Source organism: Ectobacillus sp. JY-23, assembly GCF_023022965.1.
Lineage (GTDB): Bacteria > Bacillota > Bacilli > Bacillales > Bacillaceae_G > Ectobacillus.
In genome coordinates this window covers 3,555,760-3,786,445 of sequence record NZ_CP095462.1, presented here as the reverse complement: position 1 = coordinate 3,786,445, position 230,686 = coordinate 3,555,760, and the positions used below count along the sequence as shown (strand labels likewise).

Annotated in this window: 228 protein-coding genes, 1 tRNA gene, 18 pseudogenes, 6 riboswitches and 1 other annotated feature (2 of these 254 running past the window's edge); of the genes and pseudogenes, 76 read left to right on the top strand and 171 right to left on the bottom strand. The window is 42.3% G+C overall.

The genetic code is table 11. The annotated features are described in order from the left end of the window. From MUG87_RS19140 to MUG87_RS19120, 5 genes are all read right to left on the bottom strand, one after another. On the bottom strand, positions 1-5,394 hold the 5' portion of the coding sequence (locus MUG87_RS19140) for an AAA domain-containing protein (RefSeq protein WP_247084291.1). It extends 399 nt beyond the left edge of the window; only the first 5,394 of its 5,793 coding nucleotides appear in the window; the start codon lies at positions 5,392-5,394; the stop codon falls past the left edge of the window. A gap of 376 nt (positions 5,395-5,770) precedes the next feature. Beyond that, entirely contained in the window at positions 5,771-6,040 is a 270-nt protein-coding gene (locus MUG87_RS19135) for a DUF4176 domain-containing protein (protein WP_247084289.1), read from the bottom strand. 2 nt (positions 6,041-6,042) lie between these two features. Next, positions 6,043-6,393 carry a hypothetical protein gene (locus tag MUG87_RS19130; RefSeq protein WP_247084287.1) on the bottom strand — a complete coding sequence of 117 codons (351 nt, stop codon included), beginning with the start codon at positions 6,391-6,393 and terminating at the stop codon, positions 6,043-6,045. Positions 6,394-6,439: 46 nt separating this feature from the next. Beyond that, positions 6,440-7,159: an endonuclease/exonuclease/phosphatase family protein gene (locus MUG87_RS19125; RefSeq protein ID WP_247084285.1), complete on the bottom strand. Its 720-nt coding sequence runs from the start codon at positions 7,157-7,159 to the stop codon at positions 6,440-6,442. A gap of 79 nt (positions 7,160-7,238) precedes the next feature. After that, positions 7,239-8,075, bottom strand: coding sequence for a DUF4352 domain-containing protein (locus MUG87_RS19120; protein WP_247084283.1), 837 nt, complete (start codon positions 8,073-8,075; stop codon positions 7,239-7,241). Between the two features lie 147 nt (positions 8,076-8,222). Here MUG87_RS19120 and MUG87_RS19115 point away from each other — a divergent pair, with 147 nt between their 5' ends. Next, positions 8,223-8,933, top strand: a complete 711-nt coding sequence (locus MUG87_RS19115; protein WP_247084281.1) for a DUF421 domain-containing protein — start codon at positions 8,223-8,225, stop codon at positions 8,931-8,933. Between the two features lie 466 nt (positions 8,934-9,399). Here MUG87_RS19115 and MUG87_RS19110 read toward each other — a convergent pair whose 3' ends face one another. Together MUG87_RS19110 and MUG87_RS19105 are read right to left on the bottom strand one after the other, a co-directional pair. Further along, positions 9,400-9,837 carry a hypothetical protein gene (locus tag MUG87_RS19110; protein WP_247084279.1) on the bottom strand — a complete coding sequence of 146 codons (438 nt, stop codon included), beginning with the start codon at positions 9,835-9,837 and terminating at the stop codon, positions 9,400-9,402. A 429-nt stretch (positions 9,838-10,266) separates the two neighbouring features. Then, positions 10,267-10,869, bottom strand: coding sequence for an FMN-binding negative transcriptional regulator (locus MUG87_RS19105; protein ID WP_247084277.1), 603 nt, complete (start codon positions 10,867-10,869; stop codon positions 10,267-10,269). Between the two features lie 160 nt (positions 10,870-11,029). On the opposite strand from MUG87_RS19105, the gene MUG87_RS19100 reads away from it, so the two are divergent. Further along, entirely contained in the window at positions 11,030-11,554 is a 525-nt protein-coding gene (locus MUG87_RS19100; protein ID WP_247084275.1) for a GNAT family N-acetyltransferase, read from the top strand. Between the two features lie 17 nt (positions 11,555-11,571). On the opposite strand, the gene MUG87_RS19095 is transcribed toward MUG87_RS19100, so the two are convergent. Both MUG87_RS19095 and MUG87_RS19090 read right to left on the bottom strand, forming a co-directional pair. Then, complete coding sequence (locus MUG87_RS19095) at positions 11,572-11,751, bottom strand: small acid-soluble spore protein H (RefSeq protein WP_247084274.1); 180 nt, start codon at positions 11,749-11,751, stop codon at positions 11,572-11,574. 63 nt (positions 11,752-11,814) lie between these two features. Continuing rightward, positions 11,815-12,267, bottom strand: coding sequence for an SRPBCC family protein (locus MUG87_RS19090; RefSeq protein ID WP_247084272.1), 453 nt, complete (start codon positions 12,265-12,267; stop codon positions 11,815-11,817). A gap of 133 nt (positions 12,268-12,400) precedes the next feature. Here MUG87_RS19090 and MUG87_RS19085 point away from each other — a divergent pair, with 133 nt between their 5' ends. After that, positions 12,401-13,276, top strand: a complete 876-nt coding sequence (locus tag MUG87_RS19085; RefSeq protein ID WP_247084270.1) for an exonuclease — start codon at positions 12,401-12,403, stop codon at positions 13,274-13,276. Here the strand turns inward: MUG87_RS19085 and MUG87_RS19080 are convergent. Together MUG87_RS19080 and MUG87_RS19075 are read right to left on the bottom strand one after the other, a co-directional pair. Continuing rightward, positions 13,233-14,279, bottom strand: coding sequence for an MBL fold metallo-hydrolase (locus MUG87_RS19080; protein WP_247084268.1), 1,047 nt, complete (start codon positions 14,277-14,279; stop codon positions 13,233-13,235). The two genes, MUG87_RS19085 and MUG87_RS19080, sit on opposite strands and share 44 nt — an antisense overlap. Positions 14,280-14,336: 57 nt before the next feature. Next, entirely contained in the window at positions 14,337-14,510 is a 174-nt protein-coding gene (locus MUG87_RS19075) for a DUF1272 domain-containing protein (RefSeq protein WP_247084266.1), read from the bottom strand. A gap of 144 nt (positions 14,511-14,654) precedes the next feature. Between MUG87_RS19075 and MUG87_RS19070 the strand changes: the two genes are divergently transcribed. Next, a complete protein-coding gene (locus MUG87_RS19070; protein ID WP_247084264.1) occupies positions 14,655-15,170 on the top strand; it encodes a CBO0543 family protein in 516 nt (171 codons plus the stop codon). A gap of 230 nt (positions 15,171-15,400) precedes the next feature. Here the strand turns inward: MUG87_RS19070 and MUG87_RS19065 are convergent, their stop codons facing one another. Next, positions 15,401-16,048: a CPBP family intramembrane glutamic endopeptidase gene (locus MUG87_RS19065; protein WP_247084262.1), complete on the bottom strand. Its 648-nt coding sequence runs from the start codon at positions 16,046-16,048 to the stop codon at positions 15,401-15,403. Beyond that, positions 15,988-18,228, bottom strand: coding sequence for a 5-methyltetrahydropteroyltriglutamate--homocysteine S-methyltransferase (gene metE / locus MUG87_RS19060; protein ID WP_247084260.1), 2,241 nt, complete (start codon positions 18,226-18,228; stop codon positions 15,988-15,990). The genes MUG87_RS19065 and metE overlap by 61 nt, the downstream gene beginning before the upstream one ends. Before the next feature lie 141 nt (positions 18,229-18,369). Beyond that, a riboswitch (cobalamin riboswitch) is annotated at positions 18,370-18,551 on the bottom strand. Between the two features lie 44 nt (positions 18,552-18,595). Continuing rightward, a riboswitch (SAM riboswitch) is annotated at positions 18,596-18,698 on the bottom strand. A gap of 147 nt (positions 18,699-18,845) precedes the next feature. On the opposite strand from metE, the gene MUG87_RS19055 reads away from it, so the two are divergent. Both MUG87_RS19055 and MUG87_RS19050 read left to right on the top strand, forming a co-directional pair. After that, on the top strand, positions 18,846-19,628 hold the full coding sequence (locus MUG87_RS19055; RefSeq protein ID WP_247084258.1) for a DUF4397 domain-containing protein: 783 nt from the start codon (positions 18,846-18,848) through the stop codon (positions 19,626-19,628). Beyond that, positions 19,582-20,106 carry a class F sortase gene (locus MUG87_RS19050; protein WP_281503662.1) on the top strand — a complete coding sequence of 175 codons (525 nt, stop codon included), beginning with the start codon at positions 19,582-19,584 and terminating at the stop codon, positions 20,104-20,106. Before MUG87_RS19055 ends, MUG87_RS19050 begins: the two co-directional genes overlap by 47 nt. Positions 20,107-20,226: 120 nt before the next feature. Here the strand turns inward: MUG87_RS19050 and MUG87_RS19045 are convergent, their stop codons facing one another. The 8 genes from MUG87_RS19045 to MUG87_RS19010 all read right to left on the bottom strand — a co-directional run bounded on the left by MUG87_RS19045 (position 20,227) and on the right by MUG87_RS19010 (position 35,156). Then, entirely contained in the window at positions 20,227-21,570 is a 1,344-nt protein-coding gene (locus MUG87_RS19045; RefSeq protein ID WP_247084255.1) for a sensor histidine kinase, read from the bottom strand. Beyond that, entirely contained in the window at positions 21,570-22,244 is a 675-nt protein-coding gene (locus tag MUG87_RS19040; RefSeq protein ID WP_247084254.1) for a response regulator transcription factor, read from the bottom strand. The genes MUG87_RS19045 and MUG87_RS19040 overlap by 1 nt, the downstream gene beginning before the upstream one ends. Before the next feature lie 15 nt (positions 22,245-22,259). Next, positions 22,260-23,132, bottom strand: coding sequence for a UTP--glucose-1-phosphate uridylyltransferase GalU (gene galU / locus MUG87_RS19035; RefSeq protein WP_247084253.1), 873 nt, complete (start codon positions 23,130-23,132; stop codon positions 22,260-22,262). Beyond that, on the bottom strand, positions 23,129-23,521 hold the full coding sequence (locus tag MUG87_RS19030) for a GtrA family protein (protein ID WP_247084252.1): 393 nt from the start codon (positions 23,519-23,521) through the stop codon (positions 23,129-23,131). Before MUG87_RS19030 ends, galU begins: the two co-directional genes overlap by 4 nt. Continuing rightward, on the bottom strand, positions 23,514-24,491 hold the full coding sequence (locus MUG87_RS19025) for a glycosyltransferase family 2 protein (protein ID WP_247084251.1): 978 nt from the start codon (positions 24,489-24,491) through the stop codon (positions 23,514-23,516). Before MUG87_RS19025 ends, MUG87_RS19030 begins: the two co-directional genes overlap by 8 nt. An 11-nt stretch (positions 24,492-24,502) precedes the next feature. Next, complete coding sequence (locus MUG87_RS19020; RefSeq protein WP_247084250.1) at positions 24,503-26,536, bottom strand: glycosyltransferase family 39 protein; 2,034 nt, start codon at positions 26,534-26,536, stop codon at positions 24,503-24,505. Between the two features lie 196 nt (positions 26,537-26,732). Then, the gene (locus MUG87_RS19015; RefSeq protein ID WP_247084249.1) at positions 26,733-30,830 is read right to left on the bottom strand and encodes a S8 family serine peptidase; all 4,098 of its coding nucleotides are present in this window, start codon (positions 30,828-30,830) and stop codon (positions 26,733-26,735) included. Positions 30,831-31,142: 312 nt separating this feature from the next. Next, positions 31,143-35,156: a S8 family serine peptidase gene (locus MUG87_RS19010; protein ID WP_247084248.1), complete on the bottom strand. Its 4,014-nt coding sequence runs from the start codon at positions 35,154-35,156 to the stop codon at positions 31,143-31,145. A 583-nt stretch (positions 35,157-35,739) separates the two neighbouring features. Between MUG87_RS19010 and MUG87_RS19005 the strand changes: the two genes are divergently transcribed. Then, positions 35,740-36,975 (top strand): helix-turn-helix domain-containing protein, encoded by a 1,236-nt coding sequence (locus MUG87_RS19005; RefSeq protein WP_247084246.1) that lies wholly within the window; start codon positions 35,740-35,742, stop codon positions 36,973-36,975. Positions 36,976-37,010: 35 nt separating this feature from the next. On the opposite strand, the gene MUG87_RS19000 is transcribed toward MUG87_RS19005, so the two are convergent. The 4 genes from MUG87_RS19000 to MUG87_RS18985 form a co-directional block, all read right to left on the bottom strand. Next, positions 37,011-38,066 carry an acyltransferase family protein gene (locus MUG87_RS19000; protein ID WP_247084244.1) on the bottom strand — a complete coding sequence of 352 codons (1,056 nt, stop codon included), beginning with the start codon at positions 38,064-38,066 and terminating at the stop codon, positions 37,011-37,013. Positions 38,067-38,288: 222 nt separating this feature from the next. Beyond that, the gene (copZ, locus tag MUG87_RS18995) at positions 38,289-38,489 is read right to left on the bottom strand and encodes a copper chaperone CopZ (protein WP_247084242.1); all 201 of its coding nucleotides are present in this window, start codon (positions 38,487-38,489) and stop codon (positions 38,289-38,291) included. Between the two features lie 9 nt (positions 38,490-38,498). Continuing rightward, positions 38,499-38,798, bottom strand: coding sequence for a metal-sensing transcriptional repressor (locus MUG87_RS18990; protein ID WP_124565672.1), 300 nt, complete (start codon positions 38,796-38,798; stop codon positions 38,499-38,501). Between the two features lie 6 nt (positions 38,799-38,804). Beyond that, the gene (locus MUG87_RS18985; protein WP_124565673.1) at positions 38,805-39,575 is read right to left on the bottom strand and encodes a hypothetical protein; all 771 of its coding nucleotides are present in this window, start codon (positions 39,573-39,575) and stop codon (positions 38,805-38,807) included. Between the two features lie 142 nt (positions 39,576-39,717). On the opposite strand from MUG87_RS18985, the gene MUG87_RS18980 reads away from it, so the two are divergent. The 3 genes from MUG87_RS18980 to MUG87_RS18970 all read left to right on the top strand — a co-directional run bounded on the left by MUG87_RS18980 (position 39,718) and on the right by MUG87_RS18970 (position 42,733). Next, positions 39,718-40,095, top strand: a complete 378-nt coding sequence (locus MUG87_RS18980; protein WP_124565691.1) for an ArsR/SmtB family transcription factor — start codon at positions 39,718-39,720, stop codon at positions 40,093-40,095. Positions 40,096-40,164: 69 nt separating this feature from the next. Next, complete coding sequence (locus tag MUG87_RS18975) at positions 40,165-42,486, top strand: heavy metal translocating P-type ATPase (protein WP_247084240.1); 2,322 nt, start codon at positions 40,165-40,167, stop codon at positions 42,484-42,486. A gap of 46 nt (positions 42,487-42,532) precedes the next feature. Continuing rightward, positions 42,533-42,733, top strand: a complete 201-nt coding sequence (locus MUG87_RS18970) for a hypothetical protein (RefSeq protein WP_247084238.1) — start codon at positions 42,533-42,535, stop codon at positions 42,731-42,733. Positions 42,734-42,746: 13 nt separating this feature from the next. On the opposite strand, the gene dacB is transcribed toward MUG87_RS18970, so the two are convergent. The 10 genes from dacB to MUG87_RS18915 all read right to left on the bottom strand — a co-directional run bounded on the left by dacB (position 42,747) and on the right by MUG87_RS18915 (position 53,295). Further along, complete coding sequence (gene dacB / locus MUG87_RS18965) at positions 42,747-45,593, bottom strand: D-alanyl-D-alanine carboxypeptidase/D-alanyl-D-alanine endopeptidase (protein WP_247084236.1); 2,847 nt, start codon at positions 45,591-45,593, stop codon at positions 42,747-42,749. 126 nt (positions 45,594-45,719) lie between these two features. Then, positions 45,720-46,769: a cell wall-binding repeat-containing protein gene (locus tag MUG87_RS19625; RefSeq protein WP_281503661.1), complete on the bottom strand. Its 1,050-nt coding sequence runs from the start codon at positions 46,767-46,769 to the stop codon at positions 45,720-45,722. 80 nt (positions 46,770-46,849) lie between these two features. Next, a complete protein-coding gene (locus tag MUG87_RS18950; protein WP_247084234.1) occupies positions 46,850-47,269 on the bottom strand; it encodes a disulfide oxidoreductase in 420 nt (139 codons plus the stop codon). After that, positions 47,266-47,922 carry a DsbA family protein gene (locus MUG87_RS18945; RefSeq protein WP_247084232.1) on the bottom strand — a complete coding sequence of 219 codons (657 nt, stop codon included), beginning with the start codon at positions 47,920-47,922 and terminating at the stop codon, positions 47,266-47,268. The genes MUG87_RS18950 and MUG87_RS18945 overlap by 4 nt, the downstream gene beginning before the upstream one ends. A 10-nt stretch (positions 47,923-47,932) precedes the next feature. Continuing rightward, positions 47,933-48,511: an SCO family protein gene (locus tag MUG87_RS18940; protein ID WP_281503660.1), complete on the bottom strand. Its 579-nt coding sequence runs from the start codon at positions 48,509-48,511 to the stop codon at positions 47,933-47,935. Positions 48,512-48,701: 190 nt separating this feature from the next. After that, the gene (locus MUG87_RS18935; protein ID WP_247084230.1) at positions 48,702-49,505 is read right to left on the bottom strand and encodes a carbohydrate ABC transporter permease; all 804 of its coding nucleotides are present in this window, start codon (positions 49,503-49,505) and stop codon (positions 48,702-48,704) included. A 12-nt stretch (positions 49,506-49,517) separates the two neighbouring features. After that, the gene (locus tag MUG87_RS18930) at positions 49,518-50,363 is read right to left on the bottom strand and encodes a carbohydrate ABC transporter permease (RefSeq protein WP_247084228.1); all 846 of its coding nucleotides are present in this window, start codon (positions 50,361-50,363) and stop codon (positions 49,518-49,520) included. Then, positions 50,360-51,598: an ABC transporter substrate-binding protein gene (locus tag MUG87_RS18925; protein ID WP_247084226.1), complete on the bottom strand. Its 1,239-nt coding sequence runs from the start codon at positions 51,596-51,598 to the stop codon at positions 50,360-50,362. The genes MUG87_RS18930 and MUG87_RS18925 overlap by 4 nt, the downstream gene beginning before the upstream one ends. A gap of 14 nt (positions 51,599-51,612) precedes the next feature. After that, positions 51,613-52,716 (bottom strand): FMNH2-dependent alkanesulfonate monooxygenase, encoded by a 1,104-nt coding sequence (gene ssuD, locus MUG87_RS18920; protein ID WP_247084225.1) that lies wholly within the window; start codon positions 52,714-52,716, stop codon positions 51,613-51,615. A 204-nt stretch (positions 52,717-52,920) separates the two neighbouring features. Continuing rightward, complete coding sequence (locus tag MUG87_RS18915) at positions 52,921-53,295, bottom strand: PH domain-containing protein (RefSeq protein WP_124565683.1); 375 nt, start codon at positions 53,293-53,295, stop codon at positions 52,921-52,923. Positions 53,296-53,395: 100 nt separating this feature from the next. Beyond that, a riboswitch (M-box (ykoK) riboswitch) is annotated at positions 53,396-53,559 on the top strand. A gap of 189 nt (positions 53,560-53,748) precedes the next feature. Between MUG87_RS18915 and corA the strand changes: the two genes are divergently transcribed. Next, the gene (gene corA, locus MUG87_RS18910; protein WP_247084224.1) at positions 53,749-54,720 is read left to right on the top strand and encodes a magnesium/cobalt transporter CorA; all 972 of its coding nucleotides are present in this window, start codon (positions 53,749-53,751) and stop codon (positions 54,718-54,720) included. Positions 54,721-54,824: 104 nt separating this feature from the next. Here corA and MUG87_RS18905 read toward each other — a convergent pair whose 3' ends face one another. The 7 genes from MUG87_RS18905 to MUG87_RS18875 form a co-directional block, all read right to left on the bottom strand. Next, a complete protein-coding gene (locus tag MUG87_RS18905; protein ID WP_247084223.1) occupies positions 54,825-55,193 on the bottom strand; it encodes a YhfM domain-containing protein in 369 nt (122 codons plus the stop codon). A gap of 19 nt (positions 55,194-55,212) precedes the next feature. After that, complete coding sequence (locus MUG87_RS18900) at positions 55,213-55,761, bottom strand: GNAT family N-acetyltransferase (RefSeq protein ID WP_247084222.1); 549 nt, start codon at positions 55,759-55,761, stop codon at positions 55,213-55,215. 69 nt (positions 55,762-55,830) lie between these two features. After that, entirely contained in the window at positions 55,831-56,361 is a 531-nt protein-coding gene (locus MUG87_RS18895; RefSeq protein WP_247084221.1) for an arsenate-mycothiol transferase ArsC, read from the bottom strand. A gap of 22 nt (positions 56,362-56,383) precedes the next feature. Next, positions 56,384-56,770 carry a hypothetical protein gene (locus tag MUG87_RS18890; protein ID WP_247084212.1) on the bottom strand — a complete coding sequence of 129 codons (387 nt, stop codon included), beginning with the start codon at positions 56,768-56,770 and terminating at the stop codon, positions 56,384-56,386. 89 nt (positions 56,771-56,859) lie between these two features. Beyond that, positions 56,860-58,683, bottom strand: a complete 1,824-nt coding sequence (locus MUG87_RS18885; protein WP_247084210.1) for an ABC transporter substrate-binding protein — start codon at positions 58,681-58,683, stop codon at positions 56,860-56,862. Between the two features lie 24 nt (positions 58,684-58,707). Continuing rightward, on the bottom strand, positions 58,708-60,216 hold the full coding sequence (locus MUG87_RS18880) for an ABC transporter permease (protein ID WP_247084208.1): 1,509 nt from the start codon (positions 60,214-60,216) through the stop codon (positions 58,708-58,710). Between the two features lie 26 nt (positions 60,217-60,242). Further along, positions 60,243-61,580 (bottom strand): ABC transporter permease, encoded by a 1,338-nt coding sequence (locus MUG87_RS18875; protein ID WP_247087799.1) that lies wholly within the window; start codon positions 61,578-61,580, stop codon positions 60,243-60,245. Between the two features lie 236 nt (positions 61,581-61,816). On the opposite strand from MUG87_RS18875, the gene MUG87_RS18870 reads away from it, so the two are divergent. Then, positions 61,817-63,544 (top strand): ABC transporter ATP-binding protein, encoded by a 1,728-nt coding sequence (locus tag MUG87_RS18870; protein WP_247084206.1) that lies wholly within the window; start codon positions 61,817-61,819, stop codon positions 63,542-63,544. A 165-nt stretch (positions 63,545-63,709) separates the two neighbouring features. On the opposite strand, the pseudogene MUG87_RS18865 reads toward MUG87_RS18870, so the two are convergent. Both MUG87_RS18865 and MUG87_RS18860 read right to left on the bottom strand, forming a co-directional pair. Then, positions 63,710-63,841, bottom strand: a pseudogene (locus MUG87_RS18865) (HAD family hydrolase); the annotation flags it as partial. Positions 63,842-63,859: 18 nt separating this feature from the next. Then, the gene (locus MUG87_RS18860; protein WP_247084204.1) at positions 63,860-64,630 is read right to left on the bottom strand and encodes a metallophosphoesterase family protein; all 771 of its coding nucleotides are present in this window, start codon (positions 64,628-64,630) and stop codon (positions 63,860-63,862) included. Positions 64,631-64,724: 94 nt separating this feature from the next. Here MUG87_RS18860 and MUG87_RS18855 point away from each other — a divergent pair. Then, positions 64,725-65,048, top strand: a pseudogene (locus MUG87_RS18855) (YnfA family protein). A gap of 34 nt (positions 65,049-65,082) precedes the next feature. Here MUG87_RS18855 and MUG87_RS18850 read toward each other — a convergent pair. Next, on the bottom strand, positions 65,083-66,081 hold the full coding sequence (locus MUG87_RS18850; RefSeq protein WP_247084203.1) for an EAL domain-containing protein: 999 nt from the start codon (positions 66,079-66,081) through the stop codon (positions 65,083-65,085). 111 nt (positions 66,082-66,192) lie between these two features. On the opposite strand from MUG87_RS18850, the gene MUG87_RS18845 reads away from it, so the two are divergent. The 7 genes from MUG87_RS18845 (at position 66,193) to MUG87_RS18815 (ending at position 70,098) form a co-directional block, all read left to right on the top strand. Further along, complete coding sequence (locus tag MUG87_RS18845) at positions 66,193-66,711, top strand: hypothetical protein (protein WP_247084202.1); 519 nt, start codon at positions 66,193-66,195, stop codon at positions 66,709-66,711. 44 nt (positions 66,712-66,755) lie between these two features. Further along, positions 66,756-67,157, top strand: a complete 402-nt coding sequence (locus tag MUG87_RS18840; RefSeq protein WP_247084201.1) for a nucleotidyltransferase substrate binding protein — start codon at positions 66,756-66,758, stop codon at positions 67,155-67,157. Beyond that, complete coding sequence (locus MUG87_RS18835; RefSeq protein WP_247084200.1) at positions 67,154-67,444, top strand: nucleotidyltransferase domain-containing protein; 291 nt, start codon at positions 67,154-67,156, stop codon at positions 67,442-67,444. Before MUG87_RS18840 ends, MUG87_RS18835 begins: the two co-directional genes overlap by 4 nt. Positions 67,445-67,527: 83 nt before the next feature. After that, positions 67,528-68,085 carry a helix-turn-helix domain-containing protein gene (locus tag MUG87_RS18830; RefSeq protein WP_247084198.1) on the top strand — a complete coding sequence of 186 codons (558 nt, stop codon included), beginning with the start codon at positions 67,528-67,530 and terminating at the stop codon, positions 68,083-68,085. Beyond that, positions 68,072-69,259, top strand: coding sequence for a benzoate/H(+) symporter BenE family transporter (locus tag MUG87_RS18825; protein WP_368042548.1), 1,188 nt, complete (start codon positions 68,072-68,074; stop codon positions 69,257-69,259). The genes MUG87_RS18830 and MUG87_RS18825 overlap by 14 nt, the downstream gene beginning before the upstream one ends. Before the next feature lie 35 nt (positions 69,260-69,294). Continuing rightward, complete coding sequence (locus MUG87_RS18820) at positions 69,295-69,534, top strand: hypothetical protein (protein ID WP_247084195.1); 240 nt, start codon at positions 69,295-69,297, stop codon at positions 69,532-69,534. 21 nt (positions 69,535-69,555) lie between these two features. Next, a complete protein-coding gene (locus tag MUG87_RS18815) occupies positions 69,556-70,098 on the top strand; it encodes a TVP38/TMEM64 family protein (protein WP_247084193.1) in 543 nt (180 codons plus the stop codon). 70 nt (positions 70,099-70,168) lie between these two features. Here the strand turns inward: MUG87_RS18815 and MUG87_RS18810 are convergent, their stop codons facing one another. The 5 genes from MUG87_RS18810 to MUG87_RS18790 all read right to left on the bottom strand — a co-directional run bounded on the left by MUG87_RS18810 (position 70,169) and on the right by MUG87_RS18790 (position 76,326). Further along, positions 70,169-70,357, bottom strand: a complete 189-nt coding sequence (locus tag MUG87_RS18810; RefSeq protein WP_247084191.1) for a hypothetical protein — start codon at positions 70,355-70,357, stop codon at positions 70,169-70,171. Positions 70,358-70,472: 115 nt separating this feature from the next. Then, on the bottom strand, positions 70,473-72,167 hold the full coding sequence (cydC, locus tag MUG87_RS18805; RefSeq protein ID WP_247084190.1) for a thiol reductant ABC exporter subunit CydC: 1,695 nt from the start codon (positions 72,165-72,167) through the stop codon (positions 70,473-70,475). Then, a complete protein-coding gene (gene cydD, locus MUG87_RS18800; RefSeq protein WP_247084189.1) occupies positions 72,115-73,866 on the bottom strand; it encodes a thiol reductant ABC exporter subunit CydD in 1,752 nt (583 codons plus the stop codon). Before cydD ends, cydC begins: the two co-directional genes overlap by 53 nt. A gap of 115 nt (positions 73,867-73,981) precedes the next feature. Continuing rightward, the gene (locus MUG87_RS18795; RefSeq protein ID WP_247084188.1) at positions 73,982-74,995 is read right to left on the bottom strand and encodes a cytochrome d ubiquinol oxidase subunit II; all 1,014 of its coding nucleotides are present in this window, start codon (positions 74,993-74,995) and stop codon (positions 73,982-73,984) included. Continuing rightward, positions 74,992-76,326: a cytochrome ubiquinol oxidase subunit I gene (locus MUG87_RS18790; RefSeq protein WP_247084187.1), complete on the bottom strand. Its 1,335-nt coding sequence runs from the start codon at positions 76,324-76,326 to the stop codon at positions 74,992-74,994. The genes MUG87_RS18795 and MUG87_RS18790 overlap by 4 nt, the downstream gene beginning before the upstream one ends. Positions 76,327-76,899: 573 nt before the next feature. Between MUG87_RS18790 and MUG87_RS18785 the strand changes: the two genes are divergently transcribed. After that, positions 76,900-77,763 carry an AraC family transcriptional regulator gene (locus MUG87_RS18785; protein ID WP_247084186.1) on the top strand — a complete coding sequence of 288 codons (864 nt, stop codon included), beginning with the start codon at positions 76,900-76,902 and terminating at the stop codon, positions 77,761-77,763. Positions 77,764-77,836: 73 nt separating this feature from the next. Here the strand turns inward: MUG87_RS18785 and MUG87_RS18780 are convergent, their stop codons facing one another. The 13 genes from MUG87_RS18780 to MUG87_RS18720 all read right to left on the bottom strand — a co-directional run bounded on the left by MUG87_RS18780 (position 77,837) and on the right by MUG87_RS18720 (position 87,491). Then, entirely contained in the window at positions 77,837-78,295 is a 459-nt protein-coding gene (locus MUG87_RS18780) for a sporulation protein (RefSeq protein ID WP_247084185.1), read from the bottom strand. A 134-nt stretch (positions 78,296-78,429) separates the two neighbouring features. Beyond that, complete coding sequence (locus MUG87_RS18775; RefSeq protein ID WP_247084184.1) at positions 78,430-78,645, bottom strand: helix-turn-helix domain-containing protein; 216 nt, start codon at positions 78,643-78,645, stop codon at positions 78,430-78,432. A 10-nt stretch (positions 78,646-78,655) separates the two neighbouring features. Continuing rightward, positions 78,656-79,129 carry a DUF2975 domain-containing protein gene (locus tag MUG87_RS18770; protein ID WP_247084182.1) on the bottom strand — a complete coding sequence of 158 codons (474 nt, stop codon included), beginning with the start codon at positions 79,127-79,129 and terminating at the stop codon, positions 78,656-78,658. A 130-nt stretch (positions 79,130-79,259) separates the two neighbouring features. Next, entirely contained in the window at positions 79,260-79,700 is a 441-nt protein-coding gene (locus MUG87_RS18765; RefSeq protein WP_247084180.1) for an HIT family protein, read from the bottom strand. 51 nt (positions 79,701-79,751) lie between these two features. Beyond that, positions 79,752-80,564 (bottom strand): metallophosphoesterase, encoded by an 813-nt coding sequence (locus tag MUG87_RS18760; RefSeq protein WP_247087795.1) that lies wholly within the window; start codon positions 80,562-80,564, stop codon positions 79,752-79,754. A gap of 1,989 nt (positions 80,565-82,553) precedes the next feature. After that, complete coding sequence (locus MUG87_RS18755) at positions 82,554-83,063, bottom strand: sporulation protein (protein ID WP_247084178.1); 510 nt, start codon at positions 83,061-83,063, stop codon at positions 82,554-82,556. A 157-nt stretch (positions 83,064-83,220) separates the two neighbouring features. Next, positions 83,221-83,508 (bottom strand): hypothetical protein, encoded by a 288-nt coding sequence (locus tag MUG87_RS18750; protein WP_247084176.1) that lies wholly within the window; start codon positions 83,506-83,508, stop codon positions 83,221-83,223. A gap of 221 nt (positions 83,509-83,729) precedes the next feature. Then, entirely contained in the window at positions 83,730-84,602 is an 873-nt protein-coding gene (locus tag MUG87_RS18745; RefSeq protein WP_247084173.1) for an SDR family NAD(P)-dependent oxidoreductase, read from the bottom strand. A gap of 17 nt (positions 84,603-84,619) precedes the next feature. Then, the gene (locus MUG87_RS18740; protein ID WP_247084171.1) at positions 84,620-85,039 is read right to left on the bottom strand and encodes a DUF6069 family protein; all 420 of its coding nucleotides are present in this window, start codon (positions 85,037-85,039) and stop codon (positions 84,620-84,622) included. Positions 85,040-85,041: 2 nt separating this feature from the next. Further along, a complete protein-coding gene (locus MUG87_RS18735) occupies positions 85,042-85,956 on the bottom strand; it encodes an SDR family oxidoreductase (RefSeq protein WP_247084169.1) in 915 nt (304 codons plus the stop codon). Between the two features lie 115 nt (positions 85,957-86,071). Beyond that, positions 86,072-86,494 (bottom strand): MarR family winged helix-turn-helix transcriptional regulator, encoded by a 423-nt coding sequence (locus MUG87_RS18730; RefSeq protein ID WP_247084167.1) that lies wholly within the window; start codon positions 86,492-86,494, stop codon positions 86,072-86,074. A 285-nt stretch (positions 86,495-86,779) separates the two neighbouring features. After that, positions 86,780-87,031 (bottom strand): hypothetical protein, encoded by a 252-nt coding sequence (locus MUG87_RS18725; protein ID WP_247084166.1) that lies wholly within the window; start codon positions 87,029-87,031, stop codon positions 86,780-86,782. A 124-nt stretch (positions 87,032-87,155) separates the two neighbouring features. Next, on the bottom strand, positions 87,156-87,491 hold the full coding sequence (locus MUG87_RS18720; RefSeq protein WP_124566063.1) for a hypothetical protein: 336 nt from the start codon (positions 87,489-87,491) through the stop codon (positions 87,156-87,158). Positions 87,492-87,539: 48 nt separating this feature from the next. Between MUG87_RS18720 and MUG87_RS18715 the strand changes: the two genes are divergently transcribed. Continuing rightward, positions 87,540-87,857 carry a CHY zinc finger protein gene (locus MUG87_RS18715; protein ID WP_247084165.1) on the top strand — a complete coding sequence of 106 codons (318 nt, stop codon included), beginning with the start codon at positions 87,540-87,542 and terminating at the stop codon, positions 87,855-87,857. A gap of 4 nt (positions 87,858-87,861) precedes the next feature. Here MUG87_RS18715 and MUG87_RS18710 read toward each other — a convergent pair. From MUG87_RS18710 to MUG87_RS18695, 4 genes and pseudogenes are all read right to left on the bottom strand, one after another. Continuing rightward, positions 87,862-87,954, bottom strand: a pseudogene (locus MUG87_RS18710) (GNAT family N-acetyltransferase); the annotation flags it as partial. After that, positions 87,942-88,421, bottom strand: coding sequence for a GNAT family N-acetyltransferase (locus MUG87_RS18705; protein WP_247084164.1), 480 nt, complete (start codon positions 88,419-88,421; stop codon positions 87,942-87,944). The gene MUG87_RS18705 and the pseudogene MUG87_RS18710, both read right to left, overlap by 13 nt. Positions 88,422-88,428: 7 nt before the next feature. Then, a complete protein-coding gene (locus MUG87_RS18700) occupies positions 88,429-88,884 on the bottom strand; it encodes a GNAT family N-acetyltransferase (RefSeq protein WP_124566070.1) in 456 nt (151 codons plus the stop codon). Next, a pseudogene (locus MUG87_RS18695) lies at positions 88,885-89,367 on the bottom strand (tetratricopeptide repeat protein); the annotation flags it as partial. Between the two features lie 330 nt (positions 89,368-89,697). On the opposite strand from MUG87_RS18695, the gene MUG87_RS18690 reads away from it, so the two are divergent. After that, positions 89,698-89,844, top strand: coding sequence for a hypothetical protein (locus tag MUG87_RS18690; RefSeq protein ID WP_247084163.1), 147 nt, complete (start codon positions 89,698-89,700; stop codon positions 89,842-89,844). A gap of 127 nt (positions 89,845-89,971) precedes the next feature. Here MUG87_RS18690 and MUG87_RS18685 read toward each other — a convergent pair whose 3' ends face one another. Beyond that, positions 89,972-90,838: a MerR family transcriptional regulator gene (locus MUG87_RS18685; protein WP_247084162.1), complete on the bottom strand. Its 867-nt coding sequence runs from the start codon at positions 90,836-90,838 to the stop codon at positions 89,972-89,974. A 99-nt stretch (positions 90,839-90,937) separates the two neighbouring features. On the opposite strand from MUG87_RS18685, the gene MUG87_RS18680 reads away from it, so the two are divergent. After that, entirely contained in the window at positions 90,938-91,990 is a 1,053-nt protein-coding gene (locus tag MUG87_RS18680; RefSeq protein ID WP_247084161.1) for a serine hydrolase domain-containing protein, read from the top strand. 356 nt (positions 91,991-92,346) lie between these two features. Here MUG87_RS18680 and MUG87_RS18675 read toward each other — a convergent pair whose 3' ends face one another. From MUG87_RS18675 to MUG87_RS18650, 6 genes are all read right to left on the bottom strand, one after another. Next, positions 92,347-93,552, bottom strand: a complete 1,206-nt coding sequence (locus MUG87_RS18675; protein ID WP_247084160.1) for a hypothetical protein — start codon at positions 93,550-93,552, stop codon at positions 92,347-92,349. A 57-nt stretch (positions 93,553-93,609) separates the two neighbouring features. After that, the gene (locus tag MUG87_RS18670) at positions 93,610-94,347 is read right to left on the bottom strand and encodes a hypothetical protein (protein WP_247084159.1); all 738 of its coding nucleotides are present in this window, start codon (positions 94,345-94,347) and stop codon (positions 93,610-93,612) included. A gap of 209 nt (positions 94,348-94,556) precedes the next feature. Beyond that, positions 94,557-95,153 (bottom strand): class I SAM-dependent DNA methyltransferase, encoded by a 597-nt coding sequence (locus MUG87_RS18665; protein ID WP_247084158.1) that lies wholly within the window; start codon positions 95,151-95,153, stop codon positions 94,557-94,559. A 16-nt stretch (positions 95,154-95,169) separates the two neighbouring features. Next, positions 95,170-96,081 (bottom strand): NAD(P)/FAD-dependent oxidoreductase, encoded by a 912-nt coding sequence (locus MUG87_RS18660; RefSeq protein ID WP_368042547.1) that lies wholly within the window; start codon positions 96,079-96,081, stop codon positions 95,170-95,172. 61 nt (positions 96,082-96,142) lie between these two features. Beyond that, positions 96,143-96,583: an Rrf2 family transcriptional regulator gene (locus tag MUG87_RS18655; RefSeq protein WP_247084157.1), complete on the bottom strand. Its 441-nt coding sequence runs from the start codon at positions 96,581-96,583 to the stop codon at positions 96,143-96,145. 110 nt (positions 96,584-96,693) lie between these two features. Next, complete coding sequence (locus tag MUG87_RS18650; RefSeq protein WP_247084156.1) at positions 96,694-97,419, bottom strand: GyrI-like domain-containing protein; 726 nt, start codon at positions 97,417-97,419, stop codon at positions 96,694-96,696. A 93-nt stretch (positions 97,420-97,512) separates the two neighbouring features. On the opposite strand from MUG87_RS18650, the gene MUG87_RS18645 reads away from it, so the two are divergent. The 3 genes from MUG87_RS18645 (at position 97,513) to MUG87_RS18635 (ending at position 100,350) form a co-directional block, all read left to right on the top strand. Then, positions 97,513-97,950, top strand: a complete 438-nt coding sequence (locus MUG87_RS18645; protein ID WP_247084154.1) for a GyrI-like domain-containing protein — start codon at positions 97,513-97,515, stop codon at positions 97,948-97,950. A 273-nt stretch (positions 97,951-98,223) separates the two neighbouring features. Beyond that, positions 98,224-99,335, top strand: a protein-coding gene (locus tag MUG87_RS18640) for an IS3 family transposase (RefSeq protein WP_247084153.1) whose coding sequence is annotated in 2 segments (ribosomal slippage) — positions 98,224-98,470 and positions 98,470-99,335 — 1,113 coding nt in all. Because the reading frame shifts where the segments join, the coding sequence is not laid out codon by codon here. A gap of 583 nt (positions 99,336-99,918) precedes the next feature. Further along, positions 99,919-100,350 carry a DUF3888 domain-containing protein gene (locus MUG87_RS18635; protein WP_247084152.1) on the top strand — a complete coding sequence of 144 codons (432 nt, stop codon included), beginning with the start codon at positions 99,919-99,921 and terminating at the stop codon, positions 100,348-100,350. Between the two features lie 157 nt (positions 100,351-100,507). Here the strand turns inward: MUG87_RS18635 and MUG87_RS18630 are convergent, their stop codons facing one another. The 4 genes from MUG87_RS18630 to MUG87_RS18615 all read right to left on the bottom strand — a co-directional run bounded on the left by MUG87_RS18630 (position 100,508) and on the right by MUG87_RS18615 (position 102,476). Next, complete coding sequence (locus tag MUG87_RS18630; RefSeq protein ID WP_247084151.1) at positions 100,508-100,975, bottom strand: DUF4367 domain-containing protein; 468 nt, start codon at positions 100,973-100,975, stop codon at positions 100,508-100,510. A gap of 66 nt (positions 100,976-101,041) precedes the next feature. Then, on the bottom strand, positions 101,042-101,380 hold the full coding sequence (locus tag MUG87_RS18625) for a hypothetical protein (protein WP_247084150.1): 339 nt from the start codon (positions 101,378-101,380) through the stop codon (positions 101,042-101,044). A 229-nt stretch (positions 101,381-101,609) separates the two neighbouring features. After that, on the bottom strand, positions 101,610-102,164 hold the full coding sequence (locus tag MUG87_RS18620) for a hypothetical protein (RefSeq protein ID WP_247084149.1): 555 nt from the start codon (positions 102,162-102,164) through the stop codon (positions 101,610-101,612). 15 nt (positions 102,165-102,179) lie between these two features. Beyond that, positions 102,180-102,476, bottom strand: coding sequence for a hypothetical protein (locus MUG87_RS18615; RefSeq protein ID WP_247084148.1), 297 nt, complete (start codon positions 102,474-102,476; stop codon positions 102,180-102,182). A 134-nt stretch (positions 102,477-102,610) separates the two neighbouring features. Between MUG87_RS18615 and MUG87_RS18610 the strand changes: the two genes are divergently transcribed. Then, complete coding sequence (locus tag MUG87_RS18610; protein ID WP_247084147.1) at positions 102,611-103,003, top strand: hypothetical protein; 393 nt, start codon at positions 102,611-102,613, stop codon at positions 103,001-103,003. Positions 103,004-103,085: 82 nt separating this feature from the next. On the opposite strand, the gene MUG87_RS18605 is transcribed toward MUG87_RS18610, so the two are convergent. Next, entirely contained in the window at positions 103,086-103,802 is a 717-nt protein-coding gene (locus MUG87_RS18605) for a hypothetical protein (RefSeq protein ID WP_247084145.1), read from the bottom strand. 604 nt (positions 103,803-104,406) lie between these two features. Between MUG87_RS18605 and MUG87_RS19755 the strand changes: the two are divergent. Then, positions 104,407-104,553, top strand: a pseudogene (locus MUG87_RS19755) (IS3 family transposase); the annotation flags it as partial. A 66-nt stretch (positions 104,554-104,619) separates the two neighbouring features. Here MUG87_RS19755 and MUG87_RS18600 read toward each other — a convergent pair. The 7 genes and pseudogenes from MUG87_RS18600 to MUG87_RS19750 form a co-directional block, all read right to left on the bottom strand. Then, positions 104,620-105,144 carry a DUF2695 domain-containing protein gene (locus MUG87_RS18600; protein ID WP_247084144.1) on the bottom strand — a complete coding sequence of 175 codons (525 nt, stop codon included), beginning with the start codon at positions 105,142-105,144 and terminating at the stop codon, positions 104,620-104,622. A 139-nt stretch (positions 105,145-105,283) separates the two neighbouring features. Next, positions 105,284-105,598 carry a hypothetical protein gene (locus tag MUG87_RS18595; protein ID WP_247084143.1) on the bottom strand — a complete coding sequence of 105 codons (315 nt, stop codon included), beginning with the start codon at positions 105,596-105,598 and terminating at the stop codon, positions 105,284-105,286. 773 nt (positions 105,599-106,371) lie between these two features. After that, positions 106,372-106,706: pseudogene (locus MUG87_RS18590) on the bottom strand (RHS repeat-associated core domain-containing protein); the annotation flags it as partial. Positions 106,707-106,760: 54 nt separating this feature from the next. Then, positions 106,761-107,210: an SMI1/KNR4 family protein gene (locus tag MUG87_RS18585; protein ID WP_247084142.1), complete on the bottom strand. Its 450-nt coding sequence runs from the start codon at positions 107,208-107,210 to the stop codon at positions 106,761-106,763. Between the two features lie 24 nt (positions 107,211-107,234). Next, positions 107,235-108,365 (bottom strand): WXG100 family type VII secretion target, encoded by a 1,131-nt coding sequence (locus MUG87_RS18580; protein ID WP_247084141.1) that lies wholly within the window; start codon positions 108,363-108,365, stop codon positions 107,235-107,237. 809 nt (positions 108,366-109,174) lie between these two features. Further along, positions 109,175-109,525, bottom strand: a pseudogene (locus MUG87_RS18575) (DUF4304 domain-containing protein); the annotation flags it as partial. Positions 109,526-109,537: 12 nt separating this feature from the next. Further along, positions 109,538-109,852 (bottom strand): annotated as a pseudogene (locus tag MUG87_RS19750) (RHS repeat-associated core domain-containing protein); the annotation flags it as partial. Between the two features lie 164 nt (positions 109,853-110,016). Between MUG87_RS19750 and MUG87_RS18570 the strand changes: the two are divergent. Further along, on the top strand, positions 110,017-110,592 hold the full coding sequence (locus MUG87_RS18570; RefSeq protein ID WP_247084139.1) for a GNAT family N-acetyltransferase: 576 nt from the start codon (positions 110,017-110,019) through the stop codon (positions 110,590-110,592). Positions 110,593-110,837: 245 nt separating this feature from the next. Here the strand turns inward: MUG87_RS18570 and MUG87_RS18565 are convergent, their stop codons facing one another. The 3 genes from MUG87_RS18565 to MUG87_RS18555 all read right to left on the bottom strand — a co-directional run bounded on the left by MUG87_RS18565 (position 110,838) and on the right by MUG87_RS18555 (position 114,202). After that, the gene (locus MUG87_RS18565) at positions 110,838-111,362 is read right to left on the bottom strand and encodes a DUF2199 domain-containing protein (protein ID WP_247087791.1); all 525 of its coding nucleotides are present in this window, start codon (positions 111,360-111,362) and stop codon (positions 110,838-110,840) included. A 779-nt stretch (positions 111,363-112,141) separates the two neighbouring features. Beyond that, positions 112,142-112,978, bottom strand: a complete 837-nt coding sequence (locus tag MUG87_RS18560; RefSeq protein ID WP_247084138.1) for a hypothetical protein — start codon at positions 112,976-112,978, stop codon at positions 112,142-112,144. A 795-nt stretch (positions 112,979-113,773) separates the two neighbouring features. Then, complete coding sequence (locus MUG87_RS18555) at positions 113,774-114,202, bottom strand: phosphate transporter (RefSeq protein WP_247084136.1); 429 nt, start codon at positions 114,200-114,202, stop codon at positions 113,774-113,776. Between the two features lie 457 nt (positions 114,203-114,659). On the opposite strand from MUG87_RS18555, the pseudogene MUG87_RS18550 reads away from it, so the two are divergent. The 4 genes and pseudogenes from MUG87_RS18550 to MUG87_RS18535 all read left to right on the top strand — a co-directional run. Beyond that, a pseudogene (locus MUG87_RS18550) lies at positions 114,660-114,725 on the top strand (hypothetical protein); the annotation flags it as partial. Between the two features lie 26 nt (positions 114,726-114,751). Beyond that, positions 114,752-115,597 (top strand): WXG100 family type VII secretion target, encoded by an 846-nt coding sequence (locus MUG87_RS18545; protein ID WP_247084135.1) that lies wholly within the window; start codon positions 114,752-114,754, stop codon positions 115,595-115,597. Between the two features lie 59 nt (positions 115,598-115,656). After that, positions 115,657-116,478, top strand: a complete 822-nt coding sequence (locus tag MUG87_RS18540; RefSeq protein WP_247084134.1) for a hypothetical protein — start codon at positions 115,657-115,659, stop codon at positions 116,476-116,478. After that, positions 116,471-116,740, top strand: a complete 270-nt coding sequence (locus MUG87_RS18535; RefSeq protein WP_247084133.1) for a hypothetical protein — start codon at positions 116,471-116,473, stop codon at positions 116,738-116,740. The genes MUG87_RS18540 and MUG87_RS18535 overlap by 8 nt, the downstream gene beginning before the upstream one ends. Positions 116,741-117,093: 353 nt before the next feature. Here the strand turns inward: MUG87_RS18535 and MUG87_RS19745 are convergent. The 28 genes and pseudogenes from MUG87_RS19745 to MUG87_RS18400 all read right to left on the bottom strand — a co-directional run. Beyond that, a pseudogene (locus MUG87_RS19745) lies at positions 117,094-117,399 on the bottom strand (transposase); the annotation flags it as partial. Between the two features lie 43 nt (positions 117,400-117,442). Next, positions 117,443-117,856, bottom strand: coding sequence for a YxiG family protein (locus MUG87_RS18530; RefSeq protein ID WP_247084132.1), 414 nt, complete (start codon positions 117,854-117,856; stop codon positions 117,443-117,445). Between the two features lie 405 nt (positions 117,857-118,261). Beyond that, on the bottom strand, positions 118,262-118,624 hold the full coding sequence (locus tag MUG87_RS18525) for a ribonuclease E inhibitor RraB (RefSeq protein WP_247084131.1): 363 nt from the start codon (positions 118,622-118,624) through the stop codon (positions 118,262-118,264). Positions 118,625-118,739: 115 nt separating this feature from the next. Then, on the bottom strand, positions 118,740-119,054 hold the full coding sequence (locus MUG87_RS18520) for a hypothetical protein (RefSeq protein WP_247084130.1): 315 nt from the start codon (positions 119,052-119,054) through the stop codon (positions 118,740-118,742). 441 nt (positions 119,055-119,495) lie between these two features. Beyond that, positions 119,496-119,639: a hypothetical protein gene (locus MUG87_RS18515; protein WP_247084129.1), complete on the bottom strand. Its 144-nt coding sequence runs from the start codon at positions 119,637-119,639 to the stop codon at positions 119,496-119,498. Positions 119,640-119,895: 256 nt separating this feature from the next. Continuing rightward, positions 119,896-120,087, bottom strand: a complete 192-nt coding sequence (locus MUG87_RS18510; RefSeq protein ID WP_247084128.1) for a hypothetical protein — start codon at positions 120,085-120,087, stop codon at positions 119,896-119,898. A 357-nt stretch (positions 120,088-120,444) separates the two neighbouring features. Further along, a pseudogene (locus tag MUG87_RS18505) lies at positions 120,445-120,626 on the bottom strand (LuxR C-terminal-related transcriptional regulator); the annotation flags it as partial. Positions 120,627-120,949: 323 nt separating this feature from the next. Then, positions 120,950-122,188 carry an MFS transporter gene (locus MUG87_RS18500; RefSeq protein WP_247084127.1) on the bottom strand — a complete coding sequence of 413 codons (1,239 nt, stop codon included), beginning with the start codon at positions 122,186-122,188 and terminating at the stop codon, positions 120,950-120,952. A gap of 16 nt (positions 122,189-122,204) precedes the next feature. Beyond that, positions 122,205-122,402, bottom strand: coding sequence for a hypothetical protein (locus MUG87_RS18495; protein WP_247084126.1), 198 nt, complete (start codon positions 122,400-122,402; stop codon positions 122,205-122,207). Between the two features lie 75 nt (positions 122,403-122,477). After that, positions 122,478-123,839 carry an FAD-dependent oxidoreductase gene (locus tag MUG87_RS18490; RefSeq protein ID WP_247084125.1) on the bottom strand — a complete coding sequence of 454 codons (1,362 nt, stop codon included), beginning with the start codon at positions 123,837-123,839 and terminating at the stop codon, positions 122,478-122,480. Between the two features lie 97 nt (positions 123,840-123,936). Then, entirely contained in the window at positions 123,937-124,257 is a 321-nt protein-coding gene (locus MUG87_RS18485; RefSeq protein ID WP_247084124.1) for an ArsR/SmtB family transcription factor, read from the bottom strand. A 425-nt stretch (positions 124,258-124,682) separates the two neighbouring features. Next, positions 124,683-124,949 (bottom strand): transposase, encoded by a 267-nt coding sequence (locus MUG87_RS18480; protein WP_247084123.1) that lies wholly within the window; start codon positions 124,947-124,949, stop codon positions 124,683-124,685. 547 nt (positions 124,950-125,496) lie between these two features. Next, complete coding sequence (locus MUG87_RS18475; protein WP_247084122.1) at positions 125,497-126,924, bottom strand: alanine/glycine:cation symporter family protein; 1,428 nt, start codon at positions 126,922-126,924, stop codon at positions 125,497-125,499. A gap of 287 nt (positions 126,925-127,211) precedes the next feature. Beyond that, positions 127,212-127,889: an HAD family hydrolase gene (locus tag MUG87_RS18470; protein ID WP_247084121.1), complete on the bottom strand. Its 678-nt coding sequence runs from the start codon at positions 127,887-127,889 to the stop codon at positions 127,212-127,214. A gap of 1,524 nt (positions 127,890-129,413) precedes the next feature. Continuing rightward, entirely contained in the window at positions 129,414-130,487 is a 1,074-nt protein-coding gene (locus tag MUG87_RS18465) for a sulfate/molybdate ABC transporter ATP-binding protein (RefSeq protein WP_247084120.1), read from the bottom strand. A gap of 9 nt (positions 130,488-130,496) precedes the next feature. Next, positions 130,497-131,345: a sulfate ABC transporter permease subunit CysW gene (gene cysW / locus MUG87_RS18460; protein ID WP_247087789.1), complete on the bottom strand. Its 849-nt coding sequence runs from the start codon at positions 131,343-131,345 to the stop codon at positions 130,497-130,499. Positions 131,346-131,374: 29 nt separating this feature from the next. Beyond that, positions 131,375-132,208 (bottom strand): sulfate ABC transporter permease subunit CysT, encoded by an 834-nt coding sequence (cysT, locus tag MUG87_RS18455; protein ID WP_247084118.1) that lies wholly within the window; start codon positions 132,206-132,208, stop codon positions 131,375-131,377. Between the two features lie 31 nt (positions 132,209-132,239). Next, a complete protein-coding gene (locus tag MUG87_RS18450; protein WP_247084117.1) occupies positions 132,240-133,301 on the bottom strand; it encodes a sulfate ABC transporter substrate-binding protein in 1,062 nt (353 codons plus the stop codon). A gap of 173 nt (positions 133,302-133,474) precedes the next feature. Next, on the bottom strand, positions 133,475-134,230 hold the full coding sequence (locus MUG87_RS18445; protein WP_247084116.1) for an amino acid ABC transporter ATP-binding protein: 756 nt from the start codon (positions 134,228-134,230) through the stop codon (positions 133,475-133,477). Next, positions 134,227-134,937 (bottom strand): amino acid ABC transporter permease, encoded by a 711-nt coding sequence (locus MUG87_RS18440; protein WP_247087787.1) that lies wholly within the window; start codon positions 134,935-134,937, stop codon positions 134,227-134,229. The genes MUG87_RS18445 and MUG87_RS18440 overlap by 4 nt, the downstream gene beginning before the upstream one ends. Before the next feature lie 46 nt (positions 134,938-134,983). After that, the gene (locus tag MUG87_RS18435; protein WP_247084115.1) at positions 134,984-135,688 is read right to left on the bottom strand and encodes an amino acid ABC transporter permease; all 705 of its coding nucleotides are present in this window, start codon (positions 135,686-135,688) and stop codon (positions 134,984-134,986) included. 16 nt (positions 135,689-135,704) lie between these two features. Next, on the bottom strand, positions 135,705-136,511 hold the full coding sequence (locus MUG87_RS18430) for an amino acid ABC transporter substrate-binding protein (RefSeq protein ID WP_281503659.1): 807 nt from the start codon (positions 136,509-136,511) through the stop codon (positions 135,705-135,707). Between the two features lie 16 nt (positions 136,512-136,527). Beyond that, a complete protein-coding gene (locus MUG87_RS18425) occupies positions 136,528-137,346 on the bottom strand; it encodes an amino acid ABC transporter substrate-binding protein (RefSeq protein ID WP_247084114.1) in 819 nt (272 codons plus the stop codon). A gap of 41 nt (positions 137,347-137,387) precedes the next feature. Next, complete coding sequence (locus tag MUG87_RS18420) at positions 137,388-137,648, bottom strand: glutaredoxin family protein (protein ID WP_247084113.1); 261 nt, start codon at positions 137,646-137,648, stop codon at positions 137,388-137,390. A gap of 117 nt (positions 137,649-137,765) precedes the next feature. Next, positions 137,766-138,275, bottom strand: coding sequence for a GNAT family N-acetyltransferase (locus MUG87_RS18415; protein ID WP_247084112.1), 510 nt, complete (start codon positions 138,273-138,275; stop codon positions 137,766-137,768). Between the two features lie 27 nt (positions 138,276-138,302). Next, a complete protein-coding gene (locus MUG87_RS18410) occupies positions 138,303-139,646 on the bottom strand; it encodes an LLM class flavin-dependent oxidoreductase (protein WP_247084111.1) in 1,344 nt (447 codons plus the stop codon). A 60-nt stretch (positions 139,647-139,706) separates the two neighbouring features. Next, on the bottom strand, positions 139,707-140,246 hold the full coding sequence (gene ssuE / locus MUG87_RS18405) for an NADPH-dependent FMN reductase (protein ID WP_247084109.1): 540 nt from the start codon (positions 140,244-140,246) through the stop codon (positions 139,707-139,709). A gap of 143 nt (positions 140,247-140,389) precedes the next feature. Further along, positions 140,390-140,752: a hypothetical protein gene (locus MUG87_RS18400; protein WP_247084107.1), complete on the bottom strand. Its 363-nt coding sequence runs from the start codon at positions 140,750-140,752 to the stop codon at positions 140,390-140,392. 275 nt (positions 140,753-141,027) lie between these two features. Then, a riboswitch (SAM riboswitch) is annotated at positions 141,028-141,131 on the bottom strand. A gap of 295 nt (positions 141,132-141,426) precedes the next feature. Here MUG87_RS18400 and MUG87_RS18395 point away from each other — a divergent pair. Beyond that, positions 141,427-142,431 carry an LLM class flavin-dependent oxidoreductase gene (locus MUG87_RS18395; protein ID WP_247084106.1) on the top strand — a complete coding sequence of 335 codons (1,005 nt, stop codon included), beginning with the start codon at positions 141,427-141,429 and terminating at the stop codon, positions 142,429-142,431. A 143-nt stretch (positions 142,432-142,574) separates the two neighbouring features. Further along, a complete protein-coding gene (locus MUG87_RS18390; protein ID WP_247084105.1) occupies positions 142,575-143,744 on the top strand; it encodes a M20 peptidase aminoacylase family protein in 1,170 nt (389 codons plus the stop codon). Positions 143,745-143,799: 55 nt separating this feature from the next. On the opposite strand, the gene MUG87_RS18385 is transcribed toward MUG87_RS18390, so the two are convergent. From MUG87_RS18385 to MUG87_RS18370, 4 genes are all read right to left on the bottom strand, one after another. Beyond that, complete coding sequence (locus MUG87_RS18385; protein WP_247084104.1) at positions 143,800-145,038, bottom strand: threonine synthase; 1,239 nt, start codon at positions 145,036-145,038, stop codon at positions 143,800-143,802. Positions 145,039-145,339: 301 nt separating this feature from the next. Further along, entirely contained in the window at positions 145,340-146,602 is a 1,263-nt protein-coding gene (locus tag MUG87_RS18380; RefSeq protein ID WP_247084103.1) for a dicarboxylate/amino acid:cation symporter, read from the bottom strand. Positions 146,603-146,800: 198 nt separating this feature from the next. Continuing rightward, a riboswitch (Lysine riboswitch) is annotated at positions 146,801-146,983 on the bottom strand. 101 nt (positions 146,984-147,084) lie between these two features. Further along, a complete protein-coding gene (locus tag MUG87_RS18375) occupies positions 147,085-147,882 on the bottom strand; it encodes a phosphotransferase (RefSeq protein ID WP_247084102.1) in 798 nt (265 codons plus the stop codon). A gap of 385 nt (positions 147,883-148,267) precedes the next feature. Beyond that, positions 148,268-150,256, bottom strand: coding sequence for a YhgE/Pip domain-containing protein (locus tag MUG87_RS18370; protein ID WP_247084101.1), 1,989 nt, complete (start codon positions 150,254-150,256; stop codon positions 148,268-148,270). Positions 150,257-150,387: 131 nt separating this feature from the next. On the opposite strand from MUG87_RS18370, the gene MUG87_RS18365 reads away from it, so the two are divergent. Further along, positions 150,388-151,305: a LysR family transcriptional regulator gene (locus MUG87_RS18365; protein WP_247084100.1), complete on the top strand. Its 918-nt coding sequence runs from the start codon at positions 150,388-150,390 to the stop codon at positions 151,303-151,305. Here the strand turns inward: MUG87_RS18365 and MUG87_RS18360 are convergent. The 5 genes from MUG87_RS18360 to MUG87_RS18340 form a co-directional block, all read right to left on the bottom strand. Then, positions 151,302-151,865, bottom strand: coding sequence for an AAA family ATPase (locus MUG87_RS18360; protein ID WP_247084099.1), 564 nt, complete (start codon positions 151,863-151,865; stop codon positions 151,302-151,304). The genes MUG87_RS18365 and MUG87_RS18360 overlap by 4 nt on opposite strands. 25 nt (positions 151,866-151,890) lie before the next feature. Then, the gene (locus tag MUG87_RS18355) at positions 151,891-152,325 is read right to left on the bottom strand and encodes a GNAT family N-acetyltransferase (RefSeq protein WP_247084098.1); all 435 of its coding nucleotides are present in this window, start codon (positions 152,323-152,325) and stop codon (positions 151,891-151,893) included. A gap of 17 nt (positions 152,326-152,342) precedes the next feature. Continuing rightward, on the bottom strand, positions 152,343-153,104 hold the full coding sequence (locus MUG87_RS18350; RefSeq protein WP_247084097.1) for an NUDIX domain-containing protein: 762 nt from the start codon (positions 153,102-153,104) through the stop codon (positions 152,343-152,345). Positions 153,105-153,294: 190 nt separating this feature from the next. Beyond that, positions 153,295-153,822 carry a ferritin gene (locus MUG87_RS18345; RefSeq protein WP_247084096.1) on the bottom strand — a complete coding sequence of 176 codons (528 nt, stop codon included), beginning with the start codon at positions 153,820-153,822 and terminating at the stop codon, positions 153,295-153,297. A gap of 259 nt (positions 153,823-154,081) precedes the next feature. Beyond that, positions 154,082-154,627: a dihydrofolate reductase family protein gene (locus MUG87_RS18340; protein ID WP_247084095.1), complete on the bottom strand. Its 546-nt coding sequence runs from the start codon at positions 154,625-154,627 to the stop codon at positions 154,082-154,084. 272 nt (positions 154,628-154,899) lie between these two features. On the opposite strand from MUG87_RS18340, the gene MUG87_RS18335 reads away from it, so the two are divergent. Further along, entirely contained in the window at positions 154,900-155,595 is a 696-nt protein-coding gene (locus tag MUG87_RS18335; RefSeq protein ID WP_247084094.1) for a DUF421 domain-containing protein, read from the top strand. A 107-nt stretch (positions 155,596-155,702) separates the two neighbouring features. Here MUG87_RS18335 and MUG87_RS18330 read toward each other — a convergent pair whose 3' ends face one another. The 3 genes from MUG87_RS18330 to MUG87_RS18320 all read right to left on the bottom strand — a co-directional run bounded on the left by MUG87_RS18330 (position 155,703) and on the right by MUG87_RS18320 (position 157,914). Next, the gene (locus MUG87_RS18330) at positions 155,703-156,677 is read right to left on the bottom strand and encodes a ring-cleaving dioxygenase (protein ID WP_247084093.1); all 975 of its coding nucleotides are present in this window, start codon (positions 156,675-156,677) and stop codon (positions 155,703-155,705) included. A gap of 13 nt (positions 156,678-156,690) precedes the next feature. Continuing rightward, complete coding sequence (locus MUG87_RS18325) at positions 156,691-157,134, bottom strand: MarR family winged helix-turn-helix transcriptional regulator (RefSeq protein WP_247084092.1); 444 nt, start codon at positions 157,132-157,134, stop codon at positions 156,691-156,693. Positions 157,135-157,359: 225 nt separating this feature from the next. Beyond that, the gene (locus MUG87_RS18320) at positions 157,360-157,914 is read right to left on the bottom strand and encodes an NADPH-dependent FMN reductase (protein WP_247084091.1); all 555 of its coding nucleotides are present in this window, start codon (positions 157,912-157,914) and stop codon (positions 157,360-157,362) included. Between the two features lie 188 nt (positions 157,915-158,102). Between MUG87_RS18320 and MUG87_RS18315 the strand changes: the two genes are divergently transcribed. Both MUG87_RS18315 and MUG87_RS18310 read left to right on the top strand, forming a co-directional pair. Then, positions 158,103-159,194: a low temperature requirement protein A gene (locus MUG87_RS18315; protein WP_247084090.1), complete on the top strand. Its 1,092-nt coding sequence runs from the start codon at positions 158,103-158,105 to the stop codon at positions 159,192-159,194. Positions 159,195-159,473: 279 nt separating this feature from the next. Continuing rightward, the gene (locus tag MUG87_RS18310; protein WP_247084089.1) at positions 159,474-160,316 is read left to right on the top strand and encodes a TVP38/TMEM64 family protein; all 843 of its coding nucleotides are present in this window, start codon (positions 159,474-159,476) and stop codon (positions 160,314-160,316) included. Positions 160,317-160,507: 191 nt separating this feature from the next. Here MUG87_RS18310 and MUG87_RS18305 read toward each other — a convergent pair whose 3' ends face one another. The 3 genes from MUG87_RS18305 to MUG87_RS18295 form a co-directional block, all read right to left on the bottom strand. After that, positions 160,508-161,005 (bottom strand): DinB family protein, encoded by a 498-nt coding sequence (locus MUG87_RS18305; RefSeq protein WP_247084088.1) that lies wholly within the window; start codon positions 161,003-161,005, stop codon positions 160,508-160,510. An 88-nt stretch (positions 161,006-161,093) separates the two neighbouring features. After that, entirely contained in the window at positions 161,094-161,612 is a 519-nt protein-coding gene (locus MUG87_RS18300) for an NUDIX hydrolase (RefSeq protein ID WP_281503658.1), read from the bottom strand. Continuing rightward, positions 161,602-162,267, bottom strand: a complete 666-nt coding sequence (locus MUG87_RS18295) for a uridine kinase family protein (protein WP_247084084.1) — start codon at positions 162,265-162,267, stop codon at positions 161,602-161,604. The genes MUG87_RS18300 and MUG87_RS18295 overlap by 11 nt, the downstream gene beginning before the upstream one ends. A 122-nt stretch (positions 162,268-162,389) precedes the next feature. Between MUG87_RS18295 and MUG87_RS18290 the strand changes: the two genes are divergently transcribed. Together MUG87_RS18290 and MUG87_RS18285 are read left to right on the top strand one after the other, a co-directional pair. Then, positions 162,390-163,493 (top strand): hypothetical protein, encoded by a 1,104-nt coding sequence (locus MUG87_RS18290; RefSeq protein WP_247084082.1) that lies wholly within the window; start codon positions 162,390-162,392, stop codon positions 163,491-163,493. Positions 163,494-163,564: 71 nt separating this feature from the next. Further along, the gene (locus MUG87_RS18285; RefSeq protein WP_247084080.1) at positions 163,565-164,323 is read left to right on the top strand and encodes an SDR family oxidoreductase; all 759 of its coding nucleotides are present in this window, start codon (positions 163,565-163,567) and stop codon (positions 164,321-164,323) included. 210 nt (positions 164,324-164,533) lie between these two features. Here MUG87_RS18285 and MUG87_RS18280 read toward each other — a convergent pair whose 3' ends face one another. Further along, on the bottom strand, positions 164,534-165,277 hold the full coding sequence (locus MUG87_RS18280) for a hypothetical protein (RefSeq protein ID WP_247084078.1): 744 nt from the start codon (positions 165,275-165,277) through the stop codon (positions 164,534-164,536). A 96-nt stretch (positions 165,278-165,373) separates the two neighbouring features. After that, the gene (locus MUG87_RS18275) at positions 165,374-165,742 is read right to left on the bottom strand and encodes a sporulation protein (RefSeq protein ID WP_281503707.1); all 369 of its coding nucleotides are present in this window, start codon (positions 165,740-165,742) and stop codon (positions 165,374-165,376) included. A 95-nt stretch (positions 165,743-165,837) separates the two neighbouring features. Here MUG87_RS18275 and MUG87_RS18270 point away from each other — a divergent pair, with 95 nt between their 5' ends. Continuing rightward, positions 165,838-166,371 carry a helix-turn-helix domain-containing protein gene (locus MUG87_RS18270; RefSeq protein WP_247084074.1) on the top strand — a complete coding sequence of 178 codons (534 nt, stop codon included), beginning with the start codon at positions 165,838-165,840 and terminating at the stop codon, positions 166,369-166,371. After that, on the top strand, positions 166,350-166,754 hold the full coding sequence (locus tag MUG87_RS18265) for an IS630 family transposase (RefSeq protein WP_247084072.1): 405 nt from the start codon (positions 166,350-166,352) through the stop codon (positions 166,752-166,754). The genes MUG87_RS18270 and MUG87_RS18265 overlap by 22 nt, the downstream gene beginning before the upstream one ends. Before the next feature lie 322 nt (positions 166,755-167,076). Here the strand turns inward: MUG87_RS18265 and MUG87_RS18260 are convergent, their stop codons facing one another. From MUG87_RS18260 to MUG87_RS18230, 6 genes are all read right to left on the bottom strand, one after another. After that, a complete protein-coding gene (locus MUG87_RS18260; protein WP_247084070.1) occupies positions 167,077-167,736 on the bottom strand; it encodes a C39 family peptidase in 660 nt (219 codons plus the stop codon). 286 nt (positions 167,737-168,022) lie between these two features. Continuing rightward, on the bottom strand, positions 168,023-168,388 hold the full coding sequence (locus MUG87_RS19620) for an IS66 family transposase (RefSeq protein ID WP_281503706.1): 366 nt from the start codon (positions 168,386-168,388) through the stop codon (positions 168,023-168,025). Then, positions 168,361-169,197 carry an IS66 family transposase gene (locus MUG87_RS18250; RefSeq protein ID WP_281503657.1) on the bottom strand — a complete coding sequence of 279 codons (837 nt, stop codon included), beginning with the start codon at positions 169,195-169,197 and terminating at the stop codon, positions 168,361-168,363. The genes MUG87_RS19620 and MUG87_RS18250 overlap by 28 nt, the downstream gene beginning before the upstream one ends. 184 nt (positions 169,198-169,381) lie before the next feature. Beyond that, positions 169,382-169,861, bottom strand: coding sequence for a transposase (locus tag MUG87_RS18245; RefSeq protein WP_247084068.1), 480 nt, complete (start codon positions 169,859-169,861; stop codon positions 169,382-169,384). A gap of 88 nt (positions 169,862-169,949) precedes the next feature. After that, positions 169,950-170,303 (bottom strand): IS66 family insertion sequence element accessory protein TnpB, encoded by a 354-nt coding sequence (gene tnpB / locus MUG87_RS18240; RefSeq protein ID WP_247084067.1) that lies wholly within the window; start codon positions 170,301-170,303, stop codon positions 169,950-169,952. Positions 170,304-170,551: 248 nt separating this feature from the next. Beyond that, positions 170,552-170,701 (bottom strand): hypothetical protein, encoded by a 150-nt coding sequence (locus MUG87_RS18230; protein ID WP_247084066.1) that lies wholly within the window; start codon positions 170,699-170,701, stop codon positions 170,552-170,554. Positions 170,702-170,907: 206 nt separating this feature from the next. On the opposite strand from MUG87_RS18230, the gene MUG87_RS18225 reads away from it, so the two are divergent. The 5 genes and pseudogenes from MUG87_RS18225 (at position 170,908) to MUG87_RS18205 (ending at position 175,952) form a co-directional block, all read left to right on the top strand. After that, complete coding sequence (locus MUG87_RS18225) at positions 170,908-172,338, top strand: IS4 family transposase (RefSeq protein ID WP_247084065.1); 1,431 nt, start codon at positions 170,908-170,910, stop codon at positions 172,336-172,338. A 245-nt stretch (positions 172,339-172,583) separates the two neighbouring features. Beyond that, positions 172,584-172,752 (top strand): annotated as a pseudogene (locus MUG87_RS18220) (IS4 family transposase); the annotation flags it as partial. Between the two features lie 374 nt (positions 172,753-173,126). Next, on the top strand, positions 173,127-173,555 hold the full coding sequence (locus tag MUG87_RS18215) for a hypothetical protein (RefSeq protein ID WP_247084064.1): 429 nt from the start codon (positions 173,127-173,129) through the stop codon (positions 173,553-173,555). A 106-nt stretch (positions 173,556-173,661) separates the two neighbouring features. Further along, entirely contained in the window at positions 173,662-174,735 is a 1,074-nt protein-coding gene (locus tag MUG87_RS18210; RefSeq protein WP_124565965.1) for a hypothetical protein, read from the top strand. A gap of 605 nt (positions 174,736-175,340) precedes the next feature. After that, the gene (locus MUG87_RS18205; RefSeq protein WP_245999893.1) at positions 175,341-175,952 is read left to right on the top strand and encodes a Type 1 glutamine amidotransferase-like domain-containing protein; all 612 of its coding nucleotides are present in this window, start codon (positions 175,341-175,343) and stop codon (positions 175,950-175,952) included. Between the two features lie 29 nt (positions 175,953-175,981). Here MUG87_RS18205 and MUG87_RS18200 read toward each other — a convergent pair whose 3' ends face one another. From MUG87_RS18200 to MUG87_RS18190, 3 genes are all read right to left on the bottom strand, one after another. Beyond that, complete coding sequence (locus MUG87_RS18200) at positions 175,982-176,995, bottom strand: IS1595 family transposase (protein WP_247084063.1); 1,014 nt, start codon at positions 176,993-176,995, stop codon at positions 175,982-175,984. 64 nt (positions 176,996-177,059) lie between these two features. After that, entirely contained in the window at positions 177,060-177,254 is a 195-nt protein-coding gene (gene tnpB / locus MUG87_RS18195) for an IS66 family insertion sequence element accessory protein TnpB (RefSeq protein ID WP_247084062.1), read from the bottom strand. Positions 177,255-177,292: 38 nt separating this feature from the next. Continuing rightward, positions 177,293-177,448: a hypothetical protein gene (locus tag MUG87_RS18190; protein WP_247084061.1), complete on the bottom strand. Its 156-nt coding sequence runs from the start codon at positions 177,446-177,448 to the stop codon at positions 177,293-177,295. A 229-nt stretch (positions 177,449-177,677) separates the two neighbouring features. Between MUG87_RS18190 and MUG87_RS18185 the strand changes: the two genes are divergently transcribed. The 3 genes from MUG87_RS18185 (at position 177,678) to MUG87_RS18175 (ending at position 180,411) form a co-directional block, all read left to right on the top strand. Next, positions 177,678-177,974, top strand: coding sequence for a Mu transposase domain-containing protein (locus MUG87_RS18185; RefSeq protein WP_247084059.1), 297 nt, complete (start codon positions 177,678-177,680; stop codon positions 177,972-177,974). Continuing rightward, the gene (istB, locus tag MUG87_RS18180; RefSeq protein ID WP_247084057.1) at positions 177,971-178,729 is read left to right on the top strand and encodes an IS21-like element helper ATPase IstB; all 759 of its coding nucleotides are present in this window, start codon (positions 177,971-177,973) and stop codon (positions 178,727-178,729) included. The genes MUG87_RS18185 and istB overlap by 4 nt, the downstream gene beginning before the upstream one ends. Positions 178,730-179,107: 378 nt before the next feature. Further along, positions 179,108-180,411, top strand: a protein-coding gene (locus MUG87_RS18175) for an IS3 family transposase (protein ID WP_247084055.1) whose coding sequence is annotated in 2 segments (ribosomal slippage) — positions 179,108-179,480 and positions 179,480-180,411 — 1,305 coding nt in all. Because the reading frame shifts where the segments join, the coding sequence is not laid out codon by codon here. A 53-nt stretch (positions 180,412-180,464) separates the two neighbouring features. Here the strand turns inward: MUG87_RS18175 and MUG87_RS18170 are convergent. Then, complete coding sequence (locus MUG87_RS18170) at positions 180,465-181,172, bottom strand: IS6 family transposase (RefSeq protein ID WP_247084053.1); 708 nt, start codon at positions 181,170-181,172, stop codon at positions 180,465-180,467. Positions 181,173-181,381: 209 nt separating this feature from the next. On the opposite strand from MUG87_RS18170, the gene MUG87_RS18165 reads away from it, so the two are divergent. Together MUG87_RS18165 and MUG87_RS18160 are read left to right on the top strand one after the other, a co-directional pair. Then, on the top strand, positions 181,382-181,534 hold the full coding sequence (locus MUG87_RS18165; protein WP_247084050.1) for a YvrJ family protein: 153 nt from the start codon (positions 181,382-181,384) through the stop codon (positions 181,532-181,534). Positions 181,535-181,615: 81 nt separating this feature from the next. After that, on the top strand, positions 181,616-181,885 hold the full coding sequence (locus MUG87_RS18160) for a hypothetical protein (RefSeq protein ID WP_247084048.1): 270 nt from the start codon (positions 181,616-181,618) through the stop codon (positions 181,883-181,885). Positions 181,886-181,920: 35 nt separating this feature from the next. Here MUG87_RS18160 and MUG87_RS18155 read toward each other — a convergent pair whose 3' ends face one another. From MUG87_RS18155 to MUG87_RS18135, 5 genes and pseudogenes are all read right to left on the bottom strand, one after another. Then, positions 181,921-182,118 carry a hypothetical protein gene (locus tag MUG87_RS18155; RefSeq protein ID WP_247084047.1) on the bottom strand — a complete coding sequence of 66 codons (198 nt, stop codon included), beginning with the start codon at positions 182,116-182,118 and terminating at the stop codon, positions 181,921-181,923. 254 nt (positions 182,119-182,372) lie between these two features. Beyond that, positions 182,373-183,167, bottom strand: a pseudogene (locus tag MUG87_RS18150) (IS3 family transposase); the annotation flags it as partial. 60 nt (positions 183,168-183,227) lie between these two features. Beyond that, positions 183,228-184,518 (bottom strand): annotated as a pseudogene (locus tag MUG87_RS18145) (transposase). Positions 184,519-184,571: 53 nt separating this feature from the next. Continuing rightward, complete coding sequence (gene tnpB / locus MUG87_RS18140; protein WP_247084046.1) at positions 184,572-184,928, bottom strand: IS66 family insertion sequence element accessory protein TnpB; 357 nt, start codon at positions 184,926-184,928, stop codon at positions 184,572-184,574. Then, the gene (locus MUG87_RS18135) at positions 184,922-185,245 is read right to left on the bottom strand and encodes an IS66 family insertion sequence element accessory protein TnpA (protein WP_124562792.1); all 324 of its coding nucleotides are present in this window, start codon (positions 185,243-185,245) and stop codon (positions 184,922-184,924) included. The genes tnpB (MUG87_RS18140) and MUG87_RS18135 overlap by 7 nt, the downstream gene beginning before the upstream one ends. A gap of 219 nt (positions 185,246-185,464) precedes the next feature. Between MUG87_RS18135 and MUG87_RS18130 the strand changes: the two are divergent. Beyond that, a pseudogene (locus tag MUG87_RS18130) lies at positions 185,465-186,748 on the top strand (IS66 family transposase); the annotation flags it as partial. A 69-nt stretch (positions 186,749-186,817) separates the two neighbouring features. On the opposite strand, the gene MUG87_RS18125 reads toward MUG87_RS18130, so the two are convergent. Beyond that, the gene (locus MUG87_RS18125) at positions 186,818-187,117 is read right to left on the bottom strand and encodes a hypothetical protein (RefSeq protein WP_247084044.1); all 300 of its coding nucleotides are present in this window, start codon (positions 187,115-187,117) and stop codon (positions 186,818-186,820) included. A 147-nt stretch (positions 187,118-187,264) separates the two neighbouring features. On the opposite strand from MUG87_RS18125, the gene MUG87_RS18120 reads away from it, so the two are divergent. Continuing rightward, positions 187,265-187,648: a hypothetical protein gene (locus MUG87_RS18120; protein WP_124566116.1), complete on the top strand. Its 384-nt coding sequence runs from the start codon at positions 187,265-187,267 to the stop codon at positions 187,646-187,648. Between the two features lie 224 nt (positions 187,649-187,872). On the opposite strand, the gene MUG87_RS18115 is transcribed toward MUG87_RS18120, so the two are convergent. The 4 genes from MUG87_RS18115 to MUG87_RS18100 all read right to left on the bottom strand — a co-directional run bounded on the left by MUG87_RS18115 (position 187,873) and on the right by MUG87_RS18100 (position 192,725). Further along, entirely contained in the window at positions 187,873-189,303 is a 1,431-nt protein-coding gene (locus tag MUG87_RS18115) for an IS4 family transposase (protein ID WP_247084043.1), read from the bottom strand. Continuing rightward, the gene (locus tag MUG87_RS18110) at positions 189,284-189,691 is read right to left on the bottom strand and encodes a hypothetical protein (protein ID WP_247084042.1); all 408 of its coding nucleotides are present in this window, start codon (positions 189,689-189,691) and stop codon (positions 189,284-189,286) included. The genes MUG87_RS18115 and MUG87_RS18110 overlap by 20 nt, the downstream gene beginning before the upstream one ends. Before the next feature lie 945 nt (positions 189,692-190,636). Beyond that, complete coding sequence (gene dnaB / locus MUG87_RS18105; protein ID WP_247087779.1) at positions 190,637-191,914, bottom strand: replicative DNA helicase; 1,278 nt, start codon at positions 191,912-191,914, stop codon at positions 190,637-190,639. Beyond that, positions 191,898-192,725 carry a DnaD domain-containing protein gene (locus MUG87_RS18100; RefSeq protein ID WP_247084041.1) on the bottom strand — a complete coding sequence of 276 codons (828 nt, stop codon included), beginning with the start codon at positions 192,723-192,725 and terminating at the stop codon, positions 191,898-191,900. The genes dnaB and MUG87_RS18100 overlap by 17 nt, the downstream gene beginning before the upstream one ends. Positions 192,726-193,534: 809 nt before the next feature. On the opposite strand from MUG87_RS18100, the gene MUG87_RS18095 reads away from it, so the two are divergent. Next, positions 193,535-194,149, top strand: a complete 615-nt coding sequence (locus MUG87_RS18095) for a PH domain-containing protein (RefSeq protein ID WP_247084040.1) — start codon at positions 193,535-193,537, stop codon at positions 194,147-194,149. Positions 194,150-194,196: 47 nt separating this feature from the next. Here the strand turns inward: MUG87_RS18095 and MUG87_RS19740 are convergent. After that, positions 194,197-194,599, bottom strand: a pseudogene (locus MUG87_RS19740) (DUF2691 family protein). Between the two features lie 41 nt (positions 194,600-194,640). After that, a complete protein-coding gene (locus MUG87_RS18080) occupies positions 194,641-195,243 on the bottom strand; it encodes a TetR/AcrR family transcriptional regulator (protein WP_247084035.1) in 603 nt (200 codons plus the stop codon). A gap of 342 nt (positions 195,244-195,585) precedes the next feature. Here MUG87_RS18080 and MUG87_RS18075 point away from each other — a divergent pair, with 342 nt between their 5' ends. Continuing rightward, positions 195,586-197,991, top strand: a complete 2,406-nt coding sequence (locus MUG87_RS18075; RefSeq protein ID WP_247084034.1) for an efflux RND transporter permease subunit — start codon at positions 195,586-195,588, stop codon at positions 197,989-197,991. 91 nt (positions 197,992-198,082) lie between these two features. On the opposite strand, the gene MUG87_RS18070 is transcribed toward MUG87_RS18075, so the two are convergent. The 5 genes from MUG87_RS18070 to MUG87_RS18050 all read right to left on the bottom strand — a co-directional run bounded on the left by MUG87_RS18070 (position 198,083) and on the right by MUG87_RS18050 (position 203,658). Beyond that, entirely contained in the window at positions 198,083-198,364 is a 282-nt protein-coding gene (locus MUG87_RS18070; protein ID WP_247084033.1) for a hypothetical protein, read from the bottom strand. A gap of 463 nt (positions 198,365-198,827) precedes the next feature. Next, complete coding sequence (ppsA, locus tag MUG87_RS18065; protein ID WP_247084032.1) at positions 198,828-201,404, bottom strand: phosphoenolpyruvate synthase; 2,577 nt, start codon at positions 201,402-201,404, stop codon at positions 198,828-198,830. A gap of 366 nt (positions 201,405-201,770) precedes the next feature. Beyond that, on the bottom strand, positions 201,771-202,013 hold the full coding sequence (locus tag MUG87_RS18060) for a hypothetical protein (protein WP_247084031.1): 243 nt from the start codon (positions 202,011-202,013) through the stop codon (positions 201,771-201,773). Between the two features lie 51 nt (positions 202,014-202,064). Further along, on the bottom strand, positions 202,065-202,931 hold the full coding sequence (locus MUG87_RS18055; RefSeq protein ID WP_247084030.1) for an alpha/beta fold hydrolase: 867 nt from the start codon (positions 202,929-202,931) through the stop codon (positions 202,065-202,067). 97 nt (positions 202,932-203,028) lie between these two features. Then, entirely contained in the window at positions 203,029-203,658 is a 630-nt protein-coding gene (locus tag MUG87_RS18050; RefSeq protein WP_247084029.1) for a histidine phosphatase family protein, read from the bottom strand. 412 nt (positions 203,659-204,070) lie between these two features. On the opposite strand from MUG87_RS18050, the gene MUG87_RS18045 reads away from it, so the two are divergent. From MUG87_RS18045 to MUG87_RS18035, 3 genes are all read left to right on the top strand, one after another. Next, positions 204,071-205,279, top strand: coding sequence for a macrolide family glycosyltransferase (locus MUG87_RS18045; RefSeq protein WP_247084027.1), 1,209 nt, complete (start codon positions 204,071-204,073; stop codon positions 205,277-205,279). Positions 205,280-205,830: 551 nt separating this feature from the next. Next, a complete protein-coding gene (locus tag MUG87_RS18040) occupies positions 205,831-206,154 on the top strand; it encodes a nucleoside triphosphate pyrophosphohydrolase (RefSeq protein WP_247084025.1) in 324 nt (107 codons plus the stop codon). 52 nt (positions 206,155-206,206) lie between these two features. Continuing rightward, positions 206,207-208,573, top strand: a complete 2,367-nt coding sequence (locus MUG87_RS18035; RefSeq protein ID WP_247087777.1) for a DEAD/DEAH box helicase family protein — start codon at positions 206,207-206,209, stop codon at positions 208,571-208,573. Between the two features lie 183 nt (positions 208,574-208,756). On the opposite strand, the gene MUG87_RS18030 is transcribed toward MUG87_RS18035, so the two are convergent. Beyond that, positions 208,757-209,230, bottom strand: a complete 474-nt coding sequence (locus tag MUG87_RS18030; RefSeq protein ID WP_247084023.1) for an SMI1/KNR4 family protein — start codon at positions 209,228-209,230, stop codon at positions 208,757-208,759. A 21-nt stretch (positions 209,231-209,251) separates the two neighbouring features. Next, positions 209,252-209,401: pseudogene (locus MUG87_RS18025) on the bottom strand (HNH endonuclease); the annotation flags it as partial. Between the two features lie 105 nt (positions 209,402-209,506). Between MUG87_RS18025 and MUG87_RS18020 the strand changes: the two are divergent. Beyond that, entirely contained in the window at positions 209,507-209,989 is a 483-nt protein-coding gene (locus MUG87_RS18020) for a GNAT family N-acetyltransferase (RefSeq protein WP_247084021.1), read from the top strand. A 304-nt stretch (positions 209,990-210,293) separates the two neighbouring features. Here the strand turns inward: MUG87_RS18020 and MUG87_RS18015 are convergent, their stop codons facing one another. The 3 genes and pseudogenes from MUG87_RS18015 to MUG87_RS18005 form a co-directional block, all read right to left on the bottom strand. After that, entirely contained in the window at positions 210,294-210,722 is a 429-nt protein-coding gene (locus MUG87_RS18015) for an SMI1/KNR4 family protein (protein ID WP_247084020.1), read from the bottom strand. Position 210,723: 1 nt separating this feature from the next. Further along, positions 210,724-211,380, bottom strand: a pseudogene (locus MUG87_RS18010) (pre-toxin TG domain-containing protein); the annotation flags it as partial. Between the two features lie 166 nt (positions 211,381-211,546). Beyond that, positions 211,547-211,735 carry a WXG100 family type VII secretion target gene (locus tag MUG87_RS18005; RefSeq protein ID WP_247084018.1) on the bottom strand — a complete coding sequence of 63 codons (189 nt, stop codon included), beginning with the start codon at positions 211,733-211,735 and terminating at the stop codon, positions 211,547-211,549. Positions 211,736-212,122: 387 nt separating this feature from the next. Here MUG87_RS18005 and MUG87_RS18000 point away from each other — a divergent pair, with 387 nt between their 5' ends. Beyond that, complete coding sequence (locus MUG87_RS18000; protein WP_247084017.1) at positions 212,123-212,605, top strand: GNAT family N-acetyltransferase; 483 nt, start codon at positions 212,123-212,125, stop codon at positions 212,603-212,605. Positions 212,606-212,721: 116 nt separating this feature from the next. On the opposite strand, the gene MUG87_RS17995 is transcribed toward MUG87_RS18000, so the two are convergent. Continuing rightward, positions 212,722-213,111, bottom strand: coding sequence for a HincII family type II restriction endonuclease (locus MUG87_RS17995; protein ID WP_247084016.1), 390 nt, complete (start codon positions 213,109-213,111; stop codon positions 212,722-212,724). 581 nt (positions 213,112-213,692) lie between these two features. Between MUG87_RS17995 and MUG87_RS17990 the strand changes: the two genes are divergently transcribed. Next, the gene (locus MUG87_RS17990) at positions 213,693-214,220 is read left to right on the top strand and encodes a kinase (protein WP_247084014.1); all 528 of its coding nucleotides are present in this window, start codon (positions 213,693-213,695) and stop codon (positions 214,218-214,220) included. 222 nt (positions 214,221-214,442) lie between these two features. On the opposite strand, the gene kynU is transcribed toward MUG87_RS17990, so the two are convergent. Next, positions 214,443-215,729: a kynureninase gene (gene kynU / locus MUG87_RS17985; protein WP_247084012.1), complete on the bottom strand. Its 1,287-nt coding sequence runs from the start codon at positions 215,727-215,729 to the stop codon at positions 214,443-214,445. Positions 215,730-215,934: 205 nt separating this feature from the next. Here kynU and MUG87_RS17980 point away from each other — a divergent pair, with 205 nt between their 5' ends. From MUG87_RS17980 to nagZ, 3 genes are all read left to right on the top strand, one after another. Further along, entirely contained in the window at positions 215,935-216,558 is a 624-nt protein-coding gene (locus tag MUG87_RS17980; RefSeq protein WP_247084010.1) for a TetR/AcrR family transcriptional regulator, read from the top strand. Between the two features lie 297 nt (positions 216,559-216,855). Beyond that, the gene (locus MUG87_RS17975) at positions 216,856-218,265 is read left to right on the top strand and encodes an amino acid permease (protein WP_247084008.1); all 1,410 of its coding nucleotides are present in this window, start codon (positions 216,856-216,858) and stop codon (positions 218,263-218,265) included. 984 nt (positions 218,266-219,249) lie between these two features. Beyond that, the gene (nagZ, locus tag MUG87_RS17970; RefSeq protein ID WP_247084006.1) at positions 219,250-220,470 is read left to right on the top strand and encodes a beta-N-acetylhexosaminidase; all 1,221 of its coding nucleotides are present in this window, start codon (positions 219,250-219,252) and stop codon (positions 220,468-220,470) included. A gap of 68 nt (positions 220,471-220,538) precedes the next feature. Here nagZ and MUG87_RS17965 read toward each other — a convergent pair whose 3' ends face one another. Next, a complete protein-coding gene (locus MUG87_RS17965) occupies positions 220,539-221,318 on the bottom strand; it encodes a GNAT family N-acetyltransferase (RefSeq protein ID WP_247084004.1) in 780 nt (259 codons plus the stop codon). Between the two features lie 192 nt (positions 221,319-221,510). Further along, positions 221,511-221,749: a binding site (T-box leader), on the top strand. Between the two features lie 52 nt (positions 221,750-221,801). Here MUG87_RS17965 and ileS point away from each other — a divergent pair. The 7 genes from ileS to MUG87_RS17930 all read left to right on the top strand — a co-directional run bounded on the left by ileS (position 221,802) and on the right by MUG87_RS17930 (position 227,956). Continuing rightward, complete coding sequence (gene ileS, locus MUG87_RS17960) at positions 221,802-224,879, top strand: isoleucine--tRNA ligase (RefSeq protein WP_247084002.1); 3,078 nt, start codon at positions 221,802-221,804, stop codon at positions 224,877-224,879. Positions 224,880-225,081: 202 nt separating this feature from the next. Next, complete coding sequence (locus tag MUG87_RS17955; RefSeq protein ID WP_247087775.1) at positions 225,082-226,260, top strand: C39 family peptidase; 1,179 nt, start codon at positions 225,082-225,084, stop codon at positions 226,258-226,260. A gap of 12 nt (positions 226,261-226,272) precedes the next feature. Further along, positions 226,273-226,707, top strand: coding sequence for a hypothetical protein (locus MUG87_RS17950; protein ID WP_247084000.1), 435 nt, complete (start codon positions 226,273-226,275; stop codon positions 226,705-226,707). Positions 226,708-226,751: 44 nt separating this feature from the next. Then, on the top strand, positions 226,752-226,895 hold the full coding sequence (locus MUG87_RS17945) for a hypothetical protein (RefSeq protein ID WP_164464281.1): 144 nt from the start codon (positions 226,752-226,754) through the stop codon (positions 226,893-226,895). A 45-nt stretch (positions 226,896-226,940) separates the two neighbouring features. Beyond that, a complete protein-coding gene (locus MUG87_RS17940) occupies positions 226,941-227,384 on the top strand; it encodes a GNAT family N-acetyltransferase (RefSeq protein ID WP_247083998.1) in 444 nt (147 codons plus the stop codon). Positions 227,385-227,623: 239 nt separating this feature from the next. Continuing rightward, positions 227,624-227,694, top strand: a tRNA-Cys gene (locus tag MUG87_RS17935). A gap of 109 nt (positions 227,695-227,803) precedes the next feature. Continuing rightward, positions 227,804-227,956, top strand: a complete 153-nt coding sequence (locus tag MUG87_RS17930) for a YvrJ family protein (RefSeq protein ID WP_247083996.1) — start codon at positions 227,804-227,806, stop codon at positions 227,954-227,956. 110 nt (positions 227,957-228,066) lie between these two features. Here the strand turns inward: MUG87_RS17930 and MUG87_RS17925 are convergent, their stop codons facing one another. Next, positions 228,067-228,936: a 5'-methylthioadenosine/S-adenosylhomocysteine nucleosidase gene (locus MUG87_RS17925; protein ID WP_247083994.1), complete on the bottom strand. Its 870-nt coding sequence runs from the start codon at positions 228,934-228,936 to the stop codon at positions 228,067-228,069. A gap of 130 nt (positions 228,937-229,066) precedes the next feature. After that, positions 229,067-229,170, bottom strand: a riboswitch (purine riboswitch). 286 nt (positions 229,171-229,456) lie between these two features. On the opposite strand from MUG87_RS17925, the gene MUG87_RS17920 reads away from it, so the two are divergent. Next, a complete protein-coding gene (locus MUG87_RS17920) occupies positions 229,457-230,086 on the top strand; it encodes a sigma-70 family RNA polymerase sigma factor (protein ID WP_124565188.1) in 630 nt (209 codons plus the stop codon). A 28-nt stretch (positions 230,087-230,114) separates the two neighbouring features. Next, a complete protein-coding gene (locus tag MUG87_RS17915; protein WP_124565187.1) occupies positions 230,115-230,321 on the top strand; it encodes a hypothetical protein in 207 nt (68 codons plus the stop codon). A 34-nt stretch (positions 230,322-230,355) separates the two neighbouring features. Here the strand turns inward: MUG87_RS17915 and MUG87_RS17910 are convergent, their stop codons facing one another. Beyond that, on the bottom strand, positions 230,356-230,686 hold the 3' portion of the coding sequence (locus MUG87_RS17910) for a hypothetical protein (RefSeq protein WP_247083992.1). It continues 254 nt past the right edge of the window; 331 of the gene's 585 nt are visible here — the last part of the coding sequence; its start codon lies beyond the right edge, outside the window; its stop codon occupies positions 230,356-230,358.

Genomic DNA, 230,686 nt, shown 5'->3' with positions numbered 1-230,686 from the left:
AAGTACTTCCCATTGTTTTTCGTATTGTACTCTTTGCATAATGTGGTGGTAGATGTTTTCGGCTGTTTTGGCGCCTAGACCGCGAATGCGCATAAGCTCCTCTATGCGGTTTGGCAAGTCTTTGTAGTATACATATCCCTGACGAATGAGTTGCTGGGCCATTTGGACACAGGTTGCAAATTCAAATGGGTGAATGTTGTCCTCCCACATTTTCTCAGGTACAATGACGACACGGTCTCCAAAGGACAAGGCACGCGGATGAATAGGAGCGGATACAGTTGGTGCTACACGCTTCCTTGGGCGCCCATCTTGTTTTACGAGCTGCACCAATTGATCCCACAGTTTACGCGATGCGACTTGGCCAGCACCGCGAATACCTTCATGCCATAAGTCCGCCCGCAGCGGCAAATCACCGATACGTTCTACTTGATATACGCGTTGTAAGCCATTGATTAAGTGCTGACATCCAGGAAAATCTGTCGCACGTAGCTTTTTGTTTTGTAGTTGCGGCGGTAAATACAGCGTTTCATCTTCAAAACGAATGACCTTTTCTTGTTCCTGCGAATGTGTTAGCTTAGGTGGTTGCTTTGGTTCTGGTTTCTTTTTTGGCAGAATCGTTTCCCCCACCCAAAACCATGCTGGCAAGTTGGATGTTGCCTTTGCGCCGCTTGGCATATAGCGGAAGCTGATGCGGCGCTGTTCAAGTGGTGCTAGTATGGTTGCAAGCTGCTTCCCTCCTACAACCCACAAAGCTCCACCTTTCTCACGATGATCAACGATTTTTACACCTTCTTGTTGCAAATAAGCGACGATGTTGTCACCATTCACCTTGTCAACAGATAGCTGTCGTACAGGCGCTACCTTTTGCGGCGCTGGCGTATTGCGCACGCGGCTTCGTCTCATAAAATCCTGTAGCGTGATAGGTCCCATTACAGTGCCTTCTGCATCGCGATATATTACATGCTCTTGCCCAGCTTCATCATGAAGAACAACCGCCTCGACTTCTACACCTGTTCGGCGAATATGCGTGGGACGAAATACCTTTTCGCGCAGCTGTTGTTTTGTTAGACTGACCTTTTCCAAGAAGAGATCGTGTGCGGTTTGTTTTGTTTGTTCCGTTTCAATAACGGACTCTTGTACAACTGGTGTCTGCTCAGCATACGGATGAATGTCCATCTCCGCAAGCTTTTCCCATAAACTCTCCATCGCCTTGTCTGGATTTTGATAAAAATCGCGGCCGCGTACGCGCCAGAACGTCCAGCCAAGGCGCTCTAGCATATGTTGACGCTCCATGTCTGCTTCCCACAGTTCGATTGGATGGAATTTTTCGCCGTCACACTCGACCGCTAGTCGATTGCGAAGTCCCTCTACCACAAGATCGATTCGTCTGCCCGCTACTTGCACCTGCGGCATGACACGGTAGCCCTTCGCGATGATGCGGCGCAGTACCTCAACTTCAAATGGAGAATCACATTTCGCTTCCAGATTTTCCATTTCTTCACGTACGCGAGCCGGGTTTTGACAGTAGGCTAGCAAGCGATGTCTAAAATCATGCTGTTTTAGCTCTTCTAATCCAACTGAATGATAGAGACGCAGTTGGTTACGAGCACGACTAGCCGCTACGTTAAAGATTTGTTGTGCACTTTTTGTTGTTAGTGCATTGTACGTGCGGTTCGGTGCAATGACCATAGATAAGAACATAATGTCCCGCTCATCCCCCTGAAACGCGTAGGCGTTGCCGCAACGAATTTTGCGCTCTATCATTTTCTTTTCACCAATTGTATTTCGAAGCATAGATTCGATGAGATCTGATTGCTTGTTTCCTTGCAGGGCAATGACACCAATTGTTTGACCATCATAAGCCGGATTCTTCAGCAACGCCGCAATATCCTGAACAATTTTTTCTGCTTCGGGTTTATTTGTAGCATCCGTACCGTTCGTGCAGTAGCCGTCCTCCACGCGCACAGCCAACACAGGCGGTGTAATCATTTCAGCTGCTGTTGGCAAGCGTAATGGAATCATTTTGCCATGATAGCTAAGGTCATTGGAGAACTGAATAATCTCCGGCACGCAGCGGAAATGCTCTTTAAGCATCAATCGACCAGCTTTTGGGAAGATTTGATCTGCGATATCGTATAACGAAATCTGCAAATCAAATAATCTCGCATTTGGAATACCTTGTAAAAATTGCTGAACAAGGTATGTAATATCATCTGATTTTGTGCCAATGTCGTATGGACTGATTTGCTCATCATCTCCTACAACAATCACACGCTTGGCACGCATAAGCACTGGCAATGACATGATGTTGCACTGACTGCTTTCATCGACAATAACTACATCAAATGGTTCATTTGTAACTGGAAAGTTTTCCAGCACTTGCTGAATAGGCATAATCCAGACTGGAATGGCACCTTGGCATTTTGCCATTTCCCGCTGTGCCTCGCGCAAATTCATAGCGGCATTTTTGCCCGTTCCTTTTCCGTATCTCGTAATATATGTTTTCCAAGCCGAAAGCGCACGTTTTTGCTCTTCCGTAATATTATCCAGCTGATTGCGCCAGCTTGACTTAGCGACAATTTCTTCAGTTAACTTTTGCTGAAGGCGACGCTCCTGCTTTAGTTGTTCCGCCAGTTCATCTGCATCTAAATGATCTAACTCATGTAGCCAATCGTGCAATATTTTATGTTGCCATGAAGCATTCCAGTCCGGCATTTCTAACTGGGTGCCAAGCTGCTGCTCCAGCCACAAAGCAGTTTGCGGTATGCTTGCTTTCAGCTTTGCAAGCAAACGATGTAACTCATTAGCCATTTCGTTCACAGAGCGTAATTGTTCAAGATTCTCTAGTGCCGCTTGCCATGCATCTACATTTTTTTGCTCCCAGGCCATGCGCAGCGTATCCCAAATATGATGCGCGTTCGGTTGCTTACTTCCTGTAAGCAGTTCTTGGGTATATGCATTGTACTGTTGTTTCCAATCTTGCAGAAGGTATTCTTGTTTTTTATGGACGAGTGCAGCCTGCAGCGTTTCATATGTAATGAATTCTTTCCAATCTATCGTTGGCAGATTCGGTATATTTTGGCGAAGTTCTTCAATTTGCTTCTGTAATGCAAACACGCTCTTCACCAATTGTAATTCGTCATCCATTTTGCTCGTTACGGCAGGCTCTCCTATTTGAGAACCACCAATCTGACTCATCACATTATTCCATTTGCGCAGTAACTTCTCTTTCTCGTCCTGCGAGGTAATATACGTTTCTAAGACTTGCAACTCCTCAAGTGTAGTGACCGGTTTCTGGTTGATTACAGGGTCTGTGAACAGGTATTTTATATCTTTTCCCTTAAAGAAGAAATACAGCATACCTGGCTTACCGTTTTGCATAGCTTCCTTCGCCTTCGTGATGTGTTGCTGTAGTTCAAATAAAGGCTTTTGCGGTAGCTGAATTTCATGTGCACTGAGTTCTTTATTTAACTGAATTAAGCGTGTAATACCTGCTTCGACTTCCCTTACAAATTCTTCCCAAGTCTCCTTACGAGCACCACCGCTCTCGATATCTTGCAGTACGGCTTGATGTGCGCTATTAGTAAAGAGGGCGTGCTGTAATAAAATCTGGTCAATTATGGACAAAGCAGCATCCACTTCCTGCGGCTGCAGGGTAAATGAAAACTCTGTTGTTACGCGCTGTTTTACCTGATCAACTAGCTCTTCTAGCTTACTGCCTTCTGCCAGCATTTCTTTTAGCTGCTCTACTGTTACCAGCTGCTGCGGAAACGTATACGCCAGCGTGCGATAATGCGCAGCGTTCAACTCTCCGCGCAGCTGCCACAGTCGATAAAATTCTTCCGTTGCTAGCGGCGGCACAGCACCTGGCGATAGAGTATCTTGTATCCAAGAACTATCAACAGAAGATTGCTGTAAAATTTGCGCTGCCTCCGCGCGCAATATATCTTTTCCGCGCCACTGTAGCGCTTCTTGCTCTCTCATTTCATACTGCTTCAGCTTCGTTTTTGTTTGCGCTTCTTTTCTTTTACTTTCATCAAGACGAATTTTCGCTTCCTGTATCTCTCTTGTTAGCTTGCTAATGTCCATACTGCCAAGATTTTCAGAAATAGCTTGTACTGCTTTTTCAACCTCACGCAAGGAATCACGACTACCGCCTAGAACCGGTACACACAAGCTTTGAATAGAAGCGGGAATTTTATCGCGAAGAACACGAAGCGGACTTTCCTTTTGGCTTGTAATTAACACTTTTTTACCATGCGCCAGCAGGTGTGAAACAAGGTTTGCAATCGTATGAGATTTTCCCGTTCCTGGCGGTCCTTGTACGCTAACACCGTAAGATTGCGCAATGCGCCGGGCAATTTCTTGCTGATCTTCATTTGCTGGTAGCGGGAAAAATAGCTCTTTCCCCACTTCTTCCCATTCGCTCGCAAAGCTGTCACTAGATGGTACCGGTTCTCCTACAAGAGAGCGAATAGAAGCAGGCGGAATCAACTCCCCGCTCTGCGTTTTTTCTAAAATACGTTCTAGGTCTTGCTTCAGCACGCGCTGATTTTTTTCACGCAGTAAAAACAAAAAACGATTGAACAATTTTGGTGTTTTATGTACACTAATATCTCCCTCAGCTACAAATTCACCCTCCGCATCCAAGAAATGCATGAATTTGATAAAGTCCATTTCCAAGCTAGCAAGAAGTGCAGCACTTGGTTCCATATCCCGCCAAGTATCTGCCATGTCCTGAATTTGTGTTACATTCGGAATTGGATAACCACTTAATACCTCTAACTCCATCTGTAATCCACTAGCGGCTGGCTTTACTAAAAACAAACCTTGATCTGCTAAAAACTCCAATTCCATTCGAATAGTTAAAAGCGGATGCTCAATTTTTTCATCTTTTTGCCATGTTAAAATACCCGTACCAAATACAAGTTCTAAACCTTCTCCCTCTCGTTCAAAACGTTGATACAGCTTAAAGAATTCATCATAAATATGCTTCGCTTGCAATTTAGTAAGTAAGCGCTCTTTCCAACCTTGCCACTGGCTTAGCCATTCTGTATATAAATCGGGACGCGTAGTGTTATGGAAGGATTCTCCTTCTTTTTCCTCAATGAATCGAATCGTTGCTTTTTTATAATCGTTTGGGTCATCTTGTAACCAGCCTTCTAACTCAATTGGCAGCAAAGGCGGCATTTTCTCTTGATTTGTAATATACACTTTATGTACTTCTAGCCAAACATCTTCATTCTGCGGAAACAATCGACAATTTTCCGCTTCCTTTATCTGTCGGTCCTGCAAAGTAAAATCATACTCGCTATATCTGCGGATTACCTTGCTTCCCAAATCATTCACTGCAATTAAATACTGAAACAAACGCTCAACCTTACCCGCGCTCATTATTTCACCTCATCCTAACAATATCTCTTACTATATCAATATATTATAAAACCTATTTTACAGGCTTTTATGAAGTTTCGTTATCGAATTTTGTCGAAACAGAAAATTGATATTATTCCCAATGGTATGTATAAAAAGAATGAGCATGTTGCTTCAAATTAAGAGATTTACAATCTTTATCCCCTGATGACACATATTCTTGTCAGCTCTTTCTTAATTTGAAGTACGAAACCGTCATTTTATATCTATCTTAATAGTAAATGCGGCAATATTTATGTCAGTTTATGCTTTTAAAGCAAGTTCGTGACCATGCCGACGTAGTGAAAAGTAAATTTGGCAAGTTTCAAAGATAATCTGACGAACACGAAAAAAGCGTTCACTTGAACGCTTTTACCTCACGAATCATATCCTGCATCAGTTGTTCTTCTTCGTTATCAAACCCTAAATGGAATACTTCAGTAATGTCTTCAGGATTGAAGACAAAAGATAAGTCTGGGTTGAGATAGCCTTCAGGATAGAGACAGCCGATATAGTCAAATACAGTTTGCGAGGACTCTTGGATTTGCAGGCGACCGTAAATCATGAGCTTCTTTCGCCCCTCTTTTAACAACACGACCGTACCGATGGGGAGTAATTTCTTCTCCATTATCACAGCTCACCTACCTTATGGAGTTGATTTTCCTGTATATATGTTTGAAAGCGTCTCATTAAAAAGTATTTGTGCAAGCCGTCTGTAAATAGGAGAAAGAAAAAAGCAAATGCATGTAGGCAAAGTAACATTACCCCTATGCCGCTACTAGCCGTAATCATGATCCAAGCAGGAGGAAGTATAATGGCGGCAGTGAAAAATATCCAAAAGCTAATGGTTGGTTTGTAAACGATTGGCGTCTCGTATTGCACAATTGCAAATGCTCCGCTTACTATGTTCTTCCTATATAGGGTAACAAAATAGATGCATACGACTAGATAAGAAATGACAGAGACGAGTAAATTACGCATTGACTCAAGCTCTTTTTATTTCGATTTAGCTTATTTTTCTCTCTTCTCACGCTGCATCTATCTCCACCACCAAAATTGAATGATCGGAATACCCCATCGTCCGCTCCCGATGCGAAAAATACGCCTCTAATATCGCTCCCTTTAAAGGCGGGGACACGAAGGCATGATCAATTCTAAAACCATTGCCTTTCGCGCTGTACCATGAATAGCCAGAAAATTGTCCATGCGTGAAGCGCCAGGCGTCTGTCCAGCCGAGGTTGATTAACTGCTGCATATATTCCGCACCATAAAACGGTGCACCTTGTGCGTCCTCTGGTAATCCAGTATTATAATCACCAATGATTAGCGTTTTTTCATTCATGTGTTTCTTAGCGTATGCATTGACCTCCTGCCAAAATGCCACCTTTTCCTGTAGATTAGAGTTGTTGGTCGGAATATGAACGGCAACAATGCGCAAGTCTTGATTTGTCAGCCTTACTTCAAGCCAGCGCTCTTGATGTACCTCCCTGTTATAAAAGGATGGCATAACCTCAAATGGGTAGATGGATGCCAGTAATATGCTGTTTTGTTTCGGCTTGCCGCCGCTCGTATGTAAGTATGTATAGCCTGCTTCCTTTAATAATTTCTGTAATCGCTCGCCTTTTGGACCTTCCCAAAACTCGGTGATCACTAAAACGTCTGGTGCATGCTTAATGAGCTGTTCGGCAATTTTTGGAATGCGCTCATATGAACTTCCTCGTCTAATGTTCCACGATAATATTTTCATATTACTTCGTCCTTTTCACAAGTATACTAGCTTAAAAGGACAGCATAGCCGTCCTTTTTAAGCTTAACATATTTTCCAATTAATAGTTCACCGCAAACACAAACGGCTTTAAGTCAATATCATAGTTATCAGAAGACCCCTCAAGCACTATTTGCAGAGCGCCTGCGTCGGCAACCTTTTTGAAAGTTAGGATTCCTTCGGATTTAACGCCCGGCAGGATATCTTCCGAAACCTCTGGGTATTTGGCATCGTAGTTACTTTCATGTTCGAACTGCTGGCCGTTTTGTGTAATTTTGGCATTGAAGCTGTAGAACGAAATTTCAGATTTTGAGTTATTTTCGACTGTTACATAGACGCGTGTTTCATCGTCTGCGATTTCAATTTTGTTGACGGTGATGTCGTAGCCACTTTGTGCGACCTTTTGGTTAACGTCAATTATTTTTTTAGTCGGTACAAAGGCATCCTTGTATTCTGACTTAGTCACCGTTTTTGCCTTAATCACTGGTGCGGTAATTTTGCCGCCCATTGCATTTTCTCCTTCAAATGCCTTTTCAACTGTGCCCTCCACCAGCACAACATCATCTTGCTTGATCTGTAGGTTGGGGTCCTTGATGCCAACAATCGTGTTGCCATCGCTCCCTTTATTTAAAGTGTACATTTGTAAATACACGCCGTCCTTGTCGCGCTCTGGCTCAACGAAAACGCGGCCGTAAAATTTGATGTTTTCTCCTTTATGCCCGTTCGGGTCGGTAACGATCTGCTGCATCTCCTGCATTGTTACAGCCTTTGCTTCTTTTTGCTCCGCCTTCTTTTCAACCTTTGTTTCTGTCTTTGTAGCAGCTGAATCCACCCCGCAGCCCCCCATTACTAATGCTGCTCCTGCCAAAACTGCCGTCATTGAAACTTTCCAATTCATATCATTTACCTCCAACTCATTTGGTTATATCCCAATTGTAAAAATCAATGCGGCACTATAAATGTCACATTTCAATTTTTTACAAAGGATCAGGTCAGGTATGTCTGTGCTTTTCTTTGAAAATAATACATAGAAAGGAGGGCTGTGATGAATGGTATTTTGGAGGTTGCGGTTCGCTCTCTTGTCGCGTTCGGTTTACTTATGTACATTGCACATTTGCTCGGCAAACAAACAATTTCTCAGATGACGTTTCACGATTTTATCGCATCAATTACATTGGGGTCGATTGCGGGTAATTTAACCTTTAATACCTCCATCCCTTTTCGCTACTTTCTCGTTTCACTCTTTATTTTCAGCGGCGTCACGTATTTATCTACATACATTTCACTCAAAAATCGAAACGTTCGGGCGCTGTTTAGCGGTGAGCCAACGGTTGTAATTGAAGATGGGAAAGTACTAGAGGATAACCTGAAAAAGCTCCGATTCACGATGGATTCTCTCAATCAAGCACTGCGCGGCAAGGACGTGTTTGATATTATTGAAGTGCAGTACGCCGTCATGGAAGCAGATGGGCAGCTTTCATTGCTGAAGAAGCCGCCATATCGGTTCATTACACGGCAGGATGCTGCGATGTTATCTAGAAGTTCAGCCTTCCCGATTGAACTCGTCATGGATGGCAAGCTCATTGAGAAAAATTTTTCGCAAAATGAGTTAAGCAAGGCTTGGTTTTTCACAGAATTGGCGAAACGAGGTGTATCACAGAACGAAATTTTCTATTGCGTAAAAGGAACGAACGGGCAACTGTACATTGACCTGTACAAAGATAACCTTCACACTCCGCTCGACGTAGAATCGTAAAAATATAAGCCAAATCAAAAACGACCCGCTTTCGCAGGTCGTTTTATAATGCTGTAGCACGGCCGATAAAGTCGTCGCATTTCGCCGTCTTCGCAGCGGTAGATTTTCAACTAACACATCGGAATCGCTACACTGGCTAGGACGAATCCGAGGTAACCGATTGTTTTCACGAGTGCGATGCTTCTGCTATATTTGACAGCTCTCATATTTATCCCACCTAACCTAGTAATCTCATGAATCGTTCTACCATGTCTCCCCATGTTTTATAATCTGCTAATTGCAGTTTTAATTGAGGCATACTAGACTTATCTTCATTTATATTATAAACCAGCCATGTATTCTTTTGGGTAGACAGTAACAAACATATATCTACTAAAGTGGGATTTGTTGTATTTTCATTTGATATAACGGAGGGATTATTAAACTCTAGATGTGTTTTATAATCTTGTATAAAATTTTCTATTAATTACTTGTTATCGGTAACACTGTTACAATCTTCTTCTACCACTCCTTTAAACCGTTGCTCGCTCATATATATAAAGTCGGCGCTTGTTTCTAATAATTGTAGTGAGAAAAAAACATCTACTTGATCCAAAATGTCTTTTTGTGGAATATAACCAATGTGATGAATGAGTCCTTCTAATGAAGTATGATAAATATATTTTGAGTTAATGTTATGAATCGTCAATACGTACTGTTGATTGTTTTCCTTTTTATAACCTCGCAGCATTGTTTTACTTACGCCGAGCTGTTTTATTAACTTCCGATATTCAGCTTCTAAACACTCTAACAAGTTTTTATCATCCAGTCCAGTTAACAAGCCTTTTGCAAGTAAACTATGACAAGCGGGTCGGAATATAACTTCCCATTCTTTTTCACTTAGTTCACCTAAACTTTCTTTCATTACCCCTATCCCCATATCATTTTTTCATGGATTTCGGCTACTTTTGAGGATATTCCGGTCACTTTCACAGTTATTTCAGCCACTTTTGTATATAATCCGGTCACTTTTAGAGATATTTCGGTCACTTCATTATTTCACGCGACGCTATCTACAAATGTAAAAAAGCCATGCAGCAGCATGACTCTTTTACGAATTCCGCATCCTTTTTTCCATCACCACCGCTAATATTTGCAGGATGAGCCAAAAGAATACGGTGATGGTGAGAAAGATGCATCGCTGTGCACCTTTCATAGGAACAAAGATGGATAGAATAATAGTGATAAGAATGGTAATGGTTGATAAGATTCTCGTTGTTTTAAACAATGTACCTTCCTCCGTACGGGCTAGTTATATATTGTGATTGTACGGTGCCTTGCGGCAGTATATCTGTCAGTTTTGCAATTTTTTCATATGCGCAGCAATATTTTGTTCATTTTCACGCGGTATTTGTTCGAGCGCCGCAATCACACGCTGCCTTCGCTCTGATGAGTGATTTTGGCTGAGTTTTGCTTTTCCTTCCATAGATGTAATGGAGATTTCAAAGTTGACGATGCCTTTTTTCAGATCTTCTATGTAGTCTGCTGGTACGTCATGAAGATTGTAGTCACTTGTCTCGTACTTTTCAACTAGCGCTGCAAGTCCGCTTTGAATGCGTTCGTTGTCTTCTATGATAGTAAATGTGCCATACACATGAACCGCGATATAATTCCATGTCGGAACAGTATCTTGGGTTTCGTACCAAGATGGCGAGATGTAGCAATGCGGTCCTTGAAATACAACAAGCACTTCTTGACCGTCCAGCTCCCGCCACTGCGGATTGCCGCGGGCGATATGACCGCGGAGGCAATTGTTTTCCTCATCAAGAAGCAGCGGCAAGTGCGTTGCTACCGGCTTGCTGGCATGCGCCGAAAACATGATGGCGAAGCTGTTTTTTTCGATGATGTAGCGGATTTGTTCGTCATCGGTGATTTTAAAATATTTTGGTATGTACATGAGAAATCCTCCTCTTTTCCAAAAGTATAATTCTTTAAAAAAATTCAGTAAAGCATGAAACTGAAAAACTAACAAGCATTCGCTTTTATTTTATTATCTAGCGGTAATTTTCTTTTGAAATGTTGCTTGAAATGTTAGCATAGAAAACAGGAGGGGTTCTATGTATACGTATACCGCATTTCATAGGGAGGATTTACAAGAATTAATTATGTTCCTGACCTCGGAAACTTGGTCGTTCCACGGCCAAAGTAGCTTATCAGAGGAAGACGTACGAAAAAGCGCTGCCCGTTATACAGGACCGGGCACACAGACGTTTTGGATTACAGAAGGTAAGGAGAAGGTCGGGATGATTCGGGTTTTCGAGTTGGAGGATCCGATTTGCATGTTTGATTTGAGATTGCGCTCAAAACATCGCGGCAAAGGTATCGGGGCAGTGGCGGTTCGCTGGATGACGGATTACGTGTTCACACACTATCCGCACATCATTCGTATTGAGGGACATACGAGATATGACAATCTTGCGATGCGAAAAACATTGTTCAACAGCGGCTATGTGAAAGAAGCCTATCATCGGAAAGCATGGCCGCAAGGCGGCGCATTGTTTGATTCGATTGGGTATGCAATGATTCGTGAGGATTGGGAGACAGGGCAGCAAACAAGAATAGAGGATCCTGTCTTATATTGATAGGATCCTCTCTCGCTTCACTGCTCCGTCAAACCTTGCAGCGGCACATTCTGTTCCTGTTGCGGATTGTTAACAGGATAGATTCTCGCTGTTTCTGTTTGCTCATCCACATGTTGGATATACACCTGAGTTCCTTGATACATCACGTTCGCCATGACAGCTGAAGACGCAATTTCCTTCGCTCTTTGCTTATCCATGCCTATAACCTCCTTTTAATAGGTAACGGTTATATCGTGTGCGCAAAACAAAGTGAATATTCCCTATCGTCTTGCTTCTTCTTCCGCGACCTGCTTTACACGCTTGGCAAAGGTCGTTACCACGGCTTCGTTCGCAAAAAACAGCATGATATGGACGAACCACTTCAGCGCTTTGTTTGTCGCGGTATAGGTGAATTTTGTTGTGTCTTCATTCATTTTCTGCAGCTCATATGTTGCTGTAATTTCAAACATATTTGCAAGCGTAAAGCCGACTTTCATTTTTTTGAATTGCGGGGTATTTTCATATTCGAGGGTTTCCACGTCATATTCTTCAACTCGCTTGCCCTCTTTGTACTTTTGACGATATATGGTCCCCACGCCTTCCTCTGTGATTTTAATCGGTTTGTGCTCCACAACCTGCGGCATGATTTTATGCAGGTTTTCTTCGTTAAGCAGCCCCCAAACGACTTCAATCGGCGCTTGAATCTCAGTTTCCGTTGTCCATTGTTTCGTCATACACGACACTCCTTTTCGCGAACTTATGTTCTTTTTTTATTATACACAATAAGGTACTCTTATTGCACAAAACTTTTCGCATGTTACAATACGCACATACAAATATTATAAAAAACAGGAAGAGGTATATCACATGCACGAACCCCGCTTTTACATCGTAATGGATATTGAACGTAACTTCCGGCCCTATGAGTCGGATGCACCGTCCGATATTATTGATATCGGCGCCGTGAAGATAGAGGCCGCTTCTATGGAAGTTGTGGATACATTTTCTTCCTTCGTAAAGCCAAATGCCTCCATTTCACGGCACACCACAAAGCTGACCGGCATTACCAAGGATGACATAAAAGGTGCAGAGCGCTTTCCGCAAGTACTGGCGCGTTTTCGTAAGTTTGTTGGTGAGGATGTGATGTTCGTGACCTGGGGCAAAGAGGATTATGCCTTTATGGAGGCCGATTGTAAAAAGTACGGTGTATCGTTTGCGATGAAGCAGCGCTTTGATTTGCAACGATTCATTTTTAATGCGTATGAAGAGGAATTCCCGCAGCAGCCAAACCTAAAGCTTGCGACCGAGCAGCTCGGTCTTGTCTGGGAGGGTGAACAGCACCGCGCCCTGTCTGATGCGATGAATACAGCAAATTTACTCATGCTGGCCGCAAAGCAAAAAGACTTAAGTAAAGTGTATAAACGCACTATACCGTTCGTACTGGTAAAAGATGCAAAATTAACTGATAAAGGCCGAAAAACAGTGAAGCGCTGGGTGTTTAAAGCGATGAAGCGCAAAGAGTTCCGCAAGCTGTCTTGGTCTGATTTTCTCGCTTCGAAAACGTGGGTCCTCATTGAGGAGCAGTATGAGTTTGACGAGATAGCCATGAAACTAATTGAAGCGTATTTTCCGGTCGCTTGGAAAAAATCTAAACAACAGCTCGAAGTGCTCGCCCAACAAAAAAAAGACGCAAATGCGTCTATTTCCACCACACTTCATTCGGATACGTCTCACCAACAATAACCGTTTGTCCGATTTTTGGTGTTGTGATGCTTACGCCGTGCTGCCGTGCAGCTGCCGTGGCGCGTTCGATTGGGTCAGTCCAGCTGTGTAGCGACAGCGTAAAGCCGCCCCAGTGAATGGGCATGAGCACCTTACCGCCTACGTCCATATGCGCTTGCACCGTTTCTTCCGGCACCATATGAATACCGGCCCAGCGCGCATCATACTGTCCGCATTCCATAAGCGTTACATCAAATGGACCGTACTTGGCGCCAATTTCTTTAAAATGCGGGCCATAGCCGCTGTCACCGCTAAAGAAAATAGATGCGTCATGTCCGCGAATGACCCAAGAGCACCAAAGTGAGGCATTGCGGTCAAATAAGCTGCGGCCGGAAAAATGGCGTGCTGGTGTACAGACAAATTGAATATCAGCAACCGTCAGCTCCTCCCACCAATCATGCTCCGTAATGCGCGTCGGCTCTACACCCCACCTTATCAAATGATCACCCACACCAAGCGGGACGAGAAAGCGCTGTGTTTTGCCTTTTAACTTTTGAATTGTGCCGTAGTCTAGATGATCATAATGATCATGTGAAAGGACAATCACATCAATGTCAGGTAAATTCTCGATTTCGACCGGCAATGTGCCGTAGCGCTTGTTGCCAAACGGAAACGGCGTCGGTGCCTTACCGAACATCGGATCTAACAGGATCACTTTTCCGTCCAATTCCAGCAAAAAGGCGGAGTGACCGAACCACGTGATACGCGTTCCCGTCCCTTTTGTCCAGCGCTCTGCTTGTATGCGCGCAGGCGGACGACGCATCGGATCGCCTTTGATAAAGTCACGAAGCAAACCGAGACTTGTTTTGGTGTCCATCTGCATTGTTGTCTCTATTTGATTTTGAAACATGCCGTCCTTAAAGTTTCTAGAACGGGTATGGTCGCCGCGAGTTTTCCGTCCAAGCGGCGGGTAAAATCGTACCACAAGTATGGTAAGTACAAGTATTGCAAGCAAGAACCACATAGAATATACCTCTATACATAGATTTTACCCTAAGCTTATCTCGCATCCGTGCAGAAATCAACTGATTGGCTTGCGCGGTCTTCTCACCAGTTCGCCGCCGCAATTTGGGCAGATATGTTCCATTTTAATGGTACACGGCTGGCAAAACGTGCATTCATACACGCAAATATACGCGTCCTTGCTGATCTGCTCTTGGCATCGTTCGCAGGTTTTTCTCATCTCAAGCGCCATGTGCATTCCCCCTTTTCTCTACCCTACTCTTTTTCTCTTGCTTTCGTAAGTGGCAGCTTTCAACCTTTTGATGAGGGCAAATGTTAAAAAAATAAAAATTGCGGCAATACTGATATAATTAGAGTAGGGAAAGGAAGAATTACAATGTATTTACTGCTGGTCATTATTGTTTGGATTTTGTTTGCGCGTAAGTTTATTGATTGGTCACAGTGGCGCAAGCAGTATCCGACCGTCCTGTTTTTCGCGGTCGCTACGCTGTCGTACAATTTGCTGTACTATAACCACACTTTATGGGCATTTCGCGGTATTACAGCCGCATGGTTAAATCATACAATCATTAACTTTGCATTTACATTTTTTATCTGTCCGATGACGCTATTTATCTTTCTGCAGAAATTTCCGAAGGAGCGAAAAAGCCAATTTGTATTTTTTACTGTATGGGTGACCTTTTACAGCGCGATTCAAGCACTGTTTGCGCACAAAGGTATGTTCGTTTACGACAATGGCTGGAACAGCCTGCATAATATTTGGCTCAATATCGTCTTATTCACTTTCGTAATCATACACTATCGCAACCCAGCGATTGCCATTTTGTTAGCAATTCCAGCTGTAGCGCTGTTTCTATTCATATTTCCGGTACCGCTGGACAGCCTAAAATAGAGGGGTGATCCGATGTTGATTCAAGATATATTTTCTGTGCCCGTCTTTCTTGTATTATTGTTTGCCCTTTATATCACCTTGGCGCTGTACTTAATTCGGGTTGAAGGGCAAAATGAATCGTAGGAAAAGCCGCATTGTGCGGCTTTTTTGTGTAGTTGCCAAATCATTGTGAAAAGTCGCCAGATTTTCTTGAAAAGTTGCCAGATACTCTCATAAACCCGTCAAATTATCTAAAGCAACGGCAAGAGTACCAGTAAAAACAGGTCAAATACTAGATGTGAGAGCACCGCAGCCTGTAAGCTGCCTGTGCGGCGGTATAATTCTCCCCAAACAAAGCCCCCAATGAGCGCGGCGATGACAAGAAGTATGCTGCCGCTTGCCACATGTGCGCCCGCATAAAGCAGGATGCTCGGCACCATACCCAGCCGCGCGCCGATGAAGCCCCGCCAGAATAGTTCTTCTCCTGGGATGATAACCAAAAACAAAACGAGATAATGCCACCACGTAGCCGGTGAGACTGCCGCGTACAACTCCGTTAAGCTAGCAAGAAGCGGCAGATCTAGTATCATGATAAGCCATTTACCAAGTGCAAATACACTGTAAAGTAGCACACCTGATAAAACAGCAAGCCAAAACGTGCGCATCTTCATGCGCACGTATAGAAATCTTTGTTTGCTACAGGCCGTGATAATGAGCGTCAGCATACTGACTGTGAACACCGGCCAAAAGTACAATGTCTGGGAAAAACTAAGTAGCAAAAGCAAATAAGCGATGATTACATACAAAACAGAGACCTTCTTTCCAAAACGAGTTGCTTCTATTGTATCACCGCTTCGAGCTGTCGTCTCGCTCGCTTGGCGGCCTGTACCATGATGCACAGCCCTGCTACCGTTTCATCAATGCCTCTTGTTTTTAACCCGCAATCCGGATTAATCCAAATTTGCTTGGGATGCAATACCTGCAGCGCGCGGGCGATGTTACGTTCGATTTCAGAAAGCTTTGGTACACGCGGGCTGTGGATGTCGTATACACCCAGGCCAATTCCCTTCTCATACGTGTGTGTTTCAAATGCGCCGATGAGTTCACCGTGGCTTCTTGACGTTTCAATTGAGATCACATCGGCGTCGAGCGCAGCAATTGCTTCTATAATGTCTTCGAAATTGGAATAACACATATGTGTATGAATTTGCGTTGTGTCGCGAACAACTGTTGTTGCCAGCTTAAATGCATATACCGCATCGGCAAGATAGCTGTCCCAGTGCTTTCGTTTTAACGGTAATCCTTCTCTGAGTGCAGGCTCATCAACCTGAATCATACGGATGCCATGATCTTCGAGTGCTTCTACCTCTTCTCGCAAGGCCAAGGCAATTTGATTGGCAACATCGCGGCGCGGCATATCATCGCGGACAAACGACCAGTTTAAAATGGTAATCGGCCCTGTTAGCATACCCTTGACCGGTTTGTTAACAAGCGACTGTGCGTATAGTGTTTCCTTCACTGTCATTGGCGCTACAAAGGCCACATCGCCGTAAATGAGCGGTGGCTTTACGCAGCGCGAGCCGTACGACTGCACCCAACCGTTTTGGGTAAATTGAAAGCCGGCTAGCTTTTCACCAAAATACTCGACCATGTCCGTGCGCTCAAATTCGCCGTGCACAAGCACGTCCAGTCCTATTTCCTCTTGCATTTCGATCCATTTTTTAATTTCGGCACGAATGTACGCTTGATAGGTAGCATCCGGCAGTTCGCCCCGCCGCCATGCCCGGCGCTTTTGGCGCACCTCGGCAGTTTGTGGAAAGCTACCGATGGTCGTGGTTGGCAGAAGCGGCAATCCGAAGCGAGCTTGCTGCAGCTCGCGGCGCTCGGTGAATGGAGAATTTCGTTCCACTTCGGCAGGCAAGTTCTGCATAGCTTTACGTACCGCTTCATGATTACGTGCAGGTGAAGCAGCGAGCGCCTGAAGAGCTATACTGCTTACTTCTATTGCCGCTGAATCTGCACCTGTTGCTAACAAAACAACCTCAGCCAGCTTTTCATCGGCAAATGCCAGTGCGTTTTGTAAGGTATCCTCAAGAGATTCTTCTTTTACGGTAACTGGTACGTGCAGCAAACTAGCTGACGGCTGTACAAGCAGACGGTCGTTTGGTACAATTTTTGTCAATTGTTCAAGTACATGCTGCTTACTTTTTAGATCCGCGCGCCACACATTGCGCCCATCGATTACACCCGCCGCCAAGTATTTCTCCTGCGGAAATCCATACTGCTGTAGCGACAGCAAATTTTCACCGCGGTCATGTACAAAATCAAGACCAATAGCATCGACCGGCAGCTTTACCACCTCTTTGTAGCGTGTTATGCTGTCAAAATATGTTTGCAGAATCAAGCGGCTATTTGTTGCCTTTCGCAGTTTCGTATATGCAGCGTGCAACACCTCAAACTCTTCATCAGAAAGATCGGTTGCCAAAATCGGTTCGTCGATTTGAATCCACACCGCTTCCTGGAGCTCGGAAAGTACCTGTTCATATAGCGGAACTAGCGCTTCCACCGCGCGTTTGAAGCTTTCATACCCCTTTGATAGCTTCACTAGCGTAACTGGGCCCAGTAGCACCGGCTTGCCGTGAATGCCAATTTCTTTTGCTTCCTCATATAAACGAAGCGGCCGGTTTTCAATTAGCTTTGGTGCTACATCATCCCATTCCGGTACGATATAGTGATAGTTTGTGTTGAACCATTTCGTCATTTCCGCCGCCACCGCCGTGTCATTACCACGTGCGATATCAAAATAAGTACGTAGTGACATCTCTTGCTGCGCAAAGCGCTTCGGCACAATACCGAACATGAACGCCGCGTCCAGTACATGATCGTAGAAGCTGAAATCGCCGACCGGGATAAGGTCGATGCCAATCTCCTGTTGTTTACGTAAATGATGAAGACGCAGCTCCTTCATCTCCTGTAAAAATGCTGTTTCTTCCAGATCACCAGCCCAAAAACGTTCGAGCGCATGCTTCCACTCCCGCTTCTCTCCAATACGTGGATAACCTAAGTTTGAACTTTTCATATTTCCCCACTCCTTTTGATTGTGTTCTCAACAAAAAATCTCCCTTTTCGGCGAAAAGGGAGATTCATACGCATCACTAACTAGAGTTGAGACCTGGTTTTCCCAACACGTATGCATCACTCCTCTCTATTCATCCGTAGAGCACAAGCGCATACAACAGGCAGGTCTCCTGGCTTAGGTTCATTGCTTCTTATTCCTTCCCGTTTTTCACAGTGGTTCTAATAAGTCGCTCCCCATCACAGTGGCGGGACCGCGCCGGATTGTCACCGGTCTTCCCTTTTAAGCCGCACGATATGTGCGTCACCTGATGCATTTGATTATGAAATTAAAAAAGCCTCTCAAAGGAGAGGCGGAGTTCCGTGATCCTCTCTTATCTTTCAAAGCATGATGCTTTGCTGGATTTGGCACCTTTTCTTTTGAATGGTTGCCGGGCTTCATCGGGCCAGTCCCTCCGCCGCTCTTTATAAGAGTTTTATTATTCAGAATTTAATGATTATCTTAACAGCTCTTCTTATGCTTGTCAAACTATTTTTTTGGAACAATTTACCTGGTTTCCATATTGTGTGAATGCACACACTCATATTGTAATGCCAAACATATACATAGGAGGAATACACATGAAAAAAATATGGTCTTTACTCGTTTCTGTGATGATGCTTGCCTTGTTCACAGGTCAAGCACTCGCAGGCGGCTCTCAGGCGATGGTACGTATTGTGCACGCTTCTCCGGACGCACCAGCTGTTGATGTAGTCGTAGATGGTAAAACAGCGGTACAAGGCGCAAAATTTAAAGATGCGACAGATTATTTGAAATTGGCTCCTGGCTCACATAAAGTTGAAATTTATGCAGCAGGCACAGTGGCACAAGGAAAACCTGTTATTTCACAAAATCTATCTGTGGAAGCAGGCAAATCTTACACAGTAGCGGCGATTAACAAGGTAGCTAACCTAGAGCTTTTGGTTATCAATGACGAAACAATGACTTCACCAGGCAAAGCAAAGGTACGTGTAGGTCATCTGTCTCCTGATGCTCCGGCTGTTGATGTAGCAGTGAAAGGCGGCGCAGTCTTATTCCCGAACGCTTCTTTTAAAGCAGTAACAGATTTTAAAGAGGTAGATCCGGCAACACTTGATTTAGAAGTACGTGCAGCAGGCACAAACAATGCGGTATTAAGTTTGCCATCTACAACGCTAAAAGCAAATACATTGTACACAGTTCTTGCGGTTGGTCTATTAAACGGCACACCAGCGCTTGATGTCATCGTATTGACAAATACAGCGGCGCCAAATATGCCAAAAACAGGTCTTGGCGGTATGGAAACCATGAAAAATGTTGCTGCGATAGCGGCTGCAGGTGCGGTATTTTTCCTATTTCGCAAAACGAAAAAAACTTCTAAGTAGTCTTATCCTCTTCTTGCTGGTACCGTCGGTCGCACATGCGGCACCTACAAGAATCAGCATTCCGCGCCTTTCCCTACAGGCGCAAGTCATACCGGTGCAGCTCACAACAGACGGCGCCATGGAGGTACCAAGGGACGTGAAAAAGGTCGGATGGTACGCGCTTGGCCCCGCACCTGGCGAGCTTGGTACTGCCGTGCTGGCCGGACATGTGGATAACTACATTGGACCGGGTATTTTCTTCTACTTGAAACGGATACAGCTCGGTGATGAAATTATGGTATACGACGAAGACGGTAAAAGGCTCACGTTCATCGTCTTCCAAAAAGAGATTTACCCCTTTGATCAAGCCCCCGTCGAAGAGATTTTCGGCGCGGCGGACGGAAAGTATTTAAACATCATCACCTGCGACGGCCGATATGACCGGCGAACGGAGAATCATGAAAAACGGCTGGTCGTATATACGAAGCTAAAGGAATAACCGGTTCTCTTGGAGGACCGGTTATTTAGTATCTGGTGAATTTCACTGGTAATTTGGTTACTTTCGTAAAATATCCGGCGAGTTTGCCAGATATTCTGGTCACTTTGAAAAAGAATTTGGTCACTCCCCGCTCGGTAGCACAACATGAAACGAGCTACCGCTCCCTAGCTCACTTTCTACTTTAACATCTCCGTGATGTAATAATACGATTTTCTTCACAATGGCAAGACCTAAACCATTGCCACCAGCAGATCTTGATTTATCGACCTTATAAAAGCGTTCAAAAATATGAGTTTGTTCCTCTTTTGCAATGCCAGGTCCGTAATCTTTAATGGTGCAGATGATATTCGAATCGCACGCGACAAGCCTGATATGAATGATGCCCTGTCTCAGCGTATAGCGAATAGCGTTCGTAAGCAAATTAGTCCACACTTGTTCTAGCAAATCTTCATCGCCTGTAAGAAATGTTTTTGGCAAACCAATGTCCAGCTGCAGCTCTTTCTCCTCCCATTGCGGCGCCAAGGCGGACAATACCCGGCGAATTTGCTCATCAACGCGATAGCGCTTCGGATGAAACGGGTGCTGTTCCGCATCCAATGAAGCCAATTTCATTAAGCTTCTCCCAAGCTGTGACAGACGGGCGCTTTCTTGTTCAATAATGTTTACATATGCAAGACGCCAGGTTTCCGTCTCCTCGTTTTTCAGCGCCTTCGCAAAGCCCTGAATGGATGTAAGGGGCGATTGTATTTCGTGTGAAACAGCGGCGACAAATTCCTGCCGCATCTCTTCAATTTTATTAAGCTCATGCGTCATTTGGTTAAATTGCCGCGTTAGCGTTCCGATTTCATCGCGTGAATGGACAGGTACATTGATATCATATTTCCCTTTTCCTACCTGTTCCGTTGCTGCAATCAGCCGGCGAATCGGACGAACTAAGATATGTGAAACATACGCAAACAGCAGCGTTCCGATGACTAATATAACCGCAAGCTGAATTAGCTGAATTCGTTGCGCCTCCCTTATAGGCGGCGCAGGGCTAGCATGAACGAACAAAGCGTACGTTTCTCCGTTTTCTTGAAACGGAATACCCACTGTGAAGGATGCGGGGGGCTTCATCCTTTTGTCAAAATCTGAAGAATATACAGCGCCGCCTAGTACACGCCAGACATCTGCTTGTGCAATTGGTACGGGTGGTCCGCCTGCCGCTTGTTGCCCCATATTCCTGTCATAGACTACAAAAGTGTACCTTGCTATACCTGTGTGAGATAAAAACGAAGCGGCATCGTCTATGTTGCTTTTGCCATACAAATGTGCAAACTCTTGCGCAGCTCGCATCATGTCATTTGCAAAGCGTTCCCTAATATCCCGCTCATTGACAGCAGTGGCCAAAAGAAATGCGACAAGCATACTTAATACAATTGCAAGAAAAAAAGAACCGACAATTTTGCCGTAAATCGTGCGCACTATGTCGTAACCTCCACTTTATAGCCAAGGCCGCGAATTGTCGTAATCACAAAACCAGTATCTCTCTCAGCGCAACGCTCGCGCAGGCGCTTAATATGGACATCTACAGTCCGTTCATCCCCTTCATAATCATAGCCCCAAATGCGTTCAATCAATTGTTCGCGCGTGAAGATTTTTCCTTCTTCACTTCCCAGCACAAACAGCAACTCGAACTCCTTTAACGGCAAAGTCGTAGACTCGTTTCTGATAACCATTTCCAATCGCTTGCGATCCAATTTCGTGTTGCCAATATGCAACACATGACTCGCGGCAATTCGGTAGCGCTTTAACAGTGCCTTCACACGAGCTATCATCTCAAGTGGATCGAACGGCTTTACAAGATAATCGTCTGTGCCGACCTTAAAACCCTTAAGTTTGTCTTGCGATTCACCGCGCGCCGTAACCATTAAAATTGGGATATCGAACAAGGCTCGTATTTCTTCAGTTAGTACCCATCCGTCTTTGTACGGCATCATAACGTCTACAACTGCCAGATCCATTCGATATTCCTCGAGCTTTCGCCAAGCCTCCTCTCCGTCTTGCGCCTCGATAATCATAAAGCCTTCCTGCTCCAAATAATGGGCGATTAGACGCCGGATATGTGCGTCATCGTCTGCCACGAGAATCCGAACCATGCCCGTTCCTCCTTACTATCCCTTTTTCTTCTCAGCTTCTAGCAATTGTTCTAAATAGTGTAGCATCTGTGATCTTAGCTCCGAGCGCTGCAGTCCGATTTCCGCGATGGCCTTCATATAACCAAGCTTGTCTCCAATATCGTAGCGTGCGCCTTGCAGCTTGATTGCTTGTAATCCCTTTATATGACGCAATGCGTCCGTCAGCTGGATTTCATTTCCTGCACCGCGTTCAATTTGTTCCAATATCAAAAATACGGAAGGCGGTAAAATATAGCGACCCATCACCGCCAAATCGGAAGGTGCCTGTGAAACGTCTGGCTTTTCTACTACATCAAGTACCTCATACACATCATTTTGCTGATACTGCGGCTTGATTATACCATACTTGCTTACCTCAGAAAGCGCCACCGGCTGTACGCCAACAACAGGCTTGCTCGTTTCCTCGAATAGGTTCAGCAGCTGCCGAAGCGCCGGGGTTTCCGACACCATAATATCGTCTCCAAGCAGCACCGCGAAAGGTTCGTCACCAATGAACTGCTGTGCGCACAGCACCGCATGACCTAGACCGAGCGGCTCTTGCTGGCGAATATAATGAATTTGAGCCAGCTTAGAAATATGGCGAACTTCAGCAAGCTGTGCAAGCTTTCCTTTTTCTAGCAGCAGTTGCTCCAGTTCTGCTGACTTATCAAAATGATCTTCAATCGCCTTTTTATTACGACCGGTCACGAAAATAATGCTTTCAATACCTGCAGCCACCGCTTCTTCCACAATGTATTGCACTGCTGGCTTATCAACAATCGGTAGCATTTCTTTGGGCTGCGCTTTTGTCGCGGGCAAAAACCTTGTCCCCAGCCCCGCTACCGGAATAACCGCCTTTTTCACCTTCATCCTTTTTCTCTCCTCTCTACTAGAAATACAAATCGGCGCGTGCCGATATAGTTGAGCACTGTTCCTGCCGCTGTTGTGATGAATTTGCTTATGACTAACGAAAATCCTATATGCTGCAGCGCAGCGAGCAACAACGAAGCTACAGCCAGTGTAATAAGATTCACCACAATAAAACGGTTCATATCCTTCCAAGTTGTTTCATGTTGCCGAAACGTCCAGGTACGATTCCATATATAGCTGTTACATATCCCTGCGCTGTATGAAATGACCTGCGCCAGAACTGAGGATGTTCCATATACAGTCAAAAGAGCAAACACCGTAAAATCAAGCGCTGTGTTCAGCCCTCCGACGGTACAAAACTTCAAAAAACGATGTAAATCTTTATTCATGCATCACACTGCTCATCCCTGCACGGTCTTTTCGCTCAAGTCCGTGATAGTCTCTGACAATATAGAGTGGCCGATTTTTTGTTTCATCATAAATCCGGCCGATATACTCGCCTACAATACCTAGTAAAATCAAGATCATACCGCTGAAAAACAATTGAATGATAATTAAAGAGGCCCAACCCTCTACGGTATTGCCAAGAAACAGCTTTTGGTACAGCACCATAAACATATAAACGAACCCGATAATCGACAGCAGTGCTCCCATATAACCCGCTAGTTTAAGCGGCTTGTAGGAAAAAGTGGTGAGGCCGTCCAGCGACAGCTTCACCATCTTTTTCAACGGATACTTTGTCTCGCCTGCTGCTCGTTCGTCCCTCACATACTCAATGGCCGTCTGACGAAATCCAACCCAGCTGAACAAACCGCGCACAAAACGGTTTTTCTCTTGAATACGCTTCATCTCGTCGCACACTCGCCTATCAATCAAGCGGAAATCCCCTGTGTCGACTGGAATATCCACATCGGTGGAAGCCCGCAAAACCCGGTAAAACCAGGCTGCGGTTTGCTGTTTAAAAAACGTCTCGCCCTTGCGCTGAATACGCTTTGCGTATACGACTTCATAGCCTTCCTTCCACTTTTCAATCATTTCCAAAATCAGCTCAGGTGGGTCCTGCAAGTCCGCGTCGATGACAACAATTGCATCGCCGCTCGCATAATCCATTCCCGCCGTAATCGCAATTTGATGGCCGAAATTACGAGAGAAATCAATGAGTTTCACACTGCTGTTCATAGCGCTATACTCCTTTATAATGGCAGCCGTATGATCTTGGCTGCCGTCGTTCACGAACAGCAGCTCATACGTCTCTCCTGTCGTCTCCATCACCGCCTGCAGACGACGATAGGTCTCGTGAATTACGGACTCTTCGTTATAAACCGGTATAACAACGGAATATCGTACTGTATGGGTCATATCCATCCTCCTTACTTTGTGATTTCATATAATTGCAGCCCTGCATCCATCGGATTATCATTTGTCTCAGATTTCCATTCCTCCTTCGGCACTTCTCTTCCATTTGTACGAATCCAATCCTCCACGTCTGTATTCCCACCCATACCAAAAGTAGGTAATAGGAAGTATTTTACATCTCCAGCAGTAATCATGTTTTGCAAGCGTTCAACTGTCATAATTGGGTCCGAACCAAGATAACCGCCCATTGCCATGACCGCTTCACCTGTTTCAATGATATATGGTGCAGCTGTGTTGGCATTTGTGGTCGCGAATAAATAAGTTTCTCCGCTGTGGTGGTCCTGTAAATAGCGCAAAGTTTTTTCGTCCATTTTTTCACCTAACATCCCGTTCATCATGTTGCCCGATGCTTTTAATTTCGGGCCTGCTTCGGGAAGTATATTGTTATTTCCGTACAGCATCGGCGTGGCAGACCAATAAAGAGGCGCCAGCAGCAGAACGAAGAAACCAACCAGCGCCAGCTTCTCGTTTCGGCGCAATAAAAGCAAAATAGTCATTCCGATACCCAAAACGCCAAGTGCGACGATCCAGCCAATTCCAACATGAGGCAGCATCACGTACAGCTGAAAGGCGCTTGTTGTGAAAACGGCAAGCGGCAACAGCCACGCTTGACGACCTTCACGCCAACCCTTCACAAGCGCCGTCCATCCTGCAGCCGTAAGAGCAGCAATTGGAGGTGCGAGCATAATAAGATAATAGTGGTGGAAAAAGCCCGCAATGCTGAAAAATCCTGCAGCCGGTAGCAACCAAGCTAGCCAAAATATGCTTTCTTTCTGCGCGTTTGTTCGCTTACGAATATCCCACAGTAAAGCAATACAGCCTAATAATACAAACGGAAGCAGCCAGCTGATTTGACTGGACAATGCGGATTGAAACAAGCGCAGCGGCCCCGGTTCACCGGTTCCAAACATACCGCCTTGCATCATAGGTATACCACCCATGTCAGGTGTTACGTTTCCGGACGGCCCCGGCATTGCACCTCCATTTTTCTTCATTTCCTCTTCTAGCTTTTCTTTCATGTCAGGCGTCATATTCCCAAACGGCCCCGGCATTGCGCCGCCGTTTTTCTTCATTTCCTCTTCTAGCTTTTCTTTCATGTCAGGCGTCATTTTTCCAAATGGTCCTGGCATGCTGCCACCGTTTTTCTTCATTTCTTCCTGAAGTTTTTCTTGCATTTCAGGCGTCATATTCGGCATGCCGCCTTGTCCAGTTAAACGCGATACGCCGTTATAGCCAAACGCCAACTCAAGCACCGAATTCGTTTGACTGCTCCCAATATACGGTCGCTTGTCTTTTGGAATGCTGTCAACAATGAGCGCCCATGAAACAGAGACGACCAGCAGTACGGCTACCGCACCAGAAAGCGCCCCTGCTTTCTTTTTCCAAGTTCCTTTTGCCTTGAACACATACCATAGGAAAAACGCGGGCAATATCATATATGCTTGTAGCATTTTCATATTGAAGCCTACACCTATGAGGGCGAACGCCCCCAACAACCAGATTATCTTGTCTTGCTTTACACCGCGAAACAGCATCCATGTCGCTACAAGCAATGTGAAAACAAGCAAGCTATCAATATTATTTGTACGGCTGACAGCCGCGGCAATTGGCGTACACGCCATCACCAGACTCGCTAAACGTGCCGCAGTCCGGCCGAATGTGGGTTTAACAAGCGCATACAGCAATACAACAGAGCCTATGCCTGCCAGCGCCTGCGGTAAAATCACGCTCCAGCCATGGTAGCCGAATAGATACGCGCTAATCGTCTGCACCCACAATGCAACAGGCGGCTTATCGACCGTCACATAGCCTGCCGGATCAAAGGAAGCAAAAAAGAAATTCTTCCAGCTCTCGAGCATGCTTTTTACAGCTGCCATATAATACGGATTTGCATAATCTTCTTTCCATATGTTAAACACATTTAAAATAAGTGCGAGCGCCACAATCATCAGCAGCACCTTGTCTATCCTCTTCCATCGCTTTTTCACCTTGGAAATCACTCCTTTACGTTATGTAGGCACACTATAACAAAGGAATATGAACCATATATGAACTGAATAAATAAAAAAGGCAGGAAACCCTGCCTTTTCGTTCAATTCATTCTGTATTTTGTTCAGTTTTGCGCTTTATCCCGTCCGTTTGAGAGCCAGCTGTGACGTATCTCCATTTTCAATCGCTCTATTCCTATATACCTAGCTCTTGCTTAATATCCTCTAAAACTTTGCCTTCATAGCGTTCCTTAGGCTTCGGTGCACTCTCAATCGTAGGGTTTTGCTGCAAGTAATTTTTCTCTACAAACGCCATATCTTTTGCATCGACAATTCCATCAAAATTGATATCTACGCTGCGCTCATTGGTACCCCAATGCGCTTGAATAGTCAGCGCATCCATGATGTCGATTACATCATCACCAGTTACATCGCCGCCGATGGTTTTGGGCACACTCAACTGTTTGAACTGCCCGACTGCTTCGCCTGCTCCGTTTCTCAAACCAATTTGGAATGTGTATACGGATTTAAAATGACCTGGCACATTGATGTGTAAATGCAGCGGCTCTTCTGTCAATGCCAAGCGGAGCGCCTCTATTCTTCCGTATTTTGTGAGAAGCTGGTCATACATATTGCCCTGCGCATCTTTTATATAGACCTGTGCTCCGATAGTACTGTAGTCTCTTGTACTATCAAAGGAACCTGTCGTTTTCAGCAAACCCTCCGCATACAAAAGGGACTTCACTTTTGAATAGGTTGGTTCAAATTCTATGGTAGGTCGATTGGCTATGATTGAAATTGTTTTGCCAGAGCTATTTTGATAAGAAGCTTGACTGATATAAACTGTCGTTCCATTTACGTTTTTATCAAAATTGTAATCCTTGGCTTTTAATGTGGCCTCAAGCAGAGGAACCTCTCCGTTCAATGCTTGTGTGTTGCCTTCAGCTGCTTCAAATGTCCATCTATTTGAAGCTATCTGTGTTAACTTAACTTCTCCCAGTTTTTGAGATTCAGGGTGCAAGTCTACCCTTTCAATATCAAAATACTCTTTGAGAACACCTAAATTTAAGCTGCTTTTTTTAAAATCGACAGCATTTTTTAACGCGACCTGCAACTTGACTGTATCACCTGGCTTTGCAACCTTTTTATCTAAACTTGCCAATACATACGGCGTTCCTTTTTTGATGACGTTAATAAGCTTTGGTGCACCTACAGCACCATTCCCTGCCGCGTCCATTGCTACGAACGCAAGGCTCGCTCCGTACGGGCCAATCGGCATTTCATATTGAAATGTGCCGTCCACATTTACAGGGAGCTCCTTCGGGGCATCACCTTGATTACCTGTTATATGTGCAATTTTGTTAGCAGATTGATCAATTTTCATACCAGCTGCTTGAAACCCTTTAATATCAAGGTCATGTACAGAACCGGTAATTGAAACGGATGTTTGTCCTTCTTCATATTCGATAATATCAGGCGCGTCAAATTTATATTGCGGCTGCCCGCCGTCAACAAGAATGTCACGGATTTCCGTAAATACATTACCATTATCACTAATCGCAACCATTTTGATTTTATAATACCCGCTCACAGTTTCCACAGGCGTTTCGCTTACCATGCCAGACTTGACGTTAAGCGGATAATAATACCCCTTGAATAAGCTCGGTAGCTCATACAACACACCTTCGCTCTTTTGCAGGCCATTTATTGAACCAAGATGTCCAATATCTTGATTCGTTTTTCCATCCATCAAAATGAAATCAATGGCTCTCATATTAGACTTAAGCTCGAGCTGCGCATGGATATCTTTTTTAACAAGCGTATTACCAAAGCCCCCGTCATCTCTGCTTTTGGAAAGACCCAGTGATGACAATTGGAACATTTCAATGCCTTCCTCGACTGTATGAACAGCAAACGGCACTTGATAGGTTTCATTTGGGTCATTCTGATTGGTGTATACAATATGACCTTCGTATATTCCTTTTTCAGCTGTTTTTGGGATGAAGATAGCTGCCGTTGTTTTCCGCTCTTGCTTGGGTGAGAGCTTAATCGTTGGCTCTACTGTCATAGTGACGACATTTTGCTGTGCGTCTTTGGCACCTCGCACGTTCGTATGAAACTTAATCTCCGCATGGAAGGTCTTCGGTTCATTGCCTGTATTGCTCAAAACAAGAGAGCGTTCTTCCTTTATATCCTCGCTGAGATTAACAGTTCCAAAACTGATAGCACCCGGCTCTTCTTTTCTATATTTCTCTTTTTCTTTTTTCGCGATTGGTGTTTCATCTAACACTTTAATTTTCATTGTGGCATGTACCGCTTCATAGGCATCAATACGCCCTGCACCGACTTCATATACGCTATAATCTCCCTGTAACGGATCTGCGGTATTCATTAAAGTCGCTTTAACGTCGCTCGGCTCCAAACCTGGATTGGCTTGCAGCAACAGCGCTGATACACCGGCTACATGCGGTGCTGCCATCGATGTTCCGGACAAGCGCTTATAAGCATATTGATAATCACTTTGGTTTTCTTTGTTAATCATGTAAGATGGTACGGTTGATAAGACCGTAACTCCAGGTGCCGTGACCTCTGGCTTCAGGTCATACGTGATACGAGCAGGACCGCGAGAGCTGAAGTCAGCCAAGGCATCTCCCTTTGTTTGAACTTGCCCCATTTCCTGGAAGGTAAATGTATGCAGAGATATCACTTTCGCCTTTAACGCCAAGCCCTCGGCGTTTGTTAGTGAAAAGGTAGGAAGAAAATCCAGACCCTCTCCAAGAAAGCTCGGAATGTGGCCTTCCTGTGGATTATCATTGTATAACAGAGCCGCAACCGCTCCATTTTGCTTTGCATATTTCATTTTATCATTCAATGTGATGTTGTTACCGCGACTGATGAGCGCGATTTTTCCTTTTATATCTTTGTTGCGGTAATCAGACTGAGACCCAAAGCCAACATCCACCAGTGAAAATGACTTACCGTTGAACTGCTGGCTATCATCACTGTATCCCTTAGCCATCTGCCTCAGGTCTGTGACAACTGTTTCGCCACCGATTTGTAGTGTGCCCTTGAAGGCTGTCAAGCGGTACGGTTCACTACTTGCTCCCACTGTCAGCGCCAATGCGGCAGTGCCGGGAGATCCTAACGTGTACATATCCTTCCCGCTGTTTCCAGCGGATACAATGGCTGTAGTCCCGTTTAATACTGCCTGATTGATGGAGGTGCTGACTGGATTCAACGGATCGTTGATACCGACGCCTAACGAGAGATTGATAACGTCCATTCCATCTGCAACAGCCTTATCAATCCCGGCCATAATATCTTCTATCGTACCCATACCGTACGGTCTTAGCACGCGATATGCATATAAATCGGCCTCTGGCGCGACGCCTGCCATTTTATATGGGCTGTCATTTGTTCCTCTTCCACCAATGATACCGGCTACATGTGTCCCATGTTCCGTATAATACGTGGCCCCCGAAAGTAAATATTTCTCCGGCTTCCCGGATTTCTTCCAATCTTCATACGTTGTCTCCATCGGATCTTCATCATTATCGACAAAATCGTATCCCCCTTTGTATGCATCCTTCAGATCAGGGTGATGATAATCCATACCTGTGTCCAGAATACCTATCTTAATACCTCTGCCTTTGTATCCCTCCGCGTGTAAGGCATCCACTCCCATCAGTTCTAGACTGCCTGATACCTGCGCTGACACTAAACCTACCGCTTCCTGCCCTGCAGCCGGTTGCTCAACTTGCACCTCTTGATTACTCCAAATCGCCTTCACAACAGCAGAGTGCAAAAGCTCCTTTGCTTGTTTGGCTGGTATAGTCATAGCAACGCCGTTAAAAGCATGCTTATATGTACGTTGAATCTTATAGTCTATTTGTTCATTTTCACTGAATAGTTGATTAATCTCTTGATTGAAACGGGCATGCGAAGCATCTGCTTTTTGTTTTGCATCCGCCAAGCTTAATTCTTCACCACGTGCTTTTGCTTCTAAAACAGCAACCTTCCCTGGCTTTGTTTTAAATTCCACGATGATAGAAACAGACTCTTCGCTTTCCCAGTCTACCGCTGCATCCAAATGAAGCCCAGTCGCATCTGTTGTTTGTAGCTTTTGCAATGCCTCCCGCTGCGCTTGGGTCAAACTCGCCAACCACTGTTCCGCACTTGTAAAAGACTGCGCTTTTACATATGTGTTTTCGCTGCCAAAAGGCTGTAATAACAGTCCAAAGCCAAGCACAACTGCAGTTGCCTGCTTTTTAAATATATGACGTTTTCGTTTCAATGCTTTTCCCCCTTTAAAAAGTTAGAATTTTCAGTCATCAAAAAAGATACCTGTTCGTCGTTAAAATTGTATATAAGGACCTGTTCTGTGTAAATCGGGTTATTTTAGCATGTATTTTTCGTAGTAAAACATTGGAAACACTCTTCGTATTTTCTACTTTTATTAGAAAAGCAGCAATTTCTAAGGTTTAGAGACTCTATACCTTCCTTATGAATTTGGGTTATTATCGCAGGCATATTGTAAATCGCAACTGCTTGAATGGCTAGATATGTAACTAAAATGAGTTGCTCCTCATTCGGAGCAACTCATCCTTTACTTTCTAATTCCTAATTCCTTCAATATACTTTCCATCGTCATACCGTTATGCTCCAATTTCGGCTTCGGCGCATCCGCCACGCTCGGGTTGGTCTTACGATAATTCAGATCCACTGAGAATAAATCCTGTGCATTGACAATTCCGTCAAAATTGATGTCGGCGTTACGATAATCCGTGTTGTAATGATTCCTGATTTCAATAGCATCCAGCACGTCAACCACATCGTCTCCATTTACATCGCCTGCTGTCATGCTCATTGAATCCAATGTTTTGGACGTACCGATGAGCTCTCCTTTATACAGTTCGTTCATCTCTTCCACATCTACTACCGTGCGGAAATGTCCAGGCATCTTGATTTCCATTTTATAAAAATCATGTTTTGCCGGTACATTCAACATATAGTGACCGTCACGTGCAATAACACCTTCGTACACACCTCCCGCTTTATCATAAGCGGTCAACTTACCGTTCAGCTTGCTGTAATTCGTGTCTGTTACAGAGCGCCATGAAAATGCGCCTGCTATCAGATATCCTTTGATTTGGGAGGTGACAGGCATGATATTTACATATTGCCCCAAAGATAAAATTTCCAATTCCTGCACCTTCGCGTTTGTCAACTTCAGCTCTTTGGGCCCCTTCATATATATATCGTTTCGGACTTTGAAAGTCGCATCTAAGATTGCATTATGGTCTTGGAGGTCCACTTTCTTCCCATTCGCCTGCACCTGTACTTCTACAATATTTTGTCCGTTTTCTGTTCGTTCTTGTTTAGCTAAGGAAAGACGCTTGCTCCATTTTTTGTTGACCTTCAAGTCCTTGAGCTCCAGTCCTTCCGGATAGGAAAATGTGAATGATCCGTTTTGTAAATCTCTGATGTTGTGCATTTCCACCTGTGCTTTAAACTCTTCATTGCAATGAATATCTGTTTGCTTTGCGACGATGTTCACATATGGTGTTCCTTTCTTCACAAGTGTATAGCTATAATCAGGATGCCACATAACGCCGTTATTTGCGGCATCGGACGGAAGCAGGAAAACCTGTTTGTATGTCTCTCCTTTTTGTAATGCGAGCTTCGTGGTGAAGATGCCCCTATCATCAAGCGGAAGCGTTTTTCGTTCAGCTGTTGCAAGTGTTGCGGCAGTGACGTTTTCAAACATATACACCGCATTTTCCCCATCCGGATTCCGCACAAGAGCCGTATCCTGTATGCGTCCACCGATAGATATCCCCTTCGTTCCTACTTCATATACACCGCCGGAGCGCAGCATTTTGACATCTGGCATTTTATTATCGATATATATTGTGCGCTCTTCTGTAAATGTCTTGCCGCTCACATCCCGGCCGACAACCTCAACGATGTATTCTCCAGAACGTGGTGAAGCAAAGCTATCTCCATACACATTCGGATTGGATAATGAAAAAGGCAGGTATCGTCCATCTATCTGCATCTTATATTCCATACCTTCTTCTAAGCTTGAAGGCAAATACCAGCCGAGCAACCCAAGTCTTTGCCCTGTTTTCGTGTCCTTGAGAAACACCTGTATATCCCATAGATTTGGTGACATCATTTCTGTCGAAACCGTCACCTTATTATTGGCGAATGTATGGTTGCTTGCAATGTTTGTCAGCGTATTCGGCGACACTTTCGTGTTTTTAAAGCCTTCTCCTACCTTTCGCGCGCCGAACGGGATTTGGTACTGTTCCTCCTTGTTTTCTGGATTCGTTAAAATCACATACCCTTCATAGGCACCGTACTCGGCGGATGCCGCAATCTGTAAGGTCGCTTCAAAGCTTTGGGCCGCGTTTCCTGCAACAGATAAGGTTTTTGGTACAATCAGCTCCACACCGTTCACTTTGGCGTCTTTCACGTTGCGAATGTTTTTGTGATACACTACTTCCACATCAAATTGTTTGTTCTGCGCACTATGATTTGCAATTGTAACTTGACGTTTTGTCTGGACGGTCTCTTTTGTGTTCGTCTGCGCACCGAAGCTTAAACTTCCTGTTAGATTTTCAATTGGGACCAGCTGCCCATCTACAATGTTATGAGCTTCTCCCTTCACTTGGATTTCTACATCCGCATGCGCTGCCTCATAAGCGTCTACACGCCCCGCTCCCACTTCATACACGCTGTAATCCCCATTCATTTTATCGGCGGTGTTCATTAGAAGCGTTTTTACATCGGCTGTCGTATAATTTGGATTCTCCTGTAAAAGAAGGGCCGTGATGCCTGCCACATGCGGTGTGGCCATGGATGTACCTGACATGCGCTGGTAGGCATATTCATAGTTCGCCGTATTTTCACGGTCAGCAATATAAGAAGGTGCAGCTGAATATACCGATACACCAGGGGCCGTAATCTCCGGCTTGATATCATACGTATCATATGTCGGTCCACGTGAGCTGAAAGGTGCCAGCTGATCACCGCTTGTTTTCATTTCTCCTACTTCGTCAAACGAAAACGATACTGATCTATTTGTTAGCTGTTCTATTAGCTTAGCTTCATCCTGCTTTGCTATTTTGAATGTTGGAATGAAAGTACTTTTTTCTCCCATAAAATAATCCATATTATAGTTGCTCGAATTTGTAAAAATCACGGCCGCCGCTCCGCCTTGCTTCGCATATTGAACAACCAAATCCGGAATATATCCACCATAGTTGGCAACGACAACCTTATCCTTCAAATCCTTACCTGCAAAATCCATTGGTAGCCCTTTTCCAACATAGGATAGTAAAAGATTTTTCCCATGCAAGGAGGAAACATTGTCTTCAAAGTGCTTAGCAAACAATGTAAGGTTCATAGAAAACGAGTTAGCGCTATGTACAGTTCCCTTCACTTCTGGAAGTGTGATGGAAAAGCTACTCGCCCCCACCGTAATTGGTAGTGGAGCCGCACCCGGTGTACCGAGCGTATACATGCGATCTCCTGAGTTTCCTGCGGATACGACTGGAATTGTTCCTGTCATAGCAGCATTGTTAAGCGCGATTGAAACAGGATCGAATGGATTGTTGGTCGCACTACCGAGCGACAGATTGATTACATCCATTCCATCTTGTACCGCTTTGTCGATTCCTGCCAAAATCCCTGACCAAGGTCCTGTTCCATAAGGTCCTAAAACACGATATGCATATAAGTCCACATCGGGCGCCATGCCCTGCACACCGTGAATACCGTTTTTATTTTGTCCAGCAATGGTGCCTGCGACATGCGTTCCATGAGATGTATAATAGGTTGATCCCCTGTTCGATTCCAATCGCCCTGAGTTTTTCCACTCCGCATACGTCGTTTCCATCGGATCGTTATCATTGTTGATAAAATCATATCCCCCCTTATAGACATCCTTTAAGTCTGGATGATTATAGTCAATTCCCGTATCCAGCACACCAACCTTAACACCTTTTCCGGTAACCCCTTCTTCATGAAGCTTGTCCACGCCGATATCCGGAAGCGTTTCTTCTCCTGGTACAGTTGTTTGTTTATTTTCATGTTCCGCAGGGGGATTGATATGAACTTCCTGATCCTCAGCAATCGATTTTACAAGATTGGAAGACAATAACTCAGGAATTTTATTGGCTGGAAGTGTAATGGCCACACCATTGAAAGCATGGCGATACTCTTGTTTGATTTGAATAATAGCTTTCGACTTTGCTTGTGTATTGAGAAATTGGGCTTTGAATGCTTGATGGGATTCTTCCACTTTCTGAACTGCCTTCTCTAGACTAACAGCACTGCGACCCTTTTGTTTCGCAGCCTGTATTTTCACAGGTTCTTCCTTGAATTGAACAATGATATTCACAGGCTCTTCACTTGTTACATCAACACCTTTTGGGATACGGAAATCCTGTAACTTTTGTGCTTCCTGCAACAATTTCGTTTGTGCAGGTGTCAATACCGGTGATTCCATATTATTTCCAGATGCACCCAACGCGCTGCTCGTGAAACTATTACTGACCAACAAGCTACCGGCTACAAAGCTAGTAGAAACAACTTTCAACCATTTTGTATTCATCGTTTTCCCCCCATATGTCGTAAGTGTAAAGCTATCGTGCATCCCACATATATAAGTACATATGTTCTTGACATATAAATGGCAATAAGAACGACTCGCTTTTTGCCTATGATCTTGCTTGCACAAATGTAAGCCCTGACCACTTCTGCACATCGCCCGTTCTTCTCTCCCATCTAAAAGCATGTCGGTTTTTCTACTTGTACTTATATAGCTACATTTCTTCAATATCACACGATGTAAGACTTAGATTTAAAAAAACCAAACCCAACCCTGCAATCATCTGGAAGCAATTAAAAAGACCAACTCACTAAATAATCAGATAATTCATCTTACATTTTATAGAAAAGGAGAGAACCTGTAAATTGGGGTTATCTAGCAAGAAATAATCATATTACCTACGTAAAAAAGAGGAAATTCGACCATTTTTCTCTAAATTCATATAAGATACTTGTTTTTTCTATATAGGAACTCATAGGTGTAACATCATAAGTTTGGAGTTTTGCACACATTACATCCTTTTTTTGTAAACAATAGCTACATTCCTATTCTATTTCACATCATTTATCTAAACGGGGGATTTGCCATGCAGGAAGGAAATATTATACGATTCTATCGAGAAAAAGCTAACATGACACAAACCGACTTGGGAAAAGGCATTTGTTCCGCGACCCATATCAGCAAGGTGGAGCGTGGATTGACAGAGTATTCACCTGAATTAATAACGGATCTATCCAACAAGCTTGGCATCAATATGGAGCAAGAAAGGCGAAAATTTAAAAAAATCCAAAAAAAACTTATGAATTGGCATGATGCAATGATTAAACAAAGAAGTCAGCAAATAGAAAGCATTAAGCAAGAGCTCGAAACCCATGAATGGATTTGTATTTTGAAGGAAAATATCCTCTACTCCTTGTTATCAGCCAGATATCTTCTCATGCAGCAGGAGGAAGACAAAGCATACCAAGCTGTGACTAAACTGCTAAAATACAGACACGCGTTTACTCCTTTCGAAGATAGTCTATGCAACCATCTTCTCGGCATTTGTTATTTGTCCCGACAAGAATTCACAAAAGCCTTGGATGCTCTCACACAGATTTCTGATACTGATTACCCGAATCCGGAATACTTGTATCATTTAGGAATCGCTTATCATTATATGAATAGCAGGCTCATGGCCCATGAAAACGCTGTAAAAGCTTTAAAAGCTTTTAAAGAAAACAATAATTTACCAGGTATTATTAATGCCGAAATGCTGAGATTGGGACAGCTGCAAGAAATGGAATGTAAACATTCGGAACAAATGATCAAAGACTATGAATCTCTCATTCAAATCTGTGATTTATGCCATGCTACAGAAAAGAAAGCAAAGGGCCTTCACAACTTAGGATCGGTATATTTCCACAATAAAGATTATAAAAATGCCAGCGAGCTGTACCTGAAGTCCATGGCCTTAAAGCCGGAGGGCTCGAAGGAATACATTCTATCATTGGAGGCTTATGTCCACAGCTGCATAAAAGGTGCCTTGCTTCCAAAGGATGAATTGCTGAAGCTTTCCAGACAAGGGTTACATACTTCACAAGTATTCGCTTATGAACTATATGAGATTCTTTTTATACTGCACATCCATTATGTACAGAAGCATTTCAAACGCTATTACAATCACATACATAAGAAGGCCTTACCTTACTTTAAGACAAATGGCCATATTTCCTATCTCATACAGTACGAAAAAGAACTGTACAACTACTATTTGCAGACAAACCAACTTGACCAAGCCTTGGAGGTAGCGACGTCTGTTATCAACCGGGAGGTGCTTTAGTAGATAAAAAAGAAGCATACGCCATCGTATGCTTCTTACATTTTCCTTTGCATGACCATCATCGCCGGCATATCTCTCCATGCAATACTTCGGCTCTTGATAACATGAATCCATTGTTTATATTGGGACACAACTATGACGATCACAATTGGAATGGTCACGCCAAGTAACGTAAACATGATATTTCCGTAATCAAACACCTCCAGCAATATTTTGTTTACACTTACGTGCATGTACATAATCGCCATGCTTTTTTGATTGATAAATGACAAAAACGATTGTATGTGCACAGAGCGCAGCATTTGAAACAACCCGCAATATGCGATTGTCATCGCCAGCGGAATGATTGCGTCTAAGACATAATCGTTGTATGTTAGATACTTCATGCTTAAGTGATAATCAATGATGCCTTGTTTGTGCAAGATCATAGCGCCGACTGTCAGCACAAGGCTGCCTGCCGTCAGCCATTTCGGCACGCGACGTAAAAGCGGCTTTGCGTAATAGCCGATGCTGTAATAAAAGAGCGCCAGCATGGTCACATCAAGATTCCACGGCATCAACACATGAAGGGACGGTTCTTTTCCTGGTAACGTGCTGACAACTGTTCCTTGAATATGTGCAAGCACATAAAACAGGCCGATGGAAAGCAGCCGAAGAGCTTCTTTTTTAATGGTAAGCTGCAGAAGCACAAACAAAATTTGTGTGAAAAATAGGCATGTGACAAACCAGAATACACCATAATGCCCGGTGATAAATCGGCCGCCAACCAAGAGCTGCCCCAGGTCAGATAAATACCAGGAAAGTGATGTGTTTCCTTGGAGTAGTTCTGTTGTATAACGACATACCGTGAAGATTGCCATATATGTGATATAAGGGATTAATAGACCGTAAAAGCGCTTTTTAATATAGCTCCCCACTTGCGACCAGTTTTCGACCGGACGTGATACATAGCCGCTGAACAAGAAAAAAGCCGGCATATGAAACCAGTAAATAAACGTAATGATATCACTTTGCTGATAGGCGTGTCCGGCAACGACCAGTATCATAGCAAAGCCTTTTGCGGCATCTAACCATTCTTCTCTCCTGTTCACGACCTCACCTCCGTTTTCTGAGGTAATTGTACAAAAAAGAAGAAGCTATTCTCTCGCTTTTTATCGTTTTGTAAACGGACGGTAATGGATTAGTCATGTGGCTGTGATGTTCGTTGTATTTTTAATAGCGTTGCTAAATAATTGCTGAAACTTGCCAGATTATCTTCAAAAGTAGCTAAATTCCTCAAAAAAGGAGCTCCGCATGCCGCGGAGCTCCTTTTCTTACTTCACGTCGTAGCCTTGTTCTTCGATGGCTTCTTTCAGCGCTTCGACTGTTACTTTTGCTTCATCGAATTGCACGTCAACTGTGCCTTCCTGCAAATGTACTTCTACTGCGGTAACGCCTGTCAGTTCCTCCAGAGCATTTGTAACCGCCGCTTTGCAGTGATTGCATGTCATACCTTCTACATGTAACGTAATCATGTTTCTCCCTCACTTTTTCGCAAATTGTTTAATAACTGTCATAAGTTCTTGCATGGATTGCTCGCCGTTTCCTTCGCTAATCGCCTTGGCAACGCAGTGACTCGCGTGACGCTCAAGCAATTGAAAACCAACGTTATGCAGCGCTGCATTGATGGCGGAAATCTGCACCATAATATCCACGCAATAACGGTCATCTTCAACCATTTTTTGCACCCCGCGCACCTGCCCTTCAATGCGCTTGAGACGCTTTAGTAAATCCTGTACTTCTTTTTCGGTACGCGGCACCATGCTGTTTTCACAATGATCCATAGTTTATCACCTCACTTCTACAACAAACGGATAGACAAGAACCTCATCAAATTGAAATTCAGCCCAAATTTTATACACACCCGGCTTATCAAACTTTGTTTCAAACGCTGTTTCTTTCGCGGAAAGTGGGTGTACATGTACATACTTCTCTCCTGCTTCATCTAAAATGACTACATGACCAAGCGCCCCTAAATACGGCTTTGGCACACTGCCATCTGCAAACGAGAAGCGCAATGTAACAGCTTCACCTGCTGCAAACGTATCTGGCTTCATCGTCACTGTTTTTCCGCTTACCGTTTTCGTAAAGTTTGTCTCTGGCTGTAATGCTTCGTGATGCATATGACCGTTGCCGATTGTTACATCAATTGGCGCGACAGCGTAAGAAGCATTTTTGGGCTTTATATCAACAAACACCTTGTATGCCCCCGGCTCTAGGTCCTGCTTTACAGAAAACGTACCGGCACCCGTTCGTTCTGGGTGTATATGATAATATTGACCTAAATCATGGCTCACGACAATCATATGCATGATTTTTTCGTGATTGATTTGCAAATCATCGATTGGTTTGCCATTCTTATCTTGTACTAACACGTTAAATGTTCCATTATCATACGAAACTTTTGCTGTAACGTCTCCTTGCGTAGCAACCGTTCCATGATTGCCGTGATCACCATGATGACCACTCTCCTGCTTAGGCGCTTGCATAGTATTCCAAATGAGATAGCCGCCCATTATCACAACTAACAGTACAACTGCTGACACAATCCACTTTTTCATGATCCTGCCTCCTTTGTCTACAATAATACTATACCCCCCTAGCGTATGCAACAATATAAAAAAGATTGACAGAAAAAAATTCCACTACATATAATAAACATATGAACAATTGCTCACATATTCATAATTGAGGTGAATCATGATGATTGAAGAAAAAGAAGACGCATGCTTGGAAAGCTGTAGCCAAACGATCATCCATAGAGAAGTAATTGAAGAAGTCAAATCATCCATTCCTGATGATGATAGCCTCCAGAATGTGGCGGAATTATTTAAGGTACTGGGCGATCGCACCCGAACGCGCATTTTACACGCGTTATTTGCCAGTGAAATGTGTGTATGCGATTTGGCGTATTTGCTGGGTATGACGCAATCCGCTATCTCTCATCAGCTGCGGGTGCTAAAACAGGCCAAACTCGTTAAAAACCGCAAGGAAGGCAAGGTTGTCTACTATTCCCTTTTAGATGATCATGTAAAGGCAATTTTTGAACAGGCTTTTGCGCATGTTAAAGAAGAGAATTGAACGCACCAAATAGCGGAATGCACATACCTATGAAACAATAGAACGCCTCTTGTTAAAGGAGAGAGAAATATGGAGAAAACAGCGAAACGGCAGCTTGTGCTGGATGGACTCGATTGTGCGAACTGTGCAGCCAAGATTGAAAATGGGGTTGGACAATTAGATGGCATTTCTTCCTGCGCAGTGAATTTTGTCAATAAAACATTAACGATTGAAGCGGACGCGGCGCGGGCAGATGCTGTAGTCACAGATGTAAAGCAGCTTGTTCACAAGCTCGAGCCGCATATTACTGCAACCGAACCGGGCCAAAAGGCAACCTTTTTCTTAAACGGGCTTGACTGTGCGAACTGTGCGCTAAAAATTGAAACGCAGGTAAAAGAGCTTCCGCATGTTGTTGACGGCCACCTTGACTTTGTATCCAAAAAGCTCACGATTTCCGTTGCCGATAAGGAGCAGCTCAGTGCCGTAACCAATGAAATGAAAGCCATTGTCAAACGCTTAGAGCCCGATGTACAGGTAACAACGGCTGAAAAAACAGAGGAAGCAAGCGACATCAAGAGTATTATTGCAAAGCTTGCGATTGGCGGTGCGCTCGGCTTGCTTGCATTTACCCTACCCGTTCCGGACTGGATCGCGCTTATTTTGTTTGTAACAGCGTACTTTATTGCCGGCGGTGATGTCATTTTAAAAGCTGGTCGCAATATCGTCCGCGGGCAGATATTTGATGAAAACTTCTTGATGGCGCTGGCGACACTTGGTGCTTTCGCAATCGGTGAGTATCCCGAGGCAGTTGCCGTCATGCTGTTTTATCAGCTTGGCGAATTGTTTCAAAGCATTGCGGTTAACCGCTCCCGTCGTTCTATCAGCGCATTACTCCAGATTCGTCCTGATTACGCTAATGTACAGCGCGGCGACGACATACTACAAGTAGCGCCGGAAAGCGTTCGTGTCGGCGATATTATTATCATTAAGCCAGGTGAAAAAGTACCGCTTGACGGCAAGGTACGAAGCGGTATGTCTATGCTCGATACGTCTGCTTTAACAGGTGAATCCATGCCGCGAGAAGCAGTGCCTGGTAATGAAGTGCTAAGCGGCTTTATCAACAACAGCGGCGTGTTGACTGTTGAAGTAACAAAGGAATTTGGTGAATCGACCGTCAGCAAAATTTTGGACCTTGTCCAAAACGCCAGCAGCCGGAAAGCTCCAACGGAAAACTTTATCACCAAATTCGCCCGTTATTACACACCTGGTGTTGTTATCACAGCCGCCGCGCTCGCGTTACTCCCGCCGCTTTTATTAGAAGGTGCAACTTTTTCTGAATGGATTTATCGCGCGCTCGTGTTCTTGGTTATTTCTTGTCCATGCGCTCTTGTTGTCTCCATTCCGCTCGGCTTTTTTGGCGGCATCGGCGGTGCATCCAAGCACGGCATCTTGGTAAAAGGCAGCAACTATTTAGAAGCGCTCAACGATGTAACACATGTTGTCTTTGATAAAACTGGTACGTTGACAAAAGGTAAATTTGCAGTAACAACCGTTCATCCTATTGATATGACGAAGGAAGAGCTATTGCAGTACGCTGCTTACGCAGAAGTGCATTCAAATCACCCGATTGCTCTTTCGATTCGAAACGCTTACGGTACAAATATCGATGACGCGCTGATTTCGGATTACACAGAAATCGCCGGGCACGGAATTACGGTCAAAGCGGATGGCCGGACTATTGTAGCCGGTAATGCAAAGCTCATGCAAAAAGAGAACATTGCCTATACGGAGCCAACTGAAATTGGTACGGTTGTACATGTGGCTGTGGATGGGCGCTACGCGGGCTACCTCGTGATTACTGATGCCATTAAGGAAGATGCAGCGAAGGCTATTTCCGAACTGCGTGCTCTTGGTATTACGAAAACGGTAATGCTGACCGGTGACAGCAAGGCGGTCGGTGATGCGGTCGGCCGTGCGCTTGGTCTTGATGAAGTACATGCGGAATTGTTGCCGCATGAAAAGGTTGATGAAATGGAAAAACTGTACGCGCAAAAAGGAGCGAAAGAAAAGCTTATCTTTGTCGGCGATGGTATCAATGATACACCTGTTTTAGCAAGAGCTGACGTTGGGTTTGCCATGGGCGGTCTTGGCTCTGACGCCGCAATTGAAGCTGCGGATGTAGTGATTATGAACGACGAGCCTTCTAAAATCGCAGCGGCCATTCGCATCGCAAAACGCACACGCCGCATTGTGTGGCAAAATATTATTTTCGCACTTGGTGTGAAGGCTGGCTTTTTATTACTTGGCGCCTTCGGCATCGCAACGATGTGGGAAGCGGTTTTCTCCGACGTTGGTGTAACTGTACTAGCCATTTTAAATGCCATGCGGGTGTTACGTGTAAAAGATTTATAAAAAAGGGAGAGCCTGATGAAAAACCAAACCAGGCGGAACGATTTTAGTGTTTGATAAGTTTTTAAAGGAAAACCGTTCTCCCGGCGTATTACGGGCCTTCCTTAATACCGTCACCAGTCTAATCGGAACGGATATTAACCGTAAATTCAGTACAATCCGCCGTGATTTGCCTATATCTATTGCAGAAGAGCAAGCCGTTTTTGGAGGCGCTTATCAAATTTTTGTATGTAAGAAGCCGGTCATATGACCGGCTTTCCTATTTATTGAAATGATAACTCTGCCAAGGCGGTTGCGATTTGATCCTGCGCGCTTGTAAGGTTGCGAGAAGTAGATGTATAACCGTTCAGTAAAATCGAGAAATACAAGCGTTCCCCGTCTTTCGTCTTCACATAGCCTGACAAGCCGCTCACACCTTGCAGGGTGCCTGTTTTCGCATACACATTGTTTTGTGCCAGCGTTTCTTTCATCCGATTTCGGAGCGTACCGTCCACACCGGCAATCGGCAGGGCGCCATAATAGGCGTCAAAAAATGATTCGGTCGCGACGCTGCGAAGCAAGGTGGCCATATGCACCGCAGAGAGGGTGTTATAACGGCTGAGACCGGAGCCGTCCACCATTCTGAAAATAGGGTTGATGCCATACAGCTGCAGGCTTTCTCGTACCACCTGCGCACCGGCACTGGCGCTTCCGATTCCCTTTTTGTCAGCACCCAGTCGCTTCAGAAGCATCTCTGCATAAAAATTATCACTGTTTTTGTTCATAAACATGATAATATCACGCAGAGGAAGTGAAGAAACCTCGGCCATTTTTTGTGCTTGAGCATTTACTGTACCTGCCTTCACCTCTGCCCGCTTATCAACCTGAATACCTTCTTTTTCCATTTCTTCTTTGATTACCGTTCCAGCATACAAGGATGGTTCCTCCACAGCAATCCGTTCATAATCCGGTGCTTCACCAATTGGTAACTCACCTTGTAAACGAATGATGTTCGTGCCGCGCTCCTTTTCTACCGTAAACGTATTGTCCGCACCAGCAGCTACCGTTTTTGCCTCATTGATAATTTGTATGTGCCTAGTATTCGGCACCATACGATAGACGACTGGTTGCCCAGCGCGCGTACCAGCCTCATACTCCACTCGAACGGCACTTCTGTTTACAGATAATGCGCTGATTTGCGGGTTATATCCGTATGTTTCATCATCCCACGCCCAGCCCGTACCTAAGCGCTGCGCATCGTACTGACTGTCATCTACGATAATATCTCCCTCGATTGCAGTAATGTGCTGGTCTTTTAACGCCTGAACCAGCCTTGCTACCTGCGTGCCGCTAGCTTGGCCGGACGGGTCTTCCGTTTGCAGCGTCGGATCTCCGTAGCCTTTGATGATAACATCACCGTTTACACGACCATGCTTGTCAGGCAGCGCAGTCGTATATAGTTCTGTTTTAAATGTATAGTCCGCACCAAGTGCCTTCAGCGCTGCTGCAGTTGTCAGCAGCTTCATGTTGGAAGCCGGGGTCAACAGGGCATCCGCATTACGACTATACAAAATACCGTTGTTACGATCCAAGGAGCCAACCACCACACCTGCCGTCACACCTTTTAACGCTTCTTGATCTAAAATGGGGTCAAGCAATGAAGTAAGCAGGAACGTATCCGGAACAGATGGTGCACCCTCGTCCATAATGGCCGGGTATTGCGTTAATAGTACCCCTACCGCATCTTGAAAATTTGTCGCAGTTCTAGAAGTGCGCACACCGTTCAAAAACACGGAAAATGCTAGCTTGTCGCCGTTTGCCCCGGTCACATAACCGGAGAGACCATTTACGCCGCTCATCGAACCTGTTTTTGCACGCACATTCTTTTCAGCGCTGGTTCCTTTCATACGGGACTTCAATGTCCCGTCCACACCCGCGATTGGCAAGGAACGCTCGAACGCCTCTTGATAGGGCTGCTTGTCCACATAGGTCAACAGCTGTGCCATTTGCTTCGGTGATATTAAATTTAAGCGCGAGAGACCAGAGCCATCTACTTGCTTGTAATTTGTAGGAATACCGGCTTTTTCTAAAAATGTAGCAATCACATCAGCGCCGGCATCAAAGCTTCCCTCGCCTTTTTGAGATGCCCCAAGCTGTTTTACAAGCATTTCCGCATAAAAATTGTCACTTTCTTTATTGAGTCTTACGATTAAAGCGCTAAGCGGCTGTGATTCATGTACAACAAGCGGTGTTCCCTGCACACCAGCTGTTTTTTCAACTTTTGCTTTTTTAAGAGCAATGCCATTCTCTCGCAGGGCATACTTCCATGCGTCAGCTGCAAAAAGTGCTGGATCTTCCACTGTTATTTGGTCAGTGTAAGGAGCGGCATCTTTCCCGATTGTACCTGTAATCACGATAGTATCACTGCCGCGCTGTCTATCGATAGTCAGGTCGGTTTTGGTACCTTCCACTACACTTGCTCGGTTGTCGATTTTCACAACGTCATTGCGGGGCTCCACCTCCACGCCGGCCGCACTAATGGATAGGTCTACTACATTTTCATTAACGGCCAATGCGCTGATTTGTGCGCTGTATGTATAGATTTCATCATCCCACATCCAGCCTTCCCCAAGGCGCATATCATCATAATAGCTATCATCAACGAGGATGTTTCCATTCACTGCTTTAACACCCGCGTCCTTCAATTTGACAGCAAGCGCTGTTAAATCCGCTTTAGACAATGACGGGTCGCCATAGCCCTTTATAACGACATCTCCGAGTAATGTCCCTTGTGGATTTACATGGCCGGTTGTATACACCTCTGTACGAAAGCGATACTCTTCTCCAAGTCTGTCTAGCGCAGCAGCTGTTACATATAGCTTTAAATTCGATGCAGGCACAAAGGTTTTATCCGCATCATGCTGATACACACTTTCTCCTGTTTTGGTGTTGTACACCGAAATTCCAGCTCGCATCCCGATGGTACTCGCGCTTTTCGGTAAATTGGCGACGAGCTGATCGATTTGTGAAATCGATGTGACCACACTTGTCCCGCTTTCTGCGTAAACAGGTAGCTGTATAAGCTGAAGCATGAGCAAAAAGCTAATCAGCCATTTCATTGTACGTTTCATCCCTCTTCTCCCCTTTCTTTCCCATACATGTATAATTATAAGAATTTTCAAAATTTTTAAAAGTTATTTCATTCATTTGATTAGATGAATATGGAAAAACCTCCCTTAGATAAGGGAGGTTTCGCATTAAATCCATACAATTGAAATAGTACCATTTTCTTCTGGAATAAATGAAATACGACCTAAATCGATTGTGCGATTTTCATCAATTGCTTTTTGTGCGTATTGTTGAAGCTGCGCTACTTCTAGCGGACAATCAAATGCTTTCGCAATCTCAGCGACAAGCTCTGCTTCTGGGAAGAATACCATCGCAAGCCCTTCTGTACCGATAGCGACATCACCCTCACTATCAGCAAGTACAGCTACGTGATCTTCCGTATATGCATCTAAACCCTCATACAGACTCGCAACACTTTGCATGCGCGCTATCATTTCTTCCTGTTCCATCGTAGTCTGACGTAACAGAGCACCTTCATCGTCAAAGGCATACTCCTTACCGTCAATTACAAACGTTTTACCAGCTACCATTTCACCGCTCGGAACGAAATAGTAAGCCTCATAGCCTTTTTGCATCCAGCCTGTCTTCATTTCACCGCTGCCTACTAAATAATACTTTGCACCGCCGTATTCAAGCCAGCCTGTTTTCATCGCACCATCGCCCGCTAAGTAATACCACTCGTTTCCGTCTTTCAGCCAACCTGTTTTCATCGCACCGTTGCCGGCCAGATAGTACCACGTGCTTCCATCCTTAACCCAGCCCGTTTTCATCGCGCCGCTTGCAGCTAAGTAATACCACGTACCTCCGTCTTTCAACCAGCCTGTTTTCATCGCACCATCACCAGCCAAGTAATACCACGTTGCGCCATCTTTTACCCAGCCTGTCTTCATCGCACCGCTTGACGCCAAATAATACCATTTACCACCATCAAGCAACCAGCCTGTTTTCATGACACCGGTTTGCTTATCAAGGTAATACCAAGTACCGCCATCTTTTAACCAGCCTTTATACGGTGTGCGCGTTCCAGGTGCGTAATAATACCAAGCTCCATTTTGCGCAACCCACCCACTGGCTACAACCCTTGGTGTCAGTGGCGTTTGTGTTTTTGTCTCTGCAGCTGCAAACGACGCTGGCATCAGCATCATCGCTGCCAAAGATGTGCATATTAACTTTTTCATACTTGCTCCCCCTATGTATCTATGTTACTACCTACCCATCATATCATGAAATCTTGTTATATATCAGAATCATCTTACAATCATTCCTTTTCAGATGAACATTTTGTCAGCAGCAACAAAATTGTAATCAATGTAAACGCCACAAGCGCCAAAAATGGAATGGTGATAAAGCCAAGCCAATTGATATACTGTCCGGTACAAGGCACACCTTGCACACATGGCTTAATTGCCGCAAAGCCAGGAATCTTTTGCATCATATAATGAAAGATTGAAATGCTACCGCCGATAATGGAAAGCGGCAGTGCATATTTTTTAATTCTCGTATCCTGGTAAATTGTTGCAATGCCAAGAAAAATCGCAAGCGGATACATCATGATACGCTGATACCAGCACAATTCGCACGGAATAAAGCCACGCACCTCACTAAAATACAGACTGCCGAGCACGGCCGTTACGGAGACGAACCATGCCATGTACAACGTGTAATTGCGCCAATTCATTGCAGTGCCTCTTCAATGAGCTCGGTCAGCTTTTCATAATCGTACGGATCTTCTAGCACCTTACCGTTTACAGCAATCGTCGGTGTTAGCTGCACATTGTAGGCCTGCACGAGCTTTTCATCTTCACCAATGAAACCCGTAATCTCTTTACTCTTCATATCCGCTAAAAAACGTGCCTCATCCAAAGTAGGAACTGTTTCCTTTGCGATTTGCGTCAGCAAGTCTTCATTGATCCACACATCATCGTGGCTTTCCGGCTGCCGCTTGTACACTTCTTTATGGAAATCCCAAAACGCCTCAGGATTTTGTTTATATACCGCTTCGCCCGCAAGCGCCGCAAGCAAGGATTCATCGCCGTGAAACAAAACATTTACATATGAAAACTTTACTTTTCCGCTGTCAATATAATCCGCCTGTAGCTGTGGTAAAATGCGCTCTCCCCACGCCTTACATGCCGGACATTTATAATCACCAAACTCTGTGACAGTTACCTTTGCCTTCTCATCCCCTAGCACAGGCTGCCCGGTAACAGGTGGCAAGGATTTCATCTCTTTTGTGTCTTCTTTCCCTTTCGTTCCCCATACCACCACAACGATTGCTGCAATTATAATGGTAGCCAGTACTAATATGAGTGGTTTACGCTGTGCCTTCATGTTGTCACCCCTATCGAATAGTTTCAATATCCTTAACAATTTCTTCATACGGCACATTTAATGCGCTGTACTTTTTCACAACCTTGCCGCTTTGGTCCACAAGGTACAAGCTTGTACCGTGAATAACCTGCGAATTGTTCTTCGGCTTGCTTACTGGTGTTTGAAAATTCTTCATCGCAAACTCCTGAATTTCTTGCTGGGAGTAATCACCAAGAAACTGCCATTTTGCTTTTCCAAAATCATAATTTTTCATAAAATCCTTCCGTACCTCCGGCTTGTCCACCTCCGGATCTACGCTAAACGATACGAATGTCACATCTGTGATGTCTTCCTTCGCGAGCATCTCCTGCAGCTTCATCATGTTCGCTGTCATCGGCGGACATACCGTTTCACAGCTGGTAAAAATAAAATCTGCAACCCACACCTTGCCCTTTAATTCCTTTAATCCAACCGTTTTCCCCTCTTGGTTGCTGTAGGAAAATTCTTTTATCTCCCAGTTCAGCGGATTTTCAAGCTTCCCGCCGCAACCGCTTACGATTAACATTGCTGTTATGCTCACGCATAAAGTCAGCATACGCCATGCTTTCATATGTATCCCCTCCCTATTCTTTTTCTACGATAGCACCGAATAACAGCGCTTGCTTGCATAAAATGTGACAGTTTTGTGACCAGGAATAGAAGTGCCTAGCCCGCACAGCAGCAGATGCTGTTGCTGTACAAAATGTGTTGCACCAATTTTTACCTACACTGCACAAAAAAAGAGTGCATATCAGCACTCTTTAGCTTTTTGTCGCACCTGCGGTCAAGCCGGATACGAAAAAACGTTGTAAAAAGATATAAGCAATAACAATAGGTAGCGATGATAAAATAACACCTGCAAAAAGGACAGGATAGTTGGTAATGTACTCACCTTGGAAGCCGAGCAAAGCGAGCGGCAGGGTTTTCTTTTGGTCATTCGTAATGAACAACAGCGGATACAACAAATCGTTCCAGTGCATCACAACAAGAAAAATCGCAGTGGAGGCGAGCGAAGGCAATGATAACGGTATCACAATACGCGCATACATGTGCCAATAACTTGCACCGTCCATGACTGCCGCCTCAAAGAGCGATTTTGGAATCATCTTCATAAATCCCGTCAGAATGAATACTGCAATTGACATGGTCGAGGCAATATTTACAAGCACAAGACCTGTTAGGGAATTTGTGAGCTGAAGTGATGTTACAACCTGGTATAACGGAATCATGCTAACCTGCGCTGGTACGAGCATGCCAAATACAAATAACACAAACACAAGTCGGGCAGGCCAGGGCGGCAACTGCGTAATTGCAAAAGCAATAAAACTTGCGAATAACAAAGTAAGCAGCATTGAACTTACTGTCACGATAGCGCTATTTTGCGCATATAAGCCCATTTCTTGATGAGATAACAAATCACCGTATGCTCCAAAGCTCAAACTATCCGGTAAGGAGAATGGCGTCTTATAAATCTCTGCTTCGTCTTTAAACGTTGCCCCCACAATCACACCGATTGGTATGATGATGAGCAAAGCATATAAAAAAAGCAGCAATGTCCGAAGCATTTCTCTACCTCCCTAGTAGTGTACGCGATTTACGCGAAGTATCTGGAATTGTAAAAGTGTCACAAGCGCAACAACCAGCATGAATACCACCGACAGCGCCGCTGCATAGCCGAAGCTGTAATTTTGAAACGCGGATGCATATATGTAAGTCGACAAGATTTCTGTCCCATAATTCGGACCGCCGCGTGTCATTGCAAAAATTAAATCAAATGCCTTAAAGGACTGCAGTATCGTATACGATACTACAATTGCCGCGGCCGGCGCAATGAGAGGCCAGGTGACCCACCTGAAGCGCTGCCAGCGATTGGCTCCCTCAAGCGTTGCAACTTCATGTAGCTCGGCTGGCACCGCTTGCAAACCGGATACGAAAATGACAATCATCTGACCAGTATGAAACCACACCTGCACAAGTGCCACCGCATATATGGCAAACTCCTTGTCACCAAGCCAGTTTTGACGAAGAATTTTGCTGACCAGTCCGATGCTCGGGTCATACATAAACAGCCAAATAAACGCAACGGACACTGAAGATAAAATGGTCGGAAAAAAATACAGTGCGCGTAGCACAACATTTGTTTTTGTGTGCTTTACTAGGTACAGCGCGAATAAGAGAGACATGCCTGATTGCAGCAGTACGACGACCACCATAAACTTCAAATTATTTATCAACGCGGTATGAAAAACAATATCTGAAGCAAGTCGTTTGTAATTTTCAAAGCCGACGTACGCGTAGCTCGGTGTGAGACCATCCCAATTTGTAATGGAATAATAGAACGCGCTACAAATAGGAAACAACTGAAAAACGGCATATAAGATAAAGCCGGGAAGTAAAAACCAAAGCAGCTTATAGCGCCTCATTTCACCACATTTTGCTCCACAATTTTTTGGGCTGCTTCCGCCGCTTGCTTAGGTGCAGTTCCTCCTAATACCTCTTGAATAGAGCCTGTCACCGCTTTTTCCACATTTGCGTTAGTAATGGTAAAACGCGGCTGAAACACCGTCTTTTTATTTGTCCAAGTAGATAGCTCTTTTAGAATAGGAGATTCGTAGCTTACACCTTTCACTGTCACATGCTGCGCTGTTTTATTGGCATATTCTGTGGCAATTTCCTGCTTACTTAAAAATGCTAAAAACTTCTTTGCAGCTCCCTTCTTTTTCGACTTGCTGTTAATAGCCAACATAAAGGTTGACGTATGTACGCCTTCATATTTTGCTTGTGATGCCTGAACAGTAATCGGTGCTAACAAGCCGAGACGAATGCTCGGATTTTGCTTTTGAATACCTGCAACCGCATACGAGCCGGTCGCCAAAATTGCCGCTTTTTCCTGAGCAATCAAGGCAATGGCGCTATCATGTTTGGCACCAAGGGCATCTTTTTGGAGATACGGCTGTAGTTCTTTGAATTGCCCTAGCGTTTTCACCCACCATTCATCTGTCAGCTTCGTTTCACCTTTTTGTAAGGCTGATAAGCTTTGGTCGCTCGGTGCATTGTTCATGACCATACTGTTCATAAATTGACCTGGTCCAATGTCGGCACCTGGAAAGGCAATAGGGATATAGCCGTTCGCTTTCAGTTTTTCATTTACTTGTAAAAAACTTTCCCAATCCTTTGGCGGTGTTAAACCTAGCTTTTCAAATATCCCCACGTTATACACTGGGATATTAAAAACAAGCTGATAAGGAAGTGCAAGCTGCTTACCATCTTTCTTCCCATTTTCAATTAAATGCGCTTCAAAATTTGTTGTAAATGATTCCTTTGTAAGGTCTGTAAATAATCCTGCTTTTTGCAATGTTTCAAACTGCGCCCCCGGAAACGATGTAAACACATCTCCTGCTTGCCCATCTCGAAGTACAGTTTGCACTGTTGATTGATATTGATCAGATGGATACACATTCATCTTTACTTTAATTTCCGGATTTTCTTGTTCAAACTTTTGAATAAGAGTATGAAATACCTCTACATCCTCCCCGCGCCAGTGCACAAAGCTGATTGTCGTCGGTTCTTTCTTCGCTGATGTTTTGGATGATGAGCACCCTGTCACAATTCCTGCAAATAAAGTCGCTGCAATTGCACCTGTAATCCACTTTTTCATATGTACTCCTCCTTTTATTTTGGATGAATGCTATCAGCTAATCGTTCGCCTGCAAAAGCTACATCGTCGCTTGGAAAAAGCAGTGGAAACAACAACTCAGCAACGCGATACGCTTCTTCTAAATGTGGATAGCCAGATAAGATAAACGTATCAATGCCAAGTGCTTCGTACTCCCGAATTCTCTCAACCACTGTTTCTGGGTCACCCACAAGTGCCGTTCCTGCACCGGCACGTACGAGACCAACACCCGCCCATAAATTTGGACTAATTTCCAAGTCGTTGCGATTTCCGCTGTGGAGGGCTAGCATTCGTCTTTGACCTTCTGATTCATGTTGTTGTAGCGCTTTTTGTGCTGCAGCCACCGTTTCATCATCAACATGACGAATAAGCGCATGAGCCGCATCCCACGCCTCGTCTGCTGTTTCACGTACAATCACATGCAGTCGAATTCCAAACCTAACCGTTCGCCCGTATCTTGCCGCAAGTTGTTGTACATGTGTGATTTTCTCTTTAACTGCCGCTGGTGGCTCTCCCCATGTTAAATACACATCTACATGCTTAGCTGCAACTTCCTTTGCGATAGCAGAGGAACCCCCAAAATACAGGGGTGGATATGGAGACTGTACAGGGGGATATACATTTTTCCCGCCCTTAATATGAAAATGCTCTCCTTCAAAGTTCACCTCTTCGCCGTTTAACAAGTTGCGCCACACACTCAAAAACTCGTCAGTAACGAGATACCGCTCTGCATGACTCAGGTGAATCCCATCTGCCCCATGCTCTGCTGGACTACTGCCAGTCACCACATTGACAAGTAACCGACCACCAGACAACCTGTCAAAAGTGGATGCCATCCGGGCCGCAACCGTCGGGGACATAAGGCCGGGACGAAGCGCGACCAGAAATTTCATCCTCTCTGTCACACTCAGTAGAGAAGATGCTGTAATCCACGCATCTTCACATGACTGCCCTGTCGGTAGCAATGCACCGTGAAAGCCTAATTGATCAACCGCCTGCGCAATTTGTTTTAAGTACACATACGTCGCGGGCCGACCTCCCTTTTTCGTCCCCAAATACCGGCTGTCCCCACTTGTCGGCAAAAACCAAAGCACTTCCATCGTTAACTCTCCCTTCCCCCAACAAAAAAGGCGCACGTCATCCACAAAGTGAATGCTGTGCGCCTTCAGTTGACTGATAAGCAATATATAAATCTAGTTTCTCTTATTTTATTTATACTATTCCTATATGTCAACTATGTTTTGTGTATGTAATAAATAATTTACAAATAAGAAAGAGGCAATCACAAAGATTGCCCCTCTAGATTACCTCAACACATACGCTGCCAAAACGCTCTGCAACTCATAAATGTTCAAATTCTTGTTAAACTGCTTTTGAATCATACCGCCACCGGAAATCCAGATTTTCAGTTCCGCGTCAAGGTCGAAGCTGCCAGCTGTTTCAATGCTGAAATGCGTGATACTTCGATATGGCACGGAATGATACTCTGTTTTCTTGCCCGTAATGCCCTGCTTATCGACTAAAATTAAGCGCTTATCTGTAAAGATAAACATATCGCGAATTAAGCGGTATGCCTTTTCCACCTGCTCACCTGCAGCAAGAATGTTGCTAAACTCCTTTTGTACATCCTGTACACTCACCTCTGACGCGTTGCCCATGATACCATCTAAAAATCCCATATGTATCGCCTCCTTCTATAATTATAGCACCTTCTAACTATATGCCGGTACGAAAATAGATTTGACGCTTTTCGCTGTGAATGCTAGAATTTTAGTTAATTAAATCATCCGTTAGGTGAGGCTCCTGTATAGAGACACGCTGCTGCCCAAAAATGTCGAGAGACGCCAATGGGTCAACAGGAAAGATCGGATTAAGGTCTTTTTTAACGTAGCTGGTTTGATAGCCTATGCTATACAGTGCTAAAACTCAACGAGGGAGAAACGCAGACTGCTTACAATAAGTAGTTTCTTTTTGTTGCACAAACAGCCTTTACTCCCTTCAGAGTGAAGGCTTTTATTTTTAGGAGGTGAAATACGTGGACCCAGATAGTCCAAATCCAACACATTCATATAGCAAGCGAGGTCCATGTTTCACCTGAGCATGTACCTCGTACACAAGAGAGGTGCATATATATGATTAAAACATATCTATATAATGAAAAAACACAAAGCATGCAGCAGGATATTGCACTTGGTGACATTCCATTCTACCTCGCGCATCCGCAAAACCTGCTGTGGATTGACTTATACGATATTAAGGCTGATGAATTATATTTGATTGCAAAAACATTTGGCTTTCACCCGCTTGCGATTGAAGACTGTCTCCACGACAGTCCGCGGGCAAAGGTGGATGATTATGATGCCTACAAGTTTTTCGTGTTCCACGCGCTCCGCTACAACGAGGAAAGTGACAATGAAATTACAACGCTTGAGCTAAACGTATTTCTTGGCTCAAATTACGTGGTAACGATTCATAAGAAAAAACAGCGCTGGCTTGGACAAATGGATGCAATTTGTTCCGTGAGTCCGAAATATATGAACCGCGGGGCTGACTTTTTGCTGTATACATTGATTGACGGTATCACTGACGAGTACTTCCCGATTTTAGATCGCATCGGTGTTCGTATTGACGAGCTTGAGGATGAAATGTACGATGAAGGCGTAAAAGAGGTGACGGAAGAGTTCTTGGCGCTTAAGCGGACCATTATCTTAATTCGCCGCGTTATTTTGCCGCAAAAACGAATCTTTTTAACGATGAACGGACGATGGAAGTTCGCTATTCAAGAGCATAACATTCCCTTCTATGTTGACCTAATGGATCATATGGAACGAATTGTGGATTCCACAGAAACATACCGCGATCTTGTAAACAGTGCCCTGGATACGTATTATTCCATCATCAGCGCCAAGGCCAATGAAAAAATCAACGTACTGACGATGATTTCCACAATCATGCTTCCGCTTACGTTCGTAACCGGCTTTTTTGGGATGAATGTACCGCTTCCGTATCAGGATTCACCTGTTGCTACTGTAGTTATCTTTTTGAGTCTAGTTCTGCTCACCTATGGTATGTGGCGTTATTTTAAAAAGAATGAGTTGTTGTGAAGACCTGAGACAAGCCGCTCAGGTCTTTTTGTATGTATTTCATTTTTTCGAATGCGGCATCACTAACTTGTACCGGTTGAATTACGATATTCATTTGAACCCTCTTACGTTTCTTCAATTAGTATAGCTAAAAGCTTCTTTGCCTCTTGTGCAGACAGCGTTGCATACATGTTATCAGCATGTGTAAGCAGCACGCTGTCTCCTTCCACCCAACATTCATAGAGTACAGCCTTGGCTTCAGGGTGTGGAAAAGAGAACTGATAATCCGCAGGGCGTGTCATTTCGGCTTTCATTTGTTCCCACTTTGCACTTTCCACAATACGTAGCGCTCGCTTCACCTGCTTTGCATCAGACACGGTACGAAAGGCCTTGTATTCCGTTTCACCCGTTCGTTTGCTTACTTCAAGCGTTGTACTGGTTTGACAGCCTGTAATGAGAAAAAGTGCTATTAATATATATACGAGTTTCTTCATATTATCTCCTCCGGATACTTCAATTATCAATATATCCTAAAGACACAGCTTCCTCTCGCAGCAATCCCATTCGAATGGAATCATAGTATGCACCTTCATGATAACGGCATTTTCGCATACGTCCCTCCATAGTCATGCCTAACTTTTCACCAACCTTCATCATGCGCTCGTTACCGGACCACGTTGTGTATCCAACGCGTACAAGTGGCATCGTTGCAAACAGATGAGCAATCCACATCCGCAGCGCCCTCGTTCCGTAGCCCCCGCTCCAAAATGCTGGATCATAGATACCGATGCCCATCTCAAGCCAGCGTGACGGCTCATGCTCCCAATAATATGACACTGTTCCGATTACTTGGTCGCGTACCGTAATCACCCAGCGCTCATCCTTACCAATCCACTTCTCTCGATCTGCGATGAACGACTCGTACAGTACATGCACATGGGGAAAATACGGTGCGTCCCATTTTTTCCACTCAGGTTCTTGTTCCTCATATAAAAGCTTCCAAAGTATATCCATATCACCTGGTTCAACAGGTCTAATCGTAACTTCATTGTCTTGGTACATCTTATTCCCCTTTGCGTTTTCCTATTTGATAGCCACCGATTCCTCTAAAACAGCTGCCACTTATGTTGATTACTTGTTAAACAGCTTAATTCGGTCACTTTGAGGGTTTTTCCGGTCACTTTGAAGGTTTTTCCGGTCACTTTCCAAACTTATCAGGTTTCTTACAAGCACAGGCATAGCTTCATACATTTCATCAACCATACGCTCAATACTTTTCAAGTATGTACCAGCTGAGTCTGGCGGCGGCACTGTGACCGATTGTGATTCATTTTTGTAGATTTCATAAAACAGTGGTACCGAGCGGTTGTATTGCGTTTTGATATAATCTTGATGCTCGCGGCCCATGGCCACGACCACGTCATACTTATCCAGCATGTCTTCAAAAAATGGCGTTCGTGTAAAGGTGGATGTATCAATGCCCAGCTCCGCCATCCGCTTAAAATGAATGTCTGAAAAGCGGCTTACATCGCTGTCTGCTTGAAAGCCCGCAGAAGCAACTGTAAGAGGTAAGTTATGCTTTTGCATATAATCACGCAGACAAAACTCTGCCGTAATGCTGCGCGTGTAGTTGTCGGTACAAAGAAAGAGAATATATTTCATGTTAACAGCTCCAATCCGTGATTTAAGGAAGAACACGAACGGAGTAAGCGCCATTTTTCGGTGCCCGCTCCACTAAGATTTCAATGTCTTGCCCGTCTTCTGTTTGCACCGTGCTTTGCATAGAAGCCGATGCATCACTATCATTTCTGATACCAATATTTTGTTGTCCTTTATACCATTTCAAGTGTTTACCTTTTGTATAGATGCTACCAATGCCTATGCTATCCTCACTTTTATAAAATACAAGTAAGTTATCGTCGACCTGCTGTGTTTCTATAACATCCGCTTCTGTAATCTGTTCTGCACGAAACCCTTGCTTCATTGCATCTTGAAGGGTATTTGGTTCTTCGGAAACAACTTTACAGGCACTTAGTAGTAAGAAAAGAGCAAGCATCCATTTCTTTTTCATTTAAATACCCCTTTTTACTGATTATACAAAATTTTTAAAATATATTACATAAAAAAACAGAAGCCTACTCGACTTCTGCTTTCATATCCTTATTTGATCTCACTGTATTTCTGCAAGGCGTCCTTTACCTTTTTGGAGTCGGACTTTAGTTGATTTCCTGTTTTCACAAGAGGACTTAATGTAGAAGCCGCTTTAATTTTCCGCTTCTGATAGAAGTTTAAAATCTCATCTTGATTGATGGAATACAATACTGCTTTTCGCAACTCTTCACTTTTCGCAACGGGACGGCTTTGTGTTTTCGTGTTAAATAATAAATAGCTTACAGCATTGCTTTCTACACTTTGTAATAACAGCTTGCTGTCACTCTTTACTAAGTCATACTTTGCTTCTGGCACTGCGGAATATAAATGAATTTCGTTGTTGCGCAGTGCAGAAAGTGCACTATCAGGGTCTTTAATGAATCGAAGCTTGACATTCGCAATTTTTGGCTCATGCTTGGTACCTTTTAAATAACCAGGATTTTTATAAAATACGGCTTCATAGTCATTTTTGTGAGATAGGATATACGGTCCGCTCGCATATAGCGTGTTGTTATACTTCGCGCCTTCTGTCACAGTGTTTTGATCGCCGTATGGAATGTCCTTGTTGACATTGAAGGAGGCCACATCATACGTGTTGATGCTTTCAACTTGCTTTTTGGAAACAATGCCAGCAGATTGATGGGCTAAATAATTGAGCACCTGCGGAAATGGCTTAGTTGTCGTCAATTTCACGACTTGATATTTGCCTGATTTGTTATCAGCCTGCGCTTTGTCTGTTACAAGCTCTTTAATTTTGGCGTCTAATCCTTTCTCCAGGGCTTCTCTAACGGATTTTTTGCTGCCAGCTTGTGTCGCTTTATCAAGAGCGTCAAGATCTGTGACAAATTCCACTTTTTGGATATGCTCATGTAAGCTATACGTGCGGTGATCTGGAACAGAGCCTTTATTTTTTGCACGTTCTAATGAGAAAATAACATCATCAGCTCCAACTCGCTCGCCTGTATCTTCTGCTTTTCTGTTCACAATCTTCGCAAAGTTAATATCGTCTCGCAACAAGAAATAGTACTCAGAATTACCATCTGCAATGGTATGATTATGTGTTAATGAACCTTCAGATGTAATTTTATCATCATCTGTCAGGTTTACGAGACGAACATACATGTTCGTATTAATCATATTGATAGAACCGTCGTTTCCTTTGATTGGGTCAAGGGATGTAAAGGTAGATGCAACTTGTGTCAAAACAAGCGGGTCACTACTACGCTTGGCAGCATCTTTAAAGTCAATCGTTTCCCATGGAAGCGCACGTGATTTCGCTAGTCTCACAGAGTCTTGCTGCAAAATATCTTTGTTGATTGCCTGTGTTTTTAAAGATGTATATAAAGGGGCGATATACGCCTTATCAAACACCAGACGTTGCTCTAGTTGCTTGTATGTGTTTACATACTCTTTCGGACTTTGTGTACTTGCTTTGTCAATCAACTTATCAATCTCTGTATCTGCGAGAATACTGTAGTCACCGCCACTTTTAAACAAGGAACGTACCGCATAATCTGGATTTCCTGTCACTGTCGTCCAGCTTGATAATGCAATATCGTAATTGCCTGCATCCTGTTGCGCTTTGAACGTACCGTAATCAGGCTGTAAATTTAATTTTACCTGAAATCCATTTTTTGTTAACTGATCTCTGACAATATTTACATCGGATTCACTACTGCTTTGTGCTAAAATTTCAATCTCAACAGGATTGACATTGGTCACCTTTTTCTGGCTCTCTTCTTTATTTTCCACCACATCGGACTTTGTTTTCACGGAGCATCCTGCAATTAGCAACACAAAAGCCAAAAGAAGTCCTACTATACTCTTTTTCAATCTACATACCTCCCAATATATATTTTATGCATCTAACTTAGGGTCTAACGCATCTCGTAATCCATCTCCTAAGAAGTTAAAAGACAACACAAGAGCGATGATGCAAAAGCCCGGATAAATTGCCAGATAAGAATGTGTTTCTAAATAAGCACTACCAATCTTTAAAATATTGCCCCATTCTGGTATATGCGGCTCCACACCAAGGCCTAAATAACTTAAGCTGCTTGTTGCGATAACAGCTCCACCAAGGGTCAGCGTAGATTTAACAATCATCGGAGCCAACGAGTTTGGGACAATATGCTTAAACAAAATAGACATGTTACTAGAACCGTATGCTTTGGCAGCCATAACATATTCATAGTTGGAAACCATCATCACATTCGCGCGCATCGTTCTGGCGTAGGTTGGGATTGCCCCAACACTAAGTGCAAGGATTAAGTTGCCCAAGCTTGCACCAAAAGCTGCGATAATTGCAATTGCAAGCAACATACCTGGCACTGCATATAAGATATCCAGCAGACGCATAATCACATTGTCTGTATTCCTACCATAATAGCCTGCTAAAGCACCTAAAACTCCCCCGATAACAACCGGAATTAAAGTAGAAACTACACCGACAACTAAAGAAATACGAGCTCCAAACACAATTCTTGAAAATAAATCTCTACCAAAATTATCTGTTCCAAACGGATAAGCAAGGTTTGGAGCTTGTAAAATAGCTTCATAGTTATTTTCAATAGCGATACTATAATCGAAAGTTACATAACTGCAGATAGATATGGAAAAGACAAATACAATGAAAAATAATCCTACCATAGCCGTCATATTACGTGTAACTTTCTCTATTACATTGCGCCAGCTCATTGTAGCCATATATGTACTACTATTGCGTAATTTGCTAAATAAGCTGAGCGTGAGAAATAAAGCAAACAAATTCCCTGTAACAACAGTACATATAAGCGGAATTAACACATAACGAAGAGATCTATGTGCTGTATCATCTGTCACATATTTAGCCACCAGCAATAGTACTACTACGTAAAACAGCACAACTACGAGTAAACTGGACATACCAATTAAAAATGTATCTGCTACATATGGCTTAAATAGATTAAGAGCTGATATAGCGAAAACTGCAAGTTGCGTTAACAACATATATACGGCAAGTGTATAGTCTGCTGTCTTTTCCTTTTTGATAAAATGTAACGCACTAGCTACCATGATTACATGACCAACAAAAATACTAGCCAATTGGAGGTAACCCCAACGTCTTGTTTTATCTTGTAACGTTCCCCATTTCATCAGATCACTTCTAATTTGGAACAAAATCCACCCCTGCAGCACTGTAAATATAAGGTATGCAAGAAATAGTACACCTACATAGGTGTGAACGGTTTGCTTGCCTAGGTCATAGCTATTACCTAAAAGCATAATTGCTATCATTGCAGAGCTAATTGTTGTGAACCCGGCTTGTTTATATTCTGCAGAGGCTTTGAGAATGTTCATTCTTTGATAATCTTCTACTCTTTTCATCTTCTTGCACATCCCTTACCACTACTTTAATATTGTTTCATCTTTGAGCGGATTCGCGGATCAAAAAATGCGTACAATATATCAATGATTACGTTGACCAGAGAAATTGTGATGGCTACATAAATGACACCACCAAGGATACTCGGAATATCTGGAATAAACTGTTTATCGACAATATAACTTCCAATTCCGCTAATATTAAATACTTTTTCCGTAACAGCAGCTCCTCCGAGCATGCCCCCAAACAATAAACCAATCACTGTTATAATGGGAATCATGGCATTGCCGATAGCATGCCCCCATAAAATTTCCTTTGCGCTTAAGCCCTTTGCTTTTGCTGTTGTGATGTAATCTTCATTAATAATTTCCAGCATAGACGACCTTGTCATACGAGCAATGGAGGCTGTTAATCCAGTTCCCAATACAACTGCTGGCATGATAACAGACAACCAATTTTCCGGATCGAATGTAGCAGGTAACCACTGCAACTTAATGGAGAAATTTAAGATAAAGATCAGCCCTTGCCAAAAGTTCGGGATAGACAATCCGAGTAAAGCCACAAACATAAACGCGTAATCAAAAAATGAGTTTGGTCTTGTCGCAGCAAGAATTCCAATTGGTATGGCAATCAGTACCGCCATTACTAAAGATACAATCGCTAGTGTAAGTGTAATCGGAAATTTCTTTGCAATACTGGCTGTAACATCCTCATTTCCTGCGAATGACAGACCTAAGTCAAATGTCGCAATTCCCTTTACCGTACTCCATAACTGACTCAAATACGATTGATCCAACCCATACAAATGGTTGAATGCTGCAATTTGTTCTTTTGTGGCTGTTTCTCCAAGAATATTGGCAGCCGGGTTAAACGGCGATAAAAATAGAAGTGTAAATACAAGAACAGATACACCAAAAATAACAAACAAACTCATAACGAGTCGCTCAACTGTATATTTTACGTAGGGGTTACTTACCAAAAAAATTAATATGTACATTGGTAAACCAGGAATAAAGGTTACTAGCAAAAAAAACGGATTGGATAAGAGCTGTTGAAAGGTTTCTGTAAATGTTACTCTCTTGTCTCCCTCGCTAGCCAACCGCGCCTCTGCTTCTATGAAAACTGCACGATTAAATTCTTCTTCTGTCCATTTTTTAATCGTTTGTTGCGCTTTTTCTTCTGATACATGTTGATTGAAAAAAGCCTGTTTTGTGTGAAACTGTTGTGTCATAACTTCCTGTAATTGATCTCTATAGCCGTTAAGCAACCATTCATTTCTTACTTCTTGGAGCACCCTATCATATGAATCATTTTTTCTTTTTTTCCAATAAACAGCAAGTGCAATGAAGGTAACCGGTAGTCCCATCAAAAGCACTAACCATCTATATATATAACTTCTTTGCAACTTACTATACGTTTGGCTAATGACTTCTCTCTTAATAACACTTGTATTTTCTTGCTTTATTCTTGTAATCTCCAAGTATATATTCCTCCTTTCTTTCAATTGTATTATTCCGATAAAAATAGTATACTTTAAGTTATATTTTAAATAAAGAAAATATTTTTAAAAAAGAAAGAAAATTTCAATGGTAGGTGGAGAAGTTGGAACCCATATTAGAAGTGAAAGACTTACATGTATCTTTTCAATTGCAAAAACAAGAGTATCAAGCAGTTCGAGGTGTGAGCTTTGAAGTAAAAAAAGGCGAGATACTCGGGATAGTAGGGGAATCCGGTAGTGGCAAAAGTGTCACAGCTCGCTCTATTATGCGCCTGTTGCCATCACCTCCTGCATTTGTGAAGCAAGGAGAAATTCTTTTTAAAGGAGAGAATCTCGCCGATAAAACGGAAAAAGAAATGGAATATATACGCGGGCGCGATATTAGTATGATTTTTCAGGATCCAATGACATCTTTAAATCCTACCATTCGCGTCGGAAAACAAATTGCCGAATCCTTAATTAAGCATCAAAACCTCTCCAAACAGGAAGCGAAAGGCCAAACCATTGAAATGCTTCAGCTCGTTGGTATTCATGATAGCGAAATCCGCTACAATCAATATCCACATGAATTTTCCGGCGGAATGAGACAACGCGCAATGATTGCACTTGCACTTGCCTGTAACCCAGCCCTGTTAATCGCAGATGAGCCAACAACCGCATTGGATGTGACTGTGCAGGCACAAATTTTGCGCTTAATGAAAAATATGCAAACACGTTTTGATACCTCCATCATACTTATTACCCATGATTTTGGTGTTGTTGCAGGCATGTGTGATCGTGTGGCCGTCATGAAGGATGGAGAGATTGTTGAATATGGCACAACAGAAGAGGTGTTTACAGCGCCTAAACATCCATACACAAAAAGGTTACTACATGCACTGCCTCGTTTACATGAACCAAAAAAACCAAAGCAGCACCTGCAAATAAAAACAGCTGAACAAACGCAACCTTTAATTGAAGTTAAATCGCTAAAGCAATATTTTGATTTAGGAAAAGGGCAAATCATAAAAGCCGTAGATGATATAAGCTTTTATATTCGTGAAGGGGAAACATTGGGCATTGTTGGTGAATCAGGCTCAGGAAAATCAACGACAGGACGCGCCATTCTGCAATTACATACGCCCACCGCTGGAGATGTATATTACAAAGGTATTTCCATGAACCGTTTGTCAAAAAAAGAAATGCAAATCATGCGACGCCATATGCAAATGATTTTCCAAGACCCATATTCCTCCTTAAACCCGCGCTTTAAAGTGCTCGATATTATTGGAGAAGTTCTAGATATCCATGGTTTGGCAGGAGGAAAATTGGAAAGAACAAAAAAGGTAGAAACACTGTTAGATATGGTAGGGTTAAGCCCCTCTCATGCGATGCGTTATCCCCATGAGTTTTCCGGTGGACAAAGACAGCGTATTGGGATTGCACGTGCATTAGCAGTAGAGCCTAAATTTTTGGTGTGTGACGAACCGCTTTCAGCTCTAGATGTATCTATTCAAGCTCAAGTTGTCACATTACTGGAAGAACTGCAACAGCGACTTGGCCTTACCTACCTATTCATTGCTCATGATTTATCTATGGTCAAACATATTAGCGATAGAGTAGCGGTTATGTATGGGGGGAAAATCGTTGAAATTGCCGAAAGTGAAGAGTTATATAGCAATCCACAACACGATTATACAAAAGCATTGTTAAAAGCCATACCTATTCCTGACCCTACTATTAAACTTAAAAACGAACCAGTAATACATGAGGAAAGTAAACAAACTTATGATTTACATAATAGTAAATTAGTAGAGGTTTCTAACGGTCATTGGGTCGCAGTACCGCAATAATACTTTCATAATAAAAGAGGATGTAACCTAAGTGGTGGGACATCCTCTTTTATATAGCATATAAACACTTTAGGGTGAAGCTACATGATAACTACTTTTACATTTCGTTCTTCACTAAAAAATCCAATTCAAAAAATGCCTGATAGCTTTGTAATGTATAATCTGCTGCAGCGCATCCGAGTACGAAATTTTCAGCTGCTTATAAATGTCTCGCTCTCCCAATACCTCTGCCAGCATATTGGTGTACGCTGGATATGTATCAAACAGCGTTCCGTCAAAATCCCATAAAATATTCATATTATCACTCTTTTCTTGTTAGTTGACTTGATGAAACACCCGCAAAATAAATGCCCGGTCTGGCACTTCTAATCGTTCATACGATGCCAAAAAGTACTTTTTCTCATATATCGCAGCGCATAGCTCTACTTCAATCGTAGCTCCGACGGTCACAATTGCATAGGGCGCGACCCCGCCGCAGCCGAGCGCACCTGGATTGATGTACATCGGACTTGTGCTTCGAAAATCATGTACAGGATGATGATGACCAAAACAGATGCAATCGGCCTCGCAATTAGCAAAGAGCTGCCGCATGTTTGCGAGCGTAGGCTCGACAATGGGACTGAACGGATCGTCGCTAATGGGTGCATCCGGTTTCGCGAGCTGATAGTGTAGAAATAAAAAACGATGCCCCTGTATCTCCTGCTGCATTGTGCGCGGTAAAGCGGCTAGCTTGGAAATGAACATCGGATTCAGCCGCTCTGCAATCCACTGATGATGCTCTCTCGTCTGCGCATGACTTTGAGGGTACATCTCTCCTTTTACAAGTGCCAATACGGCTTCATCATGGTTGCCGGTCACCATCGTCACATCATGTCGCGCAAACAACATGTCCAGCACTTCATTCGTATCAGGCCCAATCGCAATCATATCACCTAAGCAATATATATGCTCAATATCTCTCATCCTATCAATCTCATGTAAAACGGCACGCAAGGCAGGTGCGTTGCCGTGAATGTCTGTAATGACTGCAAATCGCAAGACTTCACCTTCTTTTTTATCAATCAATTCACTTACATATTTCAACATAAATAGCCAAATCCCCTGCTATTTCGTGCTATAATTGCAATATTACAAACATGCTATACTGAGACTGAAGCAAATACAGTCAGGAGTGTTGTAAGTGCTGCAAGCAACTTTGATATTTTTGTTAGCTGGCTTAGCTGAAATTGGCGGCGGTTATTTGATGTGGCAATGGCTTCGTGAAGGTGCCTCAGGCTGGCTGGGATTGTTGGGCGGCATAGCACTTGTGCTGTACGGTATTATTGCCACCTGGCAGGCGTTTCCTAGCTGTGGTCGCGTGTATGCAGCCTATGGCGGCGTGTTCATTGTAATGAGTCTGTTTTGGTGCTGACTGATCGATAAAAAAACACCAGATACATATGATTGGCTGGGCGGCGTGCTTTGTATCGTTGGCGTCTGTGTGATGCTGTGGCCCAGAAGCTAATGGAAAAAGCACTGTCGAGGGACAGTGCTTTTTCTTATGCGATTTCCTCTACTGGGTGTTCCTGCGGCTTGGCGAAATAATAGCCTTGAAACAAGTCGTAGCCCAGTGCTTGTAGATACGCAAGGTCCTCCTCTGCTTCTACCCCTTCTGCTAAAGCGAGAGCATGCATACCGTGTGCCGCTTCTAACACGCGCTTTGCCATATCCTGCTTGTCTAGATCCGTGCTGACGCCGTTTGTAAACTCGATTGCTAGTTTGACAATATCTGGCCGCAAATCCTCCAGCAGCTCGATATTGTTATAGCCAGTGCCTACGTCATCAAGCGCGTATTTAAAGCCGTGATCTCTGTAGTAGCGTAAAATTCGCTTAAGATGGGCAATGTCTTTCACTTTGTCTGTCTCAACGACCTCAAATACAATTTGCGCGGGATCCATGTTTAATTCTTCAATTAGCTGAATCGTTGTCGCTAGACAATGCTCCGGTACGTAAATTGATGTTGGGATAAAGTTAATAAATAACAGTTTGTCTGTTACACCGCTTGCATTTTGAATACAAGCCAGCCGGCACGCTCGGTCCAAGGCAAAAAGGCGATTGCGCACACGCGCCGCTTCAAATAAGGTAAATGGCGGGATGAGACGATCATTCTCTCCGACACCTCGTGAAAGCAGCTCGTGACCGATAACCTCTCCCTGTCTGCTGACAATGGGCTGATAATGGGTCCGAATGCGGCGCTCTTGAATGATATCATCAATCCAGGCTGCTTCTCTTTCTGCGACAAATTCACGAATCGGCTTATACGCTTCTTCTTGCCCCTGCGCGAACACCGCATCAGCGCCGCCGTGTATGCCTAAATAATCCATGACATCAAAAAAGATATGTTCTTCCATCCACATTGTTTGTGTATCTATATGTATAAAATCAGTAGCCGCAAAACTGCTAAAATACATAGCTAGCTTTTGAGCTATGACTTCGTCCGTTATATGTACGCGATAACCACGCTTTGTAATCTGGCAGACGTCACATACTTGTCTCATCTTAGTATTCCTTTCTCTTAAAACATTATATCTATATTATAAGATTATAAGACTGTCATTGTATAGAGGATGTTTTTTACTTCTATTGAATCACATAACAGGAGGTGTTGTATGAAACAGTTAATTCTACTGCTTATCTTGCTTACTGGCTGCTCATCGCAAACGACTACATCTATGCAAACCGAACAAACGGCCTTAAGCATCTACCAGCATCATTATTCCGTTGTGCTTTTCCAGTTCGGGCAAATCGTTCATCATTTAGAAGCAGCGGAGACCGAACAAGACCTAGCGTACGCGAAAGGCTACATGGAGGCCTTTTTACAAAGTCCGCCGAATGTGATTGCCGGCATCATCCGAGACGATCAGCACGCTTACGACAAGCTGGTTGCGAAACAGCTACAACCGTATATAGAGCACTTGTTTCTGGATTTAGACGTATATACACGTTACCTACAGAAGCTAGATACAGCGGGCATACAAGCGCTTAAACCCGAGCTTGCCGATTTGTATGACTTAGAACGGGAGCTAAACGACGAGCGCTACCAATCTGGAGAGATCGCATATGAGAAAGCGCTAGTACGTTTTCAGGAGATACTGCGAGCGCGAGTGGAAAAGAGTAGCAATTTATGATAGGCTAACTTCATACTTATGTAGTGTTACGATGAGGTGTATGCATGAAGGAAAAACTGTTGTACAAATTACAAAATTATGAAAAAGCAGTCAAACGATTACAAGAAGCTGCCGCTTTACCGCTCGAGCAATCTATTATAGTAGATGGCATTATTCAGCGATTCGAATTTACATATGAGCTTGCTTGGAAACTCATGAAATCTTTTTTGGAATATGAAGGTATTGTGGGAATCAGTTCGCCTCGAGCTGTGTTTAAAGAAGCCTATAGTACAGGAATGATTCAAAATGCTGAAGCCTGGCTCAGTATGATTACCGATAGAAATATGACATCCCATACATATGATGAAAAAATGGCTCGGCTTGTTTGTCAGCGAATTATCTCACAGCATATACAAGTGCTTCTCCAGTTTCTTCATAGTTTACATGAAAAGGTGCGTACACTATGATGGATAAAGTGGTTGCACAGATTGTATCTATCCTAGACGCTTACAAAGGAATAGAGGAAGTGTACTTATTTGGTTCACGCGCAGCTGGTACAGCTAGTGAGCGTTCCGATTATGACATCGCCATTCGGACGAACGGGTTGTCAGACATCGAATTTAATTTGTTGGTTTTACATGTGCAGGAGGAAGTATGGACGCTATGCAAAATTGATATGTTACATTTGAATAACGTTGACAACCCAGAGCTTCTTGCGAATGTGTATAAAGGTGTTTGTTTGTTGAAGGTATAACAGAATCGTTGCTTATAACGGTTCTTTTTTTATGCATACACACAAAAACGTGTGATATAGTATACAAAAAGGGGGTTTTTGATTTGTATACTATACATATTACTGTTGGGCAAAACGTAAAGCGACTGCGCGCACAGCGCGGGTGGAGTTTGGATAAAACAGCGGAAATGACGGGTGTTAGTAAGGGGATGCTGCACCAAATTGAGCGCGGCGAGACGCAGCCGACCGTGACGACGCTCTGGAAAATTGCGACGGGGCTGCATGTGTCATTTTCCTCACTCCTACAGGAGGATCATGGGTCGGTATCTGTTGTACAGCGTAAAAGCGCACCGGATATTACAGAGGACAACGGCAATTGCCTGGTGTATGTGCTGTTTCCCTTTGACCCGCAAACCCAAATTGAAATCTTCACGATTATCCTGAAAGCAGGCTCTTCTTACCGTTCTACGCCGCATAACGAGGGCGTGCACGAGCATATTACAGTCACGTCTGGTACCTTTCAAATTCGTATTGATGACCAAGCGTACACACTTGAGGCAGGTGAAGCAATCCGCTTCGCTGGCAACGTACCGCATTCCTATCATAACGCTGGAGACGACGAAGCTGTGATTCAGGTGGTGATGCATTATGGCGATGTATAAGCGCGATATATCGGCATCTGCACTTACCGCCGCATTCGTAGCAACGATGGTCGGCTATGCCGGACCACTGTTAATTATTTTTCAAGCGGCGGAACTTGCCGGACTAAATCACGCGCAGCTTTCCTCTTGGATCTGGGCCATTTCCTTCGGCTGCGGCATTACATCCTTTTTTCTCAGCATGTATTACCGTGTGCCTGTGCTAACGGCGTGGTCAACGCCTGGCGCTGTGCTGCTTGTATCTGGCTGGGCGCAGTATTCCTACAGTGAAGCCATCGGTGCTTTTTTCATATCAGCTGTGATCATTACGATACTAGGTATTACCGGTATCTTTGAAAAGCTAATGAACCGCATTCCCATGGCAATCATCTCAGCAATGCTCGCCGGTGTTCTTTTGCAGTTCGGACTCGATGTCTTTGTGTCCATCGGCTCCTTCCCTGCTCTTGTTGTGCCGATGATTCTCGTGTACGTGCTGACAAAGCGCTGGCTGCCGCGCTATGCAGTCATTTTGACGCTCCTCGTTGGCATTAGCTTGGCTGCTGGCTTTGGACGTTTTCATTTCCATGATGTAACCGTCAGCGCTGTTTATCCGGTTTTCACCATGCCAACCTTTTCACTAGATTCACTGATTGGTCTCGCCCTTCCGCTTTGCATCGTCACGATGACGGCACAAAACGCAACCGGCATCGGTGTTTTGCGGGCCAGCGGCTACAACACACCCGCAAGTCCGCTCATTTCGGTCACCGGCATCGCCTCCCTGCTGCTAGCACCGTTTGGCTCGCACAGTCTTAATATCGCTGCCATCACCGCGGCGATTTGTACCGGAGAAGAAGCGCATCCTGACAAAAATAAGCGGTATATCGCTGGTATGGCGGCTGGTGTTCTTTATGTGTTGTACGGCTTTGGCGGCGCAACCATCACCTCCTTTTTTAGCGCTTTTCCAAGGGAGCTTATTCTGGTGATTGGCGGTCTCGCACTTCTTCCGTCTATCAGTTCTAGTCTCGCGCAGGCGATGGCGGGCAGCCAAAAAGAAAGCGCACTAATCACCTTCCTTGTGACAGCTTCCGGTGTTACAGCGTTTGGCATTGGTTCGGCGTTTTGGGGCTTACTTGCAGGAATTTGTGTGCATACCGTTTGGTCAAAACGGTTGTACGCTCCTATGAAAAAAGTTGTATAATGGATATAAATTACATTTTTAACAGGGGGTTCTGTGTGAAGCTTATCCAATATACCTTGTTCAACGCTTTGTTTTATATGTTATTATATATTTTTATCTGGAAGCCTAGTATCGTACTCATAACGGAAAGTACGGTATCTGCCTTATTGCCTGTATTTGGCGCCATCGGCTTCGCACTGCTTTTTACCCATGTGCTGCGAAATGTAGACAAACGACTTTATGTATACAGTCACATCCCCTGCTTATTCGTTCTCGCACTGCTTTTACTGCGCTAGTATTTAGAAGGAGGTTCATACTTGCAGCAATACATCACAGAACTTTTTACTACCTATGAACAAATCGCTTTTTTACTAAGCATTCTCATCAATATCCTCATCAGCGTGCTTGGCGTGGTGCCGAGCGTATTTTTGACAGCGGCTAATCTCACTGTATTCGGGCTTTGGGAAGGCTTGCTTCTTTCATTTATTGGCGAAGCGGTCGGTGCGGTTGTGGCGTTCTATTTATACCGCAAAGGCTTTCGCAGCATGACAGAACGCAAGCTTTCTCATCCGAAGGTGCAAAAGCTTCTCAGAGCACAAGACAGAGAAGCCTTTTCCCTCATTCTCGCTCTGCGGCTTTTGCCCTTCGTACCGTCTGGTTTAGTCACGTTCGTTGCCGCAATCGGCCGCGTCTCGCTGCTTGTCTTTGCGGTCGCGAGCTCACTTGGCAAAGTGCCAGCACTTCTCATTGAAGGGTATTCCGTCTATCAGGTCATCAATTGGACATGGGAGGGCAAGGTGATTGTTACGGCGCTGGCAGTTGTGCTGCTGTTTATCACATGGCGCAGACTGCGGAAGTAATTGAAAAAACCATGATACATTGTCATGGTTTTTTTATCCTTCAGCTTGCAAGCACCTATCTTTAAAGTGCTTACGCGTCAAGAGAAGCTGCGACTGCGATGCTCCATATCATGAAAACAAATGATATTGTAAGAAAAAATGTGTTACGCGCAGTCGGCTGGTCACGTTTTATTTTCTTTAAGATTTCTACAAGGTTAAGACAAAAAATGATAGCTAAAATAGGCATAAAATAAATACAAACAAAAATAAATGTGCTCATTTTTATCCCCCTTTTTACAACATAAGTAAAAGTATATTTCTCTTACTAGCATTCTATATTTCTATTCAAAAATTCCCCAATTTATTCGAACCAAACAAAAAGCCGTGACACTTGGTCACGACTTTGCTCCAATCATACTGCTTTCAATCTGTTTTAATTCATAAAATACACCCTGCTTGTTCATGAGCTCCGCAAACGTACCGGATTCAACAATACGCCCCTCATCCATAACGATGATCTGATCCATATGCTGCAAGCCTTCGAGGCGGTGGCTAATAAGCAGCACCGTATCCGTCTTCGCGTGCTGCGTCAGCAGATCATAAATACGCTGCTCGGTCATGTCATCAAGGGAAGACGTTGGTTCGTCGAGAATCCATAGATCGCCGCTTTTACAGATGGCCCGTGCCATCGCAAGGCGCTGTTTTTCGCCGCCAGATAAATTACTTCCTTTTTCTTGTACGGCAGACGAAGACGCAAAGTGTGGCAACCCGACTGCTTCGAGCAGTGAACGAACATTTTCAGGGTTATCACACAACAGGTTTTCCTCAAGCGTACCAGCAAAAAAGTGATTTTCCTGCAATACAACCTTCGCGCGCGCCCAGACTGCTTCGCTTGTGACATTAGCAAGCGGTGTTTCACCAATAACAATGCTTCCGCTATCCGGTTCTGCCAGCTTTAAAAGGAGCTTTGCGATTGTCGATTTCCCAGACCCACTCGCACCGACGATTGCTGTTTTCGATCCGGCTGGCACACAGAAACTTACGTCACGAAGCGCCGGGCGGAAGTCACCGGGGAAGGTATAACTCACATCAGAAAAGGTAATATTACCGCCTGGTAATGTGTTTTGTAGCGTTCGCTTTGCTTCCTCTGTTACTGCTTTTAAACGCTTTGCCGCCTGTTCGCTTTCTTCATAATAGAGCGGGAGCGCAGCCATCGGGGCGGCATGGTCAAACACAGTAAGACTGATCATAACAAGCATAGCAAGAAATAGTCCGTCCAGCTCACCGCCTGCCACCAAAAAGCCACTGACCGCAAGCACAGCCCACACAATGAGCGATGACATGACAGTATTCACGGCATGTGCTTTTATCGTTTCTTGTTCTGCGTTGGCTTGCTCAGTGATATACGTGTTCGATGCAGCGAGCAGCTGCGCCTTCTTATCTCCCAATTGCCCGTGAATTTTCAGCTCTCGAAAGCCCTGTAGCCATTCGGTCGTTTCCGTTGCCAAAGCGGCGCGCGTTTCGCGAATGTTGCCGCTTTGCCCGCGCCGGCGATATGCAAACCAGGCCGGCACGATAAGACCCGTTCCTATTAGACCGATTGTAAGCAGTACGACCACAGCTAAGGAGTAAAAGGAGACAAATACAATCGTGCTGAGAAACACCGTCACCATGACCAGCGGCGGATACACGACACGCAAAAACACATTTTGCATACTTTCCACATCACCGACGATGCGTGACAATAAATCGCCGCTTCGGTAACGCTGCAGGCTGCTTGGCAGCATAGCAGACAATGTTTCAAAAAAGTGCACGCGCAGTTCACCGAGCATCGTAAACGTAGCGCGGTGTGAAAAGTAGCGCTCGCCGTAGCGGCTTGCAGCGCGCAGTATGCTGCCGAGCTTGACGACAACGACCATCCCAATTAAGACATAAAGAGGCGGTGTTAATGCTGCCTGTGCAATTAAATAGCCGTTGGCCGCAAACAGTCCGACCGCCACTACACCGGCGATATAACCAAATACGATAGACAATATGCTATCCCGTTTTTCCCGGAGCATCATACGCACAATCTGCAGTAGCTCGTTCATCTGTTCCGCCTCCTTGTCTTGTAAATAGAGCTTGATATGCTTCTGTTTCATATAATTCTTCATGCGTTCCTTCTGCCGCTATTGTGCCATTATGAATAAATAGCACTTTATCGGCGCGGCGAATGGTCGGCAAGCGATGCGCCACGGTTACGACAAGCGCCGTTTCGGCCAACGCCGCAATGGCCTCCTGCAGAACATGCTCTGTTTTGATATCAAGACCTGATGTTGGTTCGTCAAGCAGCACGACAGACGATTTGCGCAAAAACGCCCGCGCAATCGCAATACGCTGCTTTTCTCCGCCTGATAAGCCGCGCCCACCTTCACCAATGACCGTATCGTAGCCGTCCGGCAGCGATCGTATCATGGAAGCGATATTCGCCTTTTGCGCCGCTTCCTCGATGTCAGCACGGGTCACATCAAGACCAAGTGCAATGTTTTCAGCAATTGTACCAGCGAACAAATACGGCTGCTGGGTAATATAGCTGATTTGACAAAGCCAGTCTTGTTCTTTGTAGGCAAAGCGGTCTTTGCCGTTTACCGTAACACCTTCTGTTTCTAGTAACCCCGCAATGATATGCAGCAGCGTCGTTTTCCCCGCTCCGCTTTTTCCGACAAGGGCGACCTGCCCGACAGACGGCAAAACGGTGTTAATATCTTGTAAAATCATGTTGTCACTGTAGGAAAAGGAGACATTGCGGAGCGTAATATGAACCGGTCCTTTCGCAAGCGGTGCATCACCCCAAGCTTTTGCCTCTTGCACTAGCAGCCCTTCCTCTACCTTCGCTGCGGCACCGCTACTGCTTCGGCCAGCATGAAAAGCGCTGCCAAGATCCTTTAAGAGCTGATAAAATTCTGGCACCAACAGCAAAATGAAAAACGCCGGGAAAAAATCAATGCTTTTAAAGACCACAAGGCGCAGACAGAGCTCAAGTGCAACAAGTCCGATGCTGAGCATGGAGATAAATTCAAGCATAAATGCTGATGTAAAAGCAATTTTTAAAATGCTCATCGTTGAGTCACGAAACTGAATACTGCTCGTTCGAATAAGCTCTTTATAATGACCAGAGCGTCCATATAAACGCAAACTCACAAGCCCCTGCAGTGTATCTAAAAAGCGGCCCGAAAAAGCGTTTAAGTTCGCAAGCTTCTCCTCCGCCTTTTGCTGCGTTGAGCGGCCAATAATCGCCATAAACATAGGAATGAACGGTGCTGTCGCCAGCACAATGAGTGCCGAAATATAGTGCTGCGTAAACAGCGCGATAATAATCATAACAGCCACAACACTAGATACCATGCGCTGTGGCATATATTTGCTGAAAAAGCTATCGAGTTCATCCACCGTATCTAGCAACAAGCTTACCTTTTGACCAGACTGTCCTTCGTAGGACGATAATAGCGATTGATCGGATACTGCCTCTAGCAATCGTTTCCGATAATCATTTTTCGCCAATGCCGCCATACGAATGCCAATTCGATTGGTGCTATAGGAAAAGAACGTCCTAAGCAATAACGCAAGCAGCAGCGCCCCGAGCATCGGCACAACAGCTGCGAAATCTTGCTTTTGCAAAAACAGCTTATCTACAACAGATACAATGAAGTACGCCTGTGCAATGATTGCCCCGCCCATTCCGATCGCTAAAGCAAATAATGTATAGTAAAGCGCCTTTTGCCGGCGCGCAAATGCTTGCAGGTGCTTCATTCTATTTCCTCAACCTTTCCACCTTGCGCCGCGATCCAAAACGAAGCGGCTGCCGCCGCAATTACGATGAGAAAAGGCGCATAAAATAAGAGAAATTCATGCATAGTACTGCCTCCTAGTTTCCTTTTTTAATATATGGCTTGTTCATAATAAACAGCTTAAATACAAGGTATAACGCTGGAATTAATAGAAGCAGACCGAGTACAAATACTACAACGAGTGCAATTGCCATCGTTTGGTTTGTAAAGCTGTCGTGAATGGTCAAATACGGATACAACAGGTATGGATAACGTGATGTACCGTAGCCGTAAAATGCGAGTGCAAATTGCAGCACGACGAATATAAAGGACCACCCGTAGCTATGCTTTTTCAGAAGCCATAGGCTAATAAAGAAGCAAATCGCTGATAACAGGAAGAGCCACCAAAGCTGCAGCATCCCTTCAAAATGCGCCGGATTATGCCATTTCATTTCAATGATAATGCCAAGCGCTGTAATCAGCGTCGGAAAGCTCCAAATCCAGGTGTACTTTCGGAACAGCTTTAGCGCACCGTTATCTTCCGCCACATGCGAATAATAAGCCAAAAAGCTAGCTGAAATGAAGAGAACGCTTGTTAAGCTCAGCACAACAATCGACCAAGCAAATGGACTCGTAAACAACGCTGCATAGTCAAGCGACAAAGTACCATTTGTAGCTTTTTTCACAAATCCGCCTTCAGAAATAATTAATGCAGTAGAAAGCGAAGCCGGAATGAGCGCACCTGTCACACCGTACATGAGTGTATAACCTTTATGCCCCTTCGTACCGTACGTACCAAACGCATAGTAGCTGCCGCGCAGCGCCAATAATATAATGGAAATGCTAATTGGAATCAGTAAAACCGTTCCAAAATAATACGCTGTTTTTGGGAAAAATCCAATCATACCGACAAAGAAAAACACTAAAAACACATTCGTAATCTCCCACACCGGTGATAGATAACGCTGGATAACAGCATTTACAACGTGATGCTGCTTCGTGATAATCGTGGAGGCATTAAAGAAGCCTGCGCCAAAATCAATAGAAGCAACAATCACATACCCGAACAAAAACAGCCATAATACTGAAATCCCTAATACTTCAATTGTCATAGCGCAATCCCCCGTTTCTCCATTTCTAGCTCGGCAGGATTTTTCTTAAACATACGCGTAAGGACAACCCCCGTACCAATCATTAAGATGAGATATAGCACTGCGAACGCGATAAACATAAGCCATACATGGGGCGATGTTGTCGCAGCATCCTTTGTTTTCATCAAACCATTTAAAATCCATGGCTGACGACCAACCTCTGTAAACCACCAGCCTGCTTGAATCGCGAGCATTGCAAGTGGTCCGGAAGCTACAAGCAGCATGCGGAACAGTTTGTTTTGGATAAAGCGCCAATTTCTGCGTAAGCCCATTACATAGGCAAGTGATAATACCGTTAAACCAATACCAATTGTGACCATCGCATCAAACAAATAGTGAATCACAAGCGGTGGGTGATTCTCTTTTGGAATATCGTTTAATCCTTTCACCTCACCTGAGAAATTGCTGTGGACGAGGAAGCTCAGCGCATACGGAATTTTAATCGCGTATTTTACTTCGTTCGTTTCGGTTAAGGTACCAAATAAAATAAGCGGTGCTTCGCCCTCTGTTTCAAAATGCCACTCGGCTGCAGCCAGTTTTTCGGGCTGATACTCTGCCAAAAATTTACCGGATAAATCGCCAACAAGTGCTGTTGCGATTGAAAACACCAAACCGATTTTCATCGTCAGCGCCAGACCCTTACGGTGATACGAGCTGCGGCTGCCGCGCAGCAAATGAAACGCTGCAATGGACGCAAGCACAAATGCAGCGGTCATATATGCGGATGTTAGCACGTGCGCCACCTTTGTCGGCATCGCCGGGTTAAACATCGCTAGTAACGGCTGAATGTTGGTGAGTTTGCCATCCACAAGCGCAAAGCCCTGGGGCGTGTTCATAAAGGCGTTCACCGATGTGATAAACAGCGCGGACATCCCTGCACCTAATGCGACAGGTATTAATAAGTAAAAATGATGCTTCGGATTTTTAAAGCGATTCCACGTATACAAGTAGATCCCAAGAAAAATAGCTTCAAAGAAAAACGCAAAGGTTTCCATAAACAACGGCAAGGCCACTACCTGACCCGCCATTTCCATAAATTTTGGCCACAATAACGCCAGCTGTAATGCGATTGCTGTACCGGTCACAACCCCGACCGCAACGCTAATTACATAGCCGCGCGCCCAGCGTTTGGCCATTAATATGTACTGCTGATCACCGCGCTTCAAACCAAGCCAATGCGCGATCATAATGAAAAGGGGGACGCCAACCCCTACTGTCGCGAACACCACGTGCACCGACAGCGTCAGCATAGATAAATACCGACTAAATTCAACAGACTCCATCTTCCTCACCTCTAAGCTGTATAAATACTATAGCAATAGTATATACCTCTCTTTTTGTGAAGTTTATCACAAATAAGTCGATTTTGTTACAAAACCGTGGAGAAATTTTGACAGGTGACTATAAACTTCTTTAAGAGCTAATGCGTGATTAGTAATTGAAATAAAGCAGCCAAATACAAAAGAAGATAGCAGGTCCCAAACAAGCAATGCCAACCAATTAATATGTCCCGATGCTTTTTATAAGCAACAAAAACAAGTACAATGAATGTAAGAAGGAAGACAGACATTTCTACTATCAACCTTCATTTTATAGGCTGTGTAACATCTTGCTTTCGATAATGCGAATTTCATAATTGAAAAAAACGAGGGAAAAAGAGATTCCAACGCGGAAATCAATAGCAAACTTTAAAAAGCTAATTTTCACCAAAAAGATAACTTGTTTTATATATTCTGGCATAGCTCCTATCACCTTTATGTTCAGCCTTTTGCTTATGTGTATCGGTTCGATATGTTTCATATGAAAAAAGTCGAGGCGCACTACATTGGCTTTGATATGATGTAGATATTGAAAGGAGGGAAACGATGTTACATGAATTAAACGAGGTAATTGACTATATTGAGGAACATTTAACCGACGATTTATCGCTTGAAGTCATTTCTGCATATGCTGGGGTTTCTGACTATCACTTTAGAAAGATCTTTTTTTACCTTTCAGGCATAACGCTAAGTGAATATATAAAAAATAGGAGGTTGTCAGAGGCAAGCTTGGATTTATTACATGGTGAAAAAGTGACAGATGTTGCTTTCAAGTACGGTTATCAATCCATGGACGGCTTTACTAGGGCTTTTAAAAAGTGGAGCGGATTTTTGCCCTCTGATGTAATTAAAACAGGGGTTAGTAAATCGTTTCCTAAGCTTTCATTCGTCATAGCTGTCAAAGGAGGAATGAATATGGAATTTAGAATAGAAAGCAAACCAGCGTTCAATTTGGTAGGTGTCAGCAAACGAGTACCTATGCAATTTGAGGGTATTAACCAAGAGATCGTAAAACTTGCACAAAGCATAACAGAGGAACAACGGAAAGAACTGCATGCACTTCGGAATATAGCGCCTTACGAAATCGTCAGCGCTTCTTATGAGGCTGATGCCAACTTTCTCAAAGAAGAGGGTTACTTAACACACCTTATAGGTGTTCTAACAACTCAGCAGCAAGTAAGCAATCAATTAGAAAAGGTGCCAGTTGACGCTCATACTTGGGCAATATTCCCAAGCGAAGGACCATTTCCTTCTACCTTACAAGAAACAATGGCTAAGGTATATGCAGAATGGCTTCCTTCTTCTAATTATGAAGTTATCAATGCGCCTACTTTTTCTTATACAAAAATGGATAAAGATAAAGCAAATTACGCTTATAGTGAAGTTTGGATTCCTGTTCGAAAGAGATAAAGCAGCCCTTCAGTATTAAATGTCATTGCTATAACAAAAAGTGACCTATATGCATCTAGGTCACTTTTTTCGATTACAACATTCGATGACTAAACGGCCCCATCGGTTGATTTAAAATCGGATCATTTACCGAGATTTCTGGCTCTTTTGGCGGACGCGATCCGATATGAATACGCTTTTGGTCGTAATCATTGACCGCACCTTCTAGCTGCAGCTTTGTAATCAAGTAATATGCATGTTCCGCATCAAGCGGCAAAGTATAATCAAATAAGAAGGTACGTGTTTCCTCTGCGGCAATCGTGAACGCCTCTGCGATCGGAATTTGTTCTACTTCCGACGTTCCCCCGACTTCCATTGCATCCATGCCTTTTACTAATGCGACTGTGATAGAATCAATGCGCTGCTCCACCTTTCCACCTTGGACGACAAGCTCACCGCGAAGATGTTCTCCCGGTTTAAACACTTCCTTCGGCAAATACAACTCGACTTCCGCTGCACCATGTCCTAATTTCGCCATTAATTTTTCCAGCATGTTTCTCACTCTCCTTCAGGTTTTCTTAGCATACCAAAGAAGGAGCGAGAAAAACGGGATGTTATGGAAATGAGATACTTCTGTAAACACTGCTCCTTATACAATAAAGCTATTTTACAAATATGACAGAACCGTTAATCTTCCTCTTCCATTCGGTATTCTAAAATATCTCCCGGCTGGCAGTCGAGCGCCTTGCAGATGGCATCTAAAGTAGATACGCGAATAGCTTTAGCCTTGCCATTTTTCAAGATAGACAAATTTGCCATGGTAATACCGACCTTCTCCGAAAGCTCTGTTACACTCATCTTCCTCTTTGCTAGCATCACATCGATGTTAATAATAATCGCCATATTCGTCACCTCAGACCGTTAAGTCGTTTTCTGATTTTATATCAATGGCATTTTGCAACAACTTCTGTAAAACCGCTGCAAATACGGCAATTACCAGGGAAGCAAACACAGGCACCATTCCCATGATAACAAGACCCGGCGCATCATCCTGTTCTGCCACGAGAAAAACAAAGGGCATCATGACCATGTACACGCCGCTAAATGTAAGGGCACAAACTTTAATATGCTTAAGAGCGGTAACCGCAAGCGCTGAAAAAGCCTGATTTTTGTCAATATAACTTAACAGCATAAACGCCTTATACAAAGCAATGTAAAATGGAATTGTTGAGACGTATATCCCAATTACAAGCGGATACAGCATATGGGCGTAATCGGGATTAGCTGGATGAGTTGCTAACCAATATAGACCGAATATACCCAAAGCCAAAACCGGCGTACCCATTAGAAAAACAGCTGCCTTTAAAAAGAGTGTTTCTCGTTTCATTACAAGCACCTCGCTTCTTTATTTTCACTTTGAATATAACATCCTATTTATTGTTTTACAATAAATTTTTATTAAATTTTATTTATTTTTTATCGATAAACTTCATTATATTTAGACAAAAAAGCATTCCTTATATGAGGAATGCTTTTTTGTCAGGATTGAAAAACGCCGCCAATTGCGCCTTCGTTTCTCCTAACCTACTTCGTATTTCTTCATTTGGAAAGGGTGCTTCCTGATAAAACGCAGCGAAGTCCTGCCCTTCATAGCGCGGCACGACATGCATATGAAAATGAGTCAGCTCACTGAATACACCGCCGTTTTGACAAATCGTCACACCGTCTGGTCTATACAGCATCTTTACCGCCTTTGTCAGACGCTGCGCTGCTTCAAGCACTGCACGGGCCGTCAATGCGTCAAGCTCATCCATATCCTCCACATGCACTTTTGGTAAAATCAGCACATGTCCTTCATTAAATGGATCATGATCTAAAATACAGCAAACCCATTCATTTTCGTACACCACGTGCACAGACTCTTGTTGATGTGCCAAACGGCAACCGAAGCATTCCATCTATTTTCCCCTCTCTCATTCGTGCTACAGGAAGTTTCTAAAATTACAGCTTTACCGGCGGAGCGTCACAACGATAATTTCCGGACGGTTGAACACCCGCTGCAGAATGACGCTATTACCGAGGCCTCGGCTGACAATCATCGTGGTCTCCCCCTTCTGATGTGCACCCGCTGTATAAGCCGGAAACCACCCTTGGTTGGGGGCAATTAAGCCACCCACGAATGGAATACGCACCTGTCCCCCGTGCGCATGACCAGAAAATACGACGTCTACGCCAAGATTTACATATACCGAAAACCATTCAGGTCGATGCGATAACAGCAGCGTAAACGCATTTCCCGGGGCTGCACTAGTAATGGCGCTTGCCACCGTATTACCTTCATCATAGCTACCAAGCGGGTCATCGATGCCTAGTAAACGGATAGATGCTGCTGCTCTTGTCAGCTGCATGGCTTCGTTCCGCAGCACCTGAACACCTGCATCGCGCAGCTTTCCTTCAAGCGCCGCAAACTGCCCCGAGCTCCATTCATGATTGCCCGTTACAAAATAGGTCGGCGCAATGGCAACGAGACGCTTCATAAGTGTTAGGCTAACCTCTTCTTCATAGCGCCGTGCGTCTACCAAATCACCCGTAAACACAATAATATCCGGCTTCTCTTTTTCTACTTTATCAGGAAGCGCTTTGCCAAAATCCTTGCTGTGTAGATCTGACAGATGCACGATTGTATAACCATCAAAAGCAGATGGCAGCTTTTCCGAACGAACGTTTAGTTTAGTTATGGTTAGCAGATTATTTTGGATATAACAAAACACAACCACAAGTAATGCCACTATCCCTATGTATAACCAACGTTTTTTCAAAATCTCACCTCTTTTTTACTAGATTAGCATATTTTACAAAGAGATGTGGAAGCTTCTCACTATGTTTCTTTTATTTTTATTGAGATAGTTCAACTCGCATACAGCATGGTTATCCTTTTTTTTGGTCTTGGTGTGATGGGGCGTACGGATATAAATGATGTACTTATCCATACCACATGCGCTTTCATGGGCGGATGTTGTTTGATTGTTCTTCAGGCGATGACTGCTGCTAATAAATAGAAAAATCTACAGAATTGCAAAAGGGACCACATTATCAATGGGTCCCTCTTACGGTATTATTTTTCAAAAATGCCTGTTTTACTTTTTTCATGTACAATCTATACAGATTGCTATAGCTTGCATGATAATCCAAGTAAACAATAAAAAACCCCCATAAAAGTCCAATCCGGGCCTTGTATGTTGAAAAAAAACCTAATATCAAGAACATAATTACTCCGATACTAGAGATAATTCGTACTGTTGTAACCATCTTATTACTACTGCTTCTTCTCAGGTTTAATAAAAAAACTCCACTCCATTATTCTTAATATGGGTATAACGCTAGGCTTGTCGGACCATAAGATTGAGAAGATTTAAGATTAGGTGTCCCACAAGAGCGGCTCGCGGACCACGTGAGAGCATCTATCTGCTTTTTCCTGTCCCGCAAGAGCCGCTCGCGGATCACGTGTGAGCGGCTATCTGCTTTTTCCTGGCCCACAAGAGCGGCTCGCGAATCACGTGAGAGCATCTATCTGCTTTTTCCTGTCCCGCAAGAGCCGCTCGCGGACCACGTGAGAGCATCTATCTGCTTTTTGCTGTCCCGCAAGAGCGGCTCGCGGACCACGAGAGAGCATCTATCTGCGTTTTGGTGTCCCGCAAGAGCGGCTCGCGGACCACGTGAGAGCATCTATCTGCGTTTTGGTGTCCCGCAAGAGCGGCTCGCGGACCACGTGAGAGCATCTATCTGCTTTTTCCTGTCCCGCAAGAGCAGCTCGCGGATCACGTGAGAGCGGCTATCTGCTTTTTCCTGTCCCGCAAGAGCGGCTCGCGGACCACGTGAGAGCATCTATCTGCTTTTTGCTGTCCCGCAAGAGCGGCTCGCGGATCACGTGAGAGTGGCTATCTGCTTTTTGCTGTCCCGCAAGAGCGGCTCGCGGATCACGTGAGAGTGGCTATCTGCTTTTTGCTGTCCCGCAAGAGCCGCTCGCGGATCACGTGTGAGTGGCTATCTGCTTTTTGCTGTCCCGCAAGAGCCGCTCGCGGACCACGTGAGAGCGGCTATCTGCTTTTTCCTGTCCCGCAAGAGCCGCTCGCGGACCACGTGAGAGCATCTATCTGCGTTTTGGTGTCCCGCAAGAGCGGCTCGCGGACCACGTGAGAGCATCTATCTGCGTTTTGGTGTCCCGCAAGAGCGGCTCGCGGACCACGTGAGAGCATCTATCTGCTTTTTCCTGTCCCGCAAGAGCAGCTCGCGGATCACGTGAGAGCGGCTATCTGCTTTTTGCTGTCCCGCAAGAGCGGCTCGCGGACCACGTGAGAGCATCTATCTGCTTTTTGCTGTCCCGCAAGAGCCGCTCGCGGATCACGTGAGAGTGGCTATCTGCTTTTTGCTGTCCCGCAAGAGCCGCTCGCGGATTACGTGTGAGTGGCTATCTGCTTTTTGCTGTCCCGCAAGAGCGGCTCGCGGACCACGTGAGAGCATCTATCTGCTTTTTGCTGTCCCGCAAGAGCGGCTCGCGGATCACGTGTGAGTGACTATCTTCTTTTTGGTGCCTCGCAAGAAAAACTACCATGGTTCACGTATACGAACGAATTCTAGTTGTCAGAGACCTTTTTCTTTATTCATTTATAAATTGAATTTGTATGACTTCTGTCCAACTAAGTGTAGCCTATCCAGAAATTAAATAGACCACCTCTGTAGTCCATAAATCTTACTAGGTTCAAAGGTGGTCTATTTTTCATGTTATTATTCTTTTCGTTATACCCTTATTGTTATATCATCTTTCGATTAATTGGATTCATCGGATTCTGTAGCGGATCATAAGCTGTGTCCTGCTGCACTTCTTCATGCGTTGTTGATGATGTCAAGCCGGAGTCTGTGATGTACACCTTTTTGCGATCATAGTCATTCACCGCACCGTCTACATCCATTTTGGTTACGAAGTAGTATGTGTGCGTCTCTACGCTGCTGCCTTCATCAGGGGCGCTCTTTAGATAGAGCGGAATGGTGTAATCAAACAAGAAGTTGCGCGTTTCCTGCGGGTGAATCGTAAATTCGTCCGCTATAGGCATCGTTTCTACCTTTGCCGTTTCCCCGAATTCCATTGCATACATGCCCTTGACTAACGCTACTGTTATAGAATCGATATGCTGTTCAACTTTGCCGCCTTGTACGACCAATTCACCACGAATATGGTCGCCCGGCTTGAATGTATCTTTCGGTAAATACAATTCAACCTCCGCAGCACCGTGTCCTAATTTCGCCATTAATTTTTCTAACATGTTTCTCACTCTCCTTCGGGTATAGTTGTCTTGCTTGTCTTACAATACCAAAGAAAAGCTTGAAAATGTGGTATGTTATGGAAATGAGAACGTTTTGTAACCGTTTTTCCCCGAAGTGGAAGCGATCTTTACAAAGGTGACGATCCTGCAACATTTGTTAATTGACCATTGAAAGACTTAGAGGTAGTAGCAACAAAACCACTGCACCAAACACAAGAATTGCCGATGCTTTTTTAGAAAGCTTTTCATTTCCCTTATACCAGCCGCTAAACTGCCAGCGGTTGCGATACACCACAAAAATCAGCAGTAAAACTGCTATAAAGCCTAGCCAATCATATTCTCTACTCCCTAGTGCCTCATATACCTTTGCAAGCAAGCCTCCTAACACACCACCGATGATAAAGAATATAGCGATTATTCGAATGAACTCAAATAAAACTCTCATAGGCCACCTACCTAATATTCGTGTTAACTACACTTTAGCACATAATTTCCTCAATAATACATAAATATGGAAATGGTTTTACTAAACAATAATTATGATTATAGCTGTAATATGTTTTTGATGAACTTATCACCAAATACTTTCCAAGAAAAAGTATCGCAAGGCTATTGAAATCATGTATAAAAATCTACCTACTGACCCCTTATCCTGCTAGACCCGTATTAAATGAGAGCCCTACTCTCCCCCCACTCCCATACTTGTCTAGCTAGCTGTTGATTGTAAGATGCTCTTGCTGATTTCACAGGCTTACCTGTTGGATTTAAATATAAGCCACTCTTCCCAGCAAATTGTACAGCTGCTGCAGCGACAACAGACGATACAGCGGCTTTTTCATTAGATGAAAACTGATTCATGATAGTAGCTGCCATTTTAAGATACCAGGGAAATATAGTAGAATGGATCATTGTACGACTGAGCGCTGTATCCGCACCACCTGGATTTACTGCATTCACCGTAACAGACGTACCATCTAGCTGACGTGCTAATTCATAGGTGAACAACAAATTTGCCAACTTACTTTGCCCATATACGTGAAGTGGTCGATAGACTTCTGTATCCTCTATATCTTGTATATTTAATTTACTCCATGGTGGACTGGCTGCATTGACGTTAACAATGCGGGATGTACCGCTTTTTTCTAGAAGTGGAAGCAGTAGCTTTGTTACTAAAAAAGGCGCCATATAGTTCAGCGCCCACGTTGCTTCGATCCCATCTTTTGTATGAATACGTTCTGTATATATACCACCCGCATTATTTACTAGTATATGAAGGTCATGGTGCTCCTTTATGTGATGTGCTAATTGCTTAATATCTGTCTGTGAAGTAAGATCTGCTAGTAATAGTTGTACATGCTTGTTTCCTGTAAGATACTTAATTTCCTCTACAGCATGTTCTCCTCTTTTCTTATCGCGACCTGTAATTAGAACGGTAGCACCAAGCCCTGCCAAAGCTTGTGCAGTAGTTTTACCAATACCGCCCGTTCCACCTGTAACTAAAGCTGTTTTATCTGTTAAATCCTCGTATATATGCTTCATTTCAAAATATCCTTTCTTTATTTGACTTCCTGAATCGAATGACTTGGTATAAAAATAATGACCAGTATGCCGGCGACAATATGCATCACATTTAATGCTATGATGAATGCAACAGTAGCATCTGGAACACTAAATGGCGTCACAAAAGACAACAGCAATACGATAACCGCAACAATACGAAATACTTTAACAAATGTGCGACGGAAGATAAACGAAAACACCCAAAATACAAGAATCCCCCCTAGCATACCAACGATAGTACTTACTATGACTGGCGGCAAAGTCATCGGTGCCTTTGCCATTTCGATAATCAAGTCATCCGGAAAGGCTCCTAATGTAGTCGCAATCCAATACACCAATGTGTTTATCACTACTGCCACAAAAATAGTGATTAAGCTCGTTAACACCAGCTTCTTACCTACAATTTTATCATGCATATTTATAAGCCTCCTTTTCCTAATACATCGTGTTGTTGCACCCATCTTTTAATCGAATCTTCTATTGTTGGCACCTCGCCAAATAAACGTGCTTGCATTGTTGTATCTGCGACATATTGTCCCGATGCTGCATAATCCAGTGAAGGCTTCAAGCCTTTTATCATCGGATTAAACAAACCCAGTACATTCATTATGATCGCAGTTAACCACGCCGGCATTGCTTTCACATTCACGTTTTTCTCTATCATTTCGGAAATCAATATGGCGATTTCCTGAAGACCGACAGGACGATCTGCGGCAATGTCAATACGTTTTCCAACAGCTTCCGGTATGTCGAGTGCCGCAACCAGATATTTAGCTACGTCATCTGCCAGAACCGTGCTTGCAATAGCGTTCTTACTTACCATCGCCTTTATATTTCCATTCGCTATGTCTTTCGCATTTAGAAGGCTATCTAAAAAACCGCCAGGACGAAGTGAAATAAAAGGTACAGCACTTGCTTCCAAATAATCTTCCACCAGTTTCTTCTGGTAGAAATGTGGTACATTCACTGCTTTATCTGCAGTCAAAATACTCGTAAATACAAATAGCTGTAACCCCTCTTGCTTCGCTGCATCAATTAAGTTCTTGTTGCCAATGTCATCAACTGAAGTTAGACTATCTCCTTTTCTCCTCTGCGCATAACCAATTGCAGTTGTAATTAAAGCATCCATTCCCTTTACAGCGGGTGATAGTGTATGTGGTTTGGTTAGATCACCATATACCACCTCAATTCCTCTGTTTTGAAACACCGCCGCATCTGTACCCTCACGAATTAAAACTCGCACTTTTTTTCCTTGCTGAAGCAACTCGTTCACTACTTTACTTCCAAGGTGACCGGTAGCTCCCACTACTAAAACCTTTTGTGTCTGTTTCATTTGTATTCCTCCTATCTATAGTTTAGAACTAAACCATGTAAGCAAAACTCTTCATTTAGGCATGGACCATATTCAAAACCTAATGGTTTAGAACTAAACTATTAGGTTAAAATTTTTAAAGAGACTCATCGAGCTTTTTTAATAACCGATTTAGCGTGGCTTGTTCCTCAGTTGTTAGCCCTTTAAATTGCATATCAATAAATGTATCATGCTCAGGAACAATATGTCCAAATATATCTCTTCCCTTTTCCGTCAAATATAAAAAATGATACACCCCTTCTTTTTTTCGAAACAAATACTCCTGCTCCTCTAGCTTTTTAATAAGCTGTGAAATATTGCCCTTAGTAACTGAAATCTGATCTGTTAATTCTTTCTGAGTGATTCCTTCTTTAAAACCAATGCGCACAATTAAGTCAAACTGCGGCGGCGTTAACTCCCACCTACGTAAATGCTCGCCTCCAGCTTGACTCACCTTATGAACCACCTTAATCATCCTCGACCAAATTTCGACTGCTCTTCCTCGTGAAACGGGCTGCATACTCAAGTCCTCCTAAATGAAGTTTTATTCTGCATACACGTAGTTTAGAACTAAACTATGTGTTTGTCAATAGGTATGTCATATACCTTTGAGTTTGGACACTTCCCGCTTAAGATCTCACCTAATCCCAAAACCCTTACGAATGTATTGTCTTTTATGAGCTAGACAATCAAATAATGATTGCCTCACTGTTTGTATACATGAGCTTCAGCTGTATCAGCGTTTCTTCCATAGCTATACGTAATTGCAATGAGTCCCCACGATATGCCTGCATTATACTATAAGCTACTCTTTCGCCGCATCGACATACTGCTTCGCCGCAAGAAGTCCCATACCTGTTTCTTGGCGAACGAACTTTACCGCCTCCACGTTCGCCCCGCGCCTAAGTAGCTCTCTCACCTTTTCTGTAAGAGCGCGCTGCTCTGACTCAGACAATGGCTGCCGAACTTTCTCCTTTAAGCGCTGCAGCTCTTTCTGCAATAGCACAATATATACAAGCAGCATAGCGATAAAACATAGTAAAACGGTCTCCATCATTTGTTCCTCCTCTGAATGAATGCAACTGTGACATCTAGTGGCGCTGTTAGTAACGCAATCATAGCCGGCACCGCAAGACTACGCATTTCAATCCCGGGCACCCAAAGCAGCAAATAATAGATCGCTACAGCATCATCGCCACTCGTAACAAAGGCTGCACCAGCACTTCGCTCACTAACAACCAACCCAGGACCGTTCCGACTGCCCAAAGCAGTGCCGTACTATTTTGGATGACAAACAAATGACCAAATAGAGCGTTCATCCCTGTTAGCACACCGAAGTACAATGCAAAAATAGCCAAGATTGGTACGGTACATATAAAACTACAGCCCATCTGTATGAGAAGCTTATACCGCAGCGGTAGCTCATGGTCTTTCTCGTCTTTTACGCGCTGTAAAATGAAATAGATAATAAGATTTACCAAACCAAATATACTCATGCTTATCCACACAAAATTCATTTCTTCCCCCCTAACATATTGTACAATAAATAAAAAGGAGGCTTTTATATGATTACTGTATACGGACCAACTGTTGATCAGGAAACACGCTGCGTTCACTATCATTCCGAAAAAGATATTATTGCCATTCGGTTTAAGTGCTGCGACAAATATTATCCGTGCTACGAATGCCACGATGCCTGTGAAGACCACCCGCGTGCGGTTTGGCCAAAAGCAGAGTGGCATGAGAAAGCGATTTTGTGCGGCGCCTGTCAAACAGAGCTTACCATCAACGAATATCAAAGCGTGACGCATTGTCCAACCTGTAAGTCTGCATTCAATGAGGGCTGTAAAACGCACTATCATCTCTATTTTGCAACGCGGTGAGACACTACTTTCGCAGTCGTCCCATGAGTACCGTGTTGTAGTAGTTTCCATCTGACAAACGCTTATCGTTTCGCAAAACACCTTCTACTTCAAAACCATATGCATCACATACTGCTCACCCTTGCGCCCCATTACCCGGTTACCTTGATCGACAAAGCCGTTTCGCGCATACACACGCTGCGCCGCCTCATTCGCGTGGTTCACGCCGAGTACAATTTCATCGCACCAAGGAAAATGCTCTCGCACAAACTTCGGCAATATTTGAATTGCCTCGCTCGCAATTCCTTGTCCTTGAAAATTTGGATGCACAGAAAAGGCACGAAGTAACATGGCGCTTGTATTGGTGCTGTATGATTGCACACCGCCCCAGCCGTGGAGAACAAAAAAACCGGCTACTTGACCATCCTGTAAAATCACAACAGGATGGCGCTCCTCATCTTCTTGACTTACCTGCAAGGCCTCATACGGCAAAACGGTAAAATCACTTTGATGCGGCGGCAAATAAAAAGCTTTAAGCTGTTCTTCATATTGTGGTTGATAGAATGCTAGTGAAATTGTCTTCATATGCCTCTCATAGCTCCTTTGTCATAAACATACTGTTTGGGTCATGCTTATAATGGGCAAACGGCTCACAGTAGGTAAAGCCAAAGCTTTCGTACAGCCTACGCGCCGGGGCAAACGCCGCCATCGAACCTGTTTCCAGGCTGAGTCTTGTGTATCCGCGCTCTTTGGCTACGTCGATAATATGCGCAAGCACCTGCCGCGCTACGCCCTTTCGCACATGACGGGGATCTGTTTTCATTGACTTAATTTCGCCGTGCGCTGCACCCAGTTCCTTCAGCGCACCGCACCCGACAAGCTCTTCCCCCTCCCATGCACTCCAAAACGTCACATCCGGCTGACGCAGACCATCAAAATGCAGCGCATGCCTGCTTTCCGGCGGTGAATGTAGCGCCATACTTTCGAGATGATTCATAATTAATGCCTGCACGCGTTCATCGCTCAAGTCGTCCACCTGCATGCGCACGCGCCAAACACGGTCAAGCTGCCCGGCATAAAAACGAATCGCGCGCTGATATGACAGCACCTCAGCATCATTTGTCGTATCAGCGATGCAACGCAGCAGAATCTCCATGGCTTGCTCATGCTGATGTAAATTATGTAGGGTCATTGCATAAAACACCGAAAGCGCCCGGTTCTCTGGAAATCGTGACATTCCCTTTTGGAATGTTTCTTTCGATTTTTCATAGTTTCCTAGCGTTCGATATGTACTGCCAAGACCTAAGTAAGCCCCTGCTAGCTCCTTATCAGGAAGGCCAAGTGCAATCGCTTTTTCATAATACGGTACCGCCGCTACTTCCTCCCCTAGCACATCAAAGCTCCACGCGCATTGATAGTGCACATCCGGATCATTTGGATATCGGTTGACCAACTGCAAGCACAACGCATTCGCTTCCTTTAGCTTCCCGTCTTCACGTAGTTTCATAGCTTGCTTCAATTCCTCGCGCATTGTTCATCCTCCCATCTGTCTCTTTTTCCATCATACACCATATCAGAACTTTCTTGAAATACAAAAAAGAAGTGCAGCACGGCACCTCTCATTCGTATACATCATCTCACTTAGAAGCTAGGAATATAAGTCAACATCCAAAAAAATTTATGGCTGCTAAAGGGGTCATGACCAATCTTTCTTTTTTGCTTGTTGAAACAAAATTGCCTACAGTATTGAGCCCCATCAATACCGTTATAACCATTAGAATCATATCTGTTCTAACATTAAAACCTAGCATTATGATTCTTATATGTATGAGAAAGACAAAGCTCATCAGGAGTAACACAAATGCAGACAGTAAGCTCATCACTCGCATGTTCTTTGCAAGCACGCCGTCGTATTTACCGCCCCAGCTATATGCTGCAAGAGGAAACCCTACAAAAAGTAAAATTTGAAAAACAGCAATACCGATTGAAACTGCTGCAGCAATCGTAGACTTGCATGATTATTTCCTTTATATAGAGACCTTCCTTTACACCATGTGCTGAGTGAATAATCCTTTCTATATTATATGCCACATGCAAAAATGAGCTCTCCATTAACGGCAGCCATTCTTTTTCCTTCATATATTGCTCTGCTGCTTTACCAGTCTAATCTGCATTTCCGCCCTTACTTGCTCTGGAAGCCTCTCCGGCTGCAATTGGCTCATATCTGTAAGAAGAACATCCGTAATCGGACCAGCTGCTCGGTAGCCATGTTCGGTTAGCCAGACTTGCACAAACTGCATAATATCTTGAAAACGTTCTTTACCGGCCATGCCTTTTACAAGCATGGTCATATACAGTCCCCCATCGATTACGCGCTCCGCTTCTAACTTCTCAGTATGATCGAGCGGCAAGCATACTTCAATGTCCTTTTCTGCTTCAGCTATAAAACGCCATGGTTGATTCACATCGATATGATGGTGAATTATCATAAAATGAGAAGGGATGACAATGTCATACTTTTTCGCCAGACTTATTAATTCATTAAAGTAGAGAGTATAGGATTCCAAATTAGCGGCATGACTTTTCTTGCGAAGGGATAACACACGCCTATCTGGAAGCTGTTTCATTTGCGCTGAAAAGAAAGACTTTTCTTGTTCCATCGCACTGCGTATGCCTGCAATTCTGTTTGTCAGCACCTGTAGGGAGGTTTGTAGCGCCTTCACCTCCTCTTCTATCTCCGCCCGCTTCTTTTCCATGAGAGCTAGTTGATGGTCCACATCGTTTTCTCCGAGCATGTCGACAATGTCTTCAATAGAAAAACGAAGCTCCCGCAAATTTTGAATAATGCGGACCTTCGCAACATCTTGATACGTATAATATCGGTAATGATTAGAACTGTCTTGTCTCGGTGTGATAAGCCCAACCGAATCGTAATATCGCAGCGCAGATGGTGCTACACCGCACAGCTTGGCCATTTCTCCTATGGTATAACTGTTGTTCATTGGAATCTCCTTAATCTTATTTTATTATAGTATATTGACCTTCAAGTAACTTGAACCTTTATGATACATACTAGTATCATATCAGGAGGTTACATTATTATGAAAAAAATCATTATACTGACTTGTATCCTATGTATCGCCATCTTGGGGTACTTTAGTATTCCCTTCACTACATCTGAAACAAATGACTTTTATCAACCGTTCACGCGTTCACCGCAGGCATCAGCCGCGTTACAGAAAACACTTAACGAAGAAATGAAAAAGGGCGAAGCGGATGCAGTGGTAATGTTAGAAGGTGACAAACTGCTAGCAGAATGGGGAGAAACTGACACAATATCTAACGTAGCCTCCGTTCGTAAAAGCTTGATTAGTGCCTTGTTCGGAATTGCAGAGGACAAGCAATTGGTCAATCTGCAGCAAACACTAGGTGAATTACGCATTAACGATACTGTCAATCCGTTGACTGAAACCGAAAAGTCCGCCACAATCGAAGATTTATTGAAGGCACGCTCAGGTGTATACCTGCCGTCGATCGGTGAGTCTCAACAAATGAAAGAGTTACGTCCAAAGCGCGGGTCTTATCAGCCAAATGAACATTATTACTACAACAATTGGGACTTTAATGTGCTCGGTGTCATTTTCGAGCAAGAGACAGGTCTGTCCATCGGTGAAGCATTTTATGAATGGATTGCGAAACCTACCCACATGAAGCAATTTCGTCCAGAAAATGTTGTGTACAACACAGCTGAAGATACCTCCATTCCGATGTACAGATTTTATATGTGTGCAGAGGATTTGGCGCGTTTTGGCGCATTATATGCCAACGATGGCGTCTGGAATGGTAAGCAAATTATTCCAAAAACCTGGATTGATAAAAGCTTTACTGCCTATTCCACCATTGAAGATGTCGATCAGTTCACAGGATACGGCTATCTTTGGTGGCTAGAGGATAACAACAAGCTACAATGGGCGGTAGGCGCAGGTGGACAGTTCATTATTGTTGATAGAGCAAATAAGTTGGTCGTTGCTATGATGAACAACACAGGCACGACACCACTACAGGTATTTTTATATCGTCAGTTTTCAAAAGAAGAGACCTATGCAAAAGCAAGAAGCATACACCATCTCGCCAAAAAGGAAATAGGAAAATAGACTGCCTGGCCTGGCAGTCTATTCTTGCGCTTCAAAATGTCAGGTTATGATTCATGCAGACCTTGACTGGCGGCGATTGCATCGGTTCGGAAAAAGATGCTTTACATTGTCTTTTTGACCTTTTTATTGAACCATTCCCGCAAAACAGTCTTTGTTTAGCCCGTATTGTGTAACGATTATAGCAATACGTAAACCAATACCATGATACCAAGTAACATGACCGAAATACCACCCAAAATTCCGTTGTTCACCAGCCCCTTCCCAAGCTCACGCTTGTTTGCGTACATAAAATTCCACTCCTATTCTACTATATGTACGATCAAAATACATGCCTTGAGGGTACTTTATGGCACCCATTACTCTTTTTGTAACATAATAAAGTCATAAGAATAAATTTTCTTGCCCCATGGCACTGACTTCAATAGCTTGTCCATACCTATAACATCTGTTTCCTTCACTTTTTCTCCATTATGTAGACTGTATTCCTCTATATAATATTTGTGTTTGCGGTCAAAATCATGACGAAGCACGTACAGACGATCTTTTTCAAAATAACTTTGTTCATGAAAACGGACGCCGTCTGTCACATGATAATCAATTTTAAACTTTCTGCTAACGGCTTTCGTTTTTGTATCAAACGTAATCATATCACCGAGACCATCTATGTAGTATAATTTGTCTTCATATAAATATGCGGAACGCTCTGTGTCAAAAGGAATTATAGCAATCGCATCCTCAAAACTTCTTGCTTTCTCATAAATAGGTGTTAAATCGACTTCAGCTGTTTCTTTATCTATCCGAAGCACATACGTCATTTCTGTTTCTTCTTCCCCTATTCCGGCAATCACTTGATAGTGGTATTTTGCATCACTTACAATAGACGATACACTTGAATAAGTCATGGTTTTTGGCAGATTTAATACTACCGGATCAGTCATTGACATACTTGTACCAGCAAATGTGATTGATCTCATGATATATGTGTCGTTCTCCTGCTCATTTCCTATGATAACAACCTTCTCTCCGTCTTTCCCCTCACTCATTAGATAATGCGGTATATTGGCCGTATGAATACCTTTTCTATCAATATGAATGACGTTGGAGTTATAACCGCCGTTCTTCTTGTCAAAACCTGAGTTGTAGATATTCACAAAGCGCTGCTCTTTTGGCAAATAAGTGTTATATTCCCCGGTATGCTGATACTTTGTCTTGTAAGTAGCGGCTTTCTTTCCAATAAGTCGGATGCTGTCTTTGGTTTCAAGCAATAACTGCTTTTTATCATCTGATATGTTGATATTGCCCGATTCCAATCCTTTCATCTGATATCCCGCTGCTCTTCCCTTTCTATCTATAAAAATTGCATAACTAAAGCCCTTCCCGTCCATATCTTGGTCAGCAGTCGTTGAAAGATAAACGACTGCTTGTTTATCTTGTAAAAAACTTGGATGTCCAATGTCTGCTTCTGATAGAATAGTAAGTCCCCGCTTACTAAAAAAGAAAATATATGATAGGACAGCTAGTAAGATGAGTGCTGCAACAAATACGATATATCGTTTTTTCATATGTCTCTCTCCTAATAAGTAAAGAAGCACAGCAGTAACAGCTGCACTTCTTTACAATTATATCTTGCGTACTACTGAAGTTTGTTTTGCATCACGAACATCTCGTGGATACACACCTGCGCCACCATCAACATCTAAGTCCAGCTTGCCATTGAGTTGATACGCTGACCATATAAGCTTAGAGCAATTTTTAGCACCATAATGTGACGTATGACGATTGGTGGCAAAATTATAGGAATAGGAATCTACACCTACACGACCTAAAGCCCATTTGGCTGCATTTTGTTTGTTGGTTGAAGATGTATTAACAGACTTTATAACCGCATCACCTTTATCAACTTTTCTTTCTTTTGCAGTCTTAGTACGAACACCATCTCCTGGTACAGATTCAACTATTTTCTCTTTAGAAGAATACATTCCGACATGACCATGATTTAAATAAGCGGTTTGAGAAGCTGTGTAAAAAATATTCCCCACACTACTAGGTCCTACTGGAACAGTACCACCACCCCCGCCTTGGGCACGTATCCCCTTACGTGACTCTTCAATTCCTTTAGCGTCATTCTTCTTTAATTCTTGTAAAATCTGCTTGGCAATTTGCTCTTTTGTATTTCCTGTGTTTTTAGCTATTTCGTTGATACTTGAGATAAGCTCCGCCTGACTTACACCTGGCTGTAGCTTCTTAATCTCATTAATGTAAGGTAAGTTATTACTTGCGGCAAGCGAAGAAGTCGGTAGCGCCGCAACTGAAGTCACTACGCCAACCGTTAGAGCTAAAGCACGTAATTTTTTCATATAAAGCCTCCTACAATACTAATTTATCATCCAAAATATTAAGCTATTACACTCCAAAAGGATAACATTAGTTAATTTACCATTAAATAACTTTTTAGTAAACACAAACCTTTAATTTTATTTATAAAAATTTGAAATTTCACTACATTTTACCTGAAAATTTATGTTAAACCTTCAATCATGGCGAGTACCTGCAAAGAAACAAGATATTACTTTATACCGCTGGCTACAAACAGCGAGGCATCTTGATTCATGAAAATACGGTTTCCATGATGGAATGTCCTGATTTCGATACATGTAAATCCCACTTCGGATAGTGTTTTTTTCAGTTCTTCCTGCGAAAAACCGTTATGAACGCTGGGGTGATACACGGCATCGTTTTTGTCGAAATCCACAATCATCAGTTTGCCGCCGCGATTTAAAATGCCAAACAATGTTTGTAACATGCTCTTTGTACCGGAAATATGAAGAAGGACGAGTGACAGTAAAATGATGTCCGCCTTACATGTAGGCGTTTCTTGCGCAAAATCCGCATGCAGCACTTGCGCGTTGGCAATTTCTTTGTGGTCGATTTTAGCTTGCGCCACCTCCAGCATTTGTTTGGATGAATCCACCAGCAAAACAGAGTCCACCACATCCCATAATGCCAAGCTGATTAGACCTGTGCCACTCCCATAATCTAGTAAGGATTTCGATTCGCTGTTTCGTAATTCACGTCGTATTTCCTTCACTATCACTTGCGCCAATTCAATTCGTTCTTTTGTATCATACCTATTTGCCAGCTGTTCAAACACGTTATATGCCATATTTCCCCCTGCTTCCCTATTCTTGTGCTTCAAACTCCTCCATCGTCAGATCATGGTTCACACCAATCGCAGCATGCATGCCTTGACTGGCGGCGATAATTAATTGTGCCGGCCCGGCCAAAGACACGTCGCCTGCGGCATATACACCCTGTACACTCGTCTGCCCTAATTGCTCGACGATGATGCCGCCTGGTTTGTTCAATTTACAGCCAAGCGAAACCGCCAAATCGTTCGATTGTGTAAGCAGCGTAGTCGCAAAGCCACCTGCTCGCTCCAATGACGTGCCGTCGGCAAACACAATCCGCTCCAGCTTGCCGTCTGTACCGACCAAATGCAAAATAGGCAGCTCGTTAATGCGGATGCCTTTTCTCCCAAGTACCTGTAGTTCTTCTTTTGACAGAAGCTCTTTACCGTTCGTACAAACAACGATGTCCTTGCTCCACTGATACATCGTTTGAGCAAGATGAAACGTCGTCCCGTGCCCTGCAAGCAATGCTAACGGCTGATCGCGCAGCTCCCAGCCATCGCAATACGGACAGCTAAAGATGCTTGTTCCATAATAGTCCCGTATTCCCGTTACATCTGGCAGCTCTTCTTTTAGCCCCGTCGCAATGAGGATTTTTTTACTGCTATGTGATTCTCCTTCGATAGTCATAATCCGGAACGTCCCGTCATCTTCCCGTTTCACTTCCAGCACTTCAGCCGTTTTTATCGTTACTGACGGATATTTTTTAATATCGCGGTGTGCCATATCTCTAAACTCGCTTGGTGTGACGCCGTCTCTTGTGAGAAAACCGTATGAATGGCGGGTCACCCTGTTACGTGGCTTCTTGTTATCAAACAACATCACCCTTCGTCTCGCTCGCCCCAACACCAGTGCCGCGTTTAATCCCGCAGGCCCGCCGCCGATAATTGCGCATTCCAGCATGATACTTCACTCCTTTTACAGATATTAAAGATATTTACAATCTATAATTAATCCAAAAAAATTAGTTTGCTGCATTCATGATATAATCTACGATCTCTTGATCCACTTGCCGTAGCACATTTGCAATTGTTTGTGCCCGTAAATATTCTTCCTTTTTACGTTCTGCTTCATTCATTACGTGACCGATAAAGCAATTGTGTTTATCATGCACTGCATTCTCAAGACTGCAGTGAAAGGAAAAGGCCGTTCCCTCAATCGCATGTATCACATCCAAAAAGGTGATGTCCCGAACATCTTTCACCAATGTATATCCACCCTTGACTCCCGTGCTCGACTCAATGAAGCCCGCCTTAACCAAATTAGTCAGTACCTTGGACAGATAGGTTGGCGATACCTTTTGCACTTCTGCTAGCGGCTTTACCCCGATTGTTTTGCCGCTCGGTAATAGCGCCAAATACACAATCGTATGCAGAGCATAGTTTGTTGCTTTTGAATACTTCACTTGTTTACCTCCTAATTATAGACTAAACAACTCTATAATATCCATAATACAACCACAGTGTCAATCACACACAACAAAAAGCCTTGCACGACACATCGCACAAAGCTTTTCTACTGCTGTAGCGCCTCCACAAACGAAGCACTATCCACATTTTGTGATTCCATTACGGGAACATAAATATCAAAATTAGCAGCTTGTCCCTTTGGGTTGAAGTTCTCTCCATATATCTCCATACAAAATTGTTTGGATTGTACTTCCCTATTATGCTGACGTGCCCATGCAAAAATCTCCTCATAGGTTTTCGTAACTTCTGCCAGCTCTAGACCGAGCATATGGCTCTTTTTCACATAACATCCTGCTGGCAAAGATAGTGCAGTCATGTTGTTGGCAATCACAGTGGCACTTGTAGCTTCTACGGTCACATAATACAAGAAAGAATCCCTTTCAAACAATGCCAAGGCGGTTTTCACAAGAGGCAGCTTAATGCCGGGAAGATGCGGCGCTTCTAACAACAATTGCATCCACAGTCTCGGAGCCAAAAGCTCTGTTTCTGCTTTCGCTGTATAAGGTGCTTGGAAACAATAGCCGATATAAGTGCGCCGAGGAAGATGAACTATTTCTGCAGGATAAGTAGAATGGCTTTTTTCTAACATCCGAAAGCCGCCTTTTCGGCCTGGTATTGCATATAGCGGTACACCAAGCGTACTCAGTTCCTCTAAGTAACGTAACATGGTTCGATAAGATACTTGAAACTCGTCAGCAAGTTCTTGTACGGTAAAACTGCGTTTCAAACGCACTCGTTCCATAACAGCAAGCAGCCGATTCGTCTTGCTCATAACACACCTCCATTTTTTAAAATATGACAGGTATTGTCAAGATATCATAGTATGATAAAAAAGAATACTGCAAATGCGGAAAGGTTGAGGAACATGATCGAAATCAAAAGCCTGCCAGCCTTATATGTGGTTGGGAAAAAAGTACAAGGGAATTGGAAGCGGCTTGGTACCGAGATGCCAAAGGCTTGGAGGGAAGTAATGGAAAGACGCGAAGAAATCTCCCATCGTACATCGCCTTACATACTAGATATTTGTCTCCATCTTCGGCATGGCATTTTCACACAGCTGGTGGGTGTTGAGGTAGAAAGATTGGCATCCATCCCTGCTGGTCTAGAAGGCGTCACCATTCCCACTCAGCGCTACATTTCTATGAAATATGCTGGACCTATAACAGAAATAGCCGGTGCCTTTCAGGATATGATGGAATGGGCGAACAAGAAGGGATATACACTAGATAAAGAAGATTTTAAGATACAGTATACACCCGAAAACGAAGCTGAAGGATATGATTTATACTATAAGATTCTCTAGTATACGGCGCCTTACAATACTGATCATTATAATGGATTGCTCCACTATTAGGTGCTTGCTTTACAATAACACGTGGATAGTACAAAAAGGATATGTCAACACATATCCCTTTTGTACCTGTGGCCCTCAAGCCTGTGAAATTTTGGGGAAGCGCGCTTCGGTCGGCAAGGTAGCTGTCACAGCTCGCACCATCCAATTGCTAGTAGCATTGATGTTAGACTAGAGTGTAGACACAGATTATAATAAGAGAGAAATTGAGGATAAGGTGTCTACATGAAACGATATGATGAAGACTTTAAGAAACAAACGGTGCAGTACCTGGTTTCGGAGGGGAAGAGTGTAGCCCAAGTGGCCCGGGAACTGAAGATCAGCGTGGATACCCTGCATGGCTGGAAAAAGAAATATACCAAGGAACCAGAGATTCAGAGCCTTCAGGTGTTTTCCTCCGAAGAACATGAACTGCGGGAGATGAGAAAGCGCATCAAGGATTTGGAGGAGGAGAACGCCATCCTAAAAAAGGCGATGCACTTCTTCGCGAGAGACCATCGGTAAGGTACCAGTTCATTCATGAACACCGCTTCGAGTACCGATTGGAGAAGATGTGCAAGGTGTTACATGTATCTCGAAGTGGATACTACAAGTGGCGCGACAGAGACGAAAGCCAGCGTGACAAGCAACGCAAAGAATGGACCGTGCAGGTGAAGGAAGTGTTCCTTCGTTCACACCAGCTCTACGGCAGCCCAAAAGTGGCCAAGAAGCTGAACCAAGAGGGCGTCAGCATTTCGCAACGCACGGTGGCGCGCATCATGAAAGCAGAAGGGCTGAAGTCTCGCACTGTAAAAAAGTACAAAGCGACGACGAACAGTAAGCATAACCACCCTGTGCAGGAAAATGTGCTGGATCAGTCGTTCGTCGCGACTAAGCCCAATGAGAAGTGGGTAGCGGACATCACCTACATCCCGACAGATGAGGGGTGGCTCTACCTCGCGACGCTCATGGACTTATACTCGCGCAAAATCGTTGGCTGGCATATGAGTGACCGCATGACAAAAGAGCTCGTCCTGAAGGCGCTGGAACAAGCCCACATGCGACAAAAACCGAAGGGTTCGGTGCTCCATCACAGCGACAGAGGAAGCCAATATGCCTCGCTGGAATATCAAAAGCGCCTGGCTCAATACGGGATGCAAGGCAGTATGAGCCGCAAGGGCAACTGTTACGACAATGCCTGCATCGAGTCCTTTCACGGGATTCTCAAGCGAGAGCTCGTCTACCAGACGAAGTTTGCGACACGTGAGGAAGCGAAACAACAGCTCTTTGAGTATATAGAAATATTTTACAATAACCAACGTATTCACTCGACCTTGGGGTATCGTTCTCCATCTTAATACGAACGTATGTACTCTAAAAATGCTGCATAATTGTAAAATATCTGTGTCTACTCTCTTTACTTAATATCACATCGCCTCTATCAATTGCTTAAAAAGCATGGTCGTAAATGTCATCGTTACAAAAAAATGACTGTCTTCGATATTCTTGGTGTTGTCTATGAAACGACGGTGAATAAAAGACAAGCTGCCTAGCGAAAAAATCACATTTTCATAGGTTTATTTGGCATGTTTATTTTTCCAAAACTCATTAGTTACAGTACAAAAATCAAGGTGTAGCTAGAGTTTCTCACCGTTGGCTTGATGGGCATGTGACGCTACCCCCAGTTATTCATCTAATGAAAGTAAACTACCCCAAAATTTTCGTTTTGGTGTCTGGATAGGCTAACATTTAATTGGACAAAATTCATAAATGCAGAATGAAAAAGACCTCTGACACCCGAGGCCTTCCGTATGTATTCTAAGATTTTGTTTACAAAGGGGGCTCAACTCATTAGTGTTGACGATCCAGATTGACAGTTTAATTAATAGAAGCTCATAATTGCGCAGATAATAAAGTACAAAAATGATTAGGGTGAATACAGTGAAAAAAGCGTTCATTACACTAGCAATTTCATGTAATTTTATTCTCTATTCTAATACTTGTGCTGCAAATACAACTTTTCCAGTAGGGGGCTCAAAAGAGGAACTGTACCAAGATATTTTTATCAGTCTTCTTCACCCTACCATTCAACAGAAAATGAACGAATTTTATAAAACTATACTAACGGTTGATCCTGTAGTCTACCCATATGAAATTACTGTAAGAGAAGCAAAGCGAATAGGGGAAGGACGAACATTCCAATTTCTATTAACTGTGCGTGTAAGTCCAGTAGTAGGGGCTCATATTGATGTCGGTCTTGATGAATTTGTGTTTTATATTGATAGCAGTACCTTTAAAATAATTAGATTCACACATTTAAAAACTGAAAAGAATTTCCCACCGCATTTGCAGCACATTCTAAGGAAAAATTAAAAAGGGTAGGAATTTTGTTAACGGGTTCTCTTTTGAGGGAGAAAAAGTGAATTAGTATGGTATTTTGCATTTCAAATTACACCCTAAATCGCAGTCGTATTGCACATAAAAGTCAAAAGGAATTGGCAAAATAACCAATCCCTTTTGACTTTTACATTCATTTGAATGATTCTGCTACTCCAATGAGTTGTTCCTTGCTGATTTCCTTTTTGGACTGCTTAGAAAAATAGGTTAAGTCATAGGAAATACCGTTGTCTTTCCAATTCAACATTTGTGCGCCCGCATCATTTTTTACATAGTACCCTTCTTTGGAGCCGATTTTTATTGTTTCGCGCTTCAAATCATCCGCGTATTCCACATTGCCCTTTACAATTTGGAGCCCCATTTGCTCGCCACCTTCACCTACAAACATAATCGTCATCACATTTTTCTGTGTTCCTAAAGAACTTACATCTGTACTCTTAACTTGAAAAGGCATTTGAGTTGGTAATTTGGGTTGGAATTCTGCCTTTTTTACTTCTGAAACGAGTTTTGTTTTGTCAAAATTTTGGAGGTCATTGTTCCCTTTACTACAAGCAACGATAAGAGAAGAAGCAAGCAGAAACGCGACAAGGACTTTCTTCAAAGCAACTCCCCCTAATTGGAAATATTTATCACTTCCACTATATTCGGTATATATAAATCCATTCCTTTATCGTATATAAAGAAGATCGTGCAAACTGAAAGTTTTTTCTGTCAGTCCCAGTCGTTGAGCAGGTGTCCGCTCATCATGCTTTCCTGTTTTAAACGGCAGACAGAAGTTGTAGTACGTCCGCAGAATGATCAGAGCATATTGGGCGTATTTCGGATTGAAATTAGCGTAAATATAGCTTTTTCCGTCGCCGCGAGCGGTCACAAGCGGACATTCCAACGTAGACAATCGTCGGCGGATTTGCTGAAAGAAGCGGTTTATCCCATGGTCATTGCTTCCTGCCAACAGACGAGCGAGTTCAGCCTCGCTCATGCCGCTGCTATCTGTTTTGCAGTCCACCGTATAATAGCCTTTGTCTATGCAAGTGGATGTTCCAACGGGGCATTCGCCCACTGATAGGCTGTCTTATGGGCTTGCAAAATTAGACCTATTAACTAGAAAAGTCCTGTTTCAAAGCGAATAATACGTTTAAAAAACATGTGTATTATACCTAATCTCGAGCATAATTCTTCACCAAAATTACGGGAAAAGCAAAATAAAAACATTTAGGGACATTAAGAAGCCAATGCTATTTTTTCAACCTATCTTTAATTAAAAAATGTAGTTCCTTCAGCTTTTCTTGATATTCCTTAACTTCTTTCTCTTTAGAATATCTGTCATCGTTTAGTTCCCTTTCTAGCATATACATCTTGTCTAATTCCGGTTTTAATTTCTTTATGGTCTCAATATCATCTTTTTGGACTAGGTTTTGCAGATACTTTGTGTATAATCCAATATCTACAAATAAATTATCCATATCCGCCTGGATTTTGGTAACTACTAATTTATTGTAGGTTGATTTGTTTTCACTTATGACACCAGGAATAAAATTAGGGTTATCCATTAAATATGAGTCGATATAACCTTTAGCATATATAAGATCTGTTGGACTATTTGCTTGGGACAATGTTTTTACAACATTCCCAAATCTGAATAAAAAAACCGAATGATTGTATTCGTATATATCATGTAAAGCAGCCTCTGATTTTACTGAGTTACTTTCATTACTACTTTGATTTGAAGTACAGCCGCCTGTAGCTAATAAAATCGAACTAGACAGTAATAAAAAAGGGACAATTTTCATAGAAAAACCTCCAATTCAAGTTTTTACTATATCGAGATTACAGAACAAAATGGGCGGAGCTAAAATAGATTGATTCGATATGCCTTCATTCAGCCAAGACTCAAACTTTGAGAACTCTTGGGACGTAAGATGTAATTCTTCCCTAGTTATTTCTTGCCTTTTAGGACCACTCCACAATACTTTAAAAATATCAGGATACATATCGCATATACAATCACTAGCTGAAAGGTGTGTAGAATTATTGCCTCGATCTGTACTGTCTTTTACAGAAGCCGGTTTAACTAGATAATATCCACCTGATAAATAATTCATGCTTTGCCCCTTTCTCCTCGTACTTATTAATTTATAAAAAACCCTCCAGATTTCTTATTTGGAGGGCATCCATGTTCACATAAGCAGTATTATGAGAAGTTCTTTTAGAACATACTACCCTATGAGGTGATCACATGTTTTATCTGCATAAAATTTTCGTCCTATGCGGAACTGTAAGTATTTTGCATGTCAGCAACATACCTCAAGAACCGCTTCCTTTAATCAAAAAAACTTACACCAATCTTCCTGAAAAAGAGAATTGGGTAGTGGTTCCAAAGGGTACTAAAACCATTACAATTCATGTAGAAGCTGATCACACAGAAACTGTATTGTTTTGGCTTATACCAACAGGAACAGCAACATGGCAAGAAAGAAAATTAATTGGCTATGATACCGATCCAACAGATGGCTGGTCTTTAAAATGGAGTATTGATGGGCTCGATTTACATAACCATATTCAAGTACAAGCACTGAGTCATACCAATGTAAGTAATGACTTATTCAATATTATATCTGAACGCAAGTAAACCCGGTTGTCTTGTTACAGAGACAACCGGGTTTTACGTAACGTTAAAGTCGTAAGTACATCAATATGAACATAACCATGTGTTAGTTGAAGATTTTAGGAATGATTGATGGATTATAAAAAGGATTTTTATCCATTACATGATGTGGTATGAATTCCATTTTTTTCGCTTGATACATTTTATCGCGATGCTCATAAACAATAATCATATCTCCAATAAACATAGCAGGTGTTATTTGCCCGCTTACTCTTGCCATAAGATGATTGTTCATTACTTCATAATCAATGACACTCCCAAAACCTACATCTTCAAATAGATATGAAGGGGCTATTGACTTAGTATCAACAATAGATACTTTATCACCTACAATCACTTCCGCTTTTTCCGTTGTTAATTTTGTTTTTACATTTTTATAAATAATCGCTAAAGGATTATCAACAAGTTCGTCAATCAATCCATTTGCATATCTATAAACGTAAACTTCTTCATCTAATACTCCTGTACCATAGCCTTTGTTTAAGATGATAATTAATTCTTTCTTTTTATCTGTATTGATATCCTCGTAAAAAATTTGCGGGGCATAGGTAGGGTTAGTTACATTCATCCAGAACGGCCTAAAATAAGTCTCACCTTTAAAATGAATTTTAAAATCTCTATACATACTTCCTGTTTTTTTGGCATACAAGGTTATGTTTTCCTTGTCTAACTTTGAAATCACCATATATCCTTCATCTGCAGCTTTAATATGTTGAGGAACAATTAACATAATTGTTAACAATAAAGGACTGTATCTCTTCATAGGAATCACCTCATTTTAGTGTTCCCTATGAGGTTTTCTTATTCAACAGCGGATAGGCTACATTGAGTGGGTCAGAATTTATAAATGAGTAAAGAAAAAGACCTCTAACAACAGAGGCCCCTCGTATGTATCTTAGTATTCAGTTCGCAAAGGGTACATATCTCATTTGTAATGTGGTCCAAGCTGTTTTCTCGCTGATGAACAAATTTGCCAACTATGTCTTTCATTGTTTTGCATAAGCCGCTTGAACACGTGTGACTAATTTTGCATGAATCGTGACAGTTTTTTAGGAGGACGAGGGGCGTTCTTGTTATGTATAGGGGGTTTAGGGTGGTTTAGGCGGGGTGGTGATACCCCTGATCTTAGATTTACACTCTCTTGCGGGACACCTAAACTCCAATCTCCTCCCTCTTGTGGTCCGCGAACCTAGTGTTATACACATATTAAGAATAAAACGCATATTTGTTCAAAGGTTGCAAAGTCAGCTTCCTACTTCAAATATTCCTGCTGAATTCCTTTGCATTTATTCCATTTTTAACTAAAAAATCCATTGATTACAACACAGGTGCACAAAAGGATGCAGACTTAGAGAGAGTTACGAGATTACGTTCGTTGGTTTAATCGTATCAGAATTCATAAAACATCAGACTATATGAGTCCGATGAAATACAAGAGGGCGCACCGAACTGTCCAGTTTGGTGTTGACAATCCAAAAAAGGACAAATCTCCCTCAGTGAGAAATCTGTCCTAAATCAAATAAAATGAGTCTATCTTACATAAAAGAACCAGAAATCGCAACATAAGAGTCATTTATAACTTAATCCATCACATTCATAAGGACTTCACAATCGCAAAAGCCCCCTTGATTCTGTATCGCTCTTACAACCTTAGATTTTCTACTCTTAGGCACATTCTCATCTAGCCATTCTTTTGTATACGTGAGTGTATGATCACAGCCAAAGAATTCTATCTTATTCTGTAAATATACACCTAATGATTCCAATTTTTCCGGTGACATATTCAATTCCTGCCATTGTCCCCCATACTCTTTTAACATAGCTAGTCTTTTTAAATCTTTGCGATTTCTTCCTCCTAATTCTAAAGCCTTTTGTAGACTGAAGATGGCAGCATTATAATTTAGTAAATATTCCTCTACTTGTGATAATAAATGCCATGCTAAAGCTTGATTAGGTTCATGTTCTACATATACCTTTAAACCCGTTCGCGCTTTTAAAAGGTAGGGTATCGCTTTTTTTGCAGGTGCTCTTCTCTGATAAGCACCTTGCATTGATAATTTTTGTCCTTCTATTAGTAGTTGTTGTAACTCTTCTAAGTTATTCATTCATACCAATCCTTTGGCTAATCGAAGTATTTAAGTAAGGAAGCTAACTAATATTAAGATTGAGGAAGTATATCCATATTATGCACTGTATGTTCTTCTACCTCTTATCAATCAACATAGAACTCATTATTGGAAGTTACTATGCATATTTTCTCTTAGCAAAACTTTCACTTGATACCCCTATAATCATTGCTGCACCAACAAATATTAAAGGAATAGAAGAATCTTGAATAGAGGGAATTAGAATCATTAGGACAGCTAATATTGCATAGATTGCTGACATTGTAAATGATACATACCCCATATATGTACAATATCCTTTTTTGTTTCTTACTGTACTCGCAGAAGCAAAGGATATTTTTCCGAGTTTCCAATTATTTTTAATTAAAAGCAGATATCCAATATAAAATGTAAAAATGCTTAAACACATTAAAATAATAATAAGTATTATCACGGCATAACTCTTCCCCTTTTTAGAATTATCAGATATTTAATCGTAGCATGTATAATTATAAATGAGGTATGGATTTTCTTTTGTATGTTCTATACAGTTCTAGTTACTATAGGATATGATTATTGGAGTTTAACGTACTTAATCAATTTATAAAAACCCTCCAGGTCTCTTGGCTGGAGAGCATCCATGTTCATATAAACGGGATTATTGAAAGCACAACAAATTATGGAAAAAATCATAACTCATGATTAACACTGTAAACACCACATCTAACCCGAAGGCAATTATAGGATTTTCCATGTTACTTGAATTAATGCTAACAATGAAAACTGATACCATTATTGAGTATCTTTTTTCACTAATAGTTTAATTAAAAATACCTCTGGAGTTAGTATAGTTTCCTCGACACAATTTAGTTAAGTCCTTACAATCATAAACTTTTCCAGTTTAGTGTAGCCTTTCCAAAGTTCAAGAAACTCTATTTATGTTAACCTCATATAACACATTATTTTTAACTATATCGGCACGCCGCTTAAGGTTTTTCATACCTATTTTCGCATTAAAACTAACTTGTAAATGAGGTTGCTTTGCCCCTAATCTTTTGGCGACATATCTTTTGTAAGAGCACCAGTTGCCCTTGCGGCTTTAATCCTAGATCCTCCTACAAATGCAGAACCACCAGCTGCTAGTACCCCCAAAGCTCCTTGCCCTGCCCTATAAGCCTTATATCCATCATATGCTGCAAATCCCGCATTCACAGCTAGCCAGAAAAAGTGTCCATCTGGGTCAACACCCATAAACGGATTGTTATTTACATACGTATACCCATTCTGCGTAATCGGATCACCTGGATCTGGGTCCATCGAAATGAATACACCTTGCTTTGGATGATAATAACGTACCATCAAGTAATACATGCCAATTTCTTTATCGTGCATGTATCCCGTATACCCAAACGGATTATCTGGCTGCTAAGTCTTCTGCATGGCTCAGCACATTGCCCCATGCATCCATGCCGCAAGCTGTATGTCATTGCAATAACATCACCGTGTAGGTTGTAATGGTAGTAGAACGCTTGGCCTTGCGTTTTCACTGCGAGCCTTAAGCCTTGACAGCTCCCTAATTAATATGCCGTGTCTACTTTCTTTATTTAAATATCAGCTTACTCTTCATCCTCTTCCAAACTGTTCAAAAGTGCTGAAAAAGAATCTGAAACCACAAAGATAGAGTTCTGAGGATCCTCTGCTGCTTTTTCATGATCCCAAAATACGATATTAGGTTGATTTTCTATACTCTTATAAAAAAAACATATAAAATTCCCAAATGGGTCCCGTGCAAATGGATAGACATGTTGTGGAAGTCTGTCACAAATATCTTCATATACCTGTATAATTGAATGATTGTCATCAAGATCAAAGGTTAACAAATTGTGAAAAATATTTTTACCTTGCTCTGCTATACAAAACACTCTTGGATTTGGCCTTCCTCCATCATATTTTTTAATACATTCTACAAACTCTCTAGGGAAGTCAATATTAAAATAGCCTTCTACCTTTTGAATCATCTCATCTGTAATCTTTTTTTCACGAACTCTTCTCCAATTAATATCCATTTCTTATTCACTCCTATGATACAATTATTTTGCAGATCCCCAGATATGATAACCTCCTGTATGACCTGTTTTTCTATGTGTTTCATAATCAACTAATTGCATTCTTCCGAAATCCTGATGGTGATGCCATGTAAACCTCTCTGGAACATCCCCATATTTAAAATCTTCTATTTCATCTGGTGTAAAAAGACTTGCTATTTCAGGATTTTGCTGAATTTCTTCATACAGTGCTTTACTAGCCCTTCTAAAATGAACATCCCTTCCCTTAGTATAATCCTCTACATTCAAATACTGTTCTGCATATGACTCAAAAATTGGAAATCCTTTTTCATCAAAGGGAACTTTTGTGGTAGGATGCTCTCCTTCAGCTAAATGGCCATTCCTTACGTTAATGGTTCTACCATCTTCAAGAGTCATCTTTACACTGTTTTGAAATACATCTTCGCTTAATGATTTCCCCCACATACCTGTTGGAGAAGTAATATCTATACCTACTGTCTTTAATTTATTCGTACTCTGTAATGAATTAGCAGTAGTGCTCATTAGATTTATACTTTCAGTCATTTTCATAACTTTATCTACGCCCTTAGCCCCTAGAAATCCTATTCCTATTTGTACTACTCCATAGGAAAACCATTCTGAGCGACTCTCCACATCACCATTTACTACTTCCTCGTCCCATGACCTCACTAAGACGTCTTTCATAGAATTCCATGTATCAACTGGATGTGAAACAGCTTGTACAAGATTTTCTACTACTTCACCTGGATCAGAAAGTAATTCCTTTACACCATCAACAGTCTCCTCTATAGCTTTTCCAGTACCTTTATATATTCCATCCCATACGTCTTGCGGCATAGAATCTTTTTCTAATATCTTGTTAGAACCAGTCCTTGCATCTGCTTGACGAAACTTTGTCGCAATACTCTTAAGTTCTCTTTCCGTTTGATGCAGAGCTTGTATATACTTATCCATCATACGAACAGATTGCCCAAACTGCTTCTGGAACGTTTCTTTTTTCGACCCCTTCCATACACTGCACAAATGCCCAATAGACTGTTGCAGTATTGTTTGTAATTGTATACTTTGCACTTTAGCTTTCGAAAAGCTATTTGCCACTTCTTCCAATTTCTCAGGTGTGACTTGTATCTTCACGCTCTTTCTTTGTGCAGCATAATATGCCTCTCCCTATTATTCTAAGTCTAAACTACTTCCTTCTATTAGTAATACCTTAATTTTACAACAAAATATAGGGAGTCAAAAAGAAAATCTTATATAAAAAAAGGTTTCTGACACCCAGAGGCCTTTCGTATGTATCTTCAGATTTAGTTTACAAAAAATATACATCTCGTTGCTAATGTGGACCGGGCTGTCTTCTCGCTGATGAACAAATTTGCCAGCGATGTCTTTCATTGTCTTGCATAAGCTGCTTGAACACGTGTGACTAATTTCACATGAGTCAGCGCAATTTTTCTTGCGGAACACCTAAACTCAAACTCCATCTCTCTTGTGGGACACCTAAACTCAAATTCCCTTCCTCTCGTGCTCCACGAGACGCTCTTGCGGGACACCTAAATTCCCATCTCCGCTCTCTCGTGGTTCGCGAGCCTAGCATTATACCCATATTAAGAATAAAACGCATATTTGTTCAAAGGTTTCCAAGTCCGATTCCTACTCAAGACATTCCGGCTGAATTTCTTTGTGTTTATACCATCTTTAACAAAAAAATCACAGATTACAGCGCAGGTGCACAAAAGAATGCAGACTTAGAGAGAGTTGCGAGATTACGTTCGTTAGTTTAATCATATCAAAACTTATAGAACATCAGACTATATGAGCCCGATGGAATACAATAGGGCGCACCTTAATAAAACTGTCTAGTTTAGTATTGATAATCCAATATTAGATTTACTAAACACTGGGTACAAGAATAGCCATAGAGGAGTTTCCCTATGGCTACCTTTTTATCCTTCTATACCTAAGTGCTTTTTAACTACCATTTTAGTCTGATATAAAAGGACTGGCTTATCGTTTAATAGTTTTTTAATTCCTTCAGGTTCTAATGATGGGTCAACTAGTTCCAAAATATTTTTCTCTAAAGAGGCAATAACATTTCTTTCGCTTAATTTGTCTATTGGTAAGCAGTCAATTTGATTCCCATCAACTTCAAAGTAGAACCTACATCTAATATCACCATCAACATCTCTTGGTAATTCCAGATTAGGGTTAATTTCTTTTATTACAATCCCCACATTCACATAGTAACAATTTGAGTAATTTGATTTTTGTAAACCTAGAGAACATATAACTTCATCACTATCCTTATCATACCCAAACGGATTATCTGCTGCTAAGCCTTCTGCATGACTTGTCAGCACATTGCCCCCTGCATCGTACGTATATTACGCCACGACTTTGCCTATGCTGTCTGTCATCACAATGACATCACCGTGTGGATTGTAGTGCTAGTAGAATGTTTGCCCTTGTGTTTTCATCGTGAGACGTACGCCGCTAGCATTGTACACGTACTGCTGCAGTATGGCACCACTTGTGTTTGTTTCATACAATATGTTAATGCTGTCGCCGCCATAATGATAACGGGTTGTGATGCCATTCACTGTTTTTTCAATGCGGCGACCATCTCGGAGCTCAGTGTATTTGTTGTATTAGGGATGCAATTGTTTCATAATAAAGTTGCACTGTTTTAAATAAGGTTCAATGATGCTGTTCAAGAGAACTAATAAAAAAGACCAGGAAAGCAACAAAACACGCCTCACAAAAGGTGTAAAGAATAGAGAGGATATTCATGGAAATATACGATAATTCGGTTTTTATAAAAACAGATCGTCTCGTTTTAAGAAGATTTAGTGTAAATGATATCAAATACTTTCACTCATACCGCTCCAATCCAGCAGTTTCTCTATTTCAATCATGGGAGAATTATCAATATTCTGAAGCAGAATCGTTTGTTAATGATCAAATAAAAAATATGCCCAATCAACCAGGTACTTGGTTTCAATTCGCGATTGCTCTAGCTAAAAATGACCAGCTTATTGGAGACTGCGCGCTTCATACACCTTTAAATGAACCTCGCATTGTAGAAATTGGATTTACTCTTTCCCCAGAATACCAGGGCAATGGATATGCAAGCGAAGCAGTCTCGGGTTTATTACACTATATATTTCATTCATTGGGAAAACACAAAGTAACTGCTTTCTCTGATGTTCGAAATCAAAAGTCCATTGCTGTCCTAGAGCGTGTAAACATGAGACAGGAAGGACATTTATTACAAAATTATATGTCAAAAGGACAATGGGTTGATGAATATCAATATGCAATACTGCAGTCTGAATGGAAGAAACGGAAAGGTTTATTAACTTAAGATAATGAAGTACCTTTACAGAAAGAAAATGAAAAAAAGAATGACTTTCTCTTAAATTCTCTATATAAACATCAAGTAAACCCAAAATCAACTTTTATTGTATATTTGGAATTTACTTGACGTTTACTATTGATTAAGACTATGTACCATCTTCAATTTTATAATCAAATGAAAGAGGCGGAATAAATTAATCTTCTTATCAGTTTTACTACATGAAACACCTACTACTTTAAAAAGCAAGATTATTATTGCTCCTCTTGATTACATAACTCTTGTGCAATTTGCTTTATGCGCTCTAATCCTATACCTTCTCTTTGTTCAACTGCTAATGGGTGCTGAGTGGGTTCTAATTCGATATAAGGACGTACCCCAACTTCACGAGTATGAACCATCGTTTTTAAATTGATTGTTTCAGGATAACAAGGAATTGAAGTTGATAACCAGCCAAACATCGGTTCTAATTGGTGTTCTCTTCCTTCCTCTTCCCAAGAATCAATTGTTATACCGAAGTTCTCTTCACTTAACGAAACCCAAACATCCCAAATAAATGTTTCTTCTCCATCTAATACTGGAATTTCAATACATCCACGAATGAAAAATAATTTCTCATCAATTACACATAGATCTTCATTCATTTCAACACGACTTTGCACTTCTTCCATCGGTATTTCATAAACATAATCAGGAACCGGACTTCCATAACTCATTGGAAGTTCATCATGATACTTCCCGCAACATCTACATACATAACCCTTTGTATAATTACGCATCATATTCCCCCTCAATAAAGCATAATATGATCTCAATTCTAGCCTAAAAAATATAAGAATTAAATAAATATTTGTCCTTTAAAATAAACTATCCGTCTGTAAAACTGTACATTAATACTTGCTTTCAACACCATTTGAGCCAAAAGAGTGGTAATTCAGCTACCCTAAATCAATTCTTAATGCATTTGCTACCTCTTTCACTGGATAGATCATATCGAATTGGATAGAATTCATATAAATTTAATTGATAAAGAGATAAAGAAAAAGCCTCTGGCAACCCCGAGACCTTTCGTATGTATCTTCAGATTCAGTTCGCAAAGGGTACACATCTCATTGTTAATGTGGTCCAAGCTGTTTTCTCGCTGATGAACAAATTTGCCAGCGATGTCTTTCATTGTCTTGCATAAGTTGCGTGAACACGTGTGACTAATTTGCATGTATCACCGCAGTTTTTTTGAAGGGTGAAGGGCTATTTGTTCCTATTATGTATAAGAGCTTTCCATTAGTTTATGCGGGTTGGTGGACGGGTATGTTAATTATCTCAGGTTTTTATTTAAAAAGCGCCTGAAGAGATGAGCATAAGTAAACCTTAATAAAATTGTCCAGCTTAGGGTAGCATTTCCAGATGTTTCTGCTTCTACAGCATTAAGTTTTTGTTGCATCATAAAAATGAATTCCTTATAGAAGAAGGTTGTAACAAAGCTATTTTCTATGATTACTCCTACCTTATCATCCCAACTCTATAATGATTGTAGGAAAACTAATTAAACGTCATTTTGTTATTGCAGGTCAATTATATATACACCTTCTGTTGTTTGTAAATACAACGCAGATCCTTGTCCTACATAAGATATAAATGTAATCTCTTCATTTAATTCATTGTATGGAATCACAGTTTCAGTCTTATTGGTAATACAAGAATATAGCACTAGCTTTCCACGATTAGTAGCAAATAAAACTTTGTCTTTTCCAACAGCAAATCCATTAGAATCATGATATGTTCCTATCGTTACTTCTGGCCACCATTGATAGAGTTTTTTATTCTTTATACAAACTAAGGGATACTCAGAATGATAATATAACCATACCTCATTACCATTGACATTCATGGCATAACAATCATCGATGGACGGAATTCCTAGTTCATCAACAAACTTACCGTATTCCTTAAAAACGATTTGTCCATAACAATCGAATGCTATAATTCCATCCCAACAAATTTCCGTTTCACTAAATATCCCCTCGTCAAAATAACTAATCCATATATTGTTCTCATCATCAACCTGACAGTTTTGAATACCATCTCCAACATAAAACTGATGCATTACCTTTCCTTCTTCATTTAGGATATAGGCATTATCACTATCTTCATGATTGATTAACAACCAATTGTTTTGTATGTTTTGAACAAATAAGAGTTTCTGTAAATCGATAACATGCGATAACTGCGTATGTTTTCTATAATTGTCACTACCGTTCCACTGAATAATATAAGGCTTACCTTCTGCTTTTTGGCATACTAGGATTAATTCATTTTGATTTCCCGTATACATTCTTTTAATCTGATTTGCATATGCATCTAGACACTTTATTCTATTAAAGCTTACTCTTCTCATACGTTACCTCCTTAAAAACATCAAAGGTGGAATTTCAGCACCAAACTAGACCGTTTTAGTAAGGTGCGTCCTCTTGTATTCCATCGGGCTCAGTTAGATGCTGAATCGCGTAGTGAATAGGATATTGCTGTTTTATTTTTGCACCAGAACCAAATAACCGATATCTCATGACTTAGGATCACTTATCACGCATACCATAAAGGTGCGCGTATTAATATATAAAACTCGCGATGATGTAGTAAATATAAGCTAAATGACTAATTATGACTAAGCAAATTGAACAGATATTTATAAATTTTGAATACCCCACCTGTTTAAACAGACGGTAGAGTAAAAAGAGAAGACCTAGAATAACCAATTGTAATATAAATGTTATATAAAGATATGTATGTAGAGACTCTCCTCCAATGAAAATACCTGTACCTACTAAGATAATCCCTAATAGTCCAGATATCCCAACAATATTTTTCAGGATGTTATCCTTACTTTCTACTATTTGTGCGGGAATCAACGTTATTCCTAACACCATGAAACTTATCAAAAGATGAAGTAAGAATACTAACACATTTATATCCCCTATCTTCTCTTCATTGCATTAGAGTTTTTCTTGCCTTTTGTATTCCTTCTAACCCCTTTACAGGTGTTTTCCTTACATGTTTTACAGGAATTGCAATTCAAATACTAAAGAACACAGCACCCTCCAAAGCATATATCTAACTCATTCTCGATTAAAATTACTTACTTCTATACAAGATCATTCAAACGTTTAATCATATTAGGTTCGTTCGCTGTTATTTAGATATAAGCTGAATCGAATATTTTACATACAATATCGCAATTATCTTTTAATACCTCTGTTACCTCATGTAAATCATTGAATTTGTTAGCCCTCAGATTTTCTAAAAGATTATTTATATTTTCTGAACTGAATATATAACGTTCTCCTATATATTCTTCATTAAAATCAGCTAAACATAGAGGCTCAATAATAACTATTCTACGCTTCAAGAAGCTGTTAATGGTAACATGAATGTCTGCGTCTTTTTTAGCCCCATAGCGCTCCATATAGTAGATATATAACGGATACTTTTCATGAAGTGACTTGATAATCGTATGAATTGTTTTTGGGAACACTTCATACTCTCCTGTAAGCTCATTATATTTGTCATGATTGATAAGTACCAAGGTGTGTCTTTGTTTCTTTATATAGTATTCTCCATTCAAACATATCACCAGCCCTTAATAGATCATCGGTTTGCTCTATACAGAGCATCCATACTGCCAAATAACAAAATGTCTACACTTGACTCATATCTTTATTAATTACATATGTACCTTTTTCCATAAATCTGTTCAATAAAATAATATTTTCATCTCATTTAAAGTTCAATGAAACCCGCCAAAGTAGAGTTATTACTGTACTATCAATGAAAGGCGTTTCAACCTTTGAGAAGATGAAAACGCAGCAGGCTTTCCGTCCGTCTCAATGGTATCAATTACTACATTAAAATAGGATTTCGCTGCTACTTCCAAAAAATCCAAATTCTTATTGAATTCCATCCTGAAATGCGCTTACTATGTAATTGTAGTAAATCTTATGTTATATAAAGATACATATACAATTTGTTGTAAGTGTTAAGGGGGAACACATGTGAAGATTCAGATAAAAACTGAGCAGGTCATGGAGGTCGCTCAGCAGTTTCACCAGGCCCAGCAGCAAGCCCAAACGCTGGCCTCAAACTTAAGAAAAAGTATATATAACCTGGAGTCACAATGGGGTGGCATCACGAGGGAGAGGTTTTTCAAAATTTCCAGCAATCCAATCGGGTCATTGATCAGTATGGGCGCGTGCTTCATGACGTAGAAGTGAGTTTAAAAGAGATTAGCAAAAGATTTTCCAACACAGACAATCAAAATGTAGACGCCTTAGGAAAATCATTAGGAGAAAATCTTAAAACAGCCGCAATGACGACATTGACCACCACTGGAAAACTGGCTCTTATTACTAGCGCGCTTACGATTGCGCCGAATACCAAACGTTCAGACTTAGTTGATATTATACCCAAAGTATGGATTAAGGAAGGTAAGTTCGCCAGTACCTGGGAAAAATTTTTGAAACACATTAAAACACATAATACACCTGAGAAAATGTTTGCAGGTCTTGCTAATCTCGATAAATCTTTGCCAGGAAATAGCATACGAGCAGATAATATTACAAAGCACATTCGCAATACATTGAAGCCGTTTGGTCTAGCAGGAGTAGCAATAGGAGGACTTTCAGAGGTCAGTTCCTTAACTGCGGCTATTAAATCGGATATGGAGCAATACGATGGTTTGAAAGCTGGCTTGAACATTGCTACAGATTCCTTTTATTCAACAGGTAAAGTTATTAGTAATCTCGCGTCTTCTTACGGCGGAGCAGCAGGCGGGGCTGAATTGGGAGCCATGATTGGTTCATTACCGTGCTTTCTTCCCCCAATCGGTACAGCTGTTGGCGGAATTGCTGGAGCGATCGTCGGATCCGCGGCAACTGGTACAGCAAGCAATATGATATTTGATAATGTATTGCCAAGAAAAAGATTTAAGGATTTCGCAAATAAAATCACTAGTCTTATATGAATTTACCGGAAGGAGGACTGCAGAATTAAGAGCAACTTTACACTTAATTCACTAAAACTATGACAATACATCAATTTAAAATTTCTTTAGAAGAAACGGCACTGCTACTGCACCTAAAAAATGAAGAACTGCAGGCAAAAGAACTATTACAAATTGCTTTTGAGGAAGTAACTCCATCAGAACTTGAAAAAATATTCATTACGGCATCCCATTCATTAATTTCTAAAGAGTTGGTTACAGTCAATGAAACAAGTTTACAGATTATAGAAAGCCTAGATTTATTATTGAATAATATGTTAAATCCAGATTTTTCTTTGCACTATCAAAAATTAGATATTAAAGAAGAAACTATGTATACAGGACATATTCACAAAGTAAACAATACCCTTGTTTCTTATCAAAGTCAGGATGGTATTACACATATGATAAAAGAAGTTATGATAGATGAGGTACTATATAAAGAGAGTGCTTTGTTATTAGATTTACAAATACATGATGGGAACAAATCCCCTGATATTTTGGCTTGTTTGCCCGCTGAAGTTGTAGAAAACATCTCTGACTTTATTCAACAACCTATACAAAAAAGCACTGAAAAATTGATTCAATATGGCTTCTCTTCCGAAAATCTAACCTTATTTCTAAATGACTTGCAACATATTAAATATGTTTATAGCATTATGAAGATTGAGACAACTTCTTCACAGATACTTAAAGCCGACCAGGGGATTATGATTTTGGAATCTAACGAGCATCAATGGTTGTTATATCAATCTGATGATAATAAATCGTTTTTTGTCTCCTATTTGTCAAAAAAACTATTCGAAAGACAGCTAAGAAGCCTATTACATATTTCAGACTCTATAGAGGTACCTCATGAATAAATCTAAGAACAACAGCTTCTTTGAAGCAAAGGTCCTTCCTGCCCTGCAATTTGTTGCTGGTATTTTTGCATTAGCGTACTCTCTATTGGAATTTATCGTAAAATATTTTATGATTATTGTAATAGTTGCCATGATTGGGCTTATTATTTTCTGTATTATAGCTAAAGAATTTGGAATAGCCTTAATAGGTATTATAGTTACAGCGGGCTGGTACTTTTTTTACTGGCTTTTCTATCAAAAAGATAAAAAAAAGCGAAAATGATCTTCTTTCTGAACACTCCTCCTGCTTATTTTAAGGAGGAGTGCCTTTTTCATTATCTTTCAAAGCAGATAGGCTACACTTAGTTAGACAGAATTCATATGTGGGTAAAGAAAAAAGGCCTTTGACTCCAGAGGCCCTTCATATGTATCTTTGTATTCAGTTCGCAAAGGGTACATATCTGATTGCTGATGTGGTCAAAGCTGTTTTTTCGTTGATGAACAACAAATTTGCCAGCGATGTCTTTCATTGTCTTGCATAAGCTGCTCGAATACTCCCCTCTCACGTTTCGTAAGTAACAGTTTTGGACCTATGTCAATAGAATGGACACGTTAAACAGAGAGAAATAGCTGAGTTTATGCAGCTACTTGTCTCTGTTTAGCGTAATATTGCGCCTCAAATTCACAAGGCGATACATATCCCGATGAGGCACGGCTTGATTTTCGATTGTAGAGACATTCAATGTACTCGAAAATAACTTGCTTTCCTTCTATTCTTGTTTTTAATTTTCTTGGATATAGCCATTCTTTTTTCGACAGGCTGTAGAATGATTCGATTACCGCATTGTCGTAACAGTTTCCCTTTCGACTCATGCTCACTTGCATATTATGGGTTTGCAGAAGAGCTTGGTAATCGTTTGAAGCGTATTGGCTTCCACGATCGGAATGATATCGATTTTTTTAATCTACGAATTAAAATAGGCTTTTAGTTGATATTTTCTAAAACAAAAAATTCCTGATTAATCTTAATACTTCTTGCTTCAATCAGTAATAAACTTTCCCATATATCTAAAGCAAAATTGGCATTTGAAGAAACTTGATTAAACCATTCATCAATTTTAGAATGACATTTTATTGAACCTATTCCTTTTGGATAGTATTCAATTGCTGCAAGTTGTAAATAACCAGTTTCTGAAAAATCGACTTCAAGTGAAGCGGGATCTTTTATATAGTAGTGAGCCCAAACATCTGTGAACTCGATTTCGCGATAAGTTGTTTTCCTTCCATTCATATCCAGCCTAAGAGAAATCTTATTATTTACAAGATCAAAATCAAGCTTGTCAATTACAGTCCCAAAAAAACTGTCTAATAGAGACTGTATTTTATCATTGTTAAGCATTTACAATCAGCTCCCCCTATTTTTTCCTATTCTTTCTTAATGTATCTGTAATCTGTCGGTACTCTTATCGACTGAAGCGCCATACGGTGCTTGTCAATGCATCAAGTATGATATCCTACAAAGCCAACCTGTATTTAGTCCCCACTAAGTATATTGGCAAAAAGGTAGAGATACTGGACAGGCTACACTTAGTTGGACAGAAAAGTTAAGAGCACATAAATAGAAATCAATAAGTAAAGCTTAATCAAGCTATCTAGCTTAGTTTTGATAATTAAGACAGTAAAATGTAGATTTTGTACACCCAGACTGTTTTCAAAAGCCAGTTGTATTTTTGTTTCACGAGTCATAAAAAAAATCCTGTTCGAGACTGTTCATTTACATAAACACCGTTATTAGAAGCTATAGTTATTCCATGACTTTCGTTTCCCAACCATCGTAACTTTCCGCAAAGCCAGTGTACTTAATTGCAAGTTCTGTCATTTTACGTGTTTCCTCAAATACGATTTCGGGAGTAATCATATGTTGCTTTCCTACAATCATGACTAAAAATGGAGTTCCATCATCATCAACGGCTTCTTGGGGCTCATAAATTTCATAACCTTGCTTATGTAGTGAACTTGCGACTTTATGAGCTGTCTCTTCGTCATCTAAGAAAAAGCAATGTTCTACGTAATGCATTTTAGAAAGATTAGACCCTGCATCTACTAATGCTTGAATGGTTTCTGTATCAAACTGTTCTCTTCTGTTTCTTTGTTTAATAGTTTCCATTTTTAACTCTCCTTTTTTCTTCATTGTACCATGCAGAACGGACAGAAAGCTGAAGAAGTCTGCTTGTATATCCTATACATGTCAAGTTAACATAAGATCATATTATTGGAAGTTACTATGCATATTTTCCCTTAGCAAAACTTTCACTTGATACCCCTATAATCATTGCTGCACCAACAAATATTAAAGGAATAGAAGAATCTTGAATAGAGGGAATTAGAATCATTAGGACAGCTAATATTGCATAGATTGCTGACATTGTAAATGATACATACCCCATATATGTACAATATCCTTTTTTGTTTCTTACTGTACTCGCAGAAGCAAAGGATATTTTTCCGAGTTTCCAATGATTTTTAATTAAAAGCAGATATCCAATATAAAATGTAAAAATGCTTAAACACATTAAAATAATAATAAGTATTATCATGGCATAACTCTTCCCCTTTTTAGAATTATCAGATATTTAATCGTAGCATGTATATTTATAAATGAGGTATGGATTTTCTTTTGTATGTTCTATACAGTTCTAGTTACTATAGGATATCATTATTGGAGTTTAACGTACTTAATCAATTTATAAAAACCCTCCAGGTCTCTTGGCTGGAGGGCATCCATGTTCATATAAACGGGATTACAAGAAGTTACTCATCATCATTTTCGTTTGCTGCAGTAATACAAAAATATAATTCGCAATTAGGAACAGGTTCTATGGTAGATTGTTCCCATCTATATTTTTCTTCCTCGATCGTCTCTTTACAGAAATGAGCTGTTGACTGAGCATAAGCTCGCCAAGATTCCTGTTCTCCTTTTAGTACCTCACTATCTATAACAACAGATGGGTGTCCATACTTTCCGTCAGAGTATTTAATTATACCTTTCCACCCAAGATGGCCCGTTCATTATCGGCTAAAATTTTAATGGCTTCTAAGGCGTCAAAGAAGCTAAGTATTATCTCTTTATCGGATAAAGATTTATTTTTTAAATATTGAGGCAGTATATCCACATCATTCACTGTATATTCTCCTCCCTCTTATCAGTTAACATACAACTCATTAACAGCTTTACTTAAACTCAAATGCTTTTACTAGGCGTGCGAACCAATATAGAAAAATTCAAGGAAATATGTAAAAAGTTGAAATTTGTAATGTTGGTAAGAGTATTTGTGTTATAGCTATAACAGATGATAATAAATACAACAAACTTAGACCCAAAATAACAAGAACAATAAGTTTTATCGTTTTAAGTAGCCTTTGCACTAAGAAAGAACATTAATGTTGCTTTTCTTTAGTAATTTTTTTAAAGATAGTTCCAGATATAAAAGCAACCACTGCAGCAAGTAATGAAATGGTAGTAGATTTGGAATCGGAATCAGGGATAGCGTAGTTTGCAATAAAAGTTGATAATCCTGTAGTAATCCCAGTCAATACTGCCGGTAATGTCAGAATAGGTTTCTTCCCCAATCTTATCCCCCTAAAAATTATTTTAACCATATATTCAACATACTCACAGCAATCTCCTTTTTATCAATATCTTGCTGTGTTGTTGACTACACTCATCCACATTAAGTTAACCTAATCAGTAGAGTGTTCAACGATTAATAAGTATACTCCCTAGCCTGTACAGGTTCGGTAGAAAAATAAAAGTAGTTGCATAACGAATGCCTAGGTTGATTGGCATACGCCAAAACCTCCCTATAAAAAAATAAAGTGGTTATATTTCTAAAAAATAGAAAGGTGGTTTTATATGCCAATTGGATAGGTTACATTGAGTTGAACAGAATTCATAACCAACATGTAAAGATTTGTTATGTGAATAGGTTACACTTGGTTAGACAGAATATATATAATAAATAGATAAAGAAAAAGACCTCTGACAACCCAGAGACCTTTCGTATGTGTCTTCAATTTCAGTTCGCAAAGGTTACACATCTCATTGCTGATGTGGCCAAGACTGTTTTCTCGCTGATAAACAATTCACCGGCGATTTCCTTCGTAGTCTTGCATAAACACCTTGAACACGTGTGACTAATTTTGCATGCATCACCGCAGTTTTTTAGAGGGCGAAAGGGACTCGTTCTTGTTATGTATAAGGGCTTTCCATTAATTTATGCGGATTTGTGGATGAATATGTAAATCATCTCAAGTCTTTATTCAAACAGTGTTTAAGGAGATAAGAATAAGTAGACCTTAATAAATTTGTCCAGTTTGGTGTAGCCTTTCCAGTCCTTCTAGGAGTATATCTTCGCTTGATATACTGGTACAGCGAGCCAGGATATACCCGTGACTTATTAGTATGTCCTGTATATTTTTAATTTATACAGTCTCAATTGAAATTTTTTACATTTAGATACATTACGTACCAAAATATACCTAATAACAAAAATATGCCTGATCCACCCCAATATAAGTACATAATTCCATTATTCATAGTTATTAGAACATAACTGATTGCTGGTCCTAACGCTGCTCCAACGTCCAATACAATCGAATATATCGTCAAAAAGGATACTACATTTGTTGTTGTAGCCACATCTGAAGCCAACGCATCCGTTAAAGTCGTAAGTGCGGTTGCTCCCATCATGATAGCCAATGCAGTTATAATCCAAACAGGTAACCATACATCGCTTGCAACTATACCAAAGATTAATCCTACAAATAAAAGAGCTATCACATATAACGGCAATCTTCCTCTGGATCCATCTGACCAATAGCCAAACCGACTTCCTAAGAATGGTTCCCATCCCCATCGAGCAGACTGCATAAGACCAGACAAAAACGTAACACTCATAACGGTACCAAATAAGCTCACTTCCTTGCCGTAGTAATGCTCAATGACTAAGCTGAGCGTTGCAATAAATACACCTTGAATTAACATCGTAATCAAAAAACCGCTGAGAACTACACTGAATTTATATATACTATGTTTTACAGGTGTAGATATATTTACTTTCCCCGGCTCATTATTACTGCTAGTTGTTTCACTTTCTCCCATCTCTTTAAGTGTTAGCATTAGAATAGGCAATCCCAAGAAGGTTAGACAGCCAAATAAAATGGAAACATACTGTATTCCAATTATAGGTACCAATATTCCGCCAATCAGCATTCCAAATAGGCTACCTAACCTATACACACCGTTATATAAGCCCATGGATCTGCCACGACTATTCTCATTAGCGTAATATACAACTGTTGTAAGACCACCAATTCGAAAAAATGACCAAGCTATACCCCATAATCCACGCAGAATTATCCAAGTGATAAACTCTTTCGCTACACCGTACCCCAATGTGGTTATAGTTCCAAGTATAACAGCGATAAGCAACCCCGTTTGCAACGAAATTTTTTGATAAAGCCATCCTGCTAACGGATTAAAAGGTAATCTTATAAGTCGATTTATAGAAAGTAGTATCCCAACCTGCCATAAAGAATCCAGACCAACTTCTTTCCAATAAATCGGCAAAGTAATATACAACATTGAATCTCCAAGTAAACTAAGTGCTGTAATCACTGCAACAAGGACAATATTCCTAGATTGCCTAATTTCCTTATATGTGGCATTCATCACCATCCTCCTATGCTCACTGTTTCAGTTCTTTATACGCCTCCAAAAAGCTTTGGTATGAGATTGGCCCTAGACTTTCACAGTTCATGCCAAACAGGTTTTGGAATACATATTGCCTAGCCTGTTCTGCTGAATATTGACGAGCTTGCATAACAAGCTTCATATAAGAAAGGAAGTATTTTTTTCCTAGCACCCCTGCATGATTGATTGTCACAGATTCGTTCCTCCTATTCCATATTGGTATACCAAAAGGAGCCGGACATTCCAGCTCCCTTACAAAATGTGTATCTTAACAGCAAGAGCTTCCCGTGTTAAGGTTTGTACTGCAAACTCCTGTCTCAGGCAAATCCAATTCGACTTTACTTGCTGCTTCGTAATCTCTCGTCAAATGCGCAACAACAGATCTCACTTGTTCATAACCTGTTGCCATCAAGAATGTAGGTGCGCGTCCGTAACTTTTAGAACCCAAGATATACAAGTCTTTTTCCGGTTGCCGCAGTTCTTTTTCTCCATGTGCACGAACTGTTCCGCAACTATGGACATTGGGATCAATCAATGGCGCCAAAGCCTCTACACTTTCTGTTGTCGTATCAATTGAAGTGCGCAGTTCGCGAAGCATATCCAAATTCGGGCGGCTTCCTGTATTGACAATGATTTCATCCACATTTGCAATCATCTGTTCTTTTCCATTCATATTGCCATGTATATTCATCACATTGTTCACCTTTGATACACGCTGTATTTGAAAAGGTGTCATAACCTTTACTTTCCCACTATCAACCACTTCATGAACACGACTTCCTAAAGCACCGCGAGCGGCCAAGGCATCTTTTTCTTCTCCACCGTAAGCTTCTTCAACCTTTTGACGTCTCATGATCCAAACTATATCTGTTTTTGGATACATTTCTTTTAGTTCAGCTAGTTCCAACAATGTATTGATGGCTGAATGACCGCCTCCCACTACAGCTATTCTTTTATTTTTATAACGGGTTCGCGCGCTTCCTAAAATTTCAGGAATTCCATAAAAAATATATTGTTGCAGAGATTTTTCTTCCTCTAACCATACACCACTTGAATTGGCAGGATTCGGGTTCCCCCATGTACCAGAAGCATCTAAAACAGCTCGGACTTCATATGTTGTAAATACCCCATCTTTCTCTGCATATAATGTGAACGGTACCTGTTCACGTCCAGATGTCTTCATCTTATCCGTATATTTCCGACTAATCCCTAATACCTTTGTATTTTGATGTAAGTATGGATGAATTTCTGGAAGGTTTGATAAAGGCTGCAGATAATTTTCAATAAGCTCTTTTCCCGTAGGAAGTTGATCTAAATCAGGCGCTTTCCAATCATGCTTTTCAAGTAGTTCAACTGCCGCTTTATCCATGTTGTAACGCCAAGGTGAAAACAATCTAACGTGTCCCCAAGTTAAAATATTCGCTGCGACTTCAAACCCTGCCTCTAACACTAAAAATGCTTCTCCTCTTTTTGCTAAATGAGCAGCTGCAGCAAGCCCTACAGGTCCCGCTCCGATAATTGCAACAGGTAAATGCTTAATACTTTGCTCCTGCATGTTTTTCAATACGGGTGCTGTCGATGTTGTACAACAACCTTGCGTGTTTTTTCCTTGCAATTGAATTGGCTTCATCGTATTCCCCCTGTCTTCATTTCCATAATGTATAAAGCAGTTATGCTAAAGAACGATTTTATTAATCAAAAAAAATTGATTTATAAACGAAAAATTTTTAAGACATAGGACGAAAAATACAACATAGCTGTTCAGAGAGTAAAGCATCTACTTCTTTTTTATTAATATTGTAGTAACTCCATGTTCCTCTCGTCTCTTTGGTGATTAGATTTGCATCCAGTAGAATTTTCAGATGGTATGAGAGCTTTGATTGTGACAAGCCCAACACTTCTGTAAGATCGCATACACATGTTTCCCCACGTTGACAAAGTTCATATAAAACATGTAGGCGCTTCTGATCAGCCAATGCCTTAAACCTTTTTTCATAAGAAGCAAAGGATTGGACTATAGATGCATTATACAATTTAATTTCTTTCATGTTTTGCTCCTTTAATCAAATTCTTTTGATATTAGTATTTTATTCCATATGTTTCAATTTTACAACAAATAAATCAAAAAAAATTGATTTATTTACCACACATGCGAAGATTGATGTCAAGATAAATGAAAACACCTAAATTCATTACGAGTTTAGGTGTTAGGTACGCTCACTTACCTTTATACCGCGTTTGTTTAATGTCTTGGAAATTTTTACACTCCCATATCTTTGATGGAACTCCAGATGGGTTTGTAAGATTTTTTGAGAGAGTTGTTCATTCTTTTTCTGTCGTTCGCTTTTTAGGCGTTTTACCCATTTGAAATAGCCGCTTTTCGATACTCCCAAAACGCTGCACATCTTCTCCACCCAAAATTGGGAGCGGTATTCATGGATGAATCCATACTTTACCGAGGGCTTTTCGCAAATTAGTGCATCGCCTTTTTTAAGATTTCATTTTTCAGCTCACGAATTTGTTTTTGTAAGGCTCTCAACTCGGCTTCCGGTGTAGAAAATGTTTGTGCTGCTTTTATTTCAGGTTGCTGACTATATTTCTTTATCCAGCCATGCAAGGTGTTTTCGTTTACGCCCACCTCTCTCGCTACCTGCGCTACAGATTTGTTGTTCTCGGCGATGTACTTCACCGTTTCTTTCTTGAATGATTCTTCGTAACGCTTTTCGTTTGCTTTTGCCATTTAAAGACACCTCGTTATCATTTATATTTTTATTATAACAACCTGTGTCTACTTGTTAGTCTAGCATCAGTCTTTTAATGCCTTTATGTAGGGTGGTAAACGGATATGTTAATTGGTTGAGGACTTTATTCAAAAAGTATTTGATAAGATAGGCAGAAGTAAACCTTCATAAAACTGTCCAGTTCAATATAGCTTATCAATATGCAGCAAAAAAATAATGAATGAGATACACAAAAAGGGCAGAGTAGTAGCGTATTATGATAGTTTGCTTCTTTGCACTTGATTACAGCAACGTTGGTACTGGGTCTATAGCTCGCATTACGAAATTTTAATATTTTAGATATAAAGTTGAATCAGAGTGGAAATGCTAACCTAAAAATGTACAACTAAGCTCACTTAACACTGTACAGAATGGCTTCACTTCTTCATACGAATCCTGAGGTTATTCGTACGTACATCATGTTAGATATTTAAATGGAAAACGAAGGTCAAATAAAAAAGCTAATCGTTATTTCTAATGAAAGACGATTAGCTTTTTTCGTTTCTATTAAATATTACTTACTTTTTTTGATTCAGCAGTATCCACCCATGCTTCTAATTGATTACGTCCTGGGATATTTTCAATATTATCTGCATGGAAAACAGGATCCAGCCCTTTTTTCTTTTGTTTGACATAGTCGTTTAGTACTGCACGTACAAGACCGGATAATTTTGTAATAGCATACAGGTTAATTAAAACCATCATTCCCATAAAAATATCCGCCAACGCCCATACTAATTCTGCACTATACAGTGTACCAAAAATGACCATTGCAATTACCCCAATGCGGTACAAAGTAAGCGTACGTTTATTGTTTTTCATAAAGCTGATATTTGCTTCTCCATAATAATAGTTACCCATAATGGTGCTCAAGGCAAATAGGAATACAGAAATTGAAATAAATGTAGCCGCAAAGTCTCCTACACTTACACGAAGTGATTCTTGTGTTAACGGAATTCCTGATAACTCAGATGTTTTATAAACGCCGGATACTAAAACAATCATTGCTGTAGATGAACAGATGACAAATGTATCTACAATAACACCAAGCGCCTGAATAAACCCTTGCTTTACAGGATGTGTTACTTCAGCAGCAGCAGCGGCATTGGGTGCAGAACCCATACCTGCTTCGTTTGAAAATAACCCGCGGCGAATCCCTTGTAAAACTGCCGCTCCCATTACACCGCCAAAGAGCTGTTTCAAGCTGAAAATACCTTCAGAGAAGATAGCGCCAAATACACTTGGCAGCACTTCATAGTTTGCTATCATTAACCAAACAGAAAGTAAAATATACACACCTGCTTTAATAGGTACTAGCACGATAGAGAACTTGGCTACAGATTGTACACCACCAAAAATAATAAGAGCTGTAATAACTGCTAGAATAATAGCCACAGTCATTGTACTTACGTTAAATTCATTGTTTAATGATGCTGCAATTGTATTTGCTTGTACTGCATTAAAAATTAAGCCAAAAGATAATGTAATCAGGATACTAAAAGCAATCCCAAGTTTGCGGTTGCCCAAACCTTTCTCCATATAATATGCAGGGCCACCGCGCCAGGACTCGCCATCTTTTACTTTATAAACTTGCGCCAGCGTACTTTCAACGAATGCAGATGCAGAACCAATTAACGCCATCAGCCACATCCAAAAAACAGCACCGGGTCCGCCTAACGCAACCGCTGTTGCAACTCCGGCAATATTTCCCGTTCCAATACGGGCAGCCATACCAATTGCGAAGGCTTGAATAGATGAAACAGACTTCTTACTTTTTGATGGATTTTTTTCAAAAAGCAAGCGAAACATTTCTGGGAAGAAACGAATTTGTAAAAATCCTAATCTTGCAGTTAAGTAAATTCCAATTCCCACAAGAAAGATAACAATTAAATATGTCCATAAAAGGTCATTCATTTTTGACACTAAAATATCCATGTTGCACACTCCTTTGATGTTTTTAAACTATAAAAATGTTTAGGATTCTTTAAAAAGAATTATTAAAAAACAAAGAATATAACCCTATTGGGAGTACAAATAAAATTCACACAAAGTGTAGTATAGTATTTTTTTCTTGCTCTGTAAATGATTTTTTCATTTTCATGTTATATAATCTAACATAGAAAACATATGCTGTGAGTTTATATAAGCAATGTAAACGAAAATTTTTTATATACTAAGACTGTTTTTGCTTCGCAAACAATAAAAAGCCCCTTTTGGGACTTTTAATTCACATAAGCGGGATTAGTAAAATTCAACAGGATATTCCCTATATCTTTAACATTATTAACTATATATGTAGAATTAGATGCATGTAATTCTTCCAACGAACCATAACCATATGTAACCGCGATAGAATCAACTCCCGTATTATTTGCACCAATGATATCGTGCTTACGATCGCCAATCATAATGAAGTCGCTACGTTTATATCCATGATATGTATCAATTATGTATTGAATGATTTCAGTTTTTGAACTTCTAGTCCCATCCAGATTACTTCCTACAACAAGATCAAAATAACAGTCTATTTTAAAGTATTCCAATATTTTTTCTGCAAATATAGTAGGCTTAGAAGTTGCTACAATTAAAATATATCCTTGCTTTTTTAACATATCTAAAAGTGAAGGGATATCAGCATATAACGCGTTCTCAAACATCCCTTTTTCTTTAAACCTTTCTCTATAAAAATCAATTGCCTGTTTTACATCTTCGGTATTAAAGCCGTAATACATGGCAAATGATTCTTGTAGTGGTGGCCCAATAAAACAATCCAGATTATTAAGATCCGGCTCTAAAATCTCCATCTTCTCAAGCGCAAATTGAACGGATTTGGTTATCCCTATTTTAGGATCAGATAGTGTCCCGTCCAAATCAAATAAGATTATCTTATATTCCTTCAAATGAATCTCCCTCTCTACATGCAGTATTTATTCTATCTCATCCCTATCATACTAGATACCCATTGGTTATGCGAAATTTTTCTTAATATTATAACAATTGGATGCACGTGTGAACTGCAAAAAACACTAGATAGACCACATTGAGTTGGACAGAATTCATATAAATGCAATTTACAAATAAAGAAAAAGGCCTCTGACACCCCAAAGACCTTTCCTATGTATCTTCAGATTCAATTCGCAAAGGGTTCGTTAGCGTTTTCCTTCGTCGTCTTATCTTGCACAAGCAGCTCGAACACGTGTGACTAATTGTGCATGAATAACAGCAGTTTTTTAGGAGGGCGAAGGTACTCGTTCCTGTTATCTATAGGGCCTTTCAATTTCTTTATGCGAGGCACCTAAACTCAGGTTTTCTCTCTCGTGCTCCGCGAGACGCTCTCCCGGGACACCTAAACTCAAATCCCCTCTCTCTCGTGCTCCGCAACACGCTCTTGCGGGACACCTACTCTCAAATCCCCTCCCTCTCGTGCTCCGCGAGACGCTCTCGCGGGACACCTAAACTCAAATTCCCTCCCTCTCCTGCTCCGCGAAACGCTCTCGCGGGACACCTAAACTCAAATTCCCTCCCTCTCCTGCTCCGCGAGATGCTCTCCCGGGACACCTAAACTCAAATTCCCTCTCTCTCGTGCTCCGCGAGACGCTCTCGCGGGACACCTAAACTCAAATTCCCTCTCTCTCGTGCTCCGCGAGATGCTCTCCCGGGACACCTAAACTCCAATCTCCTCTCTCTCGTGGTTCACGAAACCCTCTTGCGGGACACCTACTCTCAAATCCCCTCCCTCTCGTGCTCCGCGAGACGCTCTTGCGGGACACCTACTCTCAAATTTCCTCTCTCTCGTGCTCCACGAAACCCTCTTGCGGATCACCTAAACTCAAATTCCCTCCCTCTCCTGCTCCGCGAGACGCTCTCGCGGGACACCTACTCTCAAATTTCCCCTCTCTCCTGCTCCGCGAAACGCTCTCGCGGGACACCTAAACTCAAATTCCCTCCCTCTCCTGCTCCGCGAGATGCTCTCCCGGGACACCTAAACTCAAATTCCCTCTCTCTCGTGCTCCGCAACACGCTCTCGCGGGACACCTAATCTCAAATTCCCTCCCTCTCGTGCTCCGCGAGACCCTCTTGCGGGACACCTACTCTCAGATTCCCTCCCTCTCGTGCTCCGCAACACGCTCTTGCGGGACACCTACTCTCAAATCCCCTCCCTCTCGTGCTCCGCGAGACGCTCTTGCGGGACACCTACTCTCAAATTTCCTCTCTCTCGTGCTCCACGAAACCCTCTTGCGGATCACCTAAACTCAAATTCCCTCCCTCTCCTGCTCCGCGAGACGCTCTCGCGGGACACCTACTCTCAAATTTCCCCTCTCTCCTGCTCCGCGAGACGCTCTTGCGGGACACCTACTCTCAAATTCCATCCCCCATATATCAACGAAAGCCACCGGATGTAAACCGATGGCTGCATATACGTATTAGATTACAAAATCTGAAGGGATAAAGACTTTTACTTGCTGGGGTGAGACATACACTGTTTCTCCTATACGCAGCTGTAACGCATGAAATTGCTCTACACTCATTTGTGCTTCTAAGTATTCTTGTGTTTCTTCCCTTTTTAATTCCACATGTACAATCGGCCCGACTGTGTGGAGGTGTGATATCCTTGCGGTAATAGTGTCTTGTTCGGTTTTTTGCCGTGAAATCATAAGGTGATGCGGCCGCACATAGCCTACCGTTTCTATGTCAAACGGATGATGGTCATCTGCTACGCTAAACTGTGCTGCACCAATATCTAGCTTCCCTTCTCTAAGACGCCCGTGAAACAAGTTTACGTTTCCGAGGAAGTCGTATACAAATGAACTGGCAGGTTGTTCGTATATGTCTTGCGGTGTACCGATTTGCTCAATTTTTCCCTGGTTCATAATCACAATTCGATCTGCTACATCAAGAGCTTCCTCTTGATCATGTGTGACAAATATACTCGTAATTTTAAATTCATCATGTAATCTTCTTAACCACCTTCTTAGCTCTTTACGAACTTTCGCATCCAAAGCGCCAAAGGGTTCATCTAAAAGCAAAATTTTTGGTTCGACCGCCAAGGCACGTGCCAAGGCAATGCGCTGCCTTTGCCCGCCAGAAAGCTGAGACGGATATCTGCTGGAAAACTCCTGCATCTTAACTAGTTCAAGCAACGTTTGTACTTTCTCTTTTATTTCTACCGGTGAAGGTCTCCATTTCTTTTTACGCGCTTTCAGCCCAAACGCTACGTTCTCAAACACCGTCATATGTTTAAATAGTGCATAATGCTGAAATACAAAGCCAACTTGCCGATCTTGTACATGCACGTGAGTCAAGTCTTCTCCATTACATACAACGATGCCCTCATCTGCTATTTCCAGTCCTGCAATTACACGCAGCAGCGTTGTCTTTCCCGAGCCGGACGGGCCTAATAGCGCAACAAGCTCTCCCTCTTGAATGGTAAGATTGATATCCTGCAGGACATGAAACGAACCATAATGCTTTGATAGATGCTGAATCTCAATCATCATATGCTCCTCCTACCGTTTTTCAGCTTTCCATTCGATCCAGTGCTTGATCACCAATGTGAGTAGTGCCAAAAGAGACATTAAAGATGCAACCGCAAAGGAGGCCGAAAAACGGTACTCATTATATAAAATTTCAATATGAAGCGGCATCGTATTTGTCACGCCGCGAATATGTCCCGACACAACAGATACTGCTCCAAATTCTCCAATTGCCCTGGCATTACATAAAATCATACCGTACAGAAGTCCCCACTTGATATTCGGAAGCGTCACCAACAGAAAGGTTCTCCAGCCCCCCGCTCCCAGCGACAAAGCCGCTTCTTCCTCCGCTGTTCCCTGCGCCTGCATCACCGGAATTAATTCGCGGGCAACGAATGGCAATGTCACAAATATCGTCGCAAGCACAATGCCCGGCACTGAAAAGATAATCTTAATGCCATGCTCCACTAACCAAGGTCCCAATATCCCCCTTGGACTGAAGGTCAATACGAAAATAAGTCCAGCAATAACGGGCGATACAGCAAAGGGCAATTCAATAACGGTTAATAGCAGTTGTTTGCCGCGAAAGCGAAATTTCGTGATGGCCCAAGCGGCTGCAACGCCAAACAATGTATTCAGCGGCACAACAAGCAAAGCGACTACTATGGTAAGCTTTATAGCTGATAAAGCATCCGGATCTGTAATCGATGCGACATACACGCTCATCCCTTTTTCGAATGCCTTAAGGAAAATCGTCAGCAAGGGAATAAGTAAAAAGAAAACCAAATAGATGACCGCGATCGCAATCAGCAAGACAGGTATCCATTTGGATTCTGACTTACGCCGTAACGCTTTCCTTTGTTTACTCGGTACGGATTGCAAAACAGGTGAACTCAAATCCTCTCCCCCTTCTAAGAAGCTTCCTCTTCATACCTTCTGCTTCGCGCCTGGATGACATTGATCAGCAACAGAAAGAGGAGCGAAATGCCAAGCATTACTGTGGCAATCGCTGTTGCTCCCGCGTAGTCATATTGCTCCAGCTTGGTCATGATAAGCAGCGGAGCAATTTCTGTTTTCATAGGCATGTTACCTGAGATAAACACAACCGAACCATACTCTCCTACCCCTCTAGCAAAGGCCAGTGAAAAGCCTGTCAGCAGGGCAGGCACTGTCTCGGGAAAAATTACTTTACGAAAAATTCTCCATTTGGAGGCCCCGAGACTAGCAGCTGCCTCTTCAAGCTCTTTGTCTATATTGTGCAGCACCGGCTGTACCATTCGTACGACAAAGGGTAACCCAATAAAGGTCAGTGCTATGGTGATTCCTAGTGGTGTAAAAGCAGCCTTAATCCCAAGCTCTGCAAGCCACTTCCCAATCCAGCCGTTTTTAGCATACAGCGATGTAAGCGCAATGCCCGCAACCGCAGTCGGCAGCGCAAAAGGCAAATCAATCAGCCCATCAATGATTCGCTTGCCCGGAAACTGATACCGTACTAACACCCAGGCAAGCAGAAAACCAAAAACGGCATTGATGATAGCCGCTATAAAAGCTGTACCAAAGCTAAGCTTATAGGCTGCGACAATGCGATCGCTTGTTACTATCTCGATAAACCGCCCCCAGCCTAAATCTGATGTTTTGACTACAATCATCGAGAGAGGCAGCAAAATAAATAAACTGAGGTAGGCAGTTGTAAAACCTAAAGAGATTCCAAACCCTGGCAAAATATGCTGCCGTTTTTTTCGCACTTCCGTTCCCCCCGTTATGTTGACCTACTCCTTATTTCTGATAAATTTGATCGAATACACCGCCATCCTTAAAGTGGGTGTCCTGTGCTTTTTTCCAGCCGCCAAACAGTTCATCCACTGTAAACAATTCAATTTTAGGGAATTGAGATTCATATTTTTGGGCTACTTTTTCATTGCGAGGGCGATAATAATGCTTTGCTGCAATTTCTTGCCCTTTGTCTGTATATAGGTACTCTAAGTAAGCTTTTGCAACCTTTGTTGTTCCCTTTTTCTCGGCTACTTTATCCACAACAGCTACAGGCGGTTCAGCCAAAATACTGACAGACGGAACGACAATATCAAACTTATCCTTGCCAAGCTCGTGCAATGACAGCAAGGCCTCGTTTTCCCATGATATTAATACATCGCCAATGCCTCTTTCTACAAAAGTCGTCGTGGCACCCCGCGCTCCCGAATCAAGCACCTCGACATTTTTATAAATATTGCCCACAAACTCCTTTGCCTTCGCTTCGTTGTTGCCGTTGTTTTTCAGAGCATATCCCCAAGCCGCCAAGTAATTCCAGCGAGCACCTCCAGAGGTTTTCGGGTTTGGCGTAATGACAGAGACCCCTTTTTTAGCAAGATCGTTCCAATCCTTAATTTGCTTTGGGTTCCCCTTGCGCACTAAAAATACAATCGTGGATGTGTAGGGTGTAGAATTGTTAGGTAAGCTTTTTTGCCATTCAGGTGTTAACAGCTTTCCTTGTTGACTGATTTCATCAATGTCATAGGCAAGTGCTAACGTGACCACATCAGCTTCTAAGCCATCAATAACAGAGCGAGCTTGCTTACCAGAGCCGCCATGAGACTGCTTGATGGTAACTGTTTGCCCAGACTTCTCCTTCCAGTACTGAGCGAACTCTGTGTTAAAGTCCTGATACAGCTCGCGCGTAGGATCATATGAAACATTTAGCAGCTCTACAGCCTTAGGCTCCTCAGGCGCTTTGTCACTTACGCTTTCTGTACCTCCCGTCGAATTTGAGCAAGCTGACAATAAAGTAACAGTCGAAATCACAGCAAGAGCATTTCTGAACAGCATTTTGTTACGCAGCATTTTCATCTCTCCTTTTTTCAATATAAAAAAGGCATACAACAATCCATAAAATGGATGCTGTATGCCTTCAGTCAACTGATCGGCGTATGAAATTAACTTAATTTTCTTTATTTTATTTCTACTTTTCCTATCTGTCAACTATGTTTTTGAATTTTCTCTTTAAAATAAAACTTTTAAGATACACCAAAAATGACGCTTGACGTAATTCGCTTTAGAAATTGCTTTGTTCGATGTTCTCTTGGATTCGTAAATATCTCTGCTGGGTTTCCTTCTTCTACGATAACGCCTTCATCCATAAAGATAACATGATTGGACACTTCTCTAGCAAAGCCCATTTCATGTGTCACAATTACCATGGTGATTCCTTCACGTGCAATATTGCGAATGACCTCCAAAACCTCTCCCACTAGTTCGGGATCTAATGCTGATGTTGGTTCATCAAATAAAATGACTTCAGGGTTCAAAGCAAGAGCACGCGCAATACCAACACGTTGTTGTTGACCACCAGATAGTTGACTTGGATAAGCATCTACTTTATCGGCTAGACCTACTTTTTCAAGAACTTCCAAGCTTTTTACTTTTGCTTCGTCCTTGGAATATTTCTGGACGATTACTAAGCCTTCCATGATGTTTTCTAGAACCGTTTTATGCTTGAAAAGGTTATAATGCTGGAATACCATACCTGTTTTTTTGCGTAATTTCATAACATCTTGCTTGTTTGCGCGTTTGCAGTTCACAGTAAGATCACCGATGGTTACTTCTCCGACAGTAGGACGTTCCAAGAAATTGATACATCTAAGTAAGGTGGTTTTACCTGACCCACTTGGTCCCAAAATTGCTACTACATCTCCCTTATTTACGTTAAGATTAATTCCATTTAACACGTTTTGTTTACCGAACGATTTCTGTATATTACGTAAGGAAATCATGCTATGCCCCCTTTATGAAATACAGCTGCCCGTCTTTCTAATAAAGCTGTAATCCACTCTGCTATCATTGTTAATGTCCAATAGATGATTGCAACGGCTATATAAGACTCCAAAAACTTTAAGTTGCTGGAAGCCACAATATTGGCAGCTCCATTTAGTTCTTTTTGAGAAACAATAAAAGCAATGGAGGATGTATGCAAAAAGCCGACAAATATATTGCATAAATTAGGGAGAACAGCTGTAACCGCTTGGGGAAACACTATTCTTCTCATAGCTTGCGGAACACTCATACCAACAGAATAGGCAGCTTCGATTTGTCCCCTGCTTACTGCCAATATCCCTGCTCTGATGATTTCCGACATGTATGCACTGGCTGTAAGGGAAAATGCAATTAACACAAACAATAAAATGGGGATTTCATTTGACTTAAATGACCAACCATAATATGCAGCGATTTGATCAATAATCATCGGTAGCCCTAAGTAAATTAACATAATGTGTAGCAGAATAGGCGTGCCGCGAAGAAATGATACATAAAAATCAGCGATATGATGGAGTCCTTTCACTTTATAAAGTCTAATGAAAGCCACGATGATACCTATAGCGAAACCGACTAGTAAAGGAACAATCGTAATAATCAGCGTAAGCGGCAAAGCTTTTATAATTTCAACAAGAGCAATGAAAATGAACGGAACATCAATAACGATAGTATCTCCCCCTCTCTTTTTAGCAAAATAATATGTTAGTAGAAATTCATTGATTGGAGACTAGCTGTTGCTTATGACGCTGCAGTTTGCTTTCAGACAGAGTGAATAGTTTTTCGAGCAAGATCGCTATCAGATAGTAAATGATAGACAATGTAATATATACTTCCAAAGCATGCGCAGTCGCCGATATTAAGGTATCACCTCTCCCCAGCATATCCATTACACCGATTGTAAAAGCGAGCGAAGTATCTTTAAGAAACCCAATCACAGAATTAGCAAAGTTAGGAAACGAAGTAACTAGGGCTTGCGGGAGCACAATACGTATAAAGGTTTGCTTTTCATTCATTCCTATTGTGTATGCCGCTTCAGCCTGACCTTTTTCTACGTTTGCCACGCCGCCTCTGATGATTTCAGAGAAAGAGGCTCCACTGCTTAATGCATAGGTGATAATGACAAACACCAATGGATCAACCCGAGAAAGGTCAATATAAATCCACTCTAAAATGGCTGGTAATCCGTAAAAAATCAAAAATAGTTGAATGAGTATGGGCGTACCTCTCATAAACGACACATATACAGCAGCAATTTGACGAGCTACTGGAATATGGTAGATGCGAGGCAGCGCTACGATAAATCCAATAACGATGCCAAGCAGAACAGAAACTACAAGTATCAACAATGTAATATGAAGGTAGGAAATGAGTTTAGGAAAGAAATTCAAAACAAGTGCAATATCGAATGCTTGCCCCATGGTTCACCTCTTTCACTTAATTTTCAACAGAGTAATCGTCACCAAGCCACTGTTTGCTTAATTTCTTGAGTGTGCCGTCGGCTTTTAGTTTTCTAATAGCTTGATCTGTTTTGGCTTGTAAATCCGTTTCCTCTTTATTAAATAAAAAATATACCTTTGAATTGATGATGATATCTCCCACTACCTTTTGCTGAGCATCAATCGCCTTATTGTTAAAATCCACCGCAAAAGGTGTGGCAAGGGTGGCGTCTGCACGTCCAGTCTTCAGCTGTGTATTGGCATCATCGGCTCCTTGACCTGCGTATATAATTTCAATTTTCTTTCCATTTTGCTTGTTATATTTTTCAAGGAAAACAGCTGCATTGCTGGTTGCTCCCACAATAACTTTTTTCCCGTCCAGATCATGAATGGAAGCAATGTCATTTGTATGTTTATTGACTGTAATGTAAAGAGGGGAATAGTTATATGTTTCATCATTGAATAAAAACTTCTTCTTACGCTCTTCATTGACAGCCATATTATGAGCAATCATATCAATCTTTTTTGTTTCTAAACTCAACAGCAAATTTGAGAATTCCATCGTTTTAAATTCAAACTCATATTCGGGCAGAAGCTTATCAATTGCCCTGACAACTTCTACATCATAACCTGTCAATTTGCCATTTTTGTCAATGAAGCAGATATTAGGAAATTGCGTCCCCGTTCCGACTACGACTTTCTTTACACGCTGATTATCTTTATCAGCTTTAGTTGACACAGTGTCATTGCACCCTCCTATGACTGTAAGCATCGTCAAAAGCAACATGACTCTGATTTTCTTCAATATGCTTCTCTCCCTATCATTCTTGTACTGTATAATCCGCTCCCAGCCATTTTGTGCTCAGTTTGGTCAGAGTTCCATCTTTCTTAATTTCTTTTACCGCTTCATCCACTCTACTTTTCAGCTTTTCTTCGTCTTTACGCAAAAGGAAGTATACTTTTGAGTTAGAAAGCGCCGGACCGACAACCTTTTGTTGCGCATCCGCTGCTTTGTTCAAAAAATCCACTGCAAATGGGGTACTAATTGTCGCATCTACACGACCTGTTTTCAGCTGTGTTTTTGTGTCGTCTGCTCCTTGACCTGCGTATACAATATTGATTTTGTTTCCATTCTCTTTATTATATTTATCAATCAGAACGGCTGAGTTACTTGTTGCGCTCACAATGACCTTCTTTCCTTTCAAATCTTCGACTGACTTGATATCGTTGTTATCTTGTCGTACAACCACTTTTAACGGGAAAACATTATAAGGCTCATTGTTGAATAGGAACTTCTTTTGTCTTTCTTCATTCACTTCCATCTGATGCGCAATTAAATCAATCTTTTTCGTCTCCAAGCTTAAAAGTAAATTGGAGAACTCCATCGTCTTGAACTCGAACTCATAGTCCGGTAGACGTTTATCAATCTCACGTATTAACTCCACATCATAACCAGTCAATTTCCCTTTCTCATCAATAAAGCAGATGTTAGGAAATTGTGTCCCTGTGCCGACAATAATTTTTTTGACTTGAGCTGTTTTCTCCGAATTACTTGAACTTGTCGTCTCTTTTACACTCCCACATCCCGAAACCACTAAACCAGCAGCAAGCACAAGCGCTGTTATACTGAACTTTTTCATCTTCTTCCCCCTATTTATCATGTTTTTGTAATTTGTACGCCTTAAGCGTTCCTTTCTACAAGCTCTTCGATACGCTTATAGTCTTTTTCCAGCACCGCCTCAAATCTTCCATTTGCTCCAATCTCAACAACCGGCACATATCGAACACCATACTTCAGCTCCAGAATATCTCTGAGGTAATCTCGCCCTTCTATATCAACAAGCTCATAGGCATATTTGTTTGCTTGCAAATATGCTTTGATTTCATCGCAATGATGGCAACCTGTTCTGCTCCAAACAACGATTGTTTTTGTTTCTGACATTAACTGGACTCCTCCTCTCCTGTAATCGAGTTTCTTCTATAATATATCTGTTTCATATGCCAAAAGAGGGAACGATTCCTGGCCTAATTTTCTGTTCCCCCTTCCTGTGCCGGTTACTTACTGCTGTTTAGCTTCAGCTACAAACAATTCTGGTCGTAAGACTTTTCTTAAAAATACACCTTTTCCATGCTCCCCATAATCCACTTCATAAAATCGTTCATATCCTTTTCTTTCATACATTGAAATCAACCACGGATGCTTATCGGATGTTCCTAACGCTACAGCTGAAGCTTTTAATGTATCTCTAATAATCACTTCCTCAACGTAAGTTAAGATCTTTGAACCCAGTCCCTGTTTTTTGTAGATGGGATCTACAGCAAACCACCAAACGCACGGCAAATCCGTCACCTCTTCAAATGCTCTCACGGAAAGAGTGGCTGCAATGACACCATCTTTCTCTAAGACGTAGCAATCATGATTTTCAATGTTGTGCTTTACTAACTCTAGGTCGGCGGTTGCCGCCGGAAATTGAATGCCCAGCTCTCTGATTGGCTCATAAGCGCGCAACGTAACATGCAGCAGCTCCTCAGCGTCATCCAAGGTGGCCAACCGGTATCTTTCCCCCATATTTACCCCTCCGTTTACTAAATTTGTTCAGCTGTTGATCTTACTTTCTTCCCTTTGCCGTGTATAGCGATTTACAGGCTTCTTTAGTCCCAAGTTTCCTCGTAGCGTATCATGTTCGTATTCCGTTCTGAATAAACCGCGTTCTTGCAAAATAGGAACCACATAATCCACAAAATCATTCAAACCATCAGGGAACACCGCACTCGCAATCATAAAACCATCAGCAGCTTCTTCTTCAAACCACCTTTGCACTGCATCCGCAATTTGAAGCGGTGTACCTATAAACTCTTTCTTTGGCGTGGTGACTCGTAAAGCAACTTCACGTAGGGTTAAATCTTCTTCTTTGGCCATCCGCTTGATTTTTTCTGTGGTACTCTGAAACCCTTGACTTCCTAAATCCCCCAAGTCAGGGAACGCTTCATCCAGTGGATATCGAGAAAAATCAAAGTGATCGAAAAAGCGTCCCAAATAGTCCAGAGCTATATGAATATCTACTAAACTAGCAATCTCTTGATACTTTCGGTCCGCCTCCTCTTCCGTTCTTCCTACGATAGGACTGATTCCTGGAAAAATAAGAATATCTGTGGCGGCTCTTCCATAAGAGATTGCTCTACTTTTCACATCCTGATAAAAACGCTTCGCTTCTTCTATATTGTCATGACCTGTAAATACGGCATCCGCTTGCTTTGCTGCTAGCTCTTTGCCAGCTTCTGAAGAACCAGCTTGAAAAACGACGGGGTGCCCTTGCTCAGACCTGGCAATATTCAGTGGTCCTTGAATGGAAAAAAACTTTCCTTTATGATTTAATCGATGCATTTTTTTTGAATCAATGAAAATCCCTTTATCTTTATCTCGAATAAAAGCATCATCCTCCCACGAATCCCATAATCCTTTTGTCACTTCAATGAACTCTTCTGCAATTTCATAGCGAAGTTCATGTGCAGGATGCTTATCCTTACTATAGTTCAAAGCTGATCCCTCCAAAGGAGAGGTGACTGCATTCCACCCTGCTCGGCCCTTGCTAATCTTATCGATGGAAGCAAATTGCCTTGCGACCGTATAAGGCTCACTATAGGAAGTAGAAAGAGTGCCCACTAACCCTATATGAGAGCTTGCTCCCGCCAAAGCGGCCAATAACGTGATCGGCTCAAAACGGTTTAAAAAGTTTGGATGCGATTTCTCAGTGATATATAAGCCATCAGCTACAAAGGCCAAGTCAAATTTTCCTGATTCAGCTTTTTCTACGAGTTGTTTATAGAATGCGAAATTTACACTTGCATCCGCTACAGCATTTGGATGTCGCCATGCGGCTATATGTCCTCCTGGTCCATGAAGCATTGTTCCCAATTTAAGTTTTCGTTTACTTACCACTTCAACGCCTCCTTCTTAACTGATTACAAACGAGTTATAAACAACAAAGCTATCTTTTCCTCACCTTCTTGCTTCACCAGATGTGACATTTCGCTCAGCCAATAGCTTTTCGACAGAGTTGCTAAGTCGTTTAGCTGTATCATCGTCAGTCACCTGATTTTCTAGCACATAAGAATCTAAAACGAAAACACCCGAAAGAATTTGTTCAGATCCCAGAATACTAAGTAAAGGCTTAAGACTGAATTCAAGACTCAATACATGCTTTGCTGTACCTCCTACAACAATGGGGAGAACAACCTTGCCTCTTAAGATATTGGATGGCAGCAAATCAAGAACCGTTTTCAAAGCCCCTGTGTAGGATCCTTTATAAATGGGAGTTGCAATTACAATCGCACTGGCTTCTTCAATGTGTTTGATAAGCTCTGTAACTTGGGGGCTTTGAAAATTTCCATAGATTAAGTCCTCTGCTTCAAAATCACGTATTGCAAAGCTTTTGGTGCTTCTTCCCTGCGCTTGAATCAAAGTAGCAACATAGTGAATGACCTGAGATGTTCTAGAGTTATTTGAAACGCCTCCAGAAATCAATATAATGTTTGTCATCGTTCTCCTCCTCACATTTGAACACAATAAGGCCCCTGTCATATACAGGAGCCTTTGGTGGTCCAATCGGCTTTATTATTCTCAAACCCTAAAACTAACTAAACACATCTGTAAACTATGATTTTAGGCTAATTTGAAGCGAATTATTCAAAATATTCGTTGCCGAATTTTATTTTTGTAGCCAGACCTGCTTCAAATTCCATCAGTTTTTTTACCAGCCCTCCATTCCCAAATCGCACAAATTTTTGTTCTTCCGGCTCTGACTCCGTTTCTCTTACAAAATGCAAGAAGGCCACAATGTAGGTACGGCGATACAGAATATTATGTACACCGCTGCTATAAAACCATTTATCAATTGTGTTGTATACTGATTTGTTCAGCTTATAGCGATGGTTACACCAATGAAAAAAGTGGACATCAGGAAGGTGTAGGTATTGACTTTTCTCAAGAGGGTTGCTCTTTTTTGTTTGTGATTTACTGTCGGATGCATTCGCACGACGCTTCATACACAACTGCCTCCTTTCTTACATAATTACTCACCTATATAAAAAAAGCTCTTAGCACAAGTATCGCTACTTTATACCAAGAGCTTCCGGTGGACCGGTTAGCCACATTTCACTACAATATATGAACTATTATAGTACCTCACAAAAAAGTTATGTCCAATTTTACTTATAGGTAATATAAGATTTACAAACAAAGTGTCGTTATTGATGAAGAAGCTAAAAATAAAGACTCTTCTGTATCAATACGATAAGAAGAGTCCCCTATGTAAGATCTCTTCTTATCTTTCGGGTTATATGACCCGCTGGAATTGGCACAGTACTTTAAAAGTCTTTTGCCGAGGTTTCTTCGGGCCAGTCCCTCCACCTCTCTTGATAAGAATTACGTCCACTATTCAATTGGCTTTATGTAACTCTCCTCGGTTTCTCGAGGATTTACTAAAATATATAATCCTAGAAAGCGAATGTCAACAATTTTTTTAATTTTTTAATTTTTTAAAACTTTATTGTTTAGTCAAAGTTATATGTCTCATACGTTTCAGTCCATAGCCTTCCTTCTTCAAACAAATATATGCTTTTCTTTTTTTACCCGTTCTGTTAGAATAGCACCTAATTATTCCTACAGGTTTTATAGGGATTAAAGTGTATTTCAATTGATAACGGAAGGGACTGCTTGCATGTTACGATTAAGTATTTTAGATCAAAGTCCGATTTACGATAACGAAACGGCGCTTCAAGCCTTTCAACGAACCATTCTTCTTGCACAAGAAGCGGAAAAATGGGGATATCATCGTTTTTGGGTATCCGAGCATCACGACTCAGATCAAGTTGCCGGCTCTTCTCCCGAAGTTTTAATTTCACACTTATTAGCAAAAACCGAGCGAATTCGAATTGGCTCTGGAGGCGTTATGCTGCAGCATTACAGTCCATACAAAGTGGCAGAAAATTTTCATGTCCTCGAATCACTGGCTCCTAATCGTGTCGATTTAGGAATTGGGAGAGCGCCAGGGGGACTACCACATTCTACAAAAGCTTTGCAACAAGGAAATGATATGAGGCCTCTATTTGAAAAACTAATAGAGTTAGAACAATTTCTTCATGACAAGTTGGAGCCAACTCATCCTCTACATGGTTTAAAAGCGCAGCCCATTCCTCGATATCCTTTGCACATTTACTTGCTCGGAGCGAGTACATCTAGTGCAAGTGTAGCAGCAAACTTAGGCTTCTCTTATGTATTCGCGCAATTTATCAACAGCGATGAAAATACCATTGCCGAAGCATTTAAAACCTATCAGAAGAATTTTAATATGGAAAAAGGCACGCCCCATTCTATTCTGGCAGTCTCTCTTATCGTAACAGATACGGACGAAGAAGCTAAAGAGTTGGCTGCTGATGCAAAAATCGTCAAAATCCATCTCGAAAGCGGAAAGACATTAACTCTTCCAAGCGTGGAAAAAGCGGAGGAGTACGGGAAACAGGCTGGAGAAAATTATACGATTACCATTCACGATGCTAATATTATTCATGGTTCTCAAGAGACTGTACGTAATACATTATTAACACTTCAACAAACATATCATTTGGAAGAGTTTATCATTACAACCCCCATTAAAGATTTCAACAAACGTCTTTATTCCTACAAAATATTAAAAGATGCTTTTTCAGAGCTTATTCCAAGATAAAGTTTCTACCACCTTTACCTTGCTAAGAAATTAGTATATTCCTATAAACATTGATATTCGAATCTTATAGGAATATCTGCTTTTCTCAACATAGATATCTGATTAAACCCAGTTATAAGAATTACCCGAAAGGACTGATGATAATGAAAGCTCCACTTCCCACAACAACCTTAAGCAATCTTGAAGAAAAGCTAGTAGCTATTCGACGACATTTACACCAGTATCCCGAACTTTCCAACGAGGAATTTGAGACTACAAAATATATACGCCAATGTTTAGAGGAGGCGAATATTACTATTTTGGAAACAGAATTACAAACAGGGCTCATTGCAGAAATATCGGGTGATACAGAGGGGCCAATCATTGCCTTACGCGCCGATATTGATGCTTTGCCTGTTAACGAGCAAAGTGGTTTACCTTTCGCTTCTAAAATCCCCGGAAAGATGCACGCTTGCGGTCATGACTTTCATACAGCGGCAATGATTGGTGCTGCATACTTGCTGAAACAAAAAGAACATGCATTGAAGGGTACTGTACGATTTATTTTTCAGCCTGCTGAAGAAAATGGTGGCGGTGCCAAAAAAGTAATATCTGCAGGTTTATTAACAGATGTGCAAGCCATTTTCGGTATGCACAACAAGCCTGATTTACCGGTAGGAACGATAGGTATTAAACAGGGGGCCTTAATGTCTGGTGTAGATCGATTTGAGATTGAGGTGCAAGGAATGGGCACTCACGCAGCAGTTCCTGATGCTGGTATTGATCCCATTGTTGCCGCTTCTCATATTGTCATCGCGCTACAATCTATTGTCAGCCGTAACCTTAGCCCGTTCCAGCACGCGGTCATTAGTGTCGCAAATGTACATGCTGGCACAACTTGGAATGTTATCCCGGCAAACGCTATGTTAGAAGGTACTGTTCGTACATTTGATGAAAAAGTTCGCGCTACTATTCCTACAATGATTCGGCGAGTAATGGATGGTACGGCAAATGCATACGGTGCACAAGCAAAGCTGCATTGGTATGCAGGTCCTCCTCCCGTACAAAACGATGCCCAGCTGACAACGCTTGCCGTTCAAGCCGCTGAAAAGACAGGTTTGACCATAGTTGAAGCTACGCCATCCATGGCAGGAGAGGATTTCGCTTTTTATCAAAAAGACATTCCTGGCTCCTTCGTATTTATGGGTACATCCGGAACAGAGGAATGGCACCATCCCGCATTTACGGTAGATGAACGCGCTTTACCTCTTAGCGCGCAATACTTTGCTACATTGGCGATAGATACATTACAGACAATGAGTAAAGACCGATAATACCTGAAAAGGTCCTTAACCTTGAGCAGTTAAGGACCTTTTTATGTGTTATGGCTTAAGTACGCATGTTCATTTTACGTGATACAGCATCTATTTCATCATCAGGCTGTAAAATTGGCACATCCGCCGTAATGGTATTAGGGTATTTGATTCCTGCCCCGGTATTCAAAGCAATTACTGTTTCGTCCGGTCCAATCCATCCGTCTTTTCTCAATTGACGAGCCGCAACAAATACAGCCGCTCCTTCCGGGCAAACAAAGGTTCCTTCGAGTGACGCCACTGTCCTTACCTCCGCCAAGATTTCGTCATCCTTGACCGCAACGGCACATCCATTTGTGGCGTACAGCGCTTCTAGCACAAGAAAATCACCAAGTGCTTTTGGCACGTTAATACCGAAGGCGATCGTGGAAGAGCTTTCCCAAAACGCAGAAACTGCCTTTCCTTCTTGCCATGCTTTTACAATTGGGGCGCATCCTTCCGCTTGTACAGCTACTAATCTAGGCAGCTTGCCCGTTACCCATCCAAGCTCCTGTAGCTCTCGCAAGGCTTTATAGATACCAATAAGGCCTACTCCTCCGCCTGTAGGATATAAGATGACATCAGGCAGTTTCCAATGCAGCTGTTCTGCAATCTCAAGACCCATTGTTTTTTTGCCTTCTATGCGATAAGGCTCTTTTAGCGTAGATGCATCAAACATCTCCCCATGTTTTACCGCTTTTCCTACGATTTTACCGGCATCACTAATCAATCCGTTTACAAGCAGCAGGTTGGCATCTGCGGCAACGCACTCTTTTCTTGTAATGCTTGGTGCATCGGTCGGCATAACAATAGTAGCTTTAATACCTGCTCGCGCGGCATACAAGGACCAAGCTGCACCGGCGTTTCCATTTGTCGGCATCGCCAGTTCCTTCACACCAAGCTCCTTAGCTTTTGAAACGCCGACTGCCGCCCCACGTGCTTTAAATGTGCCCGTCGGTATAACACCCTCATCTTTCATATACAGCTGGCGAATCTCCATATCCGCCCCTAGTCTAGGCATCGAAAGCAAGGGTGTCATACCTTCTCCCATAGATACAACATGCTCCGGACGCTCAACCGGCAGCAATTCATGATATCTCCACAGACTTCCTTCTCTTCCTATTAAATCCTGCGGAGAGAGCTTATGCTTTAACGTTTCTAAGTCATATTGTACGAGTAGCGGAGAGCCGCACGCACACAGCTGTTGCTGGTGCGCCGTACTATATTCCGTATTGCATGTTGGGCAAAGCAAGTGTGATACATAGCTATATCTCATAGTCATTCCCCCTGTGATGAGCTGATGAAACAAAAAAGAGACGGCTTCACCTAGTTACACATAGGAAAAAGCCGCCTCCAGTTTTTCTGGTCAGCACGATTTTGTTATTTGTACGATTCCATTCTACAAAAACAACCCTTATATAATACGAAATTATAATTAAACATATAGGAAAAGTAAACATAATTGTCTGTATATGATAAAAGTCTACTGTTTTCCTAGCAGGCTCCGCTTAGTTTAAGCTGAAGACCAGGATAAAACAGGCTGTAGAGAAACCTTCTCCACAGCCTAAATGTGTATATTATGCCGCCTGACTACGTGTGACGGCTTTTTTAATCCAATCTTTTCCTTCCACAAAGCGGGTAACCAGCATGGCTGAGACTGTATTTCCTGTGCTGTTTAGCAGGGTTGCAGGCGCATCAATGATGGTCGAAATGACCGCGATAATCGGTAGCACTTCCGGAGAGAATCCGTAGATAGAGATAATCAGCATCTCACCGATCATGCCGCCCCCTGGAATGGCCCCCATCACAGCCCCTACTAAAAAGGCCACCGCAAGAATGCTGACGATGCTTGTAAAAGAAGTCATGTCTTTTCCAAATAAGCTGAACAAAAATACGATTTTTAAAATACCACCGATAACGGAACCGTCTTTATGTGTATTCGCACCCAATGGGATGACCGTTTCTGCGATATCCTGCGGCACGCCCATCTTTTTTGTCGCTGCCAGGTTGACCGGAATTGATGCGGCTGAAGAGCAAGTCGCAACTGCCGTAATAGAAGGAGCTGCGGCATGCTTCCAAAATAATTTCACGCCTTCTTTTCGACCAGCAATCCAGGCATACAAGGTAAAAAAGCCGAAGTAATATACAAGCGTAATCACAAGATACAGTAAAAATGCTCTACCGTAGCCCTGGAGAATTTGCGGCCCCAGCTCACCAACGACTGAAGCGAAATAACAGCCCAGTCCAATTGGCGCATAGTACATCACAATGTGGACAAACTTCATAGCTACCTCTTGCCCAGAAGCCAAAAAGCTCGCAATTGGACGGCCTTTTTCACCAGCCAGAGCCGTTGCAGTGCCAAACAATACAGAAAAAATAATGAGCTGTAAAATGTGAGATTTAGAAAACAGATCTGAAAAGTCAGAGACAGTAAACGTGAGAACAAGCTGGTTCATGAGCGAAACGTCCTCATCCCCTTGCTGTGTGCCAGCCATCAATTCCTTGATGCCGGAAACATCCGTATTATGAATAGGGTTGTAAATAGATGCCCCAAACATGCCAAGAACCGCAGCAACGATCGCTGTCGCAACAAATACAAGAGCGGTGCTCGACATAATTTTGCCAAGACGCTTCATTCCGTTCATGTTCGCAATGGCCGACGATACACTGAAAAATACAAGCGGCACGATAATCATAAACATGAGATTAAGGAATACATCTCCCAGCGGTTTAACGATAGATGCTTTCGGCCCAGCAATATAGCCGATAATTCCTCCAAGCAGGATTGCAAACAGCAAAATAAACGATGATTTGTAATTTTTAAATACATTGCTTATCATGGTAAAACCCCCTCCATTCTACTCTCTGAGAGCTCCGTTCCTGTTGTGTGCTTCATGCGCCATATGATGGCGCATGAACATGGAGATGCATTCGCAAAACATAAAAAAACGCGCGAAGTGATGTTCACGCGTTTTTGAAAACAATTATCATTTATATCATCCTAAAATAATAATAGCTCGTTTTTTAAGCATCAACATCTCTTTAACAGCTCCCCACAAATATATCTATTTGTGACAGTTCAGCACTTATTCAATACTGACCCAGTATAAGCGATAGCATGGATATCCTATACTTCGGCATACAATCCCTTTCACTTGCTTTCATCGATCCCATTCATCTCCAGCAAGCTACTCTTGATATGATGCACCTCTATCTTCAGAGAGTAAAATAATATTTATTTGTATACGATATTATAATCACGAATCTATTTTTACGTCAAGGAGAATAAATACGTCCCCAGCAGGCAAGTGCACCCGCTCGGTTACAGCCACTCTTTTCCATGCTTGCGAATGAATGCAATTTCTTCTTGATAGTGATCATAATGGCCTTCGTCAATCATTTTTTGAAATGCCTTATCGCCTTCACTGGCTTTCCTTTGCATGGTTTTGCATAAGGCTTCTACGCGCAGCAATACCATTTCTAAACACCCTTTTTCTATGCCCTTCATACCATAGGAATCAAAAAACAAGGCAACCCGCTTTTTAATTCGCTCGGCATCCTTTGCCGCGTCATAATATACAGCCTCGCCTGCTTCTGTATGATACAGCCGGCTTAAAGGAACGCAGGTGTAAAGGGCATAGACGATATCCCAAAGTCTTGGCCCCGGCGCAGCCATATCAAAATCAATAAACCCTACTGGTGTTTCATTCTGAAAAATAATGTTGTAGATGGCAAAATCATTATGACAGATCACTTCAAATGGCTGCGGCGTGTTATCAAGCGGCTGCCAATCTTCTTCTATTGGAAAATCGCGCACCGCATCATGATAGCGACGAAGCAGGCTGGCGATTTTTTGTAATGCCTTATCTGACCACATGTATGTTTTCAACGGGTAGTTGCCTGCTTCTCCTTTAATAAAGGATAAGACCTCTCTCCCTTTTTCATCAATCCCTAAAAATCTTGGCACACCATCTAGCCCTTTGCTTTCCAGGTGTTTGAGCAATGTGTGAATCCTAACACTATCAGGCTTCCATTCTCGCCGAACAGTATTTCCTGCGCGATAGACGCTTGAGACATTTCCCCCTGTTAGCTTTTCTTCGTTTTCGTACTGGCTGTTCATTACAATTCCCCCTAGTTAGGGACGCAATCATTGTGTATCGAGATGTATATTTGCCCATAAAAAAAACAGATATACAAAGGTATCTGCTTGGCAATGGGAATAGCATTGTCCACATCATGTGTCCCTTGAATGATTTTGAGATCGACAAACACACGTACCCTGATTTAAGGACTGCAATTGTCTCTATCTAGTTTCATCATCATTTCAAGTTAATCCACATATGTAGTATCGATTCCCCTCTCATTACATCTCTCATTTATAGGTTACCATAAACATCCAAATAAATAAAGGGAATTTTCAAAATCCGTAAGCCTCTTCCTTACTCTCATCCCCGCGGTGTCACTAAAGCAGCAAAAAAGACGATGCGGAGTGCATCGTCTTTTTCTTATTGCCGCGCTGGCTTATGCTGTAAATAGCTCGCAATCCATGCGATGGTAGCCGCACCTAACAGATAGCCAAGCAAGATGAATAGCTGTACGCGCAGCTGCGACCAATCTCCAAGCGTGATTACATCCTGCAGACCGCGCAGAGAATGTGCCATTGGCAGCATCTGCCCGATTTCCCGCAAGATCGGTGCGTTAAGCTCGCCCGGGAAGGTACCGCCGCTTGTTGATAGCTGCAGCACCAACAGCGTGACCGCCGCAAATTTTCCAACAAAGCCAAACAACGTAATCAGCATAAAAATAAATGTCATAAAGGTAAATGACACCGTGATGCTCGACAGGATAAACAGCGGCACGCTGGCCACCTTCATGTGAAATCCGAATAAGATAACGGCATCCACAATGAACGCCTGTATGAGGCCGATCGTGTATACAAGCCCTAACTTGTTAATTACATGTGTTGTACCGCTAACCTGCATATCCTGTCTCTTTCCAAGCGATAAAATGTTGGCTGACATAATGCCGCCCACATAAAAGGCCAACGATAAGAAATACGGCGCAATGCCTACGCCATAGTTTGGCACATGAGAGAGCTTTGTTTCTACAAGTCGCACTGGCTCTGCAAACATAGCAGAGCTTGCGTCATCGCTCCGAACAGCCGCTGTTTGCTGCGCGGCAGCATGCAGCTGATCAGATAGCTGCGCTGTACCGTCTGTTAAACGACCTAACCCACTTGTCAAGCTTGCGGTACCGTCAGACAGTGCCGCACCGCCGCTTGCTAGCTTGGTAATCCCCGTATGAAGGACTGTAAAACCGTTGCCCCACGCCTCTACACCACCTTGCAGCTGTGTGGCGCCGTCTGCCAACTGCTTAGCGCCTGCTGCTGCCTCGTTCAGCTTACCACCTAGCTGCGTTATGCCGCTTGCAAGGCGCGCTTGTTCCGCAGATACGTTACGGGCTCCCTGCGCCAGCTCTTTTTCGCTGCTTTGCAGTTGATCTGCACCTGAAGCCAGGCTAGCCGACATTGCTGCGATTTGCTGAAAAGCAGCTTCCTGACGCGCCTCCGGATGACTTGCCATATAGGCCTGCAGCTGCTTATCCATAGCCGCCGCGTCGCTTGCCAGCTGCGTTTGTTCTTGCAGCTGCTTCTCACTTCCTGCCGTCCAGGCCTGCGTGCGCTCAGCAAGCTCATTCATGCCGTTGCCGAGAGTCTGTGCACCGGCTGCCAGCTGCTCCGTTCCCGCTTCTAGCTGCTCCGTACCTGCTGTAACGCGTGCCGCCCCCTGTGTTAATTGCGGCTGCTTTTCAAGCAGTGTATCACTGCCCGCTTTCACGCCTTGAACGCCTGCGTCAAGCTTACCGATGCCCTCGGATAACCGCGCTGCACCTTCCTTAGCATCGTTCGTTCCGGCGCCAAGTCGATCGGCACCGTCTCCTGCTTCCTCAAATCCCTTCGCTACTTCCTGAAACTTTGAAAGCACACCGTCGGCATACGATTTAGTAATGCCGTTTGCCACCTTCGTTTTCATTTTTTCAATCGCTGTGCTGCTGATTTGTGCCGCCACATAGTTTTTGCCAGGATTAATGGTATACAACAAGTTTGCCGGCTCTGGCTTCTCCCCCAGCAGTGTGCCCACATGCTGTGAAAAATCCTGAGGCACCGTCACAACCATATAATACTTGCCATCCTTCAGTCCCTGATCCGCCGCGCTTTTGGACACAAAGCGAAAATCCAGTTCTTTGTTTTTCTTAAGCTCGTCCGTAAAATCGCGTCCAGCTTCGATCGCTGCACCGTCCTTAACCACACCTTGATCTAAGTTCACCACGGCTACAGGCAAATGATCCAGGCGACCATACGGATTCCAATAGCCCGCCAAGAAAAAGCCTGAATAAATAAGCGGTACGATACAAAGAAAAATAAGCGCAACTTTGCCGCGCCTGTGCTTCCACATCGCTTTTATATCTCGTCCGACGAGTTGTAAGCCCTTCATGCAGCTCACTCCTTTCTCTACACTCTATCTATCATACGCTCGATATTTGATATTGTATAATACATAATTTCATATATATTCATAGCTTTCAGGCTATAATAGAAAGAAAATAGATAAAGGAAGAGATCACGATGGAATTACTACAGCTCGAATACTTTCGCACGGTTGCACGCTTGGAGCATATGACAAAGGCCGCTAAGGAGCTACAGATTGCGCAGCCCTCTTTAAGTAAAACCATTGCCCGCCTTGAAGAAGATCTTGGTGTTCCGTTGTTTGACCGGCAAAATCGGCATATACGCCTAAACGCCTATGGCAAGCTGTTTCTAGCTCGTGTGAATAATGTGTTCAATGAACTACAGGAAGGCAAACGAGAGGTACTGGCTCTTACGGAGCATGTCCAAAACACCATTGTTCTTGCTGTTTCTATTCCCAGAGTGCTGCCGGATTTATTGGGCTCCTTTTTACAGCTGCACCCCAACGCCCGCTTTCAGCAATTCTTAGAGGGTGCTTCCTCTATGGAACACCTGCTTACACAGGCTGAAATTGACTTTTGCATTTCCTCCGTACCGATGATTGGTGAGGATGTTATTTGGGAGCCGCTCATTACAGAGGAGATTTTTTTGATTGTTCCGCCCGGACATCATCTTGCTAAGCGAGAAAGAATTAGGCTCGATGAAGTGCGTAATGAACGATTCGTCAGTATGAACACAGGGTACGGCTTCCGCAACCTTACCGACAGCTTTTGTTCACAAGCGGGCTTTACACCGCAAATTGCCTTTGAAGGAGACGAACCCGGTGTCATCCGCGACCTCGTCCAGCAAGGGCTTGGCGTCGCCTTTGTACCCGGCATCTCCTGGGTACGCGACGAAAGCTCGTTTCCTAATCGCATCCGCATCACGCACCCAACCTGTCAGCGTACGATAGGCATCGGCTGGTCCAAGCGCCGTTACCTCTCGCCCGTTGCCACGGAGTTCCGTTCGTTTGTCACCGACTACTTTGCTAAAGTAGCGCTTCGCCTGCAGCAGCTATCAAAAAAGTCTCCGCACTAAGCGCGGAGACTTTTTCTTGATAAAGCTACAACTTCTTCTATTACAATAGGCACTTCATCTGTATGCTGCAGTACAAACAAATAATCCGCTTCTCCTTCTGCTGGATCTATCTCAGGCTGTGCCTGCTGCTTCGCAAGCACCTCGGCAAACGTCGTATACGGCCCTCTCATAATGGTCGTGCTACGCGTGCTTTCTTGTACTCTTTCATGCAGCACTTCATCCGGTATAGCAAAATGGACCAAAATCCGTACGAATTGCGCAGGCGGAAACACGTCCTCTAGCAATGTTTTTCTAGCATTTTGGCTGCGGTTCGCATTGCATACAATGATATGCGCATCGGTCTGCGTTTTCGCATACTCCACAAGCAGCTGCGAGAGTGCATGCTTAATCACGTTAGGTCCCTCCTGCGGCATAAGACGCTCATAGTATGTATGCAAAAATGCCGCCTGGTTGTCCTGGTCCATCACGACCGCGTTCGGAAGCTCCTTTTCCAGCCTGCGCGCAAATGTTGTTTTACCGCTATGTGTTTTGCCGACCGTGATTACGGCTAGTCGTTTCATAAGGTACCTCGCTTTTTCATAATTCTTACGCTCTCTCACCTTCTAATCGCTTCACCAAATAATAACGCTTATGCAGCTCTGTTGGATGCCCATCTACAATCCCAATGACCTCATAGCCATTGCGCTGATAAAAATCCGGTGCCTGAAAGCTGAACGTATCAAGCTGGATAAGTCGGCAGCTGTGCTCTTTTGCTGCCTCCTCCATTTTTGCTAGCAGCTGCTTGCCATATCCTTTGCCGCGCAGCGCTTCTTCTAGCCACAAAAAGTCAACATGCATACATTGCCAAAACATGGTCCCTGTAATACCGCCTACAATTTGATCCTGCTCATCTCGGAGCAAAAAGCTAATAGGCTTCATCGGATGATTTACTTCCTCAGGAAGCTGAGAAAGATTGTATTCAATTAACTTCGTGCGAATGTACTCCCGGTCTTCCTGCGTCCACTGTTCTGTAATTTGCATACGATTTCTCCTCCTTGTTATTCCTGCTTCACCTCAAACTGACTGACAAGCTCATACGGACGAACTCGAAATGCTTCGTGCGGGATAAAATGGCCGGCTCTTGCATCACGCAGCCGTACCAGAAACTGCTCACGTGTAATGAGCTTCTCTGCTTCTTCCGGCTTGACAAACAATGCCTCAGACGTTTCTCCGGCTGCGGGACGCGCTTCACCCGCTTCGTACGCGCCGCGAAATACGACGCACACAACACCGCTTGAAAGGTTTTGATAGATGCCCGTAATGCCGTGCAATCGCACCTGTACACCTGTTTCCTCCAGCACCTCCCGGCGAATTGCCGACTCTAGCGTTTCTCCTTCCTCTACTTGTCCGCCTGGCATCTCCATCGTATCCGCGCGGTGCAGATTCCGAACAAGCAGCACCTCACCCGCTTCGTTCGTAATATAAGCGCTGACTGCGACGATGTGCTGTGGCGGGCAATAGGTCGTGGCGGTGAAGAACTCCTGCCTGCTTTCGATATACAACGCGCCCAGCTCTTTGCGCTTTTCCTGCGCCATTTTATGTAAATCACTGCTTTTTACGTTACGTTCAATCTCCTCATACTGCTGCTTATCACGATACGCCCACATTGCCACAATCTCATCCTGCGCTTCGTTTACCCAGCGCCCGATCAGCTTTGCGCCGTGTTTGATTTGGTTCGGATATAGGTAGGTGTGAAAAAAATCGTTGAAGTCATTTAGCTTTTCAGGTTGAATGTTATACGTTTTTCTTCTATACAGCATACAATCGCCCCCCTCTTTTCAAATCATATCATAAATTGATTGTTTTTTTGGAAAATTACCAATACAACAGACAGCGCTGGCTTTGGCATCTTTAAGCTGAATCTAGGTAGATAAAACTAAACACCCGCTACAATAGGAAGAGGATAGATATGTGAGATATCTATCCTCTTTCTCTGTTTCTCGTACGCCCTTATCCCCCAGCCGCAGCTGCCCCAGGTGCTGGTGCAGGCTGCCTTTGCCCTAATTCTTGATCTAGCAGTAGCACTGCTGCCGGGTTGTTTTGCGCTAATTTTAAGCGGTCGACAATCGTTTGAGATTGCGCCTCTTCGTCTACCTGTTCCTTTAAAAACTCTTGGATGATAATCAAGGTTTGTTGATCATTGTTCATTTTATTCACATAGTCATACGCTTGGCGATAGGAATTCGTGACAAACTGTTCGTGCTCTAGCACCTTTTGAAATGTTTCTAACGGCGTGCCGTACTCGGTTGGCTGCGCTGGTACAGCCTTTAGTTCGACTGTTCCGCCGCGATTCACCAGGTAATCCATGAGCTTTAGCATATGCAGTCTTTCCTCCTCTGACTGCAGCCGAAGCCACGTCCCCATCCCCTTGAAGTTTAGCTTATTCATATAGTTTGACATGGCTAAATACAAAGTGGATGATACATGTTCAATTTGAATAAGATTATTGATGAGCTGTTCCATTTGTTCATTAGGCATGCTGTTCTCTCCCCCATTCCGTGCTCTCCTATCTATTCATACTCGTTTATGCACTTTTATAGTAGTAATTTCATACATTCTTATGTTTCGAATTGATTCGATTGTTGCTTTCCGTCACGTGAGTTCGCTTGCTACGAGCAGTTAAGGCGCTGTTCCAGGGTAAAGCGAACACAAAGAAAAAAGCCTCCTAAAAGGCTTTTCACTTCGATATATGCAGTCATTTGATGCTAGTTTTGGTTAATAGAACATGAGGCAAGACTTATTTGCTTTTGTCTAGTTGATAAGAAAGAATAACGACGCCTGAGCTGGTCGTTTTTGTTTGCATGAGTTGAAAAGCCTTTGTATCGATGCCGTTTTGAAAAAGACGTTTGCCATGTCCTACAATCACAGGATGAATCATAACGTGATATTCATCAATAAGGTCGTGCTGCAGCAATGTTTGGATAAGATCACCACTGCCGTAAACTAAAAGGCTCTGACCGGACTGTTCCTTTAACCTTCCGATTTCTTCTACAACATTACCCTCAATTAGATTTGCCTGCCACTCTACTTCTTTTAACGTTGTCGAAGCTACAAATTTAGGCATGCTGTTCATCTTAGCAGCAAACCCTTCTTCATCCGTCATGGAAGGCCAAGCAGCTGCAAAGCCTTGATACGTGACACGTCCAAGCAAAAGAGCTTCGCTTTCAAACAGTAAGTCAGATTGAAACTTTGCTATTTCTTCATTGAAGTATGGTGCAGTCCAAGCCGGCTCTTCCATCACGCCATCTAGCGACAAGTACATTGAGACAATGATTTTTCTCATGTGATTCTCCCTTAGTTTGGTTTGTCAAACAATTATTATTTCTTTAAACAGAGCGATTTTCCTTTTTAACAGCTTTATTATGTGTCTCGCATTCATACAACGTAACAAGCGCGGCACTTATTATCTCGCCTCGTTCAAGCGGAAAAGCATAGGATTGTTACATAATGAAGCGTCTCATTTGTCAATACTATGAAAGGAAAGAAACTGTTCGTTTGGAAACTATTAGCTAGATTGTTTCATTACATGATTGCTTGATACGATGAACTACAAAAATGCTGGTAAAGGGTGGATTTCCTTTGTATAAAGATATGGCTATCGAGTTAATCGGCGGATTTGTTGCGCTTTTGATCATGCTGAAGGTGTTAGGAAAAATTCAATTCGCGCAAATTACTCCCTTTGACTTTATTACAGCGCTCGTTCTAGGAAATATTGTGGGAGATGCAGTATTTGAAGAAAGCGCAGGATTGCGGGAAATATTGTATAGTATTTTTATCTGGGGGTTGCTGATTTATACCATCGAGTTTGTAACGCTAAAATCATACCCTCTTCGTAAGCTTATGGAAGGAAAACCAACACTGCTTATCAATAAAGGGGAAATTGTTTATAAAGAGTTAAAGAAAAATAAATTAGATTTAAATCAACTCCAGCACTTATTACGGCTCCAAGGTTTTTTTTCTATATATGAAGCTGAGTATGTCATTTTAGAGGTGGACGGAAAAATCAGTGTAGCTCCGAAGCACGAATACAGTCCAGCTACCAAGCAGGATCTCCATCTGAAGCATCAGGATGTGTTTCTGCCCATTGCACTTATACTCGATGGCGAATTGATTCCTAATAATCTCCAAGAATCCGGTCACAGTGAGGCATGGCTAAAACAACAGCTTGCCAAAAAAGGAATTAAGCAGTATAAGGATGTCATGTATGCAGAATGGGAGAGAAATAAAGGACTGCGGCTGACACGGTTTTAAATAACAGCTTTCAAGCCTTCTCCCTAACCATGAAACAAGATAAAGCCTGTAACAGCTTCGATAACACGAAGCTGTTACAGGCTTTTTGATTTTTCTCTTACTAATAACTATTCCATTTTCGTATCTAGCGGCTTCAGCCAGCTCTCAATCTGCGCTCGCTTTGGCTCTAAAAACGGCGGCAATGCAAGGGATTCCCCTAAAGAGTGGATGTCTTCATCTGTGTCAAAGCCTGGGCCGTCCGTTGCTAGTTCAAACAAAATGCCGTTTGGCTCTTTAAAATACAGGGAGTAAAAGTAAAAGCGATTTACAAACCCGGAGTTCGGATAGTTCGCTTCCCCAATGCGCTGAATCCATTGGCGCAGCTCCTCTTCATCCGCCACGCGGAAGGCGACGTGATGCACGCTGCCGCGGCCCGGACGTTCCACTGGCAGATCGTTTCGTTCCTCCACATGAACCTCAGCACCGGTGCCACCTTCACCCGTTTCAAATACTAAAATATCAGGCTGTCCTGCGGCGAAGGATGGATAGGCTCCTTTTTTACGGAAGCCCATCACTTCTGTAAGAAGGCCGGCAGTCGCTGCCGCATCGCGCACTGTCAGTATCACCGGTCCTAAACCGACAATACCGTACTCCACTGGCACCGGACTCTTTTCCCAAGCGACACCACCTGGTACACCTGTATTGTTTTCATCAGACACAAGCAGCAGACGTTGTCCTTCAAAATCTTTAAACGCCAGCGTTTTGCGTCCTGCTCGCTCTTTAATCTCTTCGTGCGTCACACCAAACTCCGCAAAACGCTTCTTCCAATACACAAGCGCTTCATCGCTTGGAACACGCAGCGACACACCGGAAATACTGTTTGTTCCCTCATACATATGCCCAAGCATCGGAATTTCAAAAAACGTCAATTCCGTACCTGGATTTCCTTTTTCATCGCCGTAAAACAAATGATACACCGATGGATCATCCTGATTTACTGTTTTCTTTACCAAACGCAGTCCCATGACCTTTGTATAAAACGCAAAGTTCTCAGGTGCCTTTGCGGTTAATGCTGATACGTGATGAATCCCCTTAAATTCCATACAAATGCCCTCCTTATTTTTGCAGCTTACCAAGCAAATGAAGCAGCTGTCTTCTTTCCTCTCGGTCTAATTTAGAAAATTGCGCTGCCTGAAATTGTTCCTGCACAGGAACTACGTTGTCAAACAGCGCCTGCCCCTTGTCGGTCAAAGACAAATACTTCGTCTTCCACTCCTGCTCGCGCCGAATGAGGCCCATCTCCTCCATCCTGCTTAGCACCTGCGTCATATTTCCTTTTGTCACAAATAATTTGTCCGCCAGCTCCTGCTGAGACAAGCGTTTCGAAGAACCAACCTGCACTAGTACATCAAACTGTGCAGCGGTCAAATTCCATTCTTTAAGATGCTGATTTGACTCCCGAATGCTTTGGTTGTACAGTCTCGATAAACGAAACCACAGCATCAGCCCTAAACGTTCTTCCTGCTTTGATAACAGCGGCTCCTCTTGGTTATGCTTCATCCGATCACCTAATTCAGTTATAGTTACCTAAAGTTTATAGATAAACTGATAGGGTGTCAAATGACAACATCGACATATACCAACAGGTTTATTCTATATAAATAGCTCTTTTAAAGCTGGTTGTTGATTTCTGTTAAGGGGGGCGCTTTCCGCGGGCGTCTCCCCCTTTCAATCAATACGTGCAATGATTAGCATTGGGCTTTAACACAACCATATAAACAACGTTTATTTTGTTGTGATTGTATCCAGCCAATTCGCAAAGCTCTTCACGTACTGCTGGAGGTATTGCTTTGTTTTTTCATCCTTTAGTTCTCTTTCGTGTATATCCACCTTCTCATGCACCTGTGAGATGTACACCTTTTGCAACGGAAACACACGAGCCTGCATCGCTTCAAGCACTTGTCGAAGCTGCATTTGCGCAAAGGCTGTCCCGAATCCGCCCGGCGTGGCGCCGATGATGCCAACTGGCTTTTGGTTCATCACCGATGCTCTTGGCGGCCGCGATGCCCAGTCCAGCGCATTTTTTAGTGCTCCTGGCATGCCTGAATTGTATTCCGGCGTGAGTATGATAACACCGTCCACCGCTCGCAGTGCGTTTGTGAAGGCAGTGACCGCCTCCGGCAAATCAGCTTCCAAATCTTCATTGAAAAGCGGCAAGTCCTGTATTTCAATCCAATGGAACGCAGCGGAATCATCCATTTCGATTACAGCTTCTCCAATCGTACGATTATACGAGTTTTTTCGTAAACTGCCACAAATTACACCCATATGCTTGGTCATAACCGCTCCCCCTCGCTTTATACTCTTTATATGCTATTCAACTGGTCACGCACATACGACTTTCCTTCACATGCAACTAAGGATTTACGATGAATGCTTCTTCTGCTACAATCAGTTTATAAATAAACTGATTTATGCTTTTAGTTTATAGATAAACTGAAAATCTGTCAACAGAAAGGACGACGTTCATGGAAGAGAAAAAAGTCACCTGGCTTGAGCTGTTTTATGATTTATTGTTTGTGGCAGCCGTTGCTACTGTCACTCATGTATTGCTGCACGTTAAGGCGGCGCAGGTCCCGTTTGAGCACCTCTTTAAATTTGTGCTCATGTTCATCCCCATTTGGTGGGCCTGGACTGGTCAAACGATGTTTACCAACCGCTTCGGCCAGGATCTTGTGCATCATAGATTGTTCATGATGATTCAAATGCTGTTTGTGCTTGTGATGACTGCCAGTCTATCCGTCAATTTTGACAGCTATTATGTACCCTTTCTCATCGGCTATATCGGTTTACGCGTAATGACTGCGGTACAATACCTGGTGGCAAGCCGCACAGAAACAGGCGACAGACGAGAAGTGGCTGTCTTTTTAGGAACCTACTTCTGGATTGGCATCATCATCTCGTTGCTATCTTTGTTTTGTGCCCCTTGGATTCGCTATGTCGTGCTGTATGCCGGAATTCTAATCGACATTATCATTCCTATGCTGGGTCGTAAGCACTTAAAGAAAGTGCCAACACATACCGGTCATCTCTTGGAGCGGTTCGCCCTCTTAACACTCATTCTATTCGGCGAATCGGTCGTCAGCATTCTGTCTGTCCTAGAGCCGCAAAAAGGAGACTGGCGCTCTATCCTATTTTCCATAAGCTCCTTTCTGCTGATTATCGCCATGTGGTGGCAGTACTTTGATAATGTCGAAAAGAAGGTAAACAAAACCCTGCGGCGAGCCGGACAAAGCATCATCTACGGACATCTCTTTATTCTCATGTCCCTCAGCATGATTGCCGCCTCCATTAAGCTCATGTTTTTACAGGAGGTTCACTACGTATTCGCGGTATGCTTTGTTTTTGGCTCTGTCCTGATGTACTTTCTAGCAACAACCGTTGTATTTCATTACTACAGACGAAAGGAGCACCGCCTAACTCTATATCATCTCGGCGGCTTTTTGGGACTGCTTATCGCGCTGTTCGCACTAAACATACTCATCGTCGTTCCTTATATTGGAGTACTAGCTGAGTTGGTGGTGTTTTTTATGCTGTATGCGAAGGTGACAACAACCTAAAATAAGCCGCAAAGCACTTAGCTTTGCGGTCTTTTCCTGTTTATATCACGTGACTTTTATCTGTCGCAGCATGCATTAGCGTATGAAATGCGCATTTTGCCATCAGGATCTCTTTACAGGTTTTTATGTAAAAAATTAAGGATTGTTAAGAAAATACCAGAGCTATTTTTAAGAATTATTTTTCATAATGTGTATAGCAGCGTGAAGGCAGTTGAACCCTATGAATGGAAAAACTACAAAGCTAGCGCTACTTAGAATTGAAATACGGGGAGAAAAAATATGCAGCTAAGAAATCACTTCAGTTTCTTTTACACATTATTTGCACAGATATTCTTTTTGGTGATTCCACTCATTATTTTAGTTAAATGGTTACCCACACTGCTGCCGGTGTATAAAATGATAGGTATTATTTTTGTAAGTGGCATATCACTCTTTGCTCTCATAGCTTTTATTCTTAAACAAAATGCTTTATATAACCTGTTTAGAATTATCTCTATTTACTTCTTTGTAGCAGTGATTGCTGTTTTTCTTACCTATTTAATTAGCAGCTTTATTGTCATAACGGATGCTAAAGGATTGGAAACCATTTTTAGAGAACATATGTCATTCGCAAAACTTATGTATTTCGCCATTTGTTTTGCTCAGCCCCTTATATTGCCATTACCTGAGGCGGTAACCGTCGTTGCCGGAAGCACAGTCTTAGGGTCATTCACTGCTTTTTTCTTAGGCTTTTTGGGATCTGTTGCAGGAATTGTGACGATGTTTTTCATATCACGCATAGGCGGTATGAAATTGGTAAAAAGGCTAGTGAATGAAAAGCAATTGCAGCAGTATCATCAGTTCTTGGAAAAAAACGAAGTGCTCATACTGATCGTTCTATTTGTTATTCCTATTCTACCTGATGAGGTCATCTGTGCTGGCGCAGGTATTAGTGGTGTAAAGGTGAGAAGATTCCTTTTAATCGCCATACTCTCAAAAGCAATCACAAGCTTCTCTTTAGCTTATTCTACTAAAATAGCCGAAGCCTTCTCTTTATCGGCTTTCCAGCTTACAGTATTTACTTCTTTAGCTGTTCTATTGGTTATGAGTATGACATGGATTGTAAAAAAGGTTTTTAAATAGCTCGTTTACGCTCAATCCCTAAATATGTTGTCAATAAAACAAGACGCCTTCCTATATAAGAAAAGCGCTTGACTGTTCCACAATAAAATATACAAAAAATTGCTTTGTAAATATGTTCTCGTTTATTTGCATCATACACTCCACCCGTTTCATCATAGAAAATGAAACGCTCTGCACAATGTTAATGCTTTTTAGGACCAATCAATGCCGCCCCAAGAGGACTGCAGCTTTCGGAGCAGAACAATTTGGCCGAGATGATACGTATCGTGCATCATGATATGGCTAAGTAAACGCTCAATCGAGTACCTGTTAGCTGCATACGGCATTTTTAACTTTTCATCGTCAAGGTTCGCAATGACCGTTTTTAATGTATGCATAACTTCCTTAAGGCGCTCTACTGTCCGATTCCAACCAATTTCGTCTTCTGGACTCCCTGGATTTCCAAAGGTTTCTTCATTGTCTGCTGCCTGATGCGGATTCTCCGTGCCCTTGATTCGGTGAATTACATCTTCATTCCAAAATATCAAGTGGTTGACAATTTGCCAAATGGAATTACTAATTCCTGAGCTTGTCCATGCTGCCTCAGCTGCGCTGACACCATCAAGCGCCTGATCTATGGAGGCAAACCAATCATTCTTATGGCAATGCATGTCTAGTTGTTCTAAAAACACGTTGGTTACAGCTTGCATACAACCAACCTCCTCACTGTTTTAAGTTAAACACAAAGCTAACAGCTTTGATATAGTGCATCTCCCTACTCGAATCGAGAGTCTGCCCTTACCTGTTTACCTTCCAATCCTCAAACAGTTCTACATCTGCATGAAGTTCCCCTTTTTTTACCCATTCAAATGCTTGTAGCACCAAGGGTGACGCGTTTTCCATAGATACCTCATGCTCTGTCACCCATAATGCACCCAAGGAGTCTTGCCCTTCAAATTGGTTTGGAATTGTTAGTTGACCGCCCACCTTCTTAACTAAAAAGTACACACAGATATGATGTACCTGCGTAGAACCTCTCCAATCAGATGATAGCATAAAATCAACAACACCTAATTTCTTTACGATTTCTATCTCGAGGCCCGTTTCTTCAAGAAACTCTCTTTTTACCGCATCCGACAAACTCTCATATTCCTCTAGACTACCACCTGGCAAATCATAAAGATGAATATAAGGCCCACCATTTTTATGTATAACTACCATTTTGTCGTCCTCCAGACATATACCATATACCCCAAAGGCACGATGAAAATTTTTTATAGGATCTTTCAATATATCTTTCTCCTTATCATATTTCATCACTGCCACGAGTAAAAAAGATATCTTTTTCTATGTATATCGTGTCGCCAACCGTTTTCACAACCACATCAAACACTTCGCTGTAGGAATGCATAAACACCTCATATTGTATGCGGCGCTCCTGGTGTGATCGTTGTAAGTATGCCATATCGCTGCCTCGCTCCGTCACGTCCCGCTTCAATCGTCTCATCAGCTCTGTGTCGCCGTCTGTGTAGAAATAAATTTTCAGGTCAAACAAAGCTGGAGTAAGAAATGCCATGCTCATGCCTTCCACAATCGTAATTCGCTTCTTGGCAGAAATGAGCTGACTTGGCAGGTAATGCGTATCAATCGTCATCCAATCTAAGCCGTCCCGCACCATCTGAACATCTCGTCCTAACGAAGGCACATGATGTGCACCCGGATGACAGGCCGTCATTTTATCACGATGCGGGTTTCCTTCATAGATATAGTCGATCATCGCTCGCTTGCGAATGTCCGAGCTTACGATATAGGGGTCGGTATTGATGTAGTTGACATTCTCTCGTCCAAGCTGCTGAAGCAGCTTGGCGGCAAAGGTTGTTTTCCCCGCAGCGCCGTGGCCAGAGATGCCGATGATAATGCGTTCATTCGTTGTAGAAAGCCAGCTCATAATTTGTTTTATTAGTTTCTCCATGTGAATCCCTCCCTTTTCTTACAGACATTACAGCTCATTTACATTTCTTTAAATACCGAATATTCCAACTTTACAGTCATAGTAAATAGTGTAGCACACATTGCATATGGAGGGTTGATTACTTGAAAAAAGCGCGCCATCTTGTTATGAGTTTCCTATTGTTGTTTGTGATTGTTCCATTTGTTCCTTCTGCCGCCGCTGCCTATGATGGGCAAACACTGGATACTGGCATCTATTGGTTCGGCTCTGGCAATATTTCGCAAAAGTTTGTCGCCGGGCAGGCCAATAACTACTTTACCCCAACCAAGCCGACTGTCATCTACATACACGGCTGGCAAAAAGACAGCACGCTGTCTTTACACCGGGAAACCTTTAATCCAAAGCGAAATGATCTGGTAAATGGTCCGGACGTTAATACGGTCGACTATTGGGTATCTAAGGGCTGGAATATCGGTATTTTCTATTGGAATCAGCTCGCTGATGAAGCCGAGGTAAAGGATGCCGAGGCAAAAATTTGGACAGCGACCGGACCGCAGGGGATGCGCTGGCGCAAAAAAGACGGTACATACAGCACAAGCGGCGCACCGACTGTGTCAGCGGCGCAATTATTTGTGAATACGTATAAACAAGCAATGCAGGGCTTTAGCGGCAGCGAGGTCCGCTTGGCGGGACATTCACTTGGCAGTCAAATGGTCACAAACAGCGCCAAGTTAATTAGCGACCAAGTCGATGCCGGAACCGTTCCGGCCAACCTAAGACCGAAACGCGTCGCGATGCTTGATCCGTTCTGGTCGAAGGATGCGAAAAGCTATATAGGCGGCAAATGGACCGGCGAGCTGTGCCGGGAATATGTAACCCACCTAAAAACAAAAGGTGTAGTAGTTGAGCAATACAAATCGAGCGGCATCACTGACCTTGGCATCGGTGACAGCAACAACGGCATGAGCCTACTTACCGCGTTCGCCGAGCTGAAGCCATGGTATATTTCATCTCTCGACCAAGCTGGTAAGCACGGTGCGGCAAGAGACTGGTACTTCTACTCCATGGGATTTGCGGCCCCTGCTGAAACGAAAAGCGGCGCAGCCACGGGACTTTATGGACCTTCGGCAGCTACATCCACGACGCGCATCCAAACGATGATGAACTCCAGTAACCGATGGTATCAAAATGCAGGGCAATATACCGCAAGTCCTTCTGATGATAAGTTTGAGGTAACCGCACGTTAGAAAAAGAGTAAGGGCCTGGTTTGGGCCCTTACTACAGATTGATAAAATCACGATGAAACGAGGGAGACATTTTGAAACTACTCATTACTGGTGCTTCTGGACAACTTGGCTCTGCTTTAATCAGGCAACTGAAGGATTCAGAACATGAAGTACGAATGACATCGAGAAGCAAACCTAGCAATATAGGAGATTTCGAGTGGATTTATAGCGATCTTTTGTTAGAGGACGGTTTAGACGAGGTAATAAAAGATGTAGATGTTGTAATTCATACTGCTACGAGTCCGATGAAGCATACAAAAAAGGTAGATGTATTGGCTTTTGAAAAATTATTAGAAAAGCTGGGCCACATCAAACATTTTATCTATCCATCTATTATCGGAATTGAACACATACCGCTTTACTATTACAAATGCAAATGTGAAGCAGAGACATTACTGAAAAACAGCAGCATTCCTTATACGATCGTCCGAACTACGCAATTTCATAGTTTTGTTGAAAGTCTTATGTTATCTAAAACCATCTGTAACAGATATATAATTCCAGGTAATTTTAAATTTCAAAGTGTAGATACGGATGACTTTGCGAAACACCTCATTCAGATTGCCAATCACACACCAGAAGGAAAAACCGTCGAATTTGGCGGCCCTCACATCATGACATTGAAAGAAATGGCAGCGCATAAGATTCATATAAATAAGGAAACAAGGAAAATTTTGAATTTCTCTTTCCCTGGTAAACTATACAAATCATTAGTAGAAGGGAAAAACACGACTTCTGCCGAAGCAAGAGGGGAAACCACGTTTGAAGAATACCTCAAGAATCAGTTATAACAGCATTAGTTTTGAAGACCATTGTAGCGCCGTGCTTGTTTATCACTCTTACCTACATCTTGCAAGAGCCTAACAGGTTATTGAAGGTACATAAGAGTGCGGCGTCTACCTTTGTAACCTAAAATTCCTTTTTGAACACACTAAGATTCTTATCTCGATTCGTGCATGAAAATAAATACTATTTCCTTGTTTACCTTTAGTATTACGGGGTTAGTATTTGAAATCAGGATTGGTTTGTAAAAAGTAGGCGTTTCGCACTTCGGCACTCCAGTTCGCAAACACGGATCTCCATGGGATACTACTAAAAAACTCATCAACCGATTGATTGTCAGAATCCCACTCTATTAATGTATTGAGCGGCGGAATGCCTCCTAGCCATAGCCCGTTTGTTAAGTCAGTGCCTGCTTCTCTTACTAGTAAAATCGGAATACCGCGTTGAAACGCCATGGCTGGTTCGATTTGCGCAAAGCTTGACCCTTGCCAGAATGGATCAGTAGATACTGGCGGTCCTACATTCGTATCGAGTACTTCTGTGTAATATCGGCGAAAGTTCAGTGCCAACATGCCATAGCTCGATGAAACAAGTCGACGGACGTTGGTTAAAATACTTTCCGGATAGTTTTCTGTGATGGGGCCTGTACGCGGGAAAAGCAGGGCTCTTTCCATTTCCAGAATCAGACGGTCTAAAAAGCTTTGTTGCTTCGCATTTAACGTGTTTGTTGTGCTGAGAAAGACAGGCAGACGAAAAGCACGGTCCACGCATTCCTCATGTTTTGACGCAGGTGTCTGCGATGTGCTTCCTCTTACAGCATCCTTAGGGTATGACTGCTCTCTCTCTTTATAGCGTTTGTCTTCCTTATACCGATATTTATCTGTGTACCTATCTCTGGACTTATATTTGTCTTCCCTAGACCGATATCGATCTTCTCGATAGTCATATTTATGACTGCTCATTGTTTCCCAACTCCTTTTTAATCAGTATATGTGGGAAACTTTGGACAGCCTGGACCGATAACTAGCTTTTTAGATTTTTTATATACAAGCTTATGATTATACCGCAGGCTCCCCTATGATATGAATTCTTTTCCGCTCATAATCGTGCACCACACCATCCATCTCCATGTTCACCAGCAAATAGTAGGTCACATCCTCCTCAGCATGCGGCGGCAGCGTATACGCAAATGGAAAGCTACGCGCTTCCTTTGGCGCAATCTCAAATCCCTCTACCGGAATGACTTCTGTTTTTATCGTTTTACCAAACTCCATCGCCTCCGTCCCTTGTATCAGCGCCGCGGTGATACCATCAATGTGCTGCGCCACCACTCCGCCCCGCACCACAAGTTCTCCGCGAATACTCTCGCCTGGCGCAAAGGTGTCCTTTTGCAGCTGCAGGGTCACCTCTGCCGCACCATGTCCTATATATAAGTGAATAATTTTTTCAGCCTCTGATGCCTAAAACCTTCCCTTCCTGTCTACACTGTTTACTAGAAAAGGCAGGGACAGGAGCTGGTAAAATGAAGCGGTTAAACATTACAAATTTTCATGGGTTAACGCCTTCTGAATTACGTTCATACGAGAAACAAGAAAGCAACGCAAATCTGCGAAACCGTATCACAGCGGTTCGTTTAGTAATGGAAGGAAAACTCGGCAAGGAAGTAGCTGAAATCTGCAATCTACACCGTCAATCCGTCTCGGAATATATTCGCCGTTTCAACGAAGGCGGACTGGAACGCTTATTAGATCGAAAGTTTAGCAAGGGACGCCCATGTTCGCTGACAAAAGAACAGTTGACAGAACTAAAAGAGACGGTTTTACATCAATCTCCGGAAGACTGCGGCCTCGGAACCGCTGTGTCATGGAGTGTTCCACTCATTCGTGAGCACATCCAACGCGTGTATAACGTGGAGCTGACGAGAACAGGTGTATTGCGTATGCTTTGGCGCCTTTCGCTTTCCTATACACGCCCAACTTATGTGCTAAAGAAAGCAGATTCAAAGAAACAAAAAGCGTTTCGACGCCAGTTGGATTGGATAAAAAAAACGCCTTAGACGAAAATACAGTCCTTTTGTACCAAGATGAAACACACATCCGCGCCTATCAAAGCCTGCATGCAACGTGGTCACAGTCCGGCATACAAAAACAAGTCCCGACGTATGGACATCATGCATATGTGACGGTATTCGGAACTGTTCAGGTAGGGACGGGGAAAATTGTAACATCCATTGCTTCAGAAGGGAAAAAAGAACAGTTTCTTGCCTTTTTACAGCTGCTTCTAGAAGAGTATAAAGGAAAATTCATTATTTTGGTGATAGACGGCGCACCGATTCACCGCAGTCAGCTCGTTCAAACCTTCTTGGAAGAACATAAAGAAGAACTCATGCCCTTCCGTCTGCCGCCCTATTCACCCCCAATTGAGCGACTGTGGAAGTAGCTCAAGGAGCAAGTCATTACCAACAAGTTTCATCCAACAAAATCGTCGATTGAAGAAGCAGTCACGAGCTTTCTGACTGAAGTCTCAGCTACGCCGGCAGCTGTGCTGCAGCGTCTCGGCATTCACTGAGCGCCGTATGTCGAAAAATTAAATCACTTATATATAATATTTAGACACCTCAAAAATAAAATGGACACCTATGAAAGGTATCCATTTATTTCAAGAATTATTGAATTGCATTTAAGAAACTATTCAAACATATAAATTACAATTACTTAATTTTACCAATGTCTTTTTGAAGATAACTATAATCAATGTCAATTTAATTTGGTTGTACCTTTATTACATAGTCAAAATAAGAAGTCCATTTAATCCAGTAATCTACAGGAGTGCTGCTCCATGTATCATGTAAGATTACTTGGCGATACCAAGTAAAATCGCTAGTATTGTAATATTCTTCATAGCCAACGCCAGTCATTGCATGATCACCCCAAACTGGATGATTGGCAGTTGTAACCCAATCAGGTCTACCTGTATTAATTTCGTTCATATGAGTACTAAAAGAACCCGAATAAGTAGTTACTGTTACTCCGTATCCCCTTGCTCCCCAAAAATTTATCATTCCAGTTCTCATGTTAGAAACAGAGGTTCCCCCGGTACTACGATTTGTGTTCATACTTGTAGCTAATTGGTCAATCAAACTGTGAGTAGTTTGAGATGTACCAACAAGGTTGGGATATCCTCGGCTATCCCAATATTTTACGATATTTGCTCCTGAAGTTGGCGCACAACCGATATCCCATGTATAATCCGGTACACCAGAAATAAGCTTATATTTGTAGTTAGTGACTGCTTGTGTACCAATTTGCTCGGGTTCTACAGTTGAGGTAGCATCTGCATATTTTTCAATATTTTCATAGCTTAATGGTGCATTTGATTTTAGTTTTGATTTTTTTTCAACTTTTTTATTACTTAAACTCATAGCATACTCGTTATCTACTTTGCTAAAGTGCAGTACGGGTCCAACATAAATGCTGTCACTTTCTTTTACATCAACATAGGGATTAGAACCTTCCCTAGTAGACTCTAAAACACCAGGAATCTCAGGAATAGCACTAATAATAATATAGCCTTGATCTTTACCTTGATTTTTTACTTGAAATAAATACGCTGTTTGTAAGCCCGAATTATAAAAATAAGCGCACCTTCACGGTACGCATCACAAATAGCCATATATCATTCATTTTTTTATGAGATATACGGCTATTTTATTTTCCGCATGTTGTTTGGATGTTTTTGGACCAAGGCATGTATTGATTTAATATTGCTGGATTACGATGGACATCTAGATTTGGCAGATCCGTCAGTAACTTTACGAGATACTGATAAAAATCTAATCCATTTGCTTTCGCGGTTTCTGCGATACTCAGACAGATTGCATTGGCCTTGGCACCAGCTTCACTTACGGAAAACAGCCAGTTTTTTCGACCAATGACATTTGGACGAATGGCATTTTCAGCTGGATTATTATCTATTTCAATGCGCCCATCGTTCAAGAATACCCGTAGTCCATTCGCGCGATTAAGTGTGTATTCGGCTGCTTTAGCTAGTGCATTTTCCCAAAAAACGGTGATGTTTCAACCCACTGTAGAAACTTTTCCACGATTGGTTTTGCGTATTTCAGCCGTTTCTTTCTGCGCTTGCTTGGAGATAGATGTTTGAATTGCCGCTCTAACCGATATAACTCATCACAGTATTTGACACCAATTCGGCCATTCTTACTATCCGCTTTCAACCAATATTGACGAACATGTGCCCAACAATTCGCAAAGGTAATGCCTTGGATCTTATCGTAAGCTGAATATCCATCACAAACAACTGTCCCGGAATACGCCTCAATAAAGCTCTCCAGCACAGAGCAGGCGCGTGATAATGAGCTTTGAAACAAGACGATTGTTGGCCCCTGGCTGGGTACACTGCGATACACCCAATTGTAAGCATTCGCTTGTCCAGATTTCCCATCAGAACGGTTGATGATTTGTGCGTACGTTTCATCAATATGTAAAACAGACTTAGCCATCATAAAAGATTTCATCCGTTCGTAAACAGGCAGTAACCAGTCATGTGATGCACGAATGACCCAATTGGAAAGATTTTTGTCGTTTGTATGTAGACCAGATCGCTCCCATTCCTTTACCTGACGGTAAAGAGGTAAGTATTGCACAAATTTATCATACATCACTTTGGCAAGTACGCTAGGACTTGCGATACTGCGTTGAATGGGCGGTTGCGGTGCTTTCCCACGTGTGATCTGTGCTGGTTGTAGCGGATTGTTTTTACATGCCTTACATTCATAGGCATGTTCAATATGCTGCACTTTCAACATTTTCGCAGGGATAAACGTCGCTTCTTCACGAACTAACGTGCTCCCGATTTCAATCATTTGCCCTTGGCAATGTTTTGTGCAATGAAAAAGTGCAGAGTTGTGCAGTATATTAAATTCATTTTGTTGATTAAATATTCATTTGTGGTCGCTGAGGGTGGGCTTGACATGGAGCCTCTACAGGCATGATCCTCCTGCCAAGAATCCAGACATTAAAGGGATTAGCAGAACCGACACAAGTCTATCATGCCTGCCACTCCACGTAAAGCCCTGGTGCATACCAATGAATAGGAATTCTGCAACATTCTGCACTTTTATTCTGCAATAAACATTGGCAACAGTTACATTGTGTATGTTCTGGATAGTGATGAATCTCTTCCACCTCTATGTCATCACGTAATGAATCGTTTCGTTTCTTTTTTGAAATGCTTCGTACAACAACAGTATAAGAAATTGTCTGTTGGCTTTGTTCTTCTGTGTGCTCAGGTTGGTTAAAAGACGGGTCATCATCAAATAAAGACCCTTGTCCATCCGGTGCGTTATATTTTGCTTTTTCTGTCTTTGACCCATATAAAAGCTTCGTTAACTGACGTACTTGCTCAGTTAATACTTCAATCTGTTTTGCTAGCTCTTTGTTTTGTCGATTCGAATGAGCTAACTGTTCTTCAAGAAGTCGAATTAACTTCTCATAGGAATGGTTGTTATTCGAAGAAGCATGAACCATAAAGTGCACCACCTTCCGTTCAGTTTCGTTCCTTCTATTATACTTAGTTCATTTAATAGAAGAAAGAAGAAATAAAGATGAAACGGATTTAAAATACACCTTTCGGTGATTGTGGAATGGCCTTTGGCTGTTGGATGGATAACCCTTCAAGAAGCCAGCGCAGCTCCTGTTGAGACAAATTGCGAACTTCTTTCTCGTTCTTAGGCCATTGAAGTTTCCCGCTATCCAAGCGTTTATAAAGCATCGCGAAGCCGTCACCGTCAAAATACAAACATTTGTAGCGATCTTTACTCCAGCCAGAAAACAGAAAAATTGAATCGCCGTAGGGATCAAGTTCGAAAGAATCTTGAATCAGTGTTGCCAGTCCATCAATTCCTTTTCTCATATCTGTCTTGCCGCAAATAATGTATATGTTTTTTACCGCTGTGTAATCGTACTTCACAGAAGCTTCAACTCCTTCATAACCGTTTGGATGATGCGTTCATCTGTGCCGTTGAAAAAGGAGATTTCAGTATGTCCTGTTTTAATCGTGCAAGCAGGCTAAGAGGAAGGCCCTGGTGATGAATGGGTTACAGAAGTTTTTTCGTTTTCCCTATGTAATGTAACGGGGACGATCGTTAGTTCTTGTTGCGGCATAGAAAAACACCTCCTTAAATTGATACATTTATAGTGCCGGAGGTGTAGCTCTTTTTATAGGCGTTGTTTGAATACGGGCTTACATCCATTAAATTCTGATAAGCCCAAATTATCTGGTAAACATGAGCCTGCAGCAGAAGCTGAAGATGGTAATAATAAGAATAACCCAAAAGCGAAAATTCCTGATAAGAGCTTTTTCTGCATCTTGTAATCCCCCTTTTTAGCTAGTCGATTTGTTGATAGATGCAATATTCAACAAAAAGTAGCCATTACATTCATTCACTAACAATTTTTTTCTTTCTTTTTAATGGGTCCCGCCACATGCTCATCAAGTCAATCTAATCACGTATCCCCTATACGAGAAATATGATATTCTTTTCGTGAAATCATTGAAAAGGATGGCATTTTTAATGGATATTTCACTCTCAGAAGAATTGTGTCTCTTCGCTCAGGAATTACAATGTCATTTATCTCCTGAAACCCTTCATAGACTCGCAAAAGATGTAGGATTTGTCCGACGGACAAGTAAATATAGTGGGCAAGACCTTGTGTCACTGTGCGTCTGGCTCAGTCAAGAAGTTGCATCTGCCTCTCTCAATCAACTATGCAGCACATTAGAGGCTGTCACAGATGTACTCATTAGCCCACAAGGACTGAATGAACGATTTAACCCTGCTGCTGTCCAACTTTTGCACAGTATTCTCACTGAATTGCTTCAAGGGAAGATTGCGACCCAACCGGCTGTTTCTGGTATTCATGCGGAACATTTTCGTCGTATTCGTGTACTAGATTCTACTGTATTTCAATTACCTGATCTATTTGCAGATAAGTATGCAGGTGCAGGTGGAAGTGCTCATAAGGCTGGCGTGAAAATTCAGTTTGAATGTGATTTATTAAGCGGAGATGTACTTCATCTTCATGTAGGAGAAGGAAAAGAAAATGACCAAGTGTACGGTTCACAATGTATAGATTCCTTAGAAAAGAACGATGTTCGGATTGGAGATCTTGGGTATTTTTCATTGGAGGATTTTCGCACTATTGCTGAAAAAGAAGCCTATTTTCTCTCAAGACTGAAGCTTAATACTCGAATTTATTATAAGAATCCCGCACCTGAGAAGTTTCGTAATGGGACTGTAAAAAAGCACACTGAATACATTCAAATTGATGTAGAACAATTCTTAGAAACGCTCCAGCCTGGGGAGACAATTGAATTGCCAAAAGTGTATATAGGCATGTATGAGAAACTCCCGGCACGAGTGATTCTGTATCGCTTGACGGAACTGCAAATGCGTAGCCGCGAAAAGGATATGACAAAGAAGGAGAAGAAAAAGGGGATAACCTACAAAGAGAAGAGTAAACGGCTCAGTGCTATTAATCTCTACTGCACCAATATCCCTGCAGAATATGTCTCAACAAATCAAATCCATGATTTTTACTCTCTCCGCTGGCAGATTGGGATTCTATTTAAAACATGGAAGTCCCTGTTTGCCATTCATGTGTGCAAGAAAGTAAAGCTGGAGCGTTTGGAGTGCCATATTTATGGGCAACTCATCCGCATTCTGATATGTTCCTCCACCATGTTTCGGATGCGAGAACTACTTCTGCGGAAGCGAAAGAAGGAACTTAGTGAATATAAGGCCGTTTATATGATACAGGATTACTTGCCGCTTCTGTACAAGACCATTCAGCAGGATGTTGAGCATATAACAAGCACACTTCTCCGGCTGTACAGGCTCTTGGAGAAGAACGGACGAAAGTCTCACAGGTATGAGAAGAAGACCGTCTTTGATATTTTAGGAGTTGTATATGAACGGAACAAGAGGATGAAGGAAGCTGCATAATTTTTTAAAAGCCCAACCCTGTGGGCTTATTTGACATGCACATTTTTATAAAACTTGCCGGTGGACAATGGGGACGGAGCTGCATTTTAGCGGTATCTAACTTAAACCCTTCCATTACCACCGTTAGCTTGATGGGCATGTGCTCGGATACCCATACCCATCAACCCAAAATTATTTGTTACCCCCAAAACGAAAAAATACGCTATTCTTTTCTGTAGATTCATAGGAGAGGGTGGCGTTTTTTGATGAAGATTTCAGATGAGCTGTACCTTTTCACAGGAATTACAACGATGTTTACCTCCAGATATCCTGGAGAAATTGGCCAGGCAAGCAGGCTTTACGAAACGAAAAAGTAAATACCAAGCACGAGAACTGGTAGCGCTTTGTGTATGGTTGAGCCAGAATGTTTCCACTTTTAGGTTGATGGGCATGTGACACTACCCCTAATATGTAAATGGCAAGTGATGATATACGGTAGCGGCTAGGCAAATACCGAGGAAAACCGGTATAGCGAAAATTATGGGTTTCATGTAGCATCTCCCTTACTATCCATTCCATTGTACTCACACAAACTTAATTAAATATAGGACCAATATTTTCCGTATAGCACCAAGGGAATTGAGCTTCTCAATTGTATAATAGATTGTGAGAAATGAGATTTAGTTGACAGAACTCCACTAACTCTAAGCTGTGTTGTTATGGTTAATAATGTATAATCTACAAAAGAGGGTTAATTATTGCTTAGCCCTCTCGTGTTTTAACTACTATACAAAAGGAGAGTGTGAGATATGGTAATTAGATTTTTATTTGTTTCTTGTACACTGCTCATTCTGAGTGCTTGTCAAGATCCATCCCCCTTAAGGTCAGAAACTGAGGTAAAGTTTAATAGTTTATTTAAGACTGAATTTGGGGTGTTAGATCAGCTAATCATTAAAAAGCGTTTAGAAAACGGTAATTATGATACTGTGTCTGTGATTAATCCTCAAGAGATGATAGCTGAACTTAGTAATTCCCAAAAGGCAAGTTATAAAGATGAATACAATGCGGATTATAAACTACTTTTTAAAACATCAACAGAGATGCAGAAATATAGCAAGGAGCAGACAGAAGCAATTGTAAACTACAACTCTACTCAGCATATTCTATGTTACAAAAGTAAGTGTTACAGAGCTTCGGAGAAAATGAGGAATTTCTTGAAAGAAAATGGTGTAGAATAGTATAATTTCCATTTTTTTAAATATATTCTATTAATTTCCTCTTTATCGTGTTATAATTCTATCCTGAGTGTACAACATGTACAAAGCACAAGGGGGAGTAACACGAATGGTTAAAGTGAGTTTAAAGGGAAAGAGTATGTTCAGAAAATTTGCTCTTATAACCGCAGTCGCTCTATCGTTAGGCACTGCAGTTGTAGCAAACCCTGCACTAACAGAAGTGTCTGCAAAAGCTGCTAGTTCTGCAAAAGTTAGCCCGCAAAATTTTTCAGGTTCTGAGATTGACAGCTTTCTAACACAAATGGAGCAATATGTAAAGCTAGATGAGAATGAGATGCTCGTAACTGTGAACATGAAAGCGGCAAAGAAGGCTAAAGTGCCATCTGAGGCAATACTAGTAGCTCAGAAGTATTATGAGGGTCAAAATAAGCTTTTTGCAGATAACAGTTCGGAATCAGCTAAGCAACAAAATAAGAAGTTTATGAAGGAATTTGAACATTATTTTATGAAGAAGGCTGGCGACACGCGGAAGAACACTAATTTACTGTCCGCACCAAGCGTCTCAGAAGAGGAATACACACTAGATAATGCACCTTTAGACTACATAAATAAGCAACTGGATAAGGTAATGAAATTTGTAAAGTTTGATAGCAACGAAATTGCTATTTTTGATCAACAGAGTGCACGAGCAGCAGGTATAGATAATAAAACTATCCAGTTTGCAACTGAAGCATTTGAAAGACAAAATCAGACAATTCAGTCTGTAGAGGTTTCTGCAGAGTTGAAATCCCAATTAAGTGTTGCAAAATATGCGTACGCGGGTTGTGGAGGCGGAAGAGATAACCCACATGCTTGTCCTCCTCGTGATAATCTCCTTTACCGTGTTTCAGTAGGTTATGCTCAAGATTGGCTTGTTGATAGGGGTTATCATAGAACAGTTTGGTACGCTGGTGGTGGTGCACCATGGAATGATGGAAGAGATTATACAAAGAAAGTATCCGCTTATAACTGTACTGGTGGCCAATTTAGGTATCAAGGTGTCCTATCTGATGGGGGAAGAAATGATGGCTATGTTTCTGTATTGATTCAGGTACCGGAGCCAAATCCAGAATTACATACGTATAAGGCTCCTACAGCAGCTTGGGCAGCCTACGTTCATTGGTGGCACTATGAGTATTGCTGATATAGGATATTAAGAAAAACACATGAGCACAAGAATCTATGCTCATGTGTTTTTTTATAGGGTAATGAGGGCTTATTTGTCATGCGCTTTTTGAATACAACGTTATTCAAACAATGTGAAGATAAAAATCGTCCATCAAAATCCAGCACTTTTTATTTTTTAGGTTGATGGGCATGGGGTCCTGACGCATGCCCATCAAGCTAACCAAATAAGTTGCCCCAAAACGAGTAAACTGAGCATCTTGCTCGTTTTGGAGGGTATTTCTCTTTTTTAACTTGAGGAGGACCTCTCACATGTAGGAGGAATTTTTCGTTGTTCAAAACTAGTTTGAAGAATAAAAGGAGAATGCTTTCAGCATACTAGGCAAAAAACAAGTTAAGGAGCATATTATGAATAGGTTGTTGATAAGGTTAGCAATATTTGTTGCTTTATTAATTGTACTAGTTCCATCAGAGATTAAAGCCTTTAATGTCGAGAAAATAAATAAAAAAACGCTGTTTTCGTAAAGATTGTTGTTTTTAGATAAAAATCCCTGACTTCCTATTTATCTGTTAAAATAAGGATATATCTAATGTGAAATAGAGAATAGAATGGGGTTGATTATATTGAAATTGTTACTAACCTCTAACGGTTTTTACAATGATGCTATTAAAGAGCAATTTTTAAAACTCATTAACGGCGAACCTAATGAACTGGACGTTGCTATTATCACAACTGCATCGCCGCAGAAGGATAATAATAGGTTTGCTCAGAAGGCGAAAGAGGACTTTAAAGATATGGGGTTTCAAAACATTGATTTCATTGATATAGAGTTTGATAACCTAAAAAGTCTTGCACATAAAGATGTCATATACATCAATGGTGGAAATCCATTCAATTTATTATTTCACACTAAACAAAGTGGGGCAGATAGTATCTTTCGAGATTTAGTTAACAAAAATGTTGTTATTGTAGGTGTAAGTGCTGGTGCTGTTCTACTTGGTCCAAACATTAAAGTCGTTCATTTCTTCACACCGCAAATGGATACATTAAATACTAAGGATTTTTCTGCATTAGACTTAACGGACAAAATTGTTTTTCCTCACTATGACCGAGAAGATTTGTTCAAGGATAGTACAAACAAGACAATTGAAGATAGACTAAAAGAATTTGAAATACTTGAAGGATGCGAAGTTACGAGATTAAAGGATGATGAATATATCACAGTAGAAAAGTAATTTATTGACCTCGATTTAGAGGTCTTTTATTATGCACTTCTTCTAAACATCTCAACTGTCATATAGTTTGATTTATGGACAGCACTAAATAAAAGTTGCTTCACTCGTTCTTTGTGAGCCACCTTTTTGGTATGTTCAAGGTATCTGAACCAAAACAAATAGTTATCAAGATATTTGGTTGCCACTCCTTGAAAACGGTGCATAAATTGTTTTAGCCGTTTGTGATAAGCATTGACGTGTTGAATATGGAAGATAGATTTTTTCACATAAATCCCTTTCCGCACGTTCACCATTTCGTGCTGTAATCCCTTATCTTTGGCAAACTTTTTATAGTTCGTAGCTGTATCTGAACATAACAAAGCAGAGGTGTCGATAAATGCACCTAATACCCTATCTATATCTGTTGATTTAATCCTACCTTTCCCTGCCATTTGAGAGATGACTTGTCCATTTCGGTCTTGTGCTACAAGAACACAAACCTGTTCCTTCGAAATGCCTCGTTTTGTTGCGACACCGCCACGCTTACGAGGTTTTCTGTCAGTAATAGACTTCTTCCCTTTGTCACTTTCCAAGAAAAAGGTTTCATCGCTTTCAACAATCCCTTTTAGAGTTTGATTGCCCAATGAACGGAGAGCATTCAAAATTTTATGTCGCCAATAAAAAGCCGTAGAAATATGGATTTCTAAAGCCTCGAAGATTTTAGGTAGTGTACAGCCTTCTACCATCATATCAAAGTATTTAAGCCATTTATGAGGGTATCGAGAACCTGCCAATGGAGTATTGGTCATATCGTTAAATGTCTTCCCACAGTCCTTGCACAAATATCGTTGTCTCGCACGATATTTGCCATTCTTCTTGACCGATACGCTTCCACAATGGAGGCAAGCCAAACCACTGGAAAAACGAGTTTCACGAATATCTTTTAGCATCTTGGCAATATCTTCTCGTTCTTCAGGGAATAAGTCTTGTTTCATTGCTTCAAATAACGCTAATTGCTCTGATTTTGATAGGTCGCCAAAATCACGATAAACGTGTCTCCACATCTCTGAACACCTCCATATATGGCATTATATCAACCTATTTATAACATGGTCAAATAGCAACAATCTATACGAAAACAGCGAAATACAAACATTTGTAGCGATCTTTACTCCAGCCAGAAAACAGAAAAATTGAATCGCCGTAGGGATCAAGTTCGAAAGAATCTTGAATCAGTGTTGCCAGTCCATCAATTCCTTTTCTCATGTCTGTCTTGCCGCAAATAATGTATATGTTTTTTACCGCTGTGTAATCGTACTTCACAGAAGCTTCAACTCCTTCATAACCGTTTGGATGATGCGTTAATCTGTGCCGTTGAAAAAGGAGATTTCAATATGACCTGTTTTAATTGTGCAAGCAGGATAAGAGGAAGGCCCTGCTGATGAATGGGTTACAGAAGTTGTTTCGTTTTCGCCATGTAATATAACGGGGACGATCTTTAATTTTTGTTGCGGCATAGAAAAAGCACCTCCTTATATTGATACGTTTATAGTACAGGAGGTGCAGATATTTTTATAGGCGTCGTTTGAATACGGGCTTACATTGTATTTGTTTATTGAAAGGCTAGCAAATCGTATAAACCAATCATTTCATCAAGGGACAGGGAAAATACCGCTATTTGCCCTAGAAAAAGAAAAGAGTTCCGTATCTCCCCTACCACCTGAAAGAATTCGGAACTCTTATCGAATGAAGCACCATACGGTGCTTGTCAATGCATCAAGTATGATATCCTACAAAGCCAACCTGTATTCAGTCCCCACTAAGTACATTGGCAAAAAGGTAGAGATACAAATACTCGATGAGCATATTTGGGTTTATTATAACATGGAGTGTATCGCCAAACACCCTTTATCTCTAAAGAAATTAAATTATCGAGAAACAGATTACAAAGAAAGCTTAGAGATCTCAGCGCCGAACTATCCCGATATTGATACATTAGCGAAGAATAATTTAAAGACAATCGGGGAGGCGTATGAAACATGATACCGCAAACAAATTATCAACAATTAGTTCGTAACCTTGCATATTTGAAACTGAAGCAAATGACAATACATTTAGATGAAGTCGTAGACTTCAGTTTACACAATCAACTTTCTTTTGTAGACACGCTTATTAAGTTAACGAACTATGAAATTGATGTCCGCGAACAAAATATGATTCATGCGATGGTAAAGGTAGGTGCATTTCCTCACTTAAAAGAAATCAAAGATTTTGATTTTACGTTCCAACCGTCCATTAACCAGCAACAGATTCAAGATTTTTTAAGCCTTCGGTTCATTGAGGGGAACGAAAACATCGTTTTCCTTGGTCCAAGTGGTGTGGGAAAAACTCATTTAGCGACAGGAATTGGTATCGCAGCTGCGAAAAAAAGAACAAGTACGTATTTTATAAAATGTCATGACCTCATTCAAAATTTAAAGAAAGCGTACCTAGAAAACCGTTTGGAAAGTCGCTTAAAGCATTATACAAAGTATAAGCTCTTAATTATCGACGAAATCGGATATTTGCCTATTGATCCGGAGGATGCCAAATTGTTTTTTCAGCTGATTGATAAGCGTTACGAAAAGCGCAGCACAATTTTTACAACTAACGTCAATTTCAAATCCTGGGATGAAGTGTTTCAAGAGCCTAAGTTAGCAAATGCCATTCTTGATCGTATTTTACATCACGCAACGGTAGTGACAATTGTAGGAAAGTCATATCGTCTAAAAGATCATTTTCCGAAAGAACCTGAGTAATTTTATACATCATTAAGTGAGCGTTTTTGTACATAATCTAGTTGACATTTATATATATAAACAGGACTTGAATGACGATCAAAAATCACCTTGTAAAAAACCAAACAACTAATAACACAACAGCGACTACTAACCATATTACTGCTTGTTTATTTTTCATCTCCGATAACACACCCCTCATTTCCATTTTACCCCATTATATATAACACTCTCTATAAAAAATAGAACCTATTTTGGTTCTGGTGCAAATACTTGAAGAAAATATAAAAAAGCGAAAGATCTCTATAAAATGTACCCAATAGTATAGACACTTAAAAAAGTCTATCTATTGGGTATTTTTTTGTATAATTAAGAAAAACGCAGGAATGGTGAAATAATATGAGTAAAAAGGTATTTACGGAGAAAGAGATTACATTACTTTCAGCTAATCCATACGTAAAATCTGTAAGTTCAAAAGGTGTCACATATACAGAGGAATTTAAAAGGGGATATATTGCGGAAACAGAGAAAGGTAAGTTTCCAAGACAAATCTTTGAAGAGAGTGGATTTGATACAGAAATTTTAGGAATACATAGAATTCATTCGGCGAGTAAAAGATGGCGAAAAGCCTACCATGAGAATGGAGTTAGTGGGTTACGCGACACACGAGTAGACAATTCAGGGCGTCCTAGGGAAAATGAATTAACGTTGGAAGAGAAGAATGCACGTTTGGAAGCTCAACTTCATTTACTGAAGGCAGAAAATGAGCTGCTAAAAAAGATTCGTTTTGCGGAAAGGGGGCTAAAAAAGTAGTACTACCGCCTAGTCAGAAATATATGTTGATTCGATCTGTCATGAAGACGTATCAACTGAAACATTTGGTGAAGTACCTATGTGAAGTAGCGGGCGTTTCAAGAAGTGGATATTATAACTATTTCTCTGCGAAATCACAGAAATGTAGACAACAAAAAGATGAGAACGACCATGTGCTGAAAGAACACATCTTAAAAGCCTTTCACTTTAAAGGGCGTAAGAAGGGCGCACGTCAAATTAAGATGACTTTGGCCGGTCAATTTCAGGTTGTCTACAATCTGAAACGCATTCGCCGAATTATGAATAAATACGGTATTATCTGTCTAAATAGACGGGCAAATCCATACAGGCGAATGATGAAGGCCACAAAAGAACATCGAGTTGTGTCAAACCTCTTAAAACGTCAATTTAAGCAAGATATCACATATTTATTTTACGGGAAGGGTCAGAAAGCCTACTTATCAACAATTCAAGATGGTTCAACCAACGAAATCCTTGCCTATCATGTATCAGATCGTATCACAATGAACTTAGCTACAGATACACTTCTCAAGTTAAAACAAAACCGAAACTTTAAGAAGGCAAAAGATGCGTTACTCCATTCTGATCAAGGAACTCATTATACCCATCCTTACTTTCAAAAGTTAGTGAAAAAACTGGGATTACGTCAATCTATGTCTAGACGCGGAAATTGTTGGGACAATGCCCCACAAGAATCCTTCTTTGGCCATTTTAAGGATGAAGCATCTATTAAACCTTGTACAACGCTAGATGAGCTAAAACGTGAGATCAAGAATTACATGACGTATTACAACCACTATAGATACCAATGGAATTTAAAAAAGATGACCCCTGTTCAATACAGAGATCATCTTCTTACAGCTGCCTAGGCTTTTTTCAAATGTCCTTTACAAAGGGTACATTTTACTAATGACTGTTGGTCTTAAGTAACTAGTCCAAACAGTTGATGGATGAATTCTTTTTGATTTTGGACAGACTTCCCCCTTTGGAGAGTCTGTCCTTTTTTAATCATGTGCATAGCCTCTATCCCTGCAATCATTTGTTTGGCAGTCCGTAAGGACTTTAATCCGAGCATTAGGCGAATTCGTTTTTTAATAAAGCGATGATCCTGCTCCACGATATTGTTGAGATATTTCACTTGTCTCATTTGGATGCCTTCAGGCATCTGCTTTTCTTCTTTTAACTCTTGAATTGCTACAGGATAAGCTGGGTTTTTATCCACTGTTATGACGCGAGGTTTACAAACATGAGAAGTAGCCAAGGCTTTCTTGAAAAAGCGCTTGGCTGCTTCTTTATCTCTTGATTCACTTAGATAAAAATCAATGGTATTCCCTTCTGAATCGACTGCACGATATACATACATCCATTGACCTTTTACTTTCACATACGTTTCATCGACTCTCCAGGAATCATTTGTTGTCTTAAGATGACGTCGTACTCTTTCGTCTAATTCAGGTCCATATTGATGCACCCAACGCATAATGGTGGTGTGAGCGATAGACAAACCTCGTTCCTCCATCATTTCCACCAAATCACGAAAACTTAGGTTGTACCGTAGGTACCATCTTACCGTTAATAAAATCATATCAGGCTGATAGTGCTTCCATTTGAACAAATTTTCCTTTTTCATACCGATCACACACCTTTTTTAGAGTAATAGTATCAGTATGTCCAAGATTTAGAGATTACTTGCAATTGTCTTGAAATTTTCGCACCAGAACCAGAAATGCTCCATACGAGGTATATAAATATCTTTCATTTTATGCAAAGGAACTAAACAAAGTATCTATTAACATGCAAGGAAATGGTCTTATCCAACTCAAGAAGGAGGAATAAAGTATGGATCCAATGAGTATTGAAACTTGGATTGTTGCTTTAGGTAACTTCGGTTTTCCAATTGTACTGACTATCTATCTCTTAGTTAGATTTGAAAAGAAAATCGAATTTTTAACCGAGGCAATTAATAGTTTAAAAGATGCTGTAAGAAAGTAAAAAAAGGACACATAAGGTGTCCTTTTTTTGGTACAATATTTATAAAGATTTTCTATATTAAAAAAGAGAGTGTGGGGAATAATGAAGGGAGCAAGCCTTTATTTATTAGTAATTATATTCTTATCACAAGTCTTCTTTGCGTTTAACTACATTCAAAAGCTACAAGTACAAAATTATTTTTTATGGTTAGCGGTATCGATTATTGGCATTTTTGCAGCAGGAATTATTTTGAAAAGATTCCGTAATGTCTCTAAAAATGGGGTTATATTATCTTCTATTGTTTTATCTAGTAGTATTGGAGTCTTAGGTGTGTTAGGATTCCAATATTTCATTTCAAATGTTATGGGTTAAGTAGAAAGAAGGCAGATTAGACATCTGCCTCCTTTTTAATTATTTGCAAGACTTAACGTAGGCCCACTCAGCAACCATCCACCAACCTGGATCACTTGCATTATTTGCGCAAGTATAAAGTTGATCATCACAACCACAGTCGTCGAAGCCAAAGTTTGCATAGCATCGGTCATGAGTACGGCAGCAGTAATCAAGAGTGTTGATTGGTGTTCCTCCACCAGTGCTTCCACCATCTCCGCATCCTTTACCACAGTGGCGGTAATAGTAATACTTACCGTTTCCAGAGTTATAGAATACTAGACAGCCATCATACCAAGCTTCTTCTTTAATTTGCTTTGAAGTTTCCTCAGCGCCTTTTTGAGTTTCGGTGTTTGTCAAGATAGTTGTCGCATATCCCTTACTTTGTAGTGAAAGGCATTTCCCTGTCCTTACATACTTCTATTTTGTATGTAAGGAAGAATGGATGCTTGAGGTTACGTGCCAACAACTATGTGATTTGCGTTTCTTCTTTCTTTTCTTTCATTGGATTTAAAGCTACTGATTGATGCGGACTCCAGTCCCTTGTTGATCTTGACCATCTCTCTGGATGTTTTTGTCTCGCTTGTTCATATACTTCTTTCCGCTTTTCAAGTATCTCAATATGCGCACCGTTATGGCATTGTTCCGGTGTCACAAAATTGATTCCACTGTGTACATGTACGCAGTTATACCAGTTTACGAATTTCATGCCCCATTCTCTTGCCGCAATCAGTGTCTGAAAGCCTTTATACGGATACTCCGGCCGATATTTTAATGTACGGAATATCGCTTCCGAATATGGATTATCATTACTTACACGTGGTCTTGAATAGGAGCTTTGTATCCCTAACTTTTCGAGTAACACTTGAAAAGTTGCGGCTTTCATCGGGCTTCCATTATCAGCGTGCAGCACGAGCGGTTTCCCTTGTATGTTCTCGCTAATTACAGCTCTCTTCATCAATTCTTCCGCATATCTTGCCTCTTCTGTCTCCCAAATCTCCCAACCGACTATCTTTCTACTAAAAATATCAATAATCAAATAAAGACGGTAAAATATGCCTTTCACCGGCCCTTTGAGCCACGTAATATCCCATGTCCAGACCTGATTCGGTGCAGTAGCCAAATGACTTTCAGGTAATTTCCTCTCCGCGCGCTTACTTCTCCCGCGGTGGTGCTGCATCTGATTCTCCCGAAGTACACGATAGAAGCTAGATTCAGAGGCAATATAAATCTTTTGGTCCGCTAGTTTCGGTACGATTTGAGTCGGTGGTAAATTCGCGTAAGCGCCAAATACTCCCCACCTATGAAACTGGCGCGGAGTATTTTATGCTTTATTTAGCTTTTTCGGAACCCTGCATTCCTCGGGAATGCTTGGCGACCAAGGCAGTAAATTGTCGAGCTGATCGGTATCATTCGTATCCAGATTCGGGAGCTTCTCCAATACATACGTCAGGTAAAGACGCGGACTCAATCCATTTTCCTTTGCCGTTTCCACGAGACTATATGCAATGGCGCTCGCCCGAGCGCCTCGGACCGACTGGGCAAACATCCAGTTCTTTCGGCCGATCACGAACGGTTTAATGGATCGTTCTGCCCGGTTATTGTCCAGCTCTAACCGACCATCCTTCATAAATGCCACCAACTTCCCCCACTGGTTCCGACAGTATCGAATGGCTTGACCCAATGTGCTTTTTGGCAGGACCCTTGGCATTTGTTCACGAAGCCATGCTGAAAAAGCATCCAGGATAGGCTGGCTTTTCTGCTGTCCGATACAGCCACATGTACGAGGTGGAAGTTGCCGAGCGGCCTGGCTCTGCCAGTACCTGCAGGGTAGTTTCGTCTCCATGCAGAACACTTTCCTTCTTTAAGTGAACGTGCATTCGATCATATAGGATACTCAACCAAGTTTGAGCACCATAGATAACCCAGTTTGCCAGTGTCTGACAGGATAAAGGAATGCCAAGACGTGCAAGTTCCTGTTCCTGCCGGTATAGTGGCAGCCCTTCTACATATTTCTGATGCAAGATATAAGCCAAAGCGGATGGCGATGCCAAGCTGCCCCGATAGACAGGAGTTGGCATTAGTGCCGTCACAATGGGCGTTTCTGTTTCATGGCGTTCGCAATGCCGGCAGGCATAGACGTGGCGGACGTGCTTCACCACTTTTGCTTGAGCCGGAATGATTTTCAGCTCTTGGCGTACTTCGGTGCTCATTTCATGCAGAGAACCGCCGCAACACGAACAAACCTGTTCCTCTGGAGACAAATGATATTCTATCGTCTCCATAGGCAGGTTCTCAAGCAGCACCTCACGGTGACCGCGTGCTTTTTTGCGCTCATATGTAATTGTTTCAAGTGTCGGTTCTGGAAGAGAGGGATTTGCCTCTGTTTCCGCCTCATTAAACAGGTTGAGCTCCAACTGGTCACGATCTGTTTTTTCGCTTGAAGCGCCAAACTGTCGCTGCTGATGTAAGCGGAACTGTTCCTGAAACCATCTCAATTTGGCTTCCAGCTCTGCCTTTTGCTTTTCCAGTTCAAGGTTCTGCGTTTCTAAAGATTCGCATCGCTTCTCTAATTCTTCAATTGTAGGGTCTGGGGTGTGAGTTGTATGTGTCATAAAGAAAGGAATTCGACAGAATGAGCTGAATTCCTTTCTTTTTCTGCATATTTTTATACAACTGTACGAGCAGTGACTTCCCGATGGGCTTCTCGTTGATTCAGCGGCAGCCCGTCTAACAGCCAACGCAACTGGCGTGTGGAAATTTGCATCGGAGTTCCTGTTTTTTGTTCCGGCCATGGAAATGTACCTTCTTCCAGCCTTCGATAGTACAGCCAAAATCCGTTATGTTCCCATTGTAAAATCTTCAGCTTGTCACGCTTACGGTTACAAAAGACGAACAGACAAGCCGAGAAAGGGTCCAGTTGGAATCCTTCCTGCACTAAGGCCGCTAAGCCGTCAATGGATTTCCGTAAATCCGCGCTCCCGCACGCGAGATAGACATGACGGACTGTTTGTTGACTCAGCATAGTGAATGCAGTGTCCGTACAACATCGGCTAGGAAGGACGGAGTGAAGCCTGGCTTCACCTCTACCGAAGCAGCTCCGACTGTAATCCGCAGGATTTCTTGTTCTTCCTGTAGAATTGTCCCCACAGAGGACACTTTGACCCATTGTAAACCGGATGTGTTGGCTTGCTTCTCTGAAATGGGAATTTGCTTTAACCAGTATTTTAATTGGTTCAAAGACACTTCATTTGCTTCGCACCAAGCTGCCTGTGTCTGGCCGCTGTTCCGAAAGTCTTGAATCCTTTGACTCCACAGCTCTTTCCGTTCTGCGATCGACATGAAAAAACCTCCTCATTTTGTTATGCTGAGGAGATTATCGCACGATTCCGACTCTATAACTATGTGGGTACAGTTTTACGCTTACGATTCAGACACTCTTTCAACGCAATCAAGAGTTAGAAGCGCAGGTTCAATCATTGCTTCAACGGAATCATGAATTAGAAGAAAAGGTTCAGACATTAGAAGCACGTATTCAAACGCTAGAAGCACAGGGTAAAAAAAAACAGTACTAACAGCCATTTGCCGCCTTCTTCTGACTGGGCTCCTATTCCAAAATCATCCCGCATGAAAACAGGGCGGCAGTCTGGTGGACAGCCGGGACACACGGGTCATACGCTTCGTATGACCGATCACCCGGATCATCGTTGTGTTCACCCTGTTACCACATGTGCGGGTTGCGGCACATCTTTCAAAGATGTGCCACCGAAGCGTCATATCATCCGGCAAGTATTTGATATTCCGCCGTTATCGATAGAAGTGACACAACACGAAGCTGAAGTCAAATCATGTCCGTGCTGCCGAAGCCTACAGGAAGCTGAGTTTCCCGCTCATGTAAAACGCCCTGTACAATACGGTCCGCGCCTTCGAGCGCTCGGAGCGTACTTGACACAATATCAGCTCATTCCCTATGAGCGGACGGCAGAATTGATAGCGGATCTTTTTGGTCATACGGTAAGTGAAGGCACACTTGTCACCATCAATAGACAAATGGGCAAAGCCTTGGAGACGGTAGAACAAGATATCTACCGTCACCTTCTATCATCCCCTATTCTTCATATGGATGAAACGGGGATGCGTGTAGAAGGAAAGCGCCAGTGGCTTCATGTGGCAAGTAATGCCAAAGCGAGTCTCTACATGATCCATCCGAAACGAGGCAAGGAAGCAATGGATGCCATGAAGGTGCTGCCACAATATCGCGGTGTGTCCATTCATGATGGCTGGCCTTCGTACTTTCGATATGATACCTGTGCACATGCGCTGTGTAATGCCCATCATCTCAGAGAGCTGCGAGGCATATGGGAGAACACCAAGCAGTTATGGGCACAGGACATGATGGATGTTCTTCTTTGGATGAAGGAAGAACGAGAGACAACATCTGAATCCCTACCGCCCGACCGAATGGCACACTGGGAACGGGTATATAAAAGGATTCTCCAGCGAGGATTCGCACAAAATCCTGCACCTCCCACTACAAAGAAAAAAGGGAAACCGAAACAAAGTGCGGCGCGCAATCTCTTGCATCGTCTTTCTGTGTATCAAGACAGTGTGCTGATGTTTCTTCGGAATGCCTCCGTTCCGTTTGATAATAATCAAGCAGAGCGCGATATACGTATGGCAAAGGTGAAGGAGAACATTTCTGGCACCTTCCGAAATGAACAGGATGGCAAGGTATTTTGTCGCATTCGTAGTTTCATTTCCACCATAAAGAAGCAGAAGCGATCCGTGTTATTTTCCCTTGGGCATATCATAGAAGGGAAACCAGTAGATTTGTTTGCCACATGAGGTAGAGGGAAGTTCACGGGGGCACCCCCGTGAACATTTTCTGACTCGTTTCTAGCAAACTAGCTAGGACTAGGCTGAGTAGTTACTAATAATATAGCCTTGATCTTTACCTTGATTTTTTACTTGAAATAAATAAGAGGTTAGATTTCCATCAAAGTCATATAGTTTTTTACCTTTTTCTAAACTTGCATTTTTCCACCCGTCAAAAGAATTTTGAGAAACAGTTATTAAGTAGTCCATTGCAAAATGTTCGGCATTTTTTAAAGTGACATTATCAACTTTACTAGATGCGCTTGAAATAATACCATTTGACATTATAATGCTGAACAATAAAAGCAACGTACCTAAAAATACAAATAAACGTTTCACACACGACACTCCTTATAAATTATTTTTCTGCATTTATATATTTAGATATGAATTGAATAATTTCCTTTTTCTTCAAAATAATATTTTGATTATTTTTAACTTTCGGTTTTATAGCATATAATTAATATGGACTAGGAGGAGGGATTAGTGTTGAAAGTATTTTCATTTTTACTAATAGCTATCGTATTATCGGTTATTACAGCTTGTGAATTCACTACAAATGAAACAAAGTGGGATAGTTTTAATAATTTTATTACTAAAGGAGAAAAGAATATTATTGAACTTAGGGATGGTAAAACTGGAAAGACTGTTGAAATAGTCGAAGAAGAAAAGGTGAAAGAGTTTCTATTATTATTTGAAAAAATAAATTTATTAAAAGTCTCAGATGAAGAAATTAAAGGATACCAGTATCTTGCTAACATTGGATCTGACCAAATTCTTTTTTTTAATAAAATGATAAAGATAAATGATCAATATTATGAAACAGATAAAGAAGTTCCGGTAGAAAAAATAAAAAAATATTTCGAATAGTTTTAGGACTAGAATGTAGGTATAAGCCAATCTCTTTTTACAATGAGATTGGCTATTTACTTTTGATATACTTAACGTTGTAAATCCGCATTTTCCTGACGGTACCCCATGCCCATCAAGCTAACAACGTAAATGACTATATACGAAATGATCCTTGTTTCAAAACTAGCGAGTAACGGAAAAGTAGGCATGACAAAGAAGCCTACTAAAATATGATTTTTTTGCTAGGAAGCTTGTCTATGCTTCACCGTCCTTTCATACACAACTCCTAGAATATCAAAGACAGTCATTTTCTTATACCGGTGACATTTGCGACCGTTCTTTTTCAGTAGCTGATACAGGCGATGCAGAATGTTCAAAAGTTCTTCTGTACTAACTGCTATCGCTTGAAATAGGAACGGAAAGTAATCTTTAATCATATAAATTGCTTTGTATTCACTCAGCTCTTGCTTCTTCTTTTTGAGTAGAAGCTGTCGCATTTGAAACATCGTAGAAGAACAGATGAGAATGCCAATGAGTTGACCATATAAATGGCATTCCAGACGCTCTTTTTTGATGTTCTTACACGCATCAATTTCAAAGAACGACTTCCATGTTTTAAACAAAATTTCTATTTGCCAACGCATGGAATACAAGGGATGCACGTAGTTTGTCGACACTTCTTCTGGCGATGTGTTTGTGATATATACATTCATGCCCATCAAGCGCTTGCTTTTCTCTTTCATGACAATACCTTTTTTCTTCTCACGTATGGCTTGATTTTTTAAACGTGTTTGCGTTTGATCATGGGTTAAACGATGAATGATGACACGCGTTGGAAGCTTTTGATTTTGCCCAATGTACGCCTCAGGGATTTCCATTGTTTCACCCGGTAGTAGATCAGACATCATTTGGTCCATATCAAGCTGTATATATTTCGTATGCTTCTTCGGTGTGCCATTTTTGAAGTATTCTGGTTCGGGATTTTTGATATAAATGCGCGTATTTAGTTTCAACCGTGAGATATAGTAAGCCCTTTTATCGTGAATGCCTTGTAGATCACTTAAATCAAAGTAACCGAGATCACGCAAACATAGGTCTCCTTTTTCAACGGTTTCAAGACAAATGGTACCGTATGTTTTATCATTGTTCTTTCCTGGTCCAAGTTGCACGTTCAAAAATTGACCACTGAGTACATCATATTCAAGTTGAATCTTCACCCCCGCAGTATTACTACTTCCGCCTGATCCTTGATAGTCAGTGGCGAAGGTATCTGGTAACTGAAACACCGTCGCATCTAAAATACGAATACGATTGAAAGTAGATATCATGTGTGCAGAAAGCGATTGATTGGAACAGAGTTTTTGTGTGAGAAGAGAAGTAAAGACTTCTCGAAGAAATGCGACAGCTGCAGGATTAAAGCGTTGATTCAATCCTTCTGGACTCATTAGTACCCCAGTGGAAGCTTCTAACCGACTGCACAATTGTGTAAGCGATGTACTAGCGATTTCCTGACTGAGCCATACACAAAGGGCCATGAGTTCGTTTGCTTGATACTTACTAGATCGCTGCACAAAGCCAACTTGTTTGGCGATGTCTTGTAGGACTACTGGAGATAGAAAGCGTTGTAATTCTTGTGAGAATAGATGTAATTCTTCAGAAAGCGAGAGGTCCATAAAAAAACGTCATCCTTTTTGAGTATTTTCCTGAAAGAATAACGTTTTTTTCATTTTGGGGGAAACTTGTTTCGTTAGCTTGATGGGCATGTGACGGTACCCCTTTAAAGTCAATTAAAGACCAATCGTGTCCATTAGATTTCGCGGACTTATATCGAGCAATAACAGTTTTCATAACAGATTGAGCCATTTGACTTTTTAACGCAAACTGATTTCGTAAATCAGCGTAATACAAACTATTTATGTTGGCTTGATTCAGATTCTTTGTTTTAAATATATGTTTTGACAACCAATTACAAGCCTTACGATAAGCATTGGTTGTTACCTTTAGACTTTCAAATTGATTGTCAGAAGTGTAAATCTGTATTTTTGCAGTAATCGTAGTCATTATTTTCACCACCTTTCACTAACATAATTGTATTATATTTTTAGTGAAAGCAAATGATTTAGACAGAAAAAGGAGGAGGTAAGGCGGAAGTTTCAGATACTTGATATGGTACAAAATCTTACGATTTTATGTACCATACCGTATCTGATCGCAATTCCTCCCCCACCTACTCACTGGCGCTATCGCACCTTCACGTTCCTTGAGGAAGGGGTATCCTTGCCTAAGTACGTTGATGAATATGACCTCCTCAACATTCGCATACTTGTATCATTTCACAACATGCGTATTTTGTTTCTAAATTAGATACACAAACACTGCCGGAGAATGTAACGATATATAGATAATGCGATAATAATACTTCTAAAAAGAAGGCTGTTTTCGTAACTATTGTTGCTATTTAACACATCGCGGGGTGTGGTTGATTTCCAATCAAGAGAACATCCAGGCATCCCAGTTTTACGGGCTTGATTGAACAAAGCAAATGCAATCGATTGACCTTGTGAAAAAAGTACAAAAGTATAGATATTTAACTGGACAAAGAATCGGAATTGATATACGAGCTTATAACGTTATTTTTATATAGGGACCTGAAGTCCAATTACCAGCTAATATCATGCTCTCTTTTGTCATCAATTTATAAATAAACTTATTGCCTTTAAATAACATGGAATCCAATATATTGGAACAGTACAATTGAATTCAATGCCCCTTAGCTAGTATACGTCCAATAAATATTAAAGTAAATTTAACTAAACTTAATTTACGTTAAGTTTAATTTAATACATCCTGTAAATGCTTATTTCTTTTTTATAACCTATCGGTGCGTATAATACGGAAGTTTTCCTGCTCCTTTTGTGAACAGCTCTTGACCTTTCTTTCTCCAGCAAGCTAAAATTATCATGAAAAAACTTGAACAGCACACAGCCATTCAAGTCAGCAAACATATTAATAGGAAACAAACCGCCCGCATTCCTTTAAAAACCGCACTCTGATTTTGCCGACAGAGCCGTTTCGGTGCTTGGCGATGTTGAGTTCCACAACACCGTCACCGTCGTTTTCGTAATAATCCTCCCGATACATCAGCATAATGAGGTCGGCATCCTGTTCAATCTGACCGCTTTCGCGTAAGTCGGACAGGAGCGGACGCTTGTCCTGGCGCGCCTCAACTGCACGAGACAGCTGTGACAATGCGACCACGCACACGTTCAAATCGCGCGCCATCAGCTTGAGCTTGCGGGATATTTCGCTAATTTCCTGAAATCGGTTGCCCTTATGCTTGGCATCTCCCGCAATGAGCTGCAGGTAATCCACTATCACCAGGATTTTTTGATCGGGGTAGCGGCGTTTTAGCTTACGCACCTGTACCCACATTTGCTGCAGCTGCACGCCTGCCTTTTCATAAATGGAAATGGGTAAGCCTGTGAGGTCGGCGCTCGCGTCAATCATCTTGTCCCAATCGGGAATCGTAAATCGGCGCCGCGGGTTTTTCAGCTTATCACCCTCAATGTCCTGCACACATGACATCAATCGCTTCACCAGCTGCTCCTTACTCATTTCTAAGGAAAAGATGCCAACACCAGCGCCCGTTTTAGCCGCGTGAAGCGCCAGGTTTAGCGCAAATGCAGTTTTCCCCATCGATGGACGCGCGCCGATAATCACAAGATCGCCCTCCTGCAGGCCGCATGTCATCCGGTTGAGCGCCCAAAACCCTGTATCAATACCAGTCAAGTCACCCTTATCCTCTTGAAATTTCTGAAATAACGCCGTAACCGTTGTCGCAATCGCTTCATCATCCTCGTACTCTGCTTCCTCTAGCTCGCAAAGCGTTGTAATCATCTCCCCAATCGCACCTTCATCCCGCTCCGTTACTAGCTTCTCCTGCATTTTTTGCCCCGCCAGCATCGCCTGATTCATCTTCCAGCCTCCCTGTAGAATCCGTTCATAATGTCCAAAGTTTGCCGTCGTTGGTACACTTTCTGCCAAATGTGTCAAATACGAAAGACCGCCGATTTGTTCTAAAAAGGAGGGATCCATCACAGACACAAGCGCAACCAAATCAATCGGCTTTCCGTCATCCTCCAGCTGCCGAAGCAATCTAAAGATGGCCCGGTGCACCGGATCGGAAAAGTGCAGCTCTACCAGCCGGCACTCCTTCATCAGCTGTCCTTCTAGTAAAAGTGCTCCTAGCACACTTTTTTCCGCCTCTTTATTCTCCAGCTTCATCATGAGCTCTCCCCCCATCGGTTCCGTTCTTCTCCTCTAAAAAGCGCCGCAGCTCCTCATCACTTGGCGCCTCCCAGTTACCCTCCTCTGACACATACGCTGTTTGCTCCGCAGAAGCAGGCGCCTTTTGCCGAAAACGTGTTAATGCCTCCTCCACCTCCTGCAGTTTGGTGTACCCTTGCTGGTGCCAATCGCGCAAAATCGCCTTTACGTACGCAAGCTTGCGCTGATTCTGCTCGAACGCCAGCTGCAGCGCCTTTAGGACCAATTCGGAAGACAAATCTGTTATCCACGCCTGCAATTCTTCTGCCGCATACGACGACAAGCTGCCGAAATGCTCCTCATAAAACCGGAACACCGCACTCGTATCCTCTTCCTCTGGCACCGATACACCCGGGCAAAAATGCGCAAATACAAGCGACATCTTACAGCCCTCCTCCCGGCATTTCTCCAAAAACATCTGCACCAGCGCCTTGCTTTTTACCAGCTTCAATTCACGCAGTACACACTTTTCCACATTCACATTGTTGACCGGGTTATAGCGAATCCAATTCACCACGCACACTTCCTTCGTCTCGGCATCATACAGCACCTTGCCATACGCAACAAACCGATCAAGCAGCTTGTCCACCGTCTCCCGGTTATACCCCGTCTCCATCTCCGCCACGCGCTTGGGAAACGAATAAATCCCGCACTGCGTCGTCTTCGAGCACGTCAGCAAATACAAATAAAAGTACCTCTCCTCCGGGGTAAGCTCCAGCACAAAGTCATCCTGCCAAAAACTCACCTGCACCAACCGATACACCGCCATAACCGCTCCTCCTTCTCCCTCATCCGTTATCTATATATAAGGCAAGTAGGCAAAAGGGGCACAGCTTATAAAAAAATTTTTTTAATTACAGCATCGGAAAACTTGTAGTTGTTTTTGTTTTTGAAATGATTTTGTACTTACAAGGGGCTTATAAGCCGTTTGTATGTGCATTGGATTATCTTGTAAAAAAGACTAGGCGGGGAGAGCTCATGCTCGTGAAAAATTAGAAAAAGGCCGCAAAGAAGAAAGACTGCAGCTTGTTCGGAGGATGTATAAAAATGGATTGTACATGAAAGACATCGCAAAATTTACAGGTCTTAGTCTGGCGGAGATAACGAAATTACTAACATGATAGAAAGACTTTACCACTTTCATTTTTGAAACAGCTCTAACACCAAACTCGCGGGTCACTAGAGAGTATATCTTAGATCAGGTGCTCCGCAAGAGCGTCTCCTGGATCACCTAAGCGTGCAAACCTTGGCTCTCGTGCTCCGCAAGCGCTTCTCCTGGGACACCTGCGCTCGGAAATCTTGACTCTCGTGCTCCGCAACAGCTTCTCCCGGATCACCTATGCGCACAAATCTTAGCTCTCGTGCCCCGCAAGCGCTTCTCCTGGGACACCTGCGCTCGGAAATCTTGACTCTCGTGCTCCGCAACAGCTTCTCCCGGATCACTGCGCACAAATCTTAGCTCTCGTGCCCAGCACGCAACCGTCCATACACAGAACAACCTATCATATTGGTTGTCGTTTCCACACGCTTCCCCTATAATGATAAGTGTACGTACAAAAAAGGGGAGGTCATGTACATATGTTCAAGAAGGTTGCTTCAGATATGCTGGGAATTAGCGATGTTGGTATCGTGATTAAGCCTGCGGATTACGATAAGGTTGATACAGATGATTATATTTTGCACGAGGACAACGAGAAGATTTTCTTCCTAATCAAATCAAAAAGTGATGAGTATTGCTTTACGAACAAAGGACTTGTACACCTAGACGGCGTGAATGCTGTAAGCAAAAAGCGCACACTGCGCCGCTACAACTACAGCGCCCACCCCATTTCTGATGTACTGCTAGAAACAGCGGGCACAGTAGACTTGGATGTCGAGCTTAAATTTCAGCTAGGCGCTAAACACTACTCCATTGACGTACACAAAAAGCACTTGGAAGAGCTAAAAGACCTCTACAAGGCTCTCTTAAAAATTTCCGAGATTTCTCACGAAAACGAAATCATCCTGGATTACGCCAACAAAAGCTTACAGCTTACCGCTAGCACATTAGCGCGCACAGCGCAAACGGAAGAAAAGCTGGTCGAGCAGTTTACAGAGATCAATCAAGTAGCCTTTAACTGGCTAGTAGACGCGCGCAAGCAATACAAGGTTCAAGACTTTGGTTTTGTATTTGAAAAATATATTAATAACTAAGTAGATAGGGAGAGACGTTTGTCTCTCTTTTTTGTTTAGACTTTAGATTACCACACAGATAGCCTTGTTCTTGTGTCATTTTCATCTGTAACATAAGCAAGATTATGAAAACCTTTTACCTTCGCATTTTGATATAAGCCTTCAAGTTTTTCCTTGTCCTTGCAGTAAATAGTCACATAGATAGAATCAACAACTAACAACACGAGCTGACAATCGCTGCTTACAAATTCCTCATACGTATCAATGAGTAGGGTAGGCCTGTAAATTAATACTTATTTTCTTCTCAGAAATAAGCCATCCATCCCGGTTACCGCTTTTGAGAAAAGAGGCTCCTCCCCTACTAAATAGGACACTTGCCCAAACAAATGCAGTAACCCCAAAGGGCATTACGATCTCCCAAAGCAAGTTACCGAATTCATGAGGAATTTCAAAACGTATACCTCGTTTCATGGATTATCTCCTACCTTTTGATTGATTTGCCCTTTGTGATCCTATTGGATGGTAAGACCTATGAGATTTAGCGGACCTTGCGAAAAGAGCGCCGCTAATTTTTCAGCCATATATTCAGCTGAAAACATCATATCGTTCTGCAGCCACCAATCAATGATACCGACAACTGAATTTGCTAAATAACTAAACAGCATATCATGCGGAAAGTCCAATTGCTCTCTATCAATATCGAGTGAATAAAACTCATGTTTGAATTTCTCGAATAAAAATTTGGACAAATGCTGTTGAAAATTAGGGATGTCTTCCGCCGTCAACATCGTTTTATAAAACATAGCATTATCTTGAATGTGCTGAAATACAATCACCAGCATGTCTTCCAATGCCTTCACATAAAATACACCATTTTGAATGTGAAAAGAAGTTTGGATACATGCAGCTAAATCAGTAAGAACCTCATCGGTAAGCTTTTGCAGTAAATCATATTTATCATGATAGTGTAAATAAAATGTCCCTCTTCCAATCTGGGCTTCAGTAGCAATGTCTTGTATAGTGATAGGGAGAAAACCCTTTGCATTGATAAGATTGAGAAATGCGCTGCGAATGAACGTCCTTGTTTTAATTATCCTGAGATCCTGTTTCGTCAAATTCTTTCCTCCTGTTTAAAAGAAACACTATGTTAATCTCTTTTGCCTAAAAACATACACACCTTCTATTTGCGTTATTTTTTCACATCATACCACAAAATGAACATCGTGTTTCATAATGAATTTTATGTATAAAAAACCGAATGTACCAGCAATTGTAAATAGAAATACTGATATCGTACATCAGTATTTTTCATACTTTTGTAATTGTTACATGACAATTACATACATTTTGTTCATTATGATACATCTGCTTCATTATTAATCATTGTGTTATTTACTATGAGACACTAATATACTTATTGAACATCATGTTCATTATGTTTAATAAGGAGGTACAACATGCGCAAGGTTTTTAAAGCAATTGCTAACGCTGTTAATACAAAACCAAAACAAATCATCATATGGCTATTACTCGCAACGATTCTAGTTGGATTTGGTACATCCAAAATGAAAGTAGATTTGGGGCAAGAAACCATGATATCTCATGATAATCCTATCTACAAAGCCACTAAGAAATATCAGGATACATTTGGAAGTGATACTTTATTTATCCTTTTAACAGAAGCAGAAGGGTCTTTGTTGTCAGAACCCACTATCTATAACGTTAATACTCTTCAAGAAGATTTGAAGGATATCAGCGAAATACAATCCGCTTTTAGCTATGTAAATCTATTAAAGACCTCAGCTAATGAAGCTGTGACGCTGCAAAAAAATATTGCAGTAGAGCTGCAGGATGCCGTTTCAAAAGCAGTGAAAGAAGCGGCCAGCAACGGCGCACCTCCTCTCCAGCAGCAGCAAATAGCTGAACAGGTTCAAATACAGTTTATGAAGGAATTACAGAATCGGTATGGAGCTGCCTTTACGCAGATGCAGCATATCGGAGAACCGGGACTAAACAATCCAAAATTCATTCAATCTGTTCTGTTTGACGAAAGCGGACATATCCGAGAAGAAGCAACAAAACTTATGCCTGAAAACGGCAAACACGCCATGATAATACTGAAGGTAAAAGGAGGAATTCCTTACAGTGAGCTTCCTGCCCTTGTTCAAAAGGTGGAGGATAAAGTGAAGGCTGCATCCTTAGACGGCATTGAAGCGAAAATTTCGGGTACTCCTAAAATCTATGGCGCCATTTATAACAGCATGATTCGTGATATGTCACTCATGCTTGGTTTATCCATTGTACTGATGGCTGTTATTCTGTTTTTCATTTTCCCTGTGAAATGGCGTCTCCTATCGTTACCTGTCGTACTCATCTCCTTAGTTTGGACAATTGGAATTATGGGGTATCTAGGCGTACCGATGAGTATGGTTACGATGGCCATTTTGCCTATATTGATTGGCCTTGGCACGGATTTCGCCATTCAATTTCACAATCGTTATGATGAGGAAATAAAGGCAGGTCATTCTGTTTCCAAAGCGATCACACAAAGCATGCATAAAATGGGACCATCAGTAGGCATTGCTGTTTTTTCGATGACACTAGGCTTTATCACCTTGCTTATTTCCAAGGTACCTATGATTCAGCACTTTGGCATTATGCTCTCCGTAGGTGTAATTGTCTCCTATTCACTCAGCTTCGTTCTCATGTTTGTCATTTTTAAGCTGAGAGACAAGGACCATATTTCTATGCACGCGGCTCGCCCAAGTAAAGTTGAATCTTTTATGAAAGGACTAGCACATCAAGTTGTGAAAAGACCGCTACTGATGCTAATGATTGGCGTGCTATTGTCCGTTGCCGGTTTTACCATGGATCATTCCCTAAAAATTGAGACCAACCTGGAGAATCTCATGCCGCAGGATGCACCGGAATTAAAAGAACTGCATGCCATGAGAAACATTGTTGGTGCCACAAACGAATTAACCTTTATGGTACAAGCAGATGATGTGACGCAAGTAGACGTGATTCATTGGATAGATCATTTTCAGACAACGCAGCTGACCAATCATTCAGAATTAGAGGACGCAACGAGCATTGTAAATGCCGTAAAGCAAGGCAATAACGGCGAAGTACCAAGCGAGCAGGTAAAAATAGATATCGCTCTAAATCGTATCCCCGCAGAATTAAAAGAAAACATTCTGTCGGAAGATAAAAAAATTGCCTCTTTGTCTTTCTCAGTCGGAGACCTTGGGATGAAAGAACAGAAATCTCTGTTAGATCACATACTGAAGCATACGGAAGCCCCTACAGGCATATCCATTGTTCCAGCAGGTTCTCAAATGATTAACATAGAGTCAGTAGGTTCTATGACTGAAAATCGCCATTTCTCCACATTAGTTGGAGTCATAGCCATTATAGCCGGCCTCCTTGCTGTATACAGAAGCATCAAAATGGCACTGTATCCTGTCGTTCCCATTCTATTAGTCATTGGATGGTCTTCAGGCATTATGTATTTGCTACAGGTAGAAATAAACCCCTTAACCGCTGTTTTAGGATCACTCGTACTAGGAATTGGCAGCGAATTCACCATTCTTGTTATGGAACGTTACCAGGAAGAAAGAGAACTAGGCTTGAAACAACACGCTGCGCTCATTAAAGCTCTTTCCAAAACAGGACGAGCCATAACCGCCTCGGGATTAACAGTTGTCGCAGGATTCAGCACATTAATATTCTCTGATTTTGTCATGCTTCGCTCTTTTGGAATCACCACAGTCTTAGACACATTGCTCTGTTTAATCAGTGCGCTCATCATCCTTCCTGCCATTATCGTGGTAACCGAGCGTAAAACAAACGCAAAGCAATAAAAAATCGTCTTCTCTCCTCGTCAAAGGAGGGAAGACGATATGTGAATTGTCATGATTGTTTTCGTAACGTTTGTTGTGTTACTTTTTGAAATTACTCATACTCACATAGCTTTGGAACTACAAAATCAGGAAATGTCCTGATGATTTTTTCATATGTTGAGAAATTTGATTGATTTGAGATAACTGCAATGTTATCTCCATCATAGCCAATCCAAAAAACACTTGTATTGGCTTTCAATTTAACAACCACTGCTTCTGCACTTTTACCTTCGCTATTGCCCTTCCACTCTCTTTGCTCTAGTCTAAATACATGTTTATTTGTAGACCATAAAACTAAATCGTTGCCACTACCAAGAGTAATACCAAAAGGCAAAATCTCTTTAAACTGCTTTTCATTCTGGAGTTCAGTAACTATTACTGAACCTTCGTATTTGTTGGTTAAATAGTTATAATTAATATTGAATTTCTCGCAATTATGTTCAAACTCATCTTTCCAATAGGAAGGAACTGTAGCACAAAAATAAAGGGGGAAATGCTTTACTATTTCTCATCCACAATGGCAGAAAATTCTCATCACATTCTGGTAGATAAAAACCATTCATTGCGAAAACATATGGTGTATTGCCTTCTAATGCAAACGGAAAAAAACCTCCCGCATCAGGACTTGAGTCATAGTATCTCTTTGGTAAATATCCAACTTCTATGTCCAATTTACTTACCTCCCCTTCATCCCCAGGTATTCATCTACTAAATATTGATAATCTTACCTTTTCGAAAGTCACATATGAGATGAACTGTTTATATGATAACAGCTTCAACAAAAAACTACGCCCTTCTCAAAGCAACTCAATATACCCTTCCGTTCCATGCACGCGAATCCGCTGTCCATCTTGTATCACCTTAGTAGCACGCTCTACCCCGACAACTGCCGGCAAGCCGTACTCACGGGCAATCACCGCCCCGTGCGTCATCAGGCCGCCCACCTCAGTCACCAGACCTTTTATGGATACAAATACCGGTGTCCAGCTTGGGTCGGTAAATGCCGTTACCAATATATCTCCCTCTTCAATATCCGCTTCTTCTATACTTGCAATCACGCGCGCACGTCCTTCTATGACTCCTGCGGAAACAGGCAAACCCACTAACGCCCCGGCCGGGATGTTGCCTCGCTTATATGCGCCGCTTATCATTTCACCATCAGACATTAGTATGCGCGGCGGGGTTAACTTTTCATATAACCGGTACGCCTCTCTTCGTTTGTTGATGAGATCGTAATCCATCGTCTGCGTGCGCACCGCGTCGCGAAGCTCCTCAAAAGTTAGTTCGTATATATCTTCCTTTTTACGTATCACATGGGCCTGCACCAGCCGCTCAGCTTCTCGCAGCAAAGCCTGCTTATACACGAAATAGCGATGAATCATGCTGTATTTTGGATATTCACGATAACCGATAAAATGACGCAGTGTATCAATTCTTTGTTTCGTTTCCTGCGCCTTTTGTTCTCCGTCCTCTAACTGCCGCAGGCGCTGCAATAGCTCTTCTTCCTTTCGTAAAGCCGCTTCTCGCCCTTGTTCAAATTTGCGCTGGCTGGCACCTTCAGTAAAGTTTTTGATATTCGTCAGCAGCATCGGCACAAGCGCCGCTGGGTGTTCTGCCCAGCGCGTTCTCGTTAGATCAATCTCCCCAACGCATCGCATACCGTATCGCTGTATATATGATACAATCGCATCTTTCGCTTCCTGCCCGCCCTCAAGCTGGGACAAATCCTCCAAAAAGGTATCCTCACGTACCTCCTGCAAATACGCAACCACCTCTGGATACGGTCGAATCACATCAGCCACATCCAACAGCGCCAACCCCATTTCCGAGGTAATATTATGCGGCACGGATTGAGACAGCGTATCTGCGGCCTGTTTTTCGCCTAGCCACTTCTCCATATGTTCATTAATCCACGCGGCAGCCTGCATCCCGGCCATAATCACACCAATACTTTGCGGATCAAATAAACTCGCCTGTAATTGCTTGATATCCTCTAGGATAAAGGAGAAAACCTCGTCTCCTGTTTTTGTTTCGATGCGCTGCTGTAACGCTTGAATTTCGTTTTCCCTGCTTTCCATTAACTCCGCAACGATTGATGGATCATATTCTGGTGTTTGTAAAACAGGCATAGGCCGCTGCGGCGTTTCCACTTCCTTCACAAAGCCGCGCTCAATCACCGTCAGCAGCGCGTCTTTCATCAGCGGTTCCGCCTCTCCGATTGTTTGTAACAGCCTAGTTTGCCCGGCCACCGAAGCTAGCTGCGCCGTCACATCCACAAACAATCTGCCCCCAGCGACACGCATCGGCGCGCGCGTTGTTAACAGAAAAAAGGACAAGCCAAGCGGCTTTATCGCATCCGTCATCATTTGCTGGTGACCCACTGACACATATACACGATTTTCTTCATCCTCAGCTTGTGGAATGGGAAACAACGTCGTAATCGCACGGCTCTGCAGGATATAAAAGCTATCATCCACCACACACCACTCGATATCCTGCGGACAGCCAAAATACGCTTCAATTCTTCTCCCCAGGCGGGCCAGCTCTACAATTTGATCGTCCGTAAGCGCCTGCGCCTGTTGCAGCTGTGCATCGACCTCCCTTGTCTCCGTTCCGCTTGCTTGCCGCGCATACATGGCCAGCTGTTTCGTAGCGATAATCTTCTCGACAATCTCCCCTTCCCGCACTTTATAACAATCCGCAGAGACCAAGCCGGAAACCAAGGCTTCTCCCAGCCCAAAGCCAGCGTCAATGGACAACACCTTGCGGCTCCCGGTAACCGGATCAGCTGTAAAAACAATCCCTGAAGACTGCGGAAACACCATTCTTTGTACAATCACAGCGAGCTGCACCTGACTATGATGAAATCCCTGCTGCAGGCGGTATATCACCGCACGCTCGGTAAACAAAGAAGCCCAGCACTTACGAATATGATTCAAAATCGCCTCTTTACCGATTACATTAAGATAGGTGTCCTGCTGCCCCGCAAACGAAGCATACGGCAAATCCTCAGCCGTCGCACTCGAACGCACCGCATAAGGCAAATCCTCACCAAAGTGAGAAAGGAACTCACCAACCGCCTTACGAACAGCAGCAGGAATCTCCGCTGCCAAAATCGTTTCCCGAATGCGCCTGCTGGTATCAACAATGCGCTGCCTATCACCCACTTGTAACGTCGCAAGCTCCGCCAGCAACTCCTGCAGTACCGCACTCTCTCCAAGCGCCTGTTGAAAGCAAAGCGTTGTTACACAAAACCCCTCAGGTACACGAATGCCCTCTAGATTGGATAACGCCCCCAGGTGCAAGGCCTTTCCGCCAACAACCGCAAGCTGTGTGTCCTGTATGTCGGTAAGATCAAGAATCAAAGCAGTCATACCTATCCCTCCTAACTGTATGTTTTATTGATTGTAGCAGTAGCCGGCGGGGAGAAACAGTCTGTGTTTGTGATTTTTGGTATGGTATAATTAAGTTAGGCGGGGGATAGGTTTTTTTATGTAAGATCATATTTGTATGAGAGTTTTAGGGGTATTTTGACCTCTACTTTTATGATGGTGGATTGGTATGATTCGACAAATTTTACTCTTCACCTTTAAATATTCTTATTCAGCTAAATTGCCATTTTGTTGAATAAAAAGAGTAGAAGCTATTAAGTTTTGGCACCTTTTAATATGGCTAGAAAAAGAAAAAAGCCCCTTTTGGAGCTACCAGGCAACGTAATTCAGATTATCCGAAGTTATAATTCAAAAAATATGGTAAATCTCGATTAAACTCCATACTTCTTTAATTGACTTTTCATCGAGTTTAACCTTTTCAAGTAAATCATCCAGATTCTCACCTGCAATTTCACTTGTTGGGTCATAAGATTTCCAAAACATAAAGCTTCCTGTTTCACAACCAATATAATATTTTTCATCTCTATAGATGAACTCAACTTCTCTTCCTATGTTCAAATCTTCAAGAAACTCTTTATAGCTGTAATCCATGAGTTTTGTACTCCTTGCATCTTTAGTTAACATAACTGACGAAAGTGGAAGTTATAACGCTTTATAAAATTCATGAATTGTATTTATGAATTTCTCTCCTTCTTCTAAGAAAGGATAATGATTGCTATTTTTAAAGGGAATGAGGGTAGAATTAGCAATTCGTTCTTTTATTTCAAGGGAGCATTGTATAGGGCATTGAACATCGTAATTTCCACATATCACCAAGGTTTTAACGTTTATCTTTTTCAGTTGAGATCTCAAATCAAAATTTGGAAACTCTTTAGAGAAATAATTCATACGTTTAGCTGACATGCGTTTTTGGATATTTTTATTGAAATAGATTTGATAATTCTCTGGTTTGTAAAGTGATAACTTCGTTCGATTGATTGATAATTCTTTTCTTTGTTCAGAGGTTATGTTCGGAACTTTTAAAGCTTCAGCCAGCTCTTGCATATAGTCAAATTGAGGATGTTCTGGATTATAGATACTTTCTTTTATGAGTGCATAATCTTTTGATGCTGCTGATCCGACAACAATTAATGATTCCAAGGAAGAACCAAAATGAATAGCGTATAAAAGACCTAACATTCCTCCTGTAGAATGACCAGCAAAATGCCATGTAGAAAATCCTAAAGATTCTTTTATAGCATCTAAATCTCTAACGGTTTCTAGCATACTTAGTTGTTCTTCGTGTATTTCAGTTTCAGAACCACCAACTCCACGCAAATTTACTAAGAATACTTGATGAGTATTTGTGAAAATATCAGCAAAATAATCACCACTATGATTAAATTCTGAGTATAAATGTGTAATACAAAGAGGCTCTCCCGTTCCCTTTATAAATACCTCAAAAATCCCTCTCTCTGTTTCAATGAATGTAGTTTCCCATACTTTTTGCACTTGATTTATAGCGGCCATTTTTTCTCCCCCTTTGATTGAAGTGTACTACAAAAAATGATCGTATACCACATACATGATTAGGTAAACTAACTGGCATTCTCAGAAGTACATCTAGTTAAACCTTTTCAGGTGTAATCGGTTCTTTATGTGACAAATCCCCTTCTAATAGAACTCTGTAACCCACCTCATCAACCTCAACCATGGTCAGACTCGTGTCATGAATATAAGGAGGGTCCCACAGTTGTTCTATGGAAGCATTTTTAAAGATAGCCAATAAACATTTAATCACAACGGAATGAGTAACGATTAAGATATTTCCTGTGTGCTGCTCTTTTGTAATACGCTTTAAAGCCCTCAAGGCTCTTTCCCATACCTCGTAGAATGTTTCTCCAGAAACTGACTTATACTGCTTAGGGGCATTCCAAAAGGCATCATATTCACTTGGATCATGCTTTTGTATATCAGAGTGTGTCTTACCTTCCCAGTCACCCACGTTGATTTCCTGCAAATTCTCATCATGTATGGTGGGAACATCTTTTCCTTCACAAATAAGCTTTGCTGTAAGTTGAGTACGTCCACTGGTACTTGTATACACTGCTGTAAAATCTATATCCTTGAGTCGTACGCCTAATGATTTTGCATGATTGATACCCTTATCTGTTAACTCAGAATCGAGCCAGCCTTGCATCCTCTTTTGCACATTCCATTCCGTTTCCCCATGTCTTGTAATATAAAGAGTTAACATACCATCGCCTCTATCCACCTTTTTTTCCTGATTGTGCCATTGAAACTAACAATTTGTTGTGATTTTCGGATGAATATTCTATTCATATCAAGTTAACATCTTGTATAAGTATTGTAGTACCCGATACAAATATGCTGAGAAATTTTTTATTTTTTCTATCTTTACAAAAACCTTCTTCATTTATGAATTGTATTCAATTATTCCTGACATATCAATGTTATCAAGTAATGAGTGTTATATTGTTTCTTTTATATGTAGTGCAGCAACTTTAGGCCTTTTTCTATAGCAAAGTAATCAAACATTCCCTGTACGAATGTTCAAATAGACATAAGCCCTAAAGCATACTACAATTAGTAGTTAATGAGCACTCCATGCATAACTATTAGAGATTACATATAAGAGGGGAATGACTATGGCAAAGATATTAGCAATTGGTGGAATTGGTGATGGACATGTGAATCCCATGCTGCCGATCATCAAAGCCTGGTGTGAAGCTGGGGATGAGGTACACTTCTACAGCACTGAGGATGCCCGTGACAAAGTGGAGGCCACAGGAGCAGTCTTCAAGCCCTTTGACAACTTCCTAGGCGGCGTACGCCAAGAGGACATCTCTCATTTTTTAGAATTCATTGTTTTGCTTCTACACTCCGCCGACCGTGTCGTGCCGACGGTAGTGGAGCAGGCCCGGCAAGAGGCTTACGACTATGTGTTCCACGACTCCCTTTTCGGTTGGGGCAGTTTAATAGCCCGGCTCCTGAAGCTGCCGCACATCGCCTCACATGCTTCCTTTGCTTCCACCGGTAAGAAGCCTAAGATGGCCGGAGAGACTCTGCTGAAGCAAGTAGGCGACCTCCTAAAGGGAGGGAAATTCATTCCCGAGATCAAGAAGCTTTCTGCTAACCTTGCCGAAACATACGGCGTACCGGCGCCATCAATCAATGAGGTGTTCTGTCAGACCGGTCAGCTGAATTTGGTCTATACTAGCACCTACTTCCAACCGGATTATGACCGCCTCGACCATTCGTACGTATTCTCCGGGCCATCCATTTCCACACGTGAAAGCCGCTCAGACTTCCCGCTAGACTCTCTGAAAGGAGACGACAAACCCGTTGTCTACATTTCTATGGGAACTGTATTAGCCAAGAGCGAAACCTTCTTTCAGCTATGTCTGGATGCCTTCCGTGACGGAAATTATCAGGTGGTTATCTCTGCGGGGCGCTATACAGATATGGGACTTTTCCGGAACGCACCGTCCCACATCATTGTCCGTCCATATGTGCCACAGCTAGAGGTATTGCAACGGTCGGCTGTCTTTGTGAGTCACGGCGGTATGAACAGTGTGTCTGAAGCACTGTACTACGACGTGCCATTGGTACTCATCCCCCACGCGGCCGATCAGCCTATTATCGCAGCACGTGTAGAGAAGCTGGGGGCAGGTGTCGTGCTGAACAAATCGCAGCTTACCGCCGCCAAGCTGCGATATGCCGTAGATCAGGCCTTGAACGAACAACGCTTCAAGAGGAGCGCTGCGACTATCGGTCAATCCCTCCGCGACGCGGGCGGCTACCAGACCGCTCTGTCAGCGGTGGAGCGATTTCGCCAGGAACGGGGCATCCAATAGTAAGAAGTGCTCCCCCAATATGAATATCGCCGTCTTTTATCATACAATTCATCACGTTTTCTGTCACAGCAACGAAATAGCCTATGCCCTAGAGAGGTATAGGCTATTACTATGTGTTTCTACTATAAACTAGGTCTCCATCCTTTTGTTCACCGGCACTGTAACCGATAATTTCTCAATTAAGGGATTAAACAATTACACCTACGTAATGCCATGTTTGAGTAACTCTCCCATATATTACATCACTTATGAAAATTATTAGTGCCTCTTCTTGCCTGAACTCTCGGTTGAAATAATTCATCAGTTCTAATTTATTACACGGGTGCGGTTTAAATTGCGCAACCGTGTAACTGGAGAATCGGCCTTATTCCTCCATAATCTCCTCAATTATAGTATCCCCAATCTACTTGACTTGACCTTAACTTTTATGTCCAACCAAGTATATCCTATCCAATCTTTCCCCCCAAAACGTACTCATCCTTCCCTCTCCCCCTCCCAATCAACTATAATATCAACATACACAATTTTACATTAAAAAAGGAGACCTACCTATGCCAACCTACAACAAGCTCGTCCGCGACAAAATCCCTGCCATTATTGAACAGACCGGTAAAGCGTATACTACGAGAATCCTAGATAACGAGGAATACATAGAAGCCCTGCGCGTGAAGTCGCAGGAGGAACTAAATGAATATCTGGAAGCAGCGACGAACGAGAGTGCTCTGGAGGAACTCGCTGATCTGCTTGAAATTATCCATGCCCTTGCGAACTATCATGGTGCGGATATACAGGACGTAGAAAGAATGCGCCAGGAGAAGGCTGACAAGCGGGGCGGTTTTATGGAGAAGGTGTTTTTGATTGATGTGGAAGACTGATAAACAGGTTACCCTTTATACAGGCGGTCTGGGCCGCGAGCTAGTTGCGGCTATGCGCAGGTCGTCGACGATTTATATTTTGACTTCGTTTGTGATGAAGTCTGGTGTGGCTGTGCTGCGCGAGGCGCTTTTGGAGGCGGCTGAGCGCGGGGCGGACATCAAGATTTGCACGGGCGATTATTTGTATATCACCCAGCCCGATGCACTTTCTGATTTGCTTTCTATTCACGAGAGCATTGAGGTAAAGCTATTTCAAAGCGGGGGTGTTTCGTTTCATCCGAAGAGCTACATTTTAGATGCGGGTGATGGCGGTGTGCTTTTCGTCGGTTCCTCTAATCTGTCTAGATCTGCCCTGCAGCATGGTGTGGAGTGGAATTTGGCGATGCAAAAGTCGGTAGAGCCGAGCACGTTTGATGAAGCGATTGAAGAGTTTTCAAAGCTGTTTCATCATGAAAATACGGTGGTAGTAAACACTGAAACCGTGCGCTTATATCGTGAGCAGTACGATGCGTATCATGCGAAGCAGGGTGATTTTGTACGCAGCTGGACAGAGGCTGAGGAGCTGGATTTTATGCTTCCGGCCGAGCAGCAGCCAACCCAGGAGATGGTGACAGATCACAGGCTTCCTTATGCTATCAGCCCCCGTTTTGCGCAGGTTGAAGCACTGCAGGAGCTGGAGACAGCGCTAGAGGAGGGCTATGACAAGGCGCTTGTGGTGATGGCAACCGGTCTTGGGAAAACGTATTTGGCTGCGTTTTTTGCGCGTCATTTCCGCCGCGTCCTGTTTGTGGCGCATCGTGAGGAAATTTTATATCAGGCCCAGCAATCGTTTCACAACGTGCATCATGAAAAAACCACTGGCATTTACTGCGGCAGGGTAAAGGAGCCGGATGCTGATTTTGTGTTTGCTTCTGTGGCGACGCTCAATCAAAAGCGTCATCTGATGCAGTTTGATCCGCAGGCATTTGATTTAGTTGTTATTGATGAGTTTCATCACGCAGCCGCATCTTCTTATCAAAGTATTTTGCGCCACTTTGAGCCACGCTTTTTGCTTGGGATTACCGCAACGCCGTACCGCAATGACAATCGTGATATTTTCGCACTTTGTGATGGGAAGGTTGCCTATAAAATTGACTTCATTGAAGCGATCCAGCAAAAGTGGCTGGCACCGTTCCACTATTACGGCGTCTATGATGATACTGATTACACAAAAATCCGCTGGGTGGGAACGAAGTACGATCAAGACGAGCTTGCGGCAGCGCAAAATCGTCGTGAGCTGTATGAGAAAACGCTGGAGGCTTGGCGCAAGCATAAACAAACGCGAACGATTGTATTTTGTTCGTCTGTCCGACAAGCTGAAGCATTGAACGCATTTTTTCAAGAAAATGGACATAAAACAATTGCCCTGCACGCGAATACAAAGGATATTTCTAGACCCGATGCGATTCGCCAGTTAGGTGACGGTGAGCTAGAGGCCATTTTTACAGTCGACTTATTTAATGAGGGAACCGATATTCCTGCCGTGGATACGCTGTTGTTTGTACGTCCAACGGAATCCTTGACCGTCTTCACCCAGCAGGTCGGCCGCGGGCTGCGTCTTCACGAGGGAAAGGATTACTGCGTAATCATTGATTTGATTGGAAACTACCGCAATGCGGATGTGAAAATGTCTTTGTTTCAGGTAGACATGCCAAGTCAGAAGGGACAACATCCAGCGGAGACGGTTGTGCCGGATGGCTGTGAAATCCATTTTGAAACGCAAGCGATAGATCTACTCGCAGAGATGGCGAAGAAAAAAATGCCGCGCCGCGAGCTGCTTCGGGATAATTACTTTACCGTAAAAACAGACCTAGGCAGACGTCCTTCTTATTTAGAGCTGTATCAGCACGGTGCAGTGGCCTATGAGATGTACCGTCAGGAGTTTAAGTCGTACGTAGGCTTTTTAGAATGGGCCGAGGAGCTGACACTTGAAGAACGCGAGGCATTTGAATTATATCGCCCGTGGCTGGAGGAAATTGAAAAAACAGGCATGACCAAGAGCTATAAAATGGTTGTACTAAGCGCCATGCTGGAGCGGGGTCCGGAGCGTTGGTTTGCACCGACTACACCAGAGGAGGTTGCGCCGTACTTCCATCAGTACTATATGAGCAAGAAGTACCGCAAAGATAAGGATTTTTCAAGTACCAACACGAAGAAAATGTGGGATTACAATGAGAAACAGGTCAGCAAGCTCATTGCCGACATGCCAATGAGCAAGTTCAGCACGAACAAGGACCTTATATCCTTCACAAACAACGAGCTGCGTTTACATTTTAACCTATTGCCGGAGCACCGCGAGCTGCTTTGGAGGTGGACAAAGGAGATTGCAGAATACCGTCTGCATTACTACTTCTTTCACCGTGGGATTAATTTGCATTAAAAACGTTACAACAAAAAAGGAAGCTGATGCTGTCATCAACTTCCTTTTTCATAACCGAAACCAACAACGAACTGGAACAGAGTCTAAAAATAAATTTGTTGATGATAAAAAAACCTTGACCTGCATTTTGCTAGTTAAGGTTAAAGTCTAAATGGTATTACCGTTTTGTAAATAAACAAGTATCTATTCTGTTAACATATTTAGAAATTCTTCAAAGCTATTACTTATAATATATGTTACAGGATTTAAATCTGAAGACTCTTCATGATTCCAAACGCATACAATAGGCTCTTCAACATTGTTGCGATAGTCTAAGCAAACAAAGTCACCTGCAAATAAAACAGCTATCGGTAGCAGTTCAGTACCAACTAAATTTTCATCAAAAACAATTCTTTCGTCTAATTGTGTTCTAACTACTCCTATATCATAATACTCATCGTCTCTTTCCCCAGTTACTTTTAAAATACATAAAAACCTATCAATGGCATAGATATGATTATTATACTTAAAGCTATCTTTTATAGGAGTACCACCATTATATTTTTTTATAAATTCTTTATACTTCTCTGGTAAATTTATTCTCCACTTACCTTCCCTTTCAGAAAGCAAATTATCGTCCGGTAAAGGATAAATGATTGATCCATCCTTAAATTCCATTTTTATACCTCTTCAATATTATTATCTGGGAGCGTCGGCCCACATACCTTTTGTTCTTCCACCATTATGAGGTGTGATATTATGAATACCAAAGGGGACCAGCTCCATTTTACCAGGAACCTCCGTATGATGCCATGTCATTCCTTTTCTTGTACCACCTATTTGTTCGTCTAACCACTTAAACTGTTCTTTATCCGATAATCTCCAAAACTTTAGTTAGACTCCTTTCCTTTGTCTAAATTAGATTTACATCCTACATATATTGGGGGAATAAACATGCTTCATGAAGAGTTGGAATTTCGTCCAATCAACCCGCTTGCAGACAAAGATACGATTATCCGGTTTAGAAAAGATTCATATCTTATTAGTTTTGGCAGTATAGATCGATTTGGTGAAGAACATGGATACATTGAAAAAATTCGTAACAGAATTGAGTCCTTCCCAGAAGGTTATGTTTTAGTTTGGTGTAAAGGTCAGCCAATTGGTCAGATCGAAATGCGTATCATTGCATACGAAGGAACACGTATTGGTTATGTTCATCTCTATTATCTAACAGCCCCTTACCGGAATAAAGGAATCGGAAAATATCTAGTAGACTATGCAGAAGCGTATTTTAGAAATCATAAGGTAGCTGAATATCACTTACGTGTATCGCCTACAAACACAAGAGCTGTTACATTTTATCAAAAAATGAGGATGGAAAAATTGAAAGATGAACAGCATGATTACTTAGTATGGCGAATGAAGAAAAACTTGTAAGAGTGAAAATCCTCCTATAAATATATGGGAGGATTCTATTCCAACGCCTGTTTTGATTACTTATATTTCTAATTCAAGCCATTTCCGAAACCATTCTGCAGACTCTCCATCTGCCACTGGGTCTTTACCGCCAAGGGCTCTTTTATACCATACTAGCTATAAATTATTGTTTTCTTCCACAACTATAATCTTTATTTGCCAATACTCACCTTACAAACTTAGTATCTTATAAAGAAAAACCTTGAAAGACATGTAGCCAATCAAGGTTTTAAGTATCTCTGAATTCACTTTTATTGGACTAGAATTAACAATTAAAATATGCCTTTAAGAAATCAAAAAACGATGACCAACTTTCCTTTAACTCGCCTTTAATAAGTAGTTCATCTCCACCCTCAAAATTAACTATATAAACTTTATCTGTTACAGCATCCAGTACTAATACAGCATTTGCTGACATTTCACTTAAAACCAGATATTGCTTCGGAAAACCATGTTCTTTTCTAGAAATGAGTGTGTATGATTCAATATTGTTTTCTTCATCTACTATATCTAGTAATTCAAAGGGTACATGCTCTTCCCAAAAAGGTCCTGCATACTGGATATAAAATTCTTGGAAAGTATCCGATGCGCTTACACCTAGCCTTATTAAAACATCCTGTACTAGATTGCTATCTTCACGTTTATATATTTCTTCTCCTAAAACTTCATCTAGTCTCTCAGGCAATATACTCATATTATCTTCCTCCTAAAGCTTCTTCTCCTCGTATTTTCCAATAATTAATAGAATCTACTTTTTGAAACGCTCCTCTAGTTGTCTCATCCATTGGATAAAATGGGTTTAACTTTCCTTTATAAGGATGTAGTGGAGCTCTTTTAGCATTAGCGATATTATGGTACCTTGTCGAAGCTTCATATAATGGTCCAACACCTTTTTGTTGTGAATGATGCAATGTTGCAACACTTCCTGCTTCATCAAGAATAGGAGCAAGTCCGTATTTCGCAGATGCTTCAGCATTTGTTAGCCCGCGACCTTTTTTAGCACCTTTTGTTCGGACCATATCCCAATTAATATCTCCTCTTTGATATACTTTATAAGTAAATCCTGTGCCATCTTTACCTGCATTATACTCTACACTTCGAGTAAAATATTTATTATTTTTATAGTCCTTTAGATGTTGATAAGTTTCTTTACCCCTACCCTTACTAATTCCCGCATCATCAATCTTCCCTGAACCAGCCCTCAACACCTCATCCGGCACATTGGCCGCAACCTTCGCGCCCTTTGCTAATTTCCCAAGCGGAATCACACCAGCTACCATCCAGACGCCGGCAATCCACCGCTCCTTAGCGCTCAGCTCCTCGCCTGTCACCGGGTCTTTACCACCAAAGGCTCTTTCTACAGCCCGTCAGCTCGCCGACCACGTCTTTGCCTTGCTTCCACCAGCTGTCAGCTTCTTTTTTCTGTGCTGGATGTACGCCCCGCTGTTCATCGGCTTTTCGGAATGTAGCCGCAATGGTGCGCAGTTCTTTTTCCACTTCATATAGCTTTCGTATGTATTAGTCCAACGTTCGATTTGCCTCGTGGTACCTGCTGTAAAACCGTTCTTTTCCTACGCCATGCCACCTCGCCTCCAGCGTGTGCATAGATTTTGTCATGCTTCCAATCAGCTGCGCGCTTTCTTCCCGCGCCCTTGCGAACTGACCGGCAACCTCCTCTAGCCGCTCTGGCCGCACCTGTATCCGCATATCCACCAATCCCCACTTGGTATAAACTCTCTATCTTTCAATAACTTGTAAGATAAATCATATGGAAAATCTAGCTACATGTCAGGAAAAAATGCGTACATAACTCCTTATGCTATTATGCGTGAATTATCTTTACTTGCGCTACATAGAAAGAAAATCACAGTTCTATGACTTCTCTTTTTTAGATACAAAGTATAAGATTATAGTGATGATACATAATGTTATACCAACAATCCCTGTTATTGATTCGTTTTGAGTCGAGTAATTGACAACAGTGATAATGAATAAAAAAAGAACACCAATGAATGGAAGTTTATCTTGCAAATCAAACACTCCTTTCCTTTGTCCAGATTAGACCCACATCCTACATGTACTGGAGGAAGATACATGCTTCATGAAGAGTTAGCATTTCGTCCAATCAACCCGCTTGCAGACAGAGATACGATTATCCGGTTTAGAAAAGATTCATATCTTATTAGTTTTGGCAGTATAGATCGATTTGGTGAAGAACATGGATACATTGAAAAAATTCATAACAGAATTAAGTCCTTCCCAGAAGGTTATGTTTTAGTTTGGTATAAAGGTCAGCCCATTGGTCAGATCGAAATGCGCATCATTTCATACGAAGGAACACGTATTGGTTATGTTCATCTCTATTATCTAACAGCCCCTTACCGGAATAAAGGGTTCGGGAAATATCTAGTAGACTATGCAGAAGCGTATTTTAGAAATCATGAGGTAGCTGAATATCACTTACGTGTATCGCCTACAAACACAAGAGCTGTTACATTTTATAAAAAAATGGGGATGGAAAAATTAAAAGATGAACAGCATGATTACTTAGTATGGCGAATGAAGAAAAACTTGTAAGAGTGCAAATCCTCCTGTAAATAAGGATGATTTTATTCCAACACTTCAGGATGCTAAGTATTGGTTAGGAACGTAACTCATGTTCCTCACCAATTTTACGTTAAGATTAACAATAGTTAATAACTACCCGTGCAACCTTCATCCATATGCTTACGTTTAGCGGTATACGTGTCGACATAAGCTCCTAATGATTTGTCATAGTATTCACAGTGCTGTTGAATTTTTTTAGAGTTGCGCCATTGGATATATATATACTTTTCGTTAGGTTCATCTTTAAATGTTACATGCGCTACAGTACCTTTTATCTGATTGGTGTTTCTCTTCATTTCATAAAACACCTCAATAGACTGTATGTCTTGTCCCTTATAGCCGTTATTCTTCAAAACTGTTTCGACATCTCTCTTCATAAAGTAGTCACTTATGAAGTTACCATGTAAACTTGAATACACGACAAATGCACCTAATAATACTAATAAGCCCGCAGCAATAAAAGCAGTTTTTTTCAATTACACCCGCTCCTTTTAGTGTAAATATACACTAATATATTCTAATTACTTTCCCTACACTCCTTTTTTAATGCGGAGTTAAAGTCTGAGTTGTTAATTGGTGTAACACGCAGGTAGCTTCCTGAATGTCAGCGCTTCATAACCGAAACCAACAACGAACTGGAACAGAGTCTAAAAATAAATTTGTTATCATAAAAAAACCTTGACCAGCATTTTGCTAGTCAAGGTTAAAGGCTAAATGGTATTACCGTTTTGTAAATAATCGTGTTCTCTTAGCATCATCAATCTTCCCTCAGCACCTCATCCGGCACATTCGCCGCAAACTGCGCGCCTTTTGCCAACTAATCACACCGGCAACCTCCTCTGGCCGCACCTGTATCCGCATATCCATCAATCCCCATCTGATATAAAACCCCTATATCTCAATTAATAGGAAGATAGATCATATGAAAAAGCTAGCATGATTACCACACAGCCCGCAAACTGCGTACATAACATATTTCAACTGGCGTAGGAAAATTCCTACGATAGCGCAGGTCATATATGTTACGATATACAAAACTAGTTTTGTAGGAGGAAGTATGGAAACAACGCTCATCATCATACGCGGCAATTCTGGTAGCGGCAAAACAACTGTTGCCAAAAGCCTGCAAAATCATTTGGGGCATGGGACACTATTGGTTTCACAGGATACGGTGCGCCGGGATATGCTGCAGGTGCACGATCGAGATGGCAATCTTTCCATAGACCTGATTCGTCAGATTGCCGAATATGGAAAGGGCAAGTGTGAGGTTGTAATTGTGGAGGGAATTTTATCGCAAGCTCGTTACGGTGACATGCTGCGGCAGTTAATCTTGTTTTTTGACCAAAACGCATTCGTTTATTATTTTGATTTACCGTTTGAGGAGACGGTATCCCGTCACAATACAAGATCGAAAGCGGCAGAATTCGGCGAAGATGCCTTACGGTCGTGGTGGAAGTCAGATGATTATCTTGGTGTAGCTGGGGAGATTTTATTAACAAAAGAGTTGTCACAAAGTGACGTGCTAGACCTGATATTACATCAGATTAAGAACGAGAACTATGTCATGCAACACAACGCCCCCTAACTAGCAGGCACTATACTAAGTTCTTTGATTCTCATTGATAACATAGCCATTTTGGGGATAAAACGCTTCCGCAGGACCCCCATTCGTGGTCAGTACATACAGACCGTGTCTGTAGTTCCTCTTCTAGATAATTGCATCATATTAGCCTTGTTTTTTCGATTCTCACAAAAAGCACCGCCTGGCACAGCTGCCCGGCGGTGTTTTCCTAGACACAACGAAGCATTAAGCGACTACCTCGCGTGTATTTGGGTATTTTTTATAGTGCTTTTCTGTCATGATGGTTTTTAGGATTTGCACGACCTGCCATACTTCCGCATACGAAGAGTACAAGGCAACCGGCGCTAAGCGGATGATGTTGGGCGCGCGGAAATCTGGAATGATGCCATGCTCTTTTAGTGACTTGCAGATTCTTGCGGCTTCTTCATGTTCAAGACTAATATGACCGCCGCGTCTGACATCTTCTCTTGGGTTTCCAATGACAAAGCCCATATCAGGTAATTCATGTTCAATCAAATCCATCAGGTATTGGTTGATTTTCAAAGACTTTTCTCTAATATTTTCAATACCGGCCTCTGCAAAAATTTCCAATGAACCGAGTAGCGGTGCACAGCTGAGTACATGCGGTGTTCCAATTTGATAAGCGCCTGCTGATTGCGCGGGTGTAAATGTATGCTCCATATCAAATTGTTTTTCCTTTGTCGACCCGAACCAGCCGGCAAGTCCTGGCATTGTTCCAAAGTGCTTACGGTTTACATACAATCCGCCCACACTGCCCGGTCCGCCGTTCAAATGCTTATAGTTGCACCAGTAGGCGAAATCCACGCCCCACTCACTAAAGGCATGCGGAATTGCTCCGACAGAATGACATCCATCAAACCCGATTAAAATGCCGCGCTGATGCGCCTCCTGGGTGAGTCGTTTCATATCTAAAATTTGGCCGCTTCGATACAGGACAGTAGGTAAAACAATAAGGGCAATATCATCGGTCATAGCGGCAATAATATCATCCTCTTCGATACATCTGCCATCCCGGCTTTTGACACGAATGAGATGATCTTCCGGATCGAACCCATGATTGCGTAACTGACTTTGCAGCGCATAAATATCTGATGGAAACGTCAATTCATCTGCTAAAATTTTGGTGCGCTTTCCTTTTGGCTGATAAAAGGTAGCTACAAGCTGATGGAGATTCACCGTTGTAGAACCTGTCACCACAACCTCCTCCGGCGCTGCACCTACGAGCGGCGCTAATTTCTCTCCTAATGTTTCCGCCATAAAAAACCATGGATGATTTCCCTGCATCCAGCCATCAATTCCATGAATCTTCCAATCCTCCAGCGATTCTAACAGCGTTTTTTCTGCTCGCTTCGAAAGAAGGCCCAGTGAGTTTCCATCCATATAGATGGTATTCGGCTGTAAATAAAATTCGTTTCGGAAATCCCGAAGTGTATCTTCCTGATCCAGTTGTTTTGCGTACTCTAATGTATATTGCAAGAATTCTGTCGTCATAGTGTTCCTCCATATTCTCTGCATCCTTAAAAAAATCATAATAGAAAAAGTGACATCATGTCAATGACATTGTGTCAATTGTTCAGAAAATAAAAAATCATTCAGCCTCCTGGCAGCTATCTGTATCCTTCTGCGTGTACACAATACTTTCCTTTTTTTTAAAATCCTTATATGCTAGAAGATAATACGACGCGGGGGAATGATGATGACAAAAGGCCAAGTAGAGAATAAACGACAAATTCAAGCAAAAATAACACGGCAAAAAATTCTAGACGCCGCCAAGGACGTTTTTTTACAAGAAGGATTTCAAAAAGCAACGATTTCACAGATCATCAAAAAAGCCAATACCGGCTACGGAACAGCTTATGTGCACTTTAAGGGGAAAGAAGAGCTTTTGATTGTTTTGATGGAGGATGTTATGGCGCAATTTTATAACATTGCCGAAACATCCTTCTTCCCTCATTCTAAAGCCGAAGCAAAACAAATCATCAGCAAGCAAGTCTATGACTTTTTGACATTGGCACAGGCTGAGCGCGGTATGCTGCAAATTGTTGAGCAGGCTATCGGCGTTTCCGCTATCATTTCAGATACGTGGAAGTCCATCCGTGAAAAGTTCATCATGCGAATTGCGCAGGATGTTGCATATGCCCAAAAGCAAGGGCTGGCAAGACCTGAGTTACATCACGAGCTAGTAGCAAGAGGCTGGTTTTTCACAAATGAAATGTATCTTTGGGAAATTGTTCGAAATGAACAACAAAGCTCGATTGAAGAGATTGCGAAAACAATTGTGACGATGTATACAGAAGGTCTTTATCTCACGGCACACTAACCAAAAGCTCCCACCCTCATTCGCATGTGAATGAAGGTGGGGGCTTTTTGCTAGGACGAATGCCCGCCAATATTTCTTCCCTCATCAAATGACATCATATCATTGACACTACGTCACCTAAAATGATATATTTATCTCGTCCTAATTGATTGAATTTTCAGACCTAAAGGAGTTGACATGTATACTATAAAAATAGCTAAATCGCAAATTAATTTTGAAAGCGATTTCTTTTTATCGACTCCCTCTTTCGCGGGTCGATGAGACATAACAACGAGTTACATTTCAGGGGGAATTATGATGGGGAAACAACATGATTTTCAAGCAATCTCCAATCGCGAAAGCGGTTTAAAGAAGAATCTGTCTTCTTCACAAATCACCATGATTGCGATCGGGGGCGCAATCGGTACAGGTTTGTTTTTAGGCAGCGGCTTTGCCATTAGTCAAGCAGGTCCCAGTGTTATTATTAGTTATACAATCGGCGCTCTTATTGCATTCCTCTTAATGGGCTGCTTGTCAGAGATGACGGTCGCGCATCCCACTTCTGGTTCCTTCGGTGCTTACGCGGAACACTACATAAGTCCTTTGGCAGGATATATTGTGAGATTTACCTACTGGTCGTGTATTGTTGCTGCTGTCGGCGTTGAGGTAACTGCCGTGGCAGTCTATATGGAGTACTGGTTCCCTAATATACCTGGTTCGGTGTGGATTCTCGTATTCTCCGCCATCTTAATCTATGTAAATGCTACAAGTGTTAACTTGTTTGGCGCAGTAGAATATTGGTTTTCTATGATTAAAATCGTCGCAATTGTAGGATTCATTGTAGCTGGTAGTTTTATCGTATTCGGCGGGTCCAGCCCTGAAATTGGCTTTCAGAATTATACGAACGACGGCGGCTTTTTTCCAAAAGGAATTTCTGGCACATGGATTGCGGTTGTTATAGCACTTTTTAGCTATTTAAGTATTGAAATGATTGCGGTCACAGCCGGTGAAGCGAAGGATCCACAGGTTGCGGTGCCAAAAGCCCTACGTTCTACTGTGTACCGTCTCATCATTTTCTACATCTTCACGCTGATCTTAATGCTGGCCATCGTTCCATGGGCAAGTGCGGGCATCGAAAAAAGTCCGTTTGTAAAAGTAATGGAGGCGTTCCGTATTCCAGGTGCAGCAGGCATTATGAACTTCGTTGTTCTCGTTGCCGCATTGTCCGCCATGAACAGCCAATTGTACATCACTACAAGAATGATGTTCTCTTTATCTCGATCTGGCTATGCGCCAAAGCGCTTTGGTGAGTTAAATAAAAAAGGAGTTCCTGTCTATTCCCTGGTTCTATCGACCTTTGGAATCGCCCTGGCGGCGACCATTTACGCCTTGGTACCAGATAAAGCCTATGTCATCATGATGGGGATTTCCATGTTCGGTGCGATGTTCACCTGGTTCATGATTTTTATCACCCATTATTTCTTCCGCAAGAAATATAACGGCAAGGCGCTGCCTGTCAGAATGATCGGGTTCCCTTACCTAACCTTGCTGGGCGCATTACTTATGCTAAGCCTAATGGTAACAACCTGGTTTGTCGAATTCTTCAAGATGACATTAATGGTGGGCATTCCTTGGCTAATTCTTCTCTGTATCGCCTATCGCCTGCACCAAAAGAAAGCAAAAGCAAGCGCATTTGTACCACATGAGCAAGACAGCAGCCTCACATAAGCATGCACGTTTCAGCAACTGAATAAACAGTTTATATGAAAAAGAGACGGATCTTCCGTCTCTTTCATTTTTATGCGTACTCCAACAGCCCATGTCGTCGTGTTACAACTCCTCTGTCGTGGGTGACACGCTCTCGCGAAACACCTAAACCGCTTTTCTACCTCTCTCGTGCTCCGCTACACGCTCTTGCGGAGCACCTAACCTCTCTTTTCCCCTCTCTCATGCTCCGCTACACGCTCTTGCGGAACACCTAACCTCTCTTTTCCACTCTCTCATGCTCCGCTACACGCTCTTGCGGAGCACCTAACCTCTCTTTTCCACTCTCTCATGCTCCGCTACACGCTCTTGCGGAACACCTAACCTCTCTTTTCCACTCTCTCATGCTCCGCTACACGCTCTTGCGGAACACCTAACCTCTCTTTTCCCCTCTCTCATGCTCCGCTACACACTCTTGCGGAACACCTAACCTCTCTTTTCCCCTCTCTCATGCTCCGCTACACACTCTTGCGGAACACCTAACCTCTCTTTTTCTCTCTCTCGTGCTCCGCTACACGCTCTCGCGGAGCACCTAAACCGCTTTTCTACCTCTCTCGTGCTCCGCTACACGCTCTTGCGGAACACCTAAACCGCTTTTCTACCTCTCTCGTGCTCCGCTACACACTCTTGCGGAACACCTAAACCGTTTTTCTACCTCTCTCGTGCTCCGCTACACACTCTTGCGGAACACCTAAACCGTTTTTCTACCTCTCTCGTGCTCCGCTACACACTCTTACAGGATACTAATGTCACATCTCCTTCTTCTTTTAACACTTGTCTCTTTACCTATAAGAAGAGTAGCAGAAAAAACAGCAGTTGGATTTAAAACGCATTTTTAGCATACCTATTAGCACTAAAAACCCTAAAACATCTATACTCATAAACTGACATTATGGATGAATCTTTTATTTCGCGTACACATTATATATAAGGAAAGGAGCAGTTGCGATGCGAACATGGATTACACTTGGACTGATGTGCTTGTTATGGATTGCACCTATCCCTGACGTGCATTATTACGCAAAAGAAGCGGTTCATCAAGATACCGCCAGAGATCTCGAAAAACGGGTTGACCGACAGCTGCGCGCGCTCTCGCTAGAAGAAAAAATCGGGCAGATGTTTGTGGTCGGCTTTCCAGGAACTTCTATAGAAGAAGCGCGGCTTGCCGAACTGATTCAAACCTATCATGTTGGCGGCGTTATTTTGTATGGAGACAATATCAAGAATGCCGCACAGCTACTACAGCTGAACAATACAATAAAGACACTGAATCAAAAAAGCAGCATCCCCCTCTTCCTGTCAACAGACGAAGAAGGCGGACGCGTCTCAAGACTGCCGCAGGGAAAAACGGTGTTTCCGCCAAATAAAGTCATTGGTGTGAACAACAATCCCGCCCTCTCCTACGAAATCGGGAAGGTTATTGGAGAGGAGCTTTCTCTATTTGGCTTTAACATGGATTTCGCACCCGTTCTTGATGTACACAGCCATCATCAAAACACCGTCATTGGAGACCGGGCGTTCAGTGCCGACCCCGATATTGTCGGCACGCTGGGCACCGCAACGATGAGGGGCCTGCGGTCGGCGCGGGTAATACCTGTGGTAAAACATTTCCCGGGGCATGGCGGGACGACGACCGATTCTCATGTCGGACTACCTGTAGGGATGCAAACCACCGAGCAACTACGACAATTCGAGCTAAAGCCATTTCGGCAAGCGATTGCGAGCGGCGCGGATGTTATAATGGTAGCGCATATTTTATATCCGAACGTTACAACCGACAAAAAACCTGCTTCATTGGCAAAAGAGCTCGTAACGGACTTATTACGAAACGAAATGAGCTATAAAGGCGTTGTGATTACCGATGATTTAGAAATGGGTGCCATCGCCAACCAGTACAGCCCGGCGCAAGCAGCTGTTTTAGCCGTACAAGCAGGCGTTGATTTGTTATTGCTTGGCCATTCGTTTGAGAAAGAAGCACAAGCATACAGCGCCCTCCTTCATGCCGTAAAAATTGGTGAAATACCTGTAGCTCGCATCGATGAAAGCGTCAAACGAATTCTGACACTAAAAGCGAAATATACATTAACTGATAAACCATTAGACCCATCTCGTTTACAGCATTATCCTAACGTCAAACATCAAGAAATCGCTGAGCGTATTCAGCGATAACACAACGGCGAAGACTTATTTTTATCAGCATTGCAAAAAAAGCACCGCGTTCGGTGCTTTTTCACATTTTATTCATACGTATACATCATCCAAATGCCAATATCCTCAAACCCAATGCGCTTATAGATGGCACCGGCCGCCGGATTATCATAAAACAAGCAGAGCTCTTTTCCTTCTTCGAGCAGTTGTCCGCACAGCTTCAGCATGCATGCTGTTGCATAGCCTTTTTTCTTATAGTTTTCATGTGTGGCAACGCCTACAATCATGGCTGATACGGAGTTTTCCGCTGCGGTAGAAGCGCTGGACACCATCTTTCCATCTTCTCTAATAAAGAAGGTGCGAGACGTTCCATCTGCAAGTCCCCGGCGCTTTCTTTCTACGGTAATGATATCCGGCACTGCTTTGAGCAGCTCAACCAATTGTTCCGCATCGTCAGGTGTCGCTTGTTGTACATGAGAAAGATCAACACCTTGCCCACCCTGTAGCTTCGTACACTTTGCATAATAGGTGGGGCGTTTTCGCTTGAGCTGCTTTGTTACATACGGCTCGATTTTTCCGGTAATCTCCTGTAGTCCAGACATCATGTTGAAATTCGGATCGTCACACATGATGTTCGCAAAGCCTTCTGCATCGAATGCGCCTAACGCAAATGGAATATAGTTTTGCTCATATTTGAGTAACACAGCAATCAGCTCACCATGTTCGTCAAACTCGCCCCAGAGCTTTTGAAAATCCTGCTCGTATCCGTATGCTTCAATATCGCCGATGATAAATAAATTTTCCGCACTTTTTGTTTTCAGCAGCTCAAAACAAACATCATGATCTTGTGCTGTCAGTCTTCGTATCATGTCTCTCTCCCCTTATGCAGTAAATATTCTCATTATTTTACAATGGAAAGATTTGTTTGCAAACATTTATTTTATTGAAAAAAATATTTACTTCTCACGGAAACAACCATTGTTTATAAATCTTTTCACTATTCCTCTGTAAAACCTTGACATTTTCTTCAGACTCGCATACACTATCTCCTAATAAAGCACACAAATTTGTTGACGAGAACGAGTACATCATAAGCTGTTCCCCAGAGAGCCGACGTCCTGCTGAAAGTCGGTGTTCCGCTTATGGTCGAAGATCCTCTCCGAGAAGCCGGGCTGAAATCACAGTAAGTTCGGACGGCAGTCCGCCGTTACACGGAACGCGTATGGTTGTACGTAGCTGAGTGCTATTGATGAACGGTCAATAGAAGCAGGGTGGTACCACGGTTAACCCCGTCCCTCGTATAGGGATGGGGTTTTTTGTGTGCTTTAAACTAAAAAAGGAGTGGTATCACGATGAAGGAAGTACACGTAAAAGAAGCCGCCGCAGTGCGGGAAGAGCGAGTTCGGAAGCAATGGGACGCAGGAAATGTGTTTGCGCGTTCGGTGGAAAACCGCGCCGGGCAAACGCCATTTGTATTTTATGAAGGACCGCCAACCGCAAACGGTCTCCCTCATGTCGGGCATGCGCTCGGCCGCACCATCAAGGATGTAGTAGCACGCTATAAAACGATGACAGGTCATTATGTTGTGCGCAAGGCTGGCTGGGATACGCACGGTCTACCGGTAGAGCTTGGCGTGGAGAAGCAGCTTGGAATCTCCGGCAAGCATGAAATTGAAGCGTACGGCGTGGAGGCATTTATTGAAAAATGTAAAGAGAGCGTATTTGCCTATGAGAAGCAGTGGCGTTCGTTCACCGAAAAGCTCGGCTATTGGGTGGATATGGACGATCCGTACGTGACGATGGACAATTCGTATATCGAAAGCGTATGGCATGTGCTCGGCACCATCCATGAAAAGGGCTTATTGTATAAGGGGCATCGCGTATCGCCGTATTGCCCGAGCTGCCAAACGTCACTCAGCTCACACGAGGTGGCACAGGGCTATCAGGATGTGAAGGACATGACAGCCACGGCTAAATTTAAGCTCAAGGATCGCAACGAATATTTCCTTGGCTGGACGACTACCCCTTGGACACTGCCTGCGAATGTCGCGTTGGCAGTCAATCCGGCTTTGACATATGTACGCGCAGAAACTGATGGTGCAGTGTATATCGTTGCCAAGGAGCTAGCATCTTCTGTATTTAAAAATGACTACCGTGTTCTGTCAGAGCACAAGGGTACTGAGCTTTGCGGTTTGGCATATGAGCCGCCATTTCCGTTTGTAACAGTCGAGAAGGGCCATGTGGTCGTAGCCGCTGATTATGTAACAGCCCAAAGCGGTACTGGCGTGGTGCATATCGCCCCGGCTTATGGTGAGGACGATTACAAGGTTGTGCAGGCGAATGACTTATCGTTTGTGAATGTTGTTGATGAAAAAGGCTGTTACACAGCGGACGTTCCGTTTCTGGCCGGACGGTTTGTGAAGGATTGCGATGTGGACATCGTGCGTTACCTGGCAGAGGCTGGGCTTTTATATCATAAAGAAAAATATGAGCACAGCTATCCGTTTTGCTGGAGATGCGATTCGCCGCTGCTGTATTACGCAACAGACAGCTGGTTTATCCGAACCACGGCACTCAAGGAAAACATGCTGGAAAACAACGCAGGCGTGACGTGGCATCCTGAGCATATCAAGAACGGCCGCTTCGGTAACTTCTTGGAAAATATGGTGGATTGGAACATCAGCCGCAATCGCTACTGGGGTACGCCGCTAAACGTATGGGAATGCGGCTCGTGCGGACATGAGGCCGCGCCGAAAAGCTTGCGTGAGCTACAGGAATTGACAGCTAGTGATGTAACGGATTTAGAGCTGCATAAGCCGTATGTGGACGATGTGAAGCTTGTGTGTAAATCCTGCGGCGCTGCGATGAAGCGCACACCCGAGGTGATCGACGTTTGGTTCGACAGCGGCGCAATGCCGTTTGCGCAATATCATTATCCGTTCGCAAACAACGACATATTCTCCCAGCAGTTCCCTGCCGACGTGGTCGCCGAGGGGATTGACCAGACGCGCGGCTGGTTTTACAGCCTGCTTGCCGTTTCAACGTTATTCACTGGCAAAGCACCGTACAAGCGCGTGTTATCGCTCGGTCATGTGCTCGACGAATACGGACAGAAGATGTCTAAAAGCAAGGGCAATGCACTCGATCCGGTCGCGTTGATTGAAGAATTCGGCGCCGACGCCCTGCGCTGGGCATTGCTTGCTGACAGCGCTCCTTGGAATCCAAAGAAATTTTCCGCGCGCGTTGTCAGAGAAGCAAAGTCAAAAATGATTGACACGCTCATGAACGTGCACAGCTTTTATGCGCTGTACGCAAACTTAGACGGCTATGTTGCCGATACGCGTTACACGGCGCCGAAAACCACGCTCGATCAGTGGGTCATCTCGCGCCTGCACAGCACAGTGCGTTCTGTCCGCAGCCTGCTTGATGACTATCAGTTTACAAACGCAGCCCGGGAACTAGCAGTGTTTACAGAGGATCTCAGTAACTGGTACGTAAGACGCTCACGCCAGCGCTTCTGGGCATCCGGCATGACGGCGGATAAACAAGCCGCTTATGAAACGCTTCACGAAGCGCTCGTTACACTAAGCCGTATGCTCGCCCCGTTCACACCGTTCATCGCCGACGATGTGCATGAGAACCTGACCGGCAGCAGCGTGCATGTATGCGACTATCCGCTGCATGACCCTGCTCACATCCAAACGCACCTTGAAGCAGAGATGGAGGCGGTGCGTCAGGTTGTCGAGCTCGGCCGCAGTGCACGTAACGCAAGCGGTCTGAAGGTAAAGCAGCCGCTCAATAGTCTCACCCTCATCACCGATGCACCGGTTCCTTGGGACACCTACAGCGATATCATCTGTGATGAACTCAACGTCAAACAGGTTACCCTGTCTGCCGGCGACGACGATTTGGTCACGTATCAATGTAAGCTGAACTTCAAGCAAGCCGGCTCAAAATTTGGCAAGCAAGCGAACATCGTCCATCAAGCGCTGCAGGGGCTACAACCCGAACAAGTGCGCACACTTCTTGCCGGTTCACTATCACTTTCGTTACCTTCTGGCGAGACGGTTGTGGTAGAAAAGGATGATGTCCTGCTTACAAAGGTGCCAAAGGCAGGCTTCTCCATTGTTGGCAATGAGCTGTATAGCGTTGTATTGGATACAAATATCACCGAAGAACTTGTTGCGGAGGGCATGGCGCGTGAGCTTGTCCGCGCGGTGCAGGAGCATCGCAAAAAGCTTGACCTCCCTGTAAATCTGCGCGTTGGTCTCACACTGCACGGAGGCGATGAAGTGAAGCAGGCAATCAAGCTACATGAGCATGTCCTAACCGAGAACTTGCTTCTAGAAAGCTTACACTGGTCAGAATCAGCACAAGGTGAAGCGGTGCCGCTTGGTACGTATACGGTTTATTTTCAGCTTCATTTATGATAGAGGCCCCTTCCTTAGTAGGAAGGGGTTATTTTATGCACGCATTACACAAAATTTAAATTTTTAAATATTTTGTAGATTCAGATATGTATATATGCTATATTTTACCTTGTTCTATAATCTTACATGCTATCAATAATCTCCCAGCTACCAAGAACGATTGTAGAATCAAACATATACAAGAAAAGAGGTTACATATTTGATGAAGAAAACAGTTTTGTCTGCAGTACTAGCTTCCGCCATACTCGGTAGCTCTTTCGCTCCTCACGTACACGCCAACGTAACAAAGCAAGGTATTATGAACGTACAGAAAATTAGTCCGCAAAAAGCCAAACAAGCAGCTGAAAACTTTATTGCATCCAAGTCACACCTCGCTGCACTAAAAAACGCAAAACTCTCTTTAAAAGAATACTTGTATGATACTGACGACAATGTAATTGGTTATTATTTTGAAGCCACATCAGCACAAACAACCGGATATTTCATTACTTCCGCTCTCACTCATTTAGATCCTATCATTCAATACGGCATCGATGGCAATCTATCTGAATTACTACATCAAAAAGGCAGCCAGAAAAAAACATACTATTTCGGCGCGATGAAATTTCAATTTGGAAATAGTGGCAAAGAAGTACAAGCTAATTTTCAAAAAGCGAAACAAGCCAGCCTAGGTAAGATGGCAAAAAGTAATACAGTAGCGACCGCCGAGGTGAAAAAGTTAGAAACATTGGAGCTAACCAATATTCAAAAACGAACGAGCCCAAGTCCCGGCTGGAAGGCATTAGCAACCACAGCTAACCAAATGCAGGCTCTAGCAGCCACGTATAAAGTACTACCTGTCGATAGAATTTATCAAAGAGCCTCCGGCATTAAAAATCCAAACTCAGCTTGCGGAGCAACTACAGCGGCAATGATTATGGACTATTATTACGACGTGTTAGGATATAATGTACGTGATAACAAGTATTATGGCTCTTGGGCAAGTTTAGTAAATCATTTATATAACGAGATGGGTAGCACATGGATTGGCACCTCACTTTCTATGTGGGCAAACGGTGCTCTCACGCATGTCTACCATACTAGCCCAAATTGGTCGACAAAGCAGTACTCTGATGCTGTAGGTAAAAGTGCCAACTTTATTGCCGCTATCGACAGTAAAGACCCGGTAGCACTTCGTTTTGATCGCTTTGATGCAGGCGGCTCTGACATTGAATATCACTTTGTAGCTGGTATAGGTTATGATAAGAATGGAAGCTATACAGGCGACCTGCATGTAGCCTACAAAGATCCGGATAACGGCAAAGATAACACCGGTACACATTGGCTCGATTGGACAGCGGATGATGATGACTTTGGTTTTGCTTACTTGGTTAATAAATAAGGAGATTTCCCTATGAAACTTTGGTCAAAGGCTATGATTTGGTTTGCACTCAGCCTATTTGTTTTGTATCTTGTAGATGTCTTTACCGTTAGCCCTACCGTTACTTCAGGAAACGGTAACCTAGGACTATTATTTGTATTCCCTGCACCTATCGTATGTTTCTTTTTTATCAAACACCTGCGAAAGGTTTTACAAAGCCTTGACCTGCAGCCAAAAACCTGGCTGTGGATCCGCGTCGGTTCACTCCTCTTTTTTGCAATAGGGTGCTTGTTAGAATATCAATATGTTCTACATATGATTCATAGCTTAGGAGGAACACCCAAAGAGGAAGCCTCGAGAATTTATCGTTACCCTTGGCTCAATCAGTATACCAATACGATGTTTGTAAACGTGTATACTTTTTTATGTATCAGCACCTTAGCTATTTGTTTCACGAAAAAGAAATAGAAAGGCGCCGCACGACATACAGTAGTTGTGAGGAGGGATGCATAATGGACCGAGAACAAGATAAAAAGAGCGCAATTGAAACAGATGACCTTGCGAATCGGACGGTGTACGGAGCGCCAACAATTGGCGGTGCTATCGTATTTGGCGGTATCATTTTGTATATTCTCTACGACGTATTTTTGAAATGAACAAGCGGTCTATACAGGGCCGCTTTTTAATGAGGGGGATTCAACATGAAGATTCGTTCTGTCACTGGAGAGGATTATTATACAGTATCGCCGCTCATCAATGACTGGTGGGGTGGCCGCAATATGGCTGATATGCTGCCAAAGCTATTTTTTGAGCATTTTACTGAGACCAGCTTTATTGCCGAAGAAAATGGCATAATGGTTGGCTTTTTGATCGGCTTCTTGTCACAATCTCATCCGGATGAAGCATATATTCACTTTGTCGGCATTCATCCCGACTACCGTAAAAACGGAATCGGCTCGCATTTATACGAAACGTTTTTCACAGCAGTGCAAGCTCACAATTGCCGTACGGTGCGCTGCGTCACCTCACCCGTCAACACCGGCTCTATTGCCTATCATACCAAAATGGGTTTTTCTATTGAGTCTGTTCGTCCAAATTATGACGGTCCTGGACAAGACCGCGTGTTGTTTGTGAAGAGGTTATGAGTCTATGTAATGTAAATAAATTTAGATGAGCCAATCTGTCAATAGTGAACTTGAGAAAGTTGTCTTGTGTACTAATATGTTATTAGGAATTTTTCACCTATCCCTTATGGTATCCATAGAGCCATTTACAAAAATAAATTAATTTTCATATCATAGCCTCACCCAGCAACAAAAACTAGGCGCATACCTAGTCATATTCCCCCTTACAAACACATATCTTATAGAAAGCCTTTCACCACGGCGGCATCGCCAAGCGGTAAGGCAAAGGTCTGCAAAACCTTCACCACCGGTTCGAATCCGGTTGCCGCCTTCTCTGCACTGCATATCCAAGTCGATATGCAGTTTTTTCATGATTCTTTTCGAAATCGCGTCTAGCTTTCACCTATAACAGTGAAGACATTTTCGCAGGAGGTGTCAGTATGGACGCGATGCAGGTTAAGGATTGGATTGATATCATTACAAATGTTGGCTTTCCGATTATGCTCACGCTCTATTTGCTGATTCGGTTTGAGAAGAAAATTGAGGGGCTAAGCGATATGGTTGAGCGATTAAAGGATATCATCAGACCGTGAACCATTGCGCCCTCGCTTCGCTGCTGAAACAAAAAAGCCCGCCTCAGCTCTGAGGCGGGCCTTTCCCATTCCCAATTACGTTAACCCTTTGTATGCGTGATTATACTTCCTTATTTTTTCTGTATATCTGAGATGTATTGTTTTACTACCTCGTACACATACTCTTGATTTGCCTCTGCAGTTCCAGGGTTGTATGTGCCGCCGTTTGTTTTATTATTGGACAAAATGCGGATTCCCAGGAACGGAACTTTATACGCAGCTGCGATTTGTGCGGCAGACGCACCTTCCATTTCCTCTACAGACGTACCGTAATTCGTATGGAACCACTTAATGCGATCCACCTCATTGTTCCAAAAGTCCGCCGAACCAATCGTTCCTTCCACAATTTTCCCTTTTGTATACGTATCTTTCACCGCATGAGCAGCCGCTAGCAAGCCTTTATCTCCTTCATAATAGCGAATTTTCTCTGCATCTGGATTTGAACCGCTTCCTTCAGAAGCCATCAAGTCCATCGGAATCCACTTCGTGGGCGCAATTCCCTCATTTTCGCTCATATGCGTCGTTTTTAAAGAGCCGATATTTGTCGTACGTTTTCCTAATACAATATCAAACACATGCAAATTCGGATCATGACCACCAGACGTACCTTGGTTAATGATTGCAGCAGGTTTATACTTTTCAATTGCCAGCGCTGTAGCAGCTGCAGTATTTTCCATACCCTTACCTGTTTTTACAACAATAACAGGGTAATCATTCAGCTTACCTTTATAAAAAACAAATGTACCGGACTTTTCCACTTTTACTTTTTCTAGCTTTTGCGCAAAATTTTCCGCCTCAATTGGCATTGGTCCTTGAATGATAATTGGTTTTTGTGCCGCTTCCACTTTAGCTGGTTCCTGCTGATATCCAGCAAACAACGTAGCGGATAAAGCTGCTCCTGTCACCAGCAAAGCAAGTTTCTTAAACATTTTGTTTTTCATGCATACGCTCCCCTTTTCTCTTGTTGTCTCGTACATGTGCTCATTAGGCCAAATAAAAAAATCCAGAATATGTAGAATCGTTTCTACCTTCTGGACTCACGCAAGTTAAAGCATCACAAAAAAACACGAACATTGTAATACTTCAACTCGTAGTCCGGTTCTTACAATGGGAACCAGGTAGAAACGCTCAGACCTTATTACCGAGCATATACGAGTAATTATTATGTAAGGTTATTACTTTTCTAATATAACAAACACCGCAAGTTTATTCAATAAAAAATGAACATTTTTTTAAAATAAAAATTAAATGTTCGTTTATTATCAACAAACATAGTTACACCTTCACTTTTATCTCCTCAAACCTTCTATATCGATACATGGCAAATAAGAAATTTTTTCTATTTTCAAAAAATCCATCTAGCTTTTTACGAACACATGTACCATAATAGAACATGAGTTCGATTTTATTTGATTTTCCGTGGTCTCATTTCACTTCTTTAAGTAAAAGGAGGTTCTAAGCATGAAACAGAGTGTATCCAAAGAAACCGAAAAAGAATTATATACAAGCAGGCTTCAAAAGGTGCAGCAAAAACAAAGAAAGCTTTTTAAACATGCGGTGATGAGAGAATTTTTGAAGATTGGCCGCAATGCTACCTTGCTAGAGCGATTCATGCAAGATCCGAACCAAAAGCATATGGAGCAGCTAGAAGCATCGTTTCGTGACTTTTATTACGAGGTGCGCATTACCAACTATTTAAACGGCATGTCACGGCGAATGGCAATCGACTACGATAAAAAGCTAAAAAAGCACAAAGAGCGCTTTCAGCTCATCATTGACCAGCCGACCGACGCAGCGCTGTCTTTAGCTGATGTACTTGCGGCAGACATAGAAACACCCTTAGATACCGTCATGGCAAAAGAACAGCAGTATTTCTTTGAAAACGTACAAAACCCAAAACTACAACGAGCATTCACATCTATCAAGCTACAAGAAAAGCAAAAACAACTGTTAGAGCTGCGCTTTAATCAGCAGCTGACCAACAAAGAAATCGCAAGGCGGTTCGGTCAAACCGAACAAAATATATCATACTGGCTCAAAAAAACGCTCACACAAATTAAAAAAGCGTATCAGAACCTAGACCATTCATAAAAAACAAAGAAAAAGGAGAATTCTGACCATGTTTTCATCTCTCACGACACACGATGAAACAACCTGCCGCATTCTCCAAGCCTTGGATAAAAAGATAAAACTGCACGTCAAACAAACAACCTTTGATGAGCGCGAAGATCTTGCCCATGAAATCAAAATTAAAGCACTTAAAAAGCTGGACAAGCTACTTCAGGAAGAACCACCTTGTTTTTGGGAGTTTGTAGAAAAGCTCTAGGCTCGTGGGAGGCTAGAGCTCCTTCCCGCTTTTGTTAATCTGCAAAATGGTTGTACACCTTTTCTACCGAGCTATATGTCTCTTCATTTGAAAACAAATAAAATCCATCTGCATCGTGTGCCATGCACATAGTCGTTGCGGGGACATTCATATCAATTTGCAAAATGGATGTCTCCACATGCTTGTTTCGCATGCTCTTTGTTATTTGAGTTGTTACACGCACATTATTTGAAAAGGAAATAATATAGCTACAATTCGATTCTGCCAGCCAAAAGGTTTGTACGATAATCTCTTGTAGCGCATTGATACAATCTACTTGCATCCTAAATAAAGGTACATGATATCGTACGGTTTTACCATCTATC

Excerpts from the sequence above, each read along its gene's own strand:
- corA (WP_247084224.1), top strand. The coding sequence starts at position 53,749 with ATGATTAAAACATATCTATATAATGAAAAAACACAAAGCATGCAGCAG.
- MUG87_RS18030 (WP_247084023.1), bottom strand. The coding sequence starts at position 209,230 with ATGGAATTTAAGGATGGATCAATCATTTATCCTTTACCGGACGATAAT.
- MUG87_RS18300 (WP_281503658.1), bottom strand. The coding sequence starts at position 161,612 with ATGAAATATGATAAGGAGAAAGATATATTGAAAGATCCTATAAAAAAT.
- MUG87_RS18370 (WP_247084101.1), bottom strand. The coding sequence starts at position 150,256 with ATGAAGGGCTTACAACTCGTCGGACGAGATATAAAAGCGATGTGGAAG.
- MUG87_RS18795 (WP_247084188.1), bottom strand. The coding sequence starts at position 74,995 with ATGACAATTGAAGTATTAGGGATTTCAGTATTATGGCTGTTTTTGTTC.
- MUG87_RS18480 (WP_247084123.1), bottom strand. The coding sequence starts at position 124,949 with ATGGCAAAAGCAAACGAAAAGCGTTACGAAGAATCATTCAAGAAAGAA.
- MUG87_RS18335 (WP_247084094.1), top strand. The coding sequence starts at position 154,900 with ATGCTGGTAAAGGGTGGATTTCCTTTGTATAAAGATATGGCTATCGAG.
- MUG87_RS18840 (WP_247084201.1), top strand. The coding sequence starts at position 66,756 with ATGAAGGAAAAACTGTTGTACAAATTACAAAATTATGAAAAAGCAGTC.
- MUG87_RS17975 (WP_247084008.1), top strand. The coding sequence starts at position 216,856 with ATGGGGAAACAACATGATTTTCAAGCAATCTCCAATCGCGAAAGCGGT.
- MUG87_RS18500 (WP_247084127.1), bottom strand. The coding sequence starts at position 122,188 with ATGAATGCCACATATAAGGAAATTAGGCAATCTAGGAATATTGTCCTT.
- MUG87_RS18565 (WP_247087791.1), bottom strand. The coding sequence starts at position 111,362 with ATGCGTAATTATACAAAGGGTTATGTATGTAGATGTTGCGGGAAGTAT.
- MUG87_RS18900 (WP_247084222.1), bottom strand. The coding sequence starts at position 55,761 with ATGTACCAAGACAATGAAGTTACGATTAGACCTGTTGAACCAGGTGAT.
- MUG87_RS18680 (WP_247084161.1), top strand. The coding sequence starts at position 90,938 with ATGAAAAAAATCATTATACTGACTTGTATCCTATGTATCGCCATCTTG.
- MUG87_RS19130 (WP_247084287.1), bottom strand. The coding sequence starts at position 6,393 with ATGCGTAATTTACTCGTCTCTGTCATTTCTTATCTAGTCGTATGCATC.
- MUG87_RS18975 (WP_247084240.1), top strand. The coding sequence starts at position 40,165 with ATGGAGAAAACAGCGAAACGGCAGCTTGTGCTGGATGGACTCGATTGT.
- MUG87_RS18435 (WP_247084115.1), bottom strand. The coding sequence starts at position 135,688 with ATGGGGCAAGCATTCGATATTGCACTTGTTTTGAATTTCTTTCCTAAA.
- MUG87_RS18095 (WP_247084040.1), top strand. The coding sequence starts at position 193,535 with ATGTTCAAGAAGGTTGCTTCAGATATGCTGGGAATTAGCGATGTTGGT.
- MUG87_RS18950 (WP_247084234.1), bottom strand. The coding sequence starts at position 47,269 with ATGAATTGGCGCAATTACACGTTGTACATGGCATGGTTCGTCTCCGTA.
- MUG87_RS18650 (WP_247084156.1), bottom strand. The coding sequence starts at position 97,419 with ATGAGCAAGACGAATCGGCTGCTTGCTGTTATGGAACGAGTGCGTTTG.
- MUG87_RS18670 (WP_247084159.1), bottom strand. The coding sequence starts at position 94,347 with ATGAAAAAATTACGTGCTTTAGCTCTAACGGTTGGCGTAGTGACTTCA.
- MUG87_RS18785 (WP_247084186.1), top strand. The coding sequence starts at position 76,900 with ATGTTACATGAATTAAACGAGGTAATTGACTATATTGAGGAACATTTA.
- MUG87_RS18660 (WP_368042547.1), bottom strand. The coding sequence starts at position 96,081 with ATGCTGGAATGCGCAATTATCGGCGGCGGGCCTGCGGGATTAAACGCG.
- MUG87_RS18485 (WP_247084124.1), bottom strand. The coding sequence starts at position 124,257 with ATGAAAGAAATTAAATTGTATAATGCATCTATAGTCCAATCCTTTGCT.
- MUG87_RS18230 (WP_247084066.1), bottom strand. The coding sequence starts at position 170,701 with ATGCAGAAAAAGCTCTTATCAGGAATTTTCGCTTTTGGGTTATTCTTA.
- MUG87_RS18015 (WP_247084020.1), bottom strand. The coding sequence starts at position 210,722 with ATGAGTATATTGCCTGAGAGACTAGATGAAGTTTTAGGAGAAGAAATA.
- MUG87_RS18390 (WP_247084105.1), top strand. The coding sequence starts at position 142,575 with ATGAAAGCTCCACTTCCCACAACAACCTTAAGCAATCTTGAAGAAAAG.
- MUG87_RS18260 (WP_247084070.1), bottom strand. The coding sequence starts at position 167,736 with ATGAGTTTAAGTAATAAAAAAGTTGAAAAAAAATCAAAACTAAAATCA.
- MUG87_RS18170 (WP_247084053.1), bottom strand. The coding sequence starts at position 181,172 with ATGAAAAAGGAAAATTTGTTCAAATGGAAGCACTATCAGCCTGATATG.
- ssuD (WP_247084225.1), bottom strand. The coding sequence starts at position 52,716 with ATGGAAGTGCTTTGGTTTTTGCCGACAAGTGGGGACAGCCGGTATTTG.
- MUG87_RS18325 (WP_247084092.1), bottom strand. The coding sequence starts at position 157,134 with ATGAAGCATAACCAAGAGGAGCCGCTGTTATCAAAGCAGGAAGAACGT.
- MUG87_RS18425 (WP_247084114.1), bottom strand. The coding sequence starts at position 137,346 with ATGAAAAAGTTCAGTATAACAGCGCTTGTGCTTGCTGCTGGTTTAGTG.
- MUG87_RS19040 (WP_247084254.1), bottom strand. The coding sequence starts at position 22,244 with ATGGTTCGGATTCTCGTGGCAGACGATGACGCACATATCCGGCGTCTA.
- MUG87_RS19030 (WP_247084252.1), bottom strand. The coding sequence starts at position 23,521 with ATGAATAAAGATTTACATCGTTTTTTGAAGTTTTGTACCGTCGGAGGG.
- MUG87_RS18990 (WP_124565672.1), bottom strand. The coding sequence starts at position 38,798 with ATGGATCATTGTGAAAACAGCATGGTGCCGCGTACCGAAAAAGAAGTA.
- MUG87_RS18310 (WP_247084089.1), top strand. The coding sequence starts at position 159,474 with ATGCAGCTAAGAAATCACTTCAGTTTCTTTTACACATTATTTGCACAG.
- MUG87_RS18845 (WP_247084202.1), top strand. The coding sequence starts at position 66,193 with ATGAAACAGTTAATTCTACTGCTTATCTTGCTTACTGGCTGCTCATCG.
- MUG87_RS18295 (WP_247084084.1), bottom strand. The coding sequence starts at position 162,267 with ATGGAGAAACTAATAAAACAAATTATGAGCTGGCTTTCTACAACGAAT.
- MUG87_RS18605 (WP_247084145.1), bottom strand. The coding sequence starts at position 103,802 with ATGAAGAGATACAGTCCTTTATTGTTAACAATTATGTTAATTGTTCCT.
- MUG87_RS19085 (WP_247084270.1), top strand. The coding sequence starts at position 12,401 with ATGCACGAACCCCGCTTTTACATCGTAATGGATATTGAACGTAACTTC.
- MUG87_RS18060 (WP_247084031.1), bottom strand. The coding sequence starts at position 202,013 with ATGGATTACAGCTATAAAGAGTTTCTTGAAGATTTGAACATAGGAAGA.
- MUG87_RS18915 (WP_124565683.1), bottom strand. The coding sequence starts at position 53,295 with ATGGGATTTTTAGATGGTATCATGGGCAACGCGTCAGAGGTGAGTGTA.
- MUG87_RS18890 (WP_247084212.1), bottom strand. The coding sequence starts at position 56,770 with ATGAAAAAGAAATGGATGCTTGCTCTTTTCTTACTACTAAGTGCCTGT.
- istB (WP_247084057.1), top strand. The coding sequence starts at position 177,971 with ATGATACCGCAAACAAATTATCAACAATTAGTTCGTAACCTTGCATAT.
- MUG87_RS18765 (WP_247084180.1), bottom strand. The coding sequence starts at position 79,700 with ATGGAATGCTTCGGTTGCCGTTTGGCACATCAACAAGAGTCTGTGCAC.
- MUG87_RS19125 (WP_247084285.1), bottom strand. The coding sequence starts at position 7,159 with ATGAAAATATTATCGTGGAACATTAGACGAGGAAGTTCATATGAGCGC.
- MUG87_RS18395 (WP_247084106.1), top strand. The coding sequence starts at position 141,427 with ATGTTACGATTAAGTATTTTAGATCAAAGTCCGATTTACGATAACGAA.
- MUG87_RS18705 (WP_247084164.1), bottom strand. The coding sequence starts at position 88,421 with ATGAAGACAATTTCACTAGCATTCTATCAACCACAATATGAAGAACAG.
- galU (WP_247084253.1), bottom strand. The coding sequence starts at position 23,132 with ATGAAGGTGAAAAAGGCGGTTATTCCGGTAGCGGGGCTGGGGACAAGG.
- MUG87_RS18075 (WP_247084034.1), top strand. The coding sequence starts at position 195,586 with ATGCGCAAGGTTTTTAAAGCAATTGCTAACGCTGTTAATACAAAACCA.
- MUG87_RS18450 (WP_247084117.1), bottom strand. The coding sequence starts at position 133,301 with ATGCTGCGTAACAAAATGCTGTTCAGAAATGCTCTTGCTGTGATTTCG.
- MUG87_RS18925 (WP_247084226.1), bottom strand. The coding sequence starts at position 51,598 with ATGAAAAAGTGGATTACAGGTGCAATTGCAGCGACTTTATTTGCAGGA.
- MUG87_RS18940 (WP_281503660.1), bottom strand. The coding sequence starts at position 48,511 with ATGAAAGCATGGCGTATGCTGACTTTATGCGTGAGCATAACAGCAATG.
- kynU (WP_247084012.1), bottom strand. The coding sequence starts at position 215,729 with ATGACGACAGAATTCTTGCAATATACATTAGAGTACGCAAAACAACTG.
- MUG87_RS18355 (WP_247084098.1), bottom strand. The coding sequence starts at position 152,325 with ATGCAAATTACAGAACAGTGGACGCAGGAAGACCGGGAGTACATTCGC.
- MUG87_RS18835 (WP_247084200.1), top strand. The coding sequence starts at position 67,154 with ATGATGGATAAAGTGGTTGCACAGATTGTATCTATCCTAGACGCTTAC.
- MUG87_RS18225 (WP_247084065.1), top strand. The coding sequence starts at position 170,908 with ATGGATATTTCACTCTCAGAAGAATTGTGTCTCTTCGCTCAGGAATTA.
- MUG87_RS18005 (WP_247084018.1), bottom strand. The coding sequence starts at position 211,735 with ATGCGGATACAGGTGCGGCCAGAGCGGCTAGAGGAGGTTGCCGGTCAG.
- MUG87_RS19025 (WP_247084251.1), bottom strand. The coding sequence starts at position 24,491 with ATGACCCATACAGTACGATATTCCGTTGTTATACCGGTTTATAACGAA.
- ssuE (WP_247084109.1), bottom strand. The coding sequence starts at position 140,246 with ATGACAAACATTATATTGATTTCTGGAGGCGTTTCAAATAACTCTAGA.
- MUG87_RS18570 (WP_247084139.1), top strand. The coding sequence starts at position 110,017 with ATGGAAATATACGATAATTCGGTTTTTATAAAAACAGATCGTCTCGTT.
- MUG87_RS18825 (WP_368042548.1), top strand. The coding sequence starts at position 68,072 with ATGGCGATGTATAAGCGCGATATATCGGCATCTGCACTTACCGCCGCA.
- MUG87_RS18610 (WP_247084147.1), top strand. The coding sequence starts at position 102,611 with ATGTTTTATCTGCATAAAATTTTCGTCCTATGCGGAACTGTAAGTATT.
- MUG87_RS18980 (WP_124565691.1), top strand. The coding sequence starts at position 39,718 with ATGATTGAAGAAAAAGAAGACGCATGCTTGGAAAGCTGTAGCCAAACG.
- MUG87_RS17925 (WP_247083994.1), bottom strand. The coding sequence starts at position 228,936 with ATGAAAAACAAAATGTTTAAGAAACTTGCTTTGCTGGTGACAGGAGCA.
- MUG87_RS19100 (WP_247084275.1), top strand. The coding sequence starts at position 11,030 with ATGTATACGTATACCGCATTTCATAGGGAGGATTTACAAGAATTAATT.
- dnaB (WP_247087779.1), bottom strand. The coding sequence starts at position 191,914 with ATGAAGCTGGAGAATAAAGAGGCGGAAAAAAGTGTGCTAGGAGCACTT.
- MUG87_RS18690 (WP_247084163.1), top strand. The coding sequence starts at position 89,698 with ATGCAGACAGTAAGCTCATCACTCGCATGTTCTTTGCAAGCACGCCGT.
- MUG87_RS18730 (WP_247084167.1), bottom strand. The coding sequence starts at position 86,494 with ATGCAGCCCGTTTCACGAGGAAGAGCAGTCGAAATTTGGTCGAGGATG.
- MUG87_RS18280 (WP_247084078.1), bottom strand. The coding sequence starts at position 165,277 with ATGAGCAGTCATAAATATGACTATCGAGAAGATCGATATCGGTCTAGG.
- MUG87_RS18380 (WP_247084103.1), bottom strand. The coding sequence starts at position 146,602 with ATGATAAGCAATGTATTTAAAAATTACAAATCATCGTTTATTTTGCTG.
- MUG87_RS18415 (WP_247084112.1), bottom strand. The coding sequence starts at position 138,275 with ATGGGGGAAAGATACCGGTTGGCCACCTTGGATGACGCTGAGGAGCTG.
- MUG87_RS18475 (WP_247084122.1), bottom strand. The coding sequence starts at position 126,924 with ATGGATATTTTAGTGTCAAAAATGAATGACCTTTTATGGACATATTTA.
- nagZ (WP_247084006.1), top strand. The coding sequence starts at position 219,250 with ATGCGAACATGGATTACACTTGGACTGATGTGCTTGTTATGGATTGCA.
- ppsA (WP_247084032.1), bottom strand. The coding sequence starts at position 201,404 with ATGACTGCTTTGATTCTTGATCTTACCGACATACAGGACACACAGCTT.
- metE (WP_247084260.1), bottom strand. The coding sequence starts at position 18,228 with ATGAAAAGTTCAAACTTAGGTTATCCACGTATTGGAGAGAAGCGGGAG.
- MUG87_RS18860 (WP_247084204.1), bottom strand. The coding sequence starts at position 64,630 with ATGTTGAAATATGTAAGTGAATTGATTGATAAAAAAGAAGGTGAAGTC.
- MUG87_RS18115 (WP_247084043.1), bottom strand. The coding sequence starts at position 189,303 with ATGGACCTCTCGCTTTCTGAAGAATTACATCTATTCTCACAAGAATTA.
- MUG87_RS19090 (WP_247084272.1), bottom strand. The coding sequence starts at position 12,267 with ATGACGAAACAATGGACAACGGAAACTGAGATTCAAGCGCCGATTGAA.
- MUG87_RS19070 (WP_247084264.1), top strand. The coding sequence starts at position 14,655 with ATGTATTTACTGCTGGTCATTATTGTTTGGATTTTGTTTGCGCGTAAG.
- MUG87_RS18040 (WP_247084025.1), top strand. The coding sequence starts at position 205,831 with ATGCCAACCTACAACAAGCTCGTCCGCGACAAAATCCCTGCCATTATT.
- MUG87_RS18055 (WP_247084030.1), bottom strand. The coding sequence starts at position 202,931 with ATGGCCGCTATAAATCAAGTGCAAAAAGTATGGGAAACTACATTCATT.
- MUG87_RS18675 (WP_247084160.1), bottom strand. The coding sequence starts at position 93,552 with ATGAAAAAACGATATATCGTATTTGTTGCAGCACTCATCTTACTAGCT.
- MUG87_RS18210 (WP_124565965.1), top strand. The coding sequence starts at position 173,662 with ATGGTTAAAGTGAGTTTAAAGGGAAAGAGTATGTTCAGAAAATTTGCT.
- MUG87_RS19105 (WP_247084277.1), bottom strand. The coding sequence starts at position 10,869 with ATGTACATACCAAAATATTTTAAAATCACCGATGACGAACAAATCCGC.
- MUG87_RS18045 (WP_247084027.1), top strand. The coding sequence starts at position 204,071 with ATGGCAAAGATATTAGCAATTGGTGGAATTGGTGATGGACATGTGAAT.
- MUG87_RS17965 (WP_247084004.1), bottom strand. The coding sequence starts at position 221,318 with ATGATACGAAGACTGACAGCACAAGATCATGATGTTTGTTTTGAGCTG.
- MUG87_RS18400 (WP_247084107.1), bottom strand. The coding sequence starts at position 140,752 with ATGAAGCGTCGTGCGAATGCATCCGACAGTAAATCACAAACAAAAAAG.
- dacB (WP_247084236.1), bottom strand. The coding sequence starts at position 45,593 with ATGAAACGTACAATGAAATGGCTGATTAGCTTTTTGCTCATGCTTCAG.
- MUG87_RS18035 (WP_247087777.1), top strand. The coding sequence starts at position 206,207 with ATGCGCAGGTCGTCGACGATTTATATTTTGACTTCGTTTGTGATGAAG.
- MUG87_RS18540 (WP_247084134.1), top strand. The coding sequence starts at position 115,657 with ATGACAATACATCAATTTAAAATTTCTTTAGAAGAAACGGCACTGCTA.
- MUG87_RS18375 (WP_247084102.1), bottom strand. The coding sequence starts at position 147,882 with ATGAACAGCCAGTACGAAAACGAAGAAAAGCTAACAGGGGGAAATGTC.
- MUG87_RS18560 (WP_247084138.1), bottom strand. The coding sequence starts at position 112,978 with ATGAGAAGAGTAAGCTTTAATAGAATAAAGTGTCTAGATGCATATGCA.
- MUG87_RS17945 (WP_164464281.1), top strand. The coding sequence starts at position 226,752 with ATGGACCGAGAACAAGATAAAAAGAGCGCAATTGAAACAGATGACCTT.
- MUG87_RS18155 (WP_247084047.1), bottom strand. The coding sequence starts at position 182,118 with ATGGTGGAAGCACTGGTGGAGGAACACCAATCAACACTCTTGATTACT.
- MUG87_RS17955 (WP_247087775.1), top strand. The coding sequence starts at position 225,082 with ATGAAGAAAACAGTTTTGTCTGCAGTACTAGCTTCCGCCATACTCGGT.
- MUG87_RS18345 (WP_247084096.1), bottom strand. The coding sequence starts at position 153,822 with ATGCCTAATGAACAAATGGAACAGCTCATCAATAATCTTATTCAAATT.
- MUG87_RS18620 (WP_247084149.1), bottom strand. The coding sequence starts at position 102,164 with ATGAAAATTGTCCCTTTTTTATTACTGTCTAGTTCGATTTTATTAGCT.
- MUG87_RS18385 (WP_247084104.1), bottom strand. The coding sequence starts at position 145,038 with ATGAGATATAGCTATGTATCACACTTGCTTTGCCCAACATGCAATACG.
- MUG87_RS18420 (WP_247084113.1), bottom strand. The coding sequence starts at position 137,648 with ATGTCAGAAACAAAAACAATCGTTGTTTGGAGCAGAACAGGTTGCCAT.
- MUG87_RS18850 (WP_247084203.1), bottom strand. The coding sequence starts at position 66,081 with ATGAGACAAGTATGTGACGTCTGCCAGATTACAAAGCGTGGTTATCGC.
- MUG87_RS17980 (WP_247084010.1), top strand. The coding sequence starts at position 215,935 with ATGACAAAAGGCCAAGTAGAGAATAAACGACAAATTCAAGCAAAAATA.
- MUG87_RS18305 (WP_247084088.1), bottom strand. The coding sequence starts at position 161,005 with ATGCAAGCTGTAACCAACGTGTTTTTAGAACAACTAGACATGCATTGC.
- MUG87_RS18600 (WP_247084144.1), bottom strand. The coding sequence starts at position 105,144 with ATGAATAACTTAGAAGAGTTACAACAACTACTAATAGAAGGACAAAAA.
- MUG87_RS18745 (WP_247084173.1), bottom strand. The coding sequence starts at position 84,602 with ATGAAGCATATATACGAGGATTTAACAGATAAAACAGCTTTAGTTACA.
- MUG87_RS18050 (WP_247084029.1), bottom strand. The coding sequence starts at position 203,658 with ATGTTAACTCTTTATATTACAAGACATGGGGAAACGGAATGGAATGTG.
- MUG87_RS18215 (WP_247084064.1), top strand. The coding sequence starts at position 173,127 with ATGGTAATTAGATTTTTATTTGTTTCTTGTACACTGCTCATTCTGAGT.
- MUG87_RS18945 (WP_247084232.1), bottom strand. The coding sequence starts at position 47,922 with ATGAAGGCACAGCGTAAACCACTCATATTAGTACTGGCTACCATTATA.
- MUG87_RS18365 (WP_247084100.1), top strand. The coding sequence starts at position 150,388 with ATGGAATTACTACAGCTCGAATACTTTCGCACGGTTGCACGCTTGGAG.
- MUG87_RS18110 (WP_247084042.1), bottom strand. The coding sequence starts at position 189,691 with ATGACTACGATTACTGCAAAAATACAGATTTACACTTCTGACAATCAA.
- MUG87_RS18270 (WP_247084074.1), top strand. The coding sequence starts at position 165,838 with ATGAAGCGGTTAAACATTACAAATTTTCATGGGTTAACGCCTTCTGAA.
- MUG87_RS19115 (WP_247084281.1), top strand. The coding sequence starts at position 8,223 with ATGAATGGTATTTTGGAGGTTGCGGTTCGCTCTCTTGTCGCGTTCGGT.
- MUG87_RS18490 (WP_247084125.1), bottom strand. The coding sequence starts at position 123,839 with ATGAAGCCAATTCAATTGCAAGGAAAAAACACGCAAGGTTGTTGTACA.
- MUG87_RS18320 (WP_247084091.1), bottom strand. The coding sequence starts at position 157,914 with ATGACCAAGCATATGGGTGTAATTTGTGGCAGTTTACGAAAAAACTCG.
- MUG87_RS18350 (WP_247084097.1), bottom strand. The coding sequence starts at position 153,104 with ATGCTGTATAGAAGAAAAACGTATAACATTCAACCTGAAAAGCTAAAT.
- MUG87_RS18685 (WP_247084162.1), bottom strand. The coding sequence starts at position 90,838 with ATGAACAACAGTTATACCATAGGAGAAATGGCCAAGCTGTGCGGTGTA.
- MUG87_RS19005 (WP_247084246.1), top strand. The coding sequence starts at position 35,740 with ATGCAGGAAGGAAATATTATACGATTCTATCGAGAAAAAGCTAACATG.
- MUG87_RS18185 (WP_247084059.1), top strand. The coding sequence starts at position 177,678 with ATGAAGCACCATACGGTGCTTGTCAATGCATCAAGTATGATATCCTAC.
- MUG87_RS19080 (WP_247084268.1), bottom strand. The coding sequence starts at position 14,279 with ATGTGGTTCTTGCTTGCAATACTTGTACTTACCATACTTGTGGTACGA.
- MUG87_RS18880 (WP_247084208.1), bottom strand. The coding sequence starts at position 60,216 with ATGAAAAGAGTAGAAGATTATCAAAGAATGAACATTCTCAAAGCCTCT.
- MUG87_RS18875 (WP_247087799.1), bottom strand. The coding sequence starts at position 61,580 with ATGGGACTACCGGTTACCTTCATTGCACTTGCTGTTTATTGGAAAAAA.
- MUG87_RS18535 (WP_247084133.1), top strand. The coding sequence starts at position 116,471 with ATGAATAAATCTAAGAACAACAGCTTCTTTGAAGCAAAGGTCCTTCCT.
- MUG87_RS19135 (WP_247084289.1), bottom strand. The coding sequence starts at position 6,040 with ATGGAGAAGAAATTACTCCCCATCGGTACGGTCGTGTTGTTAAAAGAG.
- MUG87_RS18530 (WP_247084132.1), bottom strand. The coding sequence starts at position 117,856 with ATGCTTAACAATGATAAAATACAGTCTCTATTAGACAGTTTTTTTGGG.
- MUG87_RS18165 (WP_247084050.1), top strand. The coding sequence starts at position 181,382 with ATGGATCCAATGAGTATTGAAACTTGGATTGTTGCTTTAGGTAACTTC.
- MUG87_RS18810 (WP_247084191.1), bottom strand. The coding sequence starts at position 70,357 with ATGAGCACATTTATTTTTGTTTGTATTTATTTTATGCCTATTTTAGCT.
- MUG87_RS18895 (WP_247084221.1), bottom strand. The coding sequence starts at position 56,361 with ATGAAATATATTCTCTTTCTTTGTACCGACAACTACACGCGCAGCATT.
- MUG87_RS19095 (WP_247084274.1), bottom strand. The coding sequence starts at position 11,751 with ATGGATAAGCAAAGAGCGAAGGAAATTGCGTCTTCAGCTGTCATGGCG.
- ileS (WP_247084002.1), top strand. The coding sequence starts at position 221,802 with ATGAAGGAAGTACACGTAAAAGAAGCCGCCGCAGTGCGGGAAGAGCGA.
- MUG87_RS18715 (WP_247084165.1), top strand. The coding sequence starts at position 87,540 with ATGATTACTGTATACGGACCAACTGTTGATCAGGAAACACGCTGCGTT.
- MUG87_RS19110 (WP_247084279.1), bottom strand. The coding sequence starts at position 9,837 with ATGAAAGAAAGTTTAGGTGAACTAAGTGAAAAAGAATGGGAAGTTATA.
- MUG87_RS18735 (WP_247084169.1), bottom strand. The coding sequence starts at position 85,956 with ATGAAACAGACACAAAAGGTTTTAGTAGTGGGAGCTACCGGTCACCTT.
- MUG87_RS18930 (WP_247084228.1), bottom strand. The coding sequence starts at position 50,363 with ATGAGGCGCTATAAGCTGCTTTGGTTTTTACTTCCCGGCTTTATCTTA.
- MUG87_RS18775 (WP_247084184.1), bottom strand. The coding sequence starts at position 78,645 with ATGGCGATTATTATTAACATCGATGTGATGCTAGCAAAGAGGAAGATG.
- MUG87_RS18190 (WP_247084061.1), bottom strand. The coding sequence starts at position 177,448 with ATGCCGCAACAAAAATTAAAGATCGTCCCCGTTATATTACATGGCGAA.
- MUG87_RS18935 (WP_247084230.1), bottom strand. The coding sequence starts at position 49,505 with ATGCTTCGGACATTGCTGCTTTTTTTATATGCTTTGCTCATCATCATA.
- MUG87_RS18585 (WP_247084142.1), bottom strand. The coding sequence starts at position 107,210 with ATGGATATTAATTGGAGAAGAGTTCGTGAAAAAAAGATTACAGATGAG.
- MUG87_RS18100 (WP_247084041.1), bottom strand. The coding sequence starts at position 192,725 with ATGGCGGTGTATCGGTTGGTGCAGGTGAGTTTTTGGCAGGATGACTTT.
- MUG87_RS18445 (WP_247084116.1), bottom strand. The coding sequence starts at position 134,230 with ATGATTTCCTTACGTAATATACAGAAATCGTTCGGTAAACAAAACGTG.
- MUG87_RS18135 (WP_124562792.1), bottom strand. The coding sequence starts at position 185,245 with ATGTCGATCGCAGAACGGAAAGAGCTGTGGAGTCAAAGGATTCAAGAC.
- MUG87_RS17990 (WP_247084014.1), top strand. The coding sequence starts at position 213,693 with ATGGAAACAACGCTCATCATCATACGCGGCAATTCTGGTAGCGGCAAA.
- MUG87_RS18780 (WP_247084185.1), bottom strand. The coding sequence starts at position 78,295 with ATGCTGGAAAAATTAATGGCGAAATTAGGACATGGTGCAGCGGAAGTC.
- MUG87_RS19055 (WP_247084258.1), top strand. The coding sequence starts at position 18,846 with ATGAAAAAAATATGGTCTTTACTCGTTTCTGTGATGATGCTTGCCTTG.
- cydC (WP_247084190.1), bottom strand. The coding sequence starts at position 72,167 with ATGAACGAGCTACTGCAGATTGTGCGTATGATGCTCCGGGAAAAACGG.
- MUG87_RS18020 (WP_247084021.1), top strand. The coding sequence starts at position 209,507 with ATGCTTCATGAAGAGTTGGAATTTCGTCCAATCAACCCGCTTGCAGAC.
- cydD (WP_247084189.1), bottom strand. The coding sequence starts at position 73,866 with ATGAAGCACCTGCAAGCATTTGCGCGCCGGCAAAAGGCGCTTTACTAT.
- MUG87_RS17940 (WP_247083998.1), top strand. The coding sequence starts at position 226,941 with ATGAAGATTCGTTCTGTCACTGGAGAGGATTATTATACAGTATCGCCG.
- MUG87_RS17930 (WP_247083996.1), top strand. The coding sequence starts at position 227,804 with ATGGACGCGATGCAGGTTAAGGATTGGATTGATATCATTACAAATGTT.
- MUG87_RS19120 (WP_247084283.1), bottom strand. The coding sequence starts at position 8,075 with ATGAATTGGAAAGTTTCAATGACGGCAGTTTTGGCAGGAGCAGCATTA.
- copZ (WP_247084242.1), bottom strand. The coding sequence starts at position 38,489 with ATGATTACGTTACATGTAGAAGGTATGACATGCAATCACTGCAAAGCG.
- MUG87_RS18985 (WP_124565673.1), bottom strand. The coding sequence starts at position 39,575 with ATGAAAAAGTGGATTGTGTCAGCAGTTGTACTGTTAGTTGTGATAATG.
- MUG87_RS18905 (WP_247084223.1), bottom strand. The coding sequence starts at position 55,193 with ATGAAGAAACTCGTATATATATTAATAGCACTTTTTCTCATTACAGGC.
- tnpB (WP_247084046.1), bottom strand. The coding sequence starts at position 184,928 with ATGCTGAGTCAACAAACAGTCCGTCATGTCTATCTCGCGTGCGGGAGC.
- MUG87_RS19010 (WP_247084248.1), bottom strand. The coding sequence starts at position 35,156 with ATGAATACAAAATGGTTGAAAGTTGTTTCTACTAGCTTTGTAGCCGGT.
- MUG87_RS18750 (WP_247084176.1), bottom strand. The coding sequence starts at position 83,508 with ATGAGAGTTTTATTTGAGTTCATTCGAATAATCGCTATATTCTTTATC.
- MUG87_RS17915 (WP_124565187.1), top strand. The coding sequence starts at position 230,115 with ATGTTTTCATCTCTCACGACACACGATGAAACAACCTGCCGCATTCTC.
- MUG87_RS18250 (WP_281503657.1), bottom strand. The coding sequence starts at position 169,197 with ATGATTGAAATCGGGAGCACGTTAGTTCGTGAAGAAGCGACGTTTATC.
- MUG87_RS17920 (WP_124565188.1), top strand. The coding sequence starts at position 229,457 with ATGAAACAGAGTGTATCCAAAGAAACCGAAAAAGAATTATATACAAGC.
- MUG87_RS18725 (WP_247084166.1), bottom strand. The coding sequence starts at position 87,031 with ATGATGGAGACCGTTTTACTATGTTTTATCGCTATGCTGCTTGTATAT.
- MUG87_RS18340 (WP_247084095.1), bottom strand. The coding sequence starts at position 154,627 with ATGAGAAAAATCATTGTCTCAATGTACTTGTCGCTAGATGGCGTGATG.
- MUG87_RS18615 (WP_247084148.1), bottom strand. The coding sequence starts at position 102,476 with ATGAATTATTTATCAGGTGGATATTATCTAGTTAAACCGGCTTCTGTA.
- MUG87_RS18770 (WP_247084182.1), bottom strand. The coding sequence starts at position 79,129 with ATGAAACGAGAAACACTCTTTTTAAAGGCAGCTGTTTTTCTAATGGGT.
- MUG87_RS17950 (WP_247084000.1), top strand. The coding sequence starts at position 226,273 with ATGAAACTTTGGTCAAAGGCTATGATTTGGTTTGCACTCAGCCTATTT.
- MUG87_RS18645 (WP_247084154.1), top strand. The coding sequence starts at position 97,513 with ATGATCGAAATCAAAAGCCTGCCAGCCTTATATGTGGTTGGGAAAAAA.
- MUG87_RS18330 (WP_247084093.1), bottom strand. The coding sequence starts at position 156,677 with ATGGAATTTAAGGGGATTCATCACGTATCAGCATTAACCGCAAAGGCA.
- MUG87_RS18465 (WP_247084120.1), bottom strand. The coding sequence starts at position 130,487 with ATGATGATTGAGATTCAGCATCTATCAAAGCATTATGGTTCGTTTCAT.
- MUG87_RS18245 (WP_247084068.1), bottom strand. The coding sequence starts at position 169,861 with ATGGTTCATGCTTCTTCGAATAACAACCATTCCTATGAGAAGTTAATT.
- MUG87_RS19075 (WP_247084266.1), bottom strand. The coding sequence starts at position 14,510 with ATGGCGCTTGAGATGAGAAAAACCTGCGAACGATGCCAAGAGCAGATC.
- MUG87_RS18360 (WP_247084099.1), bottom strand. The coding sequence starts at position 151,865 with ATGAAACGACTAGCCGTAATCACGGTCGGCAAAACACATAGCGGTAAA.
- MUG87_RS18520 (WP_247084130.1), bottom strand. The coding sequence starts at position 119,054 with ATGATAATACTTATTATTATTTTAATGTGTTTAAGCATTTTTACATTT.
- MUG87_RS18720 (WP_124566063.1), bottom strand. The coding sequence starts at position 87,491 with ATGAATTTTGTGTGGATAAGCATGAGTATATTTGGTTTGGTAAATCTT.
- MUG87_RS18545 (WP_247084135.1), top strand. The coding sequence starts at position 114,752 with ATGGGGTGGCATCACGAGGGAGAGGTTTTTCAAAATTTCCAGCAATCC.
- MUG87_RS18315 (WP_247084090.1), top strand. The coding sequence starts at position 158,103 with ATGGAAGAGAAAAAAGTCACCTGGCTTGAGCTGTTTTATGATTTATTG.
- MUG87_RS18525 (WP_247084131.1), bottom strand. The coding sequence starts at position 118,624 with ATGGAAACTATTAAACAAAGAAACAGAAGAGAACAGTTTGATACAGAA.
- MUG87_RS18000 (WP_247084017.1), top strand. The coding sequence starts at position 212,123 with ATGCTTCATGAAGAGTTAGCATTTCGTCCAATCAACCCGCTTGCAGAC.
- MUG87_RS18200 (WP_247084063.1), bottom strand. The coding sequence starts at position 176,995 with ATGTGGAGACACGTTTATCGTGATTTTGGCGACCTATCAAAATCAGAG.
- MUG87_RS18740 (WP_247084171.1), bottom strand. The coding sequence starts at position 85,039 with ATGCATGATAAAATTGTAGGTAAGAAGCTGGTGTTAACGAGCTTAATC.
- MUG87_RS18160 (WP_247084048.1), top strand. The coding sequence starts at position 181,616 with ATGAAGGGAGCAAGCCTTTATTTATTAGTAATTATATTCTTATCACAA.
- MUG87_RS19625 (WP_281503661.1), bottom strand. The coding sequence starts at position 46,769 with ATGAAAAAGTTAATATGCACATCTTTGGCAGCGATGATGCTGATGCCA.
- MUG87_RS18755 (WP_247084178.1), bottom strand. The coding sequence starts at position 83,063 with ATGTTAGAAAAATTAATGGCGAAATTAGGACACGGTGCTGCGGAGGTT.
- MUG87_RS18665 (WP_247084158.1), bottom strand. The coding sequence starts at position 95,153 with ATGGCATATAACGTGTTTGAACAGCTGGCAAATAGGTATGATACAAAA.